This window comes from Kordia periserrulae, from assembly GCF_003054265.1.
GTDB classification, from domain to species: domain Bacteria; phylum Bacteroidota; class Bacteroidia; order Flavobacteriales; family Flavobacteriaceae; genus Kordia; species Kordia periserrulae.
Genome location: NZ_QBKT01000005.1, coordinates 1 through 230,686 on the forward strand (window position 1 = coordinate 1; position 230,686 = coordinate 230,686).

204 protein-coding genes and 2 tRNA genes (1 of these 206 cut by a window edge) are annotated in these 230,686 nt (G+C 36.5%); 113 read left to right on the forward strand and 93 right to left on the reverse strand.

Annotation, left to right across the window (positions count from 1 at the left end; translation table 11 throughout):
- Positions 1-328: 328 nt before the first annotated feature.
- The 3 genes from C8N46_RS11095 to C8N46_RS11105 are packed head-to-tail and all read right to left on the reverse strand — an operon-like array spanning position 329 to position 4,053.
- Positions 329-1,153, reverse strand: a complete 825-nt coding sequence (locus C8N46_RS11095; RefSeq protein ID WP_245896825.1) for a T9SS type A sorting domain-containing protein — start codon at positions 1,151-1,153, stop codon at positions 329-331.
- A 4-nt stretch (positions 1,154-1,157) separates the two neighbouring features.
- Positions 1,158-2,570 carry a hypothetical protein gene (locus C8N46_RS11100; RefSeq protein ID WP_146169802.1) on the reverse strand — a complete coding sequence of 471 codons (1,413 nt, stop codon included), beginning with the start codon at positions 2,568-2,570 and terminating at the stop codon, positions 1,158-1,160.
- A gap of 10 nt (positions 2,571-2,580) precedes the next feature.
- A complete protein-coding gene (locus C8N46_RS11105) occupies positions 2,581-4,053 on the reverse strand; it encodes an SUMF1/EgtB/PvdO family nonheme iron enzyme (protein WP_108115288.1) in 1,473 nt (490 codons plus the stop codon).
- Positions 4,054-4,395: 342 nt separating this feature from the next.
- On the opposite strand from C8N46_RS11105, the gene C8N46_RS11110 reads away from it, so the two are divergent.
- The gene (locus C8N46_RS11110) at positions 4,396-5,133 is read left to right on the forward strand and encodes a LytR/AlgR family response regulator transcription factor (protein ID WP_108114984.1); all 738 of its coding nucleotides are present in this window, start codon (positions 4,396-4,398) and stop codon (positions 5,131-5,133) included.
- An 18-nt stretch (positions 5,134-5,151) separates the two neighbouring features.
- On the forward strand, positions 5,152-7,083 hold the full coding sequence (locus tag C8N46_RS11115; RefSeq protein WP_108114985.1) for a tetratricopeptide repeat-containing sensor histidine kinase: 1,932 nt from the start codon (positions 5,152-5,154) through the stop codon (positions 7,081-7,083).
- Between the two features lie 9 nt (positions 7,084-7,092).
- Here the strand turns inward: C8N46_RS11115 and C8N46_RS11120 are convergent, their stop codons facing one another.
- The gene (locus C8N46_RS11120; RefSeq protein ID WP_108114986.1) at positions 7,093-7,305 is read right to left on the reverse strand and encodes a hypothetical protein; all 213 of its coding nucleotides are present in this window, start codon (positions 7,303-7,305) and stop codon (positions 7,093-7,095) included.
- 125 nt (positions 7,306-7,430) lie between these two features.
- Positions 7,431-9,140 (reverse strand): helix-turn-helix domain-containing protein, encoded by a 1,710-nt coding sequence (locus C8N46_RS11125; protein WP_108114987.1) that lies wholly within the window; start codon positions 9,138-9,140, stop codon positions 7,431-7,433.
- Positions 9,141-9,331: 191 nt separating this feature from the next.
- Between C8N46_RS11125 and C8N46_RS11130 the strand changes: the two genes are divergently transcribed.
- Positions 9,332-9,526 carry a hypothetical protein gene (locus C8N46_RS11130; RefSeq protein WP_108114988.1) on the forward strand — a complete coding sequence of 65 codons (195 nt, stop codon included), beginning with the start codon at positions 9,332-9,334 and terminating at the stop codon, positions 9,524-9,526.
- A gap of 64 nt (positions 9,527-9,590) precedes the next feature.
- Here C8N46_RS11130 and C8N46_RS11135 read toward each other — a convergent pair whose 3' ends face one another.
- From C8N46_RS11135 to C8N46_RS11180, 10 genes are all read right to left on the reverse strand, one after another.
- Positions 9,591-11,240, reverse strand: a complete 1,650-nt coding sequence (locus tag C8N46_RS11135; protein ID WP_108114989.1) for a hypothetical protein — start codon at positions 11,238-11,240, stop codon at positions 9,591-9,593.
- A gap of 5 nt (positions 11,241-11,245) precedes the next feature.
- Positions 11,246-11,785, reverse strand: coding sequence for a hypothetical protein (locus C8N46_RS11140; protein ID WP_108114990.1), 540 nt, complete (start codon positions 11,783-11,785; stop codon positions 11,246-11,248).
- On the reverse strand, positions 11,782-13,029 hold the full coding sequence (locus tag C8N46_RS11145; RefSeq protein WP_108114991.1) for a DUF6638 family protein: 1,248 nt from the start codon (positions 13,027-13,029) through the stop codon (positions 11,782-11,784). The genes C8N46_RS11140 and C8N46_RS11145 overlap by 4 nt, the downstream gene beginning before the upstream one ends.
- 36 nt (positions 13,030-13,065) lie before the next feature.
- The gene (locus tag C8N46_RS11150; RefSeq protein ID WP_108114992.1) at positions 13,066-13,704 is read right to left on the reverse strand and encodes a hypothetical protein; all 639 of its coding nucleotides are present in this window, start codon (positions 13,702-13,704) and stop codon (positions 13,066-13,068) included.
- The gene (gene lepB / locus C8N46_RS11155; RefSeq protein WP_317046701.1) at positions 13,704-14,402 is read right to left on the reverse strand and encodes a signal peptidase I; all 699 of its coding nucleotides are present in this window, start codon (positions 14,400-14,402) and stop codon (positions 13,704-13,706) included. The genes C8N46_RS11150 and lepB overlap by 1 nt, the downstream gene beginning before the upstream one ends.
- A gap of 5 nt (positions 14,403-14,407) precedes the next feature.
- Positions 14,408-14,809: a nuclear transport factor 2 family protein gene (locus C8N46_RS11160; protein ID WP_108114994.1), complete on the reverse strand. Its 402-nt coding sequence runs from the start codon at positions 14,807-14,809 to the stop codon at positions 14,408-14,410.
- Positions 14,810-14,835: 26 nt separating this feature from the next.
- Positions 14,836-17,088, reverse strand: coding sequence for an amidohydrolase family protein (locus tag C8N46_RS11165; RefSeq protein ID WP_108114995.1), 2,253 nt, complete (start codon positions 17,086-17,088; stop codon positions 14,836-14,838).
- Positions 17,088-19,052 (reverse strand): AAA family ATPase, encoded by a 1,965-nt coding sequence (locus C8N46_RS11170; protein ID WP_108114996.1) that lies wholly within the window; start codon positions 19,050-19,052, stop codon positions 17,088-17,090. Before C8N46_RS11170 ends, C8N46_RS11165 begins: the two co-directional genes overlap by 1 nt.
- 333 nt (positions 19,053-19,385) lie before the next feature.
- Positions 19,386-20,447: a hypothetical protein gene (locus C8N46_RS11175; protein WP_108114997.1), complete on the reverse strand. Its 1,062-nt coding sequence runs from the start codon at positions 20,445-20,447 to the stop codon at positions 19,386-19,388.
- Between the two features lie 164 nt (positions 20,448-20,611).
- Positions 20,612-21,994, reverse strand: coding sequence for a coiled-coil domain-containing protein (locus C8N46_RS11180; RefSeq protein ID WP_108114998.1), 1,383 nt, complete (start codon positions 21,992-21,994; stop codon positions 20,612-20,614).
- A 495-nt stretch (positions 21,995-22,489) separates the two neighbouring features.
- On the opposite strand from C8N46_RS11180, the gene C8N46_RS20975 reads away from it, so the two are divergent.
- Entirely contained in the window at positions 22,490-22,621 is a 132-nt protein-coding gene (locus tag C8N46_RS20975; protein WP_262498077.1) for a hypothetical protein, read from the forward strand.
- A gap of 95 nt (positions 22,622-22,716) precedes the next feature.
- A complete protein-coding gene (locus C8N46_RS11185) occupies positions 22,717-23,517 on the forward strand; it encodes a hypothetical protein (RefSeq protein ID WP_108114999.1) in 801 nt (266 codons plus the stop codon).
- A 9-nt stretch (positions 23,518-23,526) separates the two neighbouring features.
- Here C8N46_RS11185 and C8N46_RS11190 read toward each other — a convergent pair whose 3' ends face one another.
- Both C8N46_RS11190 and C8N46_RS11195 read right to left on the reverse strand, forming a co-directional pair.
- The gene (locus C8N46_RS11190; protein ID WP_108115000.1) at positions 23,527-23,727 is read right to left on the reverse strand and encodes an LPXTG cell wall anchor domain-containing protein; all 201 of its coding nucleotides are present in this window, start codon (positions 23,725-23,727) and stop codon (positions 23,527-23,529) included.
- 88 nt (positions 23,728-23,815) lie between these two features.
- Entirely contained in the window at positions 23,816-24,958 is a 1,143-nt protein-coding gene (locus C8N46_RS11195; RefSeq protein WP_108115001.1) for an acyl-CoA dehydrogenase, read from the reverse strand.
- 173 nt (positions 24,959-25,131) lie between these two features.
- Between C8N46_RS11195 and C8N46_RS11200 the strand changes: the two genes are divergently transcribed.
- From C8N46_RS11200 to C8N46_RS11245, 10 genes are all read left to right on the forward strand, one after another.
- Positions 25,132-26,196, forward strand: coding sequence for an anhydro-N-acetylmuramic acid kinase (locus C8N46_RS11200; RefSeq protein ID WP_108115289.1), 1,065 nt, complete (start codon positions 25,132-25,134; stop codon positions 26,194-26,196).
- Between the two features lie 123 nt (positions 26,197-26,319).
- A complete protein-coding gene (locus C8N46_RS11205) occupies positions 26,320-27,546 on the forward strand; it encodes a Glu/Leu/Phe/Val dehydrogenase dimerization domain-containing protein (protein WP_108115290.1) in 1,227 nt (408 codons plus the stop codon).
- A 23-nt stretch (positions 27,547-27,569) separates the two neighbouring features.
- Positions 27,570-28,991 (forward strand): sodium:proton antiporter NhaD, encoded by a 1,422-nt coding sequence (gene nhaD / locus C8N46_RS11210; RefSeq protein ID WP_108115002.1) that lies wholly within the window; start codon positions 27,570-27,572, stop codon positions 28,989-28,991.
- A gap of 64 nt (positions 28,992-29,055) precedes the next feature.
- On the forward strand, positions 29,056-29,742 hold the full coding sequence (locus tag C8N46_RS11215) for a MotA/TolQ/ExbB proton channel family protein (protein WP_108115003.1): 687 nt from the start codon (positions 29,056-29,058) through the stop codon (positions 29,740-29,742).
- A gap of 10 nt (positions 29,743-29,752) precedes the next feature.
- Positions 29,753-30,139 carry an ExbD/TolR family protein gene (locus C8N46_RS11220; protein WP_108115004.1) on the forward strand — a complete coding sequence of 129 codons (387 nt, stop codon included), beginning with the start codon at positions 29,753-29,755 and terminating at the stop codon, positions 30,137-30,139.
- On the forward strand, positions 30,139-30,513 hold the full coding sequence (locus tag C8N46_RS11225; protein WP_108115005.1) for an ExbD/TolR family protein: 375 nt from the start codon (positions 30,139-30,141) through the stop codon (positions 30,511-30,513). Before C8N46_RS11220 ends, C8N46_RS11225 begins: the two co-directional genes overlap by 1 nt.
- A 7-nt stretch (positions 30,514-30,520) precedes the next feature.
- Complete coding sequence (locus tag C8N46_RS11230) at positions 30,521-31,411, forward strand: energy transducer TonB (protein WP_108115006.1); 891 nt, start codon at positions 30,521-30,523, stop codon at positions 31,409-31,411.
- Positions 31,412-31,424: 13 nt separating this feature from the next.
- The gene (locus C8N46_RS11235; RefSeq protein WP_108115007.1) at positions 31,425-32,645 is read left to right on the forward strand and encodes a bifunctional folylpolyglutamate synthase/dihydrofolate synthase; all 1,221 of its coding nucleotides are present in this window, start codon (positions 31,425-31,427) and stop codon (positions 32,643-32,645) included.
- A 67-nt stretch (positions 32,646-32,712) separates the two neighbouring features.
- Positions 32,713-32,787, forward strand: a tRNA-Val gene (locus C8N46_RS11240).
- Between the two features lie 25 nt (positions 32,788-32,812).
- A tRNA-Val gene (locus C8N46_RS11245) sits at positions 32,813-32,887 on the forward strand.
- A gap of 36 nt (positions 32,888-32,923) precedes the next feature.
- Here the strand turns inward: C8N46_RS11245 and C8N46_RS11250 are convergent.
- Positions 32,924-34,195: a UDP-N-acetylmuramoyl-tripeptide--D-alanyl-D-alanine ligase gene (locus C8N46_RS11250; RefSeq protein WP_108115008.1), complete on the reverse strand. Its 1,272-nt coding sequence runs from the start codon at positions 34,193-34,195 to the stop codon at positions 32,924-32,926.
- An 84-nt stretch (positions 34,196-34,279) separates the two neighbouring features.
- Complete coding sequence (gene gldJ / locus C8N46_RS11255) at positions 34,280-35,959, reverse strand: gliding motility lipoprotein GldJ (RefSeq protein ID WP_108115009.1); 1,680 nt, start codon at positions 35,957-35,959, stop codon at positions 34,280-34,282.
- Between the two features lie 226 nt (positions 35,960-36,185).
- On the opposite strand from gldJ, the gene porU reads away from it, so the two are divergent.
- From porU to C8N46_RS11290, 7 genes are all read left to right on the forward strand, one after another.
- Entirely contained in the window at positions 36,186-40,061 is a 3,876-nt protein-coding gene (gene porU / locus C8N46_RS11260; protein WP_108115010.1) for a type IX secretion system sortase PorU, read from the forward strand.
- Between the two features lie 32 nt (positions 40,062-40,093).
- A complete protein-coding gene (gene porV / locus C8N46_RS11265; RefSeq protein WP_108115011.1) occupies positions 40,094-41,335 on the forward strand; it encodes a type IX secretion system outer membrane channel protein PorV in 1,242 nt (413 codons plus the stop codon).
- 289 nt (positions 41,336-41,624) lie between these two features.
- Positions 41,625-42,107 (forward strand): cytidine deaminase, encoded by a 483-nt coding sequence (cdd, locus tag C8N46_RS11270; protein WP_108115012.1) that lies wholly within the window; start codon positions 41,625-41,627, stop codon positions 42,105-42,107.
- A 252-nt stretch (positions 42,108-42,359) separates the two neighbouring features.
- The gene (gene pdhA / locus C8N46_RS11275; protein WP_108115013.1) at positions 42,360-43,358 is read left to right on the forward strand and encodes a pyruvate dehydrogenase (acetyl-transferring) E1 component subunit alpha; all 999 of its coding nucleotides are present in this window, start codon (positions 42,360-42,362) and stop codon (positions 43,356-43,358) included.
- Positions 43,359-43,364: 6 nt separating this feature from the next.
- The gene (locus C8N46_RS11280) at positions 43,365-45,053 is read left to right on the forward strand and encodes a pyruvate dehydrogenase complex dihydrolipoamide acetyltransferase (RefSeq protein WP_108115014.1); all 1,689 of its coding nucleotides are present in this window, start codon (positions 43,365-43,367) and stop codon (positions 45,051-45,053) included.
- A 69-nt stretch (positions 45,054-45,122) separates the two neighbouring features.
- Positions 45,123-46,070 carry a M28 family metallopeptidase gene (locus C8N46_RS11285; RefSeq protein WP_108115015.1) on the forward strand — a complete coding sequence of 316 codons (948 nt, stop codon included), beginning with the start codon at positions 45,123-45,125 and terminating at the stop codon, positions 46,068-46,070.
- A gap of 122 nt (positions 46,071-46,192) precedes the next feature.
- Complete coding sequence (locus C8N46_RS11290; RefSeq protein WP_108115016.1) at positions 46,193-46,873, forward strand: SDR family NAD(P)-dependent oxidoreductase; 681 nt, start codon at positions 46,193-46,195, stop codon at positions 46,871-46,873.
- A 13-nt stretch (positions 46,874-46,886) separates the two neighbouring features.
- Here the strand turns inward: C8N46_RS11290 and C8N46_RS11295 are convergent, their stop codons facing one another.
- Together C8N46_RS11295 and C8N46_RS11300 are read right to left on the reverse strand one after the other, a co-directional pair.
- On the reverse strand, positions 46,887-47,747 hold the full coding sequence (locus tag C8N46_RS11295) for a TolB family protein (RefSeq protein WP_108115017.1): 861 nt from the start codon (positions 47,745-47,747) through the stop codon (positions 46,887-46,889).
- A gap of 87 nt (positions 47,748-47,834) precedes the next feature.
- A complete protein-coding gene (locus C8N46_RS11300; RefSeq protein ID WP_108115018.1) occupies positions 47,835-48,701 on the reverse strand; it encodes an alpha/beta fold hydrolase in 867 nt (288 codons plus the stop codon).
- A gap of 159 nt (positions 48,702-48,860) precedes the next feature.
- Between C8N46_RS11300 and C8N46_RS11305 the strand changes: the two genes are divergently transcribed.
- The 4 genes from C8N46_RS11305 (at position 48,861) to C8N46_RS11320 (ending at position 52,506) form a co-directional block, all read left to right on the forward strand.
- Entirely contained in the window at positions 48,861-49,682 is an 822-nt protein-coding gene (locus tag C8N46_RS11305; RefSeq protein ID WP_108115019.1) for a M48 family metallopeptidase, read from the forward strand.
- Between the two features lie 51 nt (positions 49,683-49,733).
- Entirely contained in the window at positions 49,734-51,092 is a 1,359-nt protein-coding gene (locus C8N46_RS11310) for an MFS transporter (RefSeq protein ID WP_245896827.1), read from the forward strand.
- A 130-nt stretch (positions 51,093-51,222) separates the two neighbouring features.
- Positions 51,223-51,810: a hypothetical protein gene (locus C8N46_RS11315; protein ID WP_146169803.1), complete on the forward strand. Its 588-nt coding sequence runs from the start codon at positions 51,223-51,225 to the stop codon at positions 51,808-51,810.
- 93 nt (positions 51,811-51,903) lie between these two features.
- A complete protein-coding gene (locus C8N46_RS11320) occupies positions 51,904-52,506 on the forward strand; it encodes a hypothetical protein (RefSeq protein ID WP_108115021.1) in 603 nt (200 codons plus the stop codon).
- 82 nt (positions 52,507-52,588) lie between these two features.
- Here the strand turns inward: C8N46_RS11320 and C8N46_RS11325 are convergent, their stop codons facing one another.
- From C8N46_RS11325 to C8N46_RS11335, 3 genes are all read right to left on the reverse strand, one after another.
- Positions 52,589-53,341, reverse strand: a complete 753-nt coding sequence (locus C8N46_RS11325) for a thioredoxin family protein (RefSeq protein WP_108115022.1) — start codon at positions 53,339-53,341, stop codon at positions 52,589-52,591.
- Positions 53,342-53,450: 109 nt separating this feature from the next.
- On the reverse strand, positions 53,451-53,996 hold the full coding sequence (locus C8N46_RS11330) for a hypothetical protein (RefSeq protein WP_146169804.1): 546 nt from the start codon (positions 53,994-53,996) through the stop codon (positions 53,451-53,453).
- Positions 53,993-54,913, reverse strand: a complete 921-nt coding sequence (locus C8N46_RS11335) for a hypothetical protein (RefSeq protein WP_108115024.1) — start codon at positions 54,911-54,913, stop codon at positions 53,993-53,995. The genes C8N46_RS11330 and C8N46_RS11335 overlap by 4 nt, the downstream gene beginning before the upstream one ends.
- A gap of 134 nt (positions 54,914-55,047) precedes the next feature.
- Here C8N46_RS11335 and C8N46_RS11340 point away from each other — a divergent pair, with 134 nt between their 5' ends.
- From C8N46_RS11340 to C8N46_RS11360, 5 genes are all read left to right on the forward strand, one after another.
- Positions 55,048-55,968, forward strand: a complete 921-nt coding sequence (locus C8N46_RS11340) for a DUF4349 domain-containing protein (protein ID WP_108115025.1) — start codon at positions 55,048-55,050, stop codon at positions 55,966-55,968.
- A 100-nt stretch (positions 55,969-56,068) separates the two neighbouring features.
- The gene (locus tag C8N46_RS11345; protein WP_108115292.1) at positions 56,069-56,668 is read left to right on the forward strand and encodes a SprT-like domain-containing protein; all 600 of its coding nucleotides are present in this window, start codon (positions 56,069-56,071) and stop codon (positions 56,666-56,668) included.
- Positions 56,669-56,810: 142 nt separating this feature from the next.
- Complete coding sequence (locus C8N46_RS11350; RefSeq protein WP_108115293.1) at positions 56,811-57,887, forward strand: mannose-1-phosphate guanylyltransferase; 1,077 nt, start codon at positions 56,811-56,813, stop codon at positions 57,885-57,887.
- A gap of 3 nt (positions 57,888-57,890) precedes the next feature.
- Complete coding sequence (locus C8N46_RS11355) at positions 57,891-59,381, forward strand: DUF389 domain-containing protein (RefSeq protein WP_108115026.1); 1,491 nt, start codon at positions 57,891-57,893, stop codon at positions 59,379-59,381.
- Between the two features lie 128 nt (positions 59,382-59,509).
- Positions 59,510-60,526, forward strand: a complete 1,017-nt coding sequence (locus C8N46_RS11360) for a hypothetical protein (protein WP_108115027.1) — start codon at positions 59,510-59,512, stop codon at positions 60,524-60,526.
- A 32-nt stretch (positions 60,527-60,558) separates the two neighbouring features.
- Here the strand turns inward: C8N46_RS11360 and C8N46_RS11365 are convergent, their stop codons facing one another.
- A complete protein-coding gene (locus C8N46_RS11365; RefSeq protein ID WP_108115028.1) occupies positions 60,559-61,329 on the reverse strand; it encodes an ABC transporter ATP-binding protein in 771 nt (256 codons plus the stop codon).
- On the reverse strand, positions 61,329-62,066 hold the full coding sequence (locus C8N46_RS11370) for an MlaE family ABC transporter permease (protein WP_108115029.1): 738 nt from the start codon (positions 62,064-62,066) through the stop codon (positions 61,329-61,331). The genes C8N46_RS11365 and C8N46_RS11370 overlap by 1 nt, the downstream gene beginning before the upstream one ends.
- 136 nt (positions 62,067-62,202) lie before the next feature.
- On the opposite strand from C8N46_RS11370, the gene pafA reads away from it, so the two are divergent.
- Entirely contained in the window at positions 62,203-63,888 is a 1,686-nt protein-coding gene (pafA, locus tag C8N46_RS11375; RefSeq protein ID WP_108115030.1) for an alkaline phosphatase PafA, read from the forward strand.
- On the opposite strand, the gene C8N46_RS11380 is transcribed toward pafA, so the two are convergent.
- The 3 genes from C8N46_RS11380 to C8N46_RS11390 all read right to left on the reverse strand — a co-directional run bounded on the left by C8N46_RS11380 (position 63,885) and on the right by C8N46_RS11390 (position 66,574).
- Entirely contained in the window at positions 63,885-64,634 is a 750-nt protein-coding gene (locus C8N46_RS11380; RefSeq protein ID WP_108115031.1) for a LytR/AlgR family response regulator transcription factor, read from the reverse strand. The genes pafA and C8N46_RS11380 overlap by 4 nt on opposite strands.
- 120 nt (positions 64,635-64,754) lie before the next feature.
- Positions 64,755-65,621, reverse strand: a complete 867-nt coding sequence (locus tag C8N46_RS11385; protein WP_108115032.1) for a glycosyltransferase — start codon at positions 65,619-65,621, stop codon at positions 64,755-64,757.
- Positions 65,622-65,674: 53 nt separating this feature from the next.
- Positions 65,675-66,574, reverse strand: a complete 900-nt coding sequence (locus C8N46_RS11390) for an FkbM family methyltransferase (protein WP_108115033.1) — start codon at positions 66,572-66,574, stop codon at positions 65,675-65,677.
- A gap of 153 nt (positions 66,575-66,727) precedes the next feature.
- On the opposite strand from C8N46_RS11390, the gene C8N46_RS11395 reads away from it, so the two are divergent.
- The 3 genes from C8N46_RS11395 (at position 66,728) to C8N46_RS11405 (ending at position 72,413) form a co-directional block, all read left to right on the forward strand.
- Positions 66,728-70,075, forward strand: a complete 3,348-nt coding sequence (locus tag C8N46_RS11395; protein WP_158269137.1) for a T9SS type B sorting domain-containing protein — start codon at positions 66,728-66,730, stop codon at positions 70,073-70,075.
- Positions 70,076-70,178: 103 nt separating this feature from the next.
- Positions 70,179-70,826, forward strand: a complete 648-nt coding sequence (locus tag C8N46_RS11400; RefSeq protein ID WP_108115035.1) for an O-methyltransferase — start codon at positions 70,179-70,181, stop codon at positions 70,824-70,826.
- Between the two features lie 96 nt (positions 70,827-70,922).
- On the forward strand, positions 70,923-72,413 hold the full coding sequence (locus tag C8N46_RS11405; RefSeq protein WP_108115036.1) for a lipopolysaccharide biosynthesis protein: 1,491 nt from the start codon (positions 70,923-70,925) through the stop codon (positions 72,411-72,413).
- A 250-nt stretch (positions 72,414-72,663) separates the two neighbouring features.
- On the opposite strand, the gene mscL is transcribed toward C8N46_RS11405, so the two are convergent.
- Positions 72,664-73,116, reverse strand: a complete 453-nt coding sequence (gene mscL / locus C8N46_RS11410) for a large conductance mechanosensitive channel protein MscL (protein WP_108115037.1) — start codon at positions 73,114-73,116, stop codon at positions 72,664-72,666.
- 106 nt (positions 73,117-73,222) lie between these two features.
- Here mscL and C8N46_RS11415 point away from each other — a divergent pair, with 106 nt between their 5' ends.
- Positions 73,223-73,747, forward strand: a complete 525-nt coding sequence (locus C8N46_RS11415; protein ID WP_108115038.1) for a glutathione peroxidase — start codon at positions 73,223-73,225, stop codon at positions 73,745-73,747.
- Positions 73,748-74,270: 523 nt separating this feature from the next.
- Here C8N46_RS11415 and proC read toward each other — a convergent pair.
- The 3 genes from proC to gcvP form a co-directional block, all read right to left on the reverse strand.
- Complete coding sequence (gene proC / locus C8N46_RS11420) at positions 74,271-75,062, reverse strand: pyrroline-5-carboxylate reductase (RefSeq protein WP_108115294.1); 792 nt, start codon at positions 75,060-75,062, stop codon at positions 74,271-74,273.
- A gap of 1 nt (position 75,063) precedes the next feature.
- Positions 75,064-76,122 carry a 3-oxoacyl-ACP synthase III family protein gene (locus tag C8N46_RS11425; protein WP_108115039.1) on the reverse strand — a complete coding sequence of 353 codons (1,059 nt, stop codon included), beginning with the start codon at positions 76,120-76,122 and terminating at the stop codon, positions 75,064-75,066.
- Positions 76,123-76,365: 243 nt separating this feature from the next.
- The gene (gene gcvP / locus C8N46_RS11430; protein WP_108115040.1) at positions 76,366-79,212 is read right to left on the reverse strand and encodes an aminomethyl-transferring glycine dehydrogenase; all 2,847 of its coding nucleotides are present in this window, start codon (positions 79,210-79,212) and stop codon (positions 76,366-76,368) included.
- A 147-nt stretch (positions 79,213-79,359) separates the two neighbouring features.
- Between gcvP and C8N46_RS11435 the strand changes: the two genes are divergently transcribed.
- Complete coding sequence (locus tag C8N46_RS11435) at positions 79,360-80,178, forward strand: UbiA prenyltransferase family protein (RefSeq protein WP_108115041.1); 819 nt, start codon at positions 79,360-79,362, stop codon at positions 80,176-80,178.
- On the opposite strand, the gene C8N46_RS11440 is transcribed toward C8N46_RS11435, so the two are convergent.
- The 10 genes from C8N46_RS11440 to C8N46_RS11485 all read right to left on the reverse strand — a co-directional run bounded on the left by C8N46_RS11440 (position 80,175) and on the right by C8N46_RS11485 (position 87,641).
- Positions 80,175-80,432 carry a hypothetical protein gene (locus tag C8N46_RS11440; RefSeq protein WP_108115042.1) on the reverse strand — a complete coding sequence of 86 codons (258 nt, stop codon included), beginning with the start codon at positions 80,430-80,432 and terminating at the stop codon, positions 80,175-80,177. The genes C8N46_RS11435 and C8N46_RS11440 overlap by 4 nt on opposite strands.
- 11 nt (positions 80,433-80,443) lie before the next feature.
- Positions 80,444-80,998 (reverse strand): sigma-70 family RNA polymerase sigma factor, encoded by a 555-nt coding sequence (locus tag C8N46_RS11445; RefSeq protein ID WP_108115043.1) that lies wholly within the window; start codon positions 80,996-80,998, stop codon positions 80,444-80,446.
- Positions 80,999-81,087: 89 nt separating this feature from the next.
- Complete coding sequence (locus C8N46_RS11450) at positions 81,088-81,537, reverse strand: SRPBCC family protein (RefSeq protein WP_108115044.1); 450 nt, start codon at positions 81,535-81,537, stop codon at positions 81,088-81,090.
- 39 nt (positions 81,538-81,576) lie between these two features.
- Complete coding sequence (locus C8N46_RS11455) at positions 81,577-82,068, reverse strand: hypothetical protein (protein ID WP_108115045.1); 492 nt, start codon at positions 82,066-82,068, stop codon at positions 81,577-81,579.
- 51 nt (positions 82,069-82,119) lie between these two features.
- Positions 82,120-83,040, reverse strand: a complete 921-nt coding sequence (locus tag C8N46_RS11460) for a TIGR01777 family oxidoreductase (protein ID WP_108115295.1) — start codon at positions 83,038-83,040, stop codon at positions 82,120-82,122.
- Positions 83,041-83,044: 4 nt separating this feature from the next.
- Positions 83,045-83,932: an SAM-dependent methyltransferase gene (locus C8N46_RS11465; protein WP_108115046.1), complete on the reverse strand. Its 888-nt coding sequence runs from the start codon at positions 83,930-83,932 to the stop codon at positions 83,045-83,047.
- Positions 83,933-83,944: 12 nt separating this feature from the next.
- Positions 83,945-84,385 carry a hypothetical protein gene (locus C8N46_RS11470; protein WP_108115047.1) on the reverse strand — a complete coding sequence of 147 codons (441 nt, stop codon included), beginning with the start codon at positions 84,383-84,385 and terminating at the stop codon, positions 83,945-83,947.
- On the reverse strand, positions 84,382-84,726 hold the full coding sequence (locus C8N46_RS11475) for a hypothetical protein (RefSeq protein WP_108115048.1): 345 nt from the start codon (positions 84,724-84,726) through the stop codon (positions 84,382-84,384). The genes C8N46_RS11470 and C8N46_RS11475 overlap by 4 nt, the downstream gene beginning before the upstream one ends.
- Before the next feature lie 81 nt (positions 84,727-84,807).
- Positions 84,808-85,311 (reverse strand): GbsR/MarR family transcriptional regulator, encoded by a 504-nt coding sequence (locus C8N46_RS11480; RefSeq protein ID WP_108115049.1) that lies wholly within the window; start codon positions 85,309-85,311, stop codon positions 84,808-84,810.
- A 293-nt stretch (positions 85,312-85,604) separates the two neighbouring features.
- Positions 85,605-87,641, reverse strand: coding sequence for a M3 family metallopeptidase (locus C8N46_RS11485; protein ID WP_108115050.1), 2,037 nt, complete (start codon positions 87,639-87,641; stop codon positions 85,605-85,607).
- A 166-nt stretch (positions 87,642-87,807) separates the two neighbouring features.
- On the opposite strand from C8N46_RS11485, the gene C8N46_RS11490 reads away from it, so the two are divergent.
- Together C8N46_RS11490 and C8N46_RS11495 are read left to right on the forward strand one after the other, a co-directional pair.
- Positions 87,808-90,258, forward strand: coding sequence for a T9SS type A sorting domain-containing protein (locus C8N46_RS11490; RefSeq protein WP_108115051.1), 2,451 nt, complete (start codon positions 87,808-87,810; stop codon positions 90,256-90,258).
- Positions 90,259-90,330: 72 nt separating this feature from the next.
- Positions 90,331-91,125: a T9SS type A sorting domain-containing protein gene (locus C8N46_RS11495; RefSeq protein ID WP_108115052.1), complete on the forward strand. Its 795-nt coding sequence runs from the start codon at positions 90,331-90,333 to the stop codon at positions 91,123-91,125.
- Positions 91,126-91,929: 804 nt separating this feature from the next.
- Here C8N46_RS11495 and purE read toward each other — a convergent pair.
- Both purE and C8N46_RS11505 read right to left on the reverse strand, forming a co-directional pair.
- On the reverse strand, positions 91,930-92,415 hold the full coding sequence (purE, locus tag C8N46_RS11500) for a 5-(carboxyamino)imidazole ribonucleotide mutase (protein ID WP_108115053.1): 486 nt from the start codon (positions 92,413-92,415) through the stop codon (positions 91,930-91,932).
- A 1-nt stretch (position 92,416) separates the two neighbouring features.
- Positions 92,417-93,571 carry a 5-(carboxyamino)imidazole ribonucleotide synthase gene (locus tag C8N46_RS11505; RefSeq protein ID WP_108115054.1) on the reverse strand — a complete coding sequence of 385 codons (1,155 nt, stop codon included), beginning with the start codon at positions 93,569-93,571 and terminating at the stop codon, positions 92,417-92,419.
- Between the two features lie 136 nt (positions 93,572-93,707).
- Between C8N46_RS11505 and C8N46_RS11510 the strand changes: the two genes are divergently transcribed.
- The 5 genes from C8N46_RS11510 (at position 93,708) to C8N46_RS11530 (ending at position 97,957) form a co-directional block, all read left to right on the forward strand.
- Positions 93,708-94,814, forward strand: a complete 1,107-nt coding sequence (locus C8N46_RS11510) for an adenylate kinase (protein ID WP_108115055.1) — start codon at positions 93,708-93,710, stop codon at positions 94,812-94,814.
- On the forward strand, positions 94,804-95,610 hold the full coding sequence (locus tag C8N46_RS11515; protein ID WP_108115056.1) for a DUF3050 domain-containing protein: 807 nt from the start codon (positions 94,804-94,806) through the stop codon (positions 95,608-95,610). Before C8N46_RS11510 ends, C8N46_RS11515 begins: the two co-directional genes overlap by 11 nt.
- A gap of 111 nt (positions 95,611-95,721) precedes the next feature.
- Complete coding sequence (gene obgE / locus C8N46_RS11520; RefSeq protein WP_108115057.1) at positions 95,722-96,720, forward strand: GTPase ObgE; 999 nt, start codon at positions 95,722-95,724, stop codon at positions 96,718-96,720.
- Positions 96,721-96,781: 61 nt separating this feature from the next.
- A complete protein-coding gene (locus C8N46_RS11525) occupies positions 96,782-97,222 on the forward strand; it encodes a hypothetical protein (protein WP_108115058.1) in 441 nt (146 codons plus the stop codon).
- Positions 97,223-97,270: 48 nt separating this feature from the next.
- Positions 97,271-97,957 carry a Type 1 glutamine amidotransferase-like domain-containing protein gene (locus C8N46_RS11530; RefSeq protein WP_108115059.1) on the forward strand — a complete coding sequence of 229 codons (687 nt, stop codon included), beginning with the start codon at positions 97,271-97,273 and terminating at the stop codon, positions 97,955-97,957.
- A gap of 391 nt (positions 97,958-98,348) precedes the next feature.
- On the opposite strand, the gene C8N46_RS11535 is transcribed toward C8N46_RS11530, so the two are convergent.
- Positions 98,349-99,023 (reverse strand): T9SS type A sorting domain-containing protein, encoded by a 675-nt coding sequence (locus C8N46_RS11535; protein WP_108115060.1) that lies wholly within the window; start codon positions 99,021-99,023, stop codon positions 98,349-98,351.
- A gap of 412 nt (positions 99,024-99,435) precedes the next feature.
- Entirely contained in the window at positions 99,436-106,044 is a 6,609-nt protein-coding gene (locus C8N46_RS11540) for an alpha-2-macroglobulin family protein (RefSeq protein WP_108115061.1), read from the reverse strand.
- 174 nt (positions 106,045-106,218) lie between these two features.
- On the opposite strand from C8N46_RS11540, the gene C8N46_RS11545 reads away from it, so the two are divergent.
- Positions 106,219-107,307, forward strand: coding sequence for a hypothetical protein (locus tag C8N46_RS11545; RefSeq protein WP_146169805.1), 1,089 nt, complete (start codon positions 106,219-106,221; stop codon positions 107,305-107,307).
- A gap of 71 nt (positions 107,308-107,378) precedes the next feature.
- On the opposite strand, the gene C8N46_RS11550 is transcribed toward C8N46_RS11545, so the two are convergent.
- Together C8N46_RS11550 and C8N46_RS11555 are read right to left on the reverse strand one after the other, a co-directional pair.
- Complete coding sequence (locus C8N46_RS11550) at positions 107,379-107,633, reverse strand: hypothetical protein (protein WP_108115063.1); 255 nt, start codon at positions 107,631-107,633, stop codon at positions 107,379-107,381.
- Positions 107,634-107,956: 323 nt separating this feature from the next.
- The gene (locus C8N46_RS11555) at positions 107,957-114,040 is read right to left on the reverse strand and encodes an alpha-2-macroglobulin family protein (RefSeq protein ID WP_170110083.1); all 6,084 of its coding nucleotides are present in this window, start codon (positions 114,038-114,040) and stop codon (positions 107,957-107,959) included.
- Between the two features lie 304 nt (positions 114,041-114,344).
- On the opposite strand from C8N46_RS11555, the gene C8N46_RS11560 reads away from it, so the two are divergent.
- Entirely contained in the window at positions 114,345-115,298 is a 954-nt protein-coding gene (locus C8N46_RS11560) for a tetratricopeptide repeat protein (RefSeq protein ID WP_108115064.1), read from the forward strand.
- A 3-nt stretch (positions 115,299-115,301) separates the two neighbouring features.
- Here the strand turns inward: C8N46_RS11560 and C8N46_RS11565 are convergent, their stop codons facing one another.
- From C8N46_RS11565 to C8N46_RS11595, 7 genes are all read right to left on the reverse strand, one after another.
- A complete protein-coding gene (locus tag C8N46_RS11565; protein WP_108115065.1) occupies positions 115,302-115,613 on the reverse strand; it encodes a type II toxin-antitoxin system RelE/ParE family toxin in 312 nt (103 codons plus the stop codon).
- Positions 115,601-115,834 (reverse strand): hypothetical protein, encoded by a 234-nt coding sequence (locus tag C8N46_RS11570; RefSeq protein ID WP_108115066.1) that lies wholly within the window; start codon positions 115,832-115,834, stop codon positions 115,601-115,603. The genes C8N46_RS11565 and C8N46_RS11570 overlap by 13 nt, the downstream gene beginning before the upstream one ends.
- A 181-nt stretch (positions 115,835-116,015) precedes the next feature.
- Positions 116,016-116,603, reverse strand: a complete 588-nt coding sequence (locus C8N46_RS11575) for a 2OG-Fe(II) oxygenase (RefSeq protein WP_108115067.1) — start codon at positions 116,601-116,603, stop codon at positions 116,016-116,018.
- Between the two features lie 87 nt (positions 116,604-116,690).
- Positions 116,691-117,632: a DUF3137 domain-containing protein gene (locus C8N46_RS11580; protein ID WP_108115068.1), complete on the reverse strand. Its 942-nt coding sequence runs from the start codon at positions 117,630-117,632 to the stop codon at positions 116,691-116,693.
- Complete coding sequence (locus C8N46_RS11585) at positions 117,629-118,198, reverse strand: LemA family protein (RefSeq protein ID WP_108115069.1); 570 nt, start codon at positions 118,196-118,198, stop codon at positions 117,629-117,631. The genes C8N46_RS11580 and C8N46_RS11585 overlap by 4 nt, the downstream gene beginning before the upstream one ends.
- An 85-nt stretch (positions 118,199-118,283) precedes the next feature.
- On the reverse strand, positions 118,284-118,475 hold the full coding sequence (locus C8N46_RS11590) for a hypothetical protein (RefSeq protein ID WP_108115070.1): 192 nt from the start codon (positions 118,473-118,475) through the stop codon (positions 118,284-118,286).
- A gap of 38 nt (positions 118,476-118,513) precedes the next feature.
- Positions 118,514-118,975 carry a hypothetical protein gene (locus C8N46_RS11595; protein WP_108115071.1) on the reverse strand — a complete coding sequence of 154 codons (462 nt, stop codon included), beginning with the start codon at positions 118,973-118,975 and terminating at the stop codon, positions 118,514-118,516.
- Positions 118,976-119,127: 152 nt separating this feature from the next.
- Here C8N46_RS11595 and C8N46_RS11600 point away from each other — a divergent pair, with 152 nt between their 5' ends.
- Entirely contained in the window at positions 119,128-120,489 is a 1,362-nt protein-coding gene (locus C8N46_RS11600; RefSeq protein ID WP_108115072.1) for a UDP-N-acetylmuramate--L-alanine ligase, read from the forward strand.
- Here the strand turns inward: C8N46_RS11600 and C8N46_RS11605 are convergent.
- The gene (locus tag C8N46_RS11605; protein ID WP_108115073.1) at positions 120,476-121,087 is read right to left on the reverse strand and encodes an FMN-binding negative transcriptional regulator; all 612 of its coding nucleotides are present in this window, start codon (positions 121,085-121,087) and stop codon (positions 120,476-120,478) included. The genes C8N46_RS11600 and C8N46_RS11605 overlap by 14 nt on opposite strands.
- Positions 121,088-121,089: 2 nt before the next feature.
- Positions 121,090-121,545: a DUF1569 domain-containing protein gene (locus C8N46_RS11610; RefSeq protein ID WP_108115297.1), complete on the reverse strand. Its 456-nt coding sequence runs from the start codon at positions 121,543-121,545 to the stop codon at positions 121,090-121,092.
- Positions 121,546-121,868: 323 nt separating this feature from the next.
- On the opposite strand from C8N46_RS11610, the gene radC reads away from it, so the two are divergent.
- The 6 genes from radC to C8N46_RS11640 all read left to right on the forward strand — a co-directional run bounded on the left by radC (position 121,869) and on the right by C8N46_RS11640 (position 127,502).
- Complete coding sequence (gene radC / locus C8N46_RS11615) at positions 121,869-122,570, forward strand: RadC family protein (RefSeq protein ID WP_108115074.1); 702 nt, start codon at positions 121,869-121,871, stop codon at positions 122,568-122,570.
- Positions 122,571-123,866, forward strand: a complete 1,296-nt coding sequence (locus tag C8N46_RS11620; RefSeq protein ID WP_108115075.1) for a polysaccharide deacetylase family protein — start codon at positions 122,571-122,573, stop codon at positions 123,864-123,866. It abuts the gene before it with no gap.
- Positions 123,850-124,533 (forward strand): YjjG family noncanonical pyrimidine nucleotidase, encoded by a 684-nt coding sequence (locus C8N46_RS11625; RefSeq protein WP_108115076.1) that lies wholly within the window; start codon positions 123,850-123,852, stop codon positions 124,531-124,533. The genes C8N46_RS11620 and C8N46_RS11625 overlap by 17 nt, the downstream gene beginning before the upstream one ends.
- Before the next feature lie 92 nt (positions 124,534-124,625).
- Positions 124,626-125,180, forward strand: coding sequence for a hypothetical protein (locus C8N46_RS11630; RefSeq protein ID WP_108115077.1), 555 nt, complete (start codon positions 124,626-124,628; stop codon positions 125,178-125,180).
- A 14-nt stretch (positions 125,181-125,194) separates the two neighbouring features.
- Entirely contained in the window at positions 125,195-126,622 is a 1,428-nt protein-coding gene (locus C8N46_RS11635; RefSeq protein ID WP_245896830.1) for a DUF5723 family protein, read from the forward strand.
- An 82-nt stretch (positions 126,623-126,704) separates the two neighbouring features.
- Positions 126,705-127,502: a hypothetical protein gene (locus tag C8N46_RS11640; protein WP_108115078.1), complete on the forward strand. Its 798-nt coding sequence runs from the start codon at positions 126,705-126,707 to the stop codon at positions 127,500-127,502.
- A gap of 441 nt (positions 127,503-127,943) precedes the next feature.
- Here C8N46_RS11640 and C8N46_RS11645 read toward each other — a convergent pair whose 3' ends face one another.
- Positions 127,944-129,221: a replication-associated recombination protein A gene (locus C8N46_RS11645; protein WP_108115079.1), complete on the reverse strand. Its 1,278-nt coding sequence runs from the start codon at positions 129,219-129,221 to the stop codon at positions 127,944-127,946.
- 83 nt (positions 129,222-129,304) lie between these two features.
- On the opposite strand from C8N46_RS11645, the gene C8N46_RS11650 reads away from it, so the two are divergent.
- Positions 129,305-130,060, forward strand: a complete 756-nt coding sequence (locus C8N46_RS11650) for a rhomboid family intramembrane serine protease (protein WP_108115080.1) — start codon at positions 129,305-129,307, stop codon at positions 130,058-130,060.
- Here C8N46_RS11650 and rlmB read toward each other — a convergent pair whose 3' ends face one another.
- The 10 genes from rlmB to C8N46_RS11700 all read right to left on the reverse strand — a co-directional run bounded on the left by rlmB (position 130,061) and on the right by C8N46_RS11700 (position 147,136).
- Positions 130,061-130,801: a 23S rRNA (guanosine(2251)-2'-O)-methyltransferase RlmB gene (gene rlmB, locus C8N46_RS11655; RefSeq protein WP_108115081.1), complete on the reverse strand. Its 741-nt coding sequence runs from the start codon at positions 130,799-130,801 to the stop codon at positions 130,061-130,063.
- 74 nt (positions 130,802-130,875) lie between these two features.
- Positions 130,876-131,721 (reverse strand): hypothetical protein, encoded by an 846-nt coding sequence (locus C8N46_RS11660; protein WP_108115082.1) that lies wholly within the window; start codon positions 131,719-131,721, stop codon positions 130,876-130,878.
- Positions 131,722-131,732: 11 nt separating this feature from the next.
- The gene (locus tag C8N46_RS11665; RefSeq protein ID WP_146169806.1) at positions 131,733-132,575 is read right to left on the reverse strand and encodes a hypothetical protein; all 843 of its coding nucleotides are present in this window, start codon (positions 132,573-132,575) and stop codon (positions 131,733-131,735) included.
- Positions 132,576-132,595: 20 nt separating this feature from the next.
- Entirely contained in the window at positions 132,596-134,017 is a 1,422-nt protein-coding gene (locus C8N46_RS11670) for a RagB/SusD family nutrient uptake outer membrane protein (protein ID WP_108115084.1), read from the reverse strand.
- Between the two features lie 14 nt (positions 134,018-134,031).
- Complete coding sequence (locus C8N46_RS11675) at positions 134,032-137,145, reverse strand: SusC/RagA family TonB-linked outer membrane protein (RefSeq protein WP_108115085.1); 3,114 nt, start codon at positions 137,143-137,145, stop codon at positions 134,032-134,034.
- A 352-nt stretch (positions 137,146-137,497) separates the two neighbouring features.
- Entirely contained in the window at positions 137,498-139,141 is a 1,644-nt protein-coding gene (locus C8N46_RS11680) for an aryl-sulfate sulfotransferase (RefSeq protein ID WP_108115086.1), read from the reverse strand.
- Positions 139,142-139,266: 125 nt separating this feature from the next.
- On the reverse strand, positions 139,267-140,169 hold the full coding sequence (locus C8N46_RS11685; protein ID WP_108115087.1) for a hypothetical protein: 903 nt from the start codon (positions 140,167-140,169) through the stop codon (positions 139,267-139,269).
- Between the two features lie 12 nt (positions 140,170-140,181).
- Positions 140,182-141,867, reverse strand: coding sequence for a SusD/RagB family nutrient-binding outer membrane lipoprotein (locus C8N46_RS11690; protein WP_108115088.1), 1,686 nt, complete (start codon positions 141,865-141,867; stop codon positions 140,182-140,184).
- 11 nt (positions 141,868-141,878) lie between these two features.
- Positions 141,879-145,118, reverse strand: a complete 3,240-nt coding sequence (locus tag C8N46_RS11695) for a SusC/RagA family TonB-linked outer membrane protein (protein WP_108115089.1) — start codon at positions 145,116-145,118, stop codon at positions 141,879-141,881.
- 332 nt (positions 145,119-145,450) lie between these two features.
- Positions 145,451-147,136, reverse strand: a complete 1,686-nt coding sequence (locus tag C8N46_RS11700) for a BamA/TamA family outer membrane protein (protein ID WP_108115090.1) — start codon at positions 147,134-147,136, stop codon at positions 145,451-145,453.
- Between the two features lie 183 nt (positions 147,137-147,319).
- Between C8N46_RS11700 and rpsL the strand changes: the two genes are divergently transcribed.
- From rpsL to eno, 36 genes are all read left to right on the forward strand, one after another.
- Positions 147,320-147,694, forward strand: a complete 375-nt coding sequence (gene rpsL, locus C8N46_RS11705; protein WP_007094992.1) for a 30S ribosomal protein S12 — start codon at positions 147,320-147,322, stop codon at positions 147,692-147,694.
- 23 nt (positions 147,695-147,717) lie between these two features.
- Positions 147,718-148,194, forward strand: coding sequence for a 30S ribosomal protein S7 (rpsG, locus tag C8N46_RS11710; RefSeq protein ID WP_108115091.1), 477 nt, complete (start codon positions 147,718-147,720; stop codon positions 148,192-148,194).
- An 18-nt stretch (positions 148,195-148,212) separates the two neighbouring features.
- The gene (fusA, locus tag C8N46_RS11715) at positions 148,213-150,345 is read left to right on the forward strand and encodes an elongation factor G (protein WP_108115092.1); all 2,133 of its coding nucleotides are present in this window, start codon (positions 148,213-148,215) and stop codon (positions 150,343-150,345) included.
- 10 nt (positions 150,346-150,355) lie between these two features.
- Positions 150,356-150,661: a 30S ribosomal protein S10 gene (gene rpsJ / locus C8N46_RS11720; RefSeq protein WP_007094989.1), complete on the forward strand. Its 306-nt coding sequence runs from the start codon at positions 150,356-150,358 to the stop codon at positions 150,659-150,661.
- Positions 150,662-150,907: 246 nt separating this feature from the next.
- Positions 150,908-151,525, forward strand: a complete 618-nt coding sequence (gene rplC, locus C8N46_RS11725; protein WP_108115093.1) for a 50S ribosomal protein L3 — start codon at positions 150,908-150,910, stop codon at positions 151,523-151,525.
- On the forward strand, positions 151,525-152,154 hold the full coding sequence (rplD, locus tag C8N46_RS11730; protein WP_108115094.1) for a 50S ribosomal protein L4: 630 nt from the start codon (positions 151,525-151,527) through the stop codon (positions 152,152-152,154). Before rplC ends, rplD begins: the two co-directional genes overlap by 1 nt.
- Before the next feature lie 8 nt (positions 152,155-152,162).
- The gene (rplW, locus tag C8N46_RS11735) at positions 152,163-152,453 is read left to right on the forward strand and encodes a 50S ribosomal protein L23 (RefSeq protein WP_108115095.1); all 291 of its coding nucleotides are present in this window, start codon (positions 152,163-152,165) and stop codon (positions 152,451-152,453) included.
- A gap of 17 nt (positions 152,454-152,470) precedes the next feature.
- Positions 152,471-153,295, forward strand: coding sequence for a 50S ribosomal protein L2 (gene rplB / locus C8N46_RS11740; RefSeq protein ID WP_108115096.1), 825 nt, complete (start codon positions 152,471-152,473; stop codon positions 153,293-153,295).
- A 3-nt stretch (positions 153,296-153,298) separates the two neighbouring features.
- Positions 153,299-153,577, forward strand: coding sequence for a 30S ribosomal protein S19 (gene rpsS / locus C8N46_RS11745; protein WP_007094984.1), 279 nt, complete (start codon positions 153,299-153,301; stop codon positions 153,575-153,577).
- 9 nt (positions 153,578-153,586) lie between these two features.
- On the forward strand, positions 153,587-153,994 hold the full coding sequence (rplV, locus tag C8N46_RS11750) for a 50S ribosomal protein L22 (RefSeq protein ID WP_108115097.1): 408 nt from the start codon (positions 153,587-153,589) through the stop codon (positions 153,992-153,994).
- A gap of 9 nt (positions 153,995-154,003) precedes the next feature.
- Positions 154,004-154,729 carry a 30S ribosomal protein S3 gene (rpsC, locus tag C8N46_RS11755; RefSeq protein ID WP_108115098.1) on the forward strand — a complete coding sequence of 242 codons (726 nt, stop codon included), beginning with the start codon at positions 154,004-154,006 and terminating at the stop codon, positions 154,727-154,729.
- A 19-nt stretch (positions 154,730-154,748) separates the two neighbouring features.
- The gene (gene rplP, locus C8N46_RS11760) at positions 154,749-155,168 is read left to right on the forward strand and encodes a 50S ribosomal protein L16 (protein ID WP_108115099.1); all 420 of its coding nucleotides are present in this window, start codon (positions 154,749-154,751) and stop codon (positions 155,166-155,168) included.
- 12 nt (positions 155,169-155,180) lie between these two features.
- Positions 155,181-155,372 (forward strand): 50S ribosomal protein L29, encoded by a 192-nt coding sequence (gene rpmC / locus C8N46_RS11765; protein WP_007094980.1) that lies wholly within the window; start codon positions 155,181-155,183, stop codon positions 155,370-155,372.
- An 18-nt stretch (positions 155,373-155,390) separates the two neighbouring features.
- On the forward strand, positions 155,391-155,648 hold the full coding sequence (gene rpsQ / locus C8N46_RS11770) for a 30S ribosomal protein S17 (protein WP_007094979.1): 258 nt from the start codon (positions 155,391-155,393) through the stop codon (positions 155,646-155,648).
- A gap of 2 nt (positions 155,649-155,650) precedes the next feature.
- Positions 155,651-156,019, forward strand: coding sequence for a 50S ribosomal protein L14 (gene rplN, locus C8N46_RS11775; RefSeq protein WP_108115100.1), 369 nt, complete (start codon positions 155,651-155,653; stop codon positions 156,017-156,019).
- A gap of 12 nt (positions 156,020-156,031) precedes the next feature.
- On the forward strand, positions 156,032-156,358 hold the full coding sequence (gene rplX / locus C8N46_RS11780; protein WP_108115101.1) for a 50S ribosomal protein L24: 327 nt from the start codon (positions 156,032-156,034) through the stop codon (positions 156,356-156,358).
- A 2-nt stretch (positions 156,359-156,360) separates the two neighbouring features.
- Positions 156,361-156,912, forward strand: a complete 552-nt coding sequence (gene rplE / locus C8N46_RS11785) for a 50S ribosomal protein L5 (RefSeq protein WP_108115102.1) — start codon at positions 156,361-156,363, stop codon at positions 156,910-156,912.
- 2 nt (positions 156,913-156,914) lie between these two features.
- Complete coding sequence (rpsN, locus tag C8N46_RS11790) at positions 156,915-157,184, forward strand: 30S ribosomal protein S14 (protein ID WP_108115103.1); 270 nt, start codon at positions 156,915-156,917, stop codon at positions 157,182-157,184.
- Positions 157,185-157,244: 60 nt separating this feature from the next.
- Positions 157,245-157,643: a 30S ribosomal protein S8 gene (gene rpsH, locus C8N46_RS11795; protein ID WP_108115104.1), complete on the forward strand. Its 399-nt coding sequence runs from the start codon at positions 157,245-157,247 to the stop codon at positions 157,641-157,643.
- 18 nt (positions 157,644-157,661) lie between these two features.
- Positions 157,662-158,204, forward strand: a complete 543-nt coding sequence (gene rplF, locus C8N46_RS11800) for a 50S ribosomal protein L6 (RefSeq protein WP_108115105.1) — start codon at positions 157,662-157,664, stop codon at positions 158,202-158,204.
- A 9-nt stretch (positions 158,205-158,213) separates the two neighbouring features.
- The gene (gene rplR, locus C8N46_RS11805; RefSeq protein ID WP_108115106.1) at positions 158,214-158,567 is read left to right on the forward strand and encodes a 50S ribosomal protein L18; all 354 of its coding nucleotides are present in this window, start codon (positions 158,214-158,216) and stop codon (positions 158,565-158,567) included.
- A 6-nt stretch (positions 158,568-158,573) separates the two neighbouring features.
- Positions 158,574-159,098, forward strand: coding sequence for a 30S ribosomal protein S5 (gene rpsE / locus C8N46_RS11810; protein ID WP_108115107.1), 525 nt, complete (start codon positions 158,574-158,576; stop codon positions 159,096-159,098).
- 12 nt (positions 159,099-159,110) lie between these two features.
- Positions 159,111-159,290 carry a 50S ribosomal protein L30 gene (gene rpmD, locus C8N46_RS11815; protein WP_108115108.1) on the forward strand — a complete coding sequence of 60 codons (180 nt, stop codon included), beginning with the start codon at positions 159,111-159,113 and terminating at the stop codon, positions 159,288-159,290.
- A 15-nt stretch (positions 159,291-159,305) separates the two neighbouring features.
- On the forward strand, positions 159,306-159,758 hold the full coding sequence (rplO, locus tag C8N46_RS11820) for a 50S ribosomal protein L15 (protein WP_108115109.1): 453 nt from the start codon (positions 159,306-159,308) through the stop codon (positions 159,756-159,758).
- 15 nt (positions 159,759-159,773) lie between these two features.
- On the forward strand, positions 159,774-161,114 hold the full coding sequence (secY, locus tag C8N46_RS11825) for a preprotein translocase subunit SecY (protein ID WP_108115110.1): 1,341 nt from the start codon (positions 159,774-159,776) through the stop codon (positions 161,112-161,114).
- Between the two features lie 2 nt (positions 161,115-161,116).
- Positions 161,117-161,332, forward strand: a complete 216-nt coding sequence (gene infA / locus C8N46_RS11830; RefSeq protein WP_007094967.1) for a translation initiation factor IF-1 — start codon at positions 161,117-161,119, stop codon at positions 161,330-161,332.
- A gap of 30 nt (positions 161,333-161,362) precedes the next feature.
- A complete protein-coding gene (gene ykgO, locus C8N46_RS11835) occupies positions 161,363-161,479 on the forward strand; it encodes a type B 50S ribosomal protein L36 (RefSeq protein ID WP_074978891.1) in 117 nt (38 codons plus the stop codon).
- Positions 161,480-161,481: 2 nt separating this feature from the next.
- Positions 161,482-161,856 carry a 30S ribosomal protein S13 gene (gene rpsM, locus C8N46_RS11840; protein WP_108115111.1) on the forward strand — a complete coding sequence of 125 codons (375 nt, stop codon included), beginning with the start codon at positions 161,482-161,484 and terminating at the stop codon, positions 161,854-161,856.
- Positions 161,857-161,929: 73 nt separating this feature from the next.
- A complete protein-coding gene (rpsK, locus tag C8N46_RS11845) occupies positions 161,930-162,319 on the forward strand; it encodes a 30S ribosomal protein S11 (protein ID WP_108115112.1) in 390 nt (129 codons plus the stop codon).
- Positions 162,320-162,401: 82 nt separating this feature from the next.
- On the forward strand, positions 162,402-163,007 hold the full coding sequence (rpsD, locus tag C8N46_RS11850; protein ID WP_108115113.1) for a 30S ribosomal protein S4: 606 nt from the start codon (positions 162,402-162,404) through the stop codon (positions 163,005-163,007).
- 25 nt (positions 163,008-163,032) lie between these two features.
- The gene (locus tag C8N46_RS11855; RefSeq protein WP_108115114.1) at positions 163,033-164,025 is read left to right on the forward strand and encodes a DNA-directed RNA polymerase subunit alpha; all 993 of its coding nucleotides are present in this window, start codon (positions 163,033-163,035) and stop codon (positions 164,023-164,025) included.
- Positions 164,026-164,085: 60 nt separating this feature from the next.
- Positions 164,086-164,568, forward strand: a complete 483-nt coding sequence (rplQ, locus tag C8N46_RS11860; protein ID WP_108115115.1) for a 50S ribosomal protein L17 — start codon at positions 164,086-164,088, stop codon at positions 164,566-164,568.
- Positions 164,569-164,771: 203 nt separating this feature from the next.
- Positions 164,772-165,587, forward strand: a complete 816-nt coding sequence (locus tag C8N46_RS11865; protein ID WP_108115116.1) for an FkbM family methyltransferase — start codon at positions 164,772-164,774, stop codon at positions 165,585-165,587.
- A gap of 14 nt (positions 165,588-165,601) precedes the next feature.
- Entirely contained in the window at positions 165,602-166,714 is a 1,113-nt protein-coding gene (gene carA / locus C8N46_RS11870) for a glutamine-hydrolyzing carbamoyl-phosphate synthase small subunit (RefSeq protein ID WP_108115117.1), read from the forward strand.
- Positions 166,715-166,730: 16 nt separating this feature from the next.
- The gene (locus C8N46_RS11875; protein WP_108115118.1) at positions 166,731-167,345 is read left to right on the forward strand and encodes a hypothetical protein; all 615 of its coding nucleotides are present in this window, start codon (positions 166,731-166,733) and stop codon (positions 167,343-167,345) included.
- Positions 167,346-167,517: 172 nt separating this feature from the next.
- Positions 167,518-168,807: a phosphopyruvate hydratase gene (eno, locus tag C8N46_RS11880; protein WP_108115119.1), complete on the forward strand. Its 1,290-nt coding sequence runs from the start codon at positions 167,518-167,520 to the stop codon at positions 168,805-168,807.
- A 67-nt stretch (positions 168,808-168,874) separates the two neighbouring features.
- Here the strand turns inward: eno and C8N46_RS11885 are convergent, their stop codons facing one another.
- Positions 168,875-169,141, reverse strand: a complete 267-nt coding sequence (locus tag C8N46_RS11885) for a hypothetical protein (RefSeq protein WP_146169807.1) — start codon at positions 169,139-169,141, stop codon at positions 168,875-168,877.
- 198 nt (positions 169,142-169,339) lie between these two features.
- Here C8N46_RS11885 and C8N46_RS11890 point away from each other — a divergent pair, with 198 nt between their 5' ends.
- The 6 genes from C8N46_RS11890 (at position 169,340) to C8N46_RS11915 (ending at position 179,107) form a co-directional block, all read left to right on the forward strand.
- Positions 169,340-170,386, forward strand: a complete 1,047-nt coding sequence (locus tag C8N46_RS11890; protein ID WP_108115121.1) for a hypothetical protein — start codon at positions 169,340-169,342, stop codon at positions 170,384-170,386.
- A 5-nt stretch (positions 170,387-170,391) separates the two neighbouring features.
- Positions 170,392-170,913, forward strand: a complete 522-nt coding sequence (locus C8N46_RS11895) for a DUF350 domain-containing protein (RefSeq protein WP_108115122.1) — start codon at positions 170,392-170,394, stop codon at positions 170,911-170,913.
- A 248-nt stretch (positions 170,914-171,161) separates the two neighbouring features.
- Entirely contained in the window at positions 171,162-175,787 is a 4,626-nt protein-coding gene (locus C8N46_RS11900; RefSeq protein WP_108115123.1) for a hypothetical protein, read from the forward strand.
- Between the two features lie 176 nt (positions 175,788-175,963).
- Complete coding sequence (locus tag C8N46_RS11905; protein ID WP_108115124.1) at positions 175,964-177,253, forward strand: citrate synthase; 1,290 nt, start codon at positions 175,964-175,966, stop codon at positions 177,251-177,253.
- Between the two features lie 79 nt (positions 177,254-177,332).
- Positions 177,333-178,250 carry a dimethylarginine dimethylaminohydrolase family protein gene (locus C8N46_RS11910; protein ID WP_108115125.1) on the forward strand — a complete coding sequence of 306 codons (918 nt, stop codon included), beginning with the start codon at positions 177,333-177,335 and terminating at the stop codon, positions 178,248-178,250.
- A 44-nt stretch (positions 178,251-178,294) separates the two neighbouring features.
- Positions 178,295-179,107, forward strand: a complete 813-nt coding sequence (locus C8N46_RS11915; protein ID WP_108115126.1) for a hypothetical protein — start codon at positions 178,295-178,297, stop codon at positions 179,105-179,107.
- A 285-nt stretch (positions 179,108-179,392) separates the two neighbouring features.
- Here C8N46_RS11915 and C8N46_RS11920 read toward each other — a convergent pair whose 3' ends face one another.
- Positions 179,393-181,072, reverse strand: a complete 1,680-nt coding sequence (locus C8N46_RS11920) for an FG-GAP repeat protein (RefSeq protein WP_108115127.1) — start codon at positions 181,070-181,072, stop codon at positions 179,393-179,395.
- Between the two features lie 510 nt (positions 181,073-181,582).
- Between C8N46_RS11920 and ctlX the strand changes: the two genes are divergently transcribed.
- On the forward strand, positions 181,583-182,518 hold the full coding sequence (ctlX, locus tag C8N46_RS11925; RefSeq protein WP_108115128.1) for a citrulline utilization hydrolase CtlX: 936 nt from the start codon (positions 181,583-181,585) through the stop codon (positions 182,516-182,518).
- A gap of 350 nt (positions 182,519-182,868) precedes the next feature.
- Here the strand turns inward: ctlX and C8N46_RS11930 are convergent, their stop codons facing one another.
- A complete protein-coding gene (locus C8N46_RS11930) occupies positions 182,869-184,302 on the reverse strand; it encodes a hypothetical protein (protein WP_108115129.1) in 1,434 nt (477 codons plus the stop codon).
- Between the two features lie 424 nt (positions 184,303-184,726).
- Positions 184,727-186,175, reverse strand: coding sequence for a hypothetical protein (locus C8N46_RS11935; protein ID WP_108115130.1), 1,449 nt, complete (start codon positions 186,173-186,175; stop codon positions 184,727-184,729).
- A 334-nt stretch (positions 186,176-186,509) separates the two neighbouring features.
- On the opposite strand from C8N46_RS11935, the gene C8N46_RS11940 reads away from it, so the two are divergent.
- Together C8N46_RS11940 and argS are read left to right on the forward strand one after the other, a co-directional pair.
- Positions 186,510-186,923, forward strand: a complete 414-nt coding sequence (locus C8N46_RS11940; RefSeq protein ID WP_108115131.1) for an RrF2 family transcriptional regulator — start codon at positions 186,510-186,512, stop codon at positions 186,921-186,923.
- A gap of 79 nt (positions 186,924-187,002) precedes the next feature.
- Positions 187,003-188,781, forward strand: coding sequence for an arginine--tRNA ligase (gene argS / locus C8N46_RS11945; protein WP_108115132.1), 1,779 nt, complete (start codon positions 187,003-187,005; stop codon positions 188,779-188,781).
- Between the two features lie 101 nt (positions 188,782-188,882).
- Here the strand turns inward: argS and C8N46_RS11950 are convergent, their stop codons facing one another.
- The 4 genes from C8N46_RS11950 to C8N46_RS11965 form a co-directional block, all read right to left on the reverse strand.
- Positions 188,883-189,338, reverse strand: coding sequence for a hypothetical protein (locus C8N46_RS11950; RefSeq protein ID WP_108115133.1), 456 nt, complete (start codon positions 189,336-189,338; stop codon positions 188,883-188,885).
- An 83-nt stretch (positions 189,339-189,421) separates the two neighbouring features.
- Positions 189,422-191,728 carry a TonB-dependent receptor plug domain-containing protein gene (locus C8N46_RS11955; protein WP_108115134.1) on the reverse strand — a complete coding sequence of 769 codons (2,307 nt, stop codon included), beginning with the start codon at positions 191,726-191,728 and terminating at the stop codon, positions 189,422-189,424.
- Positions 191,721-192,617, reverse strand: coding sequence for a FecR family protein (locus C8N46_RS11960; RefSeq protein WP_108115135.1), 897 nt, complete (start codon positions 192,615-192,617; stop codon positions 191,721-191,723). The genes C8N46_RS11955 and C8N46_RS11960 overlap by 8 nt, the downstream gene beginning before the upstream one ends.
- Positions 192,618-193,002: 385 nt before the next feature.
- Complete coding sequence (locus C8N46_RS11965; RefSeq protein WP_108115136.1) at positions 193,003-193,518, reverse strand: RNA polymerase sigma factor; 516 nt, start codon at positions 193,516-193,518, stop codon at positions 193,003-193,005.
- 118 nt (positions 193,519-193,636) lie between these two features.
- Between C8N46_RS11965 and C8N46_RS11970 the strand changes: the two genes are divergently transcribed.
- On the forward strand, positions 193,637-195,646 hold the full coding sequence (locus tag C8N46_RS11970) for a LamG domain-containing protein (protein ID WP_108115137.1): 2,010 nt from the start codon (positions 193,637-193,639) through the stop codon (positions 195,644-195,646).
- Between the two features lie 90 nt (positions 195,647-195,736).
- Here the strand turns inward: C8N46_RS11970 and C8N46_RS11975 are convergent, their stop codons facing one another.
- The gene (locus C8N46_RS11975; protein ID WP_108115138.1) at positions 195,737-196,402 is read right to left on the reverse strand and encodes a hypothetical protein; all 666 of its coding nucleotides are present in this window, start codon (positions 196,400-196,402) and stop codon (positions 195,737-195,739) included.
- A 277-nt stretch (positions 196,403-196,679) separates the two neighbouring features.
- Here C8N46_RS11975 and ffh point away from each other — a divergent pair, with 277 nt between their 5' ends.
- The 4 genes from ffh (at position 196,680) to C8N46_RS11995 (ending at position 200,417) form a co-directional block, all read left to right on the forward strand.
- Positions 196,680-198,011, forward strand: a complete 1,332-nt coding sequence (gene ffh / locus C8N46_RS11980) for a signal recognition particle protein (RefSeq protein WP_108115139.1) — start codon at positions 196,680-196,682, stop codon at positions 198,009-198,011.
- Positions 198,012-198,190: 179 nt separating this feature from the next.
- A complete protein-coding gene (locus tag C8N46_RS11985; RefSeq protein ID WP_108115140.1) occupies positions 198,191-199,078 on the forward strand; it encodes a bifunctional 5,10-methylenetetrahydrofolate dehydrogenase/5,10-methenyltetrahydrofolate cyclohydrolase in 888 nt (295 codons plus the stop codon).
- Between the two features lie 115 nt (positions 199,079-199,193).
- Positions 199,194-199,634 (forward strand): SRPBCC family protein, encoded by a 441-nt coding sequence (locus tag C8N46_RS11990; protein WP_108115141.1) that lies wholly within the window; start codon positions 199,194-199,196, stop codon positions 199,632-199,634.
- Between the two features lie 63 nt (positions 199,635-199,697).
- The gene (locus C8N46_RS11995) at positions 199,698-200,417 is read left to right on the forward strand and encodes a hypothetical protein (protein WP_108115142.1); all 720 of its coding nucleotides are present in this window, start codon (positions 199,698-199,700) and stop codon (positions 200,415-200,417) included.
- A 76-nt stretch (positions 200,418-200,493) separates the two neighbouring features.
- Here the strand turns inward: C8N46_RS11995 and C8N46_RS12000 are convergent, their stop codons facing one another.
- From C8N46_RS12000 to C8N46_RS12015, 4 genes are all read right to left on the reverse strand, one after another.
- Entirely contained in the window at positions 200,494-203,208 is a 2,715-nt protein-coding gene (locus tag C8N46_RS12000) for a carboxypeptidase-like regulatory domain-containing protein (RefSeq protein WP_394340256.1), read from the reverse strand.
- A gap of 44 nt (positions 203,209-203,252) precedes the next feature.
- Entirely contained in the window at positions 203,253-204,071 is an 819-nt protein-coding gene (locus C8N46_RS12005; protein WP_108115143.1) for a GLPGLI family protein, read from the reverse strand.
- Between the two features lie 277 nt (positions 204,072-204,348).
- Complete coding sequence (locus C8N46_RS12010; protein ID WP_108115144.1) at positions 204,349-205,860, reverse strand: NADP-dependent isocitrate dehydrogenase; 1,512 nt, start codon at positions 205,858-205,860, stop codon at positions 204,349-204,351.
- Between the two features lie 160 nt (positions 205,861-206,020).
- A complete protein-coding gene (locus C8N46_RS12015) occupies positions 206,021-206,407 on the reverse strand; it encodes an HU family DNA-binding protein (RefSeq protein ID WP_108115145.1) in 387 nt (128 codons plus the stop codon).
- Positions 206,408-206,802: 395 nt separating this feature from the next.
- Here C8N46_RS12015 and C8N46_RS12020 point away from each other — a divergent pair, with 395 nt between their 5' ends.
- Positions 206,803-207,630 (forward strand): hypothetical protein, encoded by an 828-nt coding sequence (locus tag C8N46_RS12020; RefSeq protein WP_108115146.1) that lies wholly within the window; start codon positions 206,803-206,805, stop codon positions 207,628-207,630.
- Between the two features lie 238 nt (positions 207,631-207,868).
- Here the strand turns inward: C8N46_RS12020 and C8N46_RS12025 are convergent, their stop codons facing one another.
- The 5 genes from C8N46_RS12025 to C8N46_RS12045 all read right to left on the reverse strand — a co-directional run bounded on the left by C8N46_RS12025 (position 207,869) and on the right by C8N46_RS12045 (position 214,547).
- Positions 207,869-208,441 (reverse strand): hypothetical protein, encoded by a 573-nt coding sequence (locus tag C8N46_RS12025; protein ID WP_108115147.1) that lies wholly within the window; start codon positions 208,439-208,441, stop codon positions 207,869-207,871.
- Positions 208,442-208,759: 318 nt separating this feature from the next.
- Entirely contained in the window at positions 208,760-209,512 is a 753-nt protein-coding gene (locus tag C8N46_RS12030) for a LytR/AlgR family response regulator transcription factor (RefSeq protein WP_108115148.1), read from the reverse strand.
- Between the two features lie 209 nt (positions 209,513-209,721).
- Positions 209,722-212,751: a sensor histidine kinase gene (locus tag C8N46_RS12035; protein ID WP_108115149.1), complete on the reverse strand. Its 3,030-nt coding sequence runs from the start codon at positions 212,749-212,751 to the stop codon at positions 209,722-209,724.
- 288 nt (positions 212,752-213,039) lie between these two features.
- Positions 213,040-214,089, reverse strand: coding sequence for a hypothetical protein (locus C8N46_RS12040; RefSeq protein ID WP_108115150.1), 1,050 nt, complete (start codon positions 214,087-214,089; stop codon positions 213,040-213,042).
- A gap of 242 nt (positions 214,090-214,331) precedes the next feature.
- Entirely contained in the window at positions 214,332-214,547 is a 216-nt protein-coding gene (locus tag C8N46_RS12045) for a hypothetical protein (RefSeq protein ID WP_108115151.1), read from the reverse strand.
- A gap of 260 nt (positions 214,548-214,807) precedes the next feature.
- Here C8N46_RS12045 and C8N46_RS12050 point away from each other — a divergent pair, with 260 nt between their 5' ends.
- The gene (locus tag C8N46_RS12050) at positions 214,808-216,274 is read left to right on the forward strand and encodes a hypothetical protein (protein WP_108115152.1); all 1,467 of its coding nucleotides are present in this window, start codon (positions 214,808-214,810) and stop codon (positions 216,272-216,274) included.
- 417 nt (positions 216,275-216,691) lie between these two features.
- Here C8N46_RS12050 and C8N46_RS12055 read toward each other — a convergent pair whose 3' ends face one another.
- From C8N46_RS12055 to C8N46_RS12070, 4 genes are all read right to left on the reverse strand, one after another.
- Entirely contained in the window at positions 216,692-217,063 is a 372-nt protein-coding gene (locus C8N46_RS12055; protein ID WP_108115153.1) for a cupin domain-containing protein, read from the reverse strand.
- Positions 217,053-217,643 (reverse strand): hypothetical protein, encoded by a 591-nt coding sequence (locus tag C8N46_RS12060; protein ID WP_245896832.1) that lies wholly within the window; start codon positions 217,641-217,643, stop codon positions 217,053-217,055. Before C8N46_RS12060 ends, C8N46_RS12055 begins: the two co-directional genes overlap by 11 nt.
- 23 nt (positions 217,644-217,666) lie before the next feature.
- Positions 217,667-219,175: a helicase HerA-like domain-containing protein gene (locus C8N46_RS12065; RefSeq protein ID WP_108115155.1), complete on the reverse strand. Its 1,509-nt coding sequence runs from the start codon at positions 219,173-219,175 to the stop codon at positions 217,667-217,669.
- A gap of 157 nt (positions 219,176-219,332) precedes the next feature.
- The gene (locus C8N46_RS12070) at positions 219,333-221,669 is read right to left on the reverse strand and encodes a T9SS type A sorting domain-containing protein (protein WP_108115156.1); all 2,337 of its coding nucleotides are present in this window, start codon (positions 221,667-221,669) and stop codon (positions 219,333-219,335) included.
- 218 nt (positions 221,670-221,887) lie between these two features.
- Between C8N46_RS12070 and C8N46_RS12075 the strand changes: the two genes are divergently transcribed.
- Positions 221,888-222,421 (forward strand): DUF2059 domain-containing protein, encoded by a 534-nt coding sequence (locus C8N46_RS12075; protein ID WP_108115157.1) that lies wholly within the window; start codon positions 221,888-221,890, stop codon positions 222,419-222,421.
- Between the two features lie 218 nt (positions 222,422-222,639).
- Here C8N46_RS12075 and C8N46_RS12080 read toward each other — a convergent pair whose 3' ends face one another.
- The gene (locus C8N46_RS12080; protein ID WP_108115158.1) at positions 222,640-223,344 is read right to left on the reverse strand and encodes a class I SAM-dependent methyltransferase; all 705 of its coding nucleotides are present in this window, start codon (positions 223,342-223,344) and stop codon (positions 222,640-222,642) included.
- A 328-nt stretch (positions 223,345-223,672) separates the two neighbouring features.
- On the opposite strand from C8N46_RS12080, the gene C8N46_RS12085 reads away from it, so the two are divergent.
- The 4 genes from C8N46_RS12085 to C8N46_RS12100 are packed head-to-tail and all read left to right on the forward strand — an operon-like array spanning position 223,673 to position 227,234.
- Complete coding sequence (locus C8N46_RS12085) at positions 223,673-224,179, forward strand: YkgJ family cysteine cluster protein (RefSeq protein WP_108115300.1); 507 nt, start codon at positions 223,673-223,675, stop codon at positions 224,177-224,179.
- A gap of 55 nt (positions 224,180-224,234) precedes the next feature.
- Positions 224,235-225,086: a sterol desaturase family protein gene (locus C8N46_RS12090; RefSeq protein ID WP_108115159.1), complete on the forward strand. Its 852-nt coding sequence runs from the start codon at positions 224,235-224,237 to the stop codon at positions 225,084-225,086.
- An 11-nt stretch (positions 225,087-225,097) separates the two neighbouring features.
- Positions 225,098-225,988, forward strand: coding sequence for a glycerophosphodiester phosphodiesterase family protein (locus C8N46_RS12095; protein WP_245896833.1), 891 nt, complete (start codon positions 225,098-225,100; stop codon positions 225,986-225,988).
- A gap of 7 nt (positions 225,989-225,995) precedes the next feature.
- Positions 225,996-227,234 (forward strand): glycosyltransferase family 4 protein, encoded by a 1,239-nt coding sequence (locus tag C8N46_RS12100; RefSeq protein ID WP_108115161.1) that lies wholly within the window; start codon positions 225,996-225,998, stop codon positions 227,232-227,234.
- Positions 227,235-227,561: 327 nt separating this feature from the next.
- Here the strand turns inward: C8N46_RS12100 and C8N46_RS12105 are convergent, their stop codons facing one another.
- Positions 227,562-228,842 carry an exo-beta-N-acetylmuramidase NamZ family protein gene (locus tag C8N46_RS12105; protein ID WP_108115162.1) on the reverse strand — a complete coding sequence of 427 codons (1,281 nt, stop codon included), beginning with the start codon at positions 228,840-228,842 and terminating at the stop codon, positions 227,562-227,564.
- 7 nt (positions 228,843-228,849) lie between these two features.
- Between C8N46_RS12105 and C8N46_RS12110 the strand changes: the two genes are divergently transcribed.
- Positions 228,850-230,091 carry an ABC transporter permease gene (locus C8N46_RS12110; protein WP_108115163.1) on the forward strand — a complete coding sequence of 414 codons (1,242 nt, stop codon included), beginning with the start codon at positions 228,850-228,852 and terminating at the stop codon, positions 230,089-230,091.
- A 92-nt stretch (positions 230,092-230,183) separates the two neighbouring features.
- Positions 230,184-230,686 carry the 5' portion of a pyridoxal-phosphate dependent enzyme gene (locus C8N46_RS12115; protein ID WP_108115164.1) on the forward strand. Its footprint extends 859 nt past the window's final position, so the window shows 503 of its 1,362 coding nt (coding positions 1-503); its start codon is at positions 230,184-230,186; the stop codon falls past the right edge of the window.

The window sequence follows — 230,686 nt, forward strand, 5'->3', positions numbered from 1 at the left end:
GCAGATGGTACTGCAGCAATGTGGGAGAGTATGTCGCCGCCTTTTTTAATTAAGTCCTTACTTTTTAAAGTAAGGACTTTTTTTATACCTGAAATTTAGCTCTTAAGTAAAACAACATCTTCAAGCTTTCTTATAAAAAGCAATATTACACCATCTTTTTTAGATATTATAAAGCAAAAGGCAAAACGAAATTTTATCAAGAATTATCAACACAAAAACTATCATATTTTAAAGAAAGTTGATACGACTATTTTGATATTTTTTTAGAATAAAAAAACCTCTTGAATGATTAATTCAAGAGGTTTGCGAAACAAAAAATAGAAGCTTATTATTTTACAATAAGCTTTTTAGTCGTTTTTATATCGTTTGACATAATATGTATTAGATATAATCCCGAAGCGATATTACTAACATCGATAGTGTCATCTTGTGATAGCTGCATAGGAATTTGTTTTCCTGTATTGTCAAATACTTCTATTTGAATATCCTGAATTCCATTAGGAACTTGAATTTTTACAATGTCACTTGCTGGATTTGGATATAATGATAATGAAGAGAGTTCATTTTGTTCTTCAACTGATAAGGTGTTGAAATCAAATGTACTCATGCCTGACACAGCGGAAGCGTTTGGGTCTACCACGTTTACAAAAGTTGTAGAACCATCATCTATCATATCTGCTTGTTTGAATGATTTTAATGGTGCTATAGAAGTTGCTAAGGCAGAATTGTTTTCTAAAATATACATAGTTCCGCTTGTTGGACTTCCATTTACTGTAAATGTATATGTGTTCGTATTTGTAGCCGTTGAGGGTGCAGAATACGTTGCTGGACTTCCTAAAGTTTCTGTGATTAAATATCCATCAATTGAAGGCATTCCTACATTGGTTCCATCAAAGAAAGTGGCACTAGCGCCACCGCCTAGAGAAGTTGCTGATCCTATATCAATAGTGACTCCATCAGGTACAATGATTGTAAATCCATAGCTTTGTACCAATGGCGCAAATGTATTGGCACTTGCATTAGGTACTGCTTGCACTGTAAAATTGTACGCTCCATTGTGTTGAAATGTATAGGTGTAGCCATCTTGAGCTTTTAGCGACATGGCTAAAAGGCATACAAAACTTACTAGTGCTATCCTTATTATATTTTTCATAATTTTAATTTTCTGGTAATTGTTCTAAAATTTGATATGTGCTAAAGTTTAGGAAATTTCCGGGATGTGCTAACACATTTTGTAATAGTATTGGTGTATCAGGAGTTGTTCCTGTGTATTGTGTATTTCCGTCCATATTGATGTCATGAGTATTGTACCCAACAACAACATAGGTAGGGAAATTTAGAAAGTTTCCAGCATCGTTCAATACTTCTGATAATATACTAGGTGAATCTGGAGTTGTTCCTGAATACTGAATTATAGTATCACCGTTCACATTTCCTGCCCAAAGCGCCATATCACCATTTGGTAATTGTACACGCGCATTTGAACCGAACGTACTCGTGGCACTATTCGCCAAGTCAACATTACTTGAAACTACAGAAAGTGGAATTACATTGGCTGTTACAGTACCCAAATGGTTACGGTGCTTTATAGCCACAAAATAACTTCCTGTAATACCTCTTAAGATAACATCTGAAGTTCCATCTAACGCTACGATGTCTCCGTCTCTTTGTATTAAGGCAGATGTTTGGTCAATCACAACCGTGTTGTCTGAACTACTTCTAATTTCAATCCATACCCAATCCACAATATTATCTGCGGCTGCTCCGGTTCCAGCGATTCCACCATCATTGAATACGTTGGAATCAGCTATTACGTCTCCAGCATCATACGGACTTATTTTCGGAATTAAATTTCCAGCACGTAAGTTGTCGTTCATTAAGTCATCGTCAACAGGATTCAAAATAGGACCTTGTAAAAATACTTTTGCACGTATTCGAAGGTCTACTATTTGGTTTGGGTCTAAGAATCCATTAAATGAGTCTATGTCAAATCCGTCGCCATTACTTCCTCCATATAGTACCGTTAATGATGTATTATCTAGTGTGGTTGCGGTTAGTAATGCTAAGTCAAAACCATCGCCGTTGTTACCATTATACAAAACAGTTAATTGTGTATTATCTAATGTAGTGGCAGCGAGCAACCTATTTGCATATCCATCACCATTATTTCCATCATACAACACTGCCAACTGCGTATTGTCGAGCGTAGTAGCGGCAAGCAGTCTATTTGCAAAACCGTCACCATTGCTTCCATCATATAATACCGCTAATTGCGTATTGTCGAGCGTAGTGGCGGTAAGTAGTCTATTTGCATAACCATCGCCATTACTTCCGTCATATAAAACTGTTAGTGAAGTATTGTTTAGTGTGATAGCTGCAACCAATCTGTTTGCATATCCATCGCCATTACTTCCGTCATATATAACTTCTAGAGAAAGGTTTGTGAGTGTGATAGATGAGCGACTTTCTACGTCAAATCCATCACCGTTAGAACCTTCATACAATTGCGCATCAACGTGCATACTATACAGGAGAGAAATAGTCAATAAGAAAAGAATTCTTTTTTTCATCTCCTAGGTCTTATGGTGCAGTTCTTACAGCTCTAAATCCTAAACGGTTATTTCCAGTTCCAATAACGGATGCTCCATCAAATCTATCAGAAACTCTAATAAAGTCAGCTCCATTTAACCAACTTCCACCTCTGTAACTGTATCCGTCACCTGTAGTGTTGTTTGGCCAGTTGACTGCCGTTCCGTTTCCTGTAGAACTTATAATTCCGTTTCCATGTACACCTGTAAAGTTTCTTCCTTGAGCAGTTCCTACAGATACGCAACGCTCATACAAGTTTCCAGACATTTCCATGATGCCATAATACGTGCCACCAGTTTCTTCGCGGTTGTTGTTTACAGCACTTGCCGCAAAGATTCCGTTACGTAATGGTCCGCTGATAGTTCCATTGGTATCTGCATAGATAGCATTTCCAGTGTTAGTCTCAGGATTGGAAACTCGTTCACTAGAGAATCCAGAGTTTACTAAGGTATATGCATTAGAAGCAATATTAGCGCTTCCCCAAGCAAATTCTCCTGGTTTTGGAAGTACAGGACCGCGACATGCTTTTTCATATTCTAGTTCTGTCATTGGACGCATTCCAGTCCAGTCCATATATGCATTAATATCTCCAGGGCTTAAATAACTACAAGCTCTGTCTGGTGCACTTGTTGTAGCACTTGCTGAACCACCAGTCCATGAAATCGTATTTCTACTTATAACGGCGTCACTGTTTTTGTGATCGATATCTGTTACATCTCTGTTTATTTTTTGAGTTTCTGTCAAACTATTAAAAAAGCCTAGCCACTGTGCTTCCGTTACTTCGTACTTCATGCAATAGAAAGCTCCAAATCCTTTTGGGAATGATGCATTTAGACTTCCAGTTAAGTCACCACCGCTTGCATTGGTTGCTGTGTAATATAAGTTTCCAGAAGTATTTGCAATAGTTATCGCGTTTTCTGATGCAACTTGATAGGAAGAAGATGTTGAAAATCCTCCAGCATAAAACTTATTAGCTTCACTTCCTGTAGTTCCTCCTAAGTAAAAAGGGCCTTCTGGAACATATACCATTTCAATAGCGAATACTTGAATATCAATGATGTCATTGGTGTCTGTAGCACCAAAATTCCATCGCAATTGTGTGTTTTGAAAGTTAACATTTCCACTTCCGTCAGCAGCTCTATAAATGAAAGCACCCATACCGTCAGAGGTTACATCTAATGTGGAACCTGCAGCAGCTACAGAGTTTGCTTGACTCACAATTCCGTGTGTCCAAGCACCGTTATTGACTCTGTATTTTATAAATACCCAAGCAGCGTCCCAGTTGGACGGTCCAGAACTGATTCTCCATGAATTTTCCCAAAAAAGATCAAATTCAACATGTACCCAGTTCGATACTTCGTTCAAATTTTCAAGAGAGATATTGCTCACCTGAATGTTATTTGCCTTTGTTGAAGTGCTAAAGGCGAAACAAATTAGTAGTAAGAATAGTGTAATTTTTTTCATTACTTTGATTTTGATTGTTAGTATTTGATACATTGTATTTTGTTTTTGTGCCTAGCAACAGCTATATGTTAACATTTTATGGTGTTAATAAAATTTGGGAGTTAATTGATAACAATTCAAATATATGTGAAGGAAAAGTTAAAAAGTGTAGTTTTTGTGTAAATGGAAGCAAAAGTTGTATAAATTGTTTCTGCTGTAAAAAAGGCTAAAAAAGGGGAAAATCCCCTTGTATGTTATCTATTTACGAAAGTAGACCGCATATACATATTTTTGAACCAATGATACGAACTGCGTCAGAAATTAACCCGAAAAGTGTACCTTTAAATTATAAAATGAATACCTATGTTGAAAGCAATTTTAATTGACGATGAACCTAAAGCGCTGGAAAGTCTTTCTTGGGAGTTGGATAATTTTAGTGACGAAATTGAAATTTTAGCGAAGTTTACCGATCCAGAAGAAGCATTAATTTATATTGAAAAAGTATCTTGTGATTGTCTTTTTTTAGATATTGAGATGCCAACAATGGACGGTTTTCAGTTTTTAAATCGCTTAAAGACAAAGGATTTTGCCGTAATTATTACCACAGCATATAATGAATACGCAATTAAAGCGTTAAAAGAAGAAGCTATTGATTATTTGTTGAAGCCTATTGATATGGACGACTTAAAAGTTGCCATCTCAAAAGTGAAAAAATACATTTCTCGAAATGATGTTTCTACCGAAAAATTTGAGCGTATTCTTTCAGACTATAACAGTCGATTCAATAAAAAGCGAATTACGATAAATACGGATGGGAAACTTATTTTTCTCGATTTAGATGAGTTACTTTTTGCAGAATCGGATGGAAATTATAGCACATTATATCTCACAAATTCCAAAAAAATAGTGCTGACGAAAAAGCTAAAAGAAGTGAATGCGATGTTGCCAGACGAGCGCTTTTTCCGAATTCACAATTCATACATTGTCAATTTAGATAAAATAAAAGAGTTTATAAAAGCAGATGGTTATGTCATTTTAGTATCCAATCATAAAATACCAATTTCAAGACAGCGTAAAGCAGCGTTTTTGGAAAAATTATAAAAAAATAATATAAAGTGTATGTGTCAATTACGTAAGAATGTATTTGTTTGCGTTCTTTTCTTCTTATCTACCATTAGCTATTCACAAAGTATCGACAGTGTTTTTGTGAAAGATGCCAATGCACTTTTGAAAACACAATCCCAAGAGTATGCAAGCATAGATGAAGTCCTTAAATTGTATAAGAAAGACTCCTTACAGCTACAATATTTAATCGATGTATATCAAAAGAATACGTATTTAGAAGGTGAAAGCTACGCGCTGAACGCTATGGGCGAATATTGCCGAAATACCTCGCAATACGAGAAAGCTATTGAATTTCATGAAGCCGCTTTGGCAAAAGCAGAAGCTGCCGATAATAAATTATTGCAAGTACGCGCGCTCAATATGTTAGGCGTTGTGTACCGACGCATTGATGATATTCGAAAAGCCTTAGATTATCATCAAGAAGCGTTGGCGTTGGCGGAAAGTATTCCAAATAAAGACACTGCGGTGAAGAAAAGTATCGCCGTGTCACTCAATAGTATGGGAAATATTTTCTTAGTGCTAGAGCAGTACGATTTGGCGGTACAGCGCTTTACCAAATCTATGGAAATAGAAAAAAGTGTTGGAAATAAATTAGGACTCGCCATCAATTATCACAATATTGGATATGCCAAAGAAGCTACGGGCGATTTAGAAGGCGCGTTGGAAGATTACAAAGAATCATTGCATTATAATAACGAAATCAACTCAGATTTAGGACGTGTAATTTGTAACAATACGATTGGTCGAATTTATATCAAACAGAAAAAGTACCAAGAAGCGATTGATATTATTTCGTCTACGTTGGAGCAAGCGAAAGGCTTGCGCGATAAATTTCACCTTTCGGGCGTGTATACCAATTTAGGGTGGGCACATTTGGAGTTGAAAAATTATCCAAAGGCTAAAAAATATTTGAATGAAGGATTGGAAATTTCGAAAGAATACAATCTAAAAAGTTCTATTGCGGAAAGTTACGGGCGTTTGGCTACGCTTGCGGAACAAGAAGGAAACTATAAAAAAGCTTTTGATTATCAGAAGACTTCTTATGAATTGAACGAAGAAATTACCAACGAAAAGAATTTTAAATATGTGAATGATTTAATCGTTAAGTATGACACTAAAAAATTCAACACGCAGATTAAAAATTTAGAGAAAGAAAACGCTACGGTAAAACAAACTTTAAAACGAAACAAAAGTATTTGGATTACGAGTAGTGTGGTATTTGCGTTTTTGGCGATTATGATTTACATATTATATCGTCAGCGATTGTTGAATAATGAAAAGAAAATTTTGACGTTGGAGCAAGACATGTTGCGCAGTCAGATGAATCCGCATTTTGTGTTTAATTCGCTAAATTCTATCAAGCAATACATCATCAGTAACGAGCAGAAAAATGCCGTTCATTACCTAAATAAATTCGCGAAACTGATTCGTAAAATATTAGATGCTTCTCGTGTAAAAGTTGTGTCGTTAAGCGATGAATTGGAAACGATGGACTTGTACATGAGCATTGAAAATATTCGTTTTTCTAACGAAATAAACTTTGAAGTATTGGTTGATGAAGATATTAATCTTGATCAAATTAAAATTCCGTCATTAGTGTTACAACCGTTTTTAGAAAATGCTTTATGGCATGGTTTATCGTCGAAAAAGGGCGAAAAAAATATCAAGCTTTCCGTGACCAAAACCAAAGATGATTTTGTGACCATTTCCATTACCGACAATGGAATTGGAAGAGAAGCCGCTGCACAAATTGCTCAAAACAAAATTGTCAAACGAAAGTCCATTGGAATTAGCCTAACCAAAAACCGACTTGCCAATTTTGTCAAAGACTTCAAAAACAGTTTCACAGTTCAGTTCATGGATTTAAAAGATCAATTCGAAAATCCAAGTGGAACCGAAGTGGTATTGAATATTCCGTTGCGATAAATGTTACATTTATTCAGAGTTTCCTATTCCATTATTAGTTTTTCCTTCGGTTGTTCTAGAGGTTGGAACGTCCGTGTCCGTAGGACAATTTGGATTCCTAGAAGCAGGAATTGTGCAATCTATCGGAAGTGATTGTGTGCATTTTTCCACGGAATTCAATGTAGCGGTTTCATTATTGCCATTTGGAGCAGCTCCGCCAATGACGTTGTTTAAATTTTCCATGTTAGCAACAGTTCTCTTTGTAAAAAGCAATGTTTTCATACGTTTTGTTGATTTTAAGTATAGTTTAAGTAGGGATGTAAATGTAGCGGATTAATGTGTGCAGAAATAACAGTTAGCTTGACGATTTATAAATTGTCATTTTTTATTTTCTTTAGATAATTGGACGGAGAAATCCCTGTTTGCTTTTTAAACACTCTGCTAAACGTTTCGTGGCGACTAAATCCAAACTGCTCTGCAATATACTTTAATGTATATTTTTGATACTTCTTTTCAGCTTTCAATTTCGTCAACACTTTATCAATTCGATATGCATTTACGTAATTGGCAAACGACATTCCTTTATGCTCATTGATAATTTTAGACAAATATGAAGTATTGGTATCTATCTTTTTTGCCACAGAATTCAGCGTGCAACTTTGCGTTAAATAATATTCTTCTTCTTCCAATTGCGCTAAAGAAGACAAAATTCGTTGCACTTCTGCATCTTCTATTTTTGCATTTTGAATAGCAGGAGCAACCGATTTACGTGGTACGGCTCCTTTTTCAAGTAAAAGCGCTAACTTTTTTCGATTGATGCGATTTTTTCGGTAAAAAATAAGCGCGATGATGCCAATACAAATACTTCCAAAAATGATGACAAATCTGATTTTTTGATAAAAACTTGCTTTTTCTTCAATTAGAGAAATCTTTTTCTCCAAAGCGGAAACATTGTAGGCATTGTGAAGTTTAGCGTATAAATTGCGATTGTCGTGCTGAACTTTATCACTGAGTTTTTTATACTTTTCTAAATAATATTCCGCTTTTTTGCGATCATTTACATAGAAGTAATTTTTTGTCAACAGCAAATAAATTTCTGAAGTATCATTAAAATGAAAATCCTTTGAAATCAAAATGTCACTGGCTTTTTCAAGCACGGAAATCGCGTTTTTGGGTTGTTGTAATGTATCGTAAAGTCGTCCCAAATACAAGTACATAAACATTTGCCACTTATCATCTTTTTTGTCTTTAAAATACGCGGCTACTTCGTTGAAAACTTGCAACGCTTCATCAAATTGATTCGTTTCTTGCAACCATTGTCCTTTAGTGCTTAAAAACAAGTAATAGCCAAACGTATCGGAATAAGCTTTGCTCTTCTTCAATCCCAAATTGACGTTTTGTAGCGTAGAATCCAAATAAGCAGGATTTGAATTTTCTCTGTAAAGGTCCAAATAAAGTTCACTGACAAGGTGCAACGCACTAATTTCACTGTACGCTTCCTTCTCTTCCATAAAACCTTTCAACGCGTTTTTAGCATCAATCAGCGCTTTTTTGGGTGTTTGTAGTTCTTTTTTAATCAATGCGATATTATTCAGCGCCACTAACGACATATACGAATCTTCCAATGTTTTGCTAACCTCAATGACATCTTCATAATGTGAAAAAGCTGCTTCAAGATTTCCTTCTTCATAACTTACATTTCCGCGTAAATTGAAACAATTTGAAAGCATATATGCATCATTTGCTTTGGAAGCATACAACGCGAGACTGTCAATTGCTTGTGTCGTTTTTGCTTTTTTTCCCTGTCTTTTATATGCTAGAGCAAGCTTGTAAAACGCCTTGTTTTTTTTCGCAATATCATTTTCGTTTCTGGCAATTTGTAGCATTTTTTGCGCATACAATTCCAACGAATCGAAATTACTGTTTTGTGTGTTGCTAAACAAAGAATCGAGTTGGCGAAAAGAAAGAGAATCTAAAGAAACCGGTGTTACATTTTGTGCTTTTGAGGGAAGAACGGTAAAGCAAATAAAACATAAAATAACGAGTCTGTACAAACAGAATGTACTGCTTTTTTTCATTGATAAAAGTAAGTTTCTACGTGCAAAATATAGATATTAAATCGCTTTGCCAAAATAATGTATTGCGTGGTTTCACTTTTTTGTGAAAAAAGGCAATATATGAGGATTTATAAATAGTCAAGAAGTACTTTTTTATCTCTCAAAAATCTCTGGTTACTTAGCGGCATTATTAATCCTTAACTTTTTAAGAAATGAAAAAAAAGAATCTTAAACACTTAGTATTTACAAAGAAAACGGTTGCCAATGTAAGCGCCATCAATGGAGGAGCTAACGACAGAACTGAAGAGTTGCCAATCCGAACAACTACGATAATTCCAACAGCTACGCGCAAGCCTTTTTCTGCAAAATATTCCAATTGTGAATCAGCATGTTTTGAATGTAGATAAGAATACAAATGCCTGTTTGAAATATATCAAACAGGCATTTCAATAAATACTTATGAGATAATTTTTACTGCGAAATAGAATCTTTTGTATTACTGTTTTTTGATTGTCTAACCGAATCTTTTATCACTTCAAATTCAGGTTTTGTTCGATTCGGAAACACGACGTCATCCGTTAAATTTTCTGTGATTTTCCATGTTTCGCCCAATTGATTTACAATTTCTTCATTCCATTTGGAAGGATGTTTGGCATCAATCCAAACGACATCTTTATAAGAAACATCTACCAACGCCAAATCGGGTGTAGAACCACCGTCAAACTGATCGCTATTTTCACGTTTTGCAGCAATCGTACACAGCATAAATAAACGTCTTTTTCCAGCAATATCTCTCACAAACGGTCTAAATTCTACAGGTTTGTTCACCGTCCAGTCGTAATTTTTTCTTGATTCCATCACTTTTGCAGGCATTGCCGAAACACCCGCCAAGCCTTCTTTTTTACTTACGTGATCATAATAAAATACATTGTCGCTTCCGTCAGCAGGAATAAAAACACTGATAGACAAACCTGTACGGTCTTTTCCAATCGGTTCCAAACCAAACCAATGATACAAACCGTCATACGCATTGTTGGCAGTTCCTTCAAACTTAAAGTCGGTGACAAACGGTTGTTGATTTTGGTCTTCTTTTAAATCTGGAATTTTTACGGCTGTTTTCTTATTCCACGGAAGTGGATCGGTAAATCCACCCAAAAACATCATCGATTTTGCCTGAATGCGTGATACTTTTTCCGATAAGGTGTTTTGTCGCGTCAAATACGGATACTTTTGCACATCTTCCGCAGGAATAAAAGTTCCTTTCCCAATTAATAAACGCTCCAAATAATCGTTAAAATCGTGTTCGCCAGTTTCTAAAACCATCACGCCGCCAAACGTTGGATACGGAAAAAAGAAGCCTTTCCACTTGATTAAACTCACGACTTGCACCCAATGTCCGTCGTCATTTTTCATATAATACGCTTCGTGTGGTTCGTAATTGAACAATTGCCACGGATTGAAACGCTGTACCACCGCATTATACGTGTTTCTACTAAATGCTAACGATTCTCCAATGGAAAACGTTGCAGGAATTCTATTTTCTTTTGAAAAACGCGGAGAAGGAGATGTGCTTGATACTGAAAATAATTCTTCAATATTGTCTTTCGTACGTTGAATAAAATAATCTTTGGAAGGTTGTACAGCCATGGTCCACTGATTGCGGTCGTCTACACGAACGAGTTGTGGTGGCGAAACTTCCTTTGTTTCTGTAATAGATTCGTACGCCATCGTTCGGATGTTGTTGTACGGTTGAATGCGCTCGTTTCTACTCAATGGAAGTTCTGCAATTTCTTGCAAATTCATGTTGTTGAATACATTGTACGTTTGCATATATTCATACATGCCAATGGAAAAGAAAAAGACATAAATTAGTGCTACAGAAGCTAACGTGACAACACCTCGCAGTAGTTTTTTACCTGTACTGGCGGTTTTTCGAAACCATCGCATTCCAAAAAATAAAATCACGCCGAAAAGCACTAATACAAACAGATATTTTCGTAAAAAGAGCAAAAATGGCTGATAGTCGTCTCTTAAAATAAAAAGCGCACAAAAAAGAATCAATCCTAATAGGATGATGATGAATTTTTGTTTTTTTCCTCGGTTCCAATATCTTTTTAACATAGTTCTTATTTTAATAGTCCTTTATCTTTTAAACGTTCTCTCGCACTTTTTTTCGGTGCTTCAGGCTCTTCTGTATGGGTAGTTTTTTCTTCCGCTTCCACAGCAGTGGAATTTACATCTTCTTTTACAAATTCGGGAGCTTCTTTTTCTTTCGTTTTAATGTCGTCAATGATTTCTTTTCCTGTATCGACAACTGAATCAAAAAGATTTTCGGAAGTCCCTTTTACTTTCACCACAAAACTACCGAGATAGACTCCGATTAAGGTTCCTACAACCGCAGAGACATAAAAATCTGCTTGTATTTTGAACGGTAGCAACAGAAGAAATAGTAGCGCAATGATGAATAGTAAGTTTACATAAATTAATCGCGGAATAAACTCCTGATTGACAAAAAAGCCTTTTTTATTTTCGGGCTTCATTTGTAGTTCTTTCGAATGTGTAAGCTTATTGATGGCTCTATACAAACCGTTACTTTTTGTTTCTGACCAGTACAAAGAAATGCCAAAAACAACGCTCGCAATGAATATGATAATGTCCAGTGTCATGAGTTCCAGGTGTTTTGTTTAATTAATTTTATAACCCAATCTTGATACGATTCGTCCCACGTGTTGTACGTTTCGTAAAACGTTTCTTTGTCGTACCAATATAAGAAAAGCGGGTCTTTATAGGCTGCTGTTTTTACGATGAGTTTCCAAACGAGTTCTTGTAAATTCATAGGCAATTCGGGCGCAGGAATTTGAATGCAGGCTAACACTTCTGGGGAAAGTCCACCTTCAATATCAAGCGCATTTTCACTTTTGGCATTGGCTTGTAAGCGATCGAGTTGGATGATTTTTTTTCGTGAATCAGCTTCCATATTGTTCAAATAGCGTTTGTACACGTTTGAATTTTCTATGATATCACTCACCGAATGTGTGGTATTTTCAATATGTGACAGAAAGATACTTTTTTGCACGCGCTCAAAATAACCTGATAACACACTGTGTTCAGGATCGAGCACAATCATTTTTTCTGCCGCTAGTGCACTATAAAAACGTCCGTCTTCAATATGAAACGCTTGTATTGTGGAAGAAACGCTCACTTTTTCTGTAGCAGCTTTTGATTCGAATATTAAAATATTTTTGCTGCTTCCATTTTTTCGAAAGACAAATACGCCACCAAACGCTTTGGTATAAAAGGAACTTGTTTTGTAATCCAAACTGCCCAATTGCAAGGTGCGCGAGCGTAAATCGCCATGTTTTCTGGCGGAAGCCAAAATTTTCAAATGGAGTTTTTCATCCAAAAAATTATCCTCTCGATGAAATTCTTCTACGAGTGCTAATTGCTGTTGCTGAATGCTGTATAAATCTTCAACCACCGTAAAATCAACTGTAATGTGATTGTATTTCAGTAAATCTTCTGGTTCGTAAAAGGCATCAATGTATTGGTCTAAATTTACGCAAATTGCCGCATCACGTGTAATATCTTTTATCGTGTGTTTGTGCTGTTTAAACACCAAATTCATGATGTCCCTATCAAAACTATGAAAAGGCGAATATGCAGGTTTGTCATTTTGCTTTGGCGAAAGAATAATCGCGTTCGGATTGGCTTCTCCAGAATTTAAGTACAGAAAATCCTCTTTCTCTTCAGCAATTTCAGGACTCCAACCCATCGCATCAATATGAAAACTTTTTAGTTGCGTAGGAGCAGTTCCGATAAAAGAAAGGCATTTATTATAGCGTTCCACCAAAGCGCCCGTAACGGGAACTAGGGCAGCGCCAAATAATTCAGATCGTTTTAGTTTTTCCATGTACTTATTTTCTAGTTGCTATAAAAATACAATTATTTATAGATTTTCAGGCGGATTATAATGTGCTTCGGTTTCTGGAATGATTTGCTTCCAATCGCTCACAGAAATCGGTACAATTTGCTGCGATTTCAAATCCGAAATACAGCGTTGCACTAGTGCATATATTTGTTTAAACTTTGGAGTAAAATGTAAATAGTGCTGTTTTATAAGTACACTATTTACGTACCATGTTACATTTTCTGTGATGTATTTGTCTTGTAATTGATTAATGATGTTGATAGGAATGAATTCACGTTCGCGTTTTGGATGAAAGTAAATGGTGATTTCAATCCATTCGTGCATCATGGATTTGGAACGTGCTGCGTGAATGATCACGAGAAAATCCTCAATCTTTCCTGCCAAATAGTTGTCTTCCGTTACTTGAAAATGATGTTTTCTAGCAAACGTTTTAAATGGTTTCTTTTTATTTTTTCGTGCACGATAATGACTGTCAGTTGGCGGATATACATAATATACCAAAGGCGCAGTAAATAAGGAAAGTATAAATGGCATACCAAAAATCAACAGTGTCTTTTCGTCCAAATTGAGCGATTCTTCCAAAATTAGCATAACTCCAAAAATCAGAACAAACACCAAATACATACTGATGAAATATTGGAAATAAGAGCGCTCCATTAGTTGCTATCAATTACAAAAAGTGTTGCCAAATAAACGCCTGTAATGTCTTCCATATCAACTAAGCCATAGTGTCGACTGTCCATAGAATTGTCGCGATTATCACCAAGTACAAACACTTTCCCTTTATGAATGATTAACGGACCGAAAAAATCTTTGTTCCAGTGTTGTTGAAATTTCGCTTTGATATTTTGGTCAGTTTTGTCTTTTGGGGTAATAGCTCGTTTACTTGCTAATTTGTACTTTGCAGCATCTTTTTCTTCAAGATGAACCAAATACGAATCATTTCCTTGTGGCTGAATGCGAAAGAAATCTTTGATAGTATTTTTTGGCAGGGCTTTGAATTCTTCTTCACTCAAAAAATAGGAATATTGTAAATTGTAATTGGTGTCAACATTTTTTCCATTTACAAACAGTGTTCCTTCACGAATTTCTAAAGTATCATTTTCCATAGCGCACAAGCGATGCATAAAAATTGTTTTGCCAAATTGAGTATCTTCAAAATTATACGTGATAAAATCACCGCGTTTTGGTGTTATCAAATTCGACGCTATTATAAAAGAGCCTCTTTTAATAGTAGGTTCGCTAGAAGAGGTAGGAATAGAAAAAAACGCCAGTATTCCTGTCATATTTAGTATTTGATATACAACTATCAAACCTACGACAATGTAAAGGGTTATTTTGAGTTTTTTATTCAAAACACTTATCGTTTGATATAATATACTTCTGCTATTTTACCATTTTCGACTACATACATCACTACAAATTCTTTTGGTTTGCCACCTTTTTCGTAGATGACTTTTTCTTGGTCAATAATCTTATTGTCGGTGATGATTCGCTTTTCTATGAAACTGTATAATTCGGGCGTTTTTTTGAAAAACGCTCCGTAATATGCTATGAGTTTGTCTTTTCCTTCATAGCGCAACTTTTTCGGAAAATCATACACTTTTACATCATCACTAAACAAGGCTGCATACGCGTCAATATTCCTAGAATTATACGTTTCCATCTGTTTTTGTGAGATGATTTTGATGTCGATGAGTTCTTGGGCAAACGCAGAAACATTCGCGCTAAGTATAAAAAGTAATAGAATGAATTTTTTCATGATACAGGATTTACTTAAAGATAAAACTAATCTCTAATAAAATATACTTTTGCTATTTTTCCATTTTCTATTTTATAAATCGCAATAGTTTCACCATAATCTCCTTCTGTATAGGTAACACGTTCATGGTCAATGATGGTATTTGATTTGATTGTACGATTTAAAATTTCACAATGTAATTTTGGGTATTTTTCAAAAAAAGTAGCATACTTAGCCTTTAATTCTTCTTTACCCTTTATTTCAAGTGTATTTGGAAATGTGTAAATTTCAACGTCATCACTGAAACTTTCAAGAAACATCGCTAGATTTTTTAGATTATACGCATTTACTTGCTTTTGCACAATATTTTCAGGTGATTCTTTAAGAATATCTTCTCTTTTGTAAATGCTGCCAGCTTTTATAACATGAGTAATTTCTTGCAGTGCTTTTAAATCTTGCAACGGATTTGCTTCTAAAATGATTAAGTCTGCCAATTTTGAGACTTCAATACTTCCAATTTCGTTTTGTTTGTCTAGAATTTTTGCTGCGTTTATAGTAGATGCTTGAATTACTTCTAGATTTGACAAGCCAGCTTTTTGCATTAGTTTTACTTCTTTTTGATAGGAAGTAGCGTGTAGCGTTCCTATATTTCCAGCATCGGTTCCAGTGGCAATATTGATGTTGTGTTTTTGAAGAAGTGCTAAGTTTTCGGCTTCTATCACATCAATTTTCTTTAAATAGTTTTTGTAATTCAGGCCAGATTTTTTGTATTTGGAAAATAACGTATCATTTTTTAAATGCTTATAATCTTGAAAACTTTTTACTGGAAAAGGATTGGTGAATCTAAGTTCTTCATCAGTAAATGAAATTTCTTGTGAATATGCTTCTGCATATTGATTGCTCACCATTAATGTGGGAATGTAACATACGTTCGATTTTTTAATGGCTTGAAGAAATTTATCATCAATAGATTCACGTACACTGTGTACTAAAATATCAGCGTTTGCTTTTAAGGCGTTTTTTGCCGTTTTTAAATCGGTAGCATGCACTGCTACTTTTAAATTATGTTTGTGACTCTCCTCAATAGTAGCTTTTACAATTTTATAGTTCAATTCAGGATCTCCATTGTTGATATACCAAATTTTAATAAAGTCAGGCTTAAAAGGCAATTGGTTACGTACTTGTTGAATAGCTTCTTCAGGAGAATTTGCTTTGATAATTGGACTATCTTCAATATTGAATTCTTCGGGTTGATAGGTTGAAATTAACGGACCAGTCAAATATAAATTTGGAAATTGAGTTTGATCATTATGAAAATCACGAATTTTGTAATTATACATTGGTCCGCCAACATCAATTACGGTGGTAATTCCGTTTTGTAAATAGCGTTTTAATAAGTCGGGCGCATTTTCGCGTAACCACTCGCGTTCCTCTTCGTAGGGATGATATTTTCGTAAATCAAAAGCATCTGGACGTGTATACAAACTTCCCGATTGAAATAAGTGTATGTGTCCATCTATTAAACCTGGAAGTAACCATTTTCCACTTCCGTCAATTTTTAAAATATCGGCATCTTCTACATCAATTTTTTTGTTGATTTCCACAATTTTTTGATTGCGAATTAATACGCTTTGTATTTTTTCTTTTCCAGAAACCACATCGACTACCGAAATATTTTCTATTAAAATAGCCTCATTATTAGCGTTTAGTTTTTTACTTTTGAAAGAGTTGTTAACCTCTTCTGTATCAAATACACTTTTAAAAACTAGAGAAAATTTACCGATGCTAGAATCAGAAGTATCTTCACTAAAATGATGTTCGTAGTCTTTATTTTTAGCATCTTTCACCCAAAAGCGAATCATTTTTCCAAATCCTTTTTGTTCAAAACTTGCATTTTTCAGCGGAATGGTAGTCCATGAGTTATCAGCTTCCTGTACTTTTAATTCGAAATCATCAAAATAGAATATACCTTTTCCTCTCACCATTCCTCCAAAAGTAATCGATGAGGCGTCCGAATCCAATGTGCCTTCAATTTGATACGAATTCCACTCATTCTTTTTGATTGGGCGATTACGCATGTTATCAAGAAAGACTTCCTTTCTATCTTTATTGGAAATTCTCACATATAACATTGCAGCACCGTCGTTTGATAGCTTTTCGGCTTTTACTTGAGCAGAAAGCACAAACTTTTTATCGGCGTGTTTCTCGATGGATTCTTGTCTTAAGAAATACGTCCAATGACTTTGTGCATTACTAAATGACACACAAAAGAGCAGTATAAAGGTTAATTTTTTTATCATTACTTTAATCTTTCCTCAAAACGATCACGCGCTTCTGCGGCAATTTTTATTTGCATGATTTGTTGGTCTACTTTTCGAGAGAAATCCGTATCTGCAATGGTGGCAACATTGTCTAAGTAGCGAATGACTTCTTGCTTTCGAATTTCGGCAAAGTTTAAGCCTTTCATGTTGGCTTTCATCAATTCTTTTAACATGCCGAGTTTGGTGTCGTAATCTTTTTGGAAATACAATTCAGGATTTTCAAACCAATCGTCTTCCAAGTTAAAATCTGTCAAACGCAGCGAAATGGCACTTTGAATGTTTCGAATATCTCGTGAAGAGAAAAACGGAAACTCTTTCTGTACCGCTTCGTATAAATTCGCGTAAAAAAGATGGTCGTTCAGCGTGGTGTTTTGCAACGTATTGTTGAAGATTCTCTTGATTTTCTCATCCGAAGGTTCGGTAATATTTCCGAGAATTTCGCCAGCGCTATTCGCTAAAGTCTGGTCACTCAAATACGTGTACGATTTATGATCGTTCATCGAAACAAAGCCAGGCAAGGTTTTTTCAATTTTAGACCACCAAATATAATCTTGATCTAAGAAATCTGCTTCCGTACGCGCCCCGTCAATTTTGAAACGTCCCTGAATTCTTGAAATCACAGCTTTGTCCAATTGCTCAGGCAAATTTGTAAATAATCCGATAGAACTGTTTCCATGATTTACCGCATACGCACCTTCCGTGTAACGTAAAAATACACCAATGACTTCCTTAACTCCCGCAGAAACACCTTGTGCGGTTCGTTCTTGTAAATTGTTTTCAGCATCATCAATCGGCGCAAAAATCAATCGTGTTGGGTCTTGCATCGGTTTCATCCATTGTACCATTTTTTCTGCCGATCCACCTTGAAATGTAGAAACGACAGTATCTGGCATTGGATGGAATAAGAATGGAATGTCCAAATGATCACAGCGTTCTTTTAACATAGTTGCAATTGCTGCAATCAACATACTTTTTCCCGTTCCTGGAATTCCGTATCCCATAAAAACAGGCATAAAACCGCCCAATTCTTGAAACGGATTGCGTTTGGTTGCCAAGTCGTAACTCATCAAACGCTCTACCAAACGCTTGGCAAAATGCTTGGCGTCTTTGTTTCCGACAATTTGCTCAAAACGAATCGGATTGAATTCCACACTCGTGGCATTTCCTGTAAAAACAGTTTCCCAACCTGCAATAGAAAAGTCAGAGTCTTCTAGTTGATAGGTTCTATCGGTAATGACATCTGTATGGTCAAGTGCTCCTTTCCGTTGCATGATTTCGTCCAAATAGGCTTCAAAGTACATTACCGTAAAGTCAATCACATCTTGTTCAGAGTTGATCAAATTCGGGTGATTCATGTATTTATCGTAATAGAACAACTGACACGAAATTCCCTTAGTTGGTGTTAAGAGTGAAACTTCTGGAATTCCGGCAAATTTGTGATGCATTACGGTGTTGTCTTCCGATGCTTTTTCTTTGAGTTTGGAAACCATATAATACGCCAAACTAAACACCATAAATGCTGTTGAAGTTTGTTGTTTGGATTCGTATTCTTTGCGTTGTGCAGAAGATAATCCTGCGCGTTTTTCATGCAGAATTGACAATCCAGAAGCGTCGTAGTAACTATCGCGAATCCACAATCCGATGGCAATCGCTTCTTGCAATTGAAATAAGGTTTCATTCAGCGCAAGCGGCAATGCTACAGAATCGGGTAATAAACGTTTTTTGAGATTTAAAATGGTTTTCGAGATGGAAATTGCGTCCGCACCAGCACTTCCTTTTGCTTTGGAAAGATATAGTAAAATGTCTTCCTGCTCTTTACTTCCGTCTCTGTTTCTTGCTTTATAACCTTGTTCCCATTGCACACTTTTGATAAACGAAGAAGCTTCTTCGCGTAAGATTTGCAATTCTGTTTTTTTGATAGGAAATGTCGGTTGTTTCTCCATGTTTTTCGCTTTGCTTTTGTTCTTCGTTGTTTGTTTTTTGTCGATTCGTCAATTCGTCGATTTGTTCAACTAACCTTTTATGTTTATTCTATTTGTCAGTTCGAGCGCAGTCGAGAACAGTTTTGTTTTCAAAGTACTTCTCGATACAATTTTTCTACGAAAAATCACTCGAAGTGACGTTTTTACTGATGTGCCAATTTGATAATTTGAAAATGTACCAATGTTTTCTTTTTAGTGACTAAATTTTATTCAACATTCAACATTCAACATTCAACATTCAACATTCAACATTCAACACTAAAACCTAATACCCAAAACCCAACACCCAACAAATCAAACTTCAGGCAATTCTTCTACTTCAAAGGGTTCATGATGTAGGTGAATGATGGTTTTTGGAATTTTTCCATATAATAACTGAATCACTCGGTGTGGCGCGAGAATGTATTTGTGTGTTTTGATATCGCCCCATACTTGAATTTCTTGCTTTTTAAAGGATAAAAATTCATTGCTCACTTTGGAAGAGTTGACCGAATCGATGGTTTCTACCGTAGTTGTGAGTGAAAACGAATTGAGTTTGACATCTTTTACCGCAATGGCTTTCAGCAAGGCTTGCGTGATTTCATGATCGTCTTTTGAAAAAATACTGTGTAAAATTCCCAAATCGACACGTTTTATTTTACGTGGAAATACATGCTTTAACCGTTTGTCAATCATGTACGCCATATTATTCAAATCTTGATAACGATCGGCACAATCTTGTATAGTTTGGTAAATTTCCTGCTCCACTTTTTCATCGTATTTGTAATCAAAATACATAAAACAAATAAACGGTCTGTTGAGCGTGACATCGTAAAAAGCCCAATCGAGTACATAAGTTGCAAACGTACTTTGGGTCTTTTTTATCTTCCCAAGCACAAACTTTTTAAATATTTTTTCTTCTTGAATTCGACTGTAATACAGTGATGACGAAGCTTCAAACAAATCGCGCTTGCTTACATGTTCTTTGTTGACTAGAAGTTGCTGCAAGAATTTCTTTTTAAATTCATCAGCATCAGGAAATTTGGCTTTAAATTCATCTTTTAATTCCAAGTCGTTGTGAATGTAGCGCAATTCTAAATAGTTTGGAAAACCAGACTCGGTCAAATCGACTTTCATCTGCTCTTCGTCAAAACGGTATTTTAGTTGCATCACACGAAGCGAAAACGCCAAACGTTTACAATACTCTTCTAGCGCTTTTTGTTCTTCATTCGTGCAAATTCGATAATGATTCCATTCCACCAAATTGATTTCAAATTCATCCAAAACATGCATCACCATTCGGTAATACAAATCATACTGCGCTTCCGAGTCTAACGCTGCGGAATCTAATGGTGTTGTGATATCGTTTATAGACATGTAAACGTTTTATAATGTGTTTTTTTGGCATATCTGCGATGCGGTCAGGTATCGGTAGTCGCTTTTTGCTTTGTCATTCCTGCGTAGGCAGGAATCCAACTCAAAAGAGCTCCAACAATACCGCTATCCTTTATGCAATTTTCAAGAATCGTTTGTGTTGTAATTTAACTTAACAAATCGTCAGTTCCCGTATCTTTTGCAGGCGATCCGTTGCCAGCACCGCCACTACTTGCCGTTGCATCATCATTTCCGCCAGCATTCCCTGTAGCAGGATTTTCACTGTTTTTATAATATTCTTCAAACAATTCCTTCATGTCAATTCCATAACGGTCTGCAAAGTTTTTGCGGATTTCCACGTCCTTTTCACGAATTTCTTGCAACGATTCAGCGTAACTGCTGTAAATACCTTTCATCACTTTTTCATGAACAGGAATGTTTTCCATCATATCTTGACGTGCTTTTGAGCTTGCTGTGTACATTGCCGCTAAGGTTTCCCCAATTTTTTCATCGGTTTTGATACCTAAGTGTTCTAAAATCGCCGCGAATTCTTGGTCGGTACGTGCTTTTAAAGCAACTACATAACCGTCGTAATAACGAATACGTTCTTCTGTATCGGATTTTAGCTTGGCTCTATGTGTTTGTAGGTTACTACGTAACGAAGTCAATACTTTAATCGTTAAGTTGTGTTTATGAACGAAGCTGTCTTTACTTGCTGCTAAGGTGATGTACGCAGTGCGCAAACCGTCCAGCTCTTCTACTTTTTGCTCTAATTGGGTAATTTTTGCCAACGCTTCCGAATATTCAGGAGATTGCTTGTCTACAATTTCTTCCAATTCTTGTCGCGCCTGACTCAACAATGCTTTTTGCTTTTCCAATTCCGCTTCTGTTTCCTCTTTCTTTTCTAGTGCTTTTGTGTGGTTTTTGCTTGCTTCTACAATTGCGTCTTGCAGTCTGTCCTCAACTTCTTTGATTTCCACTTCACGATCTTTCAAACGTTTCACCGCAGCTTGACTTTTAAACGAAAGTTCTTTCAGTAACGTTTCGGTATCTGAGCTTTCAATACGTTTTTGAAACATTTCTTTTGCTTTAGAATCGGCAAATTTTCTATCTTTTTGTGCTTGTTCCAATTCAGATTCTTCACGTTTGATACGCGATTTTCGTCCCCACAAATTATTCCACCATGTATCAGGTTTGTCGAGTGCCGCTTGGTATTCTAATTTGGCTTTGTCGAGTTCTTTTTGTGCATTGTCAATGACGCGTTGTTCTTCATCATTCAACGTTGAAAAACGCTCAAAAATGATTCCGACTTCATCTTGATAATCGGTTAAGTCTTTAATGGCATCTAACAGAGAAGTTCGATCTTTTTCAGCCATTTCCACAACATTATCAAGCGTTGCATTTAATATTTTTTGGCGTACTTCTGGACTTTCTTCTTGGGAAAGTTTGGACTTCATTTGGTCAATTGCTTTTCCCCATTCTACTTTATCATTGGTTTTTTGTTTTTGTTCTTTGCCAGAAGTTTCTAATAAATCAAAATCGTCAGCCATATACTTTATTGTTTTTTATTAATGAATGTTTTTAAAGTTGGTTTTATACTGTTAAAAAACAGGAATACGGTATTGCAAATACAGTCGTTTTTCAACTAAGCTTTAAATATAAGAATTTAGCGTTATATCTGACTGATTTTTTACGAAGACGTTACAAGTTGCGTCGAAAAAAGTGCGCATAAAGATATTTTGTAGATTTTTCTTTCAAGATTTTTTATGAAGAATGTGCTTGAGAATTTTTAAAAAAAGCTATCTCGAATTTATAAGTTGTCTTATGACGATGCATGACTTCTCCATGAAGAACACAATATAAGATTCAGTAAGACCATGTGAAATATAGCAGCTATCAATCGTAAGTTTTTTAAAAATATACTATTTAGCTTTCTATTTGTTGTATCAACTTCCTTAATACTAAGGATTCAAATATACGTATAATTAAGTATTGCATTCAGCGGGTTTTTGGGTGATATTTATACAAACCAAAATAATGACTACATGAAACCATCAAAAACAACCATCGAAATCGGAAATGAATTTAAAGAAGTAGAAATTTATTATGATGAACAAGAAGATTCAAATTTGACCATTGCTATTAACAAAAATCAGGTGACGGTTTTTCAAAAATGAAGAATTTCGAGTTAACTTCAATTGTTGTGATTTTGTAAAATACTTTTTTTGGCACTCTTATTGATGCAATTTTCAGCAACATTAAAACCAATTGTATGAAACCAAAAATGACGCTTTCGTTGCTGTTGTGTTGTCTATTGTTTAATTTGAGTCACGCGCAAGGAAAACTCAATCGTGCTAAAGAAGACCTTTCTGGGAATAGTAATAGTTCTAGTAGTTCTAGCGCACGCTGGAGTAATGATGACGATTTCGGTAACGACAGCGTTGGTTTCTTCGATAGTGTTTTTATTGAAATTGCTTATCATGCTACGATTGGAATTTTGTTTGGAAACATGGAAACGCGCTATTTCTACGACTATCCTTACGCCGACGGTTCGCATGGCGAATATGCGTTTGGTGACGAAAATGTGCCACTCAAAAGAAGTCAATTGACCATTTCAAACACGTTTTTTACAAGCGGAAACGAATTCTATGGAAATGATATACAACTTAATTTTCGCTTTGTTCCGTTGGTTGGTGTAGAAGTAAATCATTTGCACTTTTTTGAAGAAACACCTAAAAATGATTTAGGCGCAACGTCATTTATGCTGAATTACTACAGAGTTCGTGAAAAATATGTCACAGCTTTTTGGGGAATCGGAGCTACGCATGTTGGTAGTGGTGTAGACGAAACAGGATTTGCCTACCAAATTGGAGTTGAGGTATTTTTGAAAAAACCGTACAGTGTAAGCGCACTATGGAAACAAACGCTCATCAATGATTCTTCCATTGACGAATTCAAACTCCAAGCACGATATCACCTAAAACGATTTGCTATTCACGGCGGATTCAATCATTACCAATTGGGAAGTGTTACTATAAACGCACTCGGTTTTGGAGTTGATTATCGTTTTTAATCGAAAAAATTATTTCTTTCCACCAAGCAAACCGCCAAGTAAGGCAACAATTCCGAGTCCAATCGTAATAAAAGCGTTGGTGTTGTCTTGTCCTTCTATTTCAGCAACCGCTATATCTACAGAAGTTTCTGGACTAATCACCATATAAATACCATAAGCGATTAATGCAATTCCTGCAATGAGTAATACCATTTTTATAGACTTGTTCATAATGTATTGGTTTTTGGTTGACAACAAGATACAAAAAAAGCGTATCGAACAAATCAATACGCTTTAAAATTATATAAATCGATTGTTTTTAATCTCTCAACACACCTCTTGAAATTACAATTTTCTGAATTTCAGAAGTTCCTTCGTAAATCTGTGTAATCTTAGCATCACGCATTAAACGCTCCACATGGTATTCTTTTACAAAACCATTTCCACCATGTACTTGTACAGCTTCTACTGTTACTTCCATAGCAACTTTTGAAGCATACAATTTTGCCATCGCACTTGCCATGTCATAATTCTCTTTTGCATCTTTTTTACAAGCAGCTTCCATTACCAAATGGCGTGCAGCGGTAATTTCTGTATGCATATCTGCCAACTTAAACGCAATAGCTTGGTGATTGCAAATTTCAGTTCCAAAAGCTTTACGCTCTTTCGAATATTTCAATGCCAATTCATACGCTCCAGAAGCAATTCCTAAGGCTTGTGCTGCAATTCCGATGCGTCCACCAGAAAGTGTTTTCATGGCAAACTTAAATCCGAAACCATCTTCTCCAATTCGGTTTTCTTTTGGCACTTTTACATCGTTAAATTGTAAGGTGTGCGTGTCGCTTCCGCGGATTCCCAACTTGTCTTCTTTAGGACCGATGTCAAATCCTGGCGTTCCTCTTTCTACAATAAATGCATTGATTCCTTTGTGTCCTTTTTCTCTATCTGTTTGTGCAATGACCAAATACACATCTGCACGTCCACCACTTGTAATCCAGTTTTTGGTACCGTTAATTACATAATGGTCGCCCATGTCAATCGCTGTAGTTTTTTGTGATGTTGCGTCACTTCCTGCTTCTGGTTCACTCAAACAAAAAGCGCCAACTTGTTCTCCAGTTGCTAATTTGGTTAAATATTTTTGTTTTTGCTCTTCCGTTCCAAACGCTTCCAATCCATAGCAAACGAGTGAATTATTTACTGATACAATCACAGAGGCAGAAGCGTCAATCTTAGATAATTCTTCCATAATCAACACATATGAAATCGTGTCCATACCACTTCCTCCATATTTTGGATCAACCATAATTCCCATAAAACCTAATTCGCCCATTTTACGAACCAACTCATTTGGAAACTCTTGTTTATTATCACGTTCTATAACACCAGGAAGTAATTCCGTTCTTGCAAAATCTCTCGCGGCGTCGCGAATCATCATATGTTCCTCTGTAAGATTAAAATTCATAATTATATATTGTATTAGTAAATTTTTAAAAAAGTCGCACAAAGATAATTCTAAAATAGCAGATTTTCAATAATAGGCTTTTATTTTTAAGAATTCTTAATTTGTATGTGATGAAAATGTGAATCTTGTCGAAAAGCGAATTCAAAACAGCGAATTTTAAATACATTTACAACATGAGTCAATACAACGTGATTGGTATAATGTCGGGAACTTCCCTTGACGGAATTGATATCGCCTATATACAATTCGAGAAAAATGAACGCTGGAAATTTGAAATTCTAGTCGCGGAAACAATTCCGTACAATCCTACTTTTGAGCAGCAATTGCGAGAAGCCATTCATTACAGTAAAGAAAAACTTGAACAACTTGATGTTTCTTATACACGCTTTTTAGCGAATACCATTCAAAAATTTATTGAAAAGCACAACCTCACAAGTTTAGATGCTGTTTGCTCTCACGGACATACCATTTTGCATCAACCCGAAAACGGCATTACATACCAAATTGGAAATGTACCCGAATTAGGCGTTTTACTTAAGAATTGCGTAAAAACGGTGGTATGTGATTTTAGAGTGCAAGATGTGGAATTAGGTGGGCAAGGCGCGCCGTTAGTGCCCATTGGTGATGAATTGCTGTTTTCGGAATACGATTACTGTTTGAATTTAGGCGGATTTGCCAATGTATCGTTTCACGAAAACGGAAAGCGTATCGCCTACGATATATGTCCTGTAAACATCGTCTTAAACAAATATGCCAAACAATTAGGATTTCCGTATGATGACAAAGGAAACTTAGCAAAATCGGGAACACATTTGTTAAATTTAGATTCAGCACTCAACAACCTACCATATTACCGACAAAAACCGCCAAAATCACTTGGTTTGGAGTGGGTTCAAGAAGAAATTTTTCCACGATTAGAAGCTTCTTCTGCAAAAGAAATTGATTTGCTGCGTACTTTTACGGAGCATGTCGCAAGACAATTGGCGCAAAACTTTACAAAAGATGCCAAAATTTTGGTAACTGGCGGCGGAGCTTACAATGATTATTTATTAGAAAAAATTCACGAGTATAAAAAAGTACAGCTAGTAAAACCTTCGCAAAAACTCATAGAATACAAAGAAGCCTTAATTTTTGGTTTTTTGGGAGTTTTACGCTTACGCGAAGAAGTAAATTGCTTACAAAGTGTCACGGGAGCAGCCAAAGATCATAGTTCGGGAAAAATATATCGTCAAAACTAAAACAAATTTTTATGTAGGATTACGATTATCATAACGTTAAATAGTACGTTAAGGATTCTTTAAACAAGCGAACAATTTTTATATTTGCGAGATTAGAAACTATTGAATACCAAAAATAAACCTTTGAAAGAATTACTCAAGATATACGAAAACAAAGCACCTGAAATTGTTTTCAACTGGAAAGATCCAGAAACAGAAGCGGAAGGTTGGACTGTAATTAACTCGCTTCGCGGTGGTGCAGCCGGCGGCGGAACACGCATGCGCAAAGGACTGGATATGAATGAGGTACTTTCGCTTGCCAAAACAATGGAAGTAAAATTTACCGTTTCCGGACCTGCCATTGGAGGTGCCAAATCAGGAATTAACTTCGACCCGCAAGATCCTCGCAAAAATGGCGTTTTAAAACGCTGGTACAACGCAGTAGCTCCTTTGTTAAAAAGTTATTACGGAACAGGTGGTGATTTAAACGTTGACGAAATTCACGAAGTGATCCCAATTACAGAAGATAGCGGTGTTTGGCATCCGCAAGAAGGCGTTTTTAATGGACATTTTAAACCGACAGAAGCTGATAAAATCAACAGAATTGGTCAGTTGCGTTTAGGTGTTATCAAAGTTATTGAAAGTGCCGAATATTCCCCAGATGTTTCCCGAAAATATACGGTAGCCGATATGATTACAGGTTTTGGTGTTGCCGAAGCCGCACGTCATTTTTATGATATTTATGGCGGATCTATGGAAGGAAAACGTGCTGTTGTACAAGGCTTTGGAAATGTTGGCGCCGCTGCAGCATATTATTTATCGCAAATGGGCGCAAAAATCGTCGGAATTATTGACAGAGTTGGTGGAATTATCAACGAAGACGGTTTCTCTCATGCAGAAATTAAAGCGTTGTTCCTCAAAAAAGATGGAAACACACTCGTGGCAGACCATATGATTCCTTTTGAAGAAATGAATCAACGCGTATGGGAATTGTCAACCGAAATATTTGCACCATGTGCTGCTTCACGTTTGGTGACGCAACAGCAAATTGATAAAATGATTGATACAGGACTGGAAGTTATTACCTGTGGTGCAAACGTACCTTTTGCAGATAAAGAAATCTTTTTTGGGCCAATTATGGAGCATACAGACCAAAAGGTGAGTCTTATTCCCGACTTTATTTCAAACTGTGGAATGGCAAGAGTATTTGCCTATTTTATGGAGCGTAGAGTTGCCATGACCGACGAAGCCATTTTTGAAGATACTTCCAAAATCATCAAAAAAGCGTTGCAAAACACATTCAAGCGAAATGCTTCAAAAGTAGATGTGAGTAAAACCGCTTTCGAAATCGCATTAAAAGAATTAATCTAAGTAGAAAACTATAAAAAACACAAATGGAATCAGCAATAATAGCCGTATTTGTCTTAGGATATTTAGCCATAACCTTAGAACACAATTTAAAAATTGACAAGCTTATCCCTGCATTGGCCATGATGGCAATATGTTGGGCATTTATCGCTTTTGGAATAGAAGATTTTCAAAACTGGTTTGACTCTGGCGCACACGAACTTGTGGGTGGAGAAGGTGGTTTTGGAGCCATGACAGATGTCGATGCTAAGATGCATCTGATGGAAGAAGGTTTATTGCATCACCTAGGGAAAACAGCTGAAATATTAGTATTCTTGCTAGGTGCGATGACCATTGTGGAAATTATCGACTATTTCAATGGTTTTGCCACTATAAAAAGTTTCATCAAAACGCGTAGCAAAAAGCGTGTATTGTGGATTTTTGCATTTTTAGCATTCATTTTATCCGCTATTATTGATAACCTTACAGCTACGATTGTATTGATTTCTATTTTGCAAAAAATTATTTCTGACAGAAATATTCGTATTTGGTACGCTGGTTTAATTATCATTGCTGCAAATGCAGGTGGAGCGTGGTCTCCAATTGGTGATGTAACTACAACCATGTTGTGGATTGGTGATAAAGTATCTACTGGAAAGCTGTTTGGATATTTATTCTTACCATCATTTTTATGTATGGTTGTGCCAACGTTCATTGCGTCTTTCTTAAAACCATTTCAAGGAAATTTACCGCAAGAAGAAGGTGCAGAAGATGAGAAACAACACCGTTTTGGACCAACCATGTTATACTTAGGATTGTCTGCAATTGTATTTGTGCCAGTTTTTAAAGTAGTAACACATTTACCACCATATGTAGGTATGATGTTATCACTATCTGTCGTAGCGATTTTTGCTGAAATTTACAGTAACTCGAAATTTAGTATGGCTTCTGTAGGAGCAAATGAAGGACATCACATGCAAGATGTAGCACCAGGACATCACAGTCCCGTACACCATTCCTTGTCAAAAATTGAATTGCCAAGTATCTTATTTTTCTTAGGAATATTAATGGCAGTTGCTGCGTTAGAATCTTTAGGATTGCTGTACGGATTTGCAGGATGGTTAGAAACCGCAACCCCACAATTGGGAACTGAAATGCACGAAGGTGGCGTTTCCGATTTAGTAGTAATGGCGTTAGGATTGGGTTCAGCAGTTATAGATAACGTACCGTTAGTAGCAGCGAGTTTGGGAATGTTTACGCAGCCATTAGACCATGAATTATGGCATTTTATAGCGTTTGCAGCAGGAACAGGAGGAAGTATGTTAATCATTGGTTCAGCAGCAGGAGTTGTAGCCATGGGAATGGAAAAAATAGATTTCTTCTGGTACCTCAAAAAAATATCATGGTTGGCTTTGATTGGATTTATAGTCGGATCGGGAGTTTTCATGATTATGCGAACCTTGTTTTAAGTAGTTCATACACATACTTAATTAGAAAAAATACCGTTATTATAGTCTAAATCAAAAAACACCTATGTTATTATTTCAAACACCTACTGATTCTGTTGAAAATCCTGAAGTACAAGAAAAAACACTCTCTATCTACCAATTAATTGTAGACGGCGGTTTAGGAAGTATCATTATCATCAGTATTTTATTAGTGCTTTTAGCGGTCGCGCTATACATCTATTTTGAACGTATATTCGCGATTAAAGCAGCGTCAAAAATTGATAAAAACTTCATGAATCAAATTCGTGACAATGTCTCTGCGGGAAAACTAGAAGCAGCTAAAATACTCTGTGCACAAACAGATTCTCCTGTGGCGCGATTAACCGAAAAAGGAATCGCTCGTATCGGCAAACCGCTAGAAGATATCAACAAAGCTATTGAAAACGCAGGAACGCTAGAAGTATATAAACTTGAAAAAAATGTCAGTATTCTAGCAACAGTTGCAGGAGCGGCACCAATGATTGGTTTCTTAGGAACGGTAATCGGAATGATTATCGCTTTTGGCGAAATGGCAAATAGCGGCGGACAAGCGGAAATGGGTGCACTCGCAGGCGGAATTTACACTGCGATGACAACTACCGTAGCAGGACTTATTGTGGGAATTATTGCGTATATTGGATACAATCACTTAGTAGTGAAAACGGATAAGGTAGTACACCAAATGGAGGCAAATGCCGTAGATTTCTTGGATTTATTGAACGAACCTGTATAATCTGAAGTGTATGAAGTTACGAGGTAGAAACAAGGTAAGTCCAGAATTTAGCATGTCGTCTATGACAGACATCGTTTTCTTACTGTTGATATTTTTTATGTTGACATCCAATTCGCCAAATGCACTCGATATACTATTGCCCAAAGCAAAAGGAAAATCAACCAATGTGCAAAACGTATCAATAAGTATCAAGAAAAATTTAGAAATTTATATTGATGCAAGCCGTGTACGCGAAGGACAAATAGAAGCACAATTAAGAGCAAAATTGGCTGGACAAGAGGAACCAACCATTATTCTAAGAGCGGAAGAAGGTGTTCCTATTGAAAAAGCAGTAAACATCATGGATATTGCTAACAGGAATAAATATAAAGTCATTTTGGCAGTACGGCCGCGATAATGAGTTTGCTTGAAACGCGGAATAAAAAGTTCAATCTGCCTGTTGTTTTTATTGTAGGTGTAATTTTTTTAATAGGACTGGCATTTTTTGCGAATTATATTGAAAATATATCGCCAAGTGAAGCAGTCACAGAAGTAGAAAAAGAAAAAATAATACACATTACAGTTGATAAAAATGCAACGATTTTTCTTGATGGAACGAAAATTGATACAATTCAACTAGAAAAAGAATTAAAAATACAATTTGACGGTCATGCAAATCCAGTCATTCAGTTAGAAACTCAACAAAAAGTTTCTTCTGAAAAAATCATAAAGATTATGGGTATTGCAACGAAAAACAACTATAAAATCATCCTCGAAGCAGTTTCAAACTAAACGCGTTATGTCAATATTCAACACAGAACATAAAAGAAAATCAGCAACCATCACGACTATTTTAATGGCGTTTTTGTTGTTTATATTATTTGTATTTGGGATGAAATACTTAGATCCGCCACCAGAAAGTGGCATCGCAGTCAATTTCGGAACTAGCAATACAGGAAGCGGAGAAGTGGAAACGCAAAAAAATCCAAAACCTGTCACCTCTCAAAAGCAAGAAGTAGTAGAAGAAAAAGTTGAAGAAACGCAACCTGAAGAACAAACACAGCCAGATACATCTGCCTCTGAAGAAGTCGTGACGCAAGACTCGGAAGAAACCATTGCGATGAAAAAGGCTGAAGAGGAAAAAAAGCGCAAAGCAGACGAAGACGCAAAAGCCAAAGCAGAAGCGGACCGAATTGCAAAAGCAAAAGCGGAAGCCGAAGCCAAACGTAAAGCAGAAGAAGCGAAAAAGAAAGCAGATATTGATGCATTATTTAAAGATGCTAACGGCAACGGAACCGATGATGATGGTAAAGGAGAAGGTCCGGACGATGGTCCTGGTAACAAAGGAAACCCGAATGGTGATCCGTATGCGGCGAGTTACTATGGAGAACCAGGTTCTGGTACAGGAGGAACTGGTGGTTATGGTTTAAATGGAAGAAGTAAGCTATCTGGTGGAGAAGTAGATAAGCAAGATTGTAATGAAGCAGGTCGCGTAGTAGTGCAAATTAGAGTAAATCGTGAAGGAAAAGTGGTAGAAGCGATTGCGGGAGCAAAAGGAACTACAAACAATGCAGAATGCCTCTTAAAGCCTGCTGAGCGTGCTGCTTATAAATACAGTTGGAATAAAGATAGCAAAGCGCCAACTACACAAATTGGATTTATTGTGATAAACTTTAAATTGGGACAATAAACGGTTTCTTCGCATGACACGTCAAGAAGCTTTAGCATGGTTAGAAGCGCAATACCAAGCTTCGTATCAACAAAAAGGTGCCTCGTCAAAAAGTAAGGCTTGGGATTTAACAAACATGACCAAGTTTGCACTGCATTTAGGAAATCCACACGAAAAATTTAAAAGTGTACATGTTGCTGGCACGAACGGAAAAGGTTCTACCAGTCACATGATAGCTTCTATATTACAAGAAGCGGGTTGTAAAGTCGGACTCTTCACTTCACCACATTTAAAAGATTTTAAAGAACGAATTCATGTCAATGATCACATGATTGCTAAGGATGCTACTATTGCATTTGTAAAGCAATACAAAGAAATAGTGGACAAACTCCAACTTTCTTTTTTTGAACTGACAGTCGGAATGGCGTTTTATCATTTCGCACTGCAAAACGTAGATATTGCTGTTGTAGAAGTCGGTCTTGGCGGACGTTTGGATGCTACAAATATCATCACGCCGGAAGTATCTGTTATTACTAACATCGGATTGGATCATGTGAAAATTTTGGGTGATACCTTGTCCAAAATCGCAGCAGAAAAAGCGGGTATCATCAAGGAAAATATTCCTGTAGTTGTTGGGGAGTTTCACGAAGAAACATTTCCAGTTTTTAAAGAAAAAGCACAACAGGTCAATTCTAAACTATATCTCGCCGAAAAAACCATCCAAAAAAAGTATCAAACAGATTTGTTAGGCGATTACCAGCAGAAAAACTACAAATCGGCAGTACAAGCTGTTCAATTACTAAACGGCTTTCAAATTACAGAAATACACATTCAAAACGGATTGGCAAAAGTGGTTTCGAATACCAATTTGCAAGGTAGATGGCAAATTCTGTCTACAACTCCAAAAACGATTTGCGATACCGCGCACAACAAAGAAGGATTGGAATTGAACATGCAACAATTGCAAAAAGAATCTTTCGAAACGCTACATATCGTGTTTGGTGTGGTGAATGATAAAAATCTCTCAGAAATCTTTTCAATACTGCCAAAAGATGCTATTTATTACTTTTGCAATCCGCAACTAAACAGAGCTTTGCCAGCGCACGAATTACAAGAAGTAGCAGCAACATATCATCGAATTGGGAATGTATATAATTCAGTGTCAGAAGCGTATAGTGCGGCAAAAAAACACGCAACGCACGCCGATGGTATCTATATTGGCGGAAGCAACTTTGTCGTGGCAGAAATACTTTAAAATTTTTAGGTTTAAATTTTGTCAGGTATAAAATCTATTCTATATTTGCATCCGCAATACGCAATAAGGGCGATTAGCTCAGCTGGTTCAGAGCACCTGCCTTACAAGCAGGGGGTCACTGGTTCGAATCCAGTATCGCCCACTCTTATTGAAATAAAATGAATTACGGGTGATTAGCTCAGCTGGTTCAGAGCACCTGCCTTACAAGCAGGGGGTCACTGGTTCGAATCCAGTATTACCCACAAAAAAAGCTTCTATTTTTAGAAGCTTTTTTTAGTTTATAGCAAATCTAAAATTCGTTCCAACGCCATTCCGCGCGAGCCTTTAATTAATAATGTACTGTTTTTTATAGTTGGAAATTGATTTTTGAGCGATTCAAACGACGTGTGAATGTATACGTTTTTATGATTGTTTTTGGTATTGCCAAAATTTTCTCCCACCAAGTAAATCGTGTCAATATCTAACGAAGCTGCATAATCACTAATAAATTGATGTTCTTCTGCGGCACTTTTTCCCAACTCAAACATGTCGCCTAAAAAAGCAATTTTAGAACGGTCGCTGAGGTTTGAAAAATTATCCAATGCAGCTTTCATGCTCGTAGGATTGGCATTGTAAGCGTCTAGAATGATTTTGTTGGAATGTTTCTCTATAATTTGTGAGCGATTGTTTGCAGGAACGTATGCTTCTACAGCATCTTTAATATCCGAGAGCGGAACATTAAAATATGTTCCCATAGCAATGGCAGCAGCGATGTTTGAAAAGTTATAAGAGCCAATCAGTTGACTTTGAATTTCTACATTTTTTACTGTTGCTTTTACCATCGGATTTGCGCTTACAAACTGAATGGTAAGTTCGTCTGTGGTGGAACTTCCAAAAGTGAAATGGCGTACATTTTGAGTTCTTTCTACTTGTTTCGAATCATCGCCATTGACAAAAATAAATTTATCATTGGCTTTTAAATAATCGTACAGTTCGCTTTTTCCTTTAATAACGCCCTCCACGCCACCAAAACCTTCCAAATGCGCTTTTCCAAAGTTTGTGATATATCCGTAATCTGGTTCGGCAATACTACTTAAAAAGGCAATTTCTTTTTGGTGATTAGCGCCCATTTCTACGATGCCGATTTCGGTAGTTGAGTCCATAGAAAGCAAGGTAAGCGGTACGCCAATATGATTGTTTAAATTGCCTTTGGTAGCGGTGGTTTTGTATTTTTTAGAAATAACGGCATGTATCAATTCTTTGGTAGTTGTTTTTCCGTTGCTTCCCGTCAAGGATATAATTGGAATATTAAGTTGTTTTCTATGATAACTGGCAAGTTGCTGTAGTGTTTCTAATACGTTTTCAACCAATATAGTATATTCTGAGTCGTGATATTCTTTTTCGTCAATAACAGCGTACGCAGCACCTTTTTCTAATGCATCTTTCGCATACGCGTTTCCATTAAAGTTTTCACCTTTTAACGCAAAGAAAATAGAGTTGGGGATAATGTTTCTAGAATCTGTAGAAACTATCGGATATTTTTGAAATTTAGCATATAACTCTTGAATCATCGGTACTTTTTTAGCTTACAAATTTAGACAAAAAAAAGCCCTGATAGGTCAGGGCTTCATATTTTATGTAGTAAGTCGATATTACTATCTTGGACTTTTTCTTTCTTGTGATTTTGAACCTACTCTTGACATTGCACATCTAAATCCGATGTAAGAAGTTGCCATATATTCAGGGAAAGCTCTTCTTTGTGCAGGATCAATCCAGTATGCTCTATCTTTCCATGAACCACCTTTGTAAACTCTTACGTTATCGTCAATTAATGTAGTTCTAGAGTTTGATTTGTCATATTGTCTAATCATTCCTGTAGAGTCAGCATCAACAACGTGCTTTGGTGCGTTGTACATACGCTTGCCTTCCGCTTCACCATTTTCGATATCTTCTTCACTAAAGCGATCGTAAAATCTTGATGAAGAAAGGTCTCCATCGCGGTAGTTTCTGTTGTCAGACTTGTCAAAGTTTGTTCGTAAGTACGTTTCTTTTTCGTTCACAGGAACTTGTGCAACTTGCCCTGGAAGATTTCTAGCAACGATTCTTCCGTTTGCTAATGTATCGTATTTAATGGTTTCAGGAGTAACAATCACTGCTTTTCCTTCTTCGTTGATTTTGTTTTTCATGTAAACGTTACCACGATAGTAGTTGAAATCACTTGCTTCATCATCTACTATTGGACGATATACATCAGAAACCCATTCTGCAACGTTTCCGGCCATATCGTACAATCCAAAGTCATTTGGAGGATATGATTTTACTCTAGCAGTAATATCAGCACCATCATCAGACCAACCTGCTATTCCGCCATAATCACCTTTACCTTGCTTAAAGTTTGCTAATTGGTCACCACGTCTTTTTCTGTTACCGCTTCTTGTAAATTCACCTTTCCATGGGTATTTTTTTCTACCACGGATGTTGTTGTACTCGCGTAAACCATCTAAGCCTTTCGCGGCATATTCCCACTCAGCTTCAGTTGGCAAGCGATATTCAGGTAAAATAACTCCTGAAGTTCGTTTTGCATATACGTTGGTGTCTGTATCAGTAGAATCTTTTGACTTGCCATTCGCTTTTTGTGCAATTCTTCCTTGGTATTCGTCAATTTTACCACCGTAAGTTTTTGACGGATCTGTTAAATACGCTTCTGTGCTGAATGTAGCATCCGGGCTTAAACTATCAATAGATTTTGCTCCTTTTGCAATGTATCCTTCACGTTCTAATACAGCTTCGTTCACTCTGTCAGTTCTCCACTTACAGAATTGTACCGCTTGAATCCAGTTAACACCAACCACAGGATATTCTGCATATCCAGGATGTCTTAAATAGTTAGTTGTCATCGTTTCGTTAAATCCTAAACGATCTCTCCAAACTAAGGTATCTGGTAAAGCACCTTTGTAAATGTTTCGATAATTTTCGTTTTCTGGAGGAAATACTGTTTTGGTCCAATACAAGTATTCTGTATACATTAAATTGGTTACCTCAGTTTCATCCATGTAAAATGATTGTACGTGCTGCTGGTTTGGGGTATTATTCCAGTCGTGCATTGGGTCATCTTGCGTTTTTCCCATCGTGAAAGTTCCACCTTCTATAAATACCAATCCAGGAGCTGTTTCCTGACCTTTGTACTTGGTATTTGCTGTGAATCCACCATCTTTACCGTCAATGCGCCATCCTGTGGCTCTTGAAGTATTGTTTGATGATGATCTTTTACAACTAAAAAATCCTAGTGAAACTACTGCGACAAGTAGCATAATTCTTAATGTTCGCTTTTTCATAGTCAAGACTTGAGTATTGAAAGAAATTTAGGTTTGCAATATAGTAATTAAAGGTAAAATATCAAGATTTATTTCAAAATTTAATCCGACACTTTCTCTCCATTATTAATATCAATAGTTTTCATATAACGCCCACAGTTGTAATTTATTATTCTTAATTTTGTTTTTTTAAAAAAATAGCTAAAACATTGAATAATATTTCAGTGTATTTACCGTTAAAGATGCAATGAAAAAAACACTAACTTTTTTAATCAGCCTCCTTTTTATAAGTGTATATGCTCAAAATAAGCACTTTGATTTAACGTGGAGTACTACGCCAAAAGAATTTTTTAAAGAAAGCGCATCCATACAATTGCCAACATTCAATGAAGAATATTTTGTGAGCAATGACGATGGCACCATTAGTTTTATGGCGCAATGGGACGACAATCGTTTTGTGAATGCCAGATCATTACAGCTAAGCAATGTAGTGTACGAAACAATGTCTAACGAGGGCTTAGGTGCTATTGATAAATCAAAACTGCCAACAGCTATTCAAGCGAAAATTGTAAATGCTAGTGCGAGAGATAAAAATGCACATTTACTCATTGTTTCGCCGTTAATTATAGAAAATGGAACGGTAAAAAAAGTAGTGAGTTTTGATGTTTCGTATAATTTTTCATCAAGAAGAACAAATGCAATTGCTAAAAGTAATACGGCTATCACCAACTCAGTACTCGCTAGTGGAAATTTCTATAAATTCTCAGTGACAGAGTCTGGAATTTACAGAATAGACGCAAACTTTCTAAATCAGTTAGGTCTCAATACAGGAACAATCAATCCTAGAAAAATTAAAATCTATGGAAATGGCGGACGAATGATTCCACATCTCAATTCGTTGAATCAATATTATGATGTAGCCGAAAATGCGATTACGGTTGTTGGCGAAGAAGATGGTGAATTTAACGCGCAGGATTTTATACTGTTTTATGCAGAAGGACCTGACGTATTCAATGAAGACAGTCAAACCCACATCAATGCCTATACTGATAAAACCTATTATTATATAACAGCTGATGGCTCAGAAGACGGAAAACGAATTCCAGAAGCCGTACAGCCAACAGCAGCAGCTGATGTGACTATCACGCAATACGACGATTATCAATACCATGAAGTAGACAATGTAAATATTGTAAAACTCGGTCGCAGATGGTTTGGAGAAGTATTCAATATTGAATCTGAACAAACGTTTAACTTTTCACTGCCAAACTTAGTGACTACTGAACCTGTTCGAATAGGAATCAAACCTGCGGCAATTTCTAATGGTATTACCAATATGAGTACCTTTATCAATAATCAGCCAGCACAAAATATCAATGGACAACCAGCGTTTAATTTCACATTTCCGCAAATCAACGATTCCCGATTGGCAACAGAACACAACGTATCGGGAGTTCCAGCGAATAGAAATGGACTGATTATAGACGAAGTAAATCTGACTTCGGAAGATTTAAACATCACACTCAGCTATCAAAACAACGGAATTGCAGGCTCTATAGCATACCTTGATTATATTTCGGTAGAGTCTACACGAACGCTCACGGGAATTGACAATCAATTCAAATTCAAATACAACGACGCCAGAAATATAATCGGTGTGGGAGAATTTGTCATTTCAAACGCGAGTAAAGTCTTTGAAGTTTGGGATATTACAGACATGTGGAATATCACAAAAGTGACCAATACAGCACTAGCCAATACATTTTCGTTCAAAGCACCGATGGGTGAAGTACGACAATACATTGCAGGCGATACTTCCCGATTCTTAATCCCTACCATTGAGCCAAATAGTCAAGTCGTAAACCAAGATATTAAAGGAACTATATTTGCCGATGGTGATGTGGAATATATCATTGTAACACCAGAAAATCTAGCATCACAAGCCGAACGCATTGCCGAATTCCACCGTGGAAACTCTGGAATGATTGTAAAAGTAGTAACGTTAGAAAGTATCTACAGCGAATTCAATACGGGAAATCCTGATATTGGCGCTATTCGTAATCTTATAAAATATGTGTACGACAATGCAAGTACACCTGAAAATCGCATCAAATATGTATGTATGTTTGGCGATGCTTCGTACGATTACAAAGATAGAATTCAAGGAAATACCAACATCGTTCCTGTGTTTCAAGCGTATGACAGTTTCAATCTGACGAGTGGTTTTATGACAGATGATTTCTATGGAATGATGGATGATAACGAAGGAACCCTAGCAGTATCTGACCGTTTGGATGTAGCGATGGGAAGAATGTTAATGCTCGATCCAAATCAAGCAAAAAATATTGTAGACAAAACCTTAGTATATTACAGTAAAGAAGCTTTTGGGCGATGGAGAAATACCGTAACCATCGTTTCAGATGATGCAGAAAATAACTCAGACAAAGACTTGCAAGTCGATTTGGATGCGCTTGGAGAAGTCATTGCAACCGAAAAACCATTCATCAATATCTCTAAAATACATTCGGACGCGTATGTACAACAATCTTCAGCAGCTGGAGAACGGTATCCAGAAGTCAATGAAGCCATCAAAGATAAGATAGCATTAGGTTCCTTAGTAGTCAACTATTTTGGACATGGTGGAGAAGATGGTTTGGCGGGTGAGCGAATTTTTGAAAAAGGCGAATCGCAAGAGCTTACCAACGATTGTCGTTTGCCATTATTCATCACCATTACCTGTGAATATACACGATTTGACAATCCGCTGCGCGAAACTGCGGGCGAATTTATGTTTTGGAATGAAAAAGGAGGTGCGGTTTCGCTCTTAACCACGACTCGACAAATATTTCAAAACGTAGGTGTAAGTATTAATGAACTCTTGGCGAGATACTTATTTGCGTACGATTCTAACGAATATCCAACAGTGGCGGAAGCATTACGTCAAACAAAAAATTTGGTGACAACGAGCAACAAAAGAACGGTTTTCTACATTGGCGATCCTGCGATGAAACTGGCAATTCCGCGTCCAAGAGTCAACTTAACCGCAATTAATGATGTGCCAATTACGCAGCCAACTGATACTCTCAAAGCATTAAGCAGAGTAAAAATAGCAGGAAACATTACAGACGATGCTGGAAACTTGATGAATACCTACAACGGAACTGTGTTTTCAACGATTTACGACAAAAAAATACAGCGTCAAACGCTGGCAAATGACTTCCCGTTTATATTTGACTTTGAAACCTTAGGGGAAATCATCTTTAGAGGAAAAGCAGCAGTAGTAAACGGAAACTTTGAATTTGAATTCGTAGTGCCGCGCGATATTACCATTCCTGTCGGAAACGGTCGTATTAGTTTCTACGCAGAAAAAGAAGGTACACTCGAAGACCATACAGGGTATAGTGAAAGCTTTAAAGTAGGAGAACTCAATGAAGATGCGCCCATTGATAATGATGCGCCTGTGGTAGATTTATTCCTAAATGATGAAAGTTTTGTTTCAGGAGGAATAACAAACGAATCTCCATTCTTGCTCGCCAAACTCTCAGATGCCAACGGAATTAATACGGCAAGTGGAATTGGTCATGATATTATTGCCATTTTAGATGGAGATGAAGTCAATCCTATCGTACTAAACGATTATTACGAAACCGAACTCAACGATTACACACGCGGAATTGTAAAATTCCAATTGCGCGATTTGGAAGAAGGAACACATACACTATCGCTTAGAGCGTGGGACGTGTACAACAATTCAACCACTACAGAAATACAATTCACCGTTTTCAACGAAAGCAATTCGCTGACTATTACCAATGTGTTAAATTATCCGAACCCTTTTGTTAGCTACACGGAATTTTGGTTCAACCACAACAGTTCAACAGAACTCGATGTCATGGTGCAAATCTTTACCATTTCGGGGAAAGTAGTGCGTACCTTAGTAGGGAAAACAAATGCAGGAGCCTCTAGTAAAGACTTTAGTTCGCTTTCGCGGGATATTGTGTGGGACGGGAAAGATGATTTTGGCGATAAACTCGCAAAAGGAGTCTACGTATACAAGATTACCGTAAAATCTCCGTTAACTAATCAGAAAGTTGAAAAATTTGAAAAACTTGTAATCCTATAAATAAAAACTATATTTGTTAAAATTTTAACTGAATGAAGAAGCTAATCTTATCTATACTGTGTCTGATTCCGTTGGGAATGGTAGCACAAACTACAATAGTCAATCCAAATGATACGCGAGTGATTACGACAGGAGTTCCTTTCCTACTTATCACACCAGATGCAAGAGCAGGTGGAATGGGAGAACTAGGAGTGGCAACATCGCCAGATACATACTCACAACAATGGAATCCGGCAAAATACGCTTTTGCAAAAGAGCAAATAGGTGTCGGAATCAGTTATACACCATATTTGAGCGACTTGGTAAACGATATCTTTTTAGGAAACCTAACGTTCTACAACCGAATCAATGAAAGAAGTGCTTGGTCGGCTAGTATCAAATACTTTAGCTTGGGTGAAATCGAAATCATTACACAACAACAAGCAGATATAGGAAACTTTACACCCTTAATTGAACGACCAAACGAATTGGCAATTGATGCATCGTACGCGTTGCGTTTAAGTGACCAATTTGCACTGTCGGTAACAGGTCGTTTCTTGCGTTCTGACTTAAAATTACAATCGCAACCAGACGTAGAAGCCAATGCAGCAAGCAGCTTTGCGGTAGATATTGCAGGTTTCTATCAATCAGAAGAAATTGCGTATGACAGTTTCAACGGACGTTGGAGAGGTGGTTTTAATATCTCAAACTTAGGTCCAAAACTAAAATATGACGAATTAGGTCAAGAAAACTTCTTGCCAACACAATTAAAATTAGGTGGTGGATTCGATTTTATCTTTGACGAATACAATAAATTGGCGGTAAGTGTAGAAGTAAACAAATTACTAGTGCCAACACCTCCAAAACTCGGATTTGTAGATACAAACGACAACGGAAACCAAGATCCAGACGATTTATCTACACCAGACGTTAACGAAAATGAGCCAACTATCATTGTAGAAGGGCAAGATGACGATGTAAGTTTCGTATCAGGAATCTTTCAATCATTTGGTGACGCGCCAGGAGGTTTTAGCGAAGAATTAAAAGAATTTACGTGGGCATTGGGTGCAGAATACTGGTATCAAGACTCATTCGCACTACGTGCAGGATACTTTAACGAAGCCGAAGAAAAAGGAGCTAGAAAATTCTTTACACTTGGAGCAGGATTCAAATACAGCGCTGTAACCATTGATGTTTCGTATTTATTCTCAGCTTCGCAAGTACGTAATCCACTAGAAAATACCTTACGTTTCTCACTAACATTCAACTTAGGAGATACGTACGACGAATTATAAAAGTCAACAACATAAAATATACAAAAACCTTTCAAACTTCTTGGAAGGTTTTTTTGTGACTGCTTTTTTTAGGCATTAGGCATTAGGCATTAGGCATTAGGAAATAGTATTGGTATTTTTAACAGACTAACAGACTAACAGACTAACAGACTAACAGACTAACAGACTAACAGACAAATCCACAAAAAACGAATAACAAAGAACAAAAAACAAACAACAAAAAAAATCACTATCTTTCCAAGCTATTTCGACGATAGCAACTACTTTCAAAGAAAAAATAAAATCGTCTATGAAGGAAATACAAATCACGACGACGCTCACGTGTTACGACCATATAGGGGAATTGCCTCAACACATTCAAAAATTGATGGAACATGCAGTAAATGCTCGGAAAAAGGCGTATGCGCCGTATTCAAAATTTAGAGTTGGTGCAGCGTTGCAATTGGAAAATGGTGTTGTAATTACAGGAAACAATCAAGAAAATGCGGCGTATCCTTCTGGTTTATGTGCAGAGCGTGTGGCAATTTTTCACGCTGGAGCGGAATATCCGAACGTGAAAATACAGCAAATAGCAATCACGGCAACGTCTGACAATCATATCAACAAAACACCAATTCCGCCATGTGGTTCTTGCAGACAATCCATTGCAGAATACGAAATGCGTCAAGACGAAGCGATAGAAATTTACTTTATGGGCGGCGAAGGAAAAATCATGAAATCCAATTCGTTAAAAGATTTATTACCGTTGGTTTTTGATAAAACGTATCTGTGAAAATTGAAATAAGTCATTACATTTTTCTAAAAACAGTCATCAAAAATAGCGTTGTGAATAACTTTCTTCTGTGCGATAACGTTTTCGAAGCTAGAAATCATGTTAAAAGGACGATAAATTACGGCTACATTTTTACACTTCTTATTAAAATAGTATTTTTGTTATTCGGATATCGAAAACAAACAACAAAAAATAAACCCTAAAATGGTTTTGAGATTTTCAAAAATTACAAAACCAACCAATTTGAAATAAATGGAAAAAATCACTAAAGAAGTATACCTCAAGTGGTACGAGGATATGTTATTTTGGAGAAAATTTGAGGACAAACTTGCCGCTGTGTACATTCAGCAAAAAGTACGTGGATTTCTTCACTTATACAATGGTCAGGAAGCTGTATTAGCTGGATCGCTACATGCCATGGATTTATCAAAAGATAAAATGATTACAGCCTACAGAAATCACGTGCAACCTATCGGAATGGGCGTTGATCCTAAAAAAGTCATGGCAGAATTGTATGGAAAAGCAACCGGAACTTCACAAGGACTTGGAGGCTCTATGCACATTTTCGCACCAGAACAAGGGTTTTATGGTGGACACGGAATTGTAGGTGGACAAATTCCACTTGGAGCTGGACTGGCTTTTGCTGACAAATACTTCAAAAGAAACGCAGTAACCTTATGTTATATGGGTGATGGAGCTGTGCGTCAAGGATCATTGCACGAAACCTTCAACATGGCAATGAATTGGAAACTTCCAGTCGTATTCATCTGTGAAAACAACGGTTACGCGATGGGAACTTCTGTAGAAAGAACTGCCAACCATACGGATATATGGAAACTTGGATTAGGATATGAAATGCCTTGCGGCCCTGTAGATGGAATGAATCCTGTAAAAGTTGCAGAAGCAGTTCACGAAGCAGTAGAAAGAGCAAGACGCGGCGATGGACCAACATTCTTAGAAATGAAAACCTATCGTTACAGAGGTCACTCAATGTCCGATGCACAACACTACAGAACCAAAGATGAAGTAGAAGAATACAAAAAAATTGATCCAATAAATCAAGTCAAAGAAATTTTATTGGAGAAACAATATGCTACCGAAGAAGAAATCGAGGAAATGGATCAGCGAGTGAAAGACTTGGTGAAAGAATGTGAAAAATTCGCAGAAGAATCTCCATATCCAGAGAAAAACGTAATGTACGATACAGTATATGAACAAGAAGATTATCCATTTTTACCTCATAAACTATAATAAAACATGGCAGAAATTATAAACATGCCACGATTAAGCGACACCATGGAAGAAGGTGTAGTTGCATCATGGCTAAAACAAGTAGGTGATAAAGTTGAAGAAGGTGACATTCTCGCTGAGATTGAAACTGACAAAGCAACAATGGAATTTGAGTCTTTTCATGAAGGAACGTTGCTGTATATTGGTGTTCAAGAAGGCGAAACAGCTCCTGTAGATACCTTATTAGCAATTATTGGAGAAGAAGGAGAAGATGTAGATGCGTTGGTAAAAGGAGCAGGAAACGCTGAATCGAAAGAAGACGAAAAAGAAGATACGAAAGAAGCTAAAAAAGAAGAATCATCATCCAAAAAAGAAGAAACTTCTAGCGAAGAAACTGCGGAAATGCCAGCAGGAGCAGAAGTCGTAACGATGCCACGTTTAAGTGATACGATGGAAGAAGGAACGGTAGCTTCATGGTTAAAACAAGTAGGCGATAAAGTTGAAGAAGGTGATATTTTAGCCGAAATCGAAACGGATAAAGCAACGATGGAATTTGAATCGTTCTACGAAGGAACTTTGCTCTACATCGGAATCAACGAAGGAGAAACAGCACCTGTAGATAGTATTTTAGCCATCATTGGAGAAGAAGGAACAGACGTTGATGCGGTGTTAAAAGCTGCAAAATCTGGCGGAAGTGCTAGTAAAAGTTCTTCTTCTGAAGAAAAAGAAACTTCAAGCACTAGTGAAAGTTCTTCAAATGCAAACGAAACAAAAGAAGAAACGTCAAAAACAGCATCCAGCAGTACTTCAAATGGTAGAATCATTGCGTCGCCATTAGCGAAGAAAATTGCAGAAGATAAAGGAATTGATCTTTCACAAGTACAAGGAACTGGCGACAATGGACGTATCATAAAACGCGACGTTGAAAACTACAAACCAACTGCAAAAGAAGCACCAGCAGCCAAAGAAACAAGTACGGCAGCACCAGCTACAGAATCTGCACCAGCAGTAACAGCATTTGTGCCAGCAGGAGAAGAAAGCAGCGAAGAAGTGAAAAACTCGCAAATGCGAAAAACAATTGCACGTCGTTTGGGCGAATCAAAATTCACTGCGCCACACTATTACCTTACGGTAGAATTGGACATGGACAATGCGATTGCGTCACGTAAAACAATTAACGATATTCCAGACATCAAAGTGTCTTTCAACGATATGGTGGTGAAAGCCTGTGCGATGGCATTGCGCAAACATCCGCAAGTAAATACTACTTGGAATGACGGAACCACTACGTATCACAAACACATTCACGTGGGTGTGGCAGTTGCCGTTGATGAAGGATTGTTAGTACCTGTGTTGAAATTTGCTGACCAAATGAGTTTGACAACCATTGGCGGAAAAGTACGCGAATTGGCAGGAAAAGCAAGAAATAAAAAAATTGCTCCAGCTGAAATGGAAGGAAGTACATTCACCATTTCAAACTTAGGAATGTTTGGAATTTTAGAATTCACTTCCATCATCAATCAGCCAAACTCGGCAATTTTATCTGTGGGAACCATTGTGCAAAAACCAGTGGTGAAAAACGGAGAAATTGTGGTAGGAAACACAATGAAAGTTACCTTAGCGTGCGATCACAGAACGGTGGACGGCGCAACAGGCGCACAATTTTTACAAACAGTAAAGCAGTATGTAGAAAATCCTGTGACCATGTTAGCATAAACTATAAATACACTTTAAAATCCCACGAAAGTGGGATTTTTTATATACATCAATCAAAAACCATTATTTATGAAACATTTCAAAAACATCATCGTAGGCTGTTTAGTGACTTTTACAGTCTTTTCGTGTAAAACGAAAGAAGTTGTCATACAAGCTCAAGAAGTAGACGATATTGTGTCGTATTTAGCGTCTGACGAATTGGAAGGACGAAACACAGGAACGGAAGGCATTGAAAAAGCAGCAGTGTACATTGAAAACTATTTTAAAGAAATCGGTGTGCAACCATATTACGATACCTATCGCGATAGTTTTACGGTAAAAGGCAAAAATGCGTTTAATGTTATCGGATATTTAGAAGGAACAGACCCTGTATTAAAAAATGAATTTGTGATTATTGGCGCACATTACGATCATATCGGATTTGGAGAAGAAGTAGATGGCGATACCATTGCAAATGGCGCGAATGATAACGCAGCAGGAGTCGGAACCGTAATGACGATGGCAAAATACTTCGCGAAGACTAAAAGCAACAAAAGAAGCATCTTATTCACGTTATTTTCTGCGGAAGAAATGGGCTTGCAAGGCTCTAAATACCTAGCAGAAACCTTGAAAAAAGAAAACATTGATTTATATGTCATGCTGAATTTTGAAATGGTAGGCGTGCCTTTGGTAGACAAAGATTACACAGCATACGTGACAGGATTTGACAAATCGAATCTAGCACAAAAGATGAACGAATACGCTGGAAAGAAAATTGCTGGTTTCTTGCCAAAAGCAGGCGAATATCGATTGTTTATGCGTTCGGACAATTATCCGTTCTTTAACGAATTTAACGTGCCGTGTCAAACATTTTCCACATTCGATTTTACAAACTTCAATCACTATCACAAAGTAGGAGACGAAGCAGATATTATGGACTTCAATCACATGGCAGATTTTGTAAACACGTTTATTCCAGCCGTAAAAAAAGCAGTCAACGCGCCAACCAAAGAAATTAAATTGACAACTTCGAAGTAGTTTTTGAATAAAAAAGCATCTCGACTGCGCTCGATGTGATCTATTGAGAAGTACTTTGAAAACAAACGCATATACTTCATGCTGAACCAGATTCAGCATCCCATAAAACCGAAAAAAATAATATGAAAAACGTCATCATCACAGGAACGAGTAGAGGTATTGGTTTTGAACTTGTACATCTATTTGCCAATGCAGGATACAATGTATTGGCGTTGTCGCGAAATGAAAAACCGATTTCCAATCTTACGTATGACAATATTACTTCATTCGCTTTTGATTTAAGCAAAGCAGAAGATTACGACCGAGTGACCGATTTCGTAAAAGAAAATTGGGAACAAGTAGACATCGTCATTCACAATGCAGGTTCGTTGCTCAATCGTCCATTTGGTGAAACCACGATGGAAGATTTTCAGTGGATTTACACCGTAAATGTCTTTGGCGTGGCGGAATTGAGTCGCGTATTGTTGCCGTTTATGGTAAAAGGAAGTCACGTCGTTACCATTAGTTCTATGGGCGGAATTCAAGGAAGTATGAAATTTCCAGGATTGGCAGCGTACAGTTCTTCCAAAGGTGCGGTAATTATCTTGGTAGAATTGCTCGCAGAAGAATACAAAGACCAAGGAATATCGTTTAATGTGTTGGCATTAGGTGCCGTACAAACGGAAATGTTGGCTGAAGCTTTTCCAGGCTACAAAGCACCACTAACTGCTGCGGAAATGGCACAATACATTTTCGAATTCGCACTCACAGGAAATAAATACTACAACGGAAAAATTATGCAGGTTTCGAGTTCGACGCCGTAAGAAATAGTAAAATTTAATTCTTAAAAACTCTAGGATCTCCATCAAAAGCGTCAGTATTCGTCAGTCTTTTGGTGGATTTGTCTTTTAATGAATAGCGGTAAAGCTCCCAATTGCCATCTGTATTACTGCCATAATAAACCTGTTTTCCATCGGCGCTCCAGCGTGCAATCAATTCGTTGCCTTTGCTGTTGGTGATATTTTCTAATGTGCCTGTTTTGAGATTCATCAATAGAATATCTTGGTTTTTTGGTTGAAATTTATCAGAGCTAAACACAAGATAATTCGCATCAGGGGAAAGTTCTCCACGTTCATCATTGGACGAATAATCTGTTAGTTTTTTGATTTCTCTCGTTTGAACGTTCACTTTATAAATATCATTAGTACCTGATGAATTATTTGTAAAAATAACGTGCCTGCCATCAAAACTCCAACTCGGATAGTTAGAAAAACCTTGTAAGCTTTCGGTCAAGTTGGTAGTTTCTTTTGTAGTAGTGTCAAACAAAAATACGTCTGACTTACACAAATATAACTGCAAAGTTCCATTGGCTGCATAGAGCATGTTTTTATCATCCAATACACAATTTTCAGGATGTGCAATTGCAGTTTCCTTTTTAGTATCAAGGTTTAGTTCAACACGCGTAATTTGGTCTTTTTCTTGGCGTAAAAAGGAGATGGTATTTTTGGTAATCCAAGTCGGTCCCCATTCTTCATTTGCCGAATTCGTAAGCTGTGTTGTTTCGCCAGTAGCAACATCCATCAAATAAATATCTGAATTTCCAGTGCGATTGGAAGAAAATAGAAATTCCTCTTTTTGCGCAGTTTGACAACTAAAGATAACGAGCAAAAAGGTGAAAATGACGAGGATATTTTTCATGAGTATAAAGAATTGATATATTATAATATACACAATCTGCCTATACTTGGATGAGGTAGACTTATATTTTATGTAAGTTTTGAGAGTTTACAACAAAAATTCCTCCACCTTTTGAATTACTTTTTTATTGCCTAAAATTCTACGATGTCCCAAGCCTTTAGTAAGATGAATATTGCCATTTGGAAGCGCTTTGTGTATAGAATGTGCGCAGCTTACATCCACATCGGAATCGTCTTTATCGTGAACGACTAATGTAGGAATCGTGACTTTTTTCGCGACGACACTAGCCGAAAGCTCATCAATATCACCACCATACAATTCGTCTAAAATCGCTTTCATTTTTGTAGCTACAATCGGTTTTAGCGTCAGTGCTTTTATAAAGTGAGAAATGATATCTGAAATCATATCTGCAGCGCCAATGGTAACGAGTTTCTTTACCTTCATTCCGTCGTGAATTGCCTTTAAAAGTGACATACCGCCCAAACTATGTCCAATAGCAAACTCAAACGGGCCATATTGTTTGTCTAGTTCATGAATAGAAGTAATAAACTCTAACAACGACGATTGATTTCCTTTTAGCTTTCCATGAGAAGTAGCATCAAAACTAATGGTTTGGTAGCCCAATTTTACAAAATGATCTGCAATCTTTACCAACTGAGTTCCGCGACCGCTCCAACCATGTGCGAGTAAAATCTTTTTGTCACTTTCACCATAGGAATATACCAACACATCTTTTTCAATTTCAGGAACACGCATCAAGGTTTGTTCAGAAGCGTTGTCCATGTGAAACTCACGTTTTGGCATTTTGTGCTTGATGGGCATTACAAACAAACGCTTTGCATATTTTGCGGCGAGCGATGTAGAAATCGCTTGTAAAAAGCGTCCCGTATACAAAATGGGTTTTGGGACTTGTACAGGTGGTTCGGGTTGTGTTTTTGGTGTAGTTTGACTCATTTTTTGGTAAGCTATCTAAGATTCTTCAAAATTCGGGTAAAAATATGAGCTTCAAAAATACATTTTATAGTTTTATGGCAATTGTGTAATAATCGTTAATTTTGTAAGAACCAGTAATGTTCTAATACAAGACAAACCACATTCTAAAAACAATTCAACATGAAGAAAATAATCGCATTATCCGTATGTATACTTATTTTATCATGTGCAACCAATCCGTTTACAGGAAAAAAAACCATGGCATTTGTTTCAAATGACCAATTGTTTCCGACGGCTTTTGCACAGTATGATCAATTTTTAAATGAAAACAAAGTAGTCAAAGGAACTTCGCAATCCGAAATGATTCAACGAGTAGGAGAGCGTATCGCAGTCGCAGCAGAACGTTGGTTAGATGCGAACGGAAACGAAGGCTATTTAAAAGATTACCGTTGGGAATACAATTTAGTCGATGACCCAGCCGTAAATGCATGGTGTATGCCAGGCGGAAAGATTGTATTTTACACAGGAATTTTACCTGTAGCGCAAAACGAAACAGCGATTGCAGCTATTATGGGACATGAAGTGGCGCACGCGTTGGCAAATCACGGGCAGCAACGTATGAGTGCGGCGTATTTACAACAAGGATTGGCAGTAGCAGGAAATATTGCTATCAAAGATGACAAATCGCGTCAAGCGTTCAATCAGTACTATGGTATTGGTTCTAATGTGTTGGGAATGTTGCCTTTTAGTAGAAAACACGAAAACGAAGCAGATAAAATCGGCATCTATTTGATGGCAATTGCAGGATACAATCCAGATGAAGCTCCTGAGTTATGGAAACGTATGGGCGCTAAAAGTGGAGGACAGGCACCGCCAGAGTTTTTAAGCACGCATCCTTCAAGCGAAACACGAATTAAAAACTTGCAAGCAGAAGCAGATAGAGCCAAAGCAGAAGCGCGAAAATTTGGTGTAAATACCTATCGACCACTAGGAAAATTTTAAATTAACATACATTCAAAAATAAATCTGTATTTTAGAAGCCGTCCATAAAACATGGGCGGCTTTTATTTTGATACTATGGGAAAAACAACACGATTGCAAAAAGGAGACAAAAAACTCATCAGTGCTTGGGCATTTTACGATTGGGCAAATTCAGTATATTCATTGGTCGTCAGTACCGCCGTTTTTCCGATATATTATGCAGGCGTTACCAAAGATTTTGATAGTTATGTTGAAGCATTTAAAACCATCAAGTTTTTAGGAGTTGAAATCAATCCAACATCCTTATACAACTACACGGTTGCGTTTTTTATGTTCATTGTAGCAATCATATCACCAATACTTTCGGGAATTGCGGATTATACAGGAAACAAGCTCAAATTTTTAAAATTCTTTTGTTTGCTAGGTTCATTGTCTATCATCGGATTATTTTTCTTTGAAAACGAAGCCACACTTTGGGTGGGACTCGTATTAACCATCACGTCTGGAATCGGTTTTTGGGGAAGTATTGTATTTTACAATGCGTATTTACCCGAAGTAGCACATCCTGAACAGCAAGACCAAGCAAGTGCCAAAGGTTTTATTATGGGGTATATTGGCTCCATTATATTGCTCATTATCTGTTTGGTCATGATTATGAAACATGACATGTTCGGTTTTAATAATGCAGGAGAAGCGACGCGACTTTCGTTTATTATTGTGGGACTCTGGTGGCTAGGTTTTGCGCAAATCACCTATAGACGCTTACCGAACAACGTGCATAATAAAAAACCGAAAAAAGGGTATTTAACAAGCGGCTTTAAAGAGTTGGCGAAAGTTTGGAAAGAATTGAAAAACTACGCTTCCTTGCGTACATTTTTAATATCATTTTTTCTTTTTAGCGTAGGCGTGCAAACCATTATTTACATGGCAGGAATTTTTGGAAGTGATGAATTGGACTTGCCAAGTGAAAATTTAATTTCAGCCATTCTATTGGTGCAATTTGTGGCTATTTTTGGCGCGTATATCTTCTCTAGAATCTCTGTAAAATACGGGAATATTACCGCTTTAAAAATTACAATTGTCATTTGGGGATTGGTGTGTTTTGTGGCGTTTTCTTTAGATAAAGACCAAGAAAATATACAGTTATACTTTTATTCGCTTGGCGGATTAATTGGATTAGTGCTTGGCGCGATTCAATCCTTATCGCGTTCTACGTACTCTAAATTATTGCCAGAAACTGAAGATACAGCGACGTATTTTAGCTTTTATGATGTTACTGAAAAAATAGCAATCGTAGTGGGAATGTTTGGTTTTGGACTTTTAAATGAAATCACAGGCTCTATGCAATGGTCAGTACTATTTTTGGCGGTTTTCTTTTTGTTGTCGTTTATCATTTTAAGTTTTGTAAAAAAGACCAAGTATGTACAATAAATCAATTTAAAATATGAAGATTGTACATAAATGTTGGATACCTTTTGCTATACTAATGATATTACTTAATAGTTGTACTCGTGTATTGACCGAATGGGAAAAGTATGGGCTTAAAGGAAATGTTAAATCAATGAAAGAAGAAGATTTTGAAGTAATTGAAGAATCTGAAAATTGGGATATCGGACCAAAAATGGAATATGGATACGTTATAAATTTTGATAAAGAAGGATATTATGAAAATTTGGTTTATCATGATTCAAAAGGAAATTTCATTGAAAAATACATTCCAAAACGAAAAGGTAGAAAAATTTATGAAGAACTTCGGTACGATGAAAATAATGAGATAACAAGAAAAATCTTAGTGACATATTCTTCAAATAAAAAAAGGAAATACAAAATTCTAAAAGCCGATGGAGAATTGCTTAGTAAAAATATTTCTTATGTTGAAAATAAATTGGTTAGCAGGCGTGAAATTTACGTGTATGATGAGTCTTTCGAAAATGATCAATTAAAGTTCATTTCAGAGTTTACCTATGATGACAATCAAAATTTAATTAAATACTTACAATTTACTGGAAAAGAAGAAACAGCAAGCTACACCTACAAATATCTTGAATTTGATGACCAAGGAAATTGGACAAAACGCTTGGAATATAACACTCAAAACGATAGCTCAACTCCAGATAAAATCACCATTCGTACTTACGAATATTATTAAAGAAAAATACCCGCAATGTTACGTAACTTCAGAAGAAAGTTGTTTCTCATTAGAAATATAATTATTTTCGAAGCCATTAAAAACCAATCAAATATGAAAAAAGCATCCTTACTACTGTTAATTTTTATTTCCCTAACGGCATTTACGTGCGAAAATGAAGCACTCGATTTTGAAGCGGAAGAAGCTGTAAATTCGAATACCAATACAAACCCTGCTTTAATTGTAGGTACATGGCAAGCTGTTTCATTGGAAGCTACCGCAGAATCTACCATCACTATTGCTGGGGTTTCTACACAATCGCTATCCACCATTCAAGGAAGTAATATGGATTACAGAGTAATTTTAGAAGAAAATGGAATGTTCACCTCTGAAGGAAGTTATGACTTAATTACAACCGTGACAGCTGACGGAGTTCCTCCGCAAACATACACCTATCCTATTGAAAGTGTAGAAGGAAGCGGAACGTATCAAATCACAGGAAATATGATTTCTTTCAGCAATTCATTTTACGATTTGCAAGTAGGCGGTACAGGTACAACTACAGGACAAGATAGTACGCCAACACAGTCAGAATATTCGATTAGTGCTGACGGACAAACGCTTACGATTATTCAAAACGATACGCAAACACAATCCGAGCAAGGAATTGAGATTACCGCAAATATTTCAGGAGTTTCTGTTTTTACACGCTTGTAAAATTCGCTCGCAAGAATTATCATAAAAAAAGCTGTTTATAAGAAACCTTATAAACAGCTTTTATATTTTTTAAAACGAAACTTTACATTTCCTCAATAATCTGTTCTATCAATTTGGTCGTTGAGGTATATGAAATTCCTTCATCCTTAGCAATATCAACAGCTTCTTTCGCTTTTTTTAAGGCTTTGGTGTAATTTCCAGTTTTATACAATAATGCAGCGAGTGTGTCCGTATTGTAATAATTTTTCTCAAGTTCAATGGAACGTTCCACAACTTTAATGGCTTTCAATAAAATCTTGACATTATTCTCCGTTTTATAAGCATTCCATGCCATCGAATTGAGTAGAGAAGAGGAATCCCAAATTTTATCCAAGTTTTCTTGACTAAAATCGCTCATGTCAAAATCGTCCGTTTCTGTTGATTCTATCACGGTTTCCTCCACTTCTTCTTCGTCATTTGCTACCGTTTTCATGTGTTTTGTAATCAATGCTTCCATTTTGGTTTTGCTCATAGCGCCTTCAATTTGCTCTAAATTGGAGCTGTTTTTAATAAACAAATACGTTGGCATTGCATTGATTCCAAGTGCGTCGTCTACTTGACTTTTATCAACATCTATCTTATAAAAATCAACTCGGTCTTTGTATTTTTTGTCCAATTCTTTCATAATCGGATCCATGCGTTTGCAAGGTCCACACCAAGTGGCGTAAAAATCTAAGACAATCAAACGGTCGTTATTTACGAGCAATTTTGATTCGGCTTCAGTGTCAGATAATTCAGTTTGTGCAAAAGCGGGAAGAGTGGCACACAACAATAGAAGTAGCAATACTTTTTTCATATATAAAAAATTAATTCGTTCTTAAAGTTATATAAAAAAATCGTGCCATAAAATTATTGTCTTGAAATTTCGGCATACACACAATGTTTTTCGCCAATTTAAAATGTGTTTATTCAATGGTTTGAAACGAAAAAGAAGTGTTTATTCGCACCGTATGATCAATTTTAATAAGCGCCTGTTGCAGCACTACCAAAACGCTATCTTTCTCTGTGTAATTGGAATTGATGTGCTTTGTATAGTGTATTTTTTGAGTAAACGTACTATCATTAAGTGTTTTCATTGTACCTACAAGTTCAATATCTGTAATTTCTATTTTTTGGATAGAATCCGAAAGCGAAGTGTGGAATTTGCTCGAAGCTGCCAATTGCTCTTGAATAGCTACTGCAAATTCAGGATGTTTCGCCGCCAACACTTGCGATTCGTAATTGGCTTGAAGTTTGGTGGCAATCTCTGAGCGAAAATTACCAATACTAAAATCAATAGTTTTAAAATCAAGAAAGCCTTCTTTTAATTTGTCATCAGCTTCTACATCAAGTGTAGATTCATGAACTTTTAAGTCTTCTCTCGGAGCCGTAGCATTTTCAGATTTTTGAGAAAACTGATTGCATGAAACACACAAAACCAAACTCACTATGTATACTATCTTTTTCATCATTGAATCGTGAATTTAAGTTTTACAATCTGTTCATTGGCGTAAATTTTATCCAAAATCTGCATCTTTTTCAAACTACTTGTCGGAATCGTCAATAAATTAATAAACTCCTTTTTGCTATACATTTCAATTCCTATAGTATTTGGAAACACGCGATAAATTTGCGCATTGTCCGCAATCAATTCGTCCAATTGTACGCGTCGTTTTTGCCAATCCTCTTTGTTGCCGTTTGCGTAATATAAAAGCATCAACGCGTAATCGTCGGTTTGTAATTGTACCGTTTTGTGTGAACTCGAATTGATATGTCGCACAATCGTGTCCGTTTTATGATACGGAGATTTCACTACAAACTTCAATTCTTTTTCCGAAGTCGTATACGAAAAACAACCCAAACTATCCGATTTAAAATACAAAGAAGATTCATTAGTGCGAATCACTTCAATATCCAACGGAATTTTAGTAATCGCTTCGCGCTGATCGGCATCTGTAAAACAAAAAGTAAAAGTATTTTCTGTTGGATACATGCTATAAATGGCAAACGCAAGCAACGGAAGGAGCAATACAAGCCAAAACAATTTCGAGAATTTTCGAGAAGAAGTTTTAGGTTCAACTTCAAGTTCAGCTTCGACTTCAATTTCAGATTTCGCCACAAAATCATTCCAATTTTCAAAACCGACATAAGTACTGAGTAAATTCAGCATGTCAATTCGCGGTAACTTTTCGGTATCATTCTTCATATACGTATAAAACCATTTTTCGCTAATACTGCCCTTGGTTTTGCTGCGTAAATCTTCTTGAAAATCGGTAATCGTATCTCCTTTCCACGCACGAATATCGCTTGAAGCAGCATGTGAAGCCAAAAAAGTTGTGGCAATTTGCTCTTTTAAGCGTGAAAAGTGATATGTTTTTTTTGTGTTCAATTGTGATGTAAAATACAGTAAATCAGTTATTTGTATTTTGTAAAATAATTTACAAAGCTGTTACAAGGCGTTTACAAAGCTTCTTGCCGAAACTCTAATAGGTTTGTATTCGTAATCCTTAAAAATATAAAATTATGAATGTAATCACACGAAAACAATGGGTAAAATCTATCAGCTATATTTTTTTATTTAGCATTTTAATTTCTTGCCATGACAGCAATGAATCATATTTAAAAGAAGAGCTGACCTTAGAAAATGTCGATTTACGAGATGATTATAACAGCGTAGATGATGTAGCACCAAGTAAAGATAAAAAAGAAGACTTTAAAAGTTTTGATCAAGGTTTTATTGCGCAAACCAGCAATCAAGCTTTAGCGACAAACATTCCTGAAAACTTAAAAATTATTAAAACGGCGAGTACACGCTACAAAGTAGAAAATATTGAAAAAGCATTAAACGACATTAAACAAATGCTCTTTACGCAAGGTGGTTATATTTCTGAATTGCGTTATGACAAAAATTACAACGAAAAGAAAAACAGATTCACCATTAAAATTCCAAAAGAAAACTTTGACACCGTGCTAGACGGCATTCAGAAGTTTGCAGAAGAAACCGATTATGTGAATATTTCCACCACCGATGTCACAGAAAAATACGTAGATGCACAAACGCGCTTACAAACGAAAATGGAAGTCAAAGCACGTTTGGAAGCTGTTTTGCGCAAAAATGCTAAGACTGTAAAAGATATTTTGGCGACAGAAAATCAATTGCGTACCATTCAAGAAGAAATTGAAGTGGTACAGGGAAAACTCAAATACATGTCGAGCAGAGTTGCCTTTAGCACCATTCAAGTAGAATTGTACGAAACCATTGAATACAAAGAAGAGCCTGTAGCATACACAAAAGGATTTGGTGCCAAGGCGAAAGAAGGTTTGGCGGCAGGCTGGAATTTTATTCAAGATGTACTTATCGGAATCTTACATATATGGCCTTTTATCATCTTGTTGACAGTTGTAGTACTCTTTTTTAGAAGATGGAGACGTGCTAGAAAATAATATAACAAATTACAAACTGACGATTTTCATTCTCTAAATCGTCAGTTTGTAAATGTTTGAAGATTGTTTCTTTTCAAAACAAATATGTATTTTTGTGTACGTGAAAGAAATACTGACCAAATACATTCCCGAACGCGCTGTTGATGCCACTTTTGAACTTATCAAAGAACATCAAGTGCATTTAAAAATTGTAAATCAACGTGTAACGCGACATGGCGATTACCGCAGAATGCCTGACGGAAGACATCTCATCACGGTGAATGCAGGTGAAAATAAATACCGTTTTTTTGTGACGTTAATTCATGAAATTGCACATTTGGTAGCCTATGAAAAATTTGGACGATTTATAAAACCGCACGGAATCGAGTGGAAGCGCACCTTTCAACAATTGATGTTGCCGTTTATCAATCCGCAGATATTTCCAGTAAAAATACTACCAATCGTTGCCAATCACTTCAAAAATCCAAAAGCAAGTAGTGATACGGATGCAAAATTTGCCTTAGCGCTCAAACAATACGATCCAGAAAATGATAAAAACTACGTGTTCGAAATTCCACATGGAAGCACATTTCGACTGCACAACGGCAAAATTTTCAAGCGGGGCAACAAACGCATAAAACGTTACGAATGTGTGGAAATTGCTACAGGACGCGTATATCTGTTCAATCCAAATGCGGAAGTGGAGTTGTTGCGGAGCTGATTTTTAGCAGAAAGCGCAAACAGAAATATAATTGCAAATCAACGTTAGAAAGCCGTTAATAATCTACAGTTTTCTTAGGTATTTCGGGAATCTGTATTATATTGCTTTGTAAAATAGAAACCTACTACGAATATTGATGAAAATGAACAAGAATTATTATGCCATATTGATGGCTGGCGGTGTAGGATCGCGTTTTTGGCCCGTAAGTACTTCAAGCTTTCCAAAGCAGTTTCACGACATGCTCGGAACAGGAGAAACGCTTATCCAAAAAACATTTCACAGACTTTCAAAACTAATTCCAACCGAAAATATATACATTCTCACCAACGAAAAGTACAACGATTTGGTGTTGGAACAATTGCCAAATGTAACGCAAAAACAAGTCGTACTCGAACCTGCAATGCGAAACACGGCGCCATGCATTTTATACGCTTCACTCAAAATTCAGAAGGAAAACCCAAATGCGGTGATGGTCGTCGCGCCAAGCGATCATTGGATTGAAGATGAACATGCTTTTATTGAGAATTTACAAGCTTCTTTTGAAAAATGTAAAAAAGAAAATGTATTGATGACTTTGGGAATTCAACCGACGTTTGCCAATACAGGATACGGATATATCAATTTTGAAAAAAGCGAGAACGCGATTAAAAAAGTACATCAATTCACAGAAAAACCCGATTATGAAACGGCAAAAAAGTTTCTAGAAAGTGGCAATTATCTATGGAATGCGGGAATTTTTATGTGGAGTGTTAACACAATTATTACAGCGTTTCAAAACTTTCAACCGAAACTGTACGAACTATTTGATGAAGGTTTTTCGGTATATAACACTGATTTTGAAGACGATTTTATTCGTGATAATTACGGCAGAGCGGAAAATATTTCTATCGATTATGCCATTATGGAACACGCGTCGCACGTGTATGTATTGCCTGCAACATTCGATTGGAACGACTTAGGTACGTGGGGAAGTTTATACGACAAATTAGACAAAGAGGAAAACCGTAATGCAGTCGTTAATGCAAAACCTATCTTGCAAGAAGCGAGCGGAAATATGATTCGGACCACAAACAAAAAAGTCGTGGTAATTGATGGATTAAATGATTATATTGTTGTGGATAAAGAAGACGTCTTGCTTATTTATCCAAAAGCAAAAGAGCAAGACATTAAAAAGGTTTTACAAAAAGTGAAAGACACCTACGGTGAAAATTACGGTTAATACATGAGTGCAGAAAACGAAAACAAATTTAACTTTACAGATGACGAATCGGCAGAAAAAAATGCTGAAAATCAACCTGTAGACGATCCCAAAGGATTGTGGGAAGGTTTTAAAAGCTTCCTTTATAAATTATTAGACATTCGCGATGATGTTGACAAAGATCAAACCATTGAAGATGTCAAAAAAGATATCCCATTTAAAGGAGCAACCGCTTGGATTTTAATATGTTCCATATTTATAGCGTCTATTGGACTGAACGCAAATTCAACCGCAGTTGTGATTGGAGCCATGTTAATATCTCCACTCATGGGACCAATTTTGGGAATGGGAATGTCCATTGCCATCAACGATATTTACACGCTTCGAAAATCTTTAGTGAATTTCGGTGTGATGGTCGTATTGAGTGTGTTGACGGCGTTTTTATTCTTTAAATTTTTCCCTTTACAGGAAGATTCTTCCGAGTTATTGGCAAGAACCAAACCAGACATTCGCGACGTATTGATTGCGTTTTTTGGTGGTTTGGCATTGATTATTGCGAGAACCAAAAAAGGAACAATTGCTTCCGTAATTTTTGGGGTAGCGATTGCCACCGCTTTAATGCCGCCATTATGTACCGTTGGTTTTGGACTAGCAAAAGGTGGAACGCAAGGACTTGAATTTGCAGGAGGCGCTTTGTATTTATTCATTATCAACACGATTTTTATCGCATTAGCGACGTTTTTGGTATTGAAAATTCTACGTTTCCCAATGTTGAAATATGCCAATTCTAAACGTAGAAAACGTATTTCGCAATTGGCTTCCGTAGTTGCGATTGCGGTTATGATTCCAGCAGTTTGGACCTTTTGGAATGTGTTGATTGAAACGAATATTAATAAAGATTATAAATTATTTGTAGAGAATATTGAAAAGAATCCAGAAGTTTGGCTGCAAAGACGAAAAGAAGATTTAGATATTCCTAATAAAACTATATTTCTACATTTTAATGGGGAAATTACTTCTTTGCTAAGAGCACAATATGAAAGTGATTTAAAAAATTATGAAAATATCAAAGACTTTAAGCTAGAAATATTTGGTAATGAAAATCGTAGTGTAGATAAAATTTCAGATGCGTTAGATAGAGCTTATAAAGATTTAGATCAGAAAGAACTTTTAATTAAAGGACTAACGGAACAAGTTGAAGAGCTGAAATTAAACAATAGAGCGTTAGAAGAACAGTTAAAATCTAAGGCTTCTTCACAAAACGAAAACTTCGTAGCGTTTACAACCTTGTCTAAAGATGCTAAAATTCAATACACAGATTTGCAGCAATTCGGATTTGCACGAATGTTAAGCTCTAAAGATTTTAGCACAATTGATACCATTCCTGTGGCAGCTGTGAAGTGGAATCCAGCATTGAGTGATAGTATTCAAACACTGCGCGAAGCAGAATTAAAAGTTTGGTTGCAACAAAAATTAGCATTGGATACGTTGATTGTAGAGCGTATTCAGCAGTAAAATAAAAAGTATAAAGTTATTGAAAAGTGAATCTAGTTGGGTTCGCTTTTTTGTTTTGAGTTATTTCTGTTGTAACGTTTTAATGAAAGGTTGCACAGATATTAACAGAAACCGTAAACCTTCCCATTATGTTGAAAAATCCCGTCATTTTATCGTTATTAGTCATTTTAGTATGTATTTCTTGTACGACAGACAAAAACTCCAAAAGAGCTTTGGAAGGTACTTGGATTGCAAGTTATTCGCAAACTGCTAATAATGTTAAAAATAATTTCAAGGATATTCCAGATTATATTCACTTGATGGACTTTAACGGTGATTCAGTAAGGCTTAAAAGCTTTAACGATAAAAACTCAAGGAGTTATATTGATACTATTGTTAATTTTTCATTGACTGATGGAGCAATTAAACTTGGCGATGAAGAAGAAATGCAAATTGCAATAGCAACAGACAGTATTATGCTCTCAAGTGAAGTGCATAATCAGAGATATCAAGATGTTTTTAGAAAACTACCTAAAAACCCTAAAATTGTAAACTGGAATCCAATAGGGAAACACTATACAACATACCATGATGACACCCAAGTGTTTATTGACTTTGCAAATGATTCTGTGATGTATTCCTTCAATGATGCTACAGGTATTTATAGTAAAAGCTTATGGAGGGTTGAAAGTATTGACAATCGTACCATATTAGTTCAAAAAAATGATGATATTTTTTCATTAACATACGGTGTTGTAGATTCCTTAATTGACAATAAATTATATATTACTGATTATTTATTTCAAGAAAAATCAATAGTTTATGAAGAAGTAAACAAGGCTTATAAAAAGCCGTCTTCATTATATGGAACTTGGAAGTTGGCGTACAAAGAAAAACTTCCATTAGATTCGGAACAAATAACGCTTCCTTCTTCACTAGATAGTTTTGAAAAGTTACGTATTAGTAAAGATTCATTTTACTTTGTTGGCGAACCTATTACATGGCGTTACAATTGGAAATATTATGAAAATGCGGAAACCATTGTATTAGAGAAAGCCAAAAAAGCGATTAAAGTTTCTAAAGTCACAAAAGATAGTTTGGTACTAAAAATGGATCTTTCTCAAATAGATTTTTTAAGTAGAGAATATATTTTCATTCGTGAATAAGTTACTAAAAAGAGTTGCTTTGAAAGTACTTTTTAACCCTCCAACTCTCTCAAATACACTTGTCGAACCTTTTTGAATAAATCAGAAGAATACACAAAATCTGAGACAGACTCGTTATTTGTTTTGAAGATTTCTTTGTTGGTGCCTTCCCAAGCTTTGTAACCGTCTTTGAGGAATACAATTTTTTCGCCAATTTCCATTACGGAGTTCATATCGTGCGTGTTGATGACCGTAGTAATATTGTATTCGTCGGTGATTTCTTGAATCAAATTATCAATCACAATTGCCGTTTTTGGATCGAGTCCAGAATTGGGTTCATCGCAAAACAAATACTTCGGATTCATCACAATAGCACGCGCAATCGCAACTCGTTTTTGCATTCCACCAGAAGTTTCCGCAGGAAATTTATGATGCGCATCTACCAAATTCACACGTTTCAATACAAAATCCACACGATCTTGCATTTCACTAACGGACTGATTGGTAAACATGCGCAATGGAAACATGACATTTTCAGAAACTGTCATGGAATCAAACAACGCACTTCCTTGAAAAACCATGCCCATTTCGGTACGTAAATGCCTTTTTTCAGCAGTAGAAAGCTTTTCGTATTCTTTCCCGTCAAAAAAGATAGAACCTTCTTCCGGCGTAAAAAGACCGAGTAATGATTTTAAAAAAACAGTTTTTCCAGAACCACTTTGCCCAATCACAAGGCTGGTTTTTCCTTTCTCAAAAGTGGTCGAAATGCCTTTTAAAATTTCAACACCGTCAAAAGATTTCTTTATGTTTTTTACTTCAATCATTAAGTCAGCAGTAATTGTGTGATGATGTAATTTATCAAAATAATCACAACACTCGTCCAAACGAACGATGTTGTACTCGCTTTTCCAACTTCCAACGCGCCACCTTTCATATAATATCCATAAAACGAAGGAATGGTAGCGAGTATAAATGAAAATACAAAAGTTTTTACAAACGCATAGGTAACGTGAAACGGTATAAAATCAATTTGCAATCCTTGTACAAAATCGGCACTCGTGGAAAATCCACCATAAATAGATGCTAACCAACCGCCAATAATTCCTAAAAACATCGCAATGGTAATCACAAACGGATATAAAGACAAGGCAACAATTTTAGGGAACACCAAATAATTCAAAGAATTGACACCCATCACTTCCAACGCGTCAATTTGCTCCGTTACACGCATGGTTCCAATACTTGATGTGATAAAAGAACCTACTTTTCCCGCCATAATGATAGAAATAAACGTAGGGGCAAACTCTAAAATAACCGATTGTCGTGTGGCAAAGCCAACCAAATATTTTGGAATGAGCGGATTGCTAATATTCAACGCCGTTTGTATCGCAACAACGCCGCCGACAAAAAAGGAAATAAAGCACACTATTCCCATAGAACCGACGATTAAATCGTCAATTTCTTTAAAAATAAGATTTCTTAGCATAGACCATTTGGTCATTTTACTAAACACGCTTTTTAACATTAAAAAGTAGCGTCCTATATTTTCAAGGTAAATCATGGGTTAAAAATACATCTTTCATAGAAGCTAATAAAATAATTAACGATTTAATGATTGCTTAAAATGCTATTTCTTTCAAAACAATTATTTTTGTAATAATTTCAATACTAAAAGCACTTAAATTAGCGACTCAATCATGAAGCATACTGTCCTACTTATAATAATGTCACTATTGTTTATTCAATGTGTATCTGTCAAGCAAAAAGTAAAAAGCGCCCCAAAAACAACAATAACCACTACTAAAAATGTAACAAAATCAAAACCGAAATTAGTCGTTGGAATTGTGGTGGACCAAATGCGTTACGATTATTTGACACGTTTTAAAGGTAAATATGGCGACGGCGGCTTTATGCGAATGCTGCAAGAAGGTTACAATTGTAAAAACACACATTACAATTACATTCCGACATATACTGGGCCAGGACATGCTTCTGTATATACTGGAACAACACCAGAAAATCATGGAATTATTGCGAACGATTGGTATGATAAATACGCTAAAAAGGAAGTGTATTGTGCGTCTGACCCAAATCAATCTTCTGTGGGAGTAGAAGGACAGTGGGCTGGAAAAATGTCGCCGCACCGAATGCAAACAACCACAGTGACGGATCAGTTGCGATTAGATACCCAAAAACGAGGGAAAGTAATTGGAATTGCTATCAAAGATCGTGGTGCCATATTGCCAGCAGGTCACGCAGCCAACGGTGCGTATTGGTTTTATGGAAAAGCCAAAGGCGATTGGATTACGAGTACCTATTATACCAACGAATTGCCTGGTTGGGTACAAAGATTTAATGCGGCCGATAAAGCTGAAAAATACTTGAAGACTTGGAATACGATGTACGATATCAACTCGTATGTGGAAAGTGATGCAGATTTGAATGCGTATGAAGCTACATTCAAAGGAAAAGCAAACGCAACGTTTCCGTATGAGTTGGCGAATTTACAAGCGCAAAATGGCGGATTTGATATTTTAAAAGCAACACCGTATGGAAATAGCCTGACAACCGATTTCGCGATTGCTGCCATACTTGGTGAAAATTTAGGAAAAGATGAACACACTGATTTTCTTGCCGTAAGTTATTCGAGTACTGATTATGTGGGACATCGTTTTGGTGTGAATTCAGTAGAGATTCAAGATACCTATTTGCGATTAGATAAAGATTTAGAACGCTTATTTGCAACACTTGATACCGAAGTTGGAAAAGGAAATTATACTATCTTCCTAACCGCCGATCATGCTGCGGTTCATGTGCCTTCATTTTTGCAAGACATGAAAATACCTGCAGGATACTTTAATCATGGTGATTTAAAGAAACACTTGACAGACTTTTTAAACACTACTTTCGGGAGCGATAAACTCATTGAAAACATGTCGAGCGGACAAATCTTTTTAGATCATACAGAAATACAGAAACACAATCTTTCTGCAAAAGCTATTGAAAACGCTTTACAACGAGAATTGCTCAATTATGATAAAATTGCAAAAGTGTACACGCGCAACACACTAATGAGTAGTGAATTTACATACGGAATTGCGGCAGCTGTGCAACGTGGTTTCAATCAAAAACGTTCGGGTGATGTGTGTTACGTGCTCGATATCGCCACCATTTCATATTCGCGCACAGGTTCAACACACGGTACAGGATTCAATTATGATACACATGTTCCGTTGTTATTCTATGGAAATGGTATCCAACAAGGAGAAACCTTGCAACGCTTTAACATCACCGATATTGCACCTACAATTTCGGCATTATTGGAAATTTCACTTCCCAATGCTGCTACAGGAAATCCGATAGAAAGTGCGTTAAAACACTAATACTGTTTGCCGTGATAAAATTGCAATAATTCTAATACTCTTTTGCGATTTCGAGCGGAAGTAGACAGCTTCACATCGTTTGCAAGAATCACATTGCCATCGGAAGTAAACCTTTGTATTTGCTTAAAATTTGCCAAATACGAACGATGCACGCGGAAAAAATCGGTGTTTTCTAGCATTTCTTCCACTTGTTTTAAATTTTTTGAAATCATCAATTGTTGATTGGATTTCAAGTGGACAATGGTATAACTTCCAGCAGCTTCACAGTACAGAATATTTGAAAACCGCACCGATGAGTATTTTCCTTTTTCAAAAATGGTGATAGATTCTCCTTTGTTTTCAATTTGATACTTTAGCGCTTCATACTTGCGTCGGTCAAAGGCAGAGCGTTTCACCTCGTACATGTTTAGCACTTTTTTGAGTTCTGTAGCTAAAATAGGTTTGTTGAGGTAATAAAAAGCAAAATAATCCATCGCTTTCTCTTTGTAATCTACAAAGCCAGTAGTAAAAATCACCTCAAACTCCATTTCTGTCTGGAATTTATCTAACACTTCAAAACCACTGCCGCTTTCAAGTTGAATGTCTAAAAAAACAATTTCCGGATTTTTTTGTTGAATCAACTCTACTCCGCTGTCAACATCAGTCGCCCAACCAATAATTTTTACATTTTTATGATGTGCTTTCAAAATAGACATCAAATATTCCCTAGAAGACTTCTCATCTTCAATGATAATTGCATTAATCATGAATATACTTTTTACTGGATAGGGTTTCTTGAAGGGTAATTTGACCTAAATTTACATCAAATTTCTGAAACACGACAAGTTTTTGTTAAAAATACAAAGAAATCACTGTTATTTTTCTCACTATGAGATACGTAAAAAACGTTTTAGCTTTTGTGTCATTTGCGTACGTCTGTAAGAGCGAATGAAAGTAGCTTGCTCTTCAGTAACCATTTTTGGTGTTTTCGCCTTTTTAGCCGCAAAAAAACCATTCATATAATCAAAAAATACACGAGGACTTTTCTTTTTGAGCGCAATTTTAAGCGAAGAAATTAATGAAATCCAAAAACCGTATCCCAACTTGTAAAAAACTTCACCATGCTTTTGATGCACTTGTTGCTTGTAAGCGTTTCCTGTGGGTTTTAAATGTTTAACGTGTAACGATTCATCCACAAATACGTTCCAGCCATAAAACCGTGCTAACAGCACATCAGCCGTATCCCAACCCAATGATTTTTTCAAACCGCCAATTTGCTCAAAACAGGCTTTTCGATAGGCTTTAAACGGACCACGCACATGATTTTTATCGGCAATAGCTTCATACATCCAGTTGCCATTTTTTTCGATAAATGCCAAACCGCCAGCAATTCCGATAGTTTCATCATTTTCAAAGTGATTGCAAATCGTTTCAAAATAGTTTTTAGGCAAAATTACATCCGCGTCCAACTTCACAATGATATCAAAATTAGCATCCAGTGTTTCGAAACCTTTATAAAAAGCATTTATTACTTTGCTTCCAGGAAGATGCTCATCCGTAGCATTGGTGTTTACTTTGGTAATAAAAGTGTATTCTTTGATGAATTTATTAATAATCGTTTCGGTAGCATCCGAAGAATTATCATTCACAACCACCACTTTCTTGGGAAGTTTCGTTTGTTGCACAACAGAATTCAGCGTTTTTTCAATAAAATCGGCTTCGTTGTGCGCGGGAATGATAATACTATATCGCATGTACGTGTTATTATTTTCTACTGTAAAAAAGGTTAGTTAGCATAAGCATTTGTTTATTCAATAATCCACTCTTCAAGTAGTTGTTGCTTGCTTTTTGGAGTAAAAAATACATTTCTTACACCATCGTCTTTTTCTCGTATGAGCGTATCTATCAATCGCAAACCTTCGTCGGTATGTGCATAAAATACATATTCATGTTGGCGCATTATTTTTTCAAGCTCTTTCTCAATTCTATCAAACAAAACTTCACAAATAATAATAGGTTGGTAACGCTCAATAACTGTTTTTGCTCCTTTTAAAATCAGACCCTCTGCACCTTCGGTATCTAATTTTATAATATCAAGAGCGTTAATATCATGGTTCGAAAAATAAGCATCCAAAGTGGTGGCTTCTACTCGTATTTTGTTTGATAACTTATATGTTTTAGTGCCAATATTATGTTCGCCAGATAAGTTATAAATAGCAGGATATTTTTTATTGCGAATTTCAAAAAAGTCAATTTCGCCAGGATGATCCATAAGCGCATACGACTCCACAAAAATTCGATTTGAAAAGTGATTAATTTTTACATTTTCATCTAAATAAGTGCGTGCACCCAAAGCTGGTTCAAAAGCATACGTGGTCAAATGTGAATTTACGGTACTTCCCAAAATAGAGTAGTAACCAATATTGGCACCAATATCCAAAAAAACAGCTACTTTTTGTATTAAGCCCACAAACACAGGTGTGTACTCAAAATTCATAGCACCATCCCAAAAAAGTTCTCTACTGATATAGCTAGTTTGATTGGTTTTTAAAACGAAACGGGCTTTTGTTCCATCAATAGGAATTACAAGCGTTCCCGCAGGATTTATTTTAAGCGATGAAGGTAATATATTCTTAAAAAGTAGGCAGGTATTTCTAATAACCTTATTTATGGCGGGGTGATAGATAATCTTGTACAGTAGATTCATAATTTTATGTATATTGCAAATATAGTGATCTCAAAATTTCCCATACTATTTTTTTAAATGATAAAGCGACTCTCAATTCTCTTCTCAAGCATTTTTGTGCTTCTTGGTCATGCTCAAAATTATTCGATAGCTAGTTTTCAAAAAATCAATGAATTGAATGGAAATTTCACAGGGAATCTTGACATAAACGATAACTTTGGAATCTCCATAGACTATATAGGTGATCTTGATGGAAATGGTATAAATGATGTCGCAGTTGGTGCCTATACAGATGATGACGGAGGTATCGACAAAGGTGCTGTTTGGATTTTATTTTTGGACGCCAACAATCAGGTACTATCACACACAAAAATTAGCGATACAAGCGGAAACTTTACTGGAACTTTAGATCCTGACGACCGATTTGGAGGTGCTGTGGCATTTTTGGGCGATTTAAACAACGATGGGCGTATTGAGTTAGCAGTAGGAGCTGATTATGATGGAGATGGAGGATTTTGGCATGGAGCAGTCTGGATTTTAAGTCTCAACAACGATGGTACTGTATTTTCGCATTCCAAAATCAGCGACACACAAGGAGGGTTTACAGGTTTTATCAATGGAGACGCCATCTTTGGAACTGATATAGAAAATATTGGAGATTTAAATGGAGACGGTATTCAGGATTTGGCGGTCGGTTCTCGAAGAGATGCAGATGGAGGTTCTAGAAGAGGTGCTGTTTGGATTTTGTTTATGAATGCTGATTTTACTGTCAACAGTTTTCAAAAAATAAGTGATACACAAGGGAATTTCTTTGAACCATTAGATTTTGAAGATTATTTTGGAGGATCGGTTGTAAATATTGGTGATTTAGATCAAGATGGTGTAACAGATATTGTGGTAGGAGCCTATCGGGATGATGATCAAATTTCCAACTCTGGAAGTTTTTATGTATTGTTTTTAAACGCAAACGGAACCGTAAAAGATTACCAAAAAGTATCAAATCTAGTCGGAGGATTAAATGGAACCCTTACTGTAAATGCCCTTTTTGGAGAATCTATTGATGGCGTTGTCGATATTGATAATGATGGGAAAATTGAAATCGTCGTAGGCGCGTTACAGCAACAAAACCCTACATTATCCAGTCAAACAGGCGCTTTTTTCTTAATCGAACTTAATACGGATGGCACAGTATCTGAAGAACGAATGTATACATTTGGAGAAAATTGTTTTTCTGGAAACTTAAATTCTGGAGATTTCTTTGGAGGAGGAGTCAGTGTTTTAAATGACAATGGAATTTATCGTTTTGCAGTTGGCGCTTACAAGGATAGCGAAAATGGAAACGATAAAGGTGCCGTTTGGATTTTAGAGTTGGGAGAATTGGCATATTCCGTATTAAATTCACAAGATCCTACTGCGTGCGGAGCAACCGACGGACAAATTACTCTAGGCAACGTAAGTGCAAATACTTCCTACCATGTTTCATACGAAATAGATGGATCTACGTTATTTCAATCTACTACCTCAAACAGCAATGGAGAATTGATAATTACTGGACTGTCTACAGGTATCTATACCAATATTACAGTGACCGATACTACAATTGGATGCTCAGATAATGTGGGTAGTGTTACTTTGAATGGAAATAATTTAAATGTAAATTTTGTTACTCAACTTCCATCTATATGTGGAGCGGCAGATGCGAGTATTGTAGTAAGTAATTTGGGAGCAAATTTCGCATATCAGATTACATATCAGTTCAATGGGGTAACTGAAGTGTTAAATTTTACATCAGATGCCGATGGAGAAATAATACTTTCTAATCTTTTAGGGGGCACCTATTTTTCATTTGAAGTCCTAAACACCAGCTTAAATTGTATTGACAATTTGGGAGATATATTCATCAATCAACCTGATTTTAACGCAAGCTTTACTGAAAGTGATGTAACATCGTGCAACAGTGCAGATGGAACAATTTTAATTGCTGGCTTGGTGCCAAATCAGAGTTATGTGGTAGATTATTTTTTTCAATCAAATCAAATTCAAAGCACCTATACTGCTGACGCTAATGGCGAGATTTTAATAACGAATTTAAGTGAAGGACTGTATGAATTTATTATGGTTATTGATACCGTTTCTTCTTGTTCAGACGGTATCGGATCCATACAAATTGAAGGTGTTTCACTCATGCTTACTCCAAATACTACAGATCCAAGTGGGTGCGGAATGAATGACGGTACAATTTCCTTTCAAAGTGGCATAGCCAACGAGACCTATACGGTTTCCTATATGCTCAATGGCGCTGGACAGACAGTTTCCGTAACGGCAGATGCTTCTGGTGTGATTCTATTAGACAATCTAGGCGCAGGAAATTATACTTCCATCATTGTGGAAGAAGTTGCCACAAGCTGTACTACGACCATTGGCGATTTGGTATTAGACAGTACAAATTTCACAGTAACCGCAAGCGTAATAAATCCAAGTGGGTGCGGAATGAATGACGGTACAATTTCTTTTCAAAGTGGCACTGCCAACGAGACCTATTCAGTATCCTTTATGCTTAATGGCGCTGCACAGACAGTTTCCGTAACGGCAGATGCTTCTGGTGTGATTCTATTAAACAATCTAGACGCAGGAAATTATACTTCCATCATTGTGGAAGAAGTTGCCACAAGCTGTAGTACGACCATTGGCGATTTGGTATTAGACAGTACAAATTTCACAGTAACCGCAAGCGTAATAAATCCAAGCGGATGCGGCATTAATGACGGTGCAATTTCTTTTCAAAGCGGAACAGCCAACGAGACCTACACAGTTTCCTATATGCTCAATGGTGCTGCACAGACAGTTTCCGTAACGGCAGATGCTTCTGGTGTGATTCTATTAGACAATCTAGGCGCAGGAAATTATACTTCTATTATTGTGGAAGAAGTCGCTACGAGTTGTTCAGCGACCATTGGCGATTTGGTATTAGACAGTACAAATTTCACAGTAACCGCAAGTGTAACCAATCCAAGCGGATGCGGCATTAATGACGGTAGCATTTCTTTTCAAGGAGGTGATCCAAACACAGTATATATTGTTTCTTACGAAATAGACGGAACAATTTTTACCGAAACAATCATTGCAAATGCTCAAGGTATTATATTGCTTGAAAATCTCGGTTTTGGAATTTATACGAATTTTACGGTAGAAGAAAGCGGTACGGGATGTTTGGATATGTTTGCTGAACTCACATTAATTTGCGAAGAACCGCAATGCTTTAGCGTACGGAAATTTTTCACACCTAATAACGACGGTTTTAATGATACTTGGCATTTGGAAGATGTACAAGGTTGTCCGTACATAGTGTACATCTTTGATCGTTATGGCAAACTCATTAAGACGTTAACGCCTAACTTGCCTGCTTGGGATGGAACTTACAGAGGCAGAGTTCTTCCTTCGAGCGACTATTGGATTTTGATTGAATATACGCTAAATGATCAAGAATTAACCTATATGACCAATATTACTCTCAGACGCTAATGCTTTTTTACGCCATGGAAAACAAAGCACTTAAAATACAGTATTAGAAAATAAATGTCTAATATTGTGTTCTCAAATCAAGTCGTAATTTTTATCGCTACAGATGAATTTCTTAAAAAAAATACTTCGAAAGTTTCCATTTACCTCGCGATTGTTGGAACTCTACTTTTTTTCAAAAAAATACCTAAAACCCAAAGGATGGTTTTTGAGTAGATTTTTGCTGGCACCTGTCGACCAAAACAAAACTCCATTGCCTTGGTTTACGTACGCATCCATTCACTTTATTACCGAGAAACTTAACAATACGTCTTTTACAGTGTTTGAATATGGAAGTGGAAATTCTACACTTTGGTTTGCTTCAAAAGTGGCACATTTGCACTCCGTAGAACACGATAAAGCGTTTTTTGATCAAAAAGTAAATGACATCAGTGTACTCCAAAATGTACAATATGAGTACATTCCATTAGATCAAGGATATAGTGATAAAATTTTAGAATTTGCCAATACATTTGACATCATCGTCATTGATGGACGTGACAGAGTTGCTTGTGCTAAAAATTGTATCAACGCGTTAAAAGAAGACGGAATTGTGATTTGGGACAACTCCGATAGAACAGAATATGAAGAAGGGTACGCACATTTTAGAAAACACGGATTCAAAAAAATCAACTTTCGAGGATTAGGACCTATCAACCACAGCGAATGGGAAACGTCCATATTTTACCGAAGCAATAATTGCTTTCACATATAGTATTCGATGTTTTAAAACGGAAGATATAACGTATATAAATACTTCTTCAACTCACAATACAAAAATCCTTACATTTGTTAGGAAATATCTACACGATTGGAAAAACAGCAAAAAGAAGTTTCATCACAAACGCTCAAATTTAGCATCATCAATTATGTTGGTGCGGCTATTGGTATTGTGTCAACGCTTTTTATTTATCCAAACGACAAAGAGTTTTTGGGTATTATTCGTTATATTTTTGACGGTGCACAAATTCTGATGGCGTTTTTCGTGTTTGGAACCTCGCAATCGCTGGTCAATTATTTTCCTCGCTTTAAAGAATCTGCTGAAAAGCGAAACGTTTTTTTCTCCACAACCTTGTTGATTGTCGTCGTAAACAGCATCTTGTTTTCTGTTATTTTCTTGTTGCTTGCCAATTCGTTTTCCAGTCTTTTGCCAGATTTTCATGCGTTTGATTATATCGCATATTCGGTGATTGTTGGTTTTGCGTTCGCGATTATGGATGTATGCAAACGGCAAGCGTCTAACTATAAAAAAATTGCAATTCCGACGGTTTTAGAACGGTTTTCGATTAAACTATTCTTTCCAGCCATCTTTTTGCTCTACTTAGGAAACATCATCACGCTAGAAACAGGAAAAATCGTGTATGTACTTTGCTTTGTGATTATCATGTTGATTGCACTATGGTATGTGAAAAAGGTGGCGAATATTCAATTCCTATTCAAGCCCAAAAAAGTATTTCATCGTGCATTTAGAGGCGAATATATAAAGTACAGTCTCTTTGCTTTTTTTAGTATTTTAGGTTCGTTATTGGCGTTTAAAATTGACGGAATTATGGTGCCAAATTTGATAGAAGAAGGCAATGCCATGACGGCAAACGGAACCTACAGTATTGGCGTGGTTTTGGCGGCAACACTCGCAATTCCTGCCATTGGTTTGTACACGATTTACAGTCCGATTATTACAGAATATATTGCAAAAGATGAAATTACGTCGTTAGGGAAAAAGTATCAAGAAGTGTCAAAATTATTATTTGCTGTAGGCGGATTTTTGTTGTGTTGTATCTTTTTAGGTGTGAATGATTTATTTTCAATTTTGCCTACGCGAGAAAATTTAGCAGACACCATTCCCATCATTTTAATATTGAGTTTCAATGTTGTAATTGACATGACAACTTCGTTCAATTCACACATTTTATTGTATTCCAAATACTATCGCTTCAACATGGTGGCGATTGCCATTTTAGTAGTGCTGAATATTTCGTTGAACATTTATTTCATCAAGTATTTGCAATTGGGTATTGAAGGTGCGGCGTATGCCACGTTGATTTCTATGACACTATACAATACTATCAAATTGATTTTTATCTATTCAAAATATAAGATTCAACCGTTTACGCAAAAGCATCTTTGGTTGCTAATTTCTTTTGTAGGAACGGTAAGTTTGCTGAACAGTATTCCAACTACAAACTATACTATTTTAGATATCGCTCTAAAAGTTGGCACCTGTATGCTTGTCAACGGAATCGTGATTTACAAACTCCGAATGATTCCTGCAGTCAATGATTGGATTGCAGAAAGGTTTTAATGTGTCAATTGTTTGATTTGAAATTGAAGTTTATGAGTTTATATGTTTAAGAGTTTAGGGTTTGAAAAATCTCAATTCTCAATACTAACATCTCAAATCTATTTCAAAATTTCACAACACGTCAGTTCGAGTGTTTTTCGGCAAGAAAAATGTATCGAGAACAGCTATGAATCTCTATAGTTTAAAGGTTTATATATTTAAATTTTGAATAATTCAACACCCAACATTCAACATTCAAAATTTAGAAAAACTACTTAACAGCATTTTTCTCAGCAATTTCCAGTTGCTTCTCTAGCAATTCCGTCATACGATTGAGCAATTCAATATCTTTTGGTGTGGCAACTGTGGTGTTTTTTGGATCTTGTGCTTTTTGTCGAATCGAATTCATGAATTTTACCACTAAAAACACCGTAAAACCAATAATAGCAAAATCGAGTAGTACTTCTAGTAGTTTTCCGTACGCAATCGAAACTTCTTGCACTGTAGCTTGTCCGTCTACTAAGATGGCTTCTCGTAGTATCAGTTTTTTGTCTGACCAGTTAATTCCGTCAGTCATCAAAGAAAGAGGCGGAAGTAGCACTTCTTTTACCAACACATCAATCACTTTATTGAACGCCGCACCGATAATCACTCCAATGGCGATGTCAATCATATTTCCTTTTACAGCAAATTCTTTAAACTCTTTGAATAGACGTAATTTCATATTTTATTTTTTGTAAAAATAGCAATCCTTTTTGAATCTTTTCAATACTATTAATGACTACTAAAATCGTTATTTTTGTAGAAAGAAAAAGAAAAAAAGAATTGTTATGAAATTAATCAATCGCGCCAAACTGAGTACGGAAAAGATACAAAATGTTCCAACATCAATCTACGATATTGAACTGAACGATTTGCAAGGAAATCCGATGTCCTTATCAGATTTTAAAGGAAAGAAAATGCTGTTTGTCAATGTAGCTTCCAAATGCGGATTCACCAAACAATACAAAGAATTACAAGAATTAAGCGATACATATAAAGATGAATTGGTAGTCATTGGTTCGCCATGCAATCAATTTGGGAAACAAGAACCTGGCAACGCTTCACAAATTCAGGAGTTTTGTCAGGTAAACTTTGGAGTCACCTTTCCGCTGACGGAAAAATTGGAAGTCAAAGGAAAAAAACAGCATCCGTTGTACACGTGGTTGACACATAAAGAACTGAACGGCAAGAAAGGTTCAAGCGTAAAATGGAATTTTCAAAAGTATGTAGTAGATGAGAATGGTGAATTTATCAATTATTACTATTCCCTCACAAAACCCATGAGTTCGAAGATTACGAAGTATTTGGGTTGATTTGAAAATATATTTGTCAGATTGAGCGCAGTCGAAATTGCTAGGGAACGTTGTGTTTCAAAGCACTTCTCGATACATTTTTCTTTCATTTCGACAAACTCAATGTGTAGAAAAATACTCGAAGTGACGGCTTTTTTAATGTATTAATTTGAAAATGTACCAATGGTTTATTGTTTGCTCTTTGGAGTTTATAAGTTTAGAGTTTAGCGTAATTTAAAATTCAACATCCAACATTCAAAATTTTAGTTTCAAAGCACTTCTCGATACAAAATCTTTTCAAGATTTCACTCGAAGTGACAGTTTGGGGTTTGAAGTTAAAGAGGTTAGTTGAAAAAAATCTCACTACTCACTACTCATTTCTCAATACTATCTCAAGTTCCACAAGACGTCAGTTCGAGTGGCGAACACTAGTTCGTTGTATCGAGAACAGCTATGAATTTCTAATCTAAAAGCACATTGTGCGGTCTAACAGCGAGTAATTTACAATTCAGCATCCAACATTTAACATTCAAAATCCAGAGTATCAATCCTTCTGAATCGTTTCAATAGAAGTCTTAATTCCTTTGATAAGTGACGAACTAAAACCTTGATGTTCCATTTCGTTCAAACCTGCAATGGTACAGCCTTTTGGTGTGGTTACTTTATCAATTTCTTCTTCCGGATGATTGCCGTTTTGAAGTAACAATTCACTAGCACCTTTTACCGTTTGCGATGCGATTTTCGTTGCGGTTTTGGCATCAAATCCAATTTCAATGCCGCCTTGAATCATCGCGCGGATAAAACGCAATACGTAGGCAATTCCACACGCGCCAAGAACCGTAGCTGCATCCATCAAACTTTCGTCAATTTCAATGGTTTCGCCTAAAGAGTCAAAAATCAATTTCGCTTTAGACATGTTTGCTGCGGAAGCGTTTTTCGTAGCTAAACACGTCAACGATTCGCCAATTGCCGCCGCCGTATTGGGCATGGCACGAACAATTTGCACTGTATCAGAAACACACGATTTTAGTTGTTCTATAGAGAAATCACTAATCACAGAAATCACCAAATGATTTTCAGTGATATACGGCGCTAATTCTTTTAATACACTTTCAATGCGATACGGTTTTAAGGCAAAAATTAAGATTTTCGATTGCTGTACTGCCAAGATATTATCGGAAGTGGTATGTACGCCTATAGCTTTCAAATCGTCCAACAATGCTACTTTTGTGCGCGTCACATACATTTGCGAAGGATTGTGTTGTTTTAGCAATCCTTGCGCAATGGATTTTCCTAAATTTCCACCGCCAATAATGGCAATTGTATCGTGATTCATTTTAGTATTTGTAAACAATCGCGTTGATGTTCATTCCTGCACCAACACTAGCAAACATAATAATATCGCCTTTTTGAATGTTTTGATTTTCTACTTCTCCTTTGGAAACCATGTCAAATAATGTCGGAATGGTAGCAACTGAACTGTTTCCAAATTTGTGAATATTCATCGGCATGATACCTTCTGGCATTTCTTGATTGTATAACTTGTAAAAGCGTTCTACAATAGCTTCGTCCATTTTTTCGTTGGCTTGATGAATAAAGATTTTCTTCAAGTCTTTGATGTCAATATTACTTTTATCTAAACACGCTTTCATTGCCAATGGCACATTTGTTAGTGCAAATTCGTAAATCTTACGTCCAAACATTTTGATGTAGCGCGTGTCTTTACACAATTCCTGATTGTTCGATTTTCCAAAGTATAAATAATAGGCTTCGTCATACGTAAATGTTGCAGTTTCGTGAGTGATAATACCGCCTTCATCGTTGGAAGCTTCTATAATAGTTGCACCAGCACCATCCGAATAAATCATGGAATCACGGTCGTATTTGTCTACTACTCTTGACAAGGTTTCTCCACCAATTACTAAGCATTTTTTCGCTATTCCTGCTTTGATAAATGCATTTGCTTGAATGACACCTTCTGCCCAACCTGGACAGCCAAAAAGAATATCATATGCTACACATTTTGGGTTTTTGATGCGTAGACTGTGTTTTACTCTACTTGCCAAACTTGGTAAAATATCACTTTGAATGGTGTTGTGTTTTACATCTCCAAAGTTGTGAGCAAAAATGATATAGTCTAATTCTTCGGGATTGATATTTGCATCTGCAATAGCTTTTTCGGCGGCAAAGAATGCCAAATCAGAAGCATTGTGGTGTTGTTTAGCATATCTACGTTCACGAATTCCTGTAATAGATTTGAATTTTTTGATGATGATGTCGGTGTTTTGTTTAAACGGACTACCATCTTCATTTAGGAATTGGTGTTGGTGAAAATCTTCATTAGTTTCAATTTCTGAAGGAATAAAGCTTCCTGTACCAGTAATTCTAACGTTCATACTGCTTTTATTTTAAAGGTTTTAATCTACTAAATTAATAATTATACTTTTGTAATTATTTAGTTGTCGCTTCTAAAAAATCATTTTTAAGGAAATAATAGTAAACGGTTTATTTTTTGAATAATTTACAATAAAGTATGCTTAAAATTACTAATTATTCAAAGAAATTTAAAAGAGATTTAAAAAAAAGGAGCGTTTGTGTAAAACGCTCCAAATGATATTTATCAACTGTTTTTTGAATGTTTATGCTTCTGCATAGGCTTCAATTGGCGCACAAGTACAGATTAAGTTTCGATCTCCGTACGCATCGTCTACACGACGCACTGAAGGCCAAAATTTATTGTCTGCTACATACGGTAACGGAAACGCTGCTTTTTGTCGTGAGTATGGAAGATTCCATTCATCAGTCGTTAACATACTTAGGGTATGTGGTGCGTTTTTCATCACGTTATTGGTATCGCTAGCACTTGCTTCTGAGATTTCTTCAAAAATTGATAGCATTGCATCACAGAATCGGTCTAACTCCGCTATGCTTTCGCTTTCTGTTGGTTCAATCATAATCGTTCCATTTACTGGGAACGACACGGTTGGCGCGTGGAAACCGTAATCCATCAAACGTTTTGCGATGTCCGTAACTTCAATTCCGTGTTGTTTGAAAGGTCTGCAATCAATAATCATTTCGTGCGCACAGCGTCCACGTTCATTGGTGTATAAAATAGTGTACTGCTTTTCTAAACGACCTTTGATGTAGTTGGCGTTCAAAATAGCATATTCCGTAGCTTCGGTCAATCCTTTTGAGCCTAACATGGTAATGTATCCATACGAAATTAAACACACCAAAGCGCTTCCCCAAGGAGCTGCAGAAATTGCGGTAATTGCTTGATCGCCACCAGTTTCAATCAAAGGATTGCTTGGTAAGAATGGGGTTAAGTGTTCTGCGACACAAATTGGTCCAACACCAGGGCCACCACCGCCATGTGGAATGGCGAATGTTTTGTGTAAGTTTAAGTGACAAACATCAGCGCCAATCGTTGCAGGGTTGGTCAATCCTACTTGTGCGTTCATGTTTGCACCGTCCATATACACTTGTCCACCATTATCGTGAATAATTTTAGTAATTTCTTTAATCGTAGCTTCAAAAACTCCGTGTGTAGAAGGATACGTTACCATCAACGCGGCTAGATTGTCTTTGTGTAACAATGCTTTTTCGCGTAAATCGTCTACATCAATGTTTCCATTGTCAGAAGTTTTGGTAACCACCACTTGCATTCCTGCCATCACAGCACTTGCAGGATTTGTTCCGTGTGCCGATGAAGGAATTAAACAGATGTTTCTGTGTGTGTCACCTCTCGATTCGTGATAGGCTCTAATCACCATCAATCCAGCAAATTCTCCTTGCGCACCAGAGTTTGGTTGCAAAGAAGTTCCTGCGAATCCTGTAACTACATTTAGTTGATGTGTTAATTCTTTTAGTAATATTTGATAGCCTTCTGCTTGGTCAACTGGGACAAAAGGGTGAATATTATTCCACTGAGGTGAACTTAACGATAACATTTCCGCCGCAGCGTTCAATTTCATCGTACAAGAACCCAAGGCAATCATGGAGTGATTTAGCGATAAATCTTTACGTTCTAGTTTTTTGATGTAACGCATCATTTCCGTTTCCGAATGGTAACTGTTGAATACTGCTTCTTCCATGAATGCAGTTTTACGTACTACAGAAGGCAATATTTTTGAGGTGTTATTTTCTTGGATAGCTACCGTTTCTTTTACAGCAACTGCCGCAAAGATGAAGATAATATCTTGTAAATCTTGTTGAGAAGTTGCTTCGTTTAGAGAAATGGCAACCGTTTCTTCGTCAATGTATAAAAAGTTGACTTCGTTGTATTCTGCAATTTCTTTCACTTTTGCAGCGTCTGCTTTGATGACAATTGTATCAAAGAACGAAGTGTTTGTTTGCTCAAAACCTAATGTTTCTAAGGCATTTGCCAAACTTACCGCATTTGCGTGTACTTTGTTGGCGATGTAGCGCAATCCGTTTGGTCCGTGATATACAGCGTACATTCCTGCCATAACGGCTAGCAATACTTGTGCGGTACAGATGTTAGAAGTTGCTTTGTCTCGTTTAATATGTTGCTCACGCGTTTGCAATGCCATACGCAAGGCGCGATTTCCGTCGGTATCTTTGGTAACACCGATGATTCTTCCTGGAATGCTTCGTTTGTAGGCTTCTTTTGTTGCGAAAAATGCTGCGTGCGGTCCACCATATCCTAAAGGAATTCCAAAACGCTGTGTGGTTCCTACCACAACATCTACACCGAAATTTCCTGGCGATTCTAGTAATACCAAACTTAAAATGTCTGCAGCTACTGCAACTTTAATATCATTTTCGTTGGCTTTTTCTGTGAATGCTCTGTAATCAAATATTTGTCCGTATTTGCCTGGATATTGCAATAAAGCACCAAAATAGTCTGAAGAAAAGTCAAACGTTTCATGATTTCCAATGACCAACTCAATACCAATTGGAATGGCGCGAGTTTTTAGCAATGAAATGGTTTGTGGTAGTACTTCTTCCGACACAAAAAACTTCACCACATTGTCTTTTTTCTGCGCTCTTGATCGCACGCCGAATAGCATAGTCATGGCTTCTGCTGCTGCGGTACTTTCGTCCAAAAGTGACGCATTGGCAAGTTCCATTCCTGTCAATTCCGTAACTACCGTTTGGAAGTTTAACAACGCTTCCAATCGTCCTTGCGCTATTTCCGCTTGGTATGGCGTGTAGGCTGTATACCAACCTGGATTTTCTAAAATATTGCGTTGAATTACTGGCGGAGTTACGGCTTCGTGGTATCCTAAACCAATATATGTTTTGAAAATTTTATTGTGACCTGCAAGCTGTTGCATGTGCGCTAAAAATTCGTTCTCGCTCAATCCTTCTGGAAGAGCAAGTGCTTCTCGCAAACGAATTCCGTCAGGAATAGTTTCGTTCATTAAGTGTTCAATGGAGTCCACTCCGATAGTTTCTAACATTTGTGGAACATCTTTCGAGCGAATTCCATTATGTCTCAATGAAAAAGAATCAGTTTTCATCAGCTATGTGTTTCTTTTTTATAGTTGTGCTTATAACGTGCAAAAATACAACTAAAAAATTACTTCTAAGCAATTTTATAAGTCGGCGAATACGGAAAGTTTTTAACGAAAAAGTTGGGTTATGAACAGTTTGGTTATTTTTGTGTAATGAATGTTTTCAAAAGGCTTTTCGATTTTTATTTAGATAGCAGTATTCATATAGGATTAAGCGTATATGCATTGACGTATACGACGTTGATTTTTTTCAAAATGCCGTATGACGAAGCTGTTTTATATTTCACATTTTATAGTACGATTGTGACGTATAATTTTATAAAATATGGAAGTTCAGCAAAGCAATATTTTTTTGTCGCCACTCGATACTTGCGATATATACAAATTTTGAGTTTTGTGTGTTTCGTATTGGCGTGTTATTATGCGCTTCAATTGCAATTGAAAACGTTGTTCGTAGCTGTTGGATTGGGCTTGTTGTCTACTTTATATATTTTACCATTTTTACCCAAACAGAAAAATCTACGAACGTTACCAGGCTATAAAATTGCAGTTGTGGCGTTGTGTTGGACAGGCGTTACGGTAGTTTTACCTTTGCTAAATGCAGATGTTTCCTTAGTAGAAACCAACGTGTTTTTACTGTGCTTACAGCGTTTTCTCTTGATTTTGATTTTGATGATTCCGTTTGAGATTAGCGACATGTCGTATGATGACGCAGCTTTAGGAACTTTGCCACAACGATTGGGAATTTTGCAAACGAAGCGACTCGCCTATGTGTGGATTCTGTTGTTTATTGTGTTGGAATTTTATCTTAGAAATGCTTTCTCAGTAGCGTTTTTTATTGCTGCTGGAATTGGATTGTTGTTGATTGTATCTATTTGGCAATCGCGCATAAAAAAATCGAAATACTTTACTGCTTTTTGGGTGGAAAGTATTCCGATTGTATGGTTTTTACTGTTGTTACTTTGTACTTAGTATTTGCTCATTTCTTCTTGCAATTTGCGTTGCATTTCTTCCTTCTTTTCTTGTTCAATAGCATCAATATTTGATTTTTTCATCAATTCAGTCAACTTGCTATTTTTGTTTGAATATGCACGTGTAATATGGCACCAAGAAAGTCTTACTTTAAGTTTTACTTTTTCCCAAAAGCTAGCCTCGCCATATTGCGATTTATCACAAATATGTTTGGCTTCTTCACAGGAAATGAAAAATTTGAATTTTGTACTCATCTGCATTCGTATTAATACCAGTTTTGCTCTAAACATCCAGAAAGCGCTGTCCGTGCTCTATGGATAATTACCCAAAGGTTAGACGCGGTGATATTCAAATCATTACAAATTGTTTCGGTGTCGTATCCTAAAATGGTTTTCATTTTAAAAATCGTGGCTTGCTTTTCAGGAAGCTTGTCAATACAATCTTCAATAGCCAATCCGAGTTCTTCATTTTGCATCACATCTTCCGCGTTTCTGTCAAAAGTATCTGCTACACGTTCTTCCAACCAATCACCTTCCGATTCTGTATCAGCATTGTAATTAATTCTAACTTCTGCTTGTCCTTTTTTTGAATTTATTTTGCGATAATAATCAATAATTTTTCGCTTTAAAATAGAAATCAACCACGTACGTTCAGAAGCTTCTCCTTTAAAGTTTTCCATAGATTTTAATCCCGCAAAAAAGGTTTCTTGGACTAAATCTTGCGCAGTTTCTCTATCGTTTACCCGCACTATGGTGTAATTGAAAAGATAATCCGCATAAAGCGCAATCCATTTATTAGGATCCAGTTGGTTGTTTGGCATTTGAGAACTGTTATTTTTTCAAATGTAAACGATATTGTTGAAATAAAAAATTATTGCACGAATGGAAAAACAGCTCAATTTGTTAAAAATCACAATTCTGCACGCTGTTTGAGGTGTAGATTCCGTTCGTGTAAAAATTTGGTGAGATACGATTTGAGAACGAGGTAATTAAAAATTCGTCCAAAAATACCATACGGCACTTCGTACGAAAGCTTGTCAATCATTTCCGTTTGGTTGTTTGTTTCGTTGAAAATATGTTCATGTCGGAAACTTTTAAAGACACCTTTTACCATTTCATCCACAAAAAAAGTGGGCGATTCCATTTCGGAAATAATACTGGTGTGTTGCAAATACAAACCAAAATGCTTGGCGCGCCACGTCACCGTTTCTCCCAAGTTGATTTTCCCAGAAGTTCTGCCAGCAATGGCTTTTTCGCGCGTGTTTTTAGTAGAATTTTCATGTTCCGTGATGTTTCTTGCCAAGTCAAAAACTGTTTCAATTGGTGCGTTGACGGTTGTTTTTAGGTGAATTGTGGTCATGAATTATTCTGATAAGAAACGAGCGTATTTAAGAGAAGATTACTCAAGTTTCATTTTATGAAATATAGTATGGTATGTATGATTTTCATACTTTTTTTTGCTAATTATTGTATCTATTTTCTTATTGAAATAACACTCATAAACATCATAGTCTTTTTCTGCTACTTTCAATTCAAAACAATCACCTTCATTTATGTTATGTTTATCAATTGTTCCAGAATAAGTAGTGTAAACTTTATGAAGTACAGTGTCATTTTTTATAAAAAAGAATAAGATTCTATCTTCGAAGCCTCTTGTTTTGGAAGCTCTTGGTTTTAATTTTTCGATACAAGCTATTGTGAAAAAAGAATTTTCAAGCTGTTCTTTTTCATAGTTTTTTATCCATTTCGCCATTAAGAAAATTAGAAAAAAAGTGATTGCAACTGTTAGTATTGCGAAAAAAGTATCTTTTCTAGTCCAAGGCTTTGGTTTTCTTTTTTTATACTTTTTCAGTAAAAGTTGAATTAGTTTGGTACGAAGTATTTCAATCATAAATTAAATTAGAAAATGGAATCGAATGATTTTAAATTTTTAATAAAAATACTAATTATAACGATTGGTAATTTCTGAAATTGCTTCCTCAACAACAGGATATTGAAATTGAAAACCCGTCGCGAGTAATTTTTCAGGAATGACATACCTACTTTTTAAAATTAATTCGGCTTCCGTTTTGATGATACGTGCGCCCAATTGTAACAACCATTTCGGTTGTGGCAAACCAATAGGAACTTTTAAAACCTTACGAATGGTTTTCATGAACTCTTTATTCGGAATTGGATTTGGCGATGTAACATTAAAGATTCCTCTAGCTTGTTGTTCGAGCAGAAATTCTATTGCGCGACAGAAATCATGTTCGTGAATCCAGCTTACTTTTTGGTTTCCGCTTCCTTGCGTTCCGCCCAATCCGAACTTGGTTAAATTTTTTAGCGGAATGAACGCACCACCATTTTTACCTAATACAATGGAAGTTCGCACCGCAATTTTGTTTGTTTTTGGTGTGTTGCTGCCAAAAAATGCTTTTTCCCACGCTTTGGCAACATTCATAGAAAAATCGTCGCCAATAACGCCGTTCTTCTCTGTCATTTTTTGTGCTAGCGAATGCTTGTAAATTGTGGCTGTAGACGAATTTATCCAAACTTTTGGTGGCACAGCACATGCTTGAATAGCTTCGCCCAACACTTTTGTTGAATCAATTCGTGAGTTTAAAATTTCGGCTTTGTTTTTTTCGTTGTAACGGCAGTCTACCGATTTTCCCGTAAGGTTGATAAGTGCGTCTGCTCCTTCCAATTCGGTCACCCAAATATCCAACGTTTTTGCGTTCCATTGGACGTAGCGTAACTTGTCATTTCCGGTTTCTTTAGTATTTCTAGATAGGATAACGATTTCAACATCTTTCGGCAAAAAGTAGGACACCAACGATTGTCCTAAAAATCCACTTCCGCCTGCAATGATTATTTTTCTCATAGTATTATTTTTTTGCTGTAATGATGTAATAGCCAAAATTTGTCAAGCTCAAGCTACTTAGTAAAGCGAAAAATGAACCTTTTAAATTCTTTTTACTCTCTGGTTTAAGCGGCTCTTTTTTGAAAAGCTTTTTTAAGATAAATCCGCTTATAGCAAATGGGACGTGTAACACTGACGGAGCTACTCTATACCAAATATTTTGCACTTTAATATCTTTGAAACCAATAGTTTTCATATCATCAATCACGCGATGTATATTTCCTAAACTTTCCAAACTCCAAGAATCACACAAGCCTTGATACGTGTATTTTGCTAATGGATTCATCTGTTCAAGGTCTTTTTTGGTAAACGCATCTGCAATGACAAACATAGCGTTGGGTTTTAAAATGCGATAGGTTTCCTGTAGTGCATCCGTACTACAACCAGAATGGCACAAACTTTCAATTGCCATAGCGCCATCAAACGTATTTTCTTTGAGAAATGTATTTCGGTAATCTCTATTTAAAATGGTAGCGCGTTCAGAGTTTAGCAGTTCATTTCCTTTTTCTACTTGAAATGAAGAAATCGTCAATCCTGTAATGGCTAATTTCGGGTGATTTTCAATTCCGTGACGAATAGAAGCGCCCATTCCACAACCCAAATCGACGATATGCTTTTTTTGATTTTTAATTTGTAATCGCTTGAAAATTTCCGCATTCATCTGATTGAGCATTCGGTCTCGTTTCAATAAATTCGTTTTAAACGGAACAAAATAACCAAAGTGCATATTCAAATCCTTACTCCAAAAGCGATAGTCGTCCGTTGCTTTGTCATAAAAATTGATGATTTGCTCTTTATTGGTAGGTTTTTGAAATTCCTTTTTTAGATAGGTGAGAAGACAGAGATTTTTCATGTTGTTATATTTTTAATAGAAATAAATTCCCATAAGATTGTATATAAATAGCAGCGTGTACACAGTGGCAAAAAGCACAAATAAAGTATTCATACCATACGAGCCTATTTTAAAAATTGGTTTTTGCGGAATGGTGTACATGGGGTAATAGGCAATTTGCGTCGCAACTTTTCCAACCCAATACATGCCGATTAATCCTGTAATGGCAAGTGCTAATGGAGTTTGATTTTTTAAATCGTTTGTCAACAGAATCGCAATCACGCCAAAGGAAAAATTCAATCCTTGAATGTATCTTCCGTACGTTTTGGCAATTTCCTGATTTAACGGTTTTAGTTTTTTTACATCTGTATACCAATCAAACACACGATGGCGAATGTACGGATAGATTAAAGCGGTAAATATTTGACCAATCCCGCCAAGGATAATGAGCCAATTTGGAATAAAATCTGTCATAATACACGTTTTTGAAGTTCAGCGATGATATAAGTGAAATAACCAGCAATTGCCATTGGAATAAGAATAGTTGTCAAAAACCATGTGGTTGAATCGGATAAAAATTCAAAACCAATGTTACTAAAAAGTACTAGTAATGTTATGCCTGTAATAATGGCATAGCTTTGTAAATGTTTTTGTATTCTTTCTGAAAATTTATTGTAATTGAATAGTAAAACAATAAAAAATAACACTTGTAAAATGCCTAGAATGAACTGCATAAACATGCCAGGAAGAATAAAACTGTATCCGAGCACTGTCAGTGCTAGTACAATGTTGTTGGTGTAATAAATAAATCTCATAACTATTATATTTTTTAAACTTTCAATAATTTGTGAAACATTAATTGAAAATAAAAAGGAAATTGAATTCCTTTCTACTTGTTATTTTAAAAGCTTGATGAACGTTTTAGTCAGCCAATTGGATTCTTGGTTTGCGATTCGGTTCAAAATTGCGTCGGCGGTGTCTGCCAGTTCATACAATGCTTTGGTTTGTTTGATGAATTCTTGCGTTTCTGCCGAGCCATCGTCTTCGATGTTGCTTACTTCTTTCAATACTTTTAACGTTGGTTGAATTTCGCGTCTGCTACGTTCTCGTGCGATTTGTCGCGCCAGTTCGTTAATATCTTTTTCAGAAGTGAAATACTCTTTGCGTTCTCCAGCTTTGGAAGCTTTAAAGACAATTCCCCAATCGATTAATTGGCGTAAATTCATACTGGTGTTTCCTCTCGAAATTTGTAATTCTTCCATAATGTCTTCCATCGATAATGGCTCAGGAGAAATTAAAAGTAAGGCGTGAATTTGTGCCATCGCTTTGTTGATGCCCCACAACGTACCAAGCGAACCCCAAGTTTGAATGAATTTATCTTTTGCTTCTGTCATTTTCATGATTCAAATATACAATAATTTTCAAACTTTCAAAAATTATTGAAAGTTTAATTTATTTTTTTGAGTTATAGTTAATGATTTAACCTACCAGATTGCCATAAGTTTCGCTGAAATTTTAGCAAAGATGTTTTAAAAGCGTGTATTTTCAGTCTAACAAGTCTAACAAGTCTAACAAGTCTAACAAGTCTAACAAGTCTAACAAGTCTAACAAGTCTAACAAGTCTACATTTCGACTGCGCTCAATGTGACATGTTTTTCTTTTTGTAAAAAGTATCTAACAAATTTGAAAAAAACTATTCTTCAACCAACAATCCCGCACGTTTTAGCAAAGCTTCTGGTTTTGGTTCGCTTCCGCGGAAACGCTTGTACAAAGTCATCGGATGTTCTGTACCACCTTTTGATAGTACATGCTCCACAAATTTCTTCGCGATTTCTCTGCTAAAAATATGATGTTCTTTAAAATATTCAAAAGCATCTGCATCCAATACTTCTGCCCATTTGTAACTGTAATATCCAGACGAATAACCACCTTGAAAAATATGTGAAAACGACGTACTCATACAGGTTTTTGGATTTTCTGGAAATAGACGCGTGTTCTCAAAAGCGGCTGTTTCATGCGCTTTTACGTCAGTAATATTTGTTGGGTCAATACCGTGCCAACTCATATCTAACAAGCCAAAACTCAATTGGCGTAAAGTTGCCATTCCTTCTAAAAATGTAGCCGAAGCCTTTATTTTTTCAATATATTCCATCGGAATGATTTCTCCCGTTTCATAGTGTTTTGCAAAAATAGCCAGCGCTTCTGCTTCGTAACACCAGTTCTCCATTACCTGACTTGGCAATTCCACAAAGTCCCAAAACACGGATGTTCCGCTCAAACTTGGGTAGGTAGTGTTTGCCAACATACCGTGTAGTGCGTGTCCAAATTCGTGAAATAATGTAGTCACTTCATTAAAGGTCAACAACGAAGGTTTGGAGGCTGTTGGTTTTGTAAAATTACACACAATAGATACATGCGGACGTTCTACTGTACCATTTTTGCGATATTGCGACTTGTACGATGTCATCCAAGCGCCATTTCGTTTGCCTTTTCGCGGATGAAAATCTGCATAAAAAACAGCCACAAAATTATTATCACCATCAAAAACTTCGTAGGTTTTCACATCTTCATGATACACATCAATATCAAAAACTTGCTCAAAACGAATATCAAATAGTTTTTCAGCAACCGTAAACGCGCCGTCAATGACATTTTCAAGTTTAAAATACGGTTTGAGTTTTTCATCGTCCAAATTGAACAATTCTTGTTTCAATTTTTCAGAATAATAGGAGCTGTCCCAACTTTGCAATTGCTCAATGCCATCTAGTTTTTTCGCAAAGTTTGACAATTGTGTAAATTCACGTGCTGCGGCAGGTTTTGCCTTTTCGAGCAATTCATTTAAGAAAGCAGTCACTTTTTCAGGAGTTTCCGCCATGCGCTCTTCCAAAACAAAATGTGCGTGCGTTTCGTAACCTAACAAATTGGCACGTTGATGACGAAGTTTTGCAATTTCCAACACATTGGCTTGATTGTCCAACTCGTCACCCTTAAATGCTTTCGAACCAAAAGCAGTCGCCATTTTTTGGCGTAATTCACGGTTTTCAGCATACTTCATAAAAGGAATATAGCTTGGATAATCGAGGGTGAAAATCCAGCCTTCTTTGTCTTCGCTTTTTGCAAGCGCTTTGGCCGTTTCCAATGCGCCACTTGGGATTCCTGCCACGTCTTTTTCATCGGTCAAATGCAGTTGAAACTTATTCGTTTCAGCCAAAACATTTTCACCAAAAGTCAAGCTCAATTTCGAAAGCTTTTTATCAATGTCTCGTAAAATTTCTTTCTTTTCGGCTGGTAAATTGGCGCCATTTCGTGAGAACGACTTGAATTTTTTATCGAGTAAGGTACGCTGCTCTGTTGTCAAGTCGAGCGAATCTTTCTGCGCATACACAGCTTTGACACGTTCAAATAAACCTTCATTCAAAATGATATCATTAGACAGCTCGGTCATTTTTGGAGAAATCTCTTGTGCCATTTTTTGAATATTCTCATTGGTTTCTGCCGAATTCAAATTGAAGAAAATGCTTGTAATGCGATCCAGTTGTTCACCAGAAAATTCTAGCGCTTCAATGGTATTTTCAAAAGTAGGTGGATTCGTATTGGAAACAATTTTCTCAATTTCTTCTTTTGTGCGTAAAATCTCAATATCAACAGCGTTTATATAGTCATTTTCATCAATTTGTGAAAATGGAGCTGTCGTATGTTTTGTAGGAAATTTTTTTGTTAAAACTGTCATTTAGTCGATGCTTTTGTGTGATTTATCGATTTTAACTCTACAACTCTGTAAGAAAAAACTATATTCGAAGGATATTCGTAGATTTAAAAATCAGGTCTGCTTTTTTTAAAAAAGTTGAGAAACCAAAGATAAAAAAATTACGTATAAAAACGATAAATACTACCGAATGAAAAAGAGTTTGTTTTTACTGAGTATTGTGCTATTTTTCACACTTGTCTCAGTAGCACAGCCGCCGAATGATGGTTATTATTTAGATGGAGTTAACGATTATATTGAATTGATTGATTCTGACAATATCAATACGACAATTGTTAACAACAGAACCATTGAAGGCTATTTTAAGGTTGATGATGCTACTAACAGGCAAGTCATTTATAAAGAAGGAGGCGGTTCAAGAGGAATCGTTATTTATGTTGAAAATAATTATATAGTTGTTGGCGGATATAACCGATCGAACAGCGATTACACACCACGATGGGATGGAACATATTTTAGAGAACCTATCAGTAATGGCACTTGGTATCATGTGGCATTGGTGTTTGATAATGTTTCGACTCCTGTAAATAATCCAATTGCTGCTTCTGACAATACCAACTTAAAATGGTATTTGGATGGAACACTGATGGACTCCAGAGCAGGTTTTGAAATTAGAGGACATTCTGGAGATGTCAATTTAGGACGTTCCGATTCTAATTTTCGATATCCTAATTGTACTTCTTGGACTACTGGTGGAAGTTCAGAATACTGTTTTGATTCAAACAGTCAATCCAACGCAAACAACTATTTTGGAGGAAATATTTGGGGATTCAGAATTTGGGACGATGTACGAACCGCTACAGAAATTGACACCAATAAAGACGTACTCATCACTTCCGTCGGAACTGATGGTTTGGTTGCTGCACTGGATGGTGATACCATTTCTTATTTAAATGATAGCAATGCCGTTACAACAGCTTCTGCAAGTAACAAAACGGTCATTACGTGGTCAACAACCGCAGCGACTACAAGTTGGACAACTGACTCCAATTGGGTTGGTGGCGTTGCTCCAGATGCGACAAAATTGGAATCGGTTATCATTCCTTCGTCAGCGAGTAATTATCCTGTGTTAACGGCGCACACTGTGGTTGGAGAACTAACAGTAAGTGCATCTGCTAGCATTACTGTAAATGCTGGCGCTACACTAGATGTATATTACGACATTACCAATAACGGAACAATTACCATTGAAAATGATGGCGCATTGCTCGCGCGTGAAAATATTCCCGTAAAAGGAACAGGAAACTTTATTGTAAAGCGAGATTCTCCAAATTATACTGACCGATATTTTTATTCGTATTGGTCTACACCTGTTGATGAAACCAGTTCTGTAATTGCTACAATTTTTCCGAATGTTGGCGGCTATGACTATTATTGGGATGCTTCTTCAACAAATGCATTTTGGAATAATAATCACACCAATATGGAAGTCGGGCGTGGCTATGCGTTTAGAGCGAATCACTTTAATGTAGAAACTGCCATTTTTGATGGAACTGTAAACAATGGAGACATCACAGAGCCTGTTTTTTACACCAATGACCCAAATTCAGGAGAATCTGGCTATAATATCATCGGAAATCCGTATCCATCAGCTATTGATTGGCAACAGTTTCACGCAGACAATGCTGACGAAATTGAAGGAACTGTCTATTATTGGAGACAAACCGATGCACCTGTAGGTGACAATTTAGCGTCCGATTACATAGAATATAACAATACAGGTTCCAATCCATTAGGAGCTGCTAATGGAAATATTGGCGTAGCGCAAGGTTTTGCAGTACAGGCGAAAAGTACAGGAAGTGGCTCGGTAACATTTAAAAACGCACACAGATTAGTTGCTAACAATACACAGTTTTTTAGAGCGAACAGTAGCGATGTTGCCTTTACTACAGAATCTACAGCTACAAGCAACAGCGCAACAGACGGACGTTTGTCACTGCGCTTGGCTGGAAACGGATTGTATGTAACGCAATTACTAGGCTTTATCCCGCAAGGAACTACAAATTTTGACGATTTATACGATGGAACATTCATCAATGAAGGTGCAGGAATTGAATTTTATTCGTTTTTGGCTACGAACAAACTATCGATTCAAGCTTTGCCAGAATTGAACAATACTGATGTGGAAGTTCCTTTAGGATATCAAGTGCTTTCCAGCGGAACATATACATTGTCTATTGATGTAGAATATCTTTCGCAAGATTTTGATATTATTCTAGAAGATAGATACCAAGGTACATTTACCGATTTACGTCAAACAGCTTACACATTTACAACAAGTCCCACCGAAGAAAATGATCGTTTCTTTTTAAATATTCAATACAGAAATACATTAAGCATTGACGATGTTCAGATTGCAGAAGATGAAGTACAAGTTTTAATCAGTGGAAACACTTTACAAACCATCACCAAGCGTACTGATATGGAAACGATTGTATTGTATGATATTTCTGGAAAGCAATTATTACAGCGTGAATATGCTAGTAACATCATACTGCCACAATTAGCGAAAGGTGTGTATATTGTGCAATATACCACTGAAAATGGAGCTGTGTTGACTAGAAAAATTTTGAAGCCGTAACAAATCACGGAAGAGATTCGATTATTTACGTATTATTGTTGTAGAGATTTATGGACCCCAAACCGCTCTATCATGAAAACAAAATTGGTCACTTTTGGACTATTTTTTGTCGTTTGTATGTCGTTACATAGTCAAATTCATATTGAAAATGCTAGCAAACGCACAGACAGCATCACCAAAAATGTAGAAAGCAGTCCCACCGATGGACGAATTTCGTTACGATTGGCTGGAAACGGCTCTTTTGTGACCATTTTGATAGGTTTTATTCCTGAAGGAACGGTTAACTTTGATGATGGTTATGATGGTTCGTTTATCAATGATGGACAAGCAATTGAATTTTATTCTTTTTTGGGTGCGATGCGATTGTCCATTCAAGCCTTACCAGAACTGACAAATGTGGATATGCAAGTTCCGTTAGGCTACGAACTAACGTCCGATGGAGATTATACGATATCTATTGATGCAGAATTTTTAGATCCAAACTTCGATATCATTCTTGAAGATAGTCATCAAAATGTATTTACGGATTTACGCCAAACAGGATATACGTTTTCAGGAATTACAGGAGAAACACATGATCGTTTTTTTCTAAATTTGGTATATCGGAACACGCTAAGCCTTGATGAATTCACAGAAGCTTCTCAAGCTATTCATGCCTATTTTTCTGGAAATTATTTAAAATTACATACCAAACGCACCGATATTTCCAAAGTGACTGTATATACAACAATAGGTAAACAACTACTTACGAGTGATTTTGCACAAAAAATCATGCTTCCAAACCTTTCCAACGGAGTTTACATTGTACGTTTCACTACTACATCAGGAACACAAATCACTCAAAAAATCAAAAAACAAACCATCTAATCACACTTTATCGATAAAAATTGTATTTCATCGATTTCTCAAAGAAATTTTTTTGCCATTCTTCTAACGGTTAGATAATTAGGAATTTTGTCCTGTTGATTTAGTAGTAAGATATTTTTTTTCATGGTTTAACAATAATATACGTAACCTACTTGACACATTTAGTACAATGTTGATAGCCCTAATTAACTGTATTATAATTAAAATGGATTGGTTGATGAAAGCCCTTTAAATTCTTTAAAGGGTTTTTTTATGCGCTAAATTGAAGCTACAATGAGCCTAAAAAGGCAAAAAAATGTCTTTTATCGAAAAGTTGTAGCGTTTCAACGGAAAAACAAATTTTCATCTCCTAAAAAAGACGGAAACATTTACAATACAATACATTTGAAACATCATTACAAACTGGTTTATCCGATTTATTCTGGGGTAAAAAAATGATTAATAATATGGTAGGTTAGTTTTATTTTTAGATAGTTTGTAAGATCACAAAAGCCGCTTTAAAGCGGCTTTTGATGTTTTTATACGTTACTCGAAGTAAACTTTATATGTCAAAGCAGTAGTTTTATCTTTTCCTGCGGTTTTATATTCTCCTTAAAGAGAAAAACAAAAACACCTCTGGAAATCGTAGATTCATGAGTTCCTTTATTTAAAATAGAAAACTCACGAACTAAAAGTGCCCTTTCTTTTGTTTCTTTTCTTTGGGCAAGCAAAGAATAAGAAAATAAAGAACTTAAAATCTAGTTGTTTACGTTTTTGTTATTGAAAAAAAATTTTTAGAATAAAAATTTATATCGAATAGGCGCTTTATTTAGCAACTTTCTTAGCGCCTTCAATCACTTTCTGTTTCAAACCTTCTTTGTATACTAAAATTTTATCCAACACACACTTATCAGAACTTCCGATAATCTGTGCTGCTAAAATTCCAGCATTCTTTGCGCCATCTAATGCAACAGTTGCTACAGGAACGCCGCCAGGCATTTGCAAAATGGACAATACAGAATCCCAACCGTCAATTGAATTTCTAGATTTTACAGGCACACCAATCACAGGTAGTGGAGACAAGGAAGCCACCATGCCAGGTAAGTGTGCTGCGCCACCAGCGCCCGCAATAATCACACTGATGCCGCGCGTGTGTGCATTTTTTCCATAGTCAAACAACTTCTCAGGAGTTCGATGTGCGGATACAATATCGACTTCAATTTCAATATCAAAACCTTCCAAAATATCGATTGCTTCTTGCATTATAGGAAGATCGCTAGTACTTCCCATAATAATTCCCACTTTTGCCATATTATTTGCTAATTACGTTGATTGTTTGTTTTACTTCCGCTGCTACTTTTCGTGCTGCTGCCACATCTTCGTTTACAATAGTTACATGTCCCATTTTACGAAACGGACGTGTTTGTTTTTTTCCATAAATATGTGGTGTTACACCTTCCATTTGCATGATTTTCTCAATATTTTCATAGACTACATCACCTGTATGACCTTCGGCGCCCACTAAATTGACCATAATTCCCGCGACTTTACTTTCGGTTTTTCCTAACGGAAGATTCAAAATAGCACGTACATGTTGTTCAAATTGATCTGTATAGCTTGCTTCAATGCTGTAATGTCCGCTATTATGTGGTCTTGGTGCGACTTCATTAACTAAAATTTCATCGTTTTGGGTTTGAAACATCTCCACAGCTAAAATTCCCGTATGCTGAAACGCTTCTGACACTTGCAACGCGACTTTTCTAGCTTTTTCTTCAATTTCTTGAGGAATTCGTGCTGGACAAATTACATATTCTACCTGATTGGCTTCTGGGTGAAACTCCATTTCGACCACAGGATAGGTTTTCATTTCGCCTGAAACATTTCGCGCTACAATCACAGCAAGTTCATTCTTAAAATCAATCATTTTCTCTGCCATACACTCTACATTGGGCAACGTTTCCAAATCTTCTACCGTACGTATCACTTTTACGCCGTTTCCGTCATAGCCAAATTGCGTGCTTTTCCACACAAACGGAATGGAAATAACGTCGTTTTCTACACTGTGTATCAATTCTTCCAATGACATATAAATTGAAAAAGGTGCTGTCGGAATGTTGTTTTTTTGATAAAAAAGCTTCTGAACTCCTTTATTTTGAATCGTTTGTAAGGTTTTTGGAGAAGGATATACCTGTACACCTTCATCTTCCAATTTTTGCAAAGCATCGACGTTTACGTGTTCAATTTCGAACGTTAATACATCTACTTTTTTTCCAAAATTATACACCGTATTAAAGTCCATCAAATCACCTTGATGAAATTCGTTACAAGCAATTTTACACGGAGCTTCGGCACTTGGATCTAAGACCGAAGTATATATATCAAACTTTCGCGTAGCGTACAACATCATTTTTCCTAATTGTCCGCCACCTAGAATTCCCAATTTAAAATCAGAGGAGAAATAATTCATCAGTTTTTACATTTTTGACAAAAGTACAAATCTAAACTCGTAAAAGTAAATTCGTTAAAATCAATTTGTATCTTTGCACCTTTAAAAGCATTTTGAGCTGCAATTTGGCAGAAATTCATAGAAAAAGAACAAAAGCGTGATCAAATTACACGATAAATATTTCAAGAAATTCATCTCTCAAGAACAAATTCAAGAAGCTGTTGCGAAAATGGCGATGGAAATTGCCAAAGATGTCAAAGAAGAGCAACCTATCTTCGTTGGAATTTTGAACGGTGTTTTTATGTTTTTTGCTGATTTTATGAAAGTTTACAATTATCCGTGCGAAATGACTTTTGTAAAATTATCATCCTATCATGGAACCTCTTCTTCGGGCGAAATTAAAGAGCTGATTGGGCTTTCGCAAGATATTGAAGGAAGAACGGTGATTGTTTTGGAAGATATTATCGACACGGGAAACACACTCGACGAATTGCACGCGATTTTTAAGGCAAAAAAAGTAAAAGACTTTAAAATTGGAACTTTATTTTTTAAGCCAGAAGCTTATCAAAAACAACACAAAATAGATTATATCGGAATGGAAATTCCCAACGAATTCATTGTCGGGTACGGACTCGATTATGACGAATTGGGAAGAAATCTACCCGAAGTATACCAATTACACACAAACAACATGATTAATTTAATTTTATTCGGAAAGCCAGGTGCTGGAAAAGGAACACAGGCAAATTTCTTAAAAGAAAAATACAATTTAGTGCATATCTCAACAGGAGATGTGTTTCGATACAACATAAAAAACGGAACAGAATTAGGCGTTTTAGCAAAATCCTATATTGATAAAGGCGATTTGGTTCCTGACGAAGTAACGATTAACATGTTGCAAGCGGAAGTGGAGAAAAACCCAGAGGCGAACGGATTTATCTTTGATGGTTTCCCAAGAACCACCGCGCAAGCCGAAGCACTCGATAATTTCCTAACAACAAAAGACATGGGAATTTCTGCAACAATCGCATTAGAAGCAGATGATGAAATTTTGATTCAACGTTTGCTAGAGCGTGGAAAAGTAAGTGGAAGAGCAGACGATCAAGACGAAGCTAAAATTAGAAATCGTTTTGACGAATACAATCAAAAAACGGCTCCGTTGATTGATTTTTACAAGAAGCAAAACAAATTTCACAGTGTGAACGGAATCGGAACGATTGAAGAAATCACTGTGCGTTTAAGTTCAGTTATTGATGAATTATAACAACGAAATTTACATACAAAAATTACAACAAGAATTGGCGCCGCTGCAACAACAAATCGTGGCGCATTCTTTATACAACAACGTGAATTCTGTAGCCGCGTTGAATACGTTTATGGAGTATCACGTTTTTGCGGTATTTGATTTTATGTCACTGCTCAAAGCATTGCAACTTCATCTCACGCAAACAAACGTGCCGTGGACACCGAAAGGAAATCCTGCTACGCGTCGTTTTATCAACGAAATTGTTTTTGGTGAAGAAAGCGATGTCGATAAAGACGGAAAACCGTTGAGTCACTACGAAATGTATGTAGAAGCGATGGAAGCTTCTGGAGCCAATACAAAGACAATTCAAGAGTGTATATTACATATTGAAAACGGTCAAAATATTGCGGAAAGTCTTGAAGCAGTCAACGCAACAAAAGCGGTTCAGGAATTTGTCAACTTTACGTTTTCTATCATACAAACACAGGAAGTCCATAAAATTGCAGCGGTTTTTACCTTTGGTCGCGAAGATTTAATTCCGAATATGTTTTTAGAAATGGTGAAAGGAATTGATCAAAAAGGAATTGATGTCAATTTGGATAAATTTATTTATTATTTAGAACGACATATTGAATTGGACGGTGACGAACACGGACCTTTGGCATTGCAGATGGTACAAGAACTGTGCGGTTCAGACGTTCAAAAATGGCAAGATTGTATCGAAGTCAGTAAACAAGCGTTGCAACACAGAATCAATCTCTGGACAGCCATTGAAACCAAAATAGTGCGACACTTGCAACGAGAATTTGCATAGTCAACTACTTCGGGGCAAGCTCATAAAGCATTCCGTAGCAACTATTAAAAATATTTCTACGCAAGCGTCGGAGCATTATAAATCTCGATTATCGAGTAAAACAACGAAAAAATGACAGAAGGGAATTTTGTAGATTATGTAAAAATGCATTTGACTTCCGGAAACGGAGGAAAAGGCTCTATGCACTTATTGCGCGAAAAATACAACGCAAAAGGCGGTCCTGATGGCGGAGATGGCGGACGTGGCGGACATATCATCGTACGCGGAAATCAAAACCTTTGGACGCTGTTTCACTACAAATTGAAACGACACTTCAAAGCAGGTCACGGCGAACATGGAAGTGGAAATCGTAGTACGGGAGCTGATGGCGAAGATATCTATTTAGATGTTCCGTTGGGAACGGTAGTTCGTGATAAAGAAACCAATACGATTCTTTTTGAAATTACCGAACACGGCGAGGAAAAAATCATTGCTAAAGGAGGAAAAGGCGGACGCGGAAACTGGCATTTTAAATCGTCCACAAACCAAACACCACGCTATGCGCAACCTGGCATTCCTGGTGAAGAAATTGACGTGATTTTTGAATTGAAAGTCTTAGCAGATGTCGGTTTGGTAGGATTTCCGAATGCTGGAAAATCTACGCTGTTGTCTGTAATCACTTCGGCAAAACCTAAAATTGGCGATTATGAGTTTACGACCTTAAAACCAAATTTAGGCATTGTAGAATACCGCGATTTCAAATCGTTTGTCATGGCAGACATTCCTGGAATCATTGAAGGAGCTGCGGAAGGAAAAGGTTTGGGACATTACTTTTTGCGTCATATAGAGCGAAATTCGACCTTGCTATTTTTAATTCCTGCCGACAGCGCCGATATTTCCAAAGAATACGACATCTTACTCAACGAATTAAAAAAATACAATCCCGAATTGTTAGATAAAGAACGTTTTATCGCCATTTCAAAATCAGACATGTTAGACGACGAACTGAAAGCCGAAATGCGCGTTGAATTGGATAAAGATTTAAGCGTTCCGTACATGTTTATTTCTTCTGTAGCACAACAAGGCATTATGGAGTTGAAAGACAAACTCTGGGAAATGTTAAACAAATAATAATGAGCGACTTTTGAGTCGCTTTTTTTGTATCTTTTTTCAAAATAAATCATCAATCATCATGAATATTCATAGTTTCAAAACACTTTTTGTTTGTCTTTTTTTAGTTGGGATTCAATTAAGTTTCGCACAAAAAGATGAACGTATTTCTACCATAGATTTTGTGCAGATTGTGGATAACAATAGAGAAGAAGCATTGTTTTATTACGAACACAACTGGAAAATTTTACGATTACTAGCAATGAAGCAAAAGTATATTTCTTCGTTTGAAATTATGGAAACATCGTATTCGGAAGAAGCGCCGTTTCATCTCATGTTGATTACAACATACACCAACAAAGAACAATACGAACAACGCGAAGAACATTTTCAAGAACTCATCAAACAAAAAGGAAAGCTAGAACTATTAAACGATAAAAAACCGCCACAATTCCGAAAAAATATATTCCGCAAAGAAAATGTGCAGCATTTGTCTGAGGGAATTTCGGTGATAAAACATTAGCACAGTTTCTCGTAAAATCTTTAAATTGTCTTACCAAAAAACAACACCATGAAACCAACATTATTTGTCTACGGCGGACAAGTCAATCAAGAATTTGTAAAATACACCGCAAGACTCACAGGAAAACCAAAACCACGAATTTGCTTTTTACCAACTGCCACAGGCGATGCGCCTTGGTATATTGAATATTGGTATGAATTGTGTCACAACATCGAAGTGGAACCGCATGTGCTTAAAATTTGGATTAGTTCCAGTTCGCAGGATTGGGATTTTGAAGACTATTTAATGGAAATGGACGCTATTATTGTCGGTGGCGGCAATACACTCAACATGATGACCTTGCTCAAAGCACACGAAATTGACAAAGCGTTGATGAAAGCGTATAAAAGTGGAATCATTTTAGCTGGAGGAAGTGCAGGTTCATTGTGTTGGTTTAATGGCGGATTTACAGATTCACGACCAAAACAACTCACCTTTGTTGAAGGCTTCAATTTCTTGCCGTACAGTCACTGTCCACATTACCATTCCGAAGCGTCGCGACGTCCGTTGTATCATCAAAATATTGCCAAGGAAATCTTAACCGATGGCTATGCGTGTGATGATTTGGCAGGCATTGTTTTTGAAAATGAAAAACCAGTCAAAGCCATTGCGTTAAACGAAAACCATCATTCGTATTACGTGTACAAAAAGGACGGTGAAGTAGTGGAAGAACGTTTGGATGCGGAGATTATTTAGTTTTTTATGTTGAATTTTTAGTTGCTTCTAAGTCTATACTTGTCAACCTACAAACTATGGAAAATCATAGCTGTTCTCGATACAACGAACTTGCGTTCGTCACTCGAACTGACGTCTTGTGGAGCTTGAGATATAAGTAGTGAGTATTGAGATTTTTTCAATCAAAAATCAAAAATCAGCAATCAACAATCGTTAATCAAAATCGTCACTTCGAGTGAAATCTTGAAGAGGTTTTGTATCGAGAAGTACTTTGAAATTAAAATTTTGAATGTTGGATGCTGAATTTTAAATTACGCTAAACTCTTAAACTTATAAACCTATAAACTCCAAAGAGCAAACAATAAACCATTGGTACATTTTCAAATTATCAAATTGGCACATTAAAAAAAACTTACAATCTCATAGCTTTCTTTGTTTCCAATACCTTACCATCAGCAGTAATTTTGATTAAATAAATGCCTTTTGGTTGTTTTGACAAATCAATTTGCGGAAGTTTGGATAATTGTGTGTACGTATTTGATTGTAATAACTGTCCGTTCAAATTAAACACTTCTGTAGTGAGTTGCGTGTAATTTTCATGCAGCTGTAGCTGAAACAATCCAGTTGCGGAAGGATTGGGAAAAAGTGAATTCAATCGTTCTTCTCCTTGAATTCGTTTAAAATTGGATGAAGTTTCTTTTTCAATTTCGGTTCCGACACAGCCAAAACAACAGCAACACAATTTTACACAATGAATAGTTCCCCCATAACCAACAACTTCAACGGTATCCATTTTTTCCCAACTATATAAAAGATTGACTTTTATTTCTTTTGCATCACTTACGGGAATTTCTTTTGTTTCAAAACCTAAATAGGAAATTTCTAAAATATCGTTTGGTTCCACTTCAATAGCAAAGCGTCCGTGTTTGTTGGTAATGGTGCCGTTTTTAGAATTTTTCACAATCACATTCGCGTCCGCCAATACGTTTTTTTCTTCGTCATAAATAGTTCCTGTCAATGTACGTTTCTGCGCAAAGCAAGTGATGGAAATACTGAAAAATAAAGTAAAAAGTAATATTCGTTTCATATTTTTTTGGTTTGATTATGATTCAAAACTAGCAGAAACAGCAATTGTAAAAAAGCAGTAATGCGTGAACAAGCATTTTCAATGAGGGAAATTTTGAGTTTTTAAAAAACTAAATAGTTAAACTTGTGAACTATAGAAAATCGTAGCTGTTCTCGATACATTTTTCCTTCATTTCGACAAGCTCAATGTGAGGAAAAATACTCGAACTGACGTATTGTGGAACTTGAGATAGTATTGAGATTTTTTTAAAACTAAACCTTTAAACTTCAAACAACAAACCGTCACTTCGAGTGAAATCTTGAAAAGATTTTGTATCGAGAAGTGCTTTGAAACTAAAATTCTGAATGTTGAATGCTGAACTTTAAATTACGCTAAACTCTTAAACTTATAAACCCATAAACTCCAAAAAAAACTATTCAAACGTCAAACGAATTCCTTTGGTATGACTTCTCAATTCAGGCGCGTACATGCTTTCAATCGTGGTAATTCCGTTGGAGAAGTTTCCTGTGTTGTTGACGCGGACTTCATATTCTAAGATAAAAACACCTTTTGGAATGCGGTCGAAAAAGAAATTGGTACTCGCATCGCGTGTGCTTTCATAATAACCAATACCATCTTGCCATTTGTATTCCGATAGTGTAGTTACAGGCTCCAAACCAGCCGCACGCATGTCTTTTAGGTGAATGAACTCCACTTCTTTTTCGTTTCGAATCGTTAAACGTACCGTGATTTTATCGCCAATTTTTAATGTTTTCTTTTCAATTGGCAGCAAAGTTTCTTCACCATTACGAGTTTCTTTTACGTATAAGGATTTTGATACTTGCAACTTGGAAGCTTCACTTTCTGTAACCTTATCCAACGTTTCAAAATATTGCCAGTACACAGCACCAAAACCTGTCGTTTTTCCATTGTTTTTTACGTTGATAGTCGCTTTGTCTTTGGTAATTTCATCTTTGCGCCAAGCAGTTTTAAAATAGCCTGTACCTGCTTCTTTTTTGGTTTCGTCAAGTTTTTTGGTACTGATTTTTTCCGTGCCGATGGTAAACTTCGTGTTGTCTTTGATAGAAACAAATTGCTTCGGATTCAACAATAAAGCATAAATCGCTTTGGTCGTTGCTTTGGTGGTTGCCCATTGATTTCGCTGTTTTTGTTGCAACAACCACAATTGCAATTCTTGAACAATGGTGTCGTTTTTGGTAATTTCTGCAAAGGCTTCAATCAACAACGCGTGCGCTTCTACATTGCGAGCACTAGCATATCCTTGGTTGGAAAGTTCTTTCCAGTACATACCATTTTCTTCCGATGTTACCGCAGCTTCTTCCAAAGCCGTCATGATTTTGTTAGCTTCTTTCTTCCGATTCATTCGCGCCAACGTCAACGCCAACATTGCTTTTTGATTAATAGGTAAGAGCAACCATTCGTCTTGCAGATGGTCTAAATACACTTCCATTGCTTCTTGTGCGTTTGCTGGAATCTTCATAAAATCTGCATTCATGCTTCGAGTATATAGATACGGAATTTGTTTGGCGTAAGCAGTAGCATTTGGCTTGTCACGCAGTTTAGCGTAGGCTATCAAAAAGTGTGTATCCACATAGCTAAAAGCATCTTCAATAATATCTTCAAAAAATAACTTTTCTGATGTTTCTGTTATCATATTCAGTTTCACCAAATGCGCAAAGGTTTGTAATATATGTAACGTGATGTAATGATTTTCTTTTCCGCCAGCAAACCAAACAAATCCGCCCGATTCGTTTTGCAAATCGTTTAACTTTAACCACATTTCTTTTTGCATTTCCTCGGTAGCTTTTTCGTCAAAAAGTGTAGTGAGTTGTTGTTTTCTGGCAGTTTCAGAAGCGGCATCGCGCACCCAAGGTGTTTCCGCTAATAACAAGGATTTGAATTCAGGATTTTTCTCCAAATCTGATACCAATTGTCCGTTGGCTTTCCACGCTTCAAAGACTTCTTTGATTTTTGGCGAACTTTGTAAAATATGCGCTGCAATGGCATTGGCATACAAGCGCGCAAAGGTTTGTTCGGCACATTCATACGGATATTCCATTAAATATGGCAACGACTGAATGGCGCTCCACGTAGGATTGGACGTATACTCTAAGGTCAATTGATGATTTTGTAACGTCGAACTCGTATTGTTTTTGAGTTTTTCAAATGTGATTGTTTTTTGTTCGCCCGCTTTTACCAGAAACGGTTTTGCTTCTGTAAGTAACAGACTATTTTTAAGAACAGGTAACACACTTTCTTCGCCATCAGAGAAATTTTCCGCCGTAGCGAGCACTTTGTACTGAATGGCTTCTATACCTTCTGGGATATAGAGTTTCCATGACAGTGTGGCATTTCCTTTTGCGTCTACCGTAAATGCTTTGTTTTTTTCGGAAAGATGCACTTTTGCGTCGATGGATGTTTGTGTTTGCGCATCAAACAAACGTAATGACGCAATGCCTTTGGTCACTTTGTTTTGTAAATTGACCACTTTCGTGGAAATGACAATCGTATCTTTTTCACGCAGAAAACGCGGCATATTTGGCACAACCATCAATTCTTTTTGCGTCACCGCATTTTTAAGAATGTTTCCGTAAATACCATCTTTTTGATGTGCAAATAATTGAAATTTCCATCGCGATAATGCTTCGGGAGCATCAAATTCAATCGCAACATTACCTTCAGCATCCGTTCGTAAATGTGGATAGAAAAAAGCGGTTTCTTGTAAATTTTTACGAGTTTCTATGTTGTCAACATCTTCTTCGGTGATTCCGACAATAACCTCAACGCCGTCAACCATTTCTTTTCGTGTACCGTATTTTGTGGTAATAAGAACGACTCCGCCAGCGCCACGACTTCCATACAAAGCTGTTGCCTGCGCATCTTTTAAAACACTTAATGTGGTAATGTTTTGACTGGATAAATTTCGAAATACATTTTGATCTACAGGAACACCGTCAATTACAAATAAAGGAGTTGTTTCGCCTTTTAGACTTGACCAACCACGAATGACAATTGTTGAAGATTGTCCAGGTTGGCCACTTCCTGTTTCTATATTGATACCCGCAGCCATTCCTTGCAACATTTCGTCTAAAGAACCCACAGGAACATATTGTACAGAAGTGCCGTCAACAGTAGCGACTGCATATCCTAAAGATGCTTTTTGTTTTGAAATACCATAGGCAACCACGGTAACTTCTTCTAATTCACTACTGCCAGATAAACGAACGCTGATATTTTTTTGATTGCCAACTTTGACTTCTTCTGGATTAAATCCTACATAACTAAATACTAATACTTGATTTGAAGAAGCATTGATACTGTACAAACCGTCAAAATCGGTAGTGGTTCCAACGTCCGTTCCTTTTAACATCACATTGGCGCCAGGTAACGGTAATCCTGATTCGTCCAATACGTGACCAATGATATTTCCTGAGTAATTCGTAGTGTTTTTGTTGTGTTTTTGCCACTTAATGGTTCTAAGGTATTGATCGTTTGCATTTTTAGTGTTTCGGAAGCTCAGTCCAAACCAATTTAATTGTAAATGTTTGTACAGTTTTGGAATGTAATACTGAGCTTTTAAGTTGTAAAATTCGTCTGAATATTTGTTTTTGAAACCTTGTGCTCGCAACTGCGGAGTTTCATAGTATTGTTTACGAAAGTCAGGTAGATTCGTGTTCCAATCATGCGTTACAAATTGATCGAGTGATTCATCATACATAGACGCTAACACTTCTGCATTGCTTGGGTTGTTTTCTAAATCTAAGATTTTAAACTGCCAAGTTTCAGGCTGTCCAGGACGTAATTTGTTTCGAAATGTGGTGGTTTCAATATTGAGATAGTTTTTACCTTCATACAAACTGATAGAAAATTCATCTTCATAAAATGTATTGAATTTCACAAAACTCATTCGGACAGTAACTTCATGGGTAAATCGTTTTTCAAGCGGAATTTTAATGATTTTAGAACCTTTTTCAATAGATTCTATCCCAAAGAAAAACGGTTCGCCTTTATGAAATGCTTGTACATGCACATTTAGTGGTTCATCGCGCAAAGCGGTTGCTAATTTCACTACAATATATCCGTCATTTTTGTAATTGCTGTTGCGTATTTCATAGTCGAAAAGTTGGTTATTCGCCAAATATTGATCGTTTGCATCGACGAGAAAAAAATGTTGTGTTTCGGTAACGCTGTCTTTTAGTTTTTCATCATATACAGCGGTTTCTACAGCATACGTTCCTGATTTCCATTTGGAAACATCCAACGTAAACGTCGTTTTATTACCAGTGTTAAAAGTTTCTTGTGCTACTTGTGTTTCTTTTTCTGAATTGTTTTCGCTTTTATCGTATTGTATGTGAGGAAATTGAGTAATGAAAGTTTCTTTAGACATGCTATGATACTCTGGAATTTCCCAAGGTCGTTTTTTTAAAGTACGCGTCGGATTTTTGAGTTTGTAGATTTTGAAATGTCCATTAGCCGCAACGTTGACATCGTTGATATCTTTCGTCGTAATTTTTAGGGATAAAGGAACTTTTTTGTTGGTTTTTCGTGGAAAATCTACATATAAATCGAAACCCTTACGACTTACACTGACTGTTTTTTCAGCAGTTTGTGTTTCGCCGTTGCTATCAGTAATTTCAAGGGAAACCGTGTATTGATACGCATATACTTTGTCTGCATCGACAGTTTCATCTATCAAAGCCACGAAAGGAATGCTAAAGTTTCCTTTTTCGTCCGTACGTGTTTCAGCTTCTTTAACTATTTGACTTTTTTCGTTGTAACGACCGTATGCATTGATAACTCGTGAAATTTTATAGGAAACTTTGGCATTGGAAACAGCGCTTCCGAGTAACGCTTTAGCGGTTCCTGTTACGTTTATACTGTCATTGAAAGCAACATTACTTGTTACAGGATCAACAACTACTTCAAAGCGTGGGCGTTTGTATTCTTCTACTTTGAAGGTAAATCTTTGTTCGTGGAATTCGTCAATGGCGTCCCAAAACGGATGCTCGCCCTCGTATTCATAATCTTGATCAACATTGATGGTAAAATCGCCCGTAACGCTGTTTTTCGGAATTTTGAAAGAGCCGCTAAACGAGCCAAATTCGTTGGTTTTTAAACGCATAAATTTCAGTTCTCCATCTTCAGAATATACTTCCACTTCACAAAAAACATTAGGAACTACAGCACTTACACCATTTTTTTGTTGCAAAACCACAACTTTAAACTGTACGGTTTGTCCAGGTCGATATATAGCTCTGTCGGTAAATATGAACGGTTTTGCTTCCCAATACAATTCTTCATCTTTTTCATACTTTTTTTCAAGAGAAGTCGATGCAGTATACAAGGTATCACCTTTGTAAATAATGTATTTTTCAATTCTTTTTTTACGCGCACGCTTATTGATGGTCGCCTGACCGTATATGTTGGTATATTCAGTTTGATTGACCGTATTTGTAAGATTCGAAATTTTAATTTTTGCTTTATGAATCGGTTTTCCGGTGTCGCGATGTACAATGGTATGTACATTTTTATCATTAAATTCCGTGATAACTTCTGCCAAATTCGTTTTTTGAAGGCTGTTATACGAGATGACATTGGTGGCTTTTTGATTTTTGTCAACATCCGATAATACTACGAGATAACTTCCTGTTGCGAGTGATGGAATGCTAATTTCGGTCGTATGTTCGTGATAATCTTTTGGAATATTTATAACATACGTTTGCTGAAGAATGGCTTTTTTATGCTTGATGAAATGTGCAATTACCGAATCGCGTTTTCTGTAATAGATGCGTTTTAAAAAACCGTGCGGAATGCGATAGGCTTTTAAAAATAAGGTGTCAACGTTTCTAGCTTTTACCTGTGCTAGTGTAGGTTTGTCTGAAATACTGAAAGCTTCCGTAGTAAACTTAATGGACTTTTCTTCAATCTTTTTTTGAAGCAATGCACATTTAATGCCGCCTTCTGCATTTGGATAGTTGGCGGACATCTTTTTTACAAGAGACAATGCTTTTATACGCGTGTCATTCTCTATATGTTCAAATTTGTACTGACTATACTCTGAAATGTATAAATAATGATTGGCAAGTTCGTAATTGATTAAAGCCTCTAAAGGATTTCCCTGATATGTTTTCGCCAATTGTTGTAAGGCAGTAATATAATATGCACTTTGTTCGCGCGTCGTATATATTCTGTTGTAAAAAAACTTAAAACGTTGCAATACAATATCAACATGTGCATTTTTGTTGCGAAGTGCTGCTTTTTCGAGTTTTTGAAAAAGACGTAGTGTATTGTTCATTGCAAAAACTTCATCCTTCTGTTCAGGGAATTGTTGTTGTAAAAAAGTGGCTGTAGGAGCAAAATCTTTTTCGCTAGCTTGATACTTCTCGTTGCTTTTGTACGTGTATGGAATGTCCGTTTTGTAAAAATCGAGCGCGTTGTGTGCTAAAATTTCAAACAAACTTGAACGATACATTTTCATGGTTTCCTTTCCTTCTAAAAGCAACATGTAGTCTTCTACAGGAAGTTTTAAAAGAGCTTCTTCACGTGCAATGGAATGTTGATAATGCTTGTGAATTTGTGTCACAAAAGTTTTGATATCCCACAACTCAATATCACTAGGAATCGTTTCAAAATCCACCGAAGAACGATTGCGAATTTGGTATTGATGTCTATATAAATATTGCATCAACAGTCGCGCATACATATTTTCCAAAATAACATTCGCAGGAAATGCTTGTGCATTCATAGTTTCACGAAGACTCTGTAATACCTGCACTTCTGAATCTTCCGTAAGGAGCAACGAAAATTTAGCACGATAGAGAAAGCTTTTTACAATCTGCGATGTTTCTTGACTTTTTTCAGCTTCTTGATATATTCGCTCTACGAGTTTTTGAGCCGAAGCAAACTTTCCTTCCAACTCTAAATCTTCTACTTTTTGCCAGTTTTTGTCAAAATTGTATTGTGCCAGGCTGCATTGTACACACAAAAACATCACAAAACAGATACTATATATTTTTCTCATGAATATTGTTTTCTTGGTTAGTGCAACAAATAACTAGAATGCTTTTAAAAGATACAATAAAGGATTAGGGAACGTGCGATTTGAATTAGGAAACGTATCTAAAAGGATTTTTAGTATCTTGAACCGTATATGAAAAATCGATATTTACTTTTTGTTTGTTGTGTTTGTACGTTCGTGAAAGTATCTGCACAAGGATTTCCATTACCGAAATTGGCTTCTCCAGAAGATACTTTTTATACGTATTTGGATAATGAACATATTTCCAATCCCGAAAAATTCAACGGAAACGTAAAAAAAGTGGTTCGGACTTTGCGGAAATATGAACAAGGTGTTGATCCGTCGACAGTTGATATTGTAACTACATTTTTAAATAGAAATAAAAAACGTACCAAAACGGTATCTCGCTATTATGTGTATGGAATTGAAGAATACAAGGAAGAGGTAAATCATCTAGAAACGCCAGAAGCAACCATCACCAAAGAAGGAAACAAAACGATTAAAACCATTAAAGATGATGGTGCGTTTGCAGAATATGAGTATACCGAAAAAGGAGACGATATTTATGTATATGAAAATGATCTTTTGTTGACATTTTATAATCATAATGATAGTTTGGCGTATGCGTATGACGATAAAAATCAGTTGACATTTATACACACGTTTGAAAGTTTATTGTTAGATGAGGTAGATGAGAATGGAGAAATTGCCGCACGCTGGCGTTCTGTTTTTGAAGTACGCGGTTTGGAAGTATTAGAATATCAAAATGAATTGCCGAAGCAGAAAGTTATCTATGATAAATTTGGTGAAGTGATTGATATTTACAAAAAAACATACGACTATAATTCCGATAAATTACTCACCAAATTCACCACCGAATACAAGCGTTATTTGTATGATGATTATGTAGATTCTATTGCTATTGATCAGCAAAAATATGAGGAATTTCCTAGAGTAGAAACGAACGATAGCATTCAAGTTGGAACGTTTCAATATTCAAAAACAAACAAAATTACAGGCTATCAGCGAACAAAAGGAAAAGAAAACGAAGTGTATAAAATCATCTATAACAACGACGATTTAATGTATTTGGTAGAAGGAACGCTCACATTTTATCAAAAAGGCAAACTCGTTTCCTTAGATGTAGAATACGAATATTTGTATGACGAAAAAGGCAATCCGAAAAGTATCAAGACATTTTATTATCTCGGCGGTGAAAAGATGATAGATAAAGAAACGTTTTTTGAGATTGTATATTATGAATAGTAATTTGGTATCACAAAAAAACCGTTTCCAATAAATAGAAACAGCTTTTATAGTCATAATTTTTTAGAATTTTACAATTCCCACTGAAGTTTTGCTTGTCCAGACACAACTCTATATTGTAGTTGTAAGGAGTTTACATTGATGGTAACATTGATTGTTTGTCCAGGAGTTAAAGGAATCGTCGGCTTCTGTCCATCAAGTCCATAATAAGCTTCTGCTTGTGCTTGTGGAGAAAATGAAAGTTGAATCTGTGCTGGAAAACGATCTGGTGTAACTTGTGCACCACCATTGGTTCCAGGATCTAAAATTAAGGTTGAAGTACTCATAATAAATTGTTGTTAAAAAAGTGATTAATAATAGGTTTGAATTGATACTGTAAAATTCAGACTTTACAACAATATATGTAAGAGTATTAATAGCTGATTGAAAGTTCAGGTAGTTCAACACAAATAGCAAGTAGTTTAACTTGGTAAAGAAAAGCGAGTAGTATTCGCGAATGTTCCAATTCTTTTACTTTAAAACAACAAACCGTCACTTCGAGTGAAATCTCATAGAGATTTTGTATCGAGAAGTGCTTTGAAACTGAAAAACGAATTTTCAAATTGGCACATTTTCAAATTTTCAAATCAAACAATTGTTACATTAAAAACTAATCCACTTTCACACGAATTCCTTCGCTATGACTGCTAAATTCCGGCGCGTACATGCTTTGAATGGTGGAAATTCCATTGGAAAAATCACCTTTATTGTTGACGCGTAAGTCATATTCAAATACAAAAACACCTTTTGGTAAATAGTCAAAGAAGAAGTTCGTGCTTGCATCTTTGGTGCTTTCGTAATAGCCCAAACCATCTTGCCATTTGTATTGTGATAACACGTTTACAGGCTCAAATCCTGCGGCGCGCATGTCTTTTAAATGAACAAATTCCATTGGTCGGTCGTTTCGAAGTTCAATGCGAACTCTTACCAAATCGCCCAATTCCAATTGCGTGTTTTCGTCGATTTCGGTAATGACTTCTCCCGAAGCATCATACGTTCGTTTGAAGAGTTTTTTGCTCAATTTTAACGACGTTTCTGCGGTTGTGATTTTGTCCAAATCTTCAAAATATTGCCAATACAATCCGCCCCAAGCGATACCTTTCCCAGTTTTGGTTAAGGTTACTTTTGCCATTTCAGGTTGTACTTCACTACCATTCCACGAAGTTTTGAAATAACCTGTGCCAGCTTCTACTTTTACATCTTCGAGTTTTTCAGGCGAAATTTGCTGATTGCCCACCGTCACCTCAACCATGTCAGTTACCGAAAGCCAATCGCTTCCTTGCAATAATAACGCATACACAGCGTCGGCAGTAGCTTTGGTCGTAGACCAGCGATTGGTTTGCTTATTTTTCAGCAGCCAAATCTTTAAATTATCTACGGAAGTGATATCATTCGAAATTTCCGAAAATGCTTCAATCAATAACGCTTGCGTTTCAATCGGCGCCTGATACCAATACCACGAACGTGTGTTTGCTTTCCAATACATGCCCAATTCGTCACTCGTAATGCTGTTTTCTTTGAGCGATTGTAGAATTCCGTTTGCCGTTTTTGCACGCTTGTTTCGATGTGCAATCAACGCCATCAATCCTTTGGAATACAAACTGCGACTTAGCCAATACTTGTCAATTTGACCTAAATAATAATCGCGAATTTTTTGTGCTTCTTCCGATAAGCCAATTTCTTCAAAAAAGCTTCGCATGTACAAATAGTGCAATTGCGAATACGATAAATGGTCTTTTGATAAATCCACGCCTTTGTTGTATTTGCGAATGTCCTTGTATTCTTTGATGAATTCAGCATCCAAATATTGAATTGCTTTTCGCAATAGTTGTTGCGTGTCTTCATCTGTTTTTTCGAATACATTTAGCTTTTTTAAATGTCCAAAACCAGTGATAATATGTTGTGTGATGAATCGATTGTCGCGTCCGCCAGAAAACCAAGGGAATCCGCCAGAAGACGATTGCATTTGTTGTAATTTTTGTAGCGTGCGAGTTTCTTCATGTTGCATGCGATTGAGATCGAATAACAACGCAATTCGTTTTTTCTGAGCCGTTTCCGATTGCGCATCGCGAACCCAAGGTGTTTCTTGTAAAATCAAGGATTTTAATTCCTGATTCTTTTCTAAATTGCTCAACAACGCATCTGACGATTTCCACTGATTGAACACTTGCTGAATTCTCGGATTGCTATTCGCGATGTGACTCGCCAATGCATTCGCGTAATAACGAGAAAACGTCTGTTCCGAACATTCATACGGATATTCCATCAAATATGGCAACGCTTGTACCGCGTACCACGCAGGATTGGACGTAATTTCCAAACTCAGTTTATGATGCGAAAGTGTAGCCGATTTTGTTTCCGCCAATTTATCTAAGGTAAAGGTTTTTGTTTCGTTGGAACGAATCCACATTGGTAAGGTTTCCGTTACCAACATACGGTTTGACAATACTGGCAACGCATTTTGTTCGCCGTCGCTATATTCGCCTGCTTTTGCCGTTATGGTGTATTGAATCGCTTGTAAATTCTTAGGAATGTATAGCAACCACGATACTTGTGTATTGCCTTTTGCATTTACAGAAAAGCTTTGAGAAGGTTCGCCCAAACGCGGAAATAAGGCAGGATTGATATCATTTCCCGTAAACGGATTAATCAGTTGCAACATCGCTTCTCCGTTGAGGTTTTTTTCTGAAAGATTTGAAATTTTTGTGCTAATCACTACCGCATCACCTTCGCGGACAAAACGCGGTGCATTTGGCAACACCATCAATTCTTTTTGCGTGACTGTGGTCAGCGTTTTGGTTGCCGAATGCAATTCTTTCGTATGTGCTAGCAACTGCAATTTCCACTTCGTCAACGCTTCTGGAGTGGTAAAGGTAAACGATACATTTCCTTCGCTGTCTGTTTGTAGTTGTGGAAAGAAAAAGGCGGTTTCCTGTAGATTTTTTCGAGGAACAATAGCTTCTTTTTGTGTTGTTTCGCCAATGCTTTTTGGGTCTTTAGCATTTAAAAGTGTGGCAACTGCAGTTTTTTTATCATTTTCTACTTCAACTGAAAAAGCCAATGCTTCTTCACTTTCTTCCTCAACCTCATCCATAACAACTTCTTCTGCTACAGGTACTGCCATTTTTCGTTCCACCATGCTGTTAGACTCATAAGCAATACCTTTTCGATACATTCTTCCATAACTAGAAAAATACAATCCAAACCAATTGAGTTGGTCAAAACGTTGCGGATTGTATACCACGCTTTTGTATGGATTGAACGAATCACCAAAACGTGTAATATCAAAACTTCTACCCGCATTGATATTGAAATAGCTGTAATATACAGGCTTGTTAATCGGATTAAAATTCCAATCATGCGTTCTGAATTCGTCTAAAGAAGCATCGTACATACTTGCCAATAGTTCAGCAGTTACTTTTTCTCCTTTAGCACCTTTGACTTTAAAACTCCAAGTTTCTTCTTCGTTTGGTTTTAGTTTGTCTCTAAAAGTAGTCGTTTCAATAGTCAAGTCCGACGGCGGATATTCCACCATTATTAAAAGTTGCTTATTGATAAAGCTGTTAAAAATGGTTGCAGAACAATGAATTTGGAATCCGCCTTCATCTTCCTTTTTAACAGGAATTCGCAAGGTTTGTTTGCCATCTTCTAGTGAGATAACGTACGAGTTTACAATTTTTTTATTTTTTTCAACATCAACCGTTACAGTCATGAGTTTGCTTGCCGATTTTAAGGTAAGTACCACTTCTTCATTCGGAAGATAGGAATCTTTATCAGTAGCCACTTCCAGCAAGGCATTGTCGGCCGCTGTTTTGTCTTTTGAGTTGTGAACTTCTGTATATACAATGTCTTTTATTTCATAACCATTGGCATCGGTAGTACTAATTTCAACTACATATTTTCCAGATTCCCAACGTTTAAGTTTGCCGAGTTCGAGTTGTGCTTTTTCACTTGTATCGAAGTTTTCGTCAAATACTTTTTTACCTTTTTTCCACGATTTAAAATCTTGTTCGTCTTCTGAATACGCTTCATGTGGAAAGAGTTTTTTAAATTCTTTTTCTGAAATGGACAGGTAATCTGGAACTTTGTAAGGACGTTCGCGCAACACACGATTTGGCGCTTGTAATTTGTGAATGGTCACCGTACCTTTTGCAGAAACTTTTTCACCATTTAGATTTTTTGTGATGATTTTTACCGTGTAATCACGTTTGGAGGCATCTAGTTTTTTATCAATAACCACATTGGCTTGTAAACTGTGATAGCCTACTCGCACATCGGTGGAAGCACTACGCGTTTCTCCATTGATATCGGTAATATCTGCCGTAATGGCATAATCGAATATTGGTAATAATTTTTTTGAAGTACTAGCGTCAGGAATCGCTTTGAATGTAATTTCAAAATTCCCATTGGCGTCCGTAATGGTTTCACCACTTGTAATTTGCTGAGAGCTCGAATTGATATATGGATATCGCCAATAAATCCATTGCGGATAGCGAGGCGTTCGTTTTACAGAATAGGTTACTTTGGCATCCGAAATAGAACTTCCTGCAAACGCCATAGCATTTCCATTCACAGCTACAGTATCATTCACAGCAAAGGTTTTGGTAATTGGTAAAAATTTGGCTTCAAATTTTGGACGTTTGTATTCTTCAACTGAAAAATAAGTGCTTCCCAAATTGTCTTTGCCTTTGGAAGCATGTATGGAAAAATTTCCTGTTAAGCCATTATTCGGAATGATAAATTCACTTTTAAACGAACCGTATTCGTTGGTCACTAAAGATTGTTCACTTACCACTTGGTAATTGGCATCGCGCAATAGTACGGTTACTTTTTCATTTGGCAGAATTGTGGATTTTGTGCCTTCTTTGCGAACTAAAATTCCTTTGAAGTGCGCTGTTTGTGAAGGTCTGTAAATACTTCTGTCGGTAAATAAGAAAAGAGTTTCTTGCGGCTCTATTTTATCTGAAATAAATCGTTTTGTATAGGAGAAATCATCAAAATAAGCGATATCATTCGCTGTGGTAACTTTAATATTAAGGTCATAAAAACGATCGTTGTAGTCCGCTTCTAATACAGCACTTCCCGTTGCATCTGTAGTTTGTGTTTGCGTTTCTCTTGCGCCTCTATATTTTTTTTGATATGAAAATTCTATGGCTTGATTCTCTATAGGTTTTCCATTATTTCGATTGGTCAACTGAAAAATATATTCACTAATTGTTTTTTTGTGCGTAATAACAATATCAGTCACTTGAATGATATCGGTAGCAAAAAACGTTTTGTGGAGTTCTTCCGTATGCGAAGCTGTTAGCATATAAAAACCGTTTTGCAATGGCGGAACGGCTATTTCCGTGCGGTGAAAATGATAATCATTTTCAGTAGGCAACGTAGCATTCCAGTTTTTGCTTACAGGTAATTTGTTGATGAAAGCTTGTTGTTCTTCTTTTCTGTATAATTTGCTGTAGTTTTTTAATTGCTCGTGCGTTATCCTACGAACAGTAAAAAAGAGTTTTTCTACATTTTTATAGTTGATGGACATTCTAGAATAATTGCCAATTGGAATGACACTTTCTGTAGTGATTGAAAAGTCTTTTTTTAGAATGATTCTTTTAAGATTTTGACATCTTTTAGCAGCAGCACTTTCAGGAAACTTAGTAATAACTTCATCACAAAGTGTTACTGCTTTTTGATATTTCCATTGGTGTTTTTCAGGATTTTCTGTGGAGTACAGGTCTCCTAATTCCTTATACAATTGCGCCGTTTCAGCGTCATACATTCCTGAGTATGGATGTGTATTGTATGTTGTTTTTTCATTTTGAAAAATCTCAATGAGTTTTTCTTTGGCATTGTCAAAATTTGCTTTTGCTACGATATATTGTAAGCGTTCAATATTGACATTAATCAACGCTTCTGGCGATTTGTCTTTTAAGTGAAAACGAATCAAGTCTTGATAGAGTTGCAGCGCTTTAAATTCCCGCGAAAGCGAATCTTTTGTTGTTATATTTAATTCCGCAAATAATTCCGCATCGCATAGATATTCTTCGTTGTCAATTTTGAAAGTTTCTTCGGGTTTTGTGATGGTGATTTCAGTCGATTTGTAAAATTCTAAGGCATTGTGCGCTAAAAAATCATACACCGTTGGGCGAAATTTTTTAGACCCTTCTTGCATGATGAGAATAGCATCAAATTCACTTAAATCTACTTTTTGTAATTGATTGGCATTTTTCAACGATGCGTCTAAATGCATTCCAATTTCAGTAAAGATTGTTTGTAAATCCCACGTTCTGAAATCGTTTGTGTCAACCTTTTCTTTGGTTTTTGTGCGATTGTAAAATTTATAACGATTCGATTTGAAATACTGCCAATACAGCTGTCCTAAAATGCTTTGCAAGATGTTTTTGGTGGGAAAGGATTGTGAGGCAATTTCCGCTTTTAACGAATTGATAATCGTCAATTCCGCATCTTCTTCTAGCGTCAATTGATAATTGGATTTGTGTAAAAAAGCTTTGACAATTTGCGGATTGTTTTGCTCTTTTTTAGCCAACGCATAAATTTCAGAAGCCTTTTTAAAAGCTGATTTTGTCAATCCCTTTTTCTCTAAATTGGTCACTTCTTTCCACAGTTGCACATACTTTTCTTGTGCGTTTGCGAATTGACTAAATAATACAATCATAAATATGGCGAGTACGTTTTTCATTCGTTTAAAAATTTGGTCAAAATGTAAAAATCTATTGTCTGTTATGTAAAACTTCAATCAAATTCTTTACGTATGTAAAATAAGGATTTTAATCATAACATGGTTTACTTCTGTGTTATTAATCGCAAAGAACATTCCAAGATGTAAAATGTTAAGATTATTTTATAAAACAAATCCTTTTCGAAATAGTATCTTTGGAATGAAAAGTGATACATGTGTTGATAAAAAAACAAAGTAAAAGTATCGTTTGTAGTTTGTAAAATGGCAGACTACAATTTGAATTCTACAAAATCGAAAAAACGAAATGAAGCATTATTTTTTAGTCCTTTTGTGCATTCCGATGTTTTGCCTAAGTCAAACCACAGAAGAAACCGTAGCGCAATTATTCGACAAAAAGCAATATAGTAAAGCAGAAACTATCTTAAAAGAAGCAGTGGCAGCCTCTCCAAATAATCGTCAATTAATTGAATTATTGGGCGATGCATACGGATACCAAAAAAAGTGGGACGGTGCGATTGAAAATTATGAGAAACTGGTTGAAATGGACGATTTTAATGCAAATTATCACTACAAATATGGCGGTGCTAAAGGCATGAAAGCTTTGGAAGTGAATAAATTTAAAGCCTTAGGTTTGATTGGCGATGTAAAACGTGCTTTTAAACGTGCTGCTGAACTCGACCCAACACATATTGATGTCCGTTGGGCAATGGTAGAGTTATACATGCAGTTGCCTGGAATCGTTGGCGGAAGCTATAAAAAGTCCATGAAATACGCGAACGAATTGGAAAATCTTTCTAAAGTTGATGGCTATTTGGCAAAAGGATATATTTACGAGTACGATGATGAGCCAAAAAAGGCGGAAGAATATTATAAAAAAGCGATTGAAGTTGGTGGTTCTATGACCTGTTATGACAAGTTGACCAATTTGTATGTAAAGGAAAATCAACCTTTAAAAGCGATTGCTAATTTGGAGAAATCGCATACCAAACACCAACGAAATGCGATGCATTATCAAATTGGAAAAGTGGCTGCCGATTATAATATTCAGCTCGAAAAAGGGGAGAAGTGCTTGTATTTATACATTACCAATTACACGTCTAAAGATGGCGTTCCTGTATGTTGGGCATACTATCGTTTGTCACAAATTTTCAAGCATAAAGGCAACAAACAAAAGGCGTTGGAGTGGATTAACAAAGCTTTAGCGGAAGAAAAATTAGACCCTTTTACAGAACATAAAGCGGAAGTGTTGGCGATGTAGGAATTATACTTTTTTTAGAAAATCTCTAAGTTTTTTTGCATCTTGTCGATTATCCCAAAAAGCAACAATTATAATTGCTGATTTTTCTAATTTATATATAATTGAGTAGTGTTTTAAAGAAACCAATCTTAACATTTTGAATTGAATTTCTTTTCCAATTTCTGGTTGCTTTTTTAAAATTTTTGTTCGTTCTCGTATAGCGAGATTTAACTTTTTTGAGTATGAATTACTCTTATTTCTTTGATTCCAATATTCAAAAATATAATCTCTTTGTTTTTCGGCAGTTGCTGTCCAGAACAATTTTAATTCATCCATTTAGCATCTTTTTCTTCTAAATCAGCTTCTGAGATAAGTTTACCTTCTTTTATATCTTCTTCACTCATTAGCAACATTTCAATTTGATAAGAATCAAAAGTAAGTTCTTGCTCAGTTTCACTTGAACTAATCATATTTTCCAAGTCAAAAAGTAGTTTTTTATTTTTTGTCAAAAGAATCCTATCAATAAGTCTATTCTTAATATTATCTAAAGTTGCCATGTTCTTTTTTATTAAAATTCGTGATTTTTATTGTTTCTGCCAAAACTGGACTCTGATTTTTCTCAATCTTGTATTTTTATGTAGTAATAACGCATTAATTTGCAAAAGTGTTTATCGCTTCGTTCAAATTCGTAAATTCAAATCCAAGTCATTCAGAATCGCTAAAAATGTTTGATTTCGCTTATCTGTAGGGTGGTCCTGAAACCCAACCGACTATGGATTGTCGTATTCCTTTTGTGATTGGAGTAACGCGATGCATGATAAATGAAGGGAAAATAACAATTGTTCCTTTTTCTCTAGGCGCTTTTACAATTTTTTGATTAATCATAAATTCCAAATCACCACCTTCGTACTCATCTGGATTTGATAATTGAATGGTCATGCTTAATTTTCGAGCAGAAATTTCTCCTGCGCCAAAATCCAAATGCCAATCAAAAAAATCACCTTCCGAGTAGCGTGTTAGTTGTAATTCTTGATGAAAACCAAGCAAGTCAAACCAATATCGTTCGTTGTTACAACTCATAGCAAGTCCCGCTAATTTTTGGTAAATCCAATCATTTTCTTTGGTATTTTCAATAAACATTACAGAACTTTTTCGTAATTCGTCATCATATTTGTTGTCTCCTGCGAGTGTTGCTTTAATGGTTTTAGTATCGTCCCAAAAGCTGAGAATTCGGTCCACTTCATGCGGAAGAAATAAGCCTTGATAATACACAAACTCTGCAAAATTATGCTTTAAAGGAAGTCCAAATGAGTAATTAATTGCCATGTTACAAAGGATTTTTTAAAAAAAACAAGATAGGGAAATTATTGACATATTTTTTGGTGTAGCACTGATGAATTGAGTTGTGAAAAATTACCGCTTCGTCCAAATTCGCAAATTCAAATCCAAGTCATTCAAAATGGCTAGAATGCTATCTACTTCTGCCAAAAAGCGTTCTATTTGTGTAAAATTAACCTCATCATGAAAGCTAGTTTCAAACATATCATACGATTCGCTGATGGCAATATACACATTATGTCCGCGAAAAGACAGATATAAGTTTTCGCCAAATCGGTCTTCCAACTCCACAATGCGTTCCATGATTTTTGGTGTTAAAATATATCTAGCTTCCACTTGGTCGTTACTGTACACATTGAATCTATCTTCAAACACAGGGTCTTCCAATCGGACGCGTTTGTAGCGTGAAAACCAACTTTTACCACCAGATGAATAGACATACGTGTCGTTTTGGATTTCTTTATTGAAATCGGCAATTAAAAACAATCCTTTAAAAATAGTACTGTAGGAAGTTGTCGTATTGCCATCTTTATCTCTACTGGTGTGTTTTTCTTCTGCGTGAATTTCCGAAAAGCTAAACGCAGTAGCATCTAGTTTTCCACTAAACAAATCTTCACCGTTAAAACGATCAGGATTGGTGAATAGGTTACTCGCATTGAACATTTGCTCAGAAATGTGATAATCATCTTCATATGTAATTCCGGGAAATTGCGCTTCTACAATCGGTTTTAGGACTTCGTCTTTGTATTTTTCAACCCATTTTCCTCTCAAGGTAAATTGAGAAATGATAGGAATCATAAAAACAATAATAGGAATGATAAACAGTACAATCAATCCTGTGCCTTGTACTTTGATAACTCCTAGCATTACTAAGAATGCTAACACTGCTTCAATAGCAAGAAAGATGAAAAGTGTGTGTTGCCAAAGTTTTTTAGAACGTTCAGAAATGTGTTTTTTTTCATTTTTAAAAACATCAAGAATCGCTCGGTAGTTACTTTTTACCTCTTCTGAAATCATTCGTTGTCAAATAAACTTTTCACGTTCGGATTGGCTCTTTCGGAAGGAATAATATCGAAAAACTCTTCTCTTTTAAAGTTAAAAAAGCCAGCAATAATGTTGGAAGGAAATTTATCCAAACCATTGTTGTAACTCAACACCGCAGCATTGTGTGCGCGTCTGGAAGCAGAAATTTGACTTTCAATTTCGTTTAAGTTGTATTGCAGATTTAAAAAGTTTTCGTTGGCTTTTAAATCGGGATAATTTTCTACAGAAATGCTCAATTGTTGCAAGTCTTTTGAGAGTTCTCGTTCCAATAGATTTCGTTCCGATTTGTCCAAAGGTTGCGAAATCAATTTTGAGCGAAGTGCGGTAATATTTTCCAACACCTCTTTTTCATGATTCGTATATTGTTTTACAGTTTCTACCAAATTTGGAATCAGGTCGTGTCGTTTTTTTAGCATGACATCTACTGAACTTTCAGCATTGTGCACTTGGTTTCTTCTACCGATAAGACTGTTGTACATAGCGGCAATAGCAATGAGAATAATGACTACAATAGCAATCAATACGAGAGAAATATCCATGTTGTTTACGTTAAGGTTTGTTTATTGGTGTTATTTTATGTTAGAATGTTTCAAATTGAATATAATTTCAATAGAATGATTTGCTTTATTGCTTTTTTTTCTTCGGCGGCGTCATAAATCCCCAAACAACATATAAAGCTGCAAAAAAAGTAATCAATACTTCTGAAATGCTGAAGCGTTGCTCAAATATTGCAACACTGGCAATATATACAATTGTCAATGCGAATACGGTTCGAAGTGTCCAGTTGTTTCTTAGGAAATCAATGATTTTTTGCATGGTAATAAGTGGTTGTAATGATGTGTTGTATTTGAGTTTTAGTCTTTAATTCTACTTTTTAAATAGTGTAAATACAAGAAAATTCCCGTCAAAACAACAACTAAAAATTTGATAACAATAAAAACGGCTTCCGTATGATCTTTATAAGAACGGTCAAAATAATTCATAATCGCTTCAATATCAATCCAAAAAAGACAGGCAATTAAAATGCTAATACCGAGTTTTCCATATAGTAAATTCAGGTGTTCATTTACATTGCTATTTGCTTCTTTTTCTGTTCTTCTGGTGTGATATACTTTTTTAAAAAAGACCATTTCCAACAACATTCCTAAAACCCATGAAAAAATGACAATGATTAGCAAAGAGAGCAATCCGTCACTCACAGAAAAGTTGACAAATGAAGAAAAGGTAAAGAATAGAATCAATCCAGGAACAAAGTTCAGGACAAACTTGTTGAGCACAATATCGTTAAAAAACGCGTTGATTTTTTCGTTGTTCATAATCTTGGTGTGTTAGTTGTAGTTTTTAAAGTTTTTAGTCCTTTAAAAGTAAGAAATTATAAAGTAAAAATCATTTTAAGTGTAAATTGGTCTAAAATTGTCAAAAACCAAAAAAGCCTTTTATCTTTACACTTTCAGAATTTTTAGATACGATGCGAATACATTTTATAGCCATCGGCGGAAGCGCCATGCACAACTTAGCACTTGCGTTACACGCAAAAGGATACCAAATTACAGGAAGCGACGATGTTATTTTTGAACCTTCTAAAAGTAGATTGGACGCCAAAGGATTGCTTCCAGAAAGTTTTGGTTGGTTTCCAGAAAAAATTACTACTGACTTGGATGCGATTATTCTAGGAATGCACGCCAAACCAGACAATCCTGAGTTGCTAAAAGCGCAAGAATTGGGTGTTACCATTTATTCGTATCCTGAATTTTTATACGAGCAATCCAAATACAAAACGCGTGTAGTCATTGGTGGAAGTCACGGAAAAACGACCATTACATCCATGATTTTACACGTATTAAATTATCATGATATCGAAGTCGATTATATGGTAGGCGCGCAGTTGGAAGGTTTTGATACGATGGTGCATCTTACGGAAGATAACGACTTTATCATTTTAGAAGGTGACGAATATTTATCATCGCCAATCGATCGACGACCAAAATTTCACTTATACAAGCCAAATATTGCACTATTGAGCGGCATTGCGTGGGATCATATCAACGTGTTTCCAACGTATGAAAATTATGTAGAGCAGTTTCAAATCTTTGTAGATTCCATCACTAAAGGCGGAAGTATCAATTACAACGAAGAAGATGCAGAAGTAGTGCGTGTCGTAGAAGCTTCCGAAAATCCGATTCGCAAACTAAGCTACAAAACACCAGAATATATCGTAGAAAATGGGCAAACGCTATTGTTAACTCCAGACGGTTACATGCCGATTGAAATTTTCGGAAAACACAACCTCAACAATCTCGCAGGCGCCAAATGGATTTGTCAGCATATTGGCGTTGATGAAGAAGATTTTTACGAAGCGATTGCTACATTTTCTGGAGCGAGCAAACGCTTGGAAAAAATTGCACAAAAGGATTTAACAGTTGTCTACAAAGACTTCGCGCATTCGCCAAGCAAAGTACAAGCAACGACCAAAGCCGTAAAAGAACAATACCAGAATAGAACGGTGTTGGCATGTTTGGAATTGCACACATACAGTAGCTTAAATGCAGAATTTTTAAAAGAATACAAAGGCGCGCTTGATGCGGCAGACAAAGCGGTGGTTTTCTACTCACCACAGGCGGTAAAAATCAAACAATTGGAAGAAGTCACGGAAGCACAAATTGCCAATGCGTTTCAACGTGAAGATTTAATTATTTACACCGATCCAGCCGAATTCAAAGCATTTTTATTCCGTCAAAACTTAGACAATACAGCGGTGTTACTCATGAGTTCAGGAAACTATGGCGGATTGGATTTTGAAGAATTTTCAGCGCATATCACCAATCAATAATCATATCAAGAAAAGCCGTAATATCCTTGCGGCTTTCTTGCAGCAGTGCTTCTTTAGCAAGTCGTTTGTCTTTGGGCGATTTATCTTGCGAAAGCTTAAACTTTCCTTCCCACGATGTAATTTCAAGCTTAAAACCTACAATATAATCTGCCAACGATTGCACTCTTGGATGTTGTGTGTCTAATATGTAAGGCGCGTCAGAAGTTTCTAAAAAGGCTGTCATATCCGCAATGGATTGGATGATATCGTTTTTGTTTGAAATTCGTGTTGCTTTTGCTGAAATATGGACTTTTACATAGTTCCATGTGGGCAATTGTGTGGTGCTGTACACGTTTGGTGAAATATAGCAATCGGGTCCGTGAAATATCGCTTGCGCGGGAATGTTCTCTCGCAACAATGCCACCTGCGGATTGAACTTGTCAATATGTCCAATCAAACAACCCAATCCATTGTCAACAGCTTGATACATCAGCGGAACATGTGTAGTGAAAATTTCGCTGTCTTTCGCCGAAATCAACGTCGCCAACGGATACCTTTTAATGGTTTCAACAATAGTTGTAAAATCCGTTTCTTGATGGTGTTTTGGAGGATAGTTCATACTTACACTCCAAACTGATTCAAGTGATGATCCAAATGTTTATACTGCATTTTTCCCCATTGTTCATGTGTAAATTTCCCAAACATTGGATGCGCAGGCCAATCTGTCACCTCTTTTTGGTTGTGAAACTCTGTAATCAACTCGGCAAGCTTTGCTTTTTCAGAAACCAAATCACGTTCATCAACAACCAAAAAATCGCGTACCGTTGGTAAATTTTGCGTCCAAGGCTTGTCGTTGTACATTAAAGGTTTGTAAATTTTAAACACCAATCGCTTCATAAAACCTGGTTTTTTACCGCTTAAAGCAATCTTGCCCATCGAAAGTTCCAACGGTTTTTGGCAATGTGTACACATTTGTGCTACCGTCATTCTTCCCCAACTAGGTGTCGATTCTATAGACAGTTCGGCAATTCTATCTTGAATTTCTTGGTGTGTATTTTCTTCAAAGAGTGATTTCATCTGTGTGATTTTAAGGTTTCGTTGTGTTATGTAGGTGAAAAATAAAGGTACTGCAATCGCGGACAATCTAAAAATAAATTCTCAAAATTAACGCTTATAAAATTTATAAGACGCTTACAAACTTATCTATACAAGTACCGTAAAAAAGGACTAGTTTTAAAATGGATTTTACCATATACCATAAAAAACTTAGATGGTATTTACTCAAAACGCAATCGGGATTGTTGTGAAAATGAAGTGTTGTTTGAATCTCGATTGCGTTCAATTGTACAATTAAAATAGAAAAGACGTACATCTATGCGGCTTACAAAATATTCTTTAGCATGAAAGACACGACTGCCAATCTTCAATCGATAAAATATTGGTCAGAAGACGATCGTCCACGCGAAAAATTAGCACTCAAAGGAAAAACGGCGTTGAGCGACGCAGAATTGTTAGCAATTTTAATTCGTTTGGGAAACAAAGACGAAAGTGCCGTAGACCTTTCCAAGCGAATTTTATCGTCGGTTGGTGGAAATTTGAACGAACTCGGAAAACTATCATCCGATCAACTTAAAAAATTCAAAGGTATTGGACTTGTCAAAGCCATTACAATAATTGCTGCTTTAGAACTTGGAAAACGACGGCAAGTAGAAACCAAAGTCGAACGTCAAAAAATTACCTCGAGTCGTATGGTTTTTGAAATCATGCAACCGATTATTGGTGAATTGCCACACGAAGAATTCTGGATTATCTATCTAAACAATTCCAACAAAGTGCTCAAAAAAATACGATTGAGTAAAGGTGGCATCACAGGAACGTTGGTTGATATTCGGCTGGTTTTAAAAACAGCATTAGAAGTTGGTGCAGTAGCAATTATTTTAGCTCACAATCATCCATCAGGAACATTAAAAGCGAGTGCCGCAGATAAAGCGATTACTAAAAAATTGTGCTTAGGCGCGGAAAATATCGATATAAAAGTACTAGACCATTTAATTATCACAGAAAAAGAGTATTTTAGTTTCGCTGATGAAAACTTACTCTAAATGCTGTTAGTATATACTAAAAAAATTACACCACGACTTCGATACACATTTAAACATGTACTAACACGTATTTTGGGCATTCCTGTAGATTTTACCACGAAAATTGAAACATTTATTGCGCATAATGAAGTGAAAATGTCGTATGTAAAACAACCACTTGGCGATGAATTTTCTGTGCGAAGTCACGATTTACTATTTCAACAAGGAATTGGCGAAGTTGACATTACAATTCAAAACTGGGAAGAAGTGCCTTGCTTTTTTCCCGCGAATGAAAAAAGTAGCATTCCGTTTGATATTTTCGCGGCAAGCTTTTACATGTTGAGTCGTTATGAAGAATACTTACCGTATGTAAAAGACGAACACGGACGCTATACTGCCGAAGAAAGTTTGGCATATGAACACAATTTTTTAACGATTCCTGTGGTAGATATTTGGTGTCAGAAGTTCAAAAAAGTTTTTGTCGAACGTTTTCCAGATGTGGAATTGCAAGAACGAAAATTCAAATATCAACCGATGATCAATGTGCCTGTGGCGTATGCGTACAAAAAACGCGGAATTCTAAGAACATTAGGCGGATTTGTGATAGATGTTGGGCGATTCAAATTTTCACGTTTCATAGACCGTTTTGCAGTATTGCTAGGAATGCGCGATGATCCTTATAACAATTTTGACGCGCTGATTGCTTTGCACAAAAAATACAAAACCAAAGCACATTATTTCTTTCAAATTGGCGATTATGCAACGTACGACCACAACATATCAATCTATAAAAACGAATTCATCCGATTGATAAAAAATGTATCTGATTACAGCAAAGTTGGATTGTTGGCTTCGTATGCATCATTCACAGAAACCAAAAAACTCAAAAAAGAGAAGAAGCGACTCAACACTACGATTAATAAGCCTGTAAAACGTGTGCGACAGCATTATAATATGCTCAATATGCCGCAATTTTACCGAAATCTCATCGATTTGGAATTTACGGAAGATTATTCCATGGGATATGAAAGCACACTTGGATTTCGCGCAGGAACCTGTAGTCCATTCTACTTTTATGACATCGGACTCGAAATTCAAACACCGTTACGAGTGCATCCGTTTTGTGTGCAATACAATGGCGAATTGCACAAAGAAGTTGTCACAGAAGAAATCATGCAAATGGCAACCGAAGTCCAAAAAGTAAATGGTATTTTTGCCGCAGTATTCCACAATGTAGTACTTTCAGAGCGAAATGCAGCGTGGAAGCATTTGTATATCAATTTATTAAAAGCGTACAGCAATGCAGCACATCACTGATGTTTTCTTTGATTTAGATCATACCTTATGGGATTTTGAAAAAAACTCCGCATTAACCTTCCAAAAAATACTTGCAGAAAACAATGTTGCTGTCGATTTTGACCGCTTTTTGGCAGCCTATGTGCCTATCAATTTGGAATGCTGGCGTATGTTTCGAGAAGAGAAAATTTCCAAAAAAGAACTGCGTTATCAACGCTTGTTTCAAACTTTTGCAGCTATTAATTTTAAAGCTTCGGATGAATTAATCAACTTGCTTTCCGAACAATACATTCAATATTTATCTAGCTTTAATCACTTGTTTGAATACACGGAAGAACTGTTGCAAAATCTTCAAGAAAAATACAAACTTCATATCATTACCAATGGTTTTCGTGACGTGCAACAACGGAAAATAGAAGCTTCTGGCATTGCTTCGTATTTTGAACACATCATCGATTCGGAAAGTGTGCATGTAAAAAAGCCAAATCCGAAGATTTTTGAACATGCATTAGCACTTGCAAACGTAAACCCTGAAAATGCATTGATGATTGGCGATAGTTTGGAAGCTGATATTTTGGGCGCGTTGAAAGTGCAAATGAACGTCATTCATGTCGATTTTGACAAAAAATATACCCATTTGCTATGTCCAATCGTGCATCATTTGACTGAGATTGAGGAACTACTGTAATAAAAGCCTAAAAGTGTCGTTTTTTTAAAAGAAAGTTGTTATACAAAAGAGAAGTACTCTTCTCGTGTATGTATAACAAAAAATGTCGCTTTATGTTCAAAAAAATTGTTTGCTATTTTCTAGTATTTGCGATGTTTTCCTGTGTGAAAGATGTCGATTTTGAGCAAGCGGAAGATATCGTGCTTTCGCCTGTGGTGGAATCGAGTTTGGTATTTTTTGACTTTGAAGCTTCTGAATTTTCAGAACCTACAGGAACCGCAATTGTCATTGTGGGAGACGATTTGGAATTGGATGTTTTTAACGATGAATTTCTGCGTGATAACCTTACACGATGCGAATTCTTTTTTGAAATCACCAACTCAATCGACCGAAACTTTAGAGCAGATATTATTTTATATGATGAAAACGACCAAGTCACATACGCATTTGCCATTGATGTAACTCCTGATGGAAATAATGAAGTCGTAACCACACATACCGAAGTGTTTGAAGAGGCGCTGTTAGAACAACTAAAAAGTACCGTACGACTCGAATTGATACTAAGTATGTTTCCAAGCTCAACAGGCATTCCGCTTGATGAAAACAGTGTCGGAAACATTAAAATGCGCTCAAAAGCAACACTATTCTTTGTAATCGATAACGAATAAAAATTGGTTGGCTATTGAAAAAACTCAGTTACATATTCCTATTTATCACCAGTTTTGCATTCGCACAAAACAAACCATTGCTGTACAATTTTACAAGCATTCCACAATCGTTATTGCTCAATCCTGGTGCTGAGGTCAACTACAAATGGCATGCAGGTTTTCCGTTGCTATCACACATTCACGCTAGCGCTGGTGCTTCTGGCGTTACGGTATATGATGTGTTTGCTGATAATGGCGTAAATTTTAATGACAAGTTGCGTCGTGTGGTGTATAATTTAGATCGAAACGACTATTTTACGGTCAATCAGCAATTGGAAATTTTTAGTGGCGGATTTGCCTATGGAAACTCGTATGAACCTGATAAATACCTGTCTTTCGGTTTGTATCAAGAACTAGATATACATTTTTATTATTCAAGAGATTATGCAATTTTGGCGTACGAAGGCAATCAAAATAATATTGGACGTAGTTTTGACTTGGGCGATTTGAATGGAAAAGGAGAGTTGTTGTCGGTGTTGCATGTTGGAATCACGAAAAAAGTCAATAAAAAATGGACGTATGGCGTTCGTGGAAAAATCTATTCGAGTCTGCTCAATTTTAAATCGACCAATAACAGCGGAAGTTTTATCACCACAGAAGGCACCAACAATTTTTACAATCACAACTTTGATTTGAATTTGCAATTGCAAACTTCGGGGTATGCTTCTTTGATTGATTTGGACAACGACGGACAAAACGATTGGAATCGAAAAGCCATCAAAGAATTGCGAAAAAGAGTACTTTTTGGTGGAAATTTAGGCTTGGGATTGGATGCAGGATTTACCTATCATCCCAAAGAACAATGGACAATTACAGGAAGTATTCAAGATATTGGATTTATTTATCACACCAAAGACGTAGAAACCTATACGTTGAAAGGTCAGTACACGTTTGAAGGCGTGAATCCGCTATTTCCCAACAATGGTTCAGGGCAAACTGCCGATGAATATTGGCAAGAAATTACCGAAAACTTTGAAGATTTGTTCGAGTTGGATACGATTACCACAAACTATATGTCGTGGCGTTCGCCTAAAATCAATGGCTCTGCATCTTATAAATATGGAAAAAAAGTACTCAAAGAATGCAATTGCACCGCAGATGACGGCGATTATTTAAACGAAGTCGGGTTGCAATTTTTTGCAATTGGACGTTCGCGCAGACCGCAATTAGCACTTTCTGCCTTTTATTACCGACGTTTATTTAATTTTTTAAGTGGAAAAGTCACGTACACGGTTGATGGCTTTTCAAAAACAAATATTGGTGTTGGACTGTCTTCGCATATTGGAAATATCAACTTTTATATTATGGCAGATAATTTACTGGAATATCAAAATCTTGCCAAATCCAACTATGCGTCTGTGCAATTGGGCTTCAATTATATTTTTCCGATGGAGAAAAAGTAGCGGATTCCAATAAAATGCTTAATTTGGAGCAAAAATATCGCGTCTTTATATCAATAGACATATAACTTAATAATTTAAACAGATGAAACGTTTTATAGCGAGTGTACTTTTTGTATTCATAACCTTTTCTTGTTTTTCACAAAAGTTGAATTCATATAAATATGTAGTGATTCCGTACGAATTTAGTTTTTTAAAGAAACATAACAAATATCGTGTCAACACGCTTGTACGTTACTTATTTAAAAACGAAGGATTTGAAGTATTATACGATTCTGAAGATTTTCCAGAAGAATTGAGCAGCAATCGATGTTTAGGGTTGTATGCAGATATCAATAGTGATTCTAATATTTTTACGACAAAATTAGCATTCGTATTACGTGATTGCTCCAATAAAATTGTGTTGGAAACGCCTTTTGGTCGCTCCAAAGTTAAGGCGTACGAAAAAGCATATAGTCAAGCGTTGCGGGAAGCTTTTGAAACGATTAAAGCGGAAAATTATACCTATCAGCCCAAGAAAAAAGAAGTGGAAATTCCGCCACCACCACCGCCAGTACAAGTCGTTGAAGAAATGCCAGATAGCGTTGAAGTGAAAGTAACAGAAGAGAAAAAGCCAATCCAGAAAACTGTTGAGCAAACTAAAACGACGACGACTGTTACAGAAACGAAAAAAGTAGTTTTATATGCCCAACCGATTGAAAATGGTTATCAATTGGTAGATACTTCGCCAAAAGTGATTATGATTTTATTAAAAACAGGCGTTCCGAATGTGTATTTGGTAAAAGGGCAAGATGCTACCGTATACAAAGAAAACGGACAATGGATTCTGTCAAAAGCTACAGCTAACGGAAACGCAAAGTCTACGTTGGAGATTAAGTTTTAGTTTTTGGTTGAAGTGTTTATACGTTTAGATGTTTAGGGTTTGAAGTAATTCAAAATCCAACATTCAACATTTAAAATTTCAAGTTTCCAAGTACTTCTCGATACATTTTTCTTTCAGAAAAACACTCGAAGTGACGGTTTTTTTAATGTATCAATTTGAGAATTTGAAAATGTACCAATGGTTTATTGCTTACTTTTCTTATAAAGCTTAAGTGACGGTTTTAATTAACGATTAACGATTGTTGATTGCTGATTTTTGATTGAAAAATCTCAATGCTACCCAATGTTTCACAAAATGTAAGTTCGTTGTGTCGAGAACAGCTGTGAATTTCTACGGTTTAAGAGTTTATACGTTTAAATGTTTAGGGTTTGGAAGTAATTCAAAATCCAACATTCAACATTTAAAATTCAAAAAAGTCTAACAGCGAAGCGGTCTAAATGTCTAATAATTATATTTATCCTTCCAGCGATTCTTTAAAAAATCGCGGAGACTTTTCTCTCTTGGAGTACTTCCAGGATCATAGATTTTTGTATTGGAGATTTCATCTGGTAAATATTCTTGCGCTACAAAATTGTGATTGTAATCGTGTGAATATTTATAATCTTCGCCATAACCTAAATCTTTCATGAGTTTGGTTGGCGCATTTCGCAAATGTAATGGAATCGGCAAATCGCCAGTTTCTCTTACAATCGCTTGTGCCTTTTTGATCGCCATATATGAAGCATTGCTTTTTGGGGAAGTCGCCAAGTACACCGCACATTGACTCAAAATGATACGCGCTTCCGGATAACCAATAATAGAAACTGCTTGAAACGTATTAGTAGCAATCACCAAGGCTGTCGGATTGGCAATTCCTATATCTTCACTGGCAGAAATGAGCATTCTTCGCGCAATGAATTTCACATCTTCACCGCCTTCAATCATACGCGCAAGCCAATACACAGCGGCATTTGGATCACTTCCACGAATCGATTTGATAAACGCCGAAATGATATCGTAATGTTGCTCGCCTGTTTTGTCGTACAACACTGTGTTTTTTTGCACGCGACTCAACACCAAATCGTTGGTAATGGTTATGTTTTCTGTTCCTTCAGAATTGATAAGAAGCTCAAAAATATTCAACAGTTTTCGTGCATCGCCGCCCGAAAGTTTCAACAACGCTTCCGTTTCTTTGAGGGTGATTTGTTTCTTAGAAAGTTCAACATCTTCTTTGATAGCACGTTGCAGTAACTTTTCCAAATCATCTTTCCCGAAAGGATTCAATACATATACTTGACAGCGTGACAAGAGTGCAGGAATGACTTCAAAACTTGGGTTTTCTGTCGTAGCACCAATGAGTGTTACCCAACCTTTTTCTACAGCTCCTAACAACGAATCTTGTTGCGATTTGCTGAATCGGTGAATTTCATCAATAAAAAGAATTGGATTTTTTGTGGTGAATAATCCATTGTCTTGTTTGGCGCGTTGAATGACTTCTCGAACTTCTTTCACACCAGAACTTATCGCGCTAAGCGTATAAAAAGGACGGTCAGAAGTGGTTGCAATAATATTTGCCAGCGTCGTTTTTCCAGTTCCTGGTGGTCCCCAAAGTAGGAGTGAAGGGATGATTCCCTGCTGTATTTGTCGGGTTAAAACCCCCGTTTCTCCTACCAAATGCTCTTGACTTATGTAGTCTTGAAGCGTTTTGGGACGTATGCGTTCGGCTAATGGTTCACTCATGGTGTAAAAATAATATATTGTGAATTAAGTGACAATTTTTCATGCGAATACATCTTGGCTGATTTTTTGACGAATTGTTTTGTATGAATCCAAAAAAGCATCCTTTTATTTTCACGCCAGCAGTGTTGCTGATTCCTTTTCTTTTTATTTTTTCCATTTGGTTGGTGTATTGGAGTGAAGTGCGTTTTGGGTTCCGTTTGAATGACTATGGTGTGTATCCAAGAACGTTGAAAGGATTGCGAGGTGTTATTTTTAGTCCGTTTATTCACGGAAGTATGCGACATCTTTGGAATAATACCATTCCGTTGTTTTTGTTGAGTGCTGCTATTATTTATTTTTATCGTTCACAACGTTGGACAATTTTTCTTGTTGGATTGTTAGGCTCAGGAATCATTACGTGGTTGATAGGACGTGAAGCCAATCATATTGGTGCTAGCGGATTTATTTACGTATTGATGAGTTTTATCTTTTTCAAGGGAATTATTACAGGATATTATCGTTTTGTGGCGGTTTCGCTCATTATTATGTTTTTGTATGGTGGAATGTTGTGGTATTTATTTCCGATAGACAATCACATTTCTTGGGAAGGTCACTTGGGAGGATTTATTACGGGATTTTTATTGGCTGTTTTTCTTCCTGTAGTATATACAAAAGAAAAGTTTGAGTGGGAAAAAGAAGAATTCATTCCTGATGACGACCCATTTATGCGTCATTTTGATGAAGATGGAAACTTTATAGAAAACCTACCAGAAGAAACTTTTGAGGAAACCAAAACAGAAGCTACCGTACGAATTAAGTACATTTATGTCGATTCTTCTAAAAATACTGAAGAAGAGTAATTAGTTGAGTCGTTGACGGACAATTTCATACAAAAACGCACCACAAGCCACTGATACATTCAGCGAAGCAATTTCGCCTAACATTGGTAGTTTTGCTTTGCTATCTACAATTTTTAAGATGGAAGGAGAAACACCTTTTCCTTCAGAACCCATCACAATTGCAACAGGAACAGTGAAATCTATGTCATATACATTATGCGTAGTTTTTTCTGTGGCAGCTACAACTTGTATTCCTGAGCTTTGCAAATGGTAAATAGCATCTTTGATGTGGTCTACTTTACAAATAGGAATTTTGAAAATGGCTCCAGCAGATGTTTTTACGGCATCTGCATTCACAGGTGCGCCACCTTTCTTTTGAATGATGATTCCATCTACACCAGTACATTCAGCCGTTCTGATGATGGCTCCAAAATTGCGTACGTCACTCAGTTGATCAAGAATTAAAAAAGTAGGTACTTTTCCAGATTCAATTACATTCAAAACTAAAGTATCAAGATTGTGGAATGCAATAGGAGAAATCAAGGCAATCACGCCTTGGTGATTTTTTTTAGTCAGTCTGTTCAATTTTTCAGGAGGAACAAACGAAGTGCTGATAGCGTTTGCACGCAACAGCTGGTCTAATTCGTTAAATAAATCCCCTCTAAGGCCTTTTTGAATAAAAACCTTATCAATAGTGCTTCCTGAATTAATGGCTTCAATAATAGCTCTTATGCCAAAAATTTGTGTAGTGTTCTCATGCATGGCGCAAATATAAAACAAAAAACCACCCAATTGGGTGGTTTTTATGATGTATTATATTAATGTGATATTAATTCTTACATTGGTGTATACACAGATACTCCATTTTCTCCATATCCTTCACAGAACCAAGAGATAGTAATAACTCCAGTATCAATGTCAACTTCGTTCACACCTCCATTTAAAGGAATGATAGATCCCCAAGGGTCACTTTGGTTTTCCCACTGGATTTTGTTACAAGAGTTAAAGAACGTTACATCCATACTAGTTGGACCAGTTCCGTACGCAGAGCTGTAAGGACCTCCGTTGTAAAGACCTCCTGAGAAATCTTGTACGAAGAATGTTCCATCACCGTTGTCGATGATTTCAGCAGTTTGCGTGTGAGGATTGAAACTTGGTAAGAAATCATGGTATCCGTAGTTCGTAGTAACGCTGTACATTCCACCTAAGTCTAATGTAAGGTCACATACTAAGTTTACAGTATGTACTGTAGTAGCAGAACCATCAGATAATCCGATTCCAACTCCTCTTGATGCACTTTGTAATACAATGTTGAAAGTGATGTCTCCAGCTACTAAAGCAACATCAGCTCCAGGTACTACATTTAAGTCAATTGTAGCAGTATTTGTATTTGGTTCAAAGTTTACTGTTCCAGAACCAGAAACTGCATCTGCAGAGTTTCCTAAAACATTTTCAATAGTATAGTTAACGCTTAAGCTACTTGTATTGATAGGAGCTGTATAGCTAACAGGAATTGAAATTGTTTCTAATGAACTATTTACTGACGTAGTTGTTTCGCCAGAAGGGAATTCTATCCATCCAGATTCAGGATCAGATTGAAACCTACTATCATCGTCACTCACACAGCTAAATGTAAGTACCAATACTAATGGTAAGACGAATAATTTTACGATTTTTTTCATAACAAGATTAATTATAATTTAGTTAATGTGTACGTAGTTACAGCAGCAGCGCCACAAATTTCATTAGTGTCTTCAGTGAAAACAAGAGTAATACTTGTATCGTCACCTACTGTGTAAGAACCTGGTGATGGAGATGGTCCAAATGCGATAGAACCTCCACATCCAACTCCTGAAGCTTGTCCAGGAACAATTCCGTTAGCTACAATATCTCCACATACTAAGTTGAAAGAGAAATCTGCTGGTGGATTTGCGAAGTTAAAGCTTGGGTAACACTTTACGTTAAAAATTCTTTCAGTAGAAGCACCTCCTACAGCAAGACTAACAGTGTTTCCTGTTCCTAAAGCAGGAGCAAAACCTGCAGCTCCGATTCCTCCAGAAACAAAAGTCAACATGTAATCACCAGTTGCAAATGTTGATGCAATTGGGCAGATTTCTACGATAGATAAAGAGAAAGGAATTGCACTTCCAACTCCACCATCATCAATAGAATCAATTTTTAAAGACAATGTTTCTGTTTGCGTAGTTAATCCGATATCTGTTGCAGTTACTGTTAATGTAGCAAAGTACTCATTTGCAGGAATTGTAACAGAAGAAGGGAAACTATATACTTCACTTCCTACAGTTGTATTAGCTTCATCTACAGAAACAGTTACAGTTCTTGGAGATGAAGAAAGTGTACTAACACCGATTTCAATATCAAATGTATTGCTATCGTTGATTTCAACTTCTAACGAACCTGTAGTTCCGTTAAAGTACGCCAATGTTTGGCTTTGATCATAAATAGGCGCTTCTGTCTCTTCACAAGATGTGAACATGAATAATGCTCCTATTAATAATATTGCTATTTTTTTCATTACTTTCTTTGTTTTATTGATTAGTATCCAGGGTTTTGAACCATGTTAGGATTTGCATTAATCTCAGCCTGAGGAATTGGGAAAGTAAATTTCTCAGATGAAACAGGAAGTGAACATGGAACAGTTTCACAATCTACTGCAATTCTATCGATTCCTTGATTTAAGATATTTCTATATCTCTTGATATCAACATATCGGAAACCTTCGTAACATAATTCAACTCTTCTTTCAGCTTTGATACTAGTAATAGCTTCGTTTAAAGAAGTATATGTAGCAACTGTTTGAGGAGATCCAAATCTTGCACTTCTTAGAGCAGCAATGTCAGCAGCAGCAGCAGCAAAGTCTGGAGCAGCTTTTCTAGCATTCGCTTCAGCTCTGATTAAGTACATTTCAGAAAGTCTCATAGCTTTGTAGTCATTGATATAGTTCGTATCCGCATTTGGTGGATATTTACCAATGATTAATAAAGGAGTACTTGCTCCTGGGTCACTTGTTGGATCAACGTTTACTGTACGACGGATGTCACCAGCAGCAAATTCGTTAAATAATCCATTAGACATTTCCATGAATGCTCCACCTGTTCCTGTAAAGATCCAGTTAAAAGCGATAGAAGCGTTGTTTCCTTGAACGTTATCAAACTTGAAGATTACTTCAGTAGTATCTCCGTCACCAGCAAACATAGCAGCGTATTGTGCTTGGTTTGCTAAGTTGTAGTTAGCAATGATAGTGTTTGCATTAGAAATAGCAGTGTTGAAATCACCAGTATATAATGCAATTCTAGCTCTTAAGAAAGTGATGAAATCTGGAGTAACATAGTTGATATCCGTTGCACTTGCAGGAATTAAACTTGAAGCTAACGTTAAGTCATTTTCAATTTCAATTAGGTTTTCACCAACAGTTTGTCTTGCAGGTAAACCAGAAGTAGCTACAACATTTTGGTAATATACACCTAATGAAGAAGGATCCATCATATCTGGTGCGTAGTACGTTAATAAGTCAAAGTGTAAGTACGCTCTAAACGCATAGCTTTGCGCTAAAATGTTATCATACGCATCTTCTTCTCCTGCTTGAGGAGCGATAGTGCTAGCTGCTGCTAACAAACGGTTAAAGTTGTTAATAGCGTTGTATCTATCAGCCCAAGTTCCTTGGTCTCCACCAGCTTCGTTTAATACTTGATTGATTAAAGCGATTTGCTGTCCACCATTATCAGCTCCAACTTTACAGTTATCTGTAAAAATTGAGTTAAATGCTAACAAACTTGCTTGTCCACCACCACGATTAATACTATTGATGGCTCCACGAAGTCCATTTTCTAAGTCAGATACACTTTGAAAGGCAGTTTCCTCTACTAAGTTATCAACTGGAAAACGTTCTAATTGATCATCACAACTTACTGCAAATAGTAAGGTAACAATAATTGGTATTAGAAAATATTTTTTCATTTTTATTTTTTTATTTAAAAGTTTAAGTCAAATCCTAAAGAGAATGTTCTAGGAATCGGATAGTCAAAGAATCCACCAGATTGGTTACCTTCTGGATCAAATCCTCTCCATTTCGTCCAAGTAACTAAGTTAGTACCTTGAACATAAATTCTCATTCCAGAAAAGACATTTGTTTTCTCTAAAATTTTTGAATCAACAGTGTATGAAAGTGTAATATTTCTTAAACGTAAGAAAGACGCATCTTCAATGTAACGATCTCCAATTTCTGCACGACCTTGGAATGTTAATCTTGGAATATCTGTTACTTGACCTGGAGTAGTCCAAGCATTTAACATAGTAACAGATTGGTTAGCGAAACCTGCTAAAGAAGCATCCTCGATAATCGCTAATGAACCATTACGTCTCCATCTGTCAGCAGCAAAAGAGAATAATGCGTTTAATGCAAATCCTTTATAAGAGATATCAGCTCCAAAACCTCCAGTATATGTAGGGTCAAAGTTTTTATCTAAATAAACTCTGTTGTTTGGAGTAAATTGGTTTGTAATGTTACCATCAACGTCATAGTAAAGTGGTTGTCCATTAGAAGGATCTACACCAGCCCAACGTACATCAAACCATGTAGCAGCTTGACGACCTTCAGCATTACGTAATGTAACTCCTGTAAATTCTACTGGTAACTCTTCAATTCTGTTTTTGTTGTAGTTAGCATTACCACGTACTGTGATAGACCATGGGTTTGTTTGAGATTTTCTCAATACGTCATATGCAAATTGGAAATCAACCCCTGAGTTTCTCATACTACCAATGTTAGTAGTAACAGTACCATAACCTGTTTGAGCAAGAGATAATGGTGCGTTGTTAGAGAATAAGTCTTCTGTTAAGAAGTTATAGTAATCTAACTCCCCAGAAAGTCTGTTATTCCATAATCCAAAGCTTAAACCAACGTTTAACTGATTTGTAGTTTCCCACTTGATATCTTCATCAACTAACCCGTTAAGTCCGTAACCTGTTCCTAACTGGTAACTTGTAGGATCTGCAAATACAGTTTGTAATCCTTGATAACGAGAACCAACACCTTGGTTACCTACAACTCCATAACTAGCTCTTAATTTCAAAGTGCTGATGAAGTCAACATCGCTCATGAAATCTTCATTGTCAATATTCCAACGACCAGCAACAGACCAGAATACACCTGTTGAGTTTTTAGGGAAACGAGAAGTTTGGTCACGTCTGATTGTACCAGAGAAACCGTACTTTCCATCATAGTCTAAATCTAATGTTGCGAATAAAGAAGCTAATGCTAGTTCAGTTTCAGTAGAGAATACACCTGGAACGTAGTTTAATGCTAATTCAGTTGCAGCATCTAAAATTCCGTCACCATTTGTATCGTCACCTTCTTGTGTGTTACCACTAGTGAAACCAGCAGAAGAACCTGGTAATGCAGGGTTCAAACCGAAAGCAGTATATCCAGCTTGTTGTGTATTAGAGTAGTTGTACTCACCATATACAGAAGCAGATAAATTTAACTTATCAGTAATGTCATTTTGATATCTCACGAAAGCATTTAAGATGAAGTTAGCATCTCTAAAGAAAGTTTCTCCTTGAGAACCTTTTACTTCAGCACCTTGGTTAGGAGTAATCAAACCTCTAATACTTCCTGGAGTAGTAATTTGTAATAATTCAATGTTTGTGTAGTCAATACCAATAGAACCTCCAACTGTTAAGTTTTTAGCGAAGTTGTAATCAGCATTAATACCTCCAACCGCTTTGAATTCAGTTTCTTGGTCTGTATTGAATCTTGCAGTGTTCAATGCTAAGAATGGAGTGTTTAAGAATCCATTCGCATTCACTTGGTTTCCGTTAGCATCAATAGCTCCACTTCGAACAGTACCAAACGTATTTAAACTACCGTCTGGGTTAAATCTGTTTAAGTAAGGAAGACCAATGTATGGTACAATAAACGGGTTGTCTAACTGACCACCTGTGTTGTTACCTCTGACAGCATCTACAATAAAGTTACTCACAGAGCGGTTCAACGTTAATGTAGTTCCGTAGTTAAATTTCTTATCTGCAGAACTTCCAGTGAAGTTATTTCTGAAAGAGAAACGAGTCAAGTCACTACCTAAAGTAATACCTTCCTGCTTGAAATACTGCATAGAAGTATAAGAGCTTGTTGTTTCATTTCCTGTAGAAATACTCAATTCGTGAGAAACTGTTGTTCCTTGCTGGAAGAATACATCTGACCAGTTGGTATTTGTTTGTCCAGCAATAGCAGCAATTTGTGTGTCTGATAAACCGTCACCAAATTGTGTTCCTGGTAATAAATCTCTTTGCCAAGTTAAGAATTGAGTTGCATTCATCACCTCAAATCTAGTTTTAGGCTTCACAGCAACACCATAAAGTGTTCTATACTGTAAATTAACTCCAGATCCTTTTTTACCTTTCTTTGTAGTTACAATTACAACACCACCAGCACCTCTGTTACCATAAATCGCTGTTGCAGCTGCATCTTTCAATACAGATAATGTCTCGATGTCGTTTTGGTTTAAACTTCTAAAGTTGTCTTGATCTACTGGTACACCATCAATAACGAATAATGGCTCAATATCACCTTGTAAAGATCCACGACCTCTAATGATGATTGTTGCAGATTGACCTGGCTGTCCTGAACCTGTGTTCACGTTAACCCCTGCCGCAGCACCTTGAAGTACCTGGTCTAACGAGTTAATCGGAACTTGCTCAATTGTTGCACCATCAACCGTAGCAATAGAAGATGCTACTTTTGCACTGTTTACAGCTCCACCATAAGCGACAACTGTTACAGCTTCTAAAGCTTCACCTTGTTTTAACACCACGTTGATAGTAGCAGACGTAACCTTGATTTCTTGCGGAGTATATCCTACATAGCTGAATACAAGCGTTTGCCCGTTGCTAGCTTGGATAGAATAATTTCCATCAAAATCAGTAGTCTTACCTGTAGTAGTACCTTTAATCGAAACAGTTGCTCCTGGTAATGGTAAACCTTCTTCATCGGTCACCGTACCTGAGACAGTCTGTTGTTGTGCAAACAGAATTTGCACAAATAACGCTAGGAATAGCGTTAGAATTCCACTAAACTTTGTTCTCATTTTTTTAATTTATTTGAATTAGCTATCGCCAAAAATCCTAATTATATGTTAATAATCCAATTTTTTTTTCTTAAAAATGCTTAGAAAGCCTAAGTTTTTTTGAAAAACACGGTTTATTGAACCTTAATTGGGTTAAGTATGGTCATAGAAATGAGGACAATGCGGAGTTGTAATTTATAAAATTATCAAAATGAGATAGTTTTGTTAAATTTTTTAACGGCCTTGCAGAATTTTTTATTTTTTGTGAGAAGTGTTTTAAAGTATGTATGTAAACTATAAAAACTCAATAATTCATTGACTTTCGAATTATTGAGTTTTGTGAAATTGTGTGCTTTCTACTTAAAAGATGTATTTATTGCTTGATAATTTTTGTAGTTGTTATTTTGCTATCAGCGTAAATTTTGACAACATAAAAACCGCTATTTTGAAATGTAAGGTCTATGCTTTTTTCTCGCGAAGAAAGAATTAATTCACCAAGTGCAGAATATACTTCTATTTTATCTATTGTGCCAATTCCTTTAACTTGAAAGCGGTTTTTGACAGGATTCGGAACGATAACAAATTCTTCAGTGTCCAATTCGTTTACACTTAAAATAGTGCAATTCGATAAGTCTGGATTTTGTTCTACTGGTGCAGAAGGGGTAAGGGTTCTTCCCGTAAAAGCAGGATAATCAGCAGCATATCGCAAAACTCTGAATGTTAGGTTAGGAGAAGCGGTTGGGTCATCTCCTTGCGATAAAATTCCTGTAGGAGTTACTGGATTTACATATTCCCAAACAATTTCTTCGGTAGGTGTTATTTCAAAAAAATATCCATCGTCACCGTCGCAAATTAAGGTGTTTCCGTTAGGTAAACGTTGTGCGCTTGATAATATTCTGGAGTAGAAATCCGTTGGAACTAAAGAAGTGTATGTGTAATCTGTGTTTTGTGGTCCATACGCAGTTCCAGGTGTGTAGCTGTAGACGCCTTCTGAATCTTCAGGAGGTGTAATGATGTCTATTTGCGAAACACTTGGAGTTCTAGTGAAACCATTATTGAAAATAATCATTTTGCGAGCATCTGTGAGTCCGTCAGCGATAAAATGAGGGTAATGTTGCCCAAATAACTTTTGGTCGGATGCTGAGCCTCTTTTGTACGCTTGCGGATTTCCCCATCGGTATAGAAAATCGCCGCCTTTTCCTCGAAGTCCACCAGAACTTGTAGCTGCTTCTGCGGTTGTAGTGCTATGGTCGATGATGTAAATTTCGCTCAATAATCGTGAACTGATAACAATTTGATCCAATCGTTCATCATATTGAATAGAATTGTAATGCAACCAATTGGCATTTCCGGCAGAGTTTCCTAAAAAGTTGATGTCGAGCAATTGCGGGTTGTCTTCAACAACACCAAAATTATCTTTAGTAGCATCAAAATCTTGAATTAAATGGTCTTTAACATTCCATTCCCAAACGATATTAGCGCTATTTGTGCCTACAGGTTCTAACTCTAAAATTTGTTCATTGAATAATTTTCCTTGTGTCAGATTGTTAGGGTCTCTTCCAGCTTGTATGGCTTCTGCCTGTGTCATTGTTGTTACTGCTAATACCAAAACATTGCCATTAGGCATCGGAAAAACATCATGATGTTGTGAAACAGTAGGAGAGGAATAGGTGTATTCCCAAAGTAAATTTCCATCCCAATCAAAAAGTTCGACTTTTCCGCCAACGCCTCCAAAATTGATGTCTGCATTAGCAATTCTACCTGCGCGAAGTAGGTTTCCATTTTCTAAAAGATAAACTGCGTTTCCTGGAGCAACTGTGCTTGTCCATTGATTGATGACTTCTCCACAGTTATTGATAAGATACGTTTCTGTGTGTCCGGCAGGTGCATATAGCGTATAGCCATTAAAAGTGCCTTGATTATTGGTAATAGTGCCTATCGTGTTTTGCGCTTTTATAACAATACTCCATAAAAAGATACAGCAAAAAAGAATATTGCTTTTCGTTTGATTTTTCATAGCTTTTCATCATTTTGAAAGTATATGAACTTTCAGTCGCGAAAAGTAACGAATATTAACTAAAAAAAAAATTGCCTTTGAAGTTTATTCAAAGGCAATTAGTATAAAGTTAAAATCGTGAGATTTTATTCATTACATAAGTTCAATGCAATTGGTCCAGCTGCTGTTCCAGGTGTTCCAGTCGCAACTGTACTACCACTAGGTCCTGTAATTTGGAAAGACATTTCTCCCCAGAAATCACCGTTGAAAACCCAGTCACCACTTACTCCATCAGGAATTGTAATAGTTCTAGTTCCTGCACTATTTCCAGAAGTACAAGCGTATCCTGGTGCTTCGTAAGGCGTACAAAGTCCTATTTCGAATACAGTTCCGTTACTAAGTGTTACGGTAATTCCAGGGCCACCACCATTACTTGTAGTAGGTTGCCATCCGTCACCATACGAATCTTGCATGTCAATTACCCAGTCACCTGCTGGTAACGTTGGAGAATCACACACAACTGTAGATGCGAAAGTATGATCTGCTGATTGATTGTCAAAGTTCGCACTTACGTCAGAAAATGTTCCTTGCGGATTTGTAAGTGCTAATCTGTAGTTAAATCTGTCACCACCTTCTAATGCAGCAGGATCAACTCCTAATGCAGAAATAATAGAAGCTCCGTCAAAAGAAATAGCTACCTCAGGATATCCTCCGTCTGTATTAGTAAAGCTTGATGATTCAGCAGTAACTAATAGTGCTTCGTCCGTTGTAAGGTTTTGTCCTGCAAGAGAAACAAATACTTCAACTTTGGTAACATCCGTTCCGCCTGCAGGAGAAATGATTTGATACTCCTTTGAGAAACTTGAGCTACTTGGGTCTAATTTATTTACGTTGGTAGAACCATTTGTAGTGATTTCAGCTGCAAAAGGTACACCTGTGTTGATTAAGTCATCAAAATCAACAGGCAACGTATCGTCGTCTTTACAGCTATAAAATGCTATGCATATAGCACTTACAGCCAAGATTGTTTTTAAAAATTTATTTTTCATAATTCTCTTTTTTTATTGAATAAACTCTGCAGGATTGTTATCCCAAAATACTTGTACAGCAAGTCCAGGCTTCTGAGAGATGTTTATGTTTCTATCAACTGTAATGTTAGGATACAAGAATGATCTTGGGAACGTACCTGTTCCTAATAATGTCGGTTGTAAGTTTCCTGGTGCTCCTGTTCTTCTGTAAAGGTTGTAACCTTCCACACCATTACCATACATAGCAATCCAGTATTCTTTACCAATGATGTCCATTCTTTCCGCATCAGTTGATGCAGCCATATACGATGTCATAACATTTGCTACGTAATCGTCAATATCAGTAGCGGAAGCTGTATTTGTAAAATCTCCTGGGTTTGGCAAGAATGAGGTTACTGTGTTTAATGATGATCTAACGCCTTGTTCTAGCATTGCAGCGGCATCATCAGAAGTACCTAAGTATAAAGCAGCTTCTGCTCTCATGAAGTACACAAATGAATCCATCATAATTGGCCAAATTCCAGCACCTTGCAATCCGTCATTGTCATTAATAGTGTCTGCATCGTTGTCATCAAAACGACCACCAACAGGATATACTCCAAAAGTACTTCTTTTGTTGTTATCTGGCGGAATACCTTCACGGTTTGCATGATCTCTTCCCCAATATCCATCACCTCTTCCAAATAATGAACAGAAAGGAAGTGGTACTGCTTGCATTGCGTCAATTGGATCATACGTTGTAGGTCTTGGATCGTTCCAACAGCTAATTTCATTATCTAATGTAGCTGGGTCTGTTGGGAAACTGTTTACCTGTCTGTACACATAATAACGCAATCTTGGGTCTTCAAAACCTTTTTCTTCAGCCAATGCCCACATTAAATAGTTTGGAATGTATTCTCCAGTGTTCGCTGCTAAATACTCCTCTACGAAATACGGGTGTCTACTTTGTGGATTGATAGAAGTTCCTGATGCCCATTTAAAGTCTTCTGAACTTGTAGTGATGATGTCTCCAGTAGCTAATAATGCATTTATTCCTGCAGCAGAACCAGTTGGGTCAATTAATCTTCTGTTTAAGTAATATTTAAACTTTAATGTGTTTGCAAGTTTTGTCCAATTTGCCATTGAGTTACTACTGTCTTCTCCGTAGTATAAATCATTGAACGTTGGCGTATTTCCATCAATATTTGCAAAATCAGCTAATGCTAAATCCAATTCAGCTAAAGCAGCGTCATATACATCAGCACCATTATCTACAGCAGGAAAAATAATACCGCCATTCCCTTGTAGTGCTTCTGAGTAAGGAACATCTCCAAAATAATCGACCATTGTCATCATCGTATATGCTCTAATAATTCTAGCTACCCCAAGATGTCTGGAACGTCCAGAAGTAGTTGCAACAGGAATTAATGCTTCTACTTCATTTAAGATATTAGTATATGCCGTACTCCACATACCGCTATTACTAGCATTCGTATTGTTGAAGTTGATTTCATATGTATTGAACATATATTCTAAACGTACTGCTTCTGCTCCAGATTCCGTTGCATCTTCAAAGAATTCTGCCAACTGAAATTGGATGAAGTTTAAGTTCGTATCCGGGTCAAGTGCCTCCGGAGTCGGAACATTAGGGTCTACTAGTAAATCTAATTCCGTTGTTTCACAAGAAAAAACGAGTATTAGTCCTAGTAACCAATATAATTTATTGTTTTTTATTTTCATTGTTATTTTTTTTAGAAAGTTACTTTTACGCTCATTCCGTATCTTCTTGAATTCCAAGATGTTAAGAAGTCAAATCCTTGAGAGTTACCAACACCTAAACTGTTCAATTCAGGATCGTAATTTACACTGTCAGGTGTGTTAAACGCCTTTACAAATAAGTTTTGTCCAGAAAGTGTAAGTGAAACATTTCCAAAAGGAGTTTTGTCTAGCCACTTCTTAGGAAGTCTATAGCTAATAGATGCTTCTCTTAAACGCACATGTGTAGCGTCGTAAACCAATAATTCATCAATTCCAAATCCGATATTATCGAAGTACGCTTCCGTAGCTGTTAATTGAATGTCGTTTGGTTGTCCTGTAGCCTGACGAATACCTGGTAAAACGATACTTTGTGTTCTATCAAAGTCAGTATCTCCAACTAGACCTCTACCTACTAAGGCACCAATCGTTGTTGCGTAGATATCACCACCTTGTTGGTATTCCCACTGCATGTTAAGTGTCCAGTTTTTCCAAGAAATTCCGGTGTTTACAGTAGCAAACCAGTCTGGGTTTGGATCTCCAATAATTCCGTTATTCGGATCTTGAAGCCAGTATCCATCTTCTCCTACAAGTCTATTTCCGTTTGCATCTCTTAAAACTTGTCCACCAACAATTACCCCTAAAGGTTGGTCGTTGATTGCGGCATTTTGTGTTGTGCTAAAAAGACCTCCATATTGAATTTGCTCTCCGTCATCCAATCCTTTAACAGAACTTTCGTTTTGCGTATAGTTACCTGTAAATTTTAATTCAAAATCTTCAGTTTTGATTGGAGTTACATCAAATCCAATTTCAAAACCTTCGTTGATTACATTACCAATGTTTGTAAAAGTACTTGTGTATCCTGTTTCAGGAGCCAAAGGTCTTTGGATAATTTGGTTTTCAGTATCTCTGTTGTAGTATGTAAAGTCAATTCCAACTCTATTATCTAAGAATCTTGCTTCCAAACCAACTTCAAATTCTTTAGAAAGCTCAGGCTTTAAATCTGGGTTTGGCAAGAAGTTGTCAATACTTGTAGTTGTAGTTCCATTTCCGTTAGGTGCTTGGAAAATGTTAGGAACTAAGGAAATTACACTTCTTGTAGTATATGGACCAGGGAAACCAGGAGAAGTTCCGTAACCAGCTCTAAGTTTTAAGAAGTTTAATCCGTTTGTAGAACGTAAATTTTCAAATGCTGATGTTGGAATGAATGATAAACTCACACCTGGAGAAAATTGCGATCTGTTTTGTTGCTCAAGCGTTGAATTCCACTCATTTCTCAGAGAAGTATTAAAGTATAAATAGTTCTTGTATGAAAGTGTTCCAGAAACATACGCAGCAACGTTATTTTGCTCGTTGTAAGTTTGGTATGTTGTGTTGTTATCAGCAAACACAGTTCCCTCAATAATAGTACTAGAGTTTTGGAAGTTTAGGTGATTCCAAAGACCAAAAATGATTTGGTCTCTACTTTCTGAACCATCACGCTCAAAAATTTGACGCTTAGTAGTAGCACCTACTGTAGCTTGCAATGCAAAATCTTCAGAAAGTTCTTTGTCAATACCAATTAATAAAGACTGATCCCAAATCGTAAATCTTTGAGAAGTAGTTTGTAAATAACCATTAGGATGTAAACCATCGTTCGATCCTTTGTTAATTACACGTCTTCCTCTTGTGTTTTGACTATCAATACCTAAACGGTAGCTGATGTTTAACCAGTCTGCAGCTTCGTACGATGCTACAAAATTGGTAAAGAAACGATCAGTACTTTGCTTGTCTTGCGTGTTGTTTAATGCCCAAACAGGATTGGTACGGTCGTTACCACCACGATACCAAATACTTTCTCCAGTAATAGGATGTTGACTTGGTAATGTAATATCAACACTTCGTGGTAAGTATAAAATGTTCCAAATGGAAGCAACACCACCAGTACCAGCAGTAGAAGATGTTACGTCACTACCTGTAGAAGCATCTGTAAATGGACTTCTAATATCTGTCTTAGCTAAACTAATTTTACCAGATAATGTAAACTTGTTAGACATTTTATAAGTTCCGCCTACAGAGAAGTTATCTCTACGTAAGTCGTTATTTGGAATAAATGATTGATCGTCAACATGTGCATAAGAAGCATTGAAACTTCCTTTGTCACCAAAAGCACCCGCAACGTTTACAGAAGTACTAGCTATAGTTCCTGTTCTAAAGAATGCTTCTTGGCTATCGTACGGTCTGTACGCTACTGTTGGACTGTCAAGGTCTGGTCTATTTGGGAATAGTACAGATGGCTCAACACCAAAGTTGTTTAAAATAGAAGTTCTAAACGCATTGTCAATAGTAGCTTGACTGTCAAAACGCGCTCCCCAGTTACTGAAGAAAGCTCCATATACGTTTTGGAATCCATTACCCCACGTGTCTTGGTATTCAGGAAGAATAATGTCGTTAAAGAAAATAGATTGGTTTACTGTTACTTCCATTTTCTTGTTTGCGTCTGATCCTGTTTTAGTAGTAATTAAGATTACACCATTACGACCTTCACCTCCATATAAAGCTGTTGCACTTAAACCTTTTAAGATACTTACACTTTCAATGTTGTTAGGATCGATATCGGCAAATCTACTTGCTACGTTACCAGATTGGAAAGCTCCTGAGCTTGCAGATTGGTTCGCACTACCAGAAGATCCATCAAATGGTACACCATCAACAATAAATAATGGTTGGTTACCACCTGTAATAGACGATTGTCCTCTAATAATGATGTTAGAACCACTACCAGAAACACCACCAGAACCTGTAATACGTACACCAGATGCTTTACCACGTAATATCTTACCGATATCCGTGTCTGCTTTCTGCTCTAAGTCTTCACTTTCAACAGTTGTTACAGCGTAACCTAAGGCTTTCTTTTCCTTTTTAATACCTTGTGCAGTAATGATTACTTCTTCTAATTGGTTGTCAGGCGCTAAAGAAGCATCGATAGTATTGCTGCTACCTACAATTACTTCTTTTTTCTTGTAACCTACATAGCTGAATACAAGTGTTTGCCCTACATTTGCTTTGATAGAGTAGTTTCCATCAAAATCAGTAGATGTTCCCGCGTTAGTTTCTTTAACGACTACGCTGGCCGCGGGAAGCGGAATTCCAGATTCGTCGGAAACAGTACCTTTGACTGTTTTCTCTTGTGCAAGTGCAAGTTGCACCATTAACGCCAGCAACAGCGTCAACATTCCATTAAACTTTGTTCTCATTGTGTTAATTATTTGAATTAGCTATCCCAAAAATCATAATAATATGTTAATATTCCTATTTTTTTGAGGAAAAAAGTAGTTGAAATTCAGTGTAAGCAATAGAAAACCTATAGGGAAATAGACTTTTGAAAAAACGTATTTAGCTTAATTTTAGAGGGTTTCAATAAATTTTTAGAGCGAAATGCGTGGATGCTTTTAGAGAAAATATTTGTTCAATTATGTAAAATCAACGGTTGAATAATGGTTAATTTCTTACTTTTTATTCGTTTTTGGCTTGTTTTTAAGTGATTCCTAGTGAATGAAATTGGAAAATTGTTTCGGTGAAGGATTCTCTAAAATGATGTAGATAAACTGATATGTACTTTTGATTCTGATAGTTTAATGGCGGAATTGTCCGTTTTTCCAACCGCATAGTTTATTTTTAAAAGACCAGATTTGGAGCGAATACCCAATCCGAAGCCAAAACCATATAATTTAACGTCAGTTTTAGTCAAATCATCTTGAAGATACGTAAAGTCTATAATAGAATGTACATACGAGTTACGCGAAAGAATATAACGGTATTCCGTATTAATGGTGCTATACAGCGTTGCTTCCAAGCTATTTTCATTAAAACCTCTAATAGATTGTATACCGCCCAAGCGAAACTTTTCATTGGTTAGGTACTGATTGGAAATCAACGCTTCAGAAGTGTTGTTGATGTAAATAAAATTCCGATTGTTCAGTTCCCATAAATAATTTCCTGTAAAGGAAAATTTTGACTGCTCGTTTTTCTCACCAGTATTGGTGCGTGTTCCCAATTGCGCTTCCAATCCTGCAAACATTTTAACGGGAAAAATACTCAAAGCATCATTTCTTTTGGTAAATGTGTATCCTGCGGTGGTGAAAAAACTTTTGTAATCGTCAATCGTGGTGTTGGCTTCGTCTTCGGACAGATTGTTTGATTCTGTTTGTAAAATTCCAACATGCAATTGATTGTTTGGATTTATCTGATAAAACGCGTTTAATTTCACATTGACAATATTAAATAAAGAGTCGCGTCTAAAAATATCCAAACCTGCATTGATGCCGACAGGAGAATTAAAAATATATGGCACGCGCAAATCGGCTAAAAACTTCGTTTGTCCGTTGCCATCATTCTTCCATAAAAGATTAAACTGCTCGCCGGCATTCAAGTTGTTCATCAATTTCAAATCGAGATAACCGTTCAGTTTCAAATTTCCGGTATCTTCATCCGAATTGAATCCGATAAAACCGTCAAAAAAATTACTTTTTACCTTTTCTATATATACATATAATATGGTAGAGTCTTTTGCGAATAAAATTTCAGGGTCTTTTATCTGTCTGGCAAACGGAAGTTGGTCAATGCGTTTGGTTTGTTTGGTAATTTCATCTTTGTTAAAAACTTTAGAAGTCAAACGTAGATAGTTTTTGGTGTATGCTTTTGGGAATTTTTCATATCCTTTAATAATAACTTTATCCAAACGGCGCTTTTCAATAATTTTAATATCCAAATCGGCAATGATTGTTTGTCCTTTCTTTCTGATGTTTTCAAGTTGTACTTCTGCAAACGGATTTCCTGTGTTTTGAAAATTGGTAACAATAGCTTCTAAAAAAGGAGTGATATTTTCAGGCGTAACAGTAAAAGTGCTGTCAGTGTATTTTAAATTAAAAGCATTGAGTAGACTTTCGTCTAATTTTTCTCTGTCGTAGTGGATGTCTAAAGAGGTATATTTTGTATTCAGGGTGAAGGTGCTCTGATACACAGAATCGCTTACTTTTTCAAGTTTGCTGTAAGTTGCGTCAAAATAACCAATGGTAAAAAAAGCTTTTTGCAGAGAAGCCAACTCATCTACGATAGATTTTATATTTTCGTGCGCTCTTTTATAATTTGTTGCGTCAATTACTTTTTGGTCGTTTTCGGTAGCGCCATTAATCTGTAAAGTTTGACTATTTGCATATTGAATGCAAAAAAGCGCAAAAAACAAATAAAAAATATGTAAGGTTGATTTTTTCAAGTCTAAAAAGTGAATACAATGTTGCTTCAAAATAACGTAAAAAAAGAAGAAATCATGCGTGTTAAATTGCTAAAAAATTAATCTTATTGAAAATTAAGTCATTAAGATTTGAATCTTAAAAAATAATACTTACCTTTGCCGCCCTCAAAAGAGGGTTTTTAAACAAAATTATATTTAATATAAATGCCAACAATTTCACAATTAGTAAGAAAAGGAAGAGCCAAAATAACTAAGAAGAGTAAATCGGCTGCTTTAGATTCTTGTCCTCAGAGACGTGGAGTTTGTACGCGTGTGTACACTACTACACCAAAAAAACCGAATTCAGCAATGCGTAAAGTTGCAAGGGTTCGTTTGACAAATGGTAATGAAGTGAATGCTTACATTCCAGGAGAAGGACACAATCTACAAGAGCACTCGATAGTATTAGTTAGAGGTGGAAGGGTAAAAGATTTACCAGGAGTTAGATATCACATTGTACGTGGAGCTTTAGATACCGCAGGTGTTGAAGGTCGTACACAACGTAGATCTAAGTATGGTGCTAAACGCCCAAAGAAGTAATTAAAAACTTTTAATGTAAAGACATGAGAAAAAGAAAGGCGAAAAAAAGACCTCTTTTACCAGACCCAAGATTTAACGATCAATTAGTAACGCGTTTTGTGAATAACTTAATGTGGGATGGTAAAAAGTCAGTAGCATTCAAGATTTTCTATGATGCAATGGATATTGTAGAGCAAAAGAAAACAGACGAAGAAAAAACTGCTTTAGAAATTTGGAAAGAAGCATTGTCAAACGTTATGCCGCACGTAGAAGTACGTTCGCGTAGAGTTGGTGGGGCTACATTTCAAATTCCAATGCAAATTAGACCAGACAGAAAAGTGTCTATGGCGATGAAATGGTTAATTAGCTATTCTCGTAAAAGAAATGAGAAATCAATGGCTTTAAGATTAGCTTCAGAAGTATTGGCGGCTGCAAAAGAAGAAGGTGCGGCAGTTAAGAAAAGAGTAGATACGCACAAGATGGCGGAAGCAAACAAGGCATTCTCACATTTTAGATTTTAATAAGACACAACTATAAAAATGGCTAGAGATTTAAAATATACTAGAAATATCGGTATCGCTGCTCACATTGATGCTGGTAAAACAACAACTACAGAGCGTATCCTATACTATACAGGTGTAAGTCATAAAATTGGAGAGGTGCACGATGGTGCTGCTACAATGGACTGGATGGAGCAAGAGCAAGAGCGTGGTATTACAATTACGTCTGCGGCTACAACTTGTACGTGGCAATTCCCATTAGAAAATGCAAAACCAACTCCTGAAACAAAAGGATATCACTTTAACATTATTGATACTCCAGGTCACGTTGACTTTACAGTAGAGGTAAACCGTTCATTACGTGTATTAGACGGATTGGTATTCTTGTTTAGTGCGGTTGATGGTGTTGAGCCACAATCTGAAACTAACTGGAGACTTGCAGATAACTACAAAGTTCCAAGAATCGGATTTGTAAACAAAATGGACCGTCAAGGGTCTAACTTTGCGAACGTATGTACGCAAGTAAAAGAAATGCTTGGTTCTAACGCAGTACAAATTGTATTGCCAATTGGAGATGAAGCTGACTTTAAAGGTATTGTTGACTTGGTGAAAAACCGTGCTATTGTTTGGCATGATGAAACACAAGGTGCTACTTTTGATGTTATTGACATTCCAGAAGATTTAAAAGCAGAAGCGGCTGAAGCACGTGCGCACTTGATTGAAGAAGTAGCAACGTATGATGAGGAGTTGTTAGAGAAATTCATGGAAGATGAAAACTCTATCACTGAAGAGGAAATTCACGCTGCATTAAGAGCTGCGGTAATGGACATGGCAATCATTCCTATGATTTGTGGTTCTGCATTTAAAAACAAAGGAGTTCAATTCTTGTTAGATGCAGTATGCCGTTACTTGCCTTCACCAGTAGATAAAGACGATATCAAAGGAACGCATCCTGATACGGATGAAGAGATTTCTCGTAAACCATCTGTAAAAGATCCGTTTGCTGCTTTAGCATTTAAAATTGCAACAGATCCTTTCGTAGGTCGTTTGGCATTCTTCCGTGCATACTCTGGAAGATTAGATGCAGGTTCGTATGTATTGAACAATCGTTCTGGTAAAAAAGAACGTATCTCACGTATCTACCAAATGCACTCAAACAAGCAAAATGCAATTGAATATATTGAAGCAGGAGATATTGGAGCTGCTGTAGGATTTAAAGATATCAAAACAGGAGATACATTATCTGACGAAAAGAATCCTATTGTATTAGAATCAATGAACTTCCCAGACCCTGTAATTGGTATCGCAGTAGAGCCAAAAACAAAGGCTGATGTTGATAAATTAGGAATGGCTTTGGCAAAATTAGCTGAAGAAGATCCAACATTTACAGTAAAAACTGACGAAGCTTCTGGGCAAACTGTAATCTCAGGAATGGGTGAGTTGCACTTAGATATTATTGTTGACCGTTTACGACGTGAGTTTAAGGTTGAAGTAAATCAAGGTGAACCTCAAGTAGAGTACAAAGAAGCACTTACAAGAAAAGCTGAGCACAGAGAAGTTTATAAAAAGCAATCTGGTGGACGTGGTAAATTCGGTGATATCGTATTTGAAATGAGTCCAGTAGATGAAGATTTCGTTGGAGATGGATTGCAGTTTGTTGACGAAATCAAAGGTGGTCGTATTCCAAAAGAATTCATTCCAGCGGTAGAAAAAGGATTCAAAACAGCAATGTTAAACGGACCTTTAGCAGGATTCGAAATGGATACTATGAAAATTGTCTTAAAAGACGGTTCTTTCCACCCTGTAGATTCTGATGCATTATCATTTGAATTGGCAGCAAAATTAGGATACAAAGCAGCAGCGAAAGCAGCAGGAGCGGTAATCCTTGAGCCAATCATGAAATTAGAAGTATTAACTCCAGAAGAAAACATGGGAGATATCGTAGGTGACTTAAACCGTCGTCGCGGACAAGTATCTGACATGTCTGACAGAGCTGGTTCTAAAGTAGTGAAAGCTACAGTGCCATTATCTGAAATGTTTGGATATGTAACTTCATTACGTACATTATCATCTGGTAGAGCAACTTCAACAATGGAATTCTCTCATTACGCAGAAACTCCTTCTAACATTTCAGAAGAAGTAATCGCGAAGTCTAAAGGTGTAACTGCTTAAAACTAAGAAAATGAGTCAAAAAATTAGAATAAAATTAAAATCATACGATCATAACTTAGTTGATAAGTCAGCTGAAAAAATCGTAAAAACAGTAAAAACAACTGGTGCTGTAGTAACTGGTCCAATTCCATTACCAACACACAAAAAAATCTTTACTGTATTGCGTTCTCCGCACGTAAACAAGAAATCAAGAGAGCAATTTCAATTAAGCTCTTACAAAAGATTGCTTGATATCTACAGTTCATCTTCAAAAACGATTGATGCGTTAATGAAGCTTGAATTGCCAAGTGGAGTTGAGGTGGAAATCAAAGTTTAATTTCCATTCTCGTGAAAACGGGAATCTCACAGAAGCTAAAAGAAAGTATGAGCTTGCCACTTGTGTGGAAAGTAAACATGTCCCGAGCTGCGTGCAAAGGAAAAACGGTAAAAATACAATTCAGAGCGAAGCGTATTTTTCGCTCTGAATTTTTTTAAATAAGTAAATTAATAATCACGGATTGAAAGTTTTGTTTTAGACTTGGTCTAAAATCTAAAATCTAAAATCCACAATCTAAAAATCAAAATGTCTGGGTTAATCGGAAAAAAAATCGGCATGACAAGCATCTTTGACGAGAATGGAAAAAACATTCCATGTACTGTTATCGAAGCTGGACCATGCGTTGTTACCCAAGTCAGAACCAATGAGGTTGACGGGTATGAGGCTCTTCAACTTGGTTTCGATGACAAGGCAGAAAAACGTGCTTCAAAAGCGGCTAATGGTCACTTTAAAAAAGCAGGTACTTCGCCTAAATACAAAGTTGTTGAATTCCAAGGATTTGAAGAAGAGTATAAATTAGGAGACAGTATCACGGTTGAGCACTTTAGAGAAGGTGAATTCGTTGATATTTCTGGAACATCAAAAGGTAAAGGTTTCCAAGGAGTTGTTAAGCGTCACGGATTTGGTGGTGTTGGACAAGCAACTCACGGTCAGCACAACCGTTTGAGAGCGCCAGGTTCTATTGGAGCTGCATCTTATCCTGCGCGTGTATTCAAAGGAATGCGCATGGCAGGAAGAATGGGTGGAGATAAAGTGAAAGTTCAAAATTTAAGAGTCTTAAAAGTAGTTCCTGAAAAGAACTTGCTAGTGGTAAAAGGATGTGTTCCTGGTCATAAAAACTCTTATGTAATCGTTCAGAAGTAATGGAAGTAGCAGTTTTAGATATAAACGGAAAAGAAACAGGGAGAAAGGCAAACCTTTCTGATGCTGTTTTTGCTATTGAGCCTAACGATCATGCGGTATACTTGGATGTGAAGCAATATTTGGCTAATCAACGTCAAGGAACGCACAAGGCGAAAGAAAGAGCTGAAATCGCGGGAAGTACTCGTAAGATTAAAAAGCAAAAAGGTACAGGTACTGCACGTGCAGGAAGTATCAAAAACCCTTTATTCAAAGGTGGAGGTAGAGTTTTCGGTCCAAGACCAAGAAGCTACTCTCAAAAATTAAACAAAAATGTGAAGCGTTTGGCTAGAAAATCAGCGCTAACATTAAAGGCAAAAAGCGAGTCAATTATTGTTGTTGAAGACTTTAATTTTGACGCTCCTAAGACTAAAAATTTCATCAATGTATTGAAAGCTTTAGGGTTAGATAGTAAAAAATCGCTATTTGTGTTGGGTGATTCAAATAATAATGTATATTTGTCGTCACGTAATTTGAAAACCTCTGAGGTTGTAACTAGTTCAGAATTAAGCACTTACAAAATTGTTAATGCAAATAGTGTAGTTATTTTTGAAGGTTCGCTAGAGGGAATTGAGTCGAATTTAAGTAAATAAGGAACCAAATGAGCATCTTAATTAAGCCAGTTGTAACTGAAAAAGCTACCGCTGATAGTGAATTAAATAATCGTTACACTTTCTTAGTAAATGTAAAAGCTAATAAAGTTGAGATTAAGAAAGCAATAGAAGCTACATATGGAGTTTCTGTGGAGAAAGTTCGTACTATGAATTACGGACCTGATAGAAAAGTACGTTACACCAAAACTGGAATCCAGCATGGAAAAACGAATGCTACTAAAAAAGCAGTCGTTGATGTAGCGGAAGGAGATATTATTGATTTCTATAGCAATATATAAATAAGTAAAGACAAAAAATGTCAGTAAGAAAATTAAAACCAATTACACCAGCTCAGCGTTTTAGAGTAGTTAATGGATTCGATGCCATCACTACTGATAAGCCGGAGAAGAGCTTGCTCGCACCGAAGAAGAAGTCTGGTGGTAGAAACAATCAAGGTAAAATGACCATGCGTTACATCGGAGGTGGTCATAAGAAAAGATACCGTATTATCGATTTCAAAAGAGATCGTAAAGATGTTTCTGCGGAAGTGAAAACTATTGAGTATGATCCAAACAGAACTGCTTTTATCGCATTAGTTCAATACACTGATGGAGAAAAGCGCTACATCATTGCTCAAAACGGATTGAAAGTAGGTCAAACTGTAGTTTCAGGAGAACAAGTGGCTCCAGAAATCGGAAATGCAATGCCATTAAGTAATATTCCTTTAGGAACTATTATTTCTTGTGTTGAATTGCGTCCAGGTCAAGGAGCTGTGATGGCTCGTAGTGCTGGTGCATTCGCTCAATTGATGGCGCGTGACGGAAAATATGCTACTATCAAATTGCCTTCTGGGGAAACTAGAATGGTAATGGCGAACTGCTTGGCAACTATCGGAGCTATCTCTAACTCTGACCACCAGTTATTAGTATCTGGTAAAGCAGGTAGAGGAAGATGGTTAGGTAGAAGACCAAGAACGAGACCAGTAGTGATGAACCCTGTTGATCACCCAATGGGTGGTGGTGAAGGGAAATCTTCAGGAGGACACCCAAGATCGAGAAAAGGAATTCCAGCTAAAGGATACCGTACACGATCTAAAACGAAAGCGAGTAATAGATATATCATAGAACGTAGAAAGAAATAAGACATGGCAAGATCATTAAAAAAAGGACCTTACGTTCACTATAGTTTGGATAAAAAAGTTCAACAAAATATTGAGTCAGGAAAGAAAGCCGTGATCAAAACTTGGTCTAGAGCGTCTATGATTACTCCAGATTTCGTTGGTCAGACTATCGCTGTTCATAACGGTCGTCAGTTTGTTCCTGTATATGTTACTGAAAACATGGTAGGACATAAATTAGGAGAATTTTCACCAACACGATCATTTAGAGGTCACGCTGGTGCGAAAAATAAAGGAAAAAAATAATAAGAAGCTATGGGAGTTCGTAAAAAAGAAAGAGCAGAGCAAATCAAAGAAGCTAAGAAGAGTATAGCATTTGCAAAGTTGAATAACTGCCCTACTTCTCCAAGAAAAATGCGCTTAGTTGCGGATTTAGTAAGAGGTGAGAAAGTAGAAAAAGCGCTTCATATATTAAGATTCAGTCAAAAAGAAGCTTCTCGTCGTTTAGAGAAATTGCTATTATCTGCTATTGCAAATTGGCAAGCTAAAAACGAAGATGCAAGCATTGAAGATGCTGAATTGTTTGTAAAGGAGATCAGAGTTGATGGTGGAAGCATGTTAAAAAGACTGCGTCCAGCACCACAAGGTCGTGCACACAGAATTAGAAAACGCTCTAACCATGTTACATTGGTTTTAGGAGACAACAATAACACACAAAGCTAAGAGAAGAGTATGGGACAAAAAACAAATCCAATCGGAAATCGCCTTGGTATCATCAGAGGATGGGAATCTAACTGGTACGGAGGTAATGACTATGGAGATAAACTTGCTGAGGACGATAAAATCAGAAAGTATATCCATGCTCGTTTATCGAAAGCTAGTGTTTCTAGAGTAATTATTGAGCGCACACTTAAACTTGTAACCGTTACTATCACTACGGCGCGTCCTGGTATCATTATTGGTAAAGGAGGTCAAGAGGTAGACAAGTTAAAAGAAGAGCTTAAGAAAATTACAGGTAAAGAAGTACAGATCAATATCTTTGAGATTAAAAGACCTGAACTTGATGCAAATTTGATTGCGGCTAGTATCGCGCGTCAAATTGAAAACAGAATTTCATACAGAAGAGCTATTAAAATGGCTATTGCGGCTGCAATGCGTATGAATGCTGAGGGAATCAAAGTTCAAATTTCTGGTCGTTTAAACGGAGCGGAAATGGCACGTTCTGAATCGTATAAAGACGGTCGTATTCCTTTATCAACTTTCAGAGCAGATATCGATTATGCATTACATGAAGCTCACACTACTTATGGTAGATTAGGAGTGAAAGTATGGGTAATGAAAGGTGAGGTGTATGGAAAGAGAGAATTATCTCCACTTGTAGGAATGGCTAAAAAGCAATCTGGAAAAGGTGGAAACAATAATTCAGGTGGAAAAGGAAAATCTCGTCGTAGAAAGTAATTTTTTAAAGTAAAAGAAAATGTTACAGCCAAAAAGAACAAAATATCGTAAAGTACAGAAAGGGCGAATGAAAGGAAACTCTGGTAGAGGTCACTTGCTTTCTAACGGTATGTTTGGTATCAAATCATTAGATTCAAATTTCTTGACATCTCGTCAGATAGAAGCTGCCCGTATTGCGGCAACTCGTTACATGAAAAGAGAAGGTCAATTATGGATTAAGATATTTCCAGACAAGCCAATTACAAAAAAGCCACTTGAAGTACGTATGGGTAAAGGTAAAGGTGCTCCAGAATACTGGGCAGCTGTTGTAAAACCTGGTAGAATTATTTTTGAAATTGGTGGCGTGCCAATGCACGTTGCTAAAGAAGCTTTGCGTTTAGCAGCTCAAAAATTACCAGTTAAAACGAAGTTTATTGTAGCTCGCGATTACGAAGCTTAATTTTTAGGAAGTATGAAACAATCAGAAATTAAAGAATTATCTGTAGCTGAGTTACAAGAAAAACTAAAGGAGTTAAAAAAGAATTACTCAGATTTGAAAGTAGCACACGCTATCTCTCCTTTAGATAATCCAATTCAGTTGCGTTCAGTAAGAAGAACAGTTGCGAGAGTAGCTACTGAACTAACTAAAAGAGAATTGCAATAAATTGAATTCTACTGACAGATGGAAAAAAGAAATTTAAGAAAAGAGAGAATAGGTGTTGTTACTAGTAACAAAATGACGAAATCAATCGTGGTTTCTGAAGTGAAAAGAGTAAAGCACCCTATGTACGGTAAGTTCGTGTTAAAAACAAAGAAATATGTTGCGCACGACGAAAAGAACGATTGTAACATTGGTGATACAGTAAAAATAATGGAAACACGTCCATTGAGTAAAACCAAATGTTGGAGATTAGTTGAAATCATTGAAAGAGCTAAATAATTATGGTACAACAAGAATCAAGATTAAAAGTAGCAGACAATACAGGAGCTAAAGAAGTGTTGACAATCCGCGTTTTAGGTGGAACGAAAAGACGTTATGCTTCTGTTGGAGACAAAATTGTTGTCACTGTAAAAGATGCAACTCCTAACGGAAGTGTGAAAAAAGGACAAGTTTCTACGGCAGTTGTTGTTCGTACTAAGAAAGAAGTAAGAAGACCAGATGGCTCTTACATCAGATTCGACGACAATGCGTGTGTATTATTGAACCCAGCAGGGGAAATGAGAGGAACACGTGTTTTTGGACCAGTTGCTAGAGAACTTCGTGACAAGCAATTCATGAAAATTGTATCATTGGCGCCAGAGGTGCTATAAACGTAGTTTAAAATGACAAAACTAAAGATAAAAACAGGAGATACAGTGAAGGTAATCGCTGGTGCTAACAAAAGTACTGCCGACAATCCTGTAACTGGTAAAGTATTAAAAGTTCTCCGTGAGGAAAATAAAGCCATCGTAGAAGGTGTGAATATTGTAAAAAAACACACAAAACCTACAGCGCAAAATCCTCAAGGTGGAATTGTAGAAAAAGAAGCTCCAATCCATATTTCAAATCTTGCATTGATGACCTCTAAAGGTGAAGCAACAAGAGTTGGATATAGAATGGAAGGAGATAAGAAAGTAAGATTTTCTAAAAAATCTAATGAAGTATTATAGTTATGGCTTACATTCCAAGATTAAAGAAAGAGTATAAGGAAAGAGTAATCCAAGCTCTTACAGATGAATTCGGTTACACAAACGTAATGCAAGTTCCAAAGCTTGAAAAAATTGTTTTAAGTAGAGGAGTTGGTGGTGCAGTAGCGGATAAGAAGTTAATTGACCACGCTATTGAAGAGTTTGGTAAAATTACAGGACAAAAAGCAGTAGCTACAATCTCAAAGAAAGACGTTGCATCTTTCAAATTACGTAAAGGAATGCCAATCGGGGCAAAAGTTACTTTACGTGGAGAAAAAATGTATGAGTTTTTAGACAGATTGACTACTTCAGCCTTGCCACGAGTAAGAGATTTTAATGGAATCAAAGCAAATGGTTTTGACGGAAGAGGTAACTACAACTTAGGAATTACTGAGCAAATTATCTTTCCAGAAATAAATATCGATAAAGTAAACAGAATTGCTGGAATGGATATTACATTTGTAACTTCTGCGTCAACAGACAAAGAAGCGAAATCATTATTAACAGAATTAGGATTACCTTTTAAAAAGAACTAATTATGGCTAAAGAATCAATGAAAGCCCGTGAGGTGAAAAGAGCAGAAATGGTTGCTAAATATGCTGAGAAAAGAAAAGCTTTGAAAGAAGCTGGCGATTACGAAGCATTGCAAAAGTTGCCAAAAAATGCTTCTCCAGTACGTATGCACAATCGTTGCAAACTTACAGGAAGACCAAAAGGGTATATGCGTCAGTTCGGGATTTCTCGTGTAATGTTCAGAGAAATGGCTAACAAAGGATTAATTCCTGGCGTTAAAAAAGCAAGTTGGTAAAATTATAAATTGGTTTCAGGTTCGACTTCTGTCGAAAACCAAAACCGCAAATTCACTAATATGTATACAGATCCAATAGCGGATTACTTAACAAGAATCAGAAACGCTAGTAGAGCGGGACACAGAGTTGTCGAGATTCCAGCTTCAAAGCTTAAAAAAGAGATTACAAAAATCTTATTCGATCAAGGATATATTTTAAGCTACAAGTTTGAAGATAACACTGTACAGGGAAGCATCAAAATCGCATTAAAATACGATAAGATGACAAAAGAACCTGTAATCAAGAAAATTCAAAGAATCAGTACACCAGGTTTACGAAAGTATGCTGGAGCTAACGAACTTCCAAGAGTATTAAACGGATTGGGTATTGCAATTGTATCTACTTCTCACGGAGTAATGACAGGAAAGCAAGCGCAGCGTGAAAATGTTGGTGGTGAAGTTTTATGTTACGTTTACTAATTAAAAAGACTAACAGAAATGTCAAGAATAGGTAAAAACCCAGTAAGTATTCCAGAAGGAGTTACTGTAGATATAAAAGATGGTCAGGTAACCGTAAAAGGTAAATTAGGCGAATTGACACAACAAGTGGAAGGTATTACCGTATCACAAGAAGAAGGTCAAATCGTTCTTGAGCGTCCATCTGACAGCAAAGATCATAGAGCAAAACACGGTCTATATAGAGCATTAATCAACAATATGGTTGAAGGTGTATCTAAAGGATTTACAAAAGAGCTACAATTAGTAGGAGTTGGTTACAGAGCAAGTAACCAAGGACAAAGACTAGAGTTAGCTTTAGGTTTCTCACACAACATTGTTATGGACTTAGCTCCTGAAGTTAAAGTTGAAACAATCTCTGAGAAAGGTAAAGATCCAATCATAAAATTAACTTCCCATGACAAACAATTAGTAGGTCAAGTAGCTGCTAAAATCCGTGCGTTCCGTAAGCCAGAGCCTTACAAAGGAAAAGGAGTTAAGTTTGTTGGAGAAGTATTAAGAAGAAAAGCAGGTAAATCAGCTTAATAATTAATTATGGGATTATCAAAGACTGAAAGAAGACAGAGAATTAAAAACAGAATCAGAAAAATCGTTGAAGGTACTGAAGCTAGACCACGATTGTCTGTTTTTAGAAGTAATAAAGAAATTTATGCTCAAATTATCAATGATGTAGACGGAAAAACAATTGTTGCCGCTTCATCTAGAGATAAAGATATCAAAGCAGAAGGAACAAAAACAGAAGTGGCTGCCCTAGTAGGAAAGTCAATCGCTGAAAAAGCGTTAAAAGCTGGAATTGAAACCATCGCATTTGATAGAGGTGGATACTTATACCACGGAAGAGTAAAATCATTAGCAGAAGGTGCTAGAGAAGGAGGACTTAAATTCTAAGAAACTATGTATCAGAAATACAAAAACGCAGAATTAGTAAAGCCAGGTGGACTAGAATTAAAGGATCGTTTGGTAGGAGTACAACGTGTAACGAAAGTAACAAAAGGTGGTAGAGCCTTTGGATTCTCGGCAATTGTTGTTGTTGGAGACGAAAACGGTGTTGTAGGACACGGTTTAGGAAAATCTAAAGACGTTGCTACTGCGATTGCAAAAGCAATCGAAGATGCGAAGAAAAATCTAGTTCGTATTCCTTTGCAAAATGGTACATTACCACACGAGCAAAAAGGAAAATACGGTGGCGCTAGAGTATATATTCAACCAGCATCTTCGGGTACGGGAGTTATCGCAGGTGGAGCTGTACGTGCAGTATTAGAAGCTGTAGGAGTTCACAATGTATTATCAAAGTCTCAAGGATCATCTAACCCGCACAACGTAGTAAAAGCAACTTTCGATGCTTTATTACAATTACGCGATGCAGGCATGGTAGCTAGACAAAGAGGAATTTCTTTAGAAAAAGTATTTAAAGGATAAATCAAGGATAAAATGGCAAAAATTAAAGTAACACAAGTAAGAAGCAAAATTAGTCGTCCTCAAGATCAAAAGAGAACACTAGAAGCGCTTGGTCTTAAAAAGATCGGACAGGTTGTTGAGCATGATGATACACCGAACATCCTTGGAATGATAAATAAAGTTAAACACTTAGTTTCTGTAGAAGAAGCTTAAAAATAACAACTGGTTATGGATTTAAGTAACTTAAAACCAGCTGACGGTTCAGTTCAGAGTAATAACAAAAGAGTTGGTAGAGGACAAGGTTCTGGAAAAGGTGGTACTGCTACACGTGGTCACAAAGGAGCTAAATCTCGCTCAGGTTATTCAAAGAAAATTGGATTTGAAGGTGGACAAATGCCACTTCAAAGACGTGTTCCTAAGTTCGGTTTCAAGAATATCAACCGTAAAGAATATCAAGGTGTAAATCTTGATAAACTTCAGGAATTAGTTGATGAAGGAAGAATCACAGATACTGTTGATTTAGACATATTAGTAGCTAACAGAGTAGCTAGAAAAACTGATTTAGTAAAAATCCTTGGAAGAGGTGAGCTTAAATCAAAATTAAAAGTTACCGCACATAAATTCACAGCTTCCGCAAAAGCAGCTATTGAAGCAGCGGGAGGAGAAGCAGTAACTTTATAATTTCTACATAGAAGCATGAAAAAATTTATTGACACAATAAAAAGTATTTGGAGTATTGAGGAACTAAAAAATAAAATTTTAGTAACTCTTGGACTATTACTTGTATACCGTTTTGGAGCGCAAGTGAGTCTTCCAGGTATGGACTATACACAACTTGGAGAATCCTTTGCTGGTAAGTTTGATGATGGTATTGGAGGCCTATTAAATATGTTTACTGGTGGAGCTTTCGCTAAGGCTTCAGTATTTGCACTAGGAATTATGCCTTATATATCTGCTTCTATTGTAGTTCAGTTAATGGGAATCGCAATTCCTTACTTACAAAAACTTCAAAAAGAAGGAGAAAGTGGTCGTAAAAAAATCACGCAAATCACAAGATGGCTTACCATCGTTATCTGTTTGGTGCAAGCACCATTCTATTTATGGGGATTAGGTCAATTAGGAGTTCCAGATGCTGCATTTACAATTGGAAAAGGATTAGATTTCGTTGTTCCTTCTGTAATCATCTTAGTTACAGGAACTATCTTTGCAATGTGGTTAGGTGAAAAAATTACGGATAAAGGAATTGGTAACGGTATCTCGTTATTAATTATGGTTGGAATCATCGCGCAAATGCCTGTAGCGTTTGTTCAAGAAGTTGCTTCCAATTCATCAAAACCAATGTTAATTCTTATCGAAATTGTAATTTGGTTGGTAATCATTCTTTTAAGTGTAATGTTGGTCATGGCAGTACGTCAAGTACCAGTACAATACGCAAGAAGAACCGCAACTGGTGGATACGAGAAGAACATGTTTGGAGCAAGACAATTTATTCCATTAAAATTAAATGCATCTGGTGTAATGCCAATCATCTTTGCGCAAGCATTGATGTTTGTTCCTTCTGCAATAGGTCAAGGTTTAGGAGCCGAATCTACAGTAGGACAGTGGATGCAAGCTAATTTTTCCAATGTGTTTGGATTGTGGTATAATGTCTTATTCGCATTTTTAATCATCATATTTACATACTTCTACACAGCTATCACCGTGCCAACTAATAAAATGGCAGATGACTTAAAAAGAAGTGGAGGTTTTATTCCTGGAATTCGCCCTGGTAGCGAAACAGGAGAATACCTAGACAAAATAATGTCACAAATAACCTTACCTGGATCAATCTTTTTAGCATTGATTGCAATTTTTCCTGCTATCGTAGGTACAATCATGGGAATTCAGCAAGGTTGGGCATTATTCTTTGGAGGAACATCGTTGCTAATTATGGTAGGAGTTGCCATAGATACCATGCAACAAATAAACTCATACTTGTTGAATAGACATTATGATGGTTTAATGAAAACAGGTAAAAACCGTAAAGTAGTTGCATAATTATGGCTAAACAAGCTGCAATAGAACAAGACGGAACAATCATAGAAGCATTATCAAATGCGATGTTCCGTGTAGAATTAGAAAATGGTCACATCGTAACGGCTCATATCTCAGGAAAAATGCGTATGCATTACATTAAATTATTACCTGGTGATAAAGTAAAATTAGAAATGAGTCCATACGATTTAACAAAAGCAAGAATTACCTACAGATACTAATCTGTACACGATTCAAAAATTGATAAACTCATGAAAGTAAGAGCATCATTAAAAAAGAGAAGTCCCGAGTGCAAAATTGTGCGTCGTAAGGGCAGATTATACGTAATCAATAAAAAGAATCCTAGATTTAAACAAAGACAAGGATAGTTATGGCAAGAATCGCAGGAGTAGACATTCCAAAACACAAAAGAGGTGTTATCTCATTAACATACATCTTTGGAATAGGTAAAAGCAGAGCTAAACAAATTTTAGAAACTGCAAACGTAAGTGAAGATACAAAAGTATCAGAATGGACCGATGAAGAAATCGGTAAAATTCGTGAAGCAGTTGGTGCTTTCACTATTGAAGGTGAATTACGTACTGAAGTTCAGTTAAACATCAAACGTTTAATGGATATCGGTTGTTACAGAGGAATTCGTCACAGATCTGGACTTCCATTAAGAGGTCAAAGAACAAAGAACAACTCTAGAACAAGAAAAGGTAGAAGAAAAACTGTTGCTAACAAGAAAAAAGCAACTAAATAATCAATAGACGTCAGTTTTAGGAGTTAGCGGTTAGTACAAACACTAACAACTAACAACAAAACACAAAAGAAATATGGCAAAGTCTAGCAAGAGTACAAAAAAACGTAAAGTAATAGTGGAGTCTGTAGGAGAAGCTCACGTAACTGCATCTTTTAACAACATCATTATTTCACTTACAAACAAAAAAGGAGATGTGATTTCTTGGTCATCTGCTGGTAAAATGGGCTTTAGAGGTTCTAAAAAGAATACACCTTATGCTGCACAAACTGCGGCAGAAGATGCTTCTAAAGTAGCACATGAAGCTGGTTTACGTAAAGTAAAAGTATACGTAAAAGGTCCAGGAAACGGTAGAGAATCTGCTATCAGAACCATTCACAACGCAGGAATTGAAGTAACAGAAATCATTGACGTTACTCCATTACCACACAATGGATGTAGACCTCCAAAAAGAAGAAGAGTATAATTAATTTATTTTCACTTGAGAGATTAACGATTATCGAAGGACAAGCCTTAATTCATAATCACTCTCATAATAACTATTAGAAATGGCAAGATATACTGGTCCAAAGACTAAAATTGCTCGTAAATTTGGTGAAGCAATTTTCGGAGACGATAAATCTTTTGAAAAAAGAAATTATCCTCCAGGGCAACACGGAAACAACAGACGTAGAGGAAAAAAATCTGAATACGCTATCCAGTTGCAAGAAAAACAAAAAGCAAAATACACCTACGGAATTCTTGAGCGTCAGTTCAGAAACTTGTTCAAAAAAGCGAACAGTAGCAAAGGAATTACTGGTGAAGTATTATTACAATTGTGTGAATCTCGTTTAGATAACGTTGTTTACAGAATGGGGATTTCTCCAACAAGAAGTGGTGCAAGACAATTAGTATCGCACCGTCATATTACAGTAAACGGAGAAATCGTAAACATTCCTTCATACACACTTAAAGCAGGTGATGTAGTAGGAGTAAGAGAAAAATCAAAATCTCTTGAAGTAATTGAAAGAGCTCTAGCGAACGCTAGCCACGTATATGAGTGGATTACATGGAACGGAGACAAGAAAGAAGGTACGTATGTATCTATTCCAGAAAGACTCCAAATTCCTGAAAATATTAAAGAGCAATTAATCGTAGAATTATATTCTAAATAATAATAAATCAGAAAGTATTCTTAATATGGCATTATTAAACTTCCAAAAGCCCGATAAAGTTATCATGATTGACTCATCTGAGTTCGATGGCAAATTTGAATTTCGTCCTTTAGAACCTGGTTATGGGCTAACTATCGGGAACGCATTAAGAAGAGTACTTCTATCATCATTGGAAGGTTTTGCGATTACTTCTGTACGAATAGACAAAGTAGATCACGAATTTTCAACGATTTCTGGTGTTGTAGAAGATGTAACAGAAATTATTTTGAACTTAAAGCAAGTACGCTTTAAAAGACAAATAGAAGATATTGACAACGAATCAGTATCAATTTCTGTTTCAGGTAAAGAACAACTTACTGCTGGTGATTTCCAAAAATTCATCTCTGGTTTCCAAGTGTTAAATCCAGATTTAGTTATCTGTAACATGGATGCTAGCGTGAATATCAACATGGAAATTACAATAGAAAAAGGTAGAGGTTATGTTCCTGCTGAAGAAAACAAAAAATCAAATGCTCCTCTAGGAACTATCTTTACAGATTCTATTTACACACCTGTAAAGAATGTAAAATACAGCATAGAAAACTATCGTGTTGAACAAAAAACTGACTACGAAAAGCTAGTTTTTGAAATCATTACAGATGGTTCTATTCATCCTAAAGAAGCATTGACGGAAGCTGCTAAAACGTTAATTCACCACTTTATGTTATTCTCTGACGAGCGTATCACTTTAGAAGCGGATGAAATTGCACAAACAGAAACCTATGACGAAGAGTCATTACACATGCGCCAATTACTAAAAACAAAATTGGTAGACATGGATCTTTCTGTAAGAGCATTAAACTGTTTAAAAGCTGCAGAAGTAGATACCTTAGGAGACTTAGTATCTTACAACAAAAATGATTTAATGAAATTTAGAAACTTTGGTAAAAAATCGTTGACGGAACTAGAAGAACTAGTAAACGTAAAAGGGTTAAGTTTCGGAATGGACTTGTCAAAATACAAATTAGATAAAGATTAATTCCTTTATAATTTGCTCCTCAAACGAGTTGTAGCAAGATAAAGGTTAAAAACAAATGTCATGAGACACGGAAAAAAAGTAAACCACTTAGGTAGAAAAACGGCTCACAGAAAGTCAATGTTAGCAAACATGGCTTGTTCTTTAATTGAGCACAAGCGTATCAATACAACAGTTGCAAAAGCAAAAGCATTAAAGCAATTTGTTGAGCCATTGGTAACAAAGTGTAAAGAAGACACAACACACAATCGTCGTTTAGTGTTCAGTAAACTTAGAAACAAGCACGCTGTTACTGAATTGTTCAGAGATGTTGCTGTAAAAGTAGCTGACAGACCAGGTGGATACACTAGAATTATCAAATTAGGAAATCGTTTAGGAGATAATGCACAAATGGCATTAATCGAATTAGTGGACTACAACGAAACGTACAACACTGAGAAGAAATCGAAATCAACAAGACGAAGCAGAAGAAGTAGAGGTGGAAACAAAGCCAATACTCCTGCGCCAGCTCCAGTTGAAACACAAGCTTCTAACGAAGAAGAATAATGAAATTCAATTCATTACATATAAAAGGATAAACTTAAAAAAGTTTATCCTTTTTTTTATGCTAGTGAAGTTCAGCTTAAAGGAGCCTGATAAGGCGAACTTTAAGCTGAAAACAGAACTAGTTCACCTGAAAAAGGGAACCTTAAAAGAAATAAAAAAGTTTTTAGATTTGTTACATAATCTAAAAAAGAATTACCAATTCAATGATTCAATTTGTAAAATCATTAGTTCCTAAAAAACTAAAGAAATACCTCAAAAAGAATGTGCTTAAAAAAGGTGTTGTCAATGCGCCAAAACATGTTTCTTCTTTAGTAGAGGACGAATTTACATTAAACGCTACAATTGCTTATAACAAATACGGTGGTTACTGTACGCCATTTGCTGCGCAAAAAGAATCGGTGGTGCAAGCAATTCTAAAAGGTGAAGTCTACGAGCCAGAAACCATTCAATACATTATTGACAATTGTCAAAATGGCGATGTAGTACAAGCAGGTGCGTTTTTTGGCGACTTCTTACCGGGAATTGCTAAAAACATTTCAAAAAATGCCAAAGTCTGGAGTTTTGAGCCAAGCTCAGAATTTTTTCGATGTGCCGATATCACAATTCGCATCAACAATCTTACAAACGTTGAACTGCTTCAAGTAGGCTTAGGTGCTGAGAAATCTGAACAAAAACTACAAGTTGCAACAGCAGATGGAAGACAATTAGGTGGCGCGAGTAGAATAATTGACGGAGAAAATGGTAAATTTGTACCCATTGTTATTGAAACGTTAGATAGTATCATCCCGAAAGACAGAAATATCTCAATCATTCAATTCGATTTGGAAGGTTTTGAAATTCCTGCACTCAAAGGCGCTATCGAAACCATCAAACGATGCAAACCCATACTAATATTGGAAATATTATCACATAACGATATCGTGTCAAACGATTGGTTCAAAGAAAATATTCTTTCATTAGGCTATCAAATCACAGGGAAAGTACACAACAATACTATAATTACAATACAACACAACTAAATTATCAAAGCGATATGAAATACCAAAATCGACAAAAAGCACTATTACTTTTGGAAGATGGAACTATCTTTTACGGAAAAGCGATTGGACAACCAGGAACGGCTTTCGGAGAAGTGTGTTTCAACACAGGAATGACTGGATATCAAGAAATTTTTACCGATCCTTCGTACTACGGACAATTAATGGTAACAGCCAATGTTCACATTGGAAACTATGGAACGGCAGAAGACGAAATGGAATCGGATAGTGTGAAAATTGCAGGGTTGATATGTAAAAACTTTAGCTATGAGTTTTCTCGTGATGCTGCCGATAGTTCACTGAAAGATTTCTTAAACAAATACAACCTGTTCGCTATTTCTGATGTAGACACACGAGCTTTGGTAAGTTACATTCGCGACAACGGAGCCATGAACGCGGTAATCTCTACAGATGTGGACGATATTGAAGGACTAAAAGCAAAATTAGCGGAAGTACCAAGCATGGCAGGATTGGAATTGGCGTCAAAAGTATCTACAAAAGAACCATACATTTTTGGAGATGAAAATGCAGCTATCAAAATTGCTGCTTTAGACATTGGTTGTAAAAAGAACATTTTAAGAAACTTGGCAAAACGCGGAGCGTGCATCAAAGTGTTTCCATACAACACAAGCTTTGAAGAAATGAACGCATGGAATCCTGATGGGTATTTCCTATCCAACGGACCTGGCGATCCAGAACCTTTGGAAGATGCTATCAACTTGGCAAAAGAAGTCATCAAACGCGATTTACCATTGTTTGGAATCTGTTTGGGACATCAAGTAATTGCGTTGGCAAACGGGATTTCAACGTATAAAATGCACAACGGACACCGTGGCATCAATCATCCTGTGAAAAATGTGTTGACAGGAAAAGGGGAAATCACCTCTCAAAATCACGGTTTTGCGATTAACAGAGAAGAAACAGAAGCAAATCCAGTAGTAGAAATCACGCATGTGCATTTGAATGACAATACCGTTGCGGGAATTCGCATCAAAGACAAAAACTGTTTCTCTGTACAATACCATCCAGAAGCAAGTCCAGGACCACACGACGGCGAATATCTATTCGATCAATTCATTGAAAACATTCAAAAAGTAAAAACGGTCTAATCGCAATCTGAAAAACATGCAAAAAACAATTACGCTTATTGCCGCCGTACTATTGTTAGTCGCTTGCAAAAACGATAAGAAAACTGAAAAAAGCACTTCTCAAAAAGACACTTCAACGAAAGTTGAAACAAAAAAAGAAGTAGCCTTATCAACACAGCAAGAGCAATTCTTAGCAACAACCATCGCTTATTTTAAACAATGCAAAGCTGAGTCGACAAACAGAAACGATTGTAGAAACAGCATCAGCAAAATGATTACCGAATTCTATAATATTGGTGATTTCCGGGCAAAAGATGGCGGTTTTGTTATCTACGATAGCATTCAACCTATTGTGAAAAAATCAAACGATTGGGTGAAATTAGGAGCGGCAAGCAATCAAGAAGTATTAGAAAAAGCACAACAAGCAGCAAACGAAGGAAAAGCGACGCTAGCTATTGATGTTTCGGAAACGTACGGACAAGTCGCAATGATTATTCCAGGGAAACTGACCAAATCAGCTTCGTGGGAATTACAAGTGCCGAATGCGGCTGCGTTGGTCAATTACGATGCAAAAAAATCCTTTATGGAAAAATCACTTTCGTATGCGTTTAAATCGGCAGAGAATATTGTAATATATAGTAAAAGTCAATAATTTATAAAGAAAGCATTGCATTATTTTTAACGGGAAAACGTTTTCGCATTTTATAAAAACCGACAAAAAACAAACATTGTTCATATATCCGTAAAAGTAACGGTAAAGCCTGTAAAACTTGAAAAGGTTTCGTAAATTAGCTTAGAAAAACAACAGAAAAAAGACAAAAAAGATGAGCAGAATAATCAACATTCACGCAAGACAAATATTAGATTCAAGAGGAAATCCTACGGTAGAAGTAGATGTAATCACAGAAACAGGAATCTTAGGAAGAGCCGCAGTACCATCTGGAGCATCGACAGGAGAGCATGAAGCTGTAGAATTACGCGACGGAGGAAACGCTTATATGGGAAAAGGCGTGAGTAAAGCTGTTCAAAATGTAAATACAACCATCGCAGAAGAATTAATTGGAGTATCAGTATTTGAGCAAAATCAAATCGATAAAATCATGATTGACTTAGATGGTACACCAAACAAAGGAAACTTAGGTGCCAATGCCATCTTAGGTGTTTCGTTAGCGGTTGCGAAAGCTGCTGCAAACGAATTAGGAATGCCGTTATACAGATATGTTGGAGGTGTTTCTGCCAATACCTTGCCTGTGCCTATGATGAACATCATCAACGGAGGTTCACATTCAGATGCACCAATTGCATTTCAAGAATTTATGGTGATGCCTGTAAAAGCAAAAAACTTTACACATGCCATGCAAATGGGAACGGAAATTTTCCACAATCTTAAAAAAGTATTGCACGATAGAGGCTTGAGTACCGCTGTAGGTGATGAAGGTGGTTTTGCGCCAACGTTGGACGGAACCGAAGATGCCTTAGACACCATTTCAAAAGCAGTAGAAAATGCAGGATACAAATTGGGTGATGAAGTGATGATTGCGTTGGATTGCGCTGCGGCGGAATTTTACGTAGATGGCGCGTATGACTATTCTAAATTTGAAGGTGACTCTGGAAAAGTACGTACATCGAAAGAACAAGCAGATTACTTAGCAGAATTAGCAGCGAAATATCCAATTATCTCTATTGAGGATGGAATGGACGAAAACGACTGGGAAGGTTGGAAATACCTAACTGAAAAAATTGGTGATAAAGTACAATTGGTAGGTGACGATTTATTCGTGACGAATGTTGAGCGTTTATCTCGCGGAATTGAAAACAACACAGCAAATTCAATTCTTATCAAAGTAAACCAAATTGGAACGTTGACAGAAACCATTGCAGCTGTAAACATGGCACACAATGCAGGATACACTTCGGTAATGTCGCATCGCTCAGGAGAAACGGAAGACAATACTATTGCCGATTTAGCTGTAGCGTTAAACACAGGGCAAATCAAAACAGGTTCGGCTTCTCGTTCAGATAGAATGGCAAAATACAATCAATTATTACGCATCGAAGAAGAATTGGGAGAAGTAGCCTACTATCCACAAGACAAAGCTTTTAAAGTGAAGTAATCACTAAAAGACATATTACAACACATAAAAAATCGGTTGGATGTTTAGCATTCAACCGATTTCTTTTTTACGCGCAAGTTACACACGTTAATTCCTCACAAGCAGTTGCTCTACAGGTTAAAATACCTTCAGTCAACGGCGGTATAGTTGGGTCGGGACAACCGCAAGTTACATGTGGGCAATACGAAAATACACGTGTATAATTTATCGTATAATCGATAATAGTATCAATGACGGTTCCTACATCGATAGAGTCATTGCCTCCGCGCATTTTGTTTAGATTGCTCACAGGCTGTTTACGGAGCGTTAAGCTCTTCAAATTCTTTTTTTTCATAATATTAAAAAGTGTTGGTTTACAGAAAGTTATAAAAAAATAAAATCTCTCCAGTACGGTTTTCCCGTAATTAAGTAGTTGCAAATCAGTTTCATAAGTTAATATTGTATTCAAAGATTTTACCAGCATACGAAAAACAAATTGACAAATCCATGAATTAACAAATCAACAAATCAAAAAAAATAATATCTTTAAACCATGACCGACAATAAGAAACCAAACGGCTGTCTTGTAAGCTTTCAGCGACTCTTTTCAGGAGCGATGGCAGTTTTAGCTACTATTTTTATTGTTAGTACATTGTTTTTTTTAACGTATCGAGTTAAAATAAAAGGTACTGCGTTGCTCATCTTTACAGCGTGTGCTTTTTTTGTAATTCGATTTCTCTGGAAAAAAATAAAACGCAAACCCTCTTCCAACAAAGAAGTTTTTCAAGGCATTGTTTCCGATTTTTTCCGAACGGTTTTTGCGATGATATTTTTCGCTGTTGTGCTAAATATTTTATATGATAAATCAGGGTATAAACTCACATCAGAGACAAAAGACACTGAAAAAACCACAAGGGAAATTGTTACAACTACCGAAAACGGTAAGCAAGTTCGCTATATCGTCAACAAACAAAATTGGCGAGATTTTAACGGCAATCGACATCAAATGGACTTTAAAATTGCCGAAAATAGTGTGGTAAAGTCTAAAAAAAATCGCAACAGTTTTCGATATACGAGAAGCTTTACTTGGGGAAATTTTTACAAGCACATGGCAGACCACGATCGCCCGTTGCTCGAACATTTGTATGTGGAATTCAGTAAAATTCAACAGCAAAAAAAGTTAAATCGCAAGCAATTTGCCGAATTAATCATTACCAGTATTCAAGACATTCAATACAATTACATAAAATCGACTCCATGTGATGGCACCGAAGAGTATCCATGTGTGGGAAATGTGCGACTCGGAATTTTTGCACCTGCAGAATTTAGCGCTAATTTGCAAGGCGATTGCGATTCGCGTACCGTGTTGCTCTTTGTGCTTTTGGCAAAATTTGATTATGATGTTGCCATCTTAAACAGCAATGAATATGGACATTCCGTACTTGGAATCAACATACCATCTCGCGGAAAATATAAAATGTACAACAGAAAAAAATATTATTTTGTAGAAACGACTGCCGAAAATTGCGTAATTGGATATTTACCTGCAAAAGTGTCAAATATCAACTTTTGGAATTTTGTACTAGTCAATAAAAAGTAAATCGTATGAACACAGATGTATTCTATTTAGCACTCAGTCAACTTATATTGTCAATCGTATTGTCAATCGTTATCTTCTTTATTTCGTATAAAATTTTAATTCGTATCTTCAGGCTGAAAGAAGCGGACATCAACGATTCCAATTTGGCGTTTAGTATTCTCTTTTCAGGAATTATTTTCAGTACAGGTTATTTGCTAAGCGGAATCATTCCTTCCATCATTGGCGCCATTGAAATGCTACAAGCACATGCTAAAGAAAATCTGTTTGTAGAAATCTTAAAATACTCTTCCTTGTCACTATTTGTAGGATTCTTATTGGCAGGTATAATTCACTTTAGCGGATTTATGCTGACAAAATCGTTGACCAAACACGTTAATGAAGTTGGAGAATTGCGAAAAAACAATCTCGCCGTTGCTATTTTGCTGGCTACCATTTTAATTTCCATCACCATCATAGCGAGAGATAGTTTGGTGTTTTTAATCGAACTTTTCTTGCCGCAACCTACTGTAATAGAATACACTTCTTAAAACATACATGTCACAGATTTTGATTATAAAGTCATTCTTTGTCAATCAAGAAATATTAACAAAAAATGACTTCAAAAAAAGGAAACTTTAAGTATATTCGTGTCGGCAAATACCACTTTTTTTAGCAAATTTGCTCCCCAACCCCATTCATGCAAGACAAGATTATGAAGATGATGTAACAACTACATCCTGAGATTCGTTGCCTACACTTTAAATTTATACTAAACAAACTAATCAAATCAAATTGCATGAGGTTAAAGTTACTCTCTACAACAGTATTACTTTTAAATATTTTTTTTACCACTACAGCAATAGCACAACCTTCAAATGACGATTTTGCGAACGCCATTCCAGTAAGTTGCGGTGGAAACTACACATCATCAACAGCACAAGCAACTCTTGACGAAAACAATGCGCCAGATTCTGTAAATCCTCAAGTGGATTTAAATGCGCCAAATATTTGGTATTCTTACACAGGTTCAGGAACTCCAGAAATTGTGACTGTGGATTTATGTGCTTCCGGATACGATACTTCCTATTTGGTGTATACAGGAACTTCTGGAAATTTAACTTTAGTTGCGGCAAATGACGATAATGAGGATCAATGCGGGCCAGGATATCGTTCGTATGGAACCTTTGAATCTGATGGAACGACCACGTATTACATTACAGTTACAGGATACGATTCATCAAGTTTTGGAGATGTTGACCTAACAATTTCCTGTGAAGAATATACACCAATACCAGACACTATTGAACTTGCTGTGCCAATCGTACCATCGCCAGAAGGGACAGGCTGTCCTACGGGGTATTCATTCGTGCTTGATTTTGCTACAGATACAACCGATAGCGGTATGGGAGGTTGTTATGACAACGAAGTGGAAGGATTGGATCAATTCTTTACGTGGACAGCAACTACAAATGGGTTACTATTTAGCAGTACACTACCTTCGGAAGGACTCGGAGGAATAATTGTGAGAAATGCAAGTGCACCGTATGACATCATTGATTGTAGTGGGGTAGATCAATTTATTACACCTATTCTCAGGGGATGGGATATTGGAGACGATGTAATCATTCAAATATATAGAGGTGAAGGGCAAACAGGAACTTTAGATGTAAGCTTCTGTTTAGAAGAAAAAACAATCATTGCGCCACCTAATGATACAGCTGCAGGTGCAATTCCAATAACAGTAGGCTTAGCGGGAAGTGACTGTTCAACTACAAATAGCAATCAAACAGTTTACTTCAATACAAGTACCTATACTACGACAGCCAGCGGAACAGTAGCTTCTTGCAGACCTGATAGTACAGGTGTCGATCAATTTTTTACGTGGACAGCAACTTCTACAGGACTCCTTTTAGGAGAAAATGATGACGCTATTGGAATTGCCATACGCAGTACTTCAGGACAGGAATACGCGTGTGCAGTCAGAGGCTCGGGTGATCCTATAAAATTGAGTGGTTGGCAAGTTGGCGAAGAACTAATCATCCAAATATATAATTTTGAAAACAGTCACAAAGACGCATTCTCCTTTTGTTTACGAGAATATAATACGTCCGAAAATGATTTAATTACAGGAGCAATTCCAATTACTCCAGATGCGCTTGGAAACGATTGTACCGAAAGAACATTATTTTTTAGTTCAGATGGAACCACTGATAGCGGACTTGATGGAAGCTGTAATACAACAAATACAGGATATGATCAATTCTTTACATGGACAGCAACGACAAATGCTTTACTTTGGAGTGGACTCACTGGTAGTCCGGGAATTATCATAAGAGATGTAGCAGGAAATGAAATTACATGCGCAAATACGATTACTCCAGATGATACCGTACTAACTGGTTGGCAAGTTGGAGACGAATTAATCATTCAAATTTATGATTGGGTATTTCAAGATTCGAAAGGAACCTATGCAAATAATGTTGAAACATCGTATGTTGATGTTTCATTTTGTCTAAAAGAACATACACTAGAAATTCCTGGGTTAACCTATGTGCCAGATGATAACTTTGAGCAAGCCTTAATTGATTATGGCTATGATACTACATTAGATAATTACGTCACAACAGCAAATATTAGCACGGTAAACGACTTAAACATCCGCGATCTTGGTATTTTTGACCTTACAGGAATAGAAGACTTTGCTAGTTTAGAAATCTTAAACTGCGGATTGAACTTCTTAGGCGAATTAGACCTAAGTAACAATACAAACCTAAACTATCTCATAGCAGATAATGCAGCATTAACGGCTTTAAATGTAAAAAACGGCAACAATACCAACGTGACCACATTTAACACACTTGGGAACATAGACTTATTCTGTATAGAAGTAGATGATGCAGCGTATAGTACTGCCAATTGGACAAATATTGAATCCACAACAAGCTTCAGTACAAACTGTGGCTCGACTGTAAATGACGAATGTGTAAATGCTATTTCAGTACCTATTAGTGATGCTACGTGCAACAATACGGTTGCAGGAACGCTATTTCAAGCAACAAATTCAAACTCATTGCAATGCTTTGGAGACTTGCCAAACTTTACAGATGTTTGGTTTAGTTTTGTTGCCACAGAAACGACACACAACATTGCATTGCAAAACACCACAGGACCATCCAACACTGTATTCCATGCTGTGATAGATGCACAAACGTACAATTGCGAAAACATTACAAATGCTATCTACTGTTCGGATGAATTGGAAAGTCAGGCAACTGGATTAACCATCGGAAACACCTATTACATTCAAGTATACTCTTATGTAGCAAACTCCACAGAAACCTTTGATCTATGTGTATCAACAAACGCAACTGCTGGGTTAACCTATGTGCCAGATGACAACTTTGAGCAAGCCTTAATTGATTATGGTTATGATACTACATTAGATAATTACGTAACAACGGCAAACATTAGCACGGTAAACGACTTAAACATCCGCGATCTCGGTATTTTTGATCTCACAGGAATAGAAGACTTTGCAGGCTTAGAAATCTTAAACTGCGGATTGAACTTCTTAGGCGAATTAGACCTAAGTAACAACACAAACCTGAACTATCTCATAGCAGATAATGCAGCATTAACTGTATTAAATGTAAAAAACGGCAACAATACCAACGTGACCACATTCAACACACTTGGTAACATAGACTTATTCTGTATAGAAGTAGATGATGCCACGTATAGTACTGCCAATTGGACAAATATTGAACCCACAACAAGCTTTAGTACAAACTGTGGCTCGACTGTAAATGACGAATGTGTAAATGCTATTTCAGTACCTATTAGTGATGCTACGTGCAACAATACGGTTGCAGGAACGCTATTTCAAGCAACAAATTCAAACTCATTGCAATGCTTTGGAGACTTGCCAAACTTTACAGATGTTTGGTTTAGTTTTGTTGCCACAGAAACGACACACAACATTGCATTACAAAACACCACAGGTCCATCCAACACTGTTTTTCATGCAATCATAGACGCACAAACGTACAATTGCGGAAACATTACGAATGCTATCTACTGTTCGGATGAATTGGAAAGTCAAGCAACAGGATTAACCATCGGAAACACGTATTACATTCAAGTGTATTCTTATGTCGAAAACTCAAACGAAACCTTTGATCTATGTGTATCTACAAACACAACTGCTGGATTAACCTATGTTCCAGATGATAACTTTGAGCAAGCCTTAATTGATTATGGTTATGATACTACATTAGATAATTACGTCACAACAGCAAATATTAGCACGGTAAACGACTTAAACATCCGCGATCTCGGTATTTTTGACCTTACAGGAATAGAAGACTTTGCTGGTTTAGAAATCTTAAACTGCGGATTGAACTTCTTAGGCGAATTAGACCTAAGTAACAACACAAACCTAAACTATCTCATAGCAGATAATGCAGCATTAACTGTATTAAATGTAAAAAACGGCAACAATACGAACGTGACCACATTCAACACACTTGGTAATATAGATTTATTCTGTATAGAAGTAGATGATGCTGCGTATAGTACTGCCAATTGGACAAATATTGAACCTACAACAAGTTTCAATGAATTCTGCGGCAGTCCTATTCAAGTAGCAGCAAAAGTATACTTGCAAGGTGCAATGTTGGAAAACACAGGAGGTTTGATGCGAACCGATCTCAAAGACAATAATTATATTCCAACAGTAAGTCCGTACGCAGATGGAACTACCATTCTTGCTACCGATCCTGTATTTATGGCTACAGGACAAGACAAAATTGTCGATTGGATTTGGATAGAACTCAGAGATGCCAACAATCCTACAAGTATCATTGATGGAAAATCGGCATTATTACAACAAGATGGAGACGTTGTAGAGGCAGTTTCTGATAACACCTCAACTCCTGTAAGTTTTAATCAAGTGTCTGGCGATTACTACATAGTCATAAAACACAGAAATCACTTAGGAATCATGTCTGGTAGTCAAATTGGGTTAACGAATACTGCTGTCACTACTGTAGATTTTACCGATAGTAACAACCAAATCACCTACGGTACAAATGCGCAAACAACCTTTGGAATGCCCGCAAACACAGTAGCAATGTGGTGTGGAAACGCAAACGGAGATAACGTTGTGCAATACTCTGGAACCAATCCAGATGTCCCAGCAATACTCGCAACAGTACTAAATGATGCTGGAAACTTCTTGAATTTTCCAACCTTTACAATCACAGGCTATAATTCAAACGATATCAACTTGGACGGAAACACGCAATACACAGGGATAAATCCAGATACACCAATCATCCTACAAAATGTATTCGTACATCCAGGAAACTTCTTAAACTTTAGTACGTTTCAAATCGTAGAACAATTGCCTAATAACGAATAAAAACAAGAACATGTAAAAATAGCATCATTGTTTTTTTAGGATTAATATAATTTATTTTTAGTATAAACTTTAATGATATCTCAATTGTTAAATCCTTTGTAAAGTATTTTCATAAATCGCTACATATTTCGTAATTTAGCAAACCGAGTAAAAACAAAAAAATTTATAAAGAAAATATGTCAGATACCACAGCTACGTTAGAAATTAATGGCGAAAAATATGAGTTTCCAATCATTGAAGGAACAGAAAACGAACTTGCCATTGACATTAAAAGTTTAAGAGGCTCCACAGGAGGAATTATCACCATCGATCCAGGATATAAAAACACAGGTTCTTGCGAAAGTGCCATCACTTTTTTAGATGGAGAAAAAGGAATTCTACGTTACAGAGGATATGCCATTGAAGACTTAGCTGAAAAAGCAGACTTTCTAGAAGTCGCGTATCTGTTAATTTTTGGCGAATTGCCAAATACAGAACAACTGGCAAAATTTCACAAAGACATCAAAGCACAATCTGTTGTTGACGATGATATCAAAAAAATCTTAGATGCTTTTCCAAAAAGCGCGCATCCAATGGGCGTGTTGGCATCATTGACAAACGCGTTGACAGCGTTCAATCCTTCGTCTGTAAATGTTGATTCGGAGGAAGACATGTACAAAGCGATTGTGAAAATACTAGGAAAATTTCCTGTATTGGTAGCGTGGACAATGCGTAAAAAACAAGGAATGCCATTAGATTATGGCGATTCTTCACTAGGATACGTTGAAAACGTACTAAAAATGATGTTCAAACAGCCAAACGAAGAATACAAACTAAATCCGATTGTTGTGAATGCGTTGGATAAGTTACTAATCCTTCACGCTGACCACGAGCAAAACTGTTCAACATCAACCGTACGTATCGTAGGTTCGTCACACGCAGGGTTATTTGCTTCTTTAGCTTCTGGAATCTCTGCACTTTGGGGACCATTACACGGAGGAGCGAACCAAGCTGTACTAGAAATGTTGGAGGCCATTCAAGAAGACGGAGGCGATACGAAAAAATACATGGCAAAAGCGAAAGATAAAAGCGATCCGTTCCGTTTGATGGGATTCGGTCACCGTGTATATAAAAACTTTGACCCAAGAGCAACGATTATCAAAAAAGCAGCTGATGAAGTGTTGAGCGATTTAGGAGTGGAAGATCCAATCTTAGATGTTGCGAAAGGACTTGAAAAAGAAGCGTTGGAAGACTCGTATTTCGTAGATAGAAAATTATATCCAAATGTTGACTTCTATTCAGGAATCATCTACAGAGCAATGGGAATTCCAGTAGAAATGTTTACGGTAATGTTTGCCTTAGGACGTTTGCCAGGATGGATTGCACAATGGAGAGAAATGCGCTTGCGCAAAGAGCCAATTGGTCGTCCACGTCAAGTATATATTGGAGAAAATCACAGAGCATTCAAAGACATCTCTGAAAGATAATTAACAACAAAACACACACAAGCTTCATAGATTTTATATCTGTGAAGCTTTTTTACTAGTACACCTTACCCAAAATCACATGCTAAAATTACATGTAAATGACGAAACAGCAACACTCAAAGCAGTTGTCTTAGGAACTGCCGAAAGCTGTGGTCCAACTCCAAAAGCAGAAGATTGCTACGATCCTAAATCTAAACAACATGTATTGGCAGGAACCTATCCGCTAGAAAAAGATATGATTCCAGAAATGGAAGCGGTGGCAGCCGTGTTGAAAAAGTACGATGTGCAGGTATTCCGCCCAAAAGTCATTCAAGATTACAATCAAATATTTTCAAGAGATATTGCTTTTGTGATTGAAGATAAATTTATCAAATCGAATATTTTACCCGATCGCGAGCGTGAAATAGAAGCTATCAAACATGTAATTGAGCAAATCAATCCTGAAAATGTCATCAAATTACCCGAAGAAGTACATGTGGAAGGCGGCGATGTAATGCCTTGGGGCGATTATATTTTTGTGGGAACGTATTCGGGAGACGATTATTCCGATTACATCACAGCGCGTACCAATATTGACGCTGTAATTGCGTTGCAAGAATTATTTCCGCACAAAACAGTAAAATCATTCGAGCTTCGAAAATCAAACACAGACCCAAAAGAAAATGCATTACATTTAGACTGTTGCTTTCAACCGATTGGAACGGACAAAGCCATTCTGCATAAAAACGGCTTTTTAGTAGAAAAAGAATACGAATGGTTGGTTGACTTTTTTGGGAAGGAAAACATCTTCGAAATTTCAAAAGAAGAAATGTACAATATGAATAGCAATATTTTTTCTATTTCTCCTAATGTGGTCATTTCTGAGCAAAACTTTACACGCCTTAATACATGGCTTGAAGAAAAAGGATTTACGGTTGAAAAAGTTCCGTATGCGGAAATTGCCAAGCAAGAAGGATTATTGCGTTGCAGTACCATGCCATTAATCCGAGAAAAGTAAGGATTTCAGCTTTTTGCAGACTAACTTTCTTATAGATATAAAACATGAGAAAGAAAACAGCACAATTTTTAGTATGCGCATTGCTTTTATGCGTTTCTATTAGCGGAATGGCGCAAGGAGCCATCAGCGGATTTTACAATGTAAAAGGAACAGCAACTTTGGTCTTAGGTGCTGGATTTGAAGATTCAAAAAACTATTTTATCGGTCGCGTACGAAGCGATTTAAGTCGAAATCTATACAGTGTTTCTCTCTTTGGAATTTACGGAATTAGTAATCGCCTTAACGTACAAGCGTCTTTGCCATACTTATCAAGCGGAGAGCAAAACGGATTGCAAGATGCACAAATCTTTCTCAAATACAGAGCCTTTCAAGCACAACGAGAAACTTCCAAACTAGAAGTATCATTCGCAACAGGATTTTCTACAAATGTGAGCGATTACCGAATTGGTGGACTCAACGATTTGGGACAACAAGCTAAAATTTTAGAAACGCGCGCAATGTTGCATTATCAAAAAAACTCAGGCTGGTTTGCTACAGTGCAAAGTGGTTTTTCGTTCAAATTTGAAGAAGTTCCGAACAGTTTTCCATTTACACTCAAACTAGGAAAGGCAAGCGCCAAAGGATATTTTGATGTTTGGTACGACTTTCAATACGCTTTTGGCGGAATTGACTATCGTGGCACACCACGACCACAAAACTTCAGAGAATTAGGCGTGAATTTCCACAAAATCGGCGGAACCTACCATTTTCCGTTATCCAAAACTTCAGGAATTTACATTTCACCTTCCTACGTTATTGACGGGCGAAATGTTTTTCAAGGATTCGCATATCACGCAGGTTTTACTTATCAGTTGTAAAAGCTTTACGCTTTCCTATAAAGCTCTATTAGCTTTACTTTTATTTTCTACATAAATAAAGTTACTTAATTAACGTGAGTTCAACTTAAGAAATCACTATGCAATTCATAATTCACTGAGAAATAACTAATTGTCCGTTCGAGCGCAGACGAGAACAGCTAAGAATTGATAATTTCAAAGGAATCTCGGTAGCTTCGCTCGGTATCTACGATAATGCTCGATTTGACATTGAGCATAATTTATTAGTAATCAACTACATAATAAAATAGTTATATCGAACTCACGTTAATTAGATGAATACACATAAACAGCACCTGCATTTAGCAATGAATTATTAGTTTGATTTCCATTAATTCCTGTGGCGTTGCTTCTTTCAGAATAAGCACCAACGGCTAATAGCTCACCAGTTCCAGAAATTGATACTCCGGTGCCAAACCGATCAGAGCCATCTGTATTGGACGCTTTTAAATAAGCATGTTGTGTCCAAACACTACCATCATTAATAAAAATATATGCAGCACCTGAATTGGAGGCAGAAGTATTATTTTGATTTCCATTAACACCAGTAGCATTGCTAGCTTCTCTGTTAGATCCAACCAATAATGCATTGCCGTTATTCGATAAACTTATAGAAGTTCCAAAATTATAATTAGCTCCAGAATTTGAGGCTTTAAAATAAACAGTTTGTGTCCAGATTGTTCCTGATCTAGAAAATAAATAAACAGCTCCAGCTCCATAAGCTGAACTATCTGTTTGATCTCCATCAATCCCACTTGTAGCACTTCCTTCTCTCATTGCTCCAACAGCCATTATATTACCATCGCTAGAAAAACTAATCGAATCTCCAAAGGTGTAACCATTTCCTGGATTAGAAGCTTTTAAAAAAGCCTCTTGTGACCAAGTTGTTCCTGATCGTGTAAAAACATAAACTGCGCCACTTTGTGATACAGTAGTGCTTTCAAAATTAGCACCAACGGCTAATGTATTTCCATCATCTGATAATGCTACTGAATGACCAAAAAAAATGAAAAGACTTGTGTTAGAAGCTTTTAAATACGCTTCTTGTGACCAAGTAGTGCCAACTCTAGTAAATATATATGAAGCTCCACTACTAAGCGAGGAATTATTAGTTTGATCTCCGTTAACACCATTAGCATTACTAGCTTCAGATCTAGCACCAACCGCTAATGTGTTACCATCATAAGAAAGCGCAACCGACCATCCAAAATCATCATCACCTTCAGCATTTGATGCTTTAATATATGCCTCTTGTGACCAAGTTGTTCCTGTTCTTGTAAAAACATAAACAGCTCCGCTGTCAGACGCGGAATTATCAGCTTCATTACCGTTAATCCCAGTAGCACTGCTGTCTTCTCCAAATGCGCCAACAGCAAGTGTGTTTCCATCTCCAGATAAACTTAGACTATTGCTAAAAAAATCAGACGCATTGGTATTGGATGCTGTTATAAATGCTTGTTGTGACCAAGTTGTTCCTGTTCTTATAAATATATAAACAGCTCCTGCATTGCTTGATCTTTGGCGGGCACCAACCGCCATTGTATTGCCATCATCAGAAAGAGAAACTCTCCATCCAAGATAATCATCCGTTGCTGTATTTGATGCCTTTATATAATCGATATTGCTTGAGCTATCATAATTAATACTAATAATTTCATTTAATGTAAGTTGCCCACTACCATCTTCTTCAATACATACCCATTTAGAATTTTGATAAAAACAAGTACTGTTTCTAGACATATCAAAAACGATAGTTCCATCCACAGGAGGATTGCCATTACCATCTGTAACAGATTCCACATTGGTTACACGTGGAAGTACTAAACCAGTATTATTTACAGATGTGACATCTAGTGTCCCTTTAGGATCTGTTGTATTTATACCTACTTGAGCCTGAATAAGTAAAGAAAAAAAAAGGAAAGAGAGTAGTGTAATTATATTTTTCATGTAGTGTTAGTTTTGGTCGACGGTAATCTATAAAGTTATTAAAATAATTAGCAATAAAAAACAATTTTATTTTTAGCTTATTGGTGCTTAAAATTTAAAATATTCACCTTCTTTATATTGTAGAAAATAAGCCTAAAGATCAAATTATTAATTTACTATTGTTAAGTGTTTAGAATAGGAATATACCAAGTTATTACTCATGGAACAGCTACTTAGCTGGTATTGATTGTGCAGATTTTGGAGAAAAAATATGCTTCATGTATGTTTTACCTACCAATTGTAATATCCCGAAAGGATAAAAATAAAAAAACTGAATGTCAATTAATTACGAATAAGAACGTGCATTAGCATTTTTTTTTCGTGAAGGAAAATACTACTAAATTCACAAGATGTTTGAAAGGTTCATAATAGTATCAATATATCATTGAAAAAAGCCAAATTAAATTAGCATAATTTTAGTTTTTATGTAATTTTACCATCTCAAAAATAATTCTAAAATAGGTACGCAAAATGCAGCAAATTACCAATACAATTTTGATGGTACGTCCCGTTGCGTTTCGGATGAACGAACAAACGGCTGTAAACAATTATTACCAAGAAACTATTGACGATTTACAACCCAAAACCATTCAACAAAAAGCACAAGAAGAATTTGATGCCTATGTAGAAAAATTACGTGGAATTGGTGTCAACGTGGTGGTAATTCAAGATGAACAAGAGCCTGACACGCCCGATTCTATCTTTCCAAATAACTGGATTTCTTTTCACCAAAGTGGCAATGTGGGTATTTATCCAATGTTTGCTGAAAACCGTCGTTTGGAACGTAGGGAAGATGCGCTAGAAGTATTGGAAGCGCAAGGTTTTCATATTGAGAATGTGGTTGATTATACGTCGGCGGAAGAAGAAGGTGTTTTCTTAGAAGGAACAGGAAGTATGGTGCTTGATAGAGTCAACAGAAAAGCCTATTGCGCTTTATCACCAAGAGCGGATGAAGATTTGTTCATTGAGTTTTGTGAAGATTTTGAGTATTCGCCAGTCATTTTTACAGCGTATCAAACGGTAGAAGGAGAGCGTTTGCCAATTTATCATACGAATGTAATGATGTGTTTGGCAGAAACGTTTGCAGTGATATGTTTGGATTGTATCGATGACAAAAAAGAGCGTAAAATCGTGGAAAAGCATCTGAAAGAAGATGGCAAAGAAATCATTCGCATCACAGAAAAGCAAGTCGAAAACTTTGCAGGAAACATGTTACAGGTGTTAGGCGCAAATGACGAGCCGTATTTAGTGATGAGTCAATCTGCGTATGATTCGTTAACCAAAGAGCAAATATCACGTATTGAAAAACACTGTAAAATACTATCAAGTTCTATAGAAACTATTGAAACTTGCGGTGGAGGAAGCGCACGGTGCATGATGGCTGAGGTTTTCTTACCGAAAAAATGAATTCCTGCGTAGGCCGGAATCTCACAAAATTCAATGTCACATAAAGTTTTGTGACATTAATCTATAAACTGTGTAAGTTTTAAAAACTCAGGATAAAATTCAATCCTGAGTTTTTTTATTTTAACGTGAGTTCGACTTAAGAAATCACTATGCAATTCATAATTCACTGATAAATAACTAATTGTACGTTCGAGCGCAGTCGAGAACAGCTAAGAATTGATAATTTCAAAGGAATCTCGGTAGCTTCGCTCGGTATCTACGATAATGCTCGATTTGACATTGATCATAATTTATTAGTAATCAACTACATAATAAAATAGTTATATCGAACTCACGTATTTTATTAATGCTTACCTAAGTACTCCTAAATTAATCATTTCAAAAGTCCATGAAACTCCAGCTCCAAGACTTATAGGTAAAATAGAAACACCTGCTGTTAAAGACAACCCAGGACCACAGTTACTCCAATTAGTAGTGTCCATTGGGTAATTACCAGATATATTTACCCCGACCCCAGCACCTGCGATTGGTGTATCAAAGGAAACTCTTGTATACACTCCAAACCCTTTAAGACTTTCAGGTGTAGATTTTGGGAAAATTCCAAGAGCAACTCCAATATCAGCACTTACATTTGTTTCGAACCCTGCAGAAGTTATTAGAACTAGCATAGAACGGTTGGTACCATCTAAACTGAACAGAAAACCTATACTATAACCGATTGAAAGAAAAAATGAAGCATCAGCTTCTATTCCTATAAAAAGTGCAGGCCCACCTTTTCCATTAGGAGATTGTGTATTTGGAGCGATAATATTTTTAAACCCAGTCATGGCTGGGCTTTTTTGGAAGTTCTCCACCTTATTTGTTAATGCTCTATCGAGATTAATTCCCCAAAATAATGAGCTTGGGCCAACAGGTATTTTATTTAGATCATCTCTAATACTGCTTGCTTTTCCGTGTAAATCATTATTTTTGGCATATTCAGCCAATTCTTTCATTTTAGCTTTTTGTGAATCAGATGGAGGTGTGGGTATTGCTCTTGCTCTTGAAACATATGGTTGTGTTAGTCCTACTAACGCTTGGAAATTAATCATATTTAATACTCCATGTCCACTTGCATTTTCTCCATAATACTGCAGACCAAAACGTGCCTTAACATTATCATAAGCTGTTATTTTTTGTTCGAAAATTAATTTTTCATTTTCCCAAAGTTTCAAATTATCCTCTTGAAAAACCATAACTACCTTGTGTAAATTAAAATTCGCTCCAATCGAAAGTTCTGAATCACCCATGAATACCCAGTTAGATTCATCACCTTTAGGATCTATATAATAATATTTTCCGAATGGTTCATATTCTCCGTTTTTATCTTTAGCATAGTGAAGCATTAGTCCACCTGGTAGTATTGCAGAAACACTACCCGTATCATCCTTATTTATATTATGAACAGTTATTGCAAAAGAAAAAGTAACGCTTAGAGGGATATTCTTTTCTTTATCATTTAATGTAAATGATTTGTTGAGAGTTGCAATAACGCCTCCACCTTCATTATTTAAAAATCCAAACTCTATACCGTTTTGGAGAAATACACAACTCTTTTTTACAGGAATTTTTTGTGAATTATTATTTTCACGTATAACACTCCATTCAGAGGATCGTTGATTAAAAGGATTAAAATTGACTTTGTCTCCATAGCCTATGCCTACCTTGTCCTCATCTCTTTTTCGTGTTGGATGTAGCTCTATTAATTCAAAAATTTCGGGACTAAAACCATATTGTTCTTCCATTGGTGTTTATTTTAAATGTTTATTGTTAGTACTCATTAAGAATTATAAATGGATTTCTAGAAAACTTACTGGAAATACTATTTCTTTAAATTTTAATACAAAGGATGTTAATCAAGCTTCATTATTGAGAAATAATATAAGCTAAATCTAATGTATTGTTTAGGTAGAATTTCAGGCATAAATACCCAATTTACAATAAGAGTAATTACGCGCTAGTTCTTTTTTTTAGCGAGCTATATATTTCTTTTAAGATACTATCATGAATTTTCCTTAGGTTCGTTTTCTTTTAGTAACTCTACTCAACCCAAAAAGAAAATGACTGTTGCGTGTTTGTAACGCTTGCAAAATAAAAACATAAAAAAGCCTGAGAAGTCAAATTTCTCAGGCTTTTTCTATAAGTTCTAACAATATAACAATCTTGAAATTACTTTCCGCAATCGTTGTATTCTTGAATAATTTGCTTGAGATTTTCCTCGTTTGTTACATCAAACTCACCTGCTTTCAAGTCATTCGCAAGTTGCTTGCAATTCTTTAAGTATTTTGCCATTGCCTTAGAAAGTTTTTCATTCGAACGATTGTCTATCATAAAGCCAACATCTTCATCAGCAACTTTAATAACATAAGTGCCTTCTTCTCCAGGTTTGATTAAAACCATACTTCCGTTTTCTTCATAAATTTCTTCATAAAAGTAGGAGTTGTTAAATCCAAAATTAGAGGCATTTGCGAATTTCTTTAGCGCATTTCCTTTGGTTTTCATACCGTGAAAAGTCTTCGTTACACCTTCATCTACAGCTGTGAAAGAGATGCCATCTTTTGCAGAAAATTTCTTAATGCGTGTTCTTCCTTTCTCATTTTCATAGCGAATACTGATAAATTTCCCATAATTGTCAATCGAATTCATATCGTGTAATCCCGGAACTTCTTGTCCTGGTTCTAGCACGAGTCGCTCAAAAATCACATACACAGTTCCCTTATATTGCGTCCCTTTATTATCCGTAATGCTTCCTGGAACACCGTACAGATTAACACTATTTTCTTTAGCGATTTTTACTTTTTCTTTATGAAATTCACTTTTGTATTTTTTTGCTTGACGACCAAATACATAACCACGACCGACCATTTCTTCGACAAAAAGCTGACCGAATGTTCTTGAAAAATAACTGGTAAACATGGTTTTTGAGCCTTCATCAAATTCAAAAGTCTCATCGGTATAGGTTTTTACAACTGCGGCTGTCGATCCTATTTTGTTCGATTCTTGCGCCGTTGCCACACGAATACCATCTAAGTCTGTAATAACGTATGCTTTTTCGGAAGCGGTATAATATACTTTACCAACAATATTTGTTCCGCGTGTGCCGCCAAAAGTGATGGTTCCGTTAGGTTTTACATAGGGTTTGTAACGACCTACAGTTTGCTTGCGTTTGTCGGCTTCAAGTTTTGCTTCTGCTGCTATCTTCATATACTTTTCACTGATAGATTCGCGCTCTTGCGCAAAAAAGTCTGCTACTGCTTGCTTGTCAATTCCATCCGCATCAATCAAACCATACTTTTCACTCAACAGGCGAATGATAATTTTCTTTGTATTAAAAGAAGTTTGTAAAATTTCATATAAAATCTCAGTCTTAGTGCCATCTACAGCAGTCATTTCCAAATACTGATGATCTTGAATAGACGAAATAGAGAGTGCTTTATACGCAACATCAAAGGCTTTTTCACCCGATAAATACTTAAACGTATACTTATTTCGGGCGTCACCATCCTCTATAATAGCAACTTCCTTATTGTCAAAAAGAATCTTATTCTTCTTAATTTTAATTTTTTGACTAATTGCCAAAGCAGGCAACAACAACAATACCACTAAAATGTTTTTCATTATCAATATTTAATTTAAAATCAATTGGCGACTAAATTACTAAAAATAAAAGTGCACAGAATGAGAATGTTAGAGTATTTACTTCATAATCGAGGTTTAAAATGCTCCGGCGCTTGTCCAAAGTAGTAGACTAAGTGAAGGGAAGATGTGTGAGTTTTTGATGAAAAACCAGCATTAATGATTTTATAGTACAAAAAATTAAAAAAATGAATACGATTGTGGTTAATCTGTCAGATAATTAACATTTTCTTTGTTTTTGTGAAACATCCCGTTATTTTTGTGCCTAAGATTGTAACGCCTCGAAAATGTTCCCACATATCAGAAAACTAGTCACATGTTGTCTAAAAAAACAAAATATGGGCTTAAAGCATTAAGTTATATTGCTAATAAAGGCGATGATGCTCCAGTACTAATCTCAGAAATTGCTACAGAAGAAAATATCTCAAAAAAATTCTTGGAAGCCATTCTGCTTCAACTCAAAAACAACGGTTTATTGGGCTCAAAAAAAGGAAAAGGAGGCGGTTACTATTTGATAAAAACTCCCAAAGAAATCAAAGTCGCTTCACTCATCCGAATTTTAGAAGGTCCTATTGCGATGTTGCCCTGCGTGAGTTTAAATTTCTACGAAAAATGTGACGATTGTAAAGATGAAACGCAATGTGGATTGCATCACATTATGATTGAAGTCCGCGATAATATGTTGGCAGTTTTAGAAAACAAAACTTTAGAAGATTTGACGAGTTTATAAATCTGAATTATCTCTCACAACTTTTCGTCAATCCTTATCAATAATTGATATCTTTGCATCTTAAATTTTTTTGAGAATCATGAATATTCAAGAAGTATTAACAGCAAAAGTCAAAGAAGCATTTGAAAACTTATACAGTGCCACATTAGATACTGTAGAGTTTCAAGCAACCCGAAAAGATTTTGAAGGAGATATTACCGTAGTTGTATTTCCGATGTTACGCGTTAAAAAAATGAATCCTGCACAACTCGGCGAAGAGTTAGGGAACTTTTTAGTGGAACATGTTGCTGAGGTACGTCGCTTCAACGTGGTCAAAGGATTTTTAAATCTCGTGATTGACGATGCGTATTACTTAAATTTCTTCGCGAAGAGTACTGAAAATGAAACGTTCGGACATGCAACTCAAAAAGCTGGAGAAGCTGCTGTAATGGTAGAATATTCATCACCAAATACCAACAAACCCTTGCACTTAGGACACATTCGAAACAACTTGTTAGGATATAGTGTTGCCGAAATCATCAAAGCTTCTGGAAAAAAAGTATACAAAACCCAAATCATCAACGATCGAGGAATTCACATCTGTAAATCCATGTTGGCTTGGAAACGCTATGGAAATGGCGAAACACCTGAATCCACAGGTATCAAAGGTGATAAGTTAGTTGGAAATTACTATGTGAAATTTGATAGTGTTTACAAGCAAGAAATTGTAGAATTGGTAGCCAACGGAATGCCAGAAGAAGAAGCAAAAAAGCAAGCGCCGATTTTGTTGGAAGCACAAGAAATGTTACGTAAATGGGAAGCAGGCGATGCTGAAACGGTGGCGTTGTGGAAGCAAATGAATCAATGGGTATATGATGGTTTTGCGGTGACGTATAAAAACCTAGGTGTTGATTTTGATGCCTTATACTATGAAAGTGACACCTATTTATTAGGAAAAGATTTTGTCGCGGAAGGTTTGGAAAGCGGTGTTTTTTATAAAAAAGAAGACGGTTCTGTGTGGTGCGATTTGACTGATGAAGGTTTGGACGAAAAAATCGTATTGCGTGCCGATGGAACTGCGGTATACATGACACAAGACATCGGAACGGCAATTCAGCGTGTAAAAGACTATCCAGATGTAGGAGGAATGATTTACACAGTTGGGAACGAACAAGATTATCACTTTAAAGTACTGTTCTTAATCTTGAAAAAACTTGGATTCGATTGGTCTAAAAATCTCTATCACTTATCCTATGGAATGGTGGATTTGCCAAGCGGAAAAATGAAAAGTCGTGAAGGAACTGTGGTAGATGCGGATGATTTAATGATTGAAATGGCAGCAACCGCCAAAGAAATTTCACAAGAATTAGGAAAACTAGACGGATATTCTGAAGAAGAAAAAGAGGAACTCTACAAAATCATCGGAATGGGCGCGTTGAAGTACTTTATCTTAAAAGTAGATCCCAAAAAACGTATTCTATTTGATCCAAAAGAATCGATTGATTTTGCAGGAAATACAGGGCCTTTCATTCAATATACCTATGCGCGTATTCAGTCCATCTTGCGTAAGGCAGATTTTGACTATTCCAAAGAAATCGCTGGAATTGATTTAGACATTCGCGAAAAAGAAATACTAAAGCAATTGCAAGGCTATCCAGATGCCGTACAATTGGCAGCTAACAATCAAAGTCCAGCAGTCATTGCCAATTACACCTACGATTTGGTGAAATTGTATAATTCGTTCTTCCAAAACATTTACATCTTAGGTGAAGAAAACCAAGACAAAAAAATATTCAGAGTTCAGTTGTCTAAAAAAGTAGGCGACACCATAAAATTAGCCTTTGGTCTGTTGGGAATTGAAGTTCCTGAGCGCATGTAGCCATTAGAAAAGCTAGTATAAAAACTATAAAGCACATATTCTTTGGAGTATGTGCTTTTATTTTTTGTTTTCGAGATAAACTTAAAACTCTACCCAAAAACTCAATGTTGACTTTCGGCAAGAGCTACTCTTTTGGAATAGAGCAGATCCAATAACTGCATTTTATTTTTAATTTGTAGTAAAGCAGAAAATTGGAATTCTAGACTTTTAATAAGAAAGACTGAATTACTTTTAGTTAATTCCAAACTACGCAATCTTTCATATAAACTATCAGACAAATTTTCATTGTGAGTTTCCTTTAAATGCGCCAGATACTTACTAAAGGTCATATCTTTAAATAAGAGCTTATCGGAAGCATTCGCTTTTAAAATATAATTTTCTATATCTAGTTGAACTTCTTTAGACAGCTTTTGAGTTGCTTTAAATCGTACTTCTAAAGGATCGATATATTCTTCTTCTTTCTCTTCTTCTTTTTCTTCTTTGCGTTTATGAAAGAAAAAGTATTCAACAGCAATCATTACAATTATAAACCCTAAAATTCCAATAGTTACTTCCATGTATTTTAAAATTATGATAATATATTTAAAAATCAAAGAGGTACGTAAGATTTTAATCACATTTTATAACATGGTGATATAGTTTAAAAATCAACCCGAAAACTCAAATTGGGCGTAATGCCTAAGGCACGATTTTGAATTTGAGAAACCACATCATTGTCCAAATTGTAGTATTCGTTTAAGACGTTTTGTTGGTTGAAAATATTCCAGATAGAGAGTCCAATTTTAGAATATATTTTCTTCTTTTTAGACAAAGTAAAACGATAGGTTGATGAAAAATCCGTTCTAAAATAGTTTTCTAAGGTTGCTGCATTTGGTGCGTTGTAGTTGATTTCACCATTTGTGACTTCTGGCGTTCCAACGGTGGTGTTGGGAATTCCTGTGCGGAAGTAACTTCCCAATGAAAACTCAAATTGTTTCCATGAATAGGTTGCGCCTAATGTGAGATTGTGTGTAATGTCAATATTATTTGGGAACGAATTTCCATTGTTGAGTGAGGAGAATTCATAATTGTTTTTGCTGATAGAATAACTCAACCACGTATTCAAATCGTACCATTTTTTGTTGAATAAAAAGTCAATTCCGTAGGTTGTATAGCTTCCTACCGCATTCACAAATTGAAACTGATTTTGAAACCCTTGACTTCGCGTGGTAATGCCGTCAACATCTTTTATATATGCTTCTGCCGTAATCAACAAATTATTTTTGGTGTATTGCACGCCAACAGACGCTTGTTTGCTTTCAATCAGTGGAATAGAAGTGCCGTTTGCCAAAGTCCAACGACGTTTTTCCACACCTAAAAAATCATTTTGTAAGTCAATTACTTGTGAGATGGCTTGACTTTTAAATTCACCCAACACCAACACACTAAAATAATTAGAGAATTGCTGTCGAAAACTCAATCGTGGTTCCCAACGGAATTTGTCAATCTTTCCATACTGATTCGCGCGAAATCCCAAAGTTAACATGGTGCGATAACTGTCTGAAAAATAATGAACTTCTGAATACAAGGCGTGATTTCGCATGACATCTTTACGTTCGCTGCGAAATTGCGGATTGCTCACATCTTGAATGTTGGTAATGCCAATTTCAGAAAACTGATAGCCGCTTTCTACGGTAAAATTTTCATCAATTCGGTATTTGGTATGAAATTTTATAGAGCTATCTGCCAAATCATTTTCCTGAAATAATCGCTGATTGTCCGCAATGTTGAAGTTGGTGGCTTCCAAATTGTAATTTGAAGTGTACAACTGTACTTGGGTAGAAAATGCAGGATTCCATTCGCGAAAATAGGTCAGTCCAGTTGCCAAGTTTCGTTGTGTAATGCCACTATTGACGGTGAGTTGTCTGTTGTTCAAAGTAGCTTCTTCTGTATAGCTTAAATCGTTGAAAATATTCAAAAAGCTAAACTGTAAATTTTCAGTTTTAGAAATATCATAAATAAACTTTGCGCCCACATCGTAAAAATAAAAATCTCTATCGGTCGTCGTCGTTCTATTGGTTTCTTGATTGTTGTTGGTGATGTCAGTATCTTGAAAAATTCGATCAAAATAAATGGCGTAGGTTGGTGTTTCTAGCAAATCGGTAATCGCTCTTCGTGCTGAAACCTGTACTTCCATCTTTTTGTTGAGCGGTACTTTGCCAAAACCATCAACGTGAATTAGGTTCAATCCCGCGCCAGCGATTAAAGAATCATTTACATGTGCGTCCAAATCCATTTGAATCATTCCAGAAACGCCATCGCCGTGTTGCGCGCTGGTACCGTTTTTTGTCACGGTAATTTTCTTTAGGAAATACGGATTAAATGCAGAAATCAACCCGAAAAAGTGTCCAGATTGATACATTTTAATATCGTCCCACAATAAAATATTTTGGTCGTTTGTACCGCCGCGAATGTTGATGTTAGAAACCGTTTCGTTTACGCTAGAAATGCCAGGCAAAGCTTGAATCGTTAATAATACATCAGGTTCGGTAACGCCAGGAAGAATGCTGAAATTTTTAGGTTTTACGGTAATTTGTCCATTTCTATTCGTAGAAATTCCCGACGCAATATATTCGGTCAAATACACTTCGTCCAACTCTTGAATTTGGTCTATAAAAACCGTAATAGCAATGTAGCGTTCGTTGATAATGGTAAAGCGCAAGTTGGTTTCCTGCTCAAAACCGTCTAACAATTCTTGTAATGAAATTATTTTTTTTCTTGGCGTAACTACAACCGTATCGAGCGTATTATCGACATACGAAAAAACGACATCGTATTGCTTTTGGATGCTGGGTAATAATTTGGACAGTAAAATTTTATTCTCTTGATTTTCTTGTGCGATAAGACACTGAAAACTAAGAAAGAAGCATAGAAAAGTGAAAAAAGTGAGTACGCGTTTTTTAATCACGTTTTAGAATAATCGAATGTTGTTTTTTCTGATACTTCAAGTTAAACGGTAATGTAATGGATTGTAGTGCGGTATCAATATTTGTATGCGTGAAACTTCCAGTAACTATTTGAGAAGTGTCAATATTTTTGGCTTCTACCGTTACATCATATTGTCGTTCAAACTCTTGAATAACTTCCTGTAAAGGTAAACTTTTAAAAGAACTTTCATTGCGAATCCACGTAGGTTCTTTCAGATTTTCTTTTTCGTAGCGAAATTCTTTCCCATTCAGTATTCCATAGCTTTCTCCTGGTGATAATACCACGCTTTTGTCGTTGTGCGTCACTTTTACAGAACCTTCATAGCAAAACACTTCAAACAAGTGATTGCGCTGTTTTACGTTAAATTCAGTTCCTAAAACAGTGACAATCCCGTCGTCTGTTAGCACACTAAAAGTCTTTCCTTTTGCGACTTTAAAATACGCTTCTCCATTGAGATTGACTTCCCGTTTGTCTGTCCACGTATCTTTATCAAAAGACACGCTAGAAACCGCATTGAGCATTACTTCGGAAGTATCGGGCAATTCGATGCGTGTTTTATGTGCCACTACCGTTTCATGCGTTGTGAGTGTTGGTAAGGTGGCATAAAAATAAGTGCCAAACCCGATGACTAATATGGCGGCAATTTTAAGCAAAGGCATCAACCAAGTCGTCGACTTTGGGGTATCTTTTTTTGTAGTCGTTACAGTATTGTATGCCGAATTTACGTCTACTTCAGGCGCTTTAAAATACTGTAAAGCGGTTTGCATCTTGGTCAATTCCTCGTAATCGTCAAGCTGTTTAAAAGCTTCCAATTCCTCAGGAGTCAACGCATGATCCAACCATTTCTGAATTAATTCTTCTCGTTTCATAATCGTTACTTATCTATATAACAACTTACTATGTAAAATTCCCCTGTGTTTTTTAAGTATTCAGTACTGAGATATTCGTATTGAGATTGTTTTCATTAAAATGAATCGCTTCATAGCAGATTTCGACACAAAATCGCTGCGAGATTTCACTCAATCTGACGTTTGGCAATCAAACACATCAAAAATCAGCAATTGGCAATTATCAATCAAAACCGTCACTTCGAGTGAATTTGTGTAACAAATTCGTATCGAGAAGTACTAGGAAAACGAATGTTTCACAGCAGATTTCGATACAAAATCGCTAGGCGATTTCACTCAATCTGACGATATGAAATCAAACAAATCAAAAATCAAAAATCGTCAATCGTCAATCAAAAATCGTACATCACAACTCCTCAATCTCTTCTCGTAGCTTTGCCAGCGCTCTGTAAATACGTTTTTCCACTGCTTTAGTGGAAATATCCAAAATAGCTGCAATTTCTTTGTGACGTTTTCCTTCCACACGATTCATCAAAAAAGCAACGCGTTCCGATTCGGTCAAATTTCCAATGGCGCGTTGTAATTTTTGTAAATATTCTTGCTCTTGCATTAAAAATTCGGGACTCTCGTTGGTATGCGATTTTGGCTTTATTTTTTGATGTTGCAATACTACTTTGTGATGTTTTACTTCGTTCAGCATCAAATTATTGCCAATCGTAAACACATAGCTTTTGGCTTTTTCGGGAGAAACTTTTCCACAATTTTGCCACAACTTCGTAAAAGCTTCCTGCGTTTTATCTTCGGGATTCAAATAATCACCAAACTTATAGTACAAATACGAATACAAACTTTGGTAATGCTTCTTAAAAAAACTAGAAAACATCACCTCATTACAAATAGTATCTTGGAGCGATTTTGGCATTTAGGTTGGCTTAACGATGGACTAAAAGTAAACATAAATTTTTTATAAATAAAAGGTAGGAATTTTACTGTTTGAGTTGTTCAATAGATAGCATACTAAAAGAGTAGACTAGTATTTTATGAATAAAATTGCCCCAATAAAAGCTATAAAAACGGTGCTATTGCTGTGCGCGATGAGTTTTTGTTTTTATGCTTGTCAAGAAGAAAATGCACAAACTTCTGAACCTGATACAGCAACTACGTTGGTACCCAATACTACCTTACCTCGCTTGATGGAGCGCGTATCGTTGCTCGATGGTTCTGTGGATAATTTTATTGATAATGCCAATTGTTTTATAGTCGATTTGCCTGTGACGATTTCCGCCAACGGAACCACAATTACTATCAATACACCAAATGACTATCCTGCGATGTTGGAATTGTTGCAGCAATCTGATGAAAATACGGTTGAAATTGCCTTTCCTATTACTATTATTTTAAGCGATTATACAGAAATTAGTATTGAAAACGAAGAAGAACTCGCGACGCAGATTTCAAATTGTGCTGGACCGAATCAGCCAGATATTGACATAGAATGTATAGACTTTCAATATCCTTTTACAATGGCTATTTTCAATACCAATTTTGAAGTAACAGAAACGCTCACCATCACAGATGATGAAGAATTATTTACTTTTTTAGCAACGTTGGCAAATGGTGTGGTGGCGAGTATCAACTATCCCATCAATTTGATACAAGCAGACGGAACTGTTATTACCGTCAATAGTAATGAAGCATTGGAAGCGGCAATCGCTGCGGCGGAAAATTCTTGCGATGAAGACGATGACAACAATTATAATGACGCCGATTGTACAGAAACACAAGTAACGGCGAGTTTGATAAACTGCTTTTGGCGAATCACTAATTTTGCTGGAAATACGGAATTGCCTTATGAATTCTATTTTAACCAAGATGGCTCGTTTACGTTTTCTACAGAACCGACCAGTAGTACTACACACACCGGAAATTGGGAAGTCGCAGTTTCGCAAGGAAGTTTGGTGTTGAACATTTCTAATATTTCAGATGAATTTACCTTGCTCAACGGTTCGTGGATTATTGCTGAATGCAGCGAAGACGAATTGATAGTCTACAACGGAAATCAAGAAGTCGTGTTAGAAAAAATATGTGAAAACACGACTGCTTTTGAATGTTTTGAAAACACAACACTCACCGTGTGCGATGAAGAAAATCCGTTTGATGGTTTTGTTGAAATGGACTTAGAAGCATTGGTAATTGCACCTATCAATTGTACGCAAGAATTTACCTTTTCATTCCACACAACGCAAGCAGATGCAGATTCTGATACCAATGCGCTCAATCCGAATTCATACACCAATACTGCCACGATAGAAACCTTGTATTTGCGCATTGTAGCGTTGGATGGCACTTTTGAAGTATATACGATAGAAATCACAGTTGAAGATTGCTGTACCAACGATACCATTTTAACGGAAAACTTGGTGTTATACCTGCCGTTTGCCAATGAAACAACAGATTTGGTAAGCAATTGGGAAGCTTCAGGAAATTACAATTATGTGTCTGATAGAGCCGGAAATCAAAACTGCGCGATTTCGTTTAACGGCAATGAAATGGTTGAAATTCCTGTGACAGCTATGAATCAAATTGTGCAAGGCGATGCGTTTTCGGTAAGTCTGTGGTTTCGAATGCAAAATACCAATCCGTCTAACTATGAAATTCTATTCCAAAAAGGAAGTTCGGTCAGTGAAGGTTTTCAAATCAGTGTATTTGATTTGAACACGCCCGTATTCAGTGATGCAGATTCGGGTTACGGTTTGTGGGATGATCCTTGGAATATGGACGCCAATTTACCAAGCGACACGACCAATTGGCATCACTTGGTCATTACCGTTGATGAAAACAATACCGTGCGCTTGTATCGTGACGGAATTCAACGAAACGTAGATGAAAATGCCAGTATTGATATAGGAAATACGCCGTTACAAAATTATATTTTAGGAAATGGCTTTGAAGGTCATTTAGACGACATACGCATGTACAAAGTGGCGCTCAATCCAAATCAAATAACTCAGTTGTACAACTTGGAAGCCGATTGCAACAACTGTTTATAAGAAATAAAGAATAAGTGTTTATTTAAGTTAGTTTAGTGACTTAGTCAAAAAGCTGCCTCAATTCATTTTGGGGTGGTTTTTTTTGTAAGTTTAAATTTGTGAATTTTTCACGATTTCTAATTGCTGTTTCAATGCTGAAATCTTTAGGTCAATTTCTGCCATTAATTCTTTAGCAACTGCGGGATTAATTTTTTGATGTCTTGAACCTACTTTATTCATTTCTTGTACAAAGGATTCTAGTGTGGTAAGTGTTGCATCATCTTTTTCCAAAGCTTTAGCAACACGTATATTAAAACGTCCAATCTCAGGAGTCATTTTTATGAAAGATGGTATAAAGAATTTATCTTTGACAGCTTTCCAATACGCAAGCGAATCTACTTCTATTTCTGGAAACAAAATTTTTTCAGAACGTAATTTTCGCAAGCGTTTACTCTCCTGAAAATAGGCGAGTAAAACCACAAATAAAATAAATCCAAAAAAGATTCCAAAAGTAACGCCAATGCCTAACCATTCATATTTTATGTAAGTAAAAACAAAAGGAAGGGGAATACTTAAAATCCACATTGGAATGAAAAAAAGGCGTCCATTAATATCATTATTTTTTCCAATAAAAGAAGCTACTAAAATCATCCAACTCATAAAAATAACAAGGATGCTTTCATTCATGCCTCCAAATGCATAAATAATAAAAAAAGGAATACATAAAAGTGCAGCAATAAGTAACACAATTATTGCTGCTACATTGAAAATAATCATAGTGCATACATTTTTAAGGACTTAAATGTAAATGATATTGTGTACTTGGACAATACTTTCTATCATTTTTTCGAATGAATAATACATCATGATATAAAACTAACACTGAAGAATAAAGGAGTTTCAAAAAAAAACAAATTAACAAAAAGACAAATCAACAAATCAACAGAGCACAGCAATCTAATACCCAAAACCCAACACCTAAAACCTTTTAAAATTTAGAAGTTTCCACTATCTTTGCCACTTATCAAATTCTCAAAAAAAGAATAAAAGTCGTATGTTTAATAATTTAAGTGAAAAACTCGATAAGGCGTTACATGTATTAAAAGGACATGGAAGTATAACGGAAGTAAATGTTGCGGAAACCTTAAAAGAAGTGCGTAGAGCATTGCTTGATGCCGATGTGAACTTTAAAATTGCGAAAGACTTTACAAAAAGAGTCAAAGAAAAAGCCATTGGACAAAACGTACTGACAACTTTACAGCCAGGACAGTTAATGGTAAAAATCGTAAAGGATGAATTGACGGAGTTGATGGGTGGAGACGCCGCAGGAATCAATCTGTCAGGGAAACCAACGATAATTTTAATGTCTGGTTTACAAGGTTCGGGTAAAACGACTTTCTCTGGTAAACTTGCCAATTACTTAAAAAATAAGAAAACCAAAAAGCCTTTATTAGTTGCCTGTGACGTATACCGTCCAGCGGCGATTGATCAGTTGCACGTAGTTGGTGATCAAATCAACGTTGAGGTATATTCAGATAAAGGAAATAACGATCCAGTTGCCATTGCACAAGCAGGAATTGCGCACGCAAAACAACATGGACATAATGTAGTGATTATAGATACCGCAGGTCGTTTGGCAGTTGATGAAGCCATGATGACCGAAATTGCCAATATTCATAAAGCCATTGAACCGCAAGAAACCCTATTTGTAGTGGATTCTATGACGGGACAAGATGCGGTGAATACTGCAAAAGCCTTCAACGATATCTTAAATTTTGACGGTGTTATTTTAACAAAGTTAGATGGTGATACGCGTGGTGGAGCAGCAATTTCTATCAAATCTGTCGTAAACAAACCTATCAAGTTTATTGGTACAGGTGAAAAGATGGAAGCGATTGATGTATTCTATCCTTCACGTATGGCAGATCGTATTCTCGGAATGGGAGACGTTGTTTCGTTAGTAGAAAGAGCGCAAGAGCAGTTCGATGAAGAAGAAGCAAGAAAATTACAAAAGAAAATTGCGAAGAATCAGTTCGGTTTTGACGATTTCTTAAAGCAAATTCAGCAAGTAAAGAAAATGGGGAACATGAAAGACTTGGTCGGCATGATTCCAGGGGCTTCCAAAGCGATGAAAGGTATGGAAATCGAAGACGATGCTTTCAAACATATTGAAGCATTAATTCATTCTATGACGCCAGAAGAACGCTCAAAACCATCTATGATTAATGCAAGTCGTAAAAAGCGTATTGCCAAAGGAGCAGGTCGTTCAGTACAAGAAATGAATCAACTCTTAAAGCAATTTGACCAAATGAGCAAAATGATGAAGATGATGCAAGGTGGCGGCGGAAGAAAGCTCATGCAAATGATGAAGGGCATGGGAAGATAGCTTCTAGCTTTTAGCCTTTAGCCTTTAGCTCTGAAGAATTTTAAGCTTATGTGTTTATAAGTTTACGTATTTATTATTAAAAGAATAAACGAAAAAGCTTCATTTACTAACAGCTAATAGCAAAAACCAAAACTAAAACCAAGACCCAACACCCAAGAAACAACAACACAACACACATAATGATTTTATTAGACGGAAAAAAAGTATCGAATGATATCAAGGACGAAATAGCAGCAGAAGTCCAAAAAATGAAAAATCGCGGTGAAAAAGTACCACACTTGGCAGCTGTATTGGTAGGAGATGATGGTGCAAGTTTAACATACGTAGGAAGTAAAGTGCGTGCCTGCGAACGTGTAGGTTTTGAATCTACTTTGGTGCGTATGTCGAATACCACTTCTGAATTGGAGCTTCTGAGAAAAATCAAAGAACTGAACGAAGATGATAATATTGACGGATTTATCATTCAGTTGCCATTACCTCCACAAATCAACACGCAAAAGGTTTTAATGGCAGTCAATCCTGAAAAAGATGTAGACGGATTCCATCCAGAAAACTTCGGAAAAATGGCGTTGGATATGTCAACCTTCATTCCTGCAACTCCTTTCGGAATTCTAGAATTGTTAGAGCGTTACGACGTACAAACCAAAGGAAAACATACCGTAGTTATTGGAAGAAGTCATATTGTGGGAAGACCGATGAGTATTTTGATGGGAAGAAAAGGATTTCCTGGAAACTCTACGGTAACGTTGACGCACAGTCATACCAAAAACATCACGCAAATTACCTGTCAGGCAGACATTATCATTACCGCATTGGGGCAACCAAACTTCCTAAAAGCAGAAATGGTAAAAGACGATGCCGTAGTCATTGATGTTGGAATCACAAGAGTTCCAGACGAGACACGTAAACGCGGATATCGCATTACAGGTGATGTTGATTTTGAAAATGTAAGTAAAAAAACAAGTCACATCACACCAGTGCCAGGTGGTGTAGGACCAATGACCATTGCGATGTTGCTTAAAAATACCTTGCTAGCGCGTGAAGGTCACATGGAAACGAGAAAATAATACTTCTTATAGCATATAAACTGAAAAGCAATCTTTAAAAAAGGTTGCTTTTTTTGTAAAAAATATTGAAATACGATTAGATTAAGTACTTTCATTCATAACAAATACACAATCAATGAAAACCTCCGAACCGCCAGTAATTGTTTTACAACACTTTTCACAACCTTTAGAAACCGTATGGAAAGCCATCACGGAAGTTTTGCAAATGCGCCAATGGTTTTTTGAAAATATACCCGATTTCAAAGCTGAGGTAGGTTTTCAAACAGAATTCAATGTTAAAGCGCCTTCTCGCGATTTTGTTCATCAATGGACTATCAAAGGTGTGTTACCACTACAAAAGATTATTTACAATTGGAAATACAAAGACCTTGCAGGCGATTCCTTTGTCACTTTTGAGCTGCATGAAAAAGAAAGAGGAACACGTTTAACGGTGACTACAGCAGTTATCCAAGATTTTCCTGACGATATTCCTGAGTTTACCAGAGAAAGCTGTCTTGAAGGTTGGAATTATTTTATCAAAGAGCGGTTGGTGAGTTTTATGGAGAACTTGCCTTGAAGTTTCTAGCATTTTCAATAAGTGTGAAATAATATGTAGCTTTGAAACCTTAAAAAATACTACATGAAATCTATCATATCTAATGTATGCTTGTTGTTCTTTTTTGTGACAATAATTTTTGGTCAAACAAGTGATTCGCTTTCAATTGAAAAAGAATGGACTATTGAGGATTACCAAAAATTTACTTCACTTTTAAAAACACTTTCTCCTGATGCGTATCCAACACTTAAAAATGAAGCTACTGGAAAGTTATTTCAAAAAGTAATTGCACCAAATTATAAAAGTTTTCTGCAAAATGAAAGTATAAGTGTTGATAAGAAAATGGAGTATGGGTTTACCTATCAACAGTCTATCAGAGAAGTGTTAAACACGTATGCTACTGCACATGTAAATGGTAATGCTTATGGAATTGAACTTTCTCATTTAGTAGGTGTTATAATTGATTTTTCTGCTGAAACTATTCCCGTTGCAGAAATATTTGTAAAAACTCTTAATCCCAATGACAAAACCTATCAAGTTCGCATGAATGGTTTACAGCAAATTAAGTATGGCATGAAACAAATTCTTGAAGGATCTTTTATGATGATACGGAATACAGAAGATTCTACAGATGAAGAACGGATAATTTTAGCAACTTATTTTTCAAATGCAGGAGTCGATATTTTAAACTATTTAGATGCTTCTTATCGTACAGAATTTAAAGTGGAAATTGAGAAGTATATTCTACAAGAATCTAATGCTACAGTAAAAACATTATTACAATCATTACTTCAAAAAATATAACACTAAAAAACCGAGCAAATTCCGCTAAAAATAACTGCTCGGTTTGTTTATAACAACTTAAAAGTGTGTAAATTTTCTATAACGTATAAATAAATCGGAAGGTTACAAATCGTGGTTGAATGAAGGTTTCCGAACTGAATACTGAGATGTTATTGGCACTGTTTCGTACACGTGCATCAATGTCTAACAAGTTGGTTGCTCTAATTTCATATTCCCATTTGGCATCTCTGTCTTTTCTATAGGAAAGTGAGGCATTCCAAGTTTGAAAGGATTGCGATTCTCCGTTTCCTAAATCCTGATTGGTATACGTAAAATCCGTTCTGAATGTTAGTTTTTTCCAAATATACGCATCAAAGTCAAATGTAGTGGCGTTGGTCGTAAATCGCGTATCTCGTCCACCCTGATTGTTGTCTGTAACGCTATAACGGTGACGCAATTCTACGTTTGGCGCAACTCTAAAATTGGTTCTAATACCTGGCGTATAACTTTGTGTAAATCCTTCGTTTACCGAACGACGTTGCTGAATGAACTGATTAATCTTACTATAGTTAAAACTTGCGTTTAAGGTAGCTCTCACTTTCCCAAAAGTACGCTGTACTCGTCCGAATACATTGACGTTTTCATCCGCAAAATTCGAATTGAAAAATGTACTTGTACGAATGACACTCTCAAAGTCTGTCAACCCACGAATTTGATCAATATTGCTCGAATAAGCAGCTCTTGCAAACACATTGGTGTAGTTAAACAAATTAAAACTGGTGTAAATCAAGCTTACATTGTGCGATAGCGCATTTTGCAAGGTTGGTTCTCCAAATTGATAACTATTAAAATTGTTCATCACCAAACCTTCTGCCAAACGCGTAACATCTGTAAATTGATTTCGCATGTCGTAACGCAAGGTCAATGCTTCACTCTTTTTAAACTGAATTCGGGTTTCGAAATCTGGTAATATTCTGAAGAAATTGTCTTTATATTCTACACCAAACTGCATATTCTTATTGCCGTACGCATGTACCGAAAATCCTGGCGTAAAGGTGAACTTACCACTTTTTAAACGGTAATGAAACCCTAAATAAATGTCACTAAAATTATATTCAATATCATTACTAGCGCGTCCGTCATTGAAGGTTGGAGTAGGGTTTAACGTCAATCCAGGACCTAAAAACTGAAATAAATTCGAGTTGAATCGTTGATTGCTTAAAATGGTTCCAAACGTGATGTTAAGATTGCTTCGCGCATTTAAAATATGGTAATAATCGAGTTTTACGTCCAATTGATTGGATTTGATACGTCGGTTTTGTCCCAAATTGTATTGATTAGCGTCCGTGTCTAAACCTAGTGCAGTTGCGGTAGTATCAAAAGCACTGTTGGTGTCATTGTCTAAAATCGCATTGTAAAAAGGATCTTCATCTTTAATCAAATGTTGTGCTTCTAGCGCAAAAATATTGTTCTCGTTGAGCGTGTAATAGTAGTTTAGGTTTTGATTAAAACTAAACGGCGTCACTTCTTCAATCTGATTCGTGCTTCCAATCACAGATGAAAACACACCTTGGTTTTGCGTGTCGTTCGAAATTCTACCAATCACATCATAATCCAATTGATTGTTTAAGTTAGGCTGATACGAAGCACTCAATTTTGCCACAGCTTGGTCCGAACGTTCTCTACTTCGCTGCTCAGTGGCTTCATCAGGAATGCCCAATTCTGGATCGGTATATTGTACAAAACTAGTTTCTCTCGATAAAATACGGCTACTGCTGTAAATTAAAAATCCGCCAATATCCAAGGCTTTGTTAGGAGAATAGCTAAAGTTTCCTGTTGCCAATTTACTTTCTATTTCCAACGCATTGTTTTGATTCGTTAAAAAATTCAAGCCATTATCACCAAGATTGATATTCGTTCCGCTGCTTCTACTTGGTGCGCGAAATCCGCCTGTGAAGTTTCGAATATCACGTCGCGTCAACGCGAGTTCTCCAATATTGTTCATATCACCAATAAAGTTGATGCTGTATTTTGGACTGTAATAGAAAAGCTTAGGCTGAAACAAATACAATTCATTATCTGGCGACGCACCACTTCCTGCGGTAACATTACCAAACCAGAAATTCTCTTTTCCTTCTTTCAATTTGATGTTGATCGCAACATTATCTTGATTATTGGTCACGCCGCGCAATTGTCCAACTTCCGAATAATTACGCAATACTTGAATCTTATCTACTGCTTTAGACGGAATATTTTTTGTAGCCAATTTGGTATCGCCATCAAAAAAGTCCTTTCCGTTCACCATCAATTTATTGACCACTTTTCCTTCAACTTCCACTTGTCCATCTTCGTTAATTTCTACGCCTGGCAGTTTTTCCAATACATCTTCTAGCTTCCGTTCGGTACCGTTTTTAAACGAATCTGCATTATACACTAAGGTATCGCCTTTAATCGTTACGGGCATTTCGTAGGTAAGCTCAACAGCTTCTAACGAGTTGCCTTGTTTCATGATAAAATCCTTCGTAATGTCGCTTTCTTTGGTAGAAAGATCTTGTTCCAAGTTTTCCAATCCGATATAGCTAACTTGAATTTTATAATTGGTGTTTTTAGAAAGTTTCAGTCGGTATTTTCCAGTTTTATCTGTGATTCCATACGATTCTAGCGTGCCCGATTCTTTATTCAGCGCAATCACATTTGCTAGTTCCAATGGATTTTTAAGACTATCTCTTACAACTCCTTCCATGGTTACTTGTGAGTAGGAAATTGTAGCTACTAAAAGCAGTAGCAAAGTGCAGAGTTTTTTAATGTTCATGTGTTATTCTAAGTTAGTTTATTAGTACGTGTAAAAGTAGTGAATTAGCCTCTTCTTCTACCACGATTGTTCATCATTTCTTGCATCTTTCCACGAATCGTTTCTTGATACTTTTCTTTTGTAATTTCTTTCCCGCTGTCAGGCGCTTCTATTTTAATTTCTTCTCCAGGATTGATGACAATTTTAGAGCATAACATGGTCGTATTATCTGCGCTAACTTCTAAAATAAGTCCTGGCAATCCCCAAAATTCTGCTGGTCCGTGACTTACAGGAACTTGCGGTGTATACCAAGCTTCTACAGCAATCATCGGAACGTCTGGTGTTCCGTCTCCGTCGTCATCATTTCTTCGTAAATCGCTCCAAGAAAAATTATACCATTCCAAATCGTCTTTGGAAACCATTGCAGTCGCCTTGAAACACATATATTGCCCAATTTGCTTGGTTTCTTTCCCCATTTTCCATGCAATCGTATGTAATTTGTCTTTGACTAAAAATTTCTTTCCATAAAACTCTTGTGCCTGCACCAACGCAGAATCCTTAACGTTTTTGTATTGCTCGCCACGAGAGAAATTTGCGCCCCATGAATCGGTGGCACCAGAAACAGCGTCCAATCTATCTTCTTCTTTAAAAACAGACGCTTCTTTGTCAAAACTCAATACATAACTTTTCTCTAATCGGTTCTTTAAACGTGCGGCAACATCTTTTTTCTGAGCTTCACTCAAACGTGCGCCCCAGTTTCCGAGTTCCATTTTAGATTTTGAAAAATAATAGGCTTTTCCTTGAAATTTTTGAGAGTCATCTACACTAAAAGAAAGCAGTGCGACAAAGGAAAGTGACAGGAATTTTAGTAAAAAAGTTTTCATAGCGGGTGATTCAGTTTGTTTTGTCTAACGAATATAGTGAAAGATTAAACGTTTAAGGTGAATTCATGCCAATATTAACATTAATTTAAGTTCCAATCGTCTTCTTCTCATTTCATTAGAGCTCGTTAGACTACAGAAATTGAAAAAGGTTTAAAATGTTTTTGATTTTTTTGAAATCATAATAAATGAAGAAACCGAGCCATATCCTTTCTAAATACCGCTCGGTTTGCTAACTGAATAATAACACTTACTAACTACTTATGAACTTTTTTATATGTTATTCTCCTTGACCCAATGAGAAACCGCGTTTCCCATCAAACTCATAGAGGTTTTCTGTTTTGATAACTTCGTACCCAATTTCGTTGATGTTTGATAACAAGGCTAAGATTTGTTCAAAATCTACAGGTGTGTAGACGGATTGTCCGCCGTTAATTTCTGCATCGGTTCCTACGAATCTGCAACGCCAGTGGTCTGTACAATAGGTTTCTGGCAATCCGTTTGGATACACTTTCACACCGCGATTGGTAATCATTTTTAATTTTAGTTTGTACGATTGCAAACTTGCCAACGCATCGCCAATTTCTTCTGGATTGCTTCCTTGCCAGTTGATAAACACGTCTGTACCGACCAATACTTGTTTTTCTTTTGGACGATTGTATTCTGGAATTACAATGCTTCCCGCGTTTTCATCCAAGTTGCTTAATGGTAACTTTTCAGGAGTTTTGCCTAAGTTTTCTATGATTTTTTCAGCAAATTCACTGGTAGAAACTTTCTGAATGCTTTTTCCTTCTTGGTAAATATCTGCGGTGTGATATCCTTGCTCAATCGTAGTCAACAACGCATTTTTGATTTTATTAGCAACTCCTGCTTTTCCAACATGTACCAACATTAAGACAGCAGCGTTGATCAATCCTGACGGATTGGCGATTCCTTTTCCAGCAATGTCTGGTGCCGAACCGTGAATCGCTTCAAACATGGCTACGTTTTTTCCAACATTTGCCGAACCTGCCATTCCTACCGAACCAGCAATTTCTGCCACAATATCCGATACAATATCACCGTACAAGTTAGAGGTTACGACCACATCATAATCTTCTGGTCGCGCTGCTATACGTGCGGAACCGATGTCAATAATTTGTGAGTCACTTTTAATTTCTGGATATTCTGCGGCAATTTCTTTAAAGACATTGTGAAACAATCCGTCGGTCAACTTCATGATGTTGTCTTTTACCATACACGTTACCTTCTTACGTCCGTACAGTTTTGCGTATTCAAAAGCATATCTAACAATCTTTTCGCAACCTGGACGCGTTATCAATTTTAAACATTGTACCACATCTTGGGTTTGCTGATGCTCAATGCCTGCATACAAATCCTCTTCATTCTCACGAATAATCACCACATCCATATTTGGAAAGTTGGTGTGGATGTATGGATGTAGCGCGCTTACCGGACGCACATTGGCAAATAATCCGAGCGATTTGCGCAGCGTTACATTCAAGCTTTTATAGCCTTTTCCTTGTGGAGTTGTAATTGGCGCTTTTAAAATGATTTTATTTTGATTGATTACTTCCCAAGACTTCTTTTCAATTCCTGAAGAGTTTCCAGATAAATATACTTTTTCGCCAACTTCAATAATTTCAGGTTCGATTTCAGCGCCTGCTGCAGCTAAAATGTTAAGCGTAGCTTTCATAATTTCAGGACCAATTCCGTCCCCATAGGCTACGGCTACTTTAGTTTTTGTATTCGTTTGTCGCTGTTGCGAAACCTGTGATTTGATGTTCTCCATTGCAGTGTTTTTAAGTTTACAATGCAAAGGTCAGAAAAAGAATTCATATATTTTTATTTATGTTTTATATGATATGTATAAGTGTTTTTTATGTTTGCTTTGTTTGATGGAAAGATTCAACGATTGAAAGATTCAATGATGTTTTTCCAAAAAGCGTAAGTTACTTATGTTTCGTAAACTTCACCGTTTTCATCCGATTCTTAAACTCTACACTTGGGCGAAAGCTTACTTTAACATCTGTAATACTGTATGCATTAACGGCTTCGGGAGTATCTTTTCCTTCACTGCGAATATGTACCGAAAACGTACCAAAGTCGCCCAACGAAACACTATTGCCTTTGCACAAATATTCAGGTAACAAATGCACCAAACCTTGTAACACAGCAATCGTGTCAATTTCAGATACGGTAGAAATAGCGGCGAGTCGTTCGCTTAATTGTTTTAAATCTATCTTTTGGCGTGCGGTTGCGGAAGCGTAATATTTCTTAGAACCACCACCAGAAACTCCAGGTGTTCCGCGTTCGGTAACTTTATATTTAATTGCCATTGTCTTGTGTATTTACCATTATTAAACAGATTATTTGTCTGCGTTCTCAAGTAGTTTCTCATAAAACTTCTTGATGTTTTGATACGCTACTAAATATAAAAATAAATTTTAATACGTATGAAATTTATTTTTAATAGGTATCAAACTTATTTTTAATACGTATTAAATTTTTAAAGCCTCTTTATCTTTTATAACAAACATCTTGATGAATGGGTTGGGTGTACTTGATGGAGTGGTGGGGAAGTCTCTTTGTTTTGAAGGAATGATTTAGAGTATTTACTAGCGATTGCGGGAAACCGTAAGGTTTACATATATATTACAGCTAGATTTAATATTGAATTTAAATTTTTCTCTGTAAGTCAGAGTTTTTTAATGAATATTTAATACTTGAAATAATGAAGCAAAAACTTATTTTATCATTTCTTTTGTTTAGTAACTTTATGTTATCACAAACAAACCCTGTAGTACATTTTTCATCTCCTAATTTGGTTAAAGGTATAGGTCAAATCGGAAACATAATATATATTAGTACTGATTCAGATTTTAATCCAGAATACGAAGTGAAAGTTAACGAAGAGGGAGAGTTTGAATGTAAATTCTCTCCTCCTTTAACTGTTGGAGATAATATTATATTATGGGCAGAAAATTCTAAAAATGAGATTTCTCAGAAAGTTCTTTCCAAAATTGAACAGTCAGAAGTAATTCTTAATACTTTGAATGAAGAAAGATTTTCTAATTTCTCTTTATCGGGTAAAACTATTAGTTACAAGGCTACTATTTGGAATACTAACTTTTCTGTTCCTCTAGCTAGATTTAATTTTACTAAAAATGATAATCAGAAAGAAGGAGATATTTTATTGTTTAATTCAATAGGCGCTGGATTTGGAATCAGTTGTGGAGAGTTAAGAGAAACAAGAGATATTGGTAATAGTATAATAGATCAAGAATTTGTTAGTACATTTGGTATTCATTTAGGATTCTTGTTTTCTGCAGGAACTGGAGATGATACCCAAAATGTTTTTGCTCCTACATTAAATATTAGCGTTCTAGACTTTCAATTAGGGATTGGGTATGAGTTAGGAACTCTATCAGAAAATCAAAAACCTGTATTTTTAACTTTATCTTATGCTATTCCTTTGTATAAATTAAAAAAAGGAGGATTTTGGATTTGGAAAGATTCAACACCTATAATTGACCCTAAAGATTCTAGGTTAGGTAATTAAAAAAATGATTTAGTCCATAAAAAACCCAAACAATACATTCTCACAAATATTGCTTGGGTTAAGGCTAACTTTTATAACACTTACTAATTACATACGATATAGAGTATGCGGTTTTCTAATTTTCTACAAGTCAAATATCGGGATTAAAAGTTATTTGTTTTTATTTATGTTTTAAATGATATCTATAAGTATATTTTATGTATCTGTAAAGACTTTGTAAATCAGTAGATTATGTGGTTTACTCTTCGCGTTTGGTACATGAAATTTTCCAAAAAGGAAAACTCATGGTCTCTTTTGGGTCTACCCATTCGCCAATCCATTTGTAACCAGTTTCGGTGATGTCGTAAAACGTCAATCGTGAAAAACCGTCCATGCCATTCGGTGCTTTTTGTGGTTTGTAGAGGACAATCTTTCCATCGGCTGTTTTGCTGCCTTCCCACGAACCGAGTGTTGGCGTAGGAGAAGCAGAAGTATAATAATGTACATACCATTTCAAACTATCTTTATGAAACTGTCGGATGCTTCCCGAATGCCTTCCATCGGCTTTCAAGGTTTCATCCTGAATTGCCATGCCGTTCATGATATACTTAAACTTCCACGTCATTTGTACAGGAGCTGCCCATGAACCATCAGGATTTTTACGTTGCGAATCGCAATCGCAAATGCCAATCATCGGTTTAAAATCGTCTAATTGTTTGGGTGCTTTCGGGTTTTTAGTTCCATACGGATCCATTTCGGTAGGTTCGTGTTCCGTTTGTGCAAGCGCAAAAGACGTAATAAATACGAGAAGAACTGTAATGGCTGTTTTCATCAATAAGGGTTTTAATCTTAGGGAAGATAGTGATTTTTTAGGTCTTGTGGTGTTTATAGTCGTGAGTATTGAGTCGTGAGATTTTTTGTGTTGTTACGAACGTTTCTTGTAGCGCAGCTTTTTGTGAGTTTTTTTGTAACGTCACTGCGAAGCGTAGCTGTGTCAGTCTTTTTGTATCGAAGTACATGTTTTTCTTTGAAAGTCACAGATTGCCACGAATTTCAGTGAAATTCTCGCAAAGACGTTTCAAAAAAATCGTAAATCAACAATCGTAAATCAACAATCGTAAATCAACAATCGTAAATCGTAAATCAAAAATCACTTCCGATGAATACTGCTCAACACTTCCATAACTTCCACTTTCTTCCGAACGGAAACAGGCACCGTACTTTTATCTTTCAACAATAAATACCCGCCATCCGTTTTGATATAGGCTTTGATGAATTGTAAATTGACCAAATGACTTTGATGCACACGCAAAAATTGATAGTTGCTCAACATGTCTGAGAAGTATTTCAACGTTTTGGTTACGAAGATTTTCTGTCCGTCTTGCAAGTAAAAAATCGTATTATTACTATCCGATTCACAACGAATGATTTCATCCAGACTCACAATAATGATTTTATCTAATGTATGAAGTGATATTTTCGTAGGCTTTTCATTGGGTGCGGCTAAGGTATCTTTTAAAATGTCTAAACGTTCTTTATTTGGGTGAATTTGACCTTTTGCTTTTTCAATCGCCGCCGTGAGTTCTTCTTCCGAATACGGTTTCAACACATAATCAATTGCCGCAAATTTAAAGGCTCTAATGGCAAACTCATCGCTCGCTGTGACAAAAATAATTTTTGAGGTGAGATTTGGAAAGATTTCCAACACATCAAATCCAGAACCATCGCCCAACATAATGTCTAAAAATAAAATATCAGGTTGTTGTTTACGCAACAGTTTCGCCGTTTCCACCACACTTGAAGCGGTTCCAATAATCTTCAATTCAGGATGCAGACGTTGGATATCGTCGTGAAGCATTTCTAAAGCCGCAGGAATATCGTCAACGATTATAGTAGTGAGCATATTTTTAGGTATTAGGTGTTAGGTGTTAGGTTTTAGGTTTTTGGTGTTAGGTGTTGGGTTTTAGGTTTTTGGTGTTGGTTTTGTCTTTTGTCATTCCTGCGTAGGCAGGAATCTATATCTTTTCATGAATCACTCAAAGCATACTTCTTGTTTCAAGCTTAAATATAACAATCAAAAATCGTAAATCAACAATCGTAAATCAAAAATCACTAAAACTCCGTTTCCAAAGGAATTTTAAACGAAATTTTGGTTCCTGTTCCAACTTCTTTTGACAAGTCATGAATCGTTAAAGTATTTTTTCCTGCTAACGATTCTATGCGTTCTTTGGTCACTTGCAATGCCATCGATTGATGATCGGTTTTCGGTTTGTTTTGTTGCGATTGTTGAATACCGATGCCGTTGTCGGTCACCGTGGCGTATAAAAAGTTGGTATCTGTGGTAAACGTGATGTTAAGTTTGCCTTCTCTCTGCAACGGCATGATGCCGTGTCGTATCGCATTTTCCACAAACGGCTGAATCAACATGGGCGGAATGAGTACTTCTTCTGGGTCTAAATCTGATGTCACCTCAATCGCATAGGTAAAATCATTGCTCGCCATTAAGCGTTCTACTTCAATATAGTTTTTAAGCGTTTTTACTTCTTGCGCAAGCGTAATGGTATCTTTTCTCGAATTTGTCAAGGTTTCACGAAGCAACACCGCAAAGGTATTGATGGTTTTGTCCATCTTTGGAATATCGTTTCTGCTCATCCCTTTAATACCATTCAAAACATTAAAAATAAAGTGTGGATTCATCTGTAGGCGCAAAGCTTTTTGTTCTAGCGAAAGCAAGTGGTTTTCTAGTTGTAAGCGTTCACGAATAGCACGGTTTTTCGCCTTTACACGTTTGATGTAATTGTAAATGATAAAAGCGACAATCAACCCGAGAATCGTCCATAATAGATTTTTAAACCATGTTTTTTTGTACAACGGTTGAATAACGTGAAAGTTAAAGCCAATCGGGTCACTTTCCAACCAATCTTTGTTGCGAGATTGTGCCGAAAATGTATGGTCGCCAAAATCCAAATCGCCAAAAGTAATTTTACTTTCGGTATTCCACGGACTCCATTTGTTATCGTCAAATTTGTAACGATATACAATGGCTTCCGGATTGTCCAAATCAACCGAACGAAACTGAAACGCCAAATCGTTTTCATCTTCGGTAAGTTGCAATTGCTTATCGGAATTTGTCCAAGCTTGCAAGTCAATAGAATCCAAAGGTTGATAGGCGACTTCAATATTTTCAAAGTGTATTTGCGGCTTAGAACCTTCTTGCGTCGAGGCAGAAGGCGTATATTTGGTAAGTCCGTAAATAGTACCAAACCACAAATTCCCTTCGGCGTCTTTTGCAGTAGCGTTGTGACAAGTTTCAATACCTAAAAAACCATCATTTTGTCCGTAGTGAATCACGTTTTGGATTTCATTTTTCTTATCCAACGTAATTTGGTCCACGCCGCGCTCACTTCCTGCCCACAAATCGCCGTTAGTGTCAAAAATCAATTGATAAATATTGTCAGAATAAAGGTCTTTTTTTCCTTGTAAGGGTTTAAATTCAAAGTCTTTCGACAGATAGGAAAACCAAATTCCTTTTCCAAACGTGCCCAAATACATATCGTAATTGTGAAAACGAATTGTACCAATCGTGACTTCACTTCCTGTTACTTTTTCATAGCTAAAGTGCGTGACTTCATCATTTTTAATAAAACCAACATGGCCTTTGCTCGTAGCATACCAAATACGTCCTGTTTCATCACGAGCCAAATCGCGAATACTCACATCCTTCATACCGTCTTCCGTACCGAATGTTTTGAGATTGTATATCTTTTTCTTTTCGTGATTGTACTCAAAACGCGCAATTCCATCCGCATACGTCGCAATCCACACTTGCGAACCGTATATTTTTATCTTGCTAATCCAGTCGGAAGGCAGTCCAATATCGGTTGTAATGCTAGCTTCGTAAATATCTTCAATTTTTTGAATTTCATAAGCGTTTTCACCAGAAGAGTCATTGTTGTAAACGATGCTGTCGCGAACTTTTTTCTGATAAATATAAATTCCTTTTCCTTCGGTGCCTGCCCAAATTCTTCCTTTGGTATCGTTGGTCAGTGTTTTTACTTTTTTGTTGAGATAGTTGCTTGTTTCTCTTTCTTGATGAATGCCTGTAGAATCAATTTTGGTCAAGCCAGATTCTGCCGTCGAAATCCACAACGCATCGTTCACATGATGCAAAGCGTAAATTCGGTTAGCAACCAAGCCGTTGTCCTTGGTGTAATGTCGAAAGTTATTCTTTTCAAACTTGAACAATCCGCCGCCTGAAGAGCCAATCCACACATTGTTTTGGCGATCTTTAAAGACAGTTCTAATATTGTAGACTGATAAACCGCTACTTTTAGCAATTGGTTTTTCGGCAATATTATCGGTAAGATTGATACGTTTGATGCCTGCATTGGTGGTGTTTATCCATAATTCGTCGCCATTAATTACTTCAATACTATTAATTTGCCGAACTTCAGAAACTTCTTGAAAGCCTTGTCTTTTTGGGTGAAATGAAAAAATGCCATCTACAAAACTCGCGGCAATAATTTGGTCTTTGTACAATGTGAGCGATTTAAAATCACTGTTGAATACTTTTTGAAACGTTCCGTCAGCCGCCAAACGATTTGTTTTCCACAACCCACGTCGCGAAGCAATCCAAAAGAAATTCCCGTCAAACAAAATATCGTTGATTTGTGTGGCATTGAGTGTTGTATTGCAATCAATTTTTTCAATTTCGTTTTTAGCATTGTATTGATAAATGCCTTCTTGCGTTGCTAAAAAAGCAGTATTGTTTGCAATTTCAATATCGTAGACGCGTGGCGCCTTGTATTCTTGAAAACTATTTTTTGAACGAATCGCCAAACCTTGTCGCGTACCGATGTAAAGTTTGTTTTTTTCAAATTTCAGTGCGTGAATGTAATTGGACATCAGTCCATTCTTTTCATTCCAAACCGTGAATGACTTTCCATCAAAACGCGCAATACCGCCGCCTTGTGTTCCAATCCACAAATAACCCAATGCATCTTGAACAATAGCATTTACTTGCGATTGCGGCAAACCATCTTTCAACGTGTAGGCACGTAGTTGATTGTTTTGCGCCTGTAAAAAGGTTCCATAAAAGACACCAATAAAAAAGAATACGATACGTATTTTGGTTGTATGCATATAACAAATATAGGGATTCGGTGGTGTTTTATTGTTTTTGTTGTTTGTTTTTTGTGATTCGTTTTTCGATGTATTCGTGATTGTTGTTTTGTGAATTTAAAACGTTATTTCGAGTGAATTTGTTGCTTAGTGAACAAAGCCGAAATACAATAAATTTGTATCGAGAAACACACAGAATATTAGCTTTCTAAGCATTTCTCGATACAAAATCTCTCCGAGATTTCACTCGAAATGACGTCTTAGTTTCAAATCGACCAACAACTAACAACCAACAACCAATAACAAACACTAAAGCTGCGTATAATATCGTTGATTCTCAAACTCCGTACGCACATACGATAACGGATTGTTGCGTTGCATCATTGGTTGTAGTACACATACAACAGTTGTTTTTCCTTTGATGATGACTTTTTGTCCAGAAGTGTAGGCTTTCCATCTAAATTTTTCAATGTCGATTCCCATGTCTTTGATGCGCTTGCTGTATGCTTCATTGGCGTCAATCCAATCCATAATTTCGTTGGCATTGCTTAGTTTTGGCACATCTTCGTCATCTGGAAATTGAATTTCCCAACGTATAGGAATATTAAATTTATACGAGAATGCTTCGCCAGGTTCGCCTTCTTCTTTGGTTCGGATAGCATCTAGCCAATGAATGTCTTCCAACGGATATTTGCGAATAAACTGCTTTGATAAGTCTACATTTCCAGGCGATTGCGCTGTTGGATAATACCCGTAAAATACTTTTGCCAAGTAATGCTTTTGAAAGTTTCCGTTGAATACTGTTGCATGCGGCGTCGCAAATACTTTCGGTTGATGATTTGCTGTAAAGGTTTGTCGTAACACTTGCAAGAGTTGTTTATTTTTCCCCAATTCGGAAGTGTGAAACACCAATTTGCTATCAGCAGCGAGTACATTTTCTAGTTTAGGAAGTTTATCCTCTTTTAAGCAATTCAACAAAGCTTCTTGTGATAAAAGTTCACCATGAATCGTAGTTTCGAGCGATAGTCCTTTTTTGGAATTTCCTTTGTTGACAATATGAATTTCTTCAAAATCTTTTCCATCGTGATTTTTATTTAGCCACGAAATAATTTCTTGAAGCGAAAAGGCATCATCTACAATGGTGTATTGTTGGGCTTCAAAGTGTGCTTTGGCGTCTTTATAATAGGTGCTTTCACCTTTGTCATATCCTGCAATAAACACGACTGATTGCTTTGAAATGGCAACTTCTTCGTTATTAATTGCGGTTAAATTTTCTTTTTTCTCTTCTGGGGAACATGCAAAAAACAATGTCAATACAAGTCCCATGAATGCGGTCATTTTGAATGTTCTTGTTTTCATAGTAGTAGTATTTATAATTAGTAAATCCTTTAATTCTTCAATCTTTCAATCTTTCAATCTTTCAATCATTTAATCGTTTAGTTGCATAACATAAAAATCAGCTCGAATGTTTTTATTTTTTGGATAAAAACGACTATCGGTATTGTTTTCCTAACCCACTCTTCAATACGTTTGATAGTCCTTTTTGACAGCCATCAAAAAGATTCAAGCTGATTTTCCCAACTAACCAACCTAAACGTTTTTTATCTTTTTAATGTGATCGATGCTTTTTGTCGTACAGGCAATGCAATATGTTGTAAGCGCATGCGTTTTGCGAGTGTGGGACTCGAAATCCATTTTCCTTCTTGAAATAAATCAACAGTGTTGACTTTGCCTTCTGCGTCAAATTGCATTCGAATTTGTGAGTAAATGTCCAAATACGTTTGAATCATTTTTGTTGCTCTTATATCGTACCACATTTGTTTTTCTTTTTTAATTACATTTCAAATGTAGTGGCAACTTGCTGCTTTTTGGGAGTGGTTTTAGAATTCGTTGGTTGTAAACTAGAATTCGTAAAGATGTTTGTTAAAGAAAGGGGAAAATTTAGCAGGTTTTTATTTTTTGCCTGTAACGAAACCGTCTTTTTCCTATGTAGAATTAGTTTTTAAACTCTTTCGTAACTATTTGAACCTGAATAGTTTTGTGACGGAAATAATATAACCTAAAAACTATAAAAATCATGGGAACAATTAAATCAACTTGGGCAGGAACGCCTATTAGCTTAGATGACCAATTAGAAGATGCGGTTTGGTCAGGCGCATTGGAGAAACAAATGGAGTTTGATGGCGGATATATGCTGGCAAAGAACGACGCAAAGTATTTGTACGTTGTATTAGATGTGGTAAAGGATACGCATAACGACCCAGGAACGGGCGATTATTTTTGGTTTACATTCGATAGAAACCGAAATAAAGCTATTTCACCAAAATACGATGTGAATTATGGAAATTATCCCGGAAATCCTAATAAAATGGGACGACAGTATTATTTAGGAGCTGGACGATGGACTGGATTACTGAATGAAGAACAAAAGTCAGAATGTAAAAGCACGTTTGGAACGTCGCCAAATTCAGCAACACCGCACAGAATTTGGAAATTCAGATTTTTGTTGTCTGATTTGAAAGTGAATTTATTATGGTGGTGGTTCAGTTCGTATACAAAGTTTGGCTTTAGAGTACATTCAAACAAACCGAATTTGAATTATGACACACCAGCCAATTTCTTTAGAGATTTCTCAAAATTGCACACACTGTATTTTTCAAGAAAACCAAGCATAGCAACGGCTGATTTAGGGCCAGTAATGGGAAGTGTAGGATTGATTCCAACGACAAAAATTAATTCGTCAACAGGACGCGCTACGACAGCTTCTAACTATTTTATTCACGCAAAAAATGCCGCTTTTGGTGGACGATTGAACGTGATTGGAAATCGTACAAAAATGGATCAATTGCCAGGATTAGGCGCGAAAAAGTATAAAGTATTTCACCGCTCCGGAACCTCAGGTTCGTTTTCAGAGTTCGTGACTTCTTGGTACAATTATAAGTGGAATGGCTCCGATTATGTACTTGAAGCGTCTTCGCCAGACAGTAGTAATTTCTACAAAATGCCAAGTGCAGGTGTTGATTATTCTATTGACGATTTGCTCTTTCAGTTCGATTCAACCAAATTAAACACTGGCTTGCAGCAATTCAAAGTAAAATTCTACAACAACGCAGGAACAGAAGTTGGCGCGACGAGTCCTGAGCAAGTGTTAACAATGTATATTGACAATAATGTGCCTGAAGTAAGTATTAATTCTGTAAAGTATAAAAATGCAGAAATTGGCGCGTGTGGTATTGTAAACTTGCAAAATCCGACCGATAAAATTGATGTTAACTTTGAAGCGTTTGATACCGAAGGAAATCTGTTAGATTATAGTTTAACGGCACGTTGGGGCGATGGCGATTCGGAAAATATTGTCTATCAAGCGTACAACTTAACAACGCCGCCTGCAACGTGGCAAGGAAGTCGAAATATTTCAGGAAGTTTTAACGCAAAAGTAACTTGTGCACATTCATTCAACGTGTATGCAAGAGCTAGAACGACCAACGGTTACGGCTATATTGGAAAAAATAGTACGTACCGATATGTGACGATTATTAAATAAAACGATTTGAATTAGTTGATAATTTCGAGCGCAGTTAGGAACATTTTAAACTCTTCACTGCGCTCGATTTTTTACTTGAATATATTCTTTTAAACCTGAGTTGGATTAATCATCATCATTTTATCACTTATAGTTAGCCAATAAATAACAGATTGTCAGTTCAGAGCGCAGTCGAGAACAACTAAGAAAGTCTATATTTCTATTGAATCTCGACTGCGCTCGATTTGACACTTTTGTAACTGTTTAAAAATCATGATTATAAATCGAATTTTAAATCGAACTCAGGTTTTAAAAAACAAATTACTCCGTCAAACCAAATCAAGTTTGGTTTCTCATAACAGTGAGAAAGCTACGATAGCACTAATTTGTGACCTTGAATCAAGTTTAAGGTGACATTAGCATGTTTACGAAAGTTTTCTATTGCTCTTCTCGATGTACCAAATCCATTGAAAAAGCTGGCAAGCAAATAGCAATGTATTCGCAATCTTCGTCAAACGGATTGGAATATTGAATGCGCGTATTTTTTTCTATTTTGATTGATTGTCCCGCTTCCAACACAATGGTTTCACCTTCAATGATAAACTGTTTTTTTCCTTTGATAATATATGTGTACTCGTCAAATTCAGGTGTTTGAAACGGCTCGCTCCATTTGGGCGGTGCAATCATGTGTGCGATGCTGATTCCAGAATTTCCGTCTGTAGCATTTCCAAAATGTTCTTCAATCAATTTGCCATCGGTAGTAGGAACTACAAACGGGCTTTTTTGGATGTGATATTTTTTATTCGCCATCTTTTTTCTCCGTTTTTTCAGTTTCTCGGTGTTTCCAATTAATCATGAATTGCTTGATTTTCGCTTCACCAGGAATTTGAATGGCTTCAATATTTAAGCTCATATCGTAACGTAAATCTTCAGGCAATTCTGTTTTATCAATCGTAAAATATTCTTGTCCATTTACGGTAATCACCAAATTTTTCATGGTGTTGTAAATGTTTTTTATTTTGTAATGCTCCCGAATATCTTTGAAGGTACTTTTTAATGAAACACCATTTTCAGTTTTGTAACGAGCATCATGAATTTGAATGGTTTCTATCTTTTCATTTTCGTCATGCTGTTGTCTTGGAATTAAGGTAAAAAGATGTTTTCCTTGCTTTTCATACACCAAATAGTGGTCGTTTCCAGCTTGCATATAATCGCCTTCGCCAATGCGTTTTACCAAAGAATCCTTCGCGAAAATAGAATCCAATTGCTTTACAGTAGCCTCTTTTGAGAGTTTTCCAATACGATCATTCTGAATTAAAAATGGGTCTTCTTTTTTAGCACAACTTACCAAGCAAGCTGCCATAAGTCCAAGAAATACGGTTTTTTTCACGCGATTTTAATTTTTGTAATTTGTTATTTAATTATTTTTTTGAGGATTCCAAAAATACTTCTGATAAAAGTAGCACTTGTCAATACTTTTACGATTGGATTTTGTCGAGTGCTTCTGCTAGACGAACTTCTGGAAGTCTTTTTTTCTGCTTCTTTCTCTTTTTCGTGAAGTACTTCTGCTTTTTCAATCTTTTCAGATAGCATTTCGTACGCACTTTCTCTGTCAATTTCCTCGTTGTATTTTTCTACCAATTTTGAGTTGTCAATGACTTCCGCTAATTCTTTTGGCGTTAATACATCCATACGGCTCATTGGTGCACGTAACATGGTGGCAGCTAATGGCGTTGGGCGTCCTTTTTCGTCTAAGGCAGAAATTAAGGCTTCCCCAATTCCTAAAGAAGTTAAGACTTCGGTAGTATCGTAAAATTCAGAATCTGGATAATTTTCAGCGGTCAATTTGATGGCTTTTCTATCTTTCGCGGTAAACGCACGCAACGCATGTTGAATTTTGAGTCCTAACTGTCCCAAAACGGCTTCAGGAATATCGGTCGGATTTTGTGTAACGAAATACAAACCAATTCCTTTAGAACGAATCAATTTGACAATACTTTCAATCTGATCTAATAACGCAGCTGAAGCTTGCTTAAAGATTAAATGCGCTTCGTCAATGAATAATACCAATTCTGGTCGTCCGCTGTCGCCTTGCTCTGGAAAGGTTTCGTAAATTTCTGCCAAAAGACTTAACATAAACGTAGAGAAGAGTTTTGGTTTGTCTTGAATATCTGTCAATCGAATGATGTTGATATAACCGCGACCGTTTTCATCAATGCGCGTTAAATCGTCCACTTCAAAAGACGTTTCCCCAAAAAACAAATCGGCTCCTTGCTGTTCTAGCTCAATAATTTTTCGCAAAATTGCACCTGTAGAAGCAGTTGAAATACGTCCGTACGATTCTTGAAATTCTTCTTTTCCTTCGTCGGTAGCGTATTGCAATACTTTTTTAAAATCTTTTAAATCGAGCAATGGCATTTTGTGGTCGTCACAGTATTTAAAAACGACTGCCACAATACCTGATTGCGTTTCGGTCAAATCTAAAATTCGAGAGAGCAACACAGGACCAAATTCGGAAACCGTAGCACGCAAGCGAACACCATCTTGATCAGATAGTGATAAAATTTCAACGGGAAAGCTTTTGGCTTCAAACGGAAATCCAATTTTTGCGTGACGTTCGTCAATTTTTGGATGTCCCGCGCTTGGTTGTGCAATTCCACTCAAATCACCTTTTAAATCCATCAATAATACAGGAATTCCTTGTTCGGAAAGGTTTTCTGCCAATACTTGAAGCGTTTTGGTTTTTCCAGTTCCTGTCGCACCTGCAATTAAACCGTGTCTGTTTAAGGTTTTTAAAGGAATTTTTACATACGAATTTGTCACTGTTTCGCCTTCATACATGGCTGCACCCATGGTGATGAAATCTCCTTTAGTAGTGTATCCTTTTTCAATATGCTCAATAAAATGATCTTTGCTGCTCATTCGTTCAAAAATTTGGCTTAAAAGTACGGATTTTGATGAAGTCTAAAAAAAATGCGTTTAGATTTCCGCAAAAGTTCTTTCACGAGCATTCATTCCAAAATAAAACATCCGCTTTTCCTAAGAAAAACGGATGTCATACGTATTATTATGTTTTATGTTAGTATCGTATAATCTTTTTCGTAACGCTGATATTATTTTCAGTATCGGTAATTCTGATAAAGTATAAACCAGCTGCTTGTCCTCTCATAGAAAGTGTGTTGTCACCTTCATTAAAGTTTCCTGCTTTGATACGTTGTCCTGTCACGCTTTTAATTTCATACGTCACATTAGCATAGTTACGAATGTTCACTGTGAAATCTGCTGCAGATGGATTTGGATAAATACGCAAGTTGCTTTCTAATGCATTTTCACCCACACTTAATGGTTCTGTAACTTTGAATAAGTTGGAAACGCTAGATGTAAATGAACCGCTACCATTGATTAAAATATTTCCACTTCCATCTTCTAAACGATAGGTTCCAGCGCCGTATAAACAGCAAATTCCGTCACCATACGAGTCGTTTAAGGTAAATGTATAGCATTCGTTAAGTGTAGTAATGGCTACATCCTGAATTTCGTCGGGTTGTGTTGTGTTGGTTCCTATGGTAGTATATGGTCCACCGCTACCGATAATCATTCCGTTAGAATCTTCTAAGGTCCATGTTGTTTCCGCTCCGTAACGGTCTGGTGTAATAATAACGCGAATCGTAGTTACTTCAAATCCTTGTGGAATTGAGAAGTTTTTTACATTAGTATCGTTTGTAAGTGATTCGTCTGTACCACCATTAGGATTGGAAACGGTTGCTGTAAATGAATGTGCGCCTTCGCCAGTTACTGCGATTGGACTTAATACGATATCTTCAAATTCGTCCAAAGCCAAACTTCCTGTCCAATTGATAACTACTGGTGTGTCTGTATCTAGTTGATGCGTAATGGTTGCACTTGTCAATTGTAAGTTTCCAGCATTTGTAATTCGGATGGTTGGTGTGATGGTATTTTCACATAAATCATTCGGAATATTTAATACAGAAACAGCTGCATCCGTATCAAATGTTTGTGCTGGAGGAAATTGTCCTAAAGTAATCGGATTGGTTCCTGCTGGATCTAACCAAAATTTTAATTGGGAAGCATTGGTAGTTCCAAAATCCCAAGAAACACCAAAACGCCCATAAATGTCATATCCACCATTATCATTGGTTCCTGAACATGCTGCTGTACCTCCAGAGAGTTTCCCGATGATATATCCATCTTGGTCAAATAGCGGAGAACCTGAAGAACCTGGTTCTGTAACACCTAAATCCCAATCAGCAATACGCCACATTTCTGCTGCTGGATTTCCGTTGAATGTAGTCGTTTGTCTGGTTGCACCTTGCAAGTCTACACATACTTTTTGAATGTCTCCACTAGGATGATGAACACCCACGTTTAATGAAGGTACTGCTGAAGTTGAGCGATTCCATCCTGCCCATACCAAGTTAGCACTGTTGTTTGTAAAGAAAGCCGCATCTGTAATTTCTAGTAAAGCCATATCCGATTTGGAGTTGAAAGCTCTTAAAATACTACCACTAGCCGTTTGGATGAAGGAATTGTTGATACTTGGTGCATTTGTAGCACAGTCTGCAACCGACTCGTCACTTGCCCAATTGAATCGGAAAGCCCATCCAGCTACCGAGCCACCCAAACAGTGATTTGCCGTTAAGAAATACGGTGTTCCATCATTATTAGTATTGTTTACCAATGCTCCGGTACAAAAACCATTTCCGCTTACAACAATCATAGCTACTGATTTTTTTAAATCTTCTTTAATGTCGTGTGCGGTGGAGTTAAACGCAGAAATATCACAATTCACATCTACGTTACAAGGGCCGGAATCGTTTAATGCTTTTCCAGGAGTATCCTCAAAAGTTAGGGTACGGTATCCGTGAATAACATTCCCTATTTCTAATTTTCCTTGACCTCTCACTTTTGCAGGTTCAAAATATTCAATCCACAGACTTTCGCCAGCAACCATCCAAGTTCCTAATATTTCTTCAGGATTGTTGTGTAAATGCGTGTACGGATTTAATACTTCTGAACGATCATCATTATAAATATATACTTTTCCGCCAATTGGAATTTTGTAGCGTTCAAACAAAACATTCATGGTTAGTGCTTTTGGAGAGATGATATTAATTCTCCATATACGGTCTCCATTAGGTAATTCGTGCCATTGCCCTGCATTTTCAAGACCGAAGCTTACAAAGTGATCATATCCAAATCGCCATGGTTTGGATTTGTCCAAATCGTTCACAGCATCTTCTGCTTTTAAAGGCGCTAAATTAGGTTTTGGTAATTGTATTGGAGTTACGTTATCAATTGAAGGAATGCTCCAACTTTCTGGTTCTAGTTGTTGAGAATTTTGTGCCGATACCTGAAAAATAAAGGCAAGCAACACAAAAAGCGTAAAGTTTTTCATAGTAAATAGGTTGATTAATTTGGTTTACAAAAATTTTTTGTCGGGAAATTAACAAAAAAATAACATTTTAAGCCATAAATCTCGAATTAATCCTGAATAAAATAATCAGAATATGAGAAGTTTAACAGATTTACGGTAAAACCATATTTCTCCATTTCTTTTTTGAAAATCAGTTAGAAAGTAATATTCTTGTATAGCCTACCTTTTACAATATATGTATGAAAAAAATCTTAACTATTGTTTTTCTTTTTGTGGGAATACATTTTACGGTTGCTCAGAGTGATCCGTATATTGATAGTGTAAAGCATTATTTGACCATTAATGGAACGCAAACGCAATACGAAAATGCCATTGATGCGATGTTTGTGATGTTGAAAAAGCGTTTCAAAGCGTATGGAATTTCAGAGGCAATTTGGACAGAATTAGAAAGCGAGAAAGCAACACATGTAGAAGATATAAAATCAATTTTGGTTTCTGCTTACAAAGCGTATTTCACGCTAAATGATATTAAAAACATGACCGCTTTCTATGAATCTACAGCTGTCAAACAAATGCGGGCTGACAAAACGAAACTCACCGATACGCAGCGACAACAAATCGTGAATTTTTACAACTCAGACACTGGCTTGAAAATGATTGACAGTCGTGAAGGTTTGGCAAAAATTGAAGGCGAAATTTCGCAACAATGGAGTGGTGAATTGTATAAAAATGTCCTTGCGAAACTTGCGGCTAAAGGATATAGTTTAGATTAAATCGCTTCGCTCAATTCAAGGATTTAAAAATTCAATAATTCAAGGTTTTTTTCTTCGCTTCGCTCAATGTAAGAGTTTTAGACGCGCTTTGCTTTTAGAGTTTAGACTGCTTTGCTATTAGATTCTAGATTTATCTTGCTTTGCTCAATTTAGTTTTTCTTAGTAATCAATTATCAAATTAGCACATTTTCAAATCATCAAATTGGTATGTTATCAAATCAAACAAAAAGCTTTGCTAAATAATCATAATGTTCACCTTCTAAGACGAGTTCGCATTGCAAACCGCACGAGTGCGCCGCATTTTGTAGCGTGTTGTAATCAATGTATAACCAAGGAAATGGCGCTTCGTGTTCGCCTTTGTAACTTACGTAGTATAACAATTCGCCGTAATAATCCGTGTCGGAAGGAATCCATTTTCCACCGTCTTCATCTTCGTCAAACATGTAAATGATATCGGAAGAATCTACCAAAATTTGTCCACCATCATTCAATAGCGTTTTTAAATGATTGAGAAAATCAGCAATTTGATTCAGTTTTCCACACATGCCAGCGCCGTTCATCAACAACAAAATCGTGTCAAATTTCCCTGAAAATTGCATTACATCTGCAACTTCAGCATGTTGTACGCCTCGCAATTTGCAAGCTTCAATGGCAGCGGGCGACACGTCAATGGCAGTAACTTCTAGTTTGCGTTCGTTTTGCAAATACAAACTGTGACTTCCTGCGCCGCAACCCACATCAAGTACGTTTCCTTTTGCGAGTTGTAATGCGGTTTGCTCTAGCAACGGCATTTCCGAATACGAACGAAACAAATACGGAAGTGGTAATGAATCTTCTTCCGAAATTGAAGTCGCTGTCGTAATATCTTCTGTGTAGTTTCCCTGTTGGTAATCTAAAATCGCTTTTCCGAATAAATCTTTCATGAATAGTATGCTTGTAGCAAAAGTACAGCAAGAAATTGAACTTTTACTCGATAATTGAGATTTAAAATAGGGCAACAGAAAGACATAAAAAAAGCAACGACTCCTCACAAATGGATTCGTCGTTGCGGTTGTTAACTATAACCTAAATAATTAACAGAATTACACTAGTCCCTAAAAATTCCCCAATTTGCAAGGCTAGGCTTTCATTCTTTTCATGAAAAATGATACTATAGTTATGGTTTAGTACTCTGAAGTGTCGTGTTATTTATTTTGTTACCCAATACATCTAAAAAAATGTGTGTATTTTTGTTTTTTAAGAAAAATGCACATGCAAGATATTATTGATGATTTGCCAAATAAGGCAAAAGAAGTTGAAAAAGAGAACCAGAAATTCTTCCATAAACTACGAAAGAAAACGCCTAAAAATTTAGATTACATCATGCAAGAATTGCACGAGGAAGAGTTTTCAAAAACGGATTGTCTAGCTTGTGCCAATTGCTGCAAAACGACGAGTCCAATATTTACAAATGCTGATATTGCGGGTATTTCCAAGCATTTTCGCATGAAAGAACACCAATTTATCAGTCAGTTTTTATACTTTGATGAAGACAATCATTACGTGTTGAAAAGTGCACCGTGTCATTTTTTGGGAGCTGATAACGAATGTATGATTTACGATGTGCGACCTAAAGCCTGTCGTGAATATCCGCATACCGACCGCAAAAAGTTTCATAAAATTTCAGACATTACCATGAATAATATTGCGATTTGCCCTGCAACCTACAATATTGTAGAAAAACTCAAATTGGTGATTGAAGGTAAAGGAAAACAGTAGTTTGGACTAATTTTTAGAAAGTCGTATCTTTAAAAACACATAAAAACCTAGAGAATTGGATACTATTTTAGCATATTTTGATGGCATTCCATCGTCGCATCGAAGCCTAATTTTAGTGGGCGGAATTGCGTTTTTTTGGTTGATAGAATACCTAATTCCGCTATTTCGATTCAACTATAAAAAAGTAAATCACGCAGGTATTAATATCTTTTTTACGCTGACAACGATTGTGGTAAACTTTGTATTGGCGTTTCTACTATTCAAAGTTTCCGAATGGACCGTAGCCAATAATTTCGGAATTTTACAATGGATTGACTTGCAATTTCCAGAATTATCCGCTTGGTGGTATGTGTTAATCGGAGTCGCGTTGCTAGATTTTATTGGTGCTTGGCTCGCACATTATGTAGAACACAGAGTACCGTTTTTCTGGCGTTTCCATTTGGTACATCATACTGATACACATGTAGACACGACAACGGCGAACCGACATCATCCAGGCGAAAGTGTGATTCGTTTTGCCTTTACACTTTTAGGGGTTTTTATTGTGGGTGCGCCGGTTGCGATTATCATGTTGTATCAATCAATGTCGGTAGTGTTGTCGCAGTTCAATCATGCGAATATCAACATTCCAACAAAAATTGACAGATGGATTAGTTATGTAATTGTTTCACCCAACATGCACAAAGTCCATCATCATCATGTGTTGCCATATACAGATACCAATTATGGAAATATTTTCTCTATTTGGGATCATCTCTTTAGAACCTTTGCGGTGAAAGATCCAAAAACGTTAGTGTATGGCGTTGATACCTATCCAGATGCGTCTGAAAATGCCAATTTAAAAAGTCTTTTAAAAATTCCATTCAACAAATACCGTCCGCCAACGACGCTTCATGCGGATGAATAATTATATACTTTATGAAATCACTGCTACGGAGTTCTTTTGCGTTATTGTTGTTGTTACTAGTACATTGCAAAGAAAATACTTCCCAAAAACAATTCTCAAAAATGATTGACATTCAAGGACATCGCGGTTGTAGAGGATTGTTGCCAGAAAATTCTATGATAGGATTTGAAAAAGCCATTGAATTGGGCGTGCATACGTTAGAATTGGACGTCGTGATTTCAAAAGATAAAAAAGTTGTGGTTTCGCATGAACCATTCATGAATCATGAAATTGCGCTCGATGTACAAGGAAATCCGATTTCGGAAAGTGATGAACTGAATTATAATCTTTATCAAATGAGTTACGACAGCATTCATCAATACGATTGCGGTAGCAAACATCATCCACGATTTCCAAATCAAGAAAAAGTAAAAGTCTCAAAACCGTTGCTTTCTGAGGTTATCGAAATGGCGGAAGCAAAAACGGAAAAAACTATACGATACAATATCGAAATCAAGCGCCAACCTTCGTATGATGAAGTATTTGCAGCAAAAGTAGCAGAGTTTGTGCGTTTGGTATTGGAAGTCATTCAAAAATATGATTTGGGCAATCGTGTCAATTTGCAAGCATTTGACTTGGAAACCTTAGAAGAAATCAAAAAACAAGCGCCTTCGATGAAAATTGCGTTGTTAGTAGATGACGGCGAATCCATCGATGACAAATTGCAACAACTTAGTTTCACGCCAGAAATCATCAGTCCGTACTATGAATTATTAACACAAAAAAATATCGCAAACTATAAAAAGAAGCAGTTTTTAGTCATTCCGTGGACGGTGAATAAAAAAAGTGACATGCTCCGATTGATTGATTGGAATGTGGACGGAATTATCACAGATTATCCAAATTTACTAACAAAACCCTAAAAACTTCATGCAACACGTGTTAGTCATTGGCTATGTGTGGCCAGAACCGAATTCATCAGCCGCAGGAACGCGTATGTTGCAATTATTACAACTCTTTCGAGCAGAAAATTGGCACGTAACCTTTGCGTGTCCCGCAGCGAAAAGTGTGTTTTGTGTAGACTTACGTCAGATGGATATTGCTACCAAAACCATTCAAATTAATGACAATAGCTTTGACGAATTCATCAAAAAATTACAGCCAACCATTGTACTGTTTGATCGTTTTATGATGGAAGAACAATTCGGTTGGCGTGTGGCGGAACATTGTCCTGATGCACTGCGAATTTTGGATACGGAAGACTTACACAGTCTGCGAAAAGCACGACATCAAACTTTAAAAGATGGAAAAGAATTTCATATAGACCAATTAAAAAATTACCAATTGGCACAGCGCGAAATCGCCAGTATTTTACGCTGTGATATTTCACTTATGATTTCGGAAGTAGAACGCAATCTACTCATCAATGACTTTCAGATTGACGAAGCCTTATTATTATACATTCCGTTTATGTTGGATGAAATTCGTCCAGAAGCAAAAGAAAAGCTACCCACTTTTGAAGCGCGACAACATTTTGTTACGATTGGAAACTTTTTACACGCGCCCAATCGTGATGTGGTTTTGTATTTGAAAAAGGAAATTTGGCCAATCTTGCGAAAAAAACTACCCAAAGCCGAAATGCATGTCTACGGTTCGTATGCTAAAGAACACAATTTACAACTCAATCAACCGAAAGAACGCTTTTTTGTAAAAGGCAGAGCAGAAAGTGCGGCTGAGGTTGTCAAAAATGCACGAATTGTATTAGCGCCGTTACGTTTTGGCGCAGGTTTGAAAGGGAAATTTATTGATTCAATGCAAAACGGAACACCTTGTGTTACAACATCTATCGGCGCAGAAGGCATGCATGGCGAGTTGCCTTGGAACGGAATTGTTTCTGACAATTTAGAAACTTTAATTGAAGAAACCGTCAAACTGTATACGGACAAAAATCGTTGGTTGCAAGCGCAGGAAAACGGTTTTGAAATCATACAACAGCGGTATCAAAAACAGTTCTTTCAGCAACAATTACTAAATAAAATTAGCACAACACAAAAAAATCTTCAAGCGCATCGCACACAAAACTTCTTTGGAAGCATGTTGCAATTGCACAATACAAAAAGTACCAAATACATGTCACTTTGGATTGAAGCTAAGAATCAGTCAATCTAACAATTTATCAATGTATTACTGTAGTAATGTTTGTACTTGATTAAAAGTAATCTCCACAAACATTTAATCGTCAAATTGATTTCTATGACAAAAGCAAGTGGTTTTTGTTGCTTTATGGGAAGCTGAATCGAGTTCAGCTTGACGAAATATATTTTCAATTCTAAATAAAAACCATGATACATTGAAAAAACCGTCACATCGAGTGAATTTCTGCCAAGAAATTTGTATCGAGATGTACTTTGATGTTAAGAGTTATCAAGGACTTCTCGATATAATTTTTCTTCATTTCATTTCGAAAACCACTCGAAGGGACGTTTTAGGTTCTACTTATTTGTAAATTAAATACTTTTTACGAGTTTTCTTAAAATCTTCCAAGCCAGCTTTCCAAGTCGCTTTGATGTCGGCTTCGGACATTCCTGACTCAATTTGTTGTTGTAATTTGTCGGTTCCTGCAAGTTTAGAGAAGAACTTATTTTTGTTGAAAAATGGTGTTTTTGGCGCGTATTGTTGGTGCGTTTTGTAAAACTCTAACAACCATTTTAATTTCAATTCTGACAAGCGTGGCTCTTTTGTTAAATTGTAACCGTTGCATTCTTTGCCATTATGCTTCGGATTTTTGGCGCCAAGATTTGGTTTTGGTGTAAAACTATATAAATGACGCTTCAAGAAATATTCAGGTGTGCCAATAACTTGAAATTGTCTGTTGGTTCCGCGCCCAACGCTGATGGGAGTTCCTTCAAACAGACACAAACTCGGATATAAGTTAATAGCTTTGTCATTTGGTAAATTTGGCGATGGTTTTATTGGCAAACTATATTCCGTTTGATGTGTATAGTTATCCACAGAAATTACAGTCAAATCGCATTGTGCTTTGTTTGCTAACCATTGTTCGCCGTTAATCATTTGAGCGTATTCACCAATCGTCATGCCGTGTACAATCGGAATTGGATGCATGCCGATAAAACTTTTAAATTCTTTCTCTAAAATAGGTCCGTCAATATAATGTCCGTTCGGATTTGGTCTGTCGAGTACGATCACAGGAATATTGGCTTCTGCGCAGGCTTCCATCACATAATGTAAGGTAGAAATATAGGTGTAAAAACGCACACCAACATCTTGCACGTCAAAAATGACAATGTCTACATTTTCAAGCTGATTGGGAAATGGTTTTTTGTTTTTTCCGTAGAGCGAAATAATGGGCAAGCCTGTTTTTATATCCTTTCCGTCTTTTACAATTTCGCCAGCATCTGCTTGTCCGCGAAAACCATGTTCGGGTGAAAAAACGGTTTTTACATCAACATTCAAGGCGACTAACGAATCTACCAAATGTGTATAAGTTGAATCGGGTTTAAAAACCACACTCGTTTGATTGGCAACAATGCCCACGCGTTTATTTTGAAGCTTGGGCAACCATTCGTCTATTTTTTGAGCGCCTACAATTGGACCTTGCTGTGTCAATTCTGCGGAAGCGTTATCAGTTTCAGTATTAGAAGCTATACCAGTATTCGTAAGCTTTTGCGGATTTTGTTGTTTGTTGGCGTCACATCTTGTGAAAAATCCAATCAATAACAACAAGAAAAATGTATTTTTGAAAAATCTATAAACCATTCTTAGTTTGAATTACGAGTTTTTTATTGCCAAACGTATTATTAAGGCAAAACAATATAAAAGTAGTGTATCTGCAACGATAATAAAAATCGCCATTGCTGCTATTGCAATTGGCATTATTATGATGATGGTTGCGATTGCTACGGGAATGGGACTGCAAAAAACAATCCAAAAAAAAGTTTCGACGTTTAATGGGCATATTCAAATCTCGAATTTTGACAATAATAATTCGGAAGTTTCATTGATGCCTTTGGATGTAAACCAAGAGTTTTACCCAGAGTTTACTGATGTTTCGGGCATACAGCACATTCAAGCAGTAGCCATTAAAGCAGGCATAATTCGTACCGAAAAAACTTTTGAAGGTGTGTTGGCAAAAGGTGTTGGTGCAGATTATAATTGGACTGCTTTTGAAGATTTTTTAACTGAAGGACGCTTTCCCAATGTTTCTGAAAAACGTGAAAATAGAGAAGTATTGCTCTCTGCATATATGGCAAGACGGTTGGAATTGAAACTGGGTGATACATTTAAAACCTTATTCTTAAAAGAAGATACAAGCGAAATTCCCAACGAACGTACGTTTGAAATCGTAGGAATTTACGATTCAGGATTTCAAAAATTTGATGCCAATGTAATGCTGGTTGACATTCGGCACATTCAACGCATGAACAAATGGAGAAACGGCGAAGTAGGTCATTTTGAAGTTTTTATTGACGATTTTAATGAGATTAACGAAAAAACCATTGAAATTTACAATAGCATTCCATCCAATTTAGATACGCAAAGCGTCATCAGTAAGTATCCGTTTATTTTTGAGTGGATTTCGTTGTTTGATGTGAATATCTTTCTCATCATCGGCATCATCATTATTGTAGGTGGCATTAATATGATTACAGCCTTATTGGTTTTAATTTTAGACAGAACACCTATGATTGGAGTTTTAAAATCACTTGGAAGTAGCGATTGGAGCATTCGGAAAATATTTTTGTACAATGCTGCATATTTAATTGGCGTTGGATTGCTGTGGGGAAATATCATAGGCATTGCGTTGGTGTGGACACAACACACATTTGGTTTTTTGAAATTTCCGAATCCTGAACAATATCACACGTCTATCATTCCTATTCATATAGAAGTATGGCATATCATCGCGCTCAATATTGGTACGCTTGTTTTATGCGTATTGATGTTGTTGCTGCCGTCGTATATTATCACCAAAATATCTCCTGTAAAAGCCATAAAGTTTCAGTAATGTTATACGTCTATTAAATTAGTAGGTGTTGTAAAAATATTAATATAAAAATCTGTAGAGACTTTGTATCTTTGTGCCTTCAAAATAAAAGAATGGAATACGCAGAAAATATATTAGAAACTATTGGAAATACGCCTTTAGTTAAAATGAACGCTTTAGTAAAAGAAGTCGATGCCTTAGTATTGGCAAAGTACGAAACTTTTAACCCTGGAAATTCTGTAAAGGATAGAATGGCTTTAAAGATGATTGAAGATGCGGAAGCGGACGGACGTTTACAACCTGGCGGTACTATTATTGAAGGAACTTCTGGAAACACAGGAATGGGCTTAGCATTAGCAGCCATTGTAAAAGGATATAAGTTGGTGTGTGTCATGGCAGACAAACAATCGAAAGAGAAGATGGATATTTTACGTGCGGTTGGTGCTGAAGTTGTGGTATGTCCGACAGCTGTGGAGCCAGACGATCCACGTTCGTATTATTCAGTTTCCAAACGTTTAGCGGAAGAAACGCCAAATTCTTGGTATGTAAATCAATACGATAATCCGAGTAACGCAATAGCTCATTACGAAAGTACAGGACCAGAAATCTGGAAGCA

Bases quoted from the DNA above. Each gene is read 5' to 3' on its own strand.
- C8N46_RS11095 (WP_245896825.1), bottom strand. From the start codon at position 1,153: ATGAAAAATATAATAAGGATAGCACTAGTAAGTTTTGTATGCCTTTTA.
- C8N46_RS11100 (WP_146169802.1), bottom strand. From the start codon at position 2,570: ATGAAAAAAAGAATTCTTTTCTTATTGACTATTTCTCTCCTGTATAGT.
- C8N46_RS11105 (WP_108115288.1), bottom strand. From the start codon at position 4,053: ATGAAAAAAATTACACTATTCTTACTACTAATTTGTTTCGCCTTTAGC.
- C8N46_RS11110 (WP_108114984.1), top strand. From the start codon at position 4,396: ATGTTGAAAGCAATTTTAATTGACGATGAACCTAAAGCGCTGGAAAGT.
- C8N46_RS11115 (WP_108114985.1), top strand. From the start codon at position 5,152: ATGTGTCAATTACGTAAGAATGTATTTGTTTGCGTTCTTTTCTTCTTA.
- C8N46_RS11120 (WP_108114986.1), bottom strand. From the start codon at position 7,305: ATGGAAAATTTAAACAACGTCATTGGCGGAGCTGCTCCAAATGGCAAT.
- C8N46_RS11125 (WP_108114987.1), bottom strand. From the start codon at position 9,140: ATGAAAAAAAGCAGTACATTCTGTTTGTACAGACTCGTTATTTTATGT.
- C8N46_RS11130 (WP_108114988.1), top strand. From the start codon at position 9,332: ATGAAAAAAAAGAATCTTAAACACTTAGTATTTACAAAGAAAACGGTT.
- C8N46_RS11135 (WP_108114989.1), bottom strand. From the start codon at position 11,240: ATGTTAAAAAGATATTGGAACCGAGGAAAAAAACAAAAATTCATCATC.
- C8N46_RS11140 (WP_108114990.1), bottom strand. From the start codon at position 11,785: ATGACACTGGACATTATCATATTCATTGCGAGCGTTGTTTTTGGCATT.
- C8N46_RS11145 (WP_108114991.1), bottom strand. From the start codon at position 13,029: ATGGAAAAACTAAAACGATCTGAATTATTTGGCGCTGCCCTAGTTCCC.
- C8N46_RS11150 (WP_108114992.1), bottom strand. From the start codon at position 13,704: ATGGAGCGCTCTTATTTCCAATATTTCATCAGTATGTATTTGGTGTTT.
- C8N46_RS11160 (WP_108114994.1), bottom strand. From the start codon at position 14,809: ATGAAAAAATTCATTCTATTACTTTTTATACTTAGCGCGAATGTTTCT.
- C8N46_RS11165 (WP_108114995.1), bottom strand. From the start codon at position 17,088: ATGATAAAAAAATTAACCTTTATACTGCTCTTTTGTGTGTCATTTAGT.
- C8N46_RS11170 (WP_108114996.1), bottom strand. From the start codon at position 19,052: ATGGAGAAACAACCGACATTTCCTATCAAAAAAACAGAATTGCAAATC.
- C8N46_RS11175 (WP_108114997.1), bottom strand. From the start codon at position 20,447: ATGTCTATAAACGATATCACAACACCATTAGATTCCGCAGCGTTAGAC.
- C8N46_RS11180 (WP_108114998.1), bottom strand. From the start codon at position 21,994: ATGGCTGACGATTTTGATTTATTAGAAACTTCTGGCAAAGAACAAAAA.
- C8N46_RS20975 (WP_262498077.1), top strand. From the start codon at position 22,490: ATGAAACCATCAAAAACAACCATCGAAATCGGAAATGAATTTAAAGAA.
- C8N46_RS11185 (WP_108114999.1), top strand. From the start codon at position 22,717: ATGAAACCAAAAATGACGCTTTCGTTGCTGTTGTGTTGTCTATTGTTT.
- C8N46_RS11190 (WP_108115000.1), bottom strand. From the start codon at position 23,727: ATGAACAAGTCTATAAAAATGGTATTACTCATTGCAGGAATTGCATTA.
- C8N46_RS11195 (WP_108115001.1), bottom strand. From the start codon at position 24,958: ATGAATTTTAATCTTACAGAGGAACATATGATGATTCGCGACGCCGCG.
- C8N46_RS11200 (WP_108115289.1), top strand. From the start codon at position 25,132: ATGAGTCAATACAACGTGATTGGTATAATGTCGGGAACTTCCCTTGAC.
- nhaD (WP_108115002.1), top strand. From the start codon at position 27,570: ATGGAATCAGCAATAATAGCCGTATTTGTCTTAGGATATTTAGCCATA.
- C8N46_RS11215 (WP_108115003.1), top strand. From the start codon at position 29,056: ATGTTATTATTTCAAACACCTACTGATTCTGTTGAAAATCCTGAAGTA.
- C8N46_RS11220 (WP_108115004.1), top strand. From the start codon at position 29,753: ATGAAGTTACGAGGTAGAAACAAGGTAAGTCCAGAATTTAGCATGTCG.
- C8N46_RS11225 (WP_108115005.1), top strand. From the start codon at position 30,139: ATGAGTTTGCTTGAAACGCGGAATAAAAAGTTCAATCTGCCTGTTGTT.
- C8N46_RS11230 (WP_108115006.1), top strand. From the start codon at position 30,521: ATGTCAATATTCAACACAGAACATAAAAGAAAATCAGCAACCATCACG.
- C8N46_RS11235 (WP_108115007.1), top strand. From the start codon at position 31,425: ATGACACGTCAAGAAGCTTTAGCATGGTTAGAAGCGCAATACCAAGCT.
- C8N46_RS11250 (WP_108115008.1), bottom strand. From the start codon at position 34,195: ATGATTCAAGAGTTATATGCTAAATTTCAAAAATATCCGATAGTTTCT.
- gldJ (WP_108115009.1), bottom strand. From the start codon at position 35,959: ATGAAAAAGCGAACATTAAGAATTATGCTACTTGTCGCAGTAGTTTCA.
- porU (WP_108115010.1), top strand. From the start codon at position 36,186: ATGAAAAAAACACTAACTTTTTTAATCAGCCTCCTTTTTATAAGTGTA.
- porV (WP_108115011.1), top strand. From the start codon at position 40,094: ATGAAGAAGCTAATCTTATCTATACTGTGTCTGATTCCGTTGGGAATG.
- cdd (WP_108115012.1), top strand. From the start codon at position 41,625: ATGAAGGAAATACAAATCACGACGACGCTCACGTGTTACGACCATATA.
- pdhA (WP_108115013.1), top strand. From the start codon at position 42,360: ATGGAAAAAATCACTAAAGAAGTATACCTCAAGTGGTACGAGGATATG.
- C8N46_RS11280 (WP_108115014.1), top strand. From the start codon at position 43,365: ATGGCAGAAATTATAAACATGCCACGATTAAGCGACACCATGGAAGAA.
- C8N46_RS11285 (WP_108115015.1), top strand. From the start codon at position 45,123: ATGAAACATTTCAAAAACATCATCGTAGGCTGTTTAGTGACTTTTACA.
- C8N46_RS11290 (WP_108115016.1), top strand. From the start codon at position 46,193: ATGAAAAACGTCATCATCACAGGAACGAGTAGAGGTATTGGTTTTGAA.
- C8N46_RS11295 (WP_108115017.1), bottom strand. From the start codon at position 47,747: ATGAAAAATATCCTCGTCATTTTCACCTTTTTGCTCGTTATCTTTAGT.
- C8N46_RS11300 (WP_108115018.1), bottom strand. From the start codon at position 48,701: ATGAGTCAAACTACACCAAAAACACAACCCGAACCACCTGTACAAGTC.
- C8N46_RS11305 (WP_108115019.1), top strand. From the start codon at position 48,861: ATGAAGAAAATAATCGCATTATCCGTATGTATACTTATTTTATCATGT.
- C8N46_RS11310 (WP_245896827.1), top strand. From the start codon at position 49,734: ATGGGCGGCTTTTATTTTGATACTATGGGAAAAACAACACGATTGCAA.
- C8N46_RS11315 (WP_146169803.1), top strand. From the start codon at position 51,223: ATGAAAGAAGAAGATTTTGAAGTAATTGAAGAATCTGAAAATTGGGAT.
- C8N46_RS11320 (WP_108115021.1), top strand. From the start codon at position 51,904: ATGAAAAAAGCATCCTTACTACTGTTAATTTTTATTTCCCTAACGGCA.
- C8N46_RS11325 (WP_108115022.1), bottom strand. From the start codon at position 53,341: ATGAAAAAAGTATTGCTACTTCTATTGTTGTGTGCCACTCTTCCCGCT.
- C8N46_RS11330 (WP_146169804.1), bottom strand. From the start codon at position 53,996: ATGATGAAAAAGATAGTATACATAGTGAGTTTGGTTTTGTGTGTTTCA.
- C8N46_RS11340 (WP_108115025.1), top strand. From the start codon at position 55,048: ATGAATGTAATCACACGAAAACAATGGGTAAAATCTATCAGCTATATT.
- C8N46_RS11350 (WP_108115293.1), top strand. From the start codon at position 56,811: ATGAACAAGAATTATTATGCCATATTGATGGCTGGCGGTGTAGGATCG.
- C8N46_RS11355 (WP_108115026.1), top strand. From the start codon at position 57,891: ATGAGTGCAGAAAACGAAAACAAATTTAACTTTACAGATGACGAATCG.
- C8N46_RS11360 (WP_108115027.1), top strand. From the start codon at position 59,510: ATGTTGAAAAATCCCGTCATTTTATCGTTATTAGTCATTTTAGTATGT.
- C8N46_RS11365 (WP_108115028.1), bottom strand. From the start codon at position 61,329: ATGATTGAAGTAAAAAACATAAAGAAATCTTTTGACGGTGTTGAAATT.
- C8N46_RS11370 (WP_108115029.1), bottom strand. From the start codon at position 62,066: ATGATTTACCTTGAAAATATAGGACGCTACTTTTTAATGTTAAAAAGC.
- pafA (WP_108115030.1), top strand. From the start codon at position 62,203: ATGAAGCATACTGTCCTACTTATAATAATGTCACTATTGTTTATTCAA.
- C8N46_RS11380 (WP_108115031.1), bottom strand. From the start codon at position 64,634: ATGATTAATGCAATTATCATTGAAGATGAGAAGTCTTCTAGGGAATAT.
- C8N46_RS11385 (WP_108115032.1), bottom strand. From the start codon at position 65,621: ATGCGATATAGTATTATCATTCCCGCGCACAACGAAGCCGATTTTATT.
- C8N46_RS11390 (WP_108115033.1), bottom strand. From the start codon at position 66,574: ATGAATCTACTGTACAAGATTATCTATCACCCCGCCATAAATAAGGTT.
- C8N46_RS11400 (WP_108115035.1), top strand. From the start codon at position 70,179: ATGAATTTCTTAAAAAAAATACTTCGAAAGTTTCCATTTACCTCGCGA.
- mscL (WP_108115037.1), bottom strand. From the start codon at position 73,116: ATGAAATTACGTCTATTCAAAGAGTTTAAAGAATTTGCTGTAAAAGGA.
- C8N46_RS11415 (WP_108115038.1), top strand. From the start codon at position 73,223: ATGAAATTAATCAATCGCGCCAAACTGAGTACGGAAAAGATACAAAAT.
- proC (WP_108115294.1), bottom strand. From the start codon at position 75,062: ATGAATCACGATACAATTGCCATTATTGGCGGTGGAAATTTAGGAAAA.
- C8N46_RS11425 (WP_108115039.1), bottom strand. From the start codon at position 76,122: ATGAACGTTAGAATTACTGGTACAGGAAGCTTTATTCCTTCAGAAATT.
- gcvP (WP_108115040.1), bottom strand. From the start codon at position 79,212: ATGAAAACTGATTCTTTTTCATTGAGACATAATGGAATTCGCTCGAAA.
- C8N46_RS11435 (WP_108115041.1), top strand. From the start codon at position 79,360: ATGAATGTTTTCAAAAGGCTTTTCGATTTTTATTTAGATAGCAGTATT.
- C8N46_RS11440 (WP_108115042.1), bottom strand. From the start codon at position 80,432: ATGAGTACAAAATTCAAATTTTTCATTTCCTGTGAAGAAGCCAAACAT.
- C8N46_RS11445 (WP_108115043.1), bottom strand. From the start codon at position 80,998: ATGCCAAACAACCAACTGGATCCTAATAAATGGATTGCGCTTTATGCG.
- C8N46_RS11450 (WP_108115044.1), bottom strand. From the start codon at position 81,537: ATGACCACAATTCACCTAAAAACAACCGTCAACGCACCAATTGAAACA.
- C8N46_RS11455 (WP_108115045.1), bottom strand. From the start codon at position 82,068: ATGATTGAAATACTTCGTACCAAACTAATTCAACTTTTACTGAAAAAG.
- C8N46_RS11460 (WP_108115295.1), bottom strand. From the start codon at position 83,040: ATGAGAAAAATAATCATTGCAGGCGGAAGTGGATTTTTAGGACAATCG.
- C8N46_RS11465 (WP_108115046.1), bottom strand. From the start codon at position 83,932: ATGAAAAATCTCTGTCTTCTCACCTATCTAAAAAAGGAATTTCAAAAA.
- C8N46_RS11470 (WP_108115047.1), bottom strand. From the start codon at position 84,385: ATGACAGATTTTATTCCAAATTGGCTCATTATCCTTGGCGGGATTGGT.
- C8N46_RS11475 (WP_108115048.1), bottom strand. From the start codon at position 84,726: ATGAGATTTATTTATTACACCAACAACATTGTACTAGCACTGACAGTG.
- C8N46_RS11480 (WP_108115049.1), bottom strand. From the start codon at position 85,311: ATGAAAATGACAGAAGCAAAAGATAAATTCATTCAAACTTGGGGTTCG.
- C8N46_RS11485 (WP_108115050.1), bottom strand. From the start codon at position 87,641: ATGACAGTTTTAACAAAAAAATTTCCTACAAAACATACGACAGCTCCA.
- C8N46_RS11490 (WP_108115051.1), top strand. From the start codon at position 87,808: ATGAAAAAGAGTTTGTTTTTACTGAGTATTGTGCTATTTTTCACACTT.
- C8N46_RS11495 (WP_108115052.1), top strand. From the start codon at position 90,331: ATGAAAACAAAATTGGTCACTTTTGGACTATTTTTTGTCGTTTGTATG.
- purE (WP_108115053.1), bottom strand. From the start codon at position 92,415: ATGGCAAAAGTGGGAATTATTATGGGAAGTACTAGCGATCTTCCTATA.
- C8N46_RS11505 (WP_108115054.1), bottom strand. From the start codon at position 93,571: ATGAATTATTTCTCCTCTGATTTTAAATTGGGAATTCTAGGTGGCGGA.
- C8N46_RS11515 (WP_108115056.1), top strand. From the start codon at position 94,804: ATGAATTATAACAACGAAATTTACATACAAAAATTACAACAAGAATTG.
- obgE (WP_108115057.1), top strand. From the start codon at position 95,722: ATGACAGAAGGGAATTTTGTAGATTATGTAAAAATGCATTTGACTTCC.
- C8N46_RS11525 (WP_108115058.1), top strand. From the start codon at position 96,782: ATGAATATTCATAGTTTCAAAACACTTTTTGTTTGTCTTTTTTTAGTT.
- C8N46_RS11530 (WP_108115059.1), top strand. From the start codon at position 97,271: ATGAAACCAACATTATTTGTCTACGGCGGACAAGTCAATCAAGAATTT.
- C8N46_RS11535 (WP_108115060.1), bottom strand. From the start codon at position 99,023: ATGAAACGAATATTACTTTTTACTTTATTTTTCAGTATTTCCATCACT.
- C8N46_RS11540 (WP_108115061.1), bottom strand. From the start codon at position 106,044: ATGAGAAAAATATATAGTATCTGTTTTGTGATGTTTTTGTGTGTACAA.
- C8N46_RS11550 (WP_108115063.1), bottom strand. From the start codon at position 107,633: ATGAGTACTTCAACCTTAATTTTAGATCCTGGAACCAATGGTGGTGCA.
- C8N46_RS11555 (WP_170110083.1), bottom strand. From the start codon at position 114,040: ATGAAAAACGTACTCGCCATATTTATGATTGTATTATTTAGTCAATTC.
- C8N46_RS11560 (WP_108115064.1), top strand. From the start codon at position 114,345: ATGAAGCATTATTTTTTAGTCCTTTTGTGCATTCCGATGTTTTGCCTA.
- C8N46_RS11565 (WP_108115065.1), bottom strand. From the start codon at position 115,613: ATGGATGAATTAAAATTGTTCTGGACAGCAACTGCCGAAAAACAAAGA.
- C8N46_RS11570 (WP_108115066.1), bottom strand. From the start codon at position 115,834: ATGGCAACTTTAGATAATATTAAGAATAGACTTATTGATAGGATTCTT.
- C8N46_RS11575 (WP_108115067.1), bottom strand. From the start codon at position 116,603: ATGGCAATTAATTACTCATTTGGACTTCCTTTAAAGCATAATTTTGCA.
- C8N46_RS11580 (WP_108115068.1), bottom strand. From the start codon at position 117,632: ATGATTTCAGAAGAGGTAAAAAGTAACTACCGAGCGATTCTTGATGTT.
- C8N46_RS11585 (WP_108115069.1), bottom strand. From the start codon at position 118,198: ATGGATATTTCTCTCGTATTGATTGCTATTGTAGTCATTATTCTCATT.
- C8N46_RS11590 (WP_108115070.1), bottom strand. From the start codon at position 118,475: ATGCAAAAAATCATTGATTTCCTAAGAAACAACTGGACACTTCGAACC.
- C8N46_RS11595 (WP_108115071.1), bottom strand. From the start codon at position 118,975: ATGAACAACGAAAAAATCAACGCGTTTTTTAACGATATTGTGCTCAAC.
- C8N46_RS11600 (WP_108115072.1), top strand. From the start codon at position 119,128: ATGCGAATACATTTTATAGCCATCGGCGGAAGCGCCATGCACAACTTA.
- C8N46_RS11605 (WP_108115073.1), bottom strand. From the start codon at position 121,087: ATGAACTATCCTCCAAAACACCATCAAGAAACGGATTTTACAACTATT.
- C8N46_RS11610 (WP_108115297.1), bottom strand. From the start codon at position 121,545: ATGAAATCACTCTTTGAAGAAAATACACACCAAGAAATTCAAGATAGA.
- radC (WP_108115074.1), top strand. From the start codon at position 121,869: ATGAAAGACACGACTGCCAATCTTCAATCGATAAAATATTGGTCAGAA.
- C8N46_RS11620 (WP_108115075.1), top strand. From the start codon at position 122,571: ATGCTGTTAGTATATACTAAAAAAATTACACCACGACTTCGATACACA.
- C8N46_RS11625 (WP_108115076.1), top strand. From the start codon at position 123,850: ATGCAGCACATCACTGATGTTTTCTTTGATTTAGATCATACCTTATGG.
- C8N46_RS11630 (WP_108115077.1), top strand. From the start codon at position 124,626: ATGTTCAAAAAAATTGTTTGCTATTTTCTAGTATTTGCGATGTTTTCC.
- C8N46_RS11640 (WP_108115078.1), top strand. From the start codon at position 126,705: ATGAAACGTTTTATAGCGAGTGTACTTTTTGTATTCATAACCTTTTCT.
- C8N46_RS11645 (WP_108115079.1), bottom strand. From the start codon at position 129,221: ATGAGTGAACCATTAGCCGAACGCATACGTCCCAAAACGCTTCAAGAC.
- C8N46_RS11650 (WP_108115080.1), top strand. From the start codon at position 129,305: ATGAATCCAAAAAAGCATCCTTTTATTTTCACGCCAGCAGTGTTGCTG.
- rlmB (WP_108115081.1), bottom strand. From the start codon at position 130,801: ATGCATGAGAACACTACACAAATTTTTGGCATAAGAGCTATTATTGAA.
- C8N46_RS11660 (WP_108115082.1), bottom strand. From the start codon at position 131,721: ATGAAAAAAATCGTAAAATTATTCGTCTTACCATTAGTATTGGTACTT.
- C8N46_RS11665 (WP_146169806.1), bottom strand. From the start codon at position 132,575: ATGAAAAAAATAGCAATATTATTAATAGGAGCATTATTCATGTTCACA.
- C8N46_RS11670 (WP_108115084.1), bottom strand. From the start codon at position 134,017: ATGAAAAAATATTTTCTAATACCAATTATTGTTACCTTACTATTTGCA.
- C8N46_RS11675 (WP_108115085.1), bottom strand. From the start codon at position 137,145: ATGAGAACAAAGTTTAGTGGAATTCTAACGCTATTCCTAGCGTTATTT.
- C8N46_RS11680 (WP_108115086.1), bottom strand. From the start codon at position 139,141: ATGAAAAATCAAACGAAAAGCAATATTCTTTTTTGCTGTATCTTTTTA.
- C8N46_RS11685 (WP_108115087.1), bottom strand. From the start codon at position 140,169: ATGAAAAATAAATTTTTAAAAACAATCTTGGCTGTAAGTGCTATATGC.
- C8N46_RS11690 (WP_108115088.1), bottom strand. From the start codon at position 141,867: ATGAAAATAAAAAACAATAAATTATATTGGTTACTAGGACTAATACTC.
- C8N46_RS11695 (WP_108115089.1), bottom strand. From the start codon at position 145,118: ATGAGAACAAAGTTTAATGGAATGTTGACGCTGTTGCTGGCGTTAATG.
- rpsL (WP_007094992.1), top strand. From the start codon at position 147,320: ATGCCAACAATTTCACAATTAGTAAGAAAAGGAAGAGCCAAAATAACT.
- rpsG (WP_108115091.1), top strand. From the start codon at position 147,718: ATGAGAAAAAGAAAGGCGAAAAAAAGACCTCTTTTACCAGACCCAAGA.
- fusA (WP_108115092.1), top strand. From the start codon at position 148,213: ATGGCTAGAGATTTAAAATATACTAGAAATATCGGTATCGCTGCTCAC.
- rpsJ (WP_007094989.1), top strand. From the start codon at position 150,356: ATGAGTCAAAAAATTAGAATAAAATTAAAATCATACGATCATAACTTA.
- rplC (WP_108115093.1), top strand. From the start codon at position 150,908: ATGTCTGGGTTAATCGGAAAAAAAATCGGCATGACAAGCATCTTTGAC.
- rplD (WP_108115094.1), top strand. From the start codon at position 151,525: ATGGAAGTAGCAGTTTTAGATATAAACGGAAAAGAAACAGGGAGAAAG.
- rplW (WP_108115095.1), top strand. From the start codon at position 152,163: ATGAGCATCTTAATTAAGCCAGTTGTAACTGAAAAAGCTACCGCTGAT.
- rplB (WP_108115096.1), top strand. From the start codon at position 152,471: ATGTCAGTAAGAAAATTAAAACCAATTACACCAGCTCAGCGTTTTAGA.
- rpsS (WP_007094984.1), top strand. From the start codon at position 153,299: ATGGCAAGATCATTAAAAAAAGGACCTTACGTTCACTATAGTTTGGAT.
- rplV (WP_108115097.1), top strand. From the start codon at position 153,587: ATGGGAGTTCGTAAAAAAGAAAGAGCAGAGCAAATCAAAGAAGCTAAG.
- rpsC (WP_108115098.1), top strand. From the start codon at position 154,004: ATGGGACAAAAAACAAATCCAATCGGAAATCGCCTTGGTATCATCAGA.
- rplP (WP_108115099.1), top strand. From the start codon at position 154,749: ATGTTACAGCCAAAAAGAACAAAATATCGTAAAGTACAGAAAGGGCGA.
- rpmC (WP_007094980.1), top strand. From the start codon at position 155,181: ATGAAACAATCAGAAATTAAAGAATTATCTGTAGCTGAGTTACAAGAA.
- rpsQ (WP_007094979.1), top strand. From the start codon at position 155,391: ATGGAAAAAAGAAATTTAAGAAAAGAGAGAATAGGTGTTGTTACTAGT.
- rplN (WP_108115100.1), top strand. From the start codon at position 155,651: ATGGTACAACAAGAATCAAGATTAAAAGTAGCAGACAATACAGGAGCT.
- rplX (WP_108115101.1), top strand. From the start codon at position 156,032: ATGACAAAACTAAAGATAAAAACAGGAGATACAGTGAAGGTAATCGCT.
- rplE (WP_108115102.1), top strand. From the start codon at position 156,361: ATGGCTTACATTCCAAGATTAAAGAAAGAGTATAAGGAAAGAGTAATC.
- rpsN (WP_108115103.1), top strand. From the start codon at position 156,915: ATGGCTAAAGAATCAATGAAAGCCCGTGAGGTGAAAAGAGCAGAAATG.
- rpsH (WP_108115104.1), top strand. From the start codon at position 157,245: ATGTATACAGATCCAATAGCGGATTACTTAACAAGAATCAGAAACGCT.
- rplF (WP_108115105.1), top strand. From the start codon at position 157,662: ATGTCAAGAATAGGTAAAAACCCAGTAAGTATTCCAGAAGGAGTTACT.
- rplR (WP_108115106.1), top strand. From the start codon at position 158,214: ATGGGATTATCAAAGACTGAAAGAAGACAGAGAATTAAAAACAGAATC.
- rpsE (WP_108115107.1), top strand. From the start codon at position 158,574: ATGTATCAGAAATACAAAAACGCAGAATTAGTAAAGCCAGGTGGACTA.
- rpmD (WP_108115108.1), top strand. From the start codon at position 159,111: ATGGCAAAAATTAAAGTAACACAAGTAAGAAGCAAAATTAGTCGTCCT.
- rplO (WP_108115109.1), top strand. From the start codon at position 159,306: ATGGATTTAAGTAACTTAAAACCAGCTGACGGTTCAGTTCAGAGTAAT.
- secY (WP_108115110.1), top strand. From the start codon at position 159,774: ATGAAAAAATTTATTGACACAATAAAAAGTATTTGGAGTATTGAGGAA.
- infA (WP_007094967.1), top strand. From the start codon at position 161,117: ATGGCTAAACAAGCTGCAATAGAACAAGACGGAACAATCATAGAAGCA.
- ykgO (WP_074978891.1), top strand. From the start codon at position 161,363: ATGAAAGTAAGAGCATCATTAAAAAAGAGAAGTCCCGAGTGCAAAATT.
- rpsM (WP_108115111.1), top strand. From the start codon at position 161,482: ATGGCAAGAATCGCAGGAGTAGACATTCCAAAACACAAAAGAGGTGTT.
- rpsK (WP_108115112.1), top strand. From the start codon at position 161,930: ATGGCAAAGTCTAGCAAGAGTACAAAAAAACGTAAAGTAATAGTGGAG.
- rpsD (WP_108115113.1), top strand. From the start codon at position 162,402: ATGGCAAGATATACTGGTCCAAAGACTAAAATTGCTCGTAAATTTGGT.
- C8N46_RS11855 (WP_108115114.1), top strand. From the start codon at position 163,033: ATGGCATTATTAAACTTCCAAAAGCCCGATAAAGTTATCATGATTGAC.
- rplQ (WP_108115115.1), top strand. From the start codon at position 164,086: ATGAGACACGGAAAAAAAGTAAACCACTTAGGTAGAAAAACGGCTCAC.
- C8N46_RS11865 (WP_108115116.1), top strand. From the start codon at position 164,772: ATGATTCAATTTGTAAAATCATTAGTTCCTAAAAAACTAAAGAAATAC.
- carA (WP_108115117.1), top strand. From the start codon at position 165,602: ATGAAATACCAAAATCGACAAAAAGCACTATTACTTTTGGAAGATGGA.
- C8N46_RS11875 (WP_108115118.1), top strand. From the start codon at position 166,731: ATGCAAAAAACAATTACGCTTATTGCCGCCGTACTATTGTTAGTCGCT.
- eno (WP_108115119.1), top strand. From the start codon at position 167,518: ATGAGCAGAATAATCAACATTCACGCAAGACAAATATTAGATTCAAGA.
- C8N46_RS11885 (WP_146169807.1), bottom strand. From the start codon at position 169,141: ATGAAAAAAAAGAATTTGAAGAGCTTAACGCTCCGTAAACAGCCTGTG.
- C8N46_RS11890 (WP_108115121.1), top strand. From the start codon at position 169,340: ATGACCGACAATAAGAAACCAAACGGCTGTCTTGTAAGCTTTCAGCGA.
- C8N46_RS11895 (WP_108115122.1), top strand. From the start codon at position 170,392: ATGAACACAGATGTATTCTATTTAGCACTCAGTCAACTTATATTGTCA.
- C8N46_RS11900 (WP_108115123.1), top strand. From the start codon at position 171,162: ATGAGGTTAAAGTTACTCTCTACAACAGTATTACTTTTAAATATTTTT.
- C8N46_RS11905 (WP_108115124.1), top strand. From the start codon at position 175,964: ATGTCAGATACCACAGCTACGTTAGAAATTAATGGCGAAAAATATGAG.
- C8N46_RS11910 (WP_108115125.1), top strand. From the start codon at position 177,333: ATGCTAAAATTACATGTAAATGACGAAACAGCAACACTCAAAGCAGTT.
- C8N46_RS11915 (WP_108115126.1), top strand. From the start codon at position 178,295: ATGAGAAAGAAAACAGCACAATTTTTAGTATGCGCATTGCTTTTATGC.
- C8N46_RS11920 (WP_108115127.1), bottom strand. From the start codon at position 181,072: ATGAAAAATATAATTACACTACTCTCTTTCCTTTTTTTTTCTTTACTT.
- ctlX (WP_108115128.1), top strand. From the start codon at position 181,583: ATGCAGCAAATTACCAATACAATTTTGATGGTACGTCCCGTTGCGTTT.
- C8N46_RS11930 (WP_108115129.1), bottom strand. From the start codon at position 184,302: ATGGAAGAACAATATGGTTTTAGTCCCGAAATTTTTGAATTAATAGAG.
- C8N46_RS11935 (WP_108115130.1), bottom strand. From the start codon at position 186,175: ATGAAAAACATTTTAGTGGTATTGTTGTTGTTGCCTGCTTTGGCAATT.
- C8N46_RS11940 (WP_108115131.1), top strand. From the start codon at position 186,510: ATGTTGTCTAAAAAAACAAAATATGGGCTTAAAGCATTAAGTTATATT.
- argS (WP_108115132.1), top strand. From the start codon at position 187,003: ATGAATATTCAAGAAGTATTAACAGCAAAAGTCAAAGAAGCATTTGAA.
- C8N46_RS11950 (WP_108115133.1), bottom strand. From the start codon at position 189,338: ATGGAAGTAACTATTGGAATTTTAGGGTTTATAATTGTAATGATTGCT.
- C8N46_RS11960 (WP_108115135.1), bottom strand. From the start codon at position 192,617: ATGAAACGAGAAGAATTAATTCAGAAATGGTTGGATCATGCGTTGACT.
- C8N46_RS11965 (WP_108115136.1), bottom strand. From the start codon at position 193,518: ATGCCAAAATCGCTCCAAGATACTATTTGTAATGAGGTGATGTTTTCT.
- C8N46_RS11970 (WP_108115137.1), top strand. From the start codon at position 193,637: ATGAATAAAATTGCCCCAATAAAAGCTATAAAAACGGTGCTATTGCTG.
- C8N46_RS11975 (WP_108115138.1), bottom strand. From the start codon at position 196,402: ATGATTATTTTCAATGTAGCAGCAATAATTGTGTTACTTATTGCTGCA.
- ffh (WP_108115139.1), top strand. From the start codon at position 196,680: ATGTTTAATAATTTAAGTGAAAAACTCGATAAGGCGTTACATGTATTA.
- C8N46_RS11985 (WP_108115140.1), top strand. From the start codon at position 198,191: ATGATTTTATTAGACGGAAAAAAAGTATCGAATGATATCAAGGACGAA.
- C8N46_RS11990 (WP_108115141.1), top strand. From the start codon at position 199,194: ATGAAAACCTCCGAACCGCCAGTAATTGTTTTACAACACTTTTCACAA.
- C8N46_RS11995 (WP_108115142.1), top strand. From the start codon at position 199,698: ATGAAATCTATCATATCTAATGTATGCTTGTTGTTCTTTTTTGTGACA.
- C8N46_RS12000 (WP_394340256.1), bottom strand. From the start codon at position 203,208: ATGAACATTAAAAAACTCTGCACTTTGCTACTGCTTTTAGTAGCTACA.
- C8N46_RS12005 (WP_108115143.1), bottom strand. From the start codon at position 204,071: ATGAAAACTTTTTTACTAAAATTCCTGTCACTTTCCTTTGTCGCACTG.
- C8N46_RS12010 (WP_108115144.1), bottom strand. From the start codon at position 205,860: ATGGAGAACATCAAATCACAGGTTTCGCAACAGCGACAAACGAATACA.
- C8N46_RS12015 (WP_108115145.1), bottom strand. From the start codon at position 206,407: ATGGCAATTAAATATAAAGTTACCGAACGCGGAACACCTGGAGTTTCT.
- C8N46_RS12020 (WP_108115146.1), top strand. From the start codon at position 206,803: ATGAAGCAAAAACTTATTTTATCATTTCTTTTGTTTAGTAACTTTATG.
- C8N46_RS12025 (WP_108115147.1), bottom strand. From the start codon at position 208,441: ATGAAAACAGCCATTACAGTTCTTCTCGTATTTATTACGTCTTTTGCG.
- C8N46_RS12030 (WP_108115148.1), bottom strand. From the start codon at position 209,512: ATGCTCACTACTATAATCGTTGACGATATTCCTGCGGCTTTAGAAATG.
- C8N46_RS12035 (WP_108115149.1), bottom strand. From the start codon at position 212,751: ATGCATACAACCAAAATACGTATCGTATTCTTTTTTATTGGTGTCTTT.
- C8N46_RS12040 (WP_108115150.1), bottom strand. From the start codon at position 214,089: ATGAAAACAAGAACATTCAAAATGACCGCATTCATGGGACTTGTATTG.
- C8N46_RS12045 (WP_108115151.1), bottom strand. From the start codon at position 214,547: ATGTGGTACGATATAAGAGCAACAAAAATGATTCAAACGTATTTGGAC.
- C8N46_RS12050 (WP_108115152.1), top strand. From the start codon at position 214,808: ATGGGAACAATTAAATCAACTTGGGCAGGAACGCCTATTAGCTTAGAT.
- C8N46_RS12055 (WP_108115153.1), bottom strand. From the start codon at position 217,063: ATGGCGAATAAAAAATATCACATCCAAAAAAGCCCGTTTGTAGTTCCT.
- C8N46_RS12065 (WP_108115155.1), bottom strand. From the start codon at position 219,175: ATGAGCAGCAAAGATCATTTTATTGAGCATATTGAAAAAGGATACACT.
- C8N46_RS12070 (WP_108115156.1), bottom strand. From the start codon at position 221,669: ATGAAAAACTTTACGCTTTTTGTGTTGCTTGCCTTTATTTTTCAGGTA.
- C8N46_RS12075 (WP_108115157.1), top strand. From the start codon at position 221,888: ATGAAAAAAATCTTAACTATTGTTTTTCTTTTTGTGGGAATACATTTT.
- C8N46_RS12080 (WP_108115158.1), bottom strand. From the start codon at position 223,344: ATGAAAGATTTATTCGGAAAAGCGATTTTAGATTACCAACAGGGAAAC.
- C8N46_RS12085 (WP_108115300.1), top strand. From the start codon at position 223,673: ATGCAAGATATTATTGATGATTTGCCAAATAAGGCAAAAGAAGTTGAA.
- C8N46_RS12095 (WP_245896833.1), top strand. From the start codon at position 225,098: ATGAAATCACTGCTACGGAGTTCTTTTGCGTTATTGTTGTTGTTACTA.
- C8N46_RS12100 (WP_108115161.1), top strand. From the start codon at position 225,996: ATGCAACACGTGTTAGTCATTGGCTATGTGTGGCCAGAACCGAATTCA.
- C8N46_RS12105 (WP_108115162.1), bottom strand. From the start codon at position 228,842: ATGGTTTATAGATTTTTCAAAAATACATTTTTCTTGTTGTTATTGATT.